This window comes from Mucilaginibacter aquatilis (assembly GCF_009755275.1).
Taxonomy (GTDB): Bacteria; Bacteroidota; Bacteroidia; order Sphingobacteriales; family Sphingobacteriaceae; genus Mucilaginibacter; species Mucilaginibacter aquatilis.
This window is the reverse complement of the sequence record NZ_WQLA01000002.1, coordinates 576,714-739,324: the sequence shown is the minus strand read 5'-3', so window position 1 is coordinate 739,324 and position 162,611 is coordinate 576,714. Positions and strand designations below refer to the sequence as shown.

Annotated in this window: 154 protein-coding genes and 3 tRNA genes (1 of these 157 only partly in view); 75 read left to right on the top strand and 82 right to left on the bottom strand. The window is 41.7% G+C overall.

Annotated elements, in window-relative coordinates; genetic code table 11:
* The coding region (locus GO816_RS07740) for a hypothetical protein (protein ID WP_157540780.1) at nucleotides 1-581 on the bottom strand (581 nt) is incomplete at its 3' end.
* Between the two features lie 74 nt (nucleotides 582-655).
* On the opposite strand from GO816_RS07740, the gene GO816_RS07735 reads away from it, so the two are divergent.
* The 3 genes from GO816_RS07735 (at nucleotide 656) to GO816_RS07725 (ending at nucleotide 2,534) form a co-directional block, all read left to right on the top strand.
* Nucleotides 656-1,078 (top strand): thioredoxin family protein, encoded by a 423-nt coding sequence (locus tag GO816_RS07735; protein ID WP_157540778.1) that lies wholly within the window; start codon nucleotides 656-658, stop codon nucleotides 1,076-1,078.
* 517 nt (nucleotides 1,079-1,595) lie between these two features.
* Nucleotides 1,596-1,907 carry a hypothetical protein gene (locus GO816_RS07730; RefSeq protein WP_157540776.1) on the top strand — a complete coding sequence of 104 codons (312 nt, stop codon included), beginning with the start codon at nucleotides 1,596-1,598 and terminating at the stop codon, nucleotides 1,905-1,907.
* A 3-nt stretch (nucleotides 1,908-1,910) separates the two neighbouring features.
* Nucleotides 1,911-2,534 (top strand): DNA-3-methyladenine glycosylase family protein, encoded by a 624-nt coding sequence (locus GO816_RS07725; protein WP_317163602.1) that lies wholly within the window; start codon nucleotides 1,911-1,913, stop codon nucleotides 2,532-2,534.
* A gap of 34 nt (nucleotides 2,535-2,568) precedes the next feature.
* On the opposite strand, the gene GO816_RS07720 is transcribed toward GO816_RS07725, so the two are convergent.
* The 7 genes from GO816_RS07720 to GO816_RS07690 form a co-directional block, all read right to left on the bottom strand.
* Nucleotides 2,569-3,381 (bottom strand): SDR family oxidoreductase, encoded by an 813-nt coding sequence (locus GO816_RS07720; RefSeq protein WP_157540774.1) that lies wholly within the window; start codon nucleotides 3,379-3,381, stop codon nucleotides 2,569-2,571.
* Nucleotides 3,382-3,487: 106 nt separating this feature from the next.
* Entirely contained in the window at nucleotides 3,488-4,483 is a 996-nt protein-coding gene (locus tag GO816_RS07715; protein ID WP_157540772.1) for an L-histidine N(alpha)-methyltransferase, read from the bottom strand.
* Between the two features lie 17 nt (nucleotides 4,484-4,500).
* Complete coding sequence (egtB, locus tag GO816_RS07710; protein WP_157540770.1) at nucleotides 4,501-5,646, bottom strand: ergothioneine biosynthesis protein EgtB; 1,146 nt, start codon at nucleotides 5,644-5,646, stop codon at nucleotides 4,501-4,503.
* A gap of 6 nt (nucleotides 5,647-5,652) precedes the next feature.
* Nucleotides 5,653-7,224, bottom strand: coding sequence for an ABC transporter permease/substrate-binding protein (locus GO816_RS07705; protein WP_157540768.1), 1,572 nt, complete (start codon nucleotides 7,222-7,224; stop codon nucleotides 5,653-5,655).
* Nucleotides 7,221-8,183: an ABC transporter ATP-binding protein gene (locus GO816_RS07700; protein WP_157540767.1), complete on the bottom strand. Its 963-nt coding sequence runs from the start codon at nucleotides 8,181-8,183 to the stop codon at nucleotides 7,221-7,223. The genes GO816_RS07705 and GO816_RS07700 overlap by 4 nt, the downstream gene beginning before the upstream one ends.
* 117 nt (nucleotides 8,184-8,300) lie before the next feature.
* Nucleotides 8,301-9,689, bottom strand: coding sequence for a mercuric reductase (locus GO816_RS07695; RefSeq protein WP_157540766.1), 1,389 nt, complete (start codon nucleotides 9,687-9,689; stop codon nucleotides 8,301-8,303).
* Complete coding sequence (locus GO816_RS07690) at nucleotides 9,686-9,967, bottom strand: DUF427 domain-containing protein (protein WP_157540765.1); 282 nt, start codon at nucleotides 9,965-9,967, stop codon at nucleotides 9,686-9,688. Before GO816_RS07690 ends, GO816_RS07695 begins: the two co-directional genes overlap by 4 nt.
* Nucleotides 9,968-10,223: 256 nt before the next feature.
* On the opposite strand from GO816_RS07690, the gene GO816_RS07685 reads away from it, so the two are divergent.
* From GO816_RS07685 to GO816_RS07670, 4 genes are all read left to right on the top strand, one after another.
* A tRNA-Glu gene (locus GO816_RS07685) sits at nucleotides 10,224-10,295 on the top strand.
* Nucleotides 10,296-10,355: 60 nt separating this feature from the next.
* A tRNA-Glu gene (locus GO816_RS07680) sits at nucleotides 10,356-10,427 on the top strand.
* A gap of 157 nt (nucleotides 10,428-10,584) precedes the next feature.
* On the top strand, nucleotides 10,585-11,172 hold the full coding sequence (locus tag GO816_RS07675) for a hypothetical protein (protein WP_157540764.1): 588 nt from the start codon (nucleotides 10,585-10,587) through the stop codon (nucleotides 11,170-11,172).
* Nucleotides 11,173-11,246: 74 nt separating this feature from the next.
* Entirely contained in the window at nucleotides 11,247-12,491 is a 1,245-nt protein-coding gene (locus GO816_RS07670; RefSeq protein WP_198171445.1) for a S41 family peptidase, read from the top strand.
* Between the two features lie 67 nt (nucleotides 12,492-12,558).
* On the opposite strand, the gene GO816_RS18805 is transcribed toward GO816_RS07670, so the two are convergent.
* The 3 genes from GO816_RS18805 to GO816_RS07655 form a co-directional block, all read right to left on the bottom strand.
* Nucleotides 12,559-13,776 (bottom strand): sugar transferase, encoded by a 1,218-nt coding sequence (locus GO816_RS18805; protein ID WP_157540762.1) that lies wholly within the window; start codon nucleotides 13,774-13,776, stop codon nucleotides 12,559-12,561.
* Complete coding sequence (locus GO816_RS07660) at nucleotides 13,773-14,183, bottom strand: response regulator transcription factor (RefSeq protein WP_232336513.1); 411 nt, start codon at nucleotides 14,181-14,183, stop codon at nucleotides 13,773-13,775. The genes GO816_RS18805 and GO816_RS07660 overlap by 4 nt, the downstream gene beginning before the upstream one ends.
* A 115-nt stretch (nucleotides 14,184-14,298) precedes the next feature.
* Nucleotides 14,299-15,102, bottom strand: a complete 804-nt coding sequence (locus tag GO816_RS07655; protein WP_157540758.1) for a glycosyltransferase family 2 protein — start codon at nucleotides 15,100-15,102, stop codon at nucleotides 14,299-14,301.
* A gap of 275 nt (nucleotides 15,103-15,377) precedes the next feature.
* Here GO816_RS07655 and surE point away from each other — a divergent pair, with 275 nt between their 5' ends.
* From surE to lpxB, 3 genes are all read left to right on the top strand, one after another.
* Nucleotides 15,378-16,145 carry a 5'/3'-nucleotidase SurE gene (gene surE / locus GO816_RS07650; protein ID WP_157540756.1) on the top strand — a complete coding sequence of 256 codons (768 nt, stop codon included), beginning with the start codon at nucleotides 15,378-15,380 and terminating at the stop codon, nucleotides 16,143-16,145.
* Between the two features lie 80 nt (nucleotides 16,146-16,225).
* Nucleotides 16,226-16,486, top strand: a complete 261-nt coding sequence (locus GO816_RS07645) for a hypothetical protein (RefSeq protein ID WP_157540755.1) — start codon at nucleotides 16,226-16,228, stop codon at nucleotides 16,484-16,486.
* A 4-nt stretch (nucleotides 16,487-16,490) separates the two neighbouring features.
* On the top strand, nucleotides 16,491-17,591 hold the full coding sequence (gene lpxB, locus GO816_RS07640; protein ID WP_157540753.1) for a lipid-A-disaccharide synthase: 1,101 nt from the start codon (nucleotides 16,491-16,493) through the stop codon (nucleotides 17,589-17,591).
* Nucleotides 17,592-17,679: 88 nt separating this feature from the next.
* Here lpxB and GO816_RS07635 read toward each other — a convergent pair whose 3' ends face one another.
* From GO816_RS07635 to GO816_RS07620, 4 genes are all read right to left on the bottom strand, one after another.
* Nucleotides 17,680-17,820 (bottom strand): hypothetical protein, encoded by a 141-nt coding sequence (locus tag GO816_RS07635; protein ID WP_157540752.1) that lies wholly within the window; start codon nucleotides 17,818-17,820, stop codon nucleotides 17,680-17,682.
* 34 nt (nucleotides 17,821-17,854) lie between these two features.
* A complete protein-coding gene (locus GO816_RS07630; protein ID WP_157540751.1) occupies nucleotides 17,855-18,022 on the bottom strand; it encodes a hypothetical protein in 168 nt (55 codons plus the stop codon).
* Between the two features lie 29 nt (nucleotides 18,023-18,051).
* Nucleotides 18,052-18,240, bottom strand: coding sequence for a hypothetical protein (locus tag GO816_RS07625; protein ID WP_157540750.1), 189 nt, complete (start codon nucleotides 18,238-18,240; stop codon nucleotides 18,052-18,054).
* Between the two features lie 195 nt (nucleotides 18,241-18,435).
* Nucleotides 18,436-19,617 carry an MFS transporter gene (locus GO816_RS07620; RefSeq protein ID WP_198171444.1) on the bottom strand — a complete coding sequence of 394 codons (1,182 nt, stop codon included), beginning with the start codon at nucleotides 19,615-19,617 and terminating at the stop codon, nucleotides 18,436-18,438.
* Nucleotides 19,618-20,183: 566 nt separating this feature from the next.
* Here GO816_RS07620 and GO816_RS07615 point away from each other — a divergent pair.
* Nucleotides 20,184-21,719, top strand: coding sequence for a SulP family inorganic anion transporter (locus tag GO816_RS07615; protein WP_157540749.1), 1,536 nt, complete (start codon nucleotides 20,184-20,186; stop codon nucleotides 21,717-21,719).
* A 77-nt stretch (nucleotides 21,720-21,796) separates the two neighbouring features.
* On the opposite strand, the gene hpt is transcribed toward GO816_RS07615, so the two are convergent.
* A complete protein-coding gene (gene hpt / locus GO816_RS07610; protein WP_157540748.1) occupies nucleotides 21,797-22,330 on the bottom strand; it encodes a hypoxanthine phosphoribosyltransferase in 534 nt (177 codons plus the stop codon).
* Nucleotides 22,331-22,474: 144 nt separating this feature from the next.
* Here hpt and GO816_RS07605 point away from each other — a divergent pair, with 144 nt between their 5' ends.
* The gene (locus GO816_RS07605; protein ID WP_317163607.1) at nucleotides 22,475-23,704 is read left to right on the top strand and encodes a M16 family metallopeptidase; all 1,230 of its coding nucleotides are present in this window, start codon (nucleotides 22,475-22,477) and stop codon (nucleotides 23,702-23,704) included.
* 6 nt (nucleotides 23,705-23,710) lie between these two features.
* Here GO816_RS07605 and GO816_RS07600 read toward each other — a convergent pair whose 3' ends face one another.
* Entirely contained in the window at nucleotides 23,711-24,703 is a 993-nt protein-coding gene (locus tag GO816_RS07600; protein WP_157540746.1) for a hypothetical protein, read from the bottom strand.
* A 173-nt stretch (nucleotides 24,704-24,876) separates the two neighbouring features.
* On the opposite strand from GO816_RS07600, the gene GO816_RS07595 reads away from it, so the two are divergent.
* Together GO816_RS07595 and GO816_RS07590 are read left to right on the top strand one after the other, a co-directional pair.
* A complete protein-coding gene (locus tag GO816_RS07595; protein WP_232336512.1) occupies nucleotides 24,877-25,812 on the top strand; it encodes a dipeptide epimerase in 936 nt (311 codons plus the stop codon).
* A 56-nt stretch (nucleotides 25,813-25,868) separates the two neighbouring features.
* On the top strand, nucleotides 25,869-26,015 hold the full coding sequence (locus tag GO816_RS07590) for a hypothetical protein (protein WP_157540744.1): 147 nt from the start codon (nucleotides 25,869-25,871) through the stop codon (nucleotides 26,013-26,015).
* A gap of 89 nt (nucleotides 26,016-26,104) precedes the next feature.
* Here the strand turns inward: GO816_RS07590 and GO816_RS07585 are convergent, their stop codons facing one another.
* Together GO816_RS07585 and GO816_RS07580 are read right to left on the bottom strand one after the other, a co-directional pair.
* Nucleotides 26,105-26,302, bottom strand: a complete 198-nt coding sequence (locus tag GO816_RS07585; protein ID WP_157540743.1) for a DUF6358 family protein — start codon at nucleotides 26,300-26,302, stop codon at nucleotides 26,105-26,107.
* A gap of 1 nt (nucleotide 26,303) precedes the next feature.
* On the bottom strand, nucleotides 26,304-26,618 hold the full coding sequence (locus GO816_RS07580; protein ID WP_157540742.1) for a rhodanese-like domain-containing protein: 315 nt from the start codon (nucleotides 26,616-26,618) through the stop codon (nucleotides 26,304-26,306).
* 126 nt (nucleotides 26,619-26,744) lie between these two features.
* Here GO816_RS07580 and GO816_RS07575 point away from each other — a divergent pair, with 126 nt between their 5' ends.
* A complete protein-coding gene (locus tag GO816_RS07575; protein WP_157540741.1) occupies nucleotides 26,745-27,863 on the top strand; it encodes a DUF4407 domain-containing protein in 1,119 nt (372 codons plus the stop codon).
* Between the two features lie 94 nt (nucleotides 27,864-27,957).
* Here the strand turns inward: GO816_RS07575 and GO816_RS07570 are convergent, their stop codons facing one another.
* The 8 genes from GO816_RS07570 to GO816_RS07535 all read right to left on the bottom strand — a co-directional run bounded on the left by GO816_RS07570 (nucleotide 27,958) and on the right by GO816_RS07535 (nucleotide 38,610).
* Nucleotides 27,958-28,407, bottom strand: coding sequence for a cold-shock protein (locus tag GO816_RS07570; RefSeq protein ID WP_157540740.1), 450 nt, complete (start codon nucleotides 28,405-28,407; stop codon nucleotides 27,958-27,960).
* Between the two features lie 452 nt (nucleotides 28,408-28,859).
* A complete protein-coding gene (locus tag GO816_RS07565) occupies nucleotides 28,860-30,005 on the bottom strand; it encodes a glycoside hydrolase family 88/105 protein (RefSeq protein ID WP_157540739.1) in 1,146 nt (381 codons plus the stop codon).
* Between the two features lie 2 nt (nucleotides 30,006-30,007).
* Nucleotides 30,008-32,980 carry a glycoside hydrolase family 2 protein gene (locus GO816_RS07560; protein ID WP_157540738.1) on the bottom strand — a complete coding sequence of 991 codons (2,973 nt, stop codon included), beginning with the start codon at nucleotides 32,978-32,980 and terminating at the stop codon, nucleotides 30,008-30,010.
* A 68-nt stretch (nucleotides 32,981-33,048) separates the two neighbouring features.
* Nucleotides 33,049-33,849 carry a rhamnogalacturonan acetylesterase gene (locus GO816_RS07555; RefSeq protein ID WP_157540737.1) on the bottom strand — a complete coding sequence of 267 codons (801 nt, stop codon included), beginning with the start codon at nucleotides 33,847-33,849 and terminating at the stop codon, nucleotides 33,049-33,051.
* Nucleotide 33,850: 1 nt separating this feature from the next.
* Nucleotides 33,851-34,621 (bottom strand): rhamnogalacturonan acetylesterase, encoded by a 771-nt coding sequence (locus GO816_RS07550; RefSeq protein ID WP_157540736.1) that lies wholly within the window; start codon nucleotides 34,619-34,621, stop codon nucleotides 33,851-33,853.
* A 48-nt stretch (nucleotides 34,622-34,669) separates the two neighbouring features.
* Entirely contained in the window at nucleotides 34,670-36,061 is a 1,392-nt protein-coding gene (locus tag GO816_RS07545) for a glycoside hydrolase family 28 protein (protein WP_157540735.1), read from the bottom strand.
* Between the two features lie 55 nt (nucleotides 36,062-36,116).
* Entirely contained in the window at nucleotides 36,117-37,433 is a 1,317-nt protein-coding gene (locus GO816_RS07540; RefSeq protein ID WP_157540734.1) for a rhamnogalacturonan acetylesterase, read from the bottom strand.
* 247 nt (nucleotides 37,434-37,680) lie between these two features.
* Nucleotides 37,681-38,610 (bottom strand): glycoside hydrolase family 43 protein, encoded by a 930-nt coding sequence (locus tag GO816_RS07535; RefSeq protein WP_157540733.1) that lies wholly within the window; start codon nucleotides 38,608-38,610, stop codon nucleotides 37,681-37,683.
* A 170-nt stretch (nucleotides 38,611-38,780) separates the two neighbouring features.
* Here GO816_RS07535 and GO816_RS07530 point away from each other — a divergent pair, with 170 nt between their 5' ends.
* Nucleotides 38,781-40,121 carry a glycoside hydrolase family 88/105 protein gene (locus tag GO816_RS07530; RefSeq protein WP_157540732.1) on the top strand — a complete coding sequence of 447 codons (1,341 nt, stop codon included), beginning with the start codon at nucleotides 38,781-38,783 and terminating at the stop codon, nucleotides 40,119-40,121.
* A gap of 47 nt (nucleotides 40,122-40,168) precedes the next feature.
* Here GO816_RS07530 and GO816_RS07525 read toward each other — a convergent pair whose 3' ends face one another.
* The gene (locus tag GO816_RS07525; protein ID WP_157540731.1) at nucleotides 40,169-42,364 is read right to left on the bottom strand and encodes a transglycosylase domain-containing protein; all 2,196 of its coding nucleotides are present in this window, start codon (nucleotides 42,362-42,364) and stop codon (nucleotides 40,169-40,171) included.
* A gap of 118 nt (nucleotides 42,365-42,482) precedes the next feature.
* Here GO816_RS07525 and GO816_RS07520 point away from each other — a divergent pair, with 118 nt between their 5' ends.
* From GO816_RS07520 to GO816_RS07510, 3 genes are all read left to right on the top strand, one after another.
* On the top strand, nucleotides 42,483-43,571 hold the full coding sequence (locus tag GO816_RS07520; protein WP_157540730.1) for an Mrp/NBP35 family ATP-binding protein: 1,089 nt from the start codon (nucleotides 42,483-42,485) through the stop codon (nucleotides 43,569-43,571).
* A gap of 34 nt (nucleotides 43,572-43,605) precedes the next feature.
* On the top strand, nucleotides 43,606-43,884 hold the full coding sequence (locus GO816_RS07515; RefSeq protein ID WP_157540729.1) for a NifU family protein: 279 nt from the start codon (nucleotides 43,606-43,608) through the stop codon (nucleotides 43,882-43,884).
* Between the two features lie 109 nt (nucleotides 43,885-43,993).
* A complete protein-coding gene (locus tag GO816_RS07510; protein WP_157540728.1) occupies nucleotides 43,994-44,638 on the top strand; it encodes a peptidase associated/transthyretin-like domain-containing protein in 645 nt (214 codons plus the stop codon).
* 99 nt (nucleotides 44,639-44,737) lie between these two features.
* Here GO816_RS07510 and def read toward each other — a convergent pair whose 3' ends face one another.
* The 3 genes from def to GO816_RS07495 all read right to left on the bottom strand — a co-directional run bounded on the left by def (nucleotide 44,738) and on the right by GO816_RS07495 (nucleotide 46,909).
* On the bottom strand, nucleotides 44,738-45,310 hold the full coding sequence (gene def / locus GO816_RS07505) for a peptide deformylase (protein ID WP_157540727.1): 573 nt from the start codon (nucleotides 45,308-45,310) through the stop codon (nucleotides 44,738-44,740).
* A gap of 200 nt (nucleotides 45,311-45,510) precedes the next feature.
* Nucleotides 45,511-46,092 carry a TetR/AcrR family transcriptional regulator gene (locus GO816_RS07500; RefSeq protein ID WP_157540726.1) on the bottom strand — a complete coding sequence of 194 codons (582 nt, stop codon included), beginning with the start codon at nucleotides 46,090-46,092 and terminating at the stop codon, nucleotides 45,511-45,513.
* Nucleotides 46,093-46,159: 67 nt separating this feature from the next.
* Complete coding sequence (locus GO816_RS07495; protein ID WP_157540725.1) at nucleotides 46,160-46,909, bottom strand: SDR family NAD(P)-dependent oxidoreductase; 750 nt, start codon at nucleotides 46,907-46,909, stop codon at nucleotides 46,160-46,162.
* A gap of 162 nt (nucleotides 46,910-47,071) precedes the next feature.
* Between GO816_RS07495 and GO816_RS07490 the strand changes: the two genes are divergently transcribed.
* Complete coding sequence (locus GO816_RS07490) at nucleotides 47,072-47,437, top strand: VOC family protein (RefSeq protein ID WP_157540724.1); 366 nt, start codon at nucleotides 47,072-47,074, stop codon at nucleotides 47,435-47,437.
* Nucleotides 47,438-47,510: 73 nt separating this feature from the next.
* On the opposite strand, the gene GO816_RS07485 is transcribed toward GO816_RS07490, so the two are convergent.
* Nucleotides 47,511-47,807 carry a Dabb family protein gene (locus GO816_RS07485; RefSeq protein ID WP_157540723.1) on the bottom strand — a complete coding sequence of 99 codons (297 nt, stop codon included), beginning with the start codon at nucleotides 47,805-47,807 and terminating at the stop codon, nucleotides 47,511-47,513.
* Between the two features lie 177 nt (nucleotides 47,808-47,984).
* Here GO816_RS07485 and GO816_RS07480 point away from each other — a divergent pair, with 177 nt between their 5' ends.
* Entirely contained in the window at nucleotides 47,985-48,860 is an 876-nt protein-coding gene (locus GO816_RS07480) for a PfkB family carbohydrate kinase (protein WP_157540722.1), read from the top strand.
* Here GO816_RS07480 and GO816_RS07475 read toward each other — a convergent pair.
* Nucleotides 48,857-51,298: an AsmA family protein gene (locus GO816_RS07475; RefSeq protein WP_157540721.1), complete on the bottom strand. Its 2,442-nt coding sequence runs from the start codon at nucleotides 51,296-51,298 to the stop codon at nucleotides 48,857-48,859. The genes GO816_RS07480 and GO816_RS07475 overlap by 4 nt on opposite strands.
* 232 nt (nucleotides 51,299-51,530) lie before the next feature.
* On the opposite strand from GO816_RS07475, the gene GO816_RS07470 reads away from it, so the two are divergent.
* Entirely contained in the window at nucleotides 51,531-52,901 is a 1,371-nt protein-coding gene (locus tag GO816_RS07470) for a TolB family protein (RefSeq protein ID WP_157540720.1), read from the top strand.
* Between the two features lie 39 nt (nucleotides 52,902-52,940).
* Here the strand turns inward: GO816_RS07470 and GO816_RS07465 are convergent, their stop codons facing one another.
* The gene (locus GO816_RS07465) at nucleotides 52,941-54,431 is read right to left on the bottom strand and encodes a porin family protein (protein WP_157540719.1); all 1,491 of its coding nucleotides are present in this window, start codon (nucleotides 54,429-54,431) and stop codon (nucleotides 52,941-52,943) included.
* A complete protein-coding gene (locus tag GO816_RS07460; protein WP_157540718.1) occupies nucleotides 54,428-55,015 on the bottom strand; it encodes an RNA polymerase sigma factor in 588 nt (195 codons plus the stop codon). The genes GO816_RS07465 and GO816_RS07460 overlap by 4 nt, the downstream gene beginning before the upstream one ends.
* A 157-nt stretch (nucleotides 55,016-55,172) precedes the next feature.
* Here GO816_RS07460 and GO816_RS07455 point away from each other — a divergent pair, with 157 nt between their 5' ends.
* The 4 genes from GO816_RS07455 (at nucleotide 55,173) to GO816_RS07440 (ending at nucleotide 59,200) form a co-directional block, all read left to right on the top strand.
* Nucleotides 55,173-55,406, top strand: a complete 234-nt coding sequence (locus tag GO816_RS07455) for a hypothetical protein (RefSeq protein ID WP_157540717.1) — start codon at nucleotides 55,173-55,175, stop codon at nucleotides 55,404-55,406.
* A gap of 84 nt (nucleotides 55,407-55,490) precedes the next feature.
* Entirely contained in the window at nucleotides 55,491-56,990 is a 1,500-nt protein-coding gene (locus GO816_RS07450) for a sensor histidine kinase (RefSeq protein WP_198171443.1), read from the top strand.
* The gene (locus tag GO816_RS07445; RefSeq protein ID WP_157540716.1) at nucleotides 56,987-58,516 is read left to right on the top strand and encodes a TlpA family protein disulfide reductase; all 1,530 of its coding nucleotides are present in this window, start codon (nucleotides 56,987-56,989) and stop codon (nucleotides 58,514-58,516) included. Before GO816_RS07450 ends, GO816_RS07445 begins: the two co-directional genes overlap by 4 nt.
* Entirely contained in the window at nucleotides 58,517-59,200 is a 684-nt protein-coding gene (locus GO816_RS07440; protein WP_157540715.1) for a LytR/AlgR family response regulator transcription factor, read from the top strand.
* Between the two features lie 131 nt (nucleotides 59,201-59,331).
* On the opposite strand, the gene rplS is transcribed toward GO816_RS07440, so the two are convergent.
* The 8 genes from rplS to GO816_RS07400 all read right to left on the bottom strand — a co-directional run bounded on the left by rplS (nucleotide 59,332) and on the right by GO816_RS07400 (nucleotide 65,874).
* Nucleotides 59,332-59,679, bottom strand: coding sequence for a 50S ribosomal protein L19 (gene rplS, locus GO816_RS07435; RefSeq protein ID WP_157540714.1), 348 nt, complete (start codon nucleotides 59,677-59,679; stop codon nucleotides 59,332-59,334).
* A gap of 202 nt (nucleotides 59,680-59,881) precedes the next feature.
* Nucleotides 59,882-60,559 carry a tRNA (guanosine(37)-N1)-methyltransferase TrmD gene (gene trmD / locus GO816_RS07430; RefSeq protein WP_157540713.1) on the bottom strand — a complete coding sequence of 226 codons (678 nt, stop codon included), beginning with the start codon at nucleotides 60,557-60,559 and terminating at the stop codon, nucleotides 59,882-59,884.
* A gap of 54 nt (nucleotides 60,560-60,613) precedes the next feature.
* The gene (gene rimM, locus GO816_RS07425) at nucleotides 60,614-61,141 is read right to left on the bottom strand and encodes a ribosome maturation factor RimM (RefSeq protein WP_157540712.1); all 528 of its coding nucleotides are present in this window, start codon (nucleotides 61,139-61,141) and stop codon (nucleotides 60,614-60,616) included.
* A gap of 88 nt (nucleotides 61,142-61,229) precedes the next feature.
* Nucleotides 61,230-61,769: a 30S ribosomal protein S16 gene (locus tag GO816_RS07420; protein WP_157540711.1), complete on the bottom strand. Its 540-nt coding sequence runs from the start codon at nucleotides 61,767-61,769 to the stop codon at nucleotides 61,230-61,232.
* 188 nt (nucleotides 61,770-61,957) lie between these two features.
* On the bottom strand, nucleotides 61,958-62,935 hold the full coding sequence (gene pfkA / locus GO816_RS07415; RefSeq protein WP_157540710.1) for a 6-phosphofructokinase: 978 nt from the start codon (nucleotides 62,933-62,935) through the stop codon (nucleotides 61,958-61,960).
* A complete protein-coding gene (locus GO816_RS07410) occupies nucleotides 62,922-64,637 on the bottom strand; it encodes a protein-disulfide reductase DsbD family protein (protein ID WP_157540709.1) in 1,716 nt (571 codons plus the stop codon). Before GO816_RS07410 ends, pfkA begins: the two co-directional genes overlap by 14 nt.
* Before the next feature lie 12 nt (nucleotides 64,638-64,649).
* Nucleotides 64,650-65,096, bottom strand: a complete 447-nt coding sequence (locus tag GO816_RS07405; RefSeq protein WP_157540708.1) for a protein-disulfide reductase DsbD N-terminal domain-containing protein — start codon at nucleotides 65,094-65,096, stop codon at nucleotides 64,650-64,652.
* Between the two features lie 7 nt (nucleotides 65,097-65,103).
* Complete coding sequence (locus tag GO816_RS07400) at nucleotides 65,104-65,874, bottom strand: biotin--[acetyl-CoA-carboxylase] ligase (protein WP_157540707.1); 771 nt, start codon at nucleotides 65,872-65,874, stop codon at nucleotides 65,104-65,106.
* Nucleotides 65,875-65,933: 59 nt separating this feature from the next.
* On the opposite strand from GO816_RS07400, the gene rsfS reads away from it, so the two are divergent.
* From rsfS to GO816_RS07385, 3 genes are all read left to right on the top strand, one after another.
* A complete protein-coding gene (rsfS, locus tag GO816_RS07395; RefSeq protein WP_157540706.1) occupies nucleotides 65,934-66,308 on the top strand; it encodes a ribosome silencing factor in 375 nt (124 codons plus the stop codon).
* A 66-nt stretch (nucleotides 66,309-66,374) separates the two neighbouring features.
* Complete coding sequence (gene ftsH, locus GO816_RS07390; protein WP_157540705.1) at nucleotides 66,375-68,468, top strand: ATP-dependent zinc metalloprotease FtsH; 2,094 nt, start codon at nucleotides 66,375-66,377, stop codon at nucleotides 68,466-68,468.
* 55 nt (nucleotides 68,469-68,523) lie between these two features.
* Complete coding sequence (locus tag GO816_RS07385) at nucleotides 68,524-69,168, top strand: LutC/YkgG family protein (RefSeq protein ID WP_157540843.1); 645 nt, start codon at nucleotides 68,524-68,526, stop codon at nucleotides 69,166-69,168.
* Nucleotides 69,169-69,282: 114 nt separating this feature from the next.
* Here the strand turns inward: GO816_RS07385 and GO816_RS07380 are convergent, their stop codons facing one another.
* The 3 genes from GO816_RS07380 to GO816_RS07370 form a co-directional block, all read right to left on the bottom strand.
* Nucleotides 69,283-70,128 (bottom strand): DUF2911 domain-containing protein, encoded by an 846-nt coding sequence (locus tag GO816_RS07380; RefSeq protein ID WP_157540704.1) that lies wholly within the window; start codon nucleotides 70,126-70,128, stop codon nucleotides 69,283-69,285.
* A gap of 326 nt (nucleotides 70,129-70,454) precedes the next feature.
* Nucleotides 70,455-70,952, bottom strand: a complete 498-nt coding sequence (locus GO816_RS07375; RefSeq protein ID WP_157540703.1) for an anti-sigma factor family protein — start codon at nucleotides 70,950-70,952, stop codon at nucleotides 70,455-70,457.
* A complete protein-coding gene (locus GO816_RS07370) occupies nucleotides 70,949-71,530 on the bottom strand; it encodes an RNA polymerase sigma factor (RefSeq protein WP_157540702.1) in 582 nt (193 codons plus the stop codon). Before GO816_RS07370 ends, GO816_RS07375 begins: the two co-directional genes overlap by 4 nt.
* Before the next feature lie 261 nt (nucleotides 71,531-71,791).
* Here GO816_RS07370 and GO816_RS07365 point away from each other — a divergent pair, with 261 nt between their 5' ends.
* Entirely contained in the window at nucleotides 71,792-72,181 is a 390-nt protein-coding gene (locus GO816_RS07365) for a DUF6249 domain-containing protein (RefSeq protein WP_157540701.1), read from the top strand.
* Between the two features lie 62 nt (nucleotides 72,182-72,243).
* Here the strand turns inward: GO816_RS07365 and GO816_RS07360 are convergent, their stop codons facing one another.
* Together GO816_RS07360 and GO816_RS07355 are read right to left on the bottom strand one after the other, a co-directional pair.
* Nucleotides 72,244-72,753, bottom strand: a complete 510-nt coding sequence (locus tag GO816_RS07360; protein ID WP_157540700.1) for a DinB family protein — start codon at nucleotides 72,751-72,753, stop codon at nucleotides 72,244-72,246.
* Nucleotides 72,750-73,976 (bottom strand): sensor histidine kinase, encoded by a 1,227-nt coding sequence (locus tag GO816_RS07355; protein WP_157540699.1) that lies wholly within the window; start codon nucleotides 73,974-73,976, stop codon nucleotides 72,750-72,752. The genes GO816_RS07360 and GO816_RS07355 overlap by 4 nt, the downstream gene beginning before the upstream one ends.
* Before the next feature lie 216 nt (nucleotides 73,977-74,192).
* Between GO816_RS07355 and gltX the strand changes: the two genes are divergently transcribed.
* Complete coding sequence (gltX, locus tag GO816_RS07350; protein ID WP_157540698.1) at nucleotides 74,193-75,713, top strand: glutamate--tRNA ligase; 1,521 nt, start codon at nucleotides 74,193-74,195, stop codon at nucleotides 75,711-75,713.
* Between the two features lie 101 nt (nucleotides 75,714-75,814).
* Here gltX and GO816_RS07345 read toward each other — a convergent pair whose 3' ends face one another.
* Nucleotides 75,815-77,521 (bottom strand): sodium:solute symporter, encoded by a 1,707-nt coding sequence (locus GO816_RS07345; RefSeq protein WP_157540697.1) that lies wholly within the window; start codon nucleotides 77,519-77,521, stop codon nucleotides 75,815-75,817.
* Between the two features lie 120 nt (nucleotides 77,522-77,641).
* On the bottom strand, nucleotides 77,642-77,827 hold the full coding sequence (locus GO816_RS07340) for a hypothetical protein (protein WP_157540696.1): 186 nt from the start codon (nucleotides 77,825-77,827) through the stop codon (nucleotides 77,642-77,644).
* Between the two features lie 197 nt (nucleotides 77,828-78,024).
* Between GO816_RS07340 and GO816_RS07335 the strand changes: the two genes are divergently transcribed.
* The 3 genes from GO816_RS07335 (at nucleotide 78,025) to kduI (ending at nucleotide 80,283) form a co-directional block, all read left to right on the top strand.
* Nucleotides 78,025-78,486, top strand: a complete 462-nt coding sequence (locus GO816_RS07335; protein ID WP_157540695.1) for a nuclear transport factor 2 family protein — start codon at nucleotides 78,025-78,027, stop codon at nucleotides 78,484-78,486.
* Between the two features lie 34 nt (nucleotides 78,487-78,520).
* Nucleotides 78,521-79,294, top strand: coding sequence for an SDR family NAD(P)-dependent oxidoreductase (locus GO816_RS07330; RefSeq protein ID WP_157540694.1), 774 nt, complete (start codon nucleotides 78,521-78,523; stop codon nucleotides 79,292-79,294).
* 158 nt (nucleotides 79,295-79,452) lie between these two features.
* Nucleotides 79,453-80,283: a 5-dehydro-4-deoxy-D-glucuronate isomerase gene (gene kduI / locus GO816_RS07325; protein WP_157540693.1), complete on the top strand. Its 831-nt coding sequence runs from the start codon at nucleotides 79,453-79,455 to the stop codon at nucleotides 80,281-80,283.
* A gap of 113 nt (nucleotides 80,284-80,396) precedes the next feature.
* Here kduI and GO816_RS07320 read toward each other — a convergent pair whose 3' ends face one another.
* Both GO816_RS07320 and GO816_RS07315 read right to left on the bottom strand, forming a co-directional pair.
* Complete coding sequence (locus GO816_RS07320; RefSeq protein WP_157540692.1) at nucleotides 80,397-82,766, bottom strand: response regulator; 2,370 nt, start codon at nucleotides 82,764-82,766, stop codon at nucleotides 80,397-80,399.
* Nucleotides 82,756-83,367 (bottom strand): DUF6436 domain-containing protein, encoded by a 612-nt coding sequence (locus GO816_RS07315; RefSeq protein ID WP_157540691.1) that lies wholly within the window; start codon nucleotides 83,365-83,367, stop codon nucleotides 82,756-82,758. The genes GO816_RS07320 and GO816_RS07315 overlap by 11 nt, the downstream gene beginning before the upstream one ends.
* Before the next feature lie 338 nt (nucleotides 83,368-83,705).
* Between GO816_RS07315 and GO816_RS07310 the strand changes: the two genes are divergently transcribed.
* The 4 genes from GO816_RS07310 (at nucleotide 83,706) to GO816_RS07295 (ending at nucleotide 88,377) form a co-directional block, all read left to right on the top strand.
* Entirely contained in the window at nucleotides 83,706-84,449 is a 744-nt protein-coding gene (locus GO816_RS07310; protein WP_157540690.1) for a tyrosine-protein phosphatase, read from the top strand.
* 108 nt (nucleotides 84,450-84,557) lie between these two features.
* A complete protein-coding gene (locus GO816_RS07305) occupies nucleotides 84,558-85,202 on the top strand; it encodes a (2Fe-2S)-binding protein (RefSeq protein ID WP_157540689.1) in 645 nt (214 codons plus the stop codon).
* Nucleotides 85,199-86,188 (top strand): FAD binding domain-containing protein, encoded by a 990-nt coding sequence (locus GO816_RS07300; protein WP_157540688.1) that lies wholly within the window; start codon nucleotides 85,199-85,201, stop codon nucleotides 86,186-86,188. Before GO816_RS07305 ends, GO816_RS07300 begins: the two co-directional genes overlap by 4 nt.
* Nucleotides 86,189-86,211: 23 nt before the next feature.
* Nucleotides 86,212-88,377, top strand: a complete 2,166-nt coding sequence (locus GO816_RS07295; RefSeq protein WP_157540687.1) for a xanthine dehydrogenase family protein molybdopterin-binding subunit — start codon at nucleotides 86,212-86,214, stop codon at nucleotides 88,375-88,377.
* Nucleotides 88,378-88,422: 45 nt separating this feature from the next.
* Here the strand turns inward: GO816_RS07295 and GO816_RS07290 are convergent, their stop codons facing one another.
* Nucleotides 88,423-89,418 carry a glycoside hydrolase family 43 protein gene (locus tag GO816_RS07290; RefSeq protein ID WP_232336511.1) on the bottom strand — a complete coding sequence of 332 codons (996 nt, stop codon included), beginning with the start codon at nucleotides 89,416-89,418 and terminating at the stop codon, nucleotides 88,423-88,425.
* Between the two features lie 294 nt (nucleotides 89,419-89,712).
* On the opposite strand from GO816_RS07290, the gene GO816_RS07285 reads away from it, so the two are divergent.
* From GO816_RS07285 to GO816_RS07265, 5 genes are all read left to right on the top strand, one after another.
* Nucleotides 89,713-92,601: a glycoside hydrolase family 2 protein gene (locus tag GO816_RS07285; protein ID WP_157540686.1), complete on the top strand. Its 2,889-nt coding sequence runs from the start codon at nucleotides 89,713-89,715 to the stop codon at nucleotides 92,599-92,601.
* Between the two features lie 232 nt (nucleotides 92,602-92,833).
* A complete protein-coding gene (gene rhaM / locus GO816_RS07280; RefSeq protein ID WP_232336510.1) occupies nucleotides 92,834-93,160 on the top strand; it encodes an L-rhamnose mutarotase in 327 nt (108 codons plus the stop codon).
* 56 nt (nucleotides 93,161-93,216) lie between these two features.
* Nucleotides 93,217-95,952, top strand: a complete 2,736-nt coding sequence (locus GO816_RS07275; RefSeq protein ID WP_232336509.1) for a glycosyl hydrolase — start codon at nucleotides 93,217-93,219, stop codon at nucleotides 95,950-95,952.
* Nucleotides 95,953-96,197: 245 nt separating this feature from the next.
* The gene (locus GO816_RS07270) at nucleotides 96,198-98,177 is read left to right on the top strand and encodes an alpha-L-arabinofuranosidase C-terminal domain-containing protein (RefSeq protein ID WP_157540684.1); all 1,980 of its coding nucleotides are present in this window, start codon (nucleotides 96,198-96,200) and stop codon (nucleotides 98,175-98,177) included.
* A 140-nt stretch (nucleotides 98,178-98,317) separates the two neighbouring features.
* Nucleotides 98,318-99,370 (top strand): sensor histidine kinase, encoded by a 1,053-nt coding sequence (locus GO816_RS07265; protein WP_157540683.1) that lies wholly within the window; start codon nucleotides 98,318-98,320, stop codon nucleotides 99,368-99,370.
* 35 nt (nucleotides 99,371-99,405) lie between these two features.
* Here the strand turns inward: GO816_RS07265 and GO816_RS07260 are convergent, their stop codons facing one another.
* From GO816_RS07260 to GO816_RS07250, 3 genes are all read right to left on the bottom strand, one after another.
* Nucleotides 99,406-99,606, bottom strand: a complete 201-nt coding sequence (locus tag GO816_RS07260; RefSeq protein WP_157540682.1) for a YtxH domain-containing protein — start codon at nucleotides 99,604-99,606, stop codon at nucleotides 99,406-99,408.
* A gap of 110 nt (nucleotides 99,607-99,716) precedes the next feature.
* A complete protein-coding gene (locus tag GO816_RS07255; RefSeq protein WP_198171442.1) occupies nucleotides 99,717-100,337 on the bottom strand; it encodes an RDD family protein in 621 nt (206 codons plus the stop codon).
* A gap of 41 nt (nucleotides 100,338-100,378) precedes the next feature.
* Nucleotides 100,379-101,005 (bottom strand): DUF4159 domain-containing protein, encoded by a 627-nt coding sequence (locus GO816_RS07250; RefSeq protein WP_157540680.1) that lies wholly within the window; start codon nucleotides 101,003-101,005, stop codon nucleotides 100,379-100,381.
* 233 nt (nucleotides 101,006-101,238) lie between these two features.
* Here GO816_RS07250 and GO816_RS07245 point away from each other — a divergent pair, with 233 nt between their 5' ends.
* From GO816_RS07245 to GO816_RS07215, 7 genes are all read left to right on the top strand, one after another.
* On the top strand, nucleotides 101,239-102,231 hold the full coding sequence (locus GO816_RS07245) for an AAA family ATPase (protein ID WP_157540679.1): 993 nt from the start codon (nucleotides 101,239-101,241) through the stop codon (nucleotides 102,229-102,231).
* Nucleotides 102,232-102,418: 187 nt separating this feature from the next.
* The gene (locus GO816_RS07240; protein WP_157540678.1) at nucleotides 102,419-103,291 is read left to right on the top strand and encodes a DUF58 domain-containing protein; all 873 of its coding nucleotides are present in this window, start codon (nucleotides 102,419-102,421) and stop codon (nucleotides 103,289-103,291) included.
* A 5-nt stretch (nucleotides 103,292-103,296) separates the two neighbouring features.
* Nucleotides 103,297-104,814: a BatA domain-containing protein gene (locus tag GO816_RS07235; RefSeq protein ID WP_157540677.1), complete on the top strand. Its 1,518-nt coding sequence runs from the start codon at nucleotides 103,297-103,299 to the stop codon at nucleotides 104,812-104,814.
* The gene (locus GO816_RS07230; RefSeq protein ID WP_157540676.1) at nucleotides 104,815-106,929 is read left to right on the top strand and encodes a DUF4175 family protein; all 2,115 of its coding nucleotides are present in this window, start codon (nucleotides 104,815-104,817) and stop codon (nucleotides 106,927-106,929) included.
* 5 nt (nucleotides 106,930-106,934) lie between these two features.
* Entirely contained in the window at nucleotides 106,935-108,722 is a 1,788-nt protein-coding gene (locus GO816_RS07225; protein WP_157540675.1) for a hypothetical protein, read from the top strand.
* Nucleotides 108,723-108,772: 50 nt separating this feature from the next.
* Nucleotides 108,773-110,410: a TldD/PmbA family protein gene (locus tag GO816_RS07220; RefSeq protein ID WP_157540674.1), complete on the top strand. Its 1,638-nt coding sequence runs from the start codon at nucleotides 108,773-108,775 to the stop codon at nucleotides 110,408-110,410.
* Between the two features lie 7 nt (nucleotides 110,411-110,417).
* Nucleotides 110,418-111,749, top strand: coding sequence for a TldD/PmbA family protein (locus GO816_RS07215; protein ID WP_157540673.1), 1,332 nt, complete (start codon nucleotides 110,418-110,420; stop codon nucleotides 111,747-111,749).
* A 54-nt stretch (nucleotides 111,750-111,803) separates the two neighbouring features.
* Here the strand turns inward: GO816_RS07215 and GO816_RS07210 are convergent, their stop codons facing one another.
* Together GO816_RS07210 and GO816_RS07205 are read right to left on the bottom strand one after the other, a co-directional pair.
* Nucleotides 111,804-112,802 carry an acetyl-CoA carboxylase carboxyltransferase subunit alpha gene (locus GO816_RS07210; RefSeq protein WP_157540672.1) on the bottom strand — a complete coding sequence of 333 codons (999 nt, stop codon included), beginning with the start codon at nucleotides 112,800-112,802 and terminating at the stop codon, nucleotides 111,804-111,806.
* 53 nt (nucleotides 112,803-112,855) lie between these two features.
* Complete coding sequence (locus GO816_RS07205; RefSeq protein ID WP_157540671.1) at nucleotides 112,856-113,353, bottom strand: hypothetical protein; 498 nt, start codon at nucleotides 113,351-113,353, stop codon at nucleotides 112,856-112,858.
* 191 nt (nucleotides 113,354-113,544) lie between these two features.
* On the opposite strand from GO816_RS07205, the gene GO816_RS07200 reads away from it, so the two are divergent.
* Nucleotides 113,545-113,715 (top strand): hypothetical protein, encoded by a 171-nt coding sequence (locus GO816_RS07200; RefSeq protein WP_157540670.1) that lies wholly within the window; start codon nucleotides 113,545-113,547, stop codon nucleotides 113,713-113,715.
* Between the two features lie 56 nt (nucleotides 113,716-113,771).
* Here GO816_RS07200 and GO816_RS07195 read toward each other — a convergent pair whose 3' ends face one another.
* A complete protein-coding gene (locus GO816_RS07195; protein ID WP_157540669.1) occupies nucleotides 113,772-114,083 on the bottom strand; it encodes a winged helix-turn-helix transcriptional regulator in 312 nt (103 codons plus the stop codon).
* Between the two features lie 118 nt (nucleotides 114,084-114,201).
* Here GO816_RS07195 and GO816_RS07190 point away from each other — a divergent pair, with 118 nt between their 5' ends.
* Nucleotides 114,202-115,125 (top strand): DsbA family protein, encoded by a 924-nt coding sequence (locus GO816_RS07190; protein ID WP_157540668.1) that lies wholly within the window; start codon nucleotides 114,202-114,204, stop codon nucleotides 115,123-115,125.
* Here the strand turns inward: GO816_RS07190 and GO816_RS07185 are convergent, their stop codons facing one another.
* Together GO816_RS07185 and GO816_RS07180 are read right to left on the bottom strand one after the other, a co-directional pair.
* Nucleotides 115,126-115,983 (bottom strand): sulfurtransferase, encoded by an 858-nt coding sequence (locus tag GO816_RS07185; RefSeq protein ID WP_157540667.1) that lies wholly within the window; start codon nucleotides 115,981-115,983, stop codon nucleotides 115,126-115,128.
* A gap of 41 nt (nucleotides 115,984-116,024) precedes the next feature.
* The gene (locus tag GO816_RS07180; RefSeq protein ID WP_157540666.1) at nucleotides 116,025-116,681 is read right to left on the bottom strand and encodes a metal-dependent transcriptional regulator; all 657 of its coding nucleotides are present in this window, start codon (nucleotides 116,679-116,681) and stop codon (nucleotides 116,025-116,027) included.
* 109 nt (nucleotides 116,682-116,790) lie between these two features.
* On the opposite strand from GO816_RS07180, the gene GO816_RS07175 reads away from it, so the two are divergent.
* Complete coding sequence (locus tag GO816_RS07175; protein WP_157540665.1) at nucleotides 116,791-119,259, top strand: TonB-dependent receptor; 2,469 nt, start codon at nucleotides 116,791-116,793, stop codon at nucleotides 119,257-119,259.
* Nucleotides 119,260-119,329: 70 nt separating this feature from the next.
* Here the strand turns inward: GO816_RS07175 and GO816_RS07170 are convergent, their stop codons facing one another.
* From GO816_RS07170 to GO816_RS07140, 7 genes are all read right to left on the bottom strand, one after another.
* Nucleotides 119,330-119,662, bottom strand: a complete 333-nt coding sequence (locus GO816_RS07170) for a DMT family transporter (RefSeq protein ID WP_157540664.1) — start codon at nucleotides 119,660-119,662, stop codon at nucleotides 119,330-119,332.
* Between the two features lie 30 nt (nucleotides 119,663-119,692).
* Nucleotides 119,693-120,964, bottom strand: coding sequence for an outer membrane beta-barrel protein (locus tag GO816_RS07165; protein WP_157540663.1), 1,272 nt, complete (start codon nucleotides 120,962-120,964; stop codon nucleotides 119,693-119,695).
* 83 nt (nucleotides 120,965-121,047) lie between these two features.
* Complete coding sequence (locus tag GO816_RS07160) at nucleotides 121,048-122,193, bottom strand: M28 family metallopeptidase (RefSeq protein WP_157540662.1); 1,146 nt, start codon at nucleotides 122,191-122,193, stop codon at nucleotides 121,048-121,050.
* Nucleotides 122,194-122,216: 23 nt separating this feature from the next.
* A complete protein-coding gene (locus GO816_RS07155; protein WP_157540661.1) occupies nucleotides 122,217-123,449 on the bottom strand; it encodes a DUF2264 domain-containing protein in 1,233 nt (410 codons plus the stop codon).
* Nucleotides 123,446-124,657: a glycoside hydrolase family 88 protein gene (locus GO816_RS07150; protein WP_198171441.1), complete on the bottom strand. Its 1,212-nt coding sequence runs from the start codon at nucleotides 124,655-124,657 to the stop codon at nucleotides 123,446-123,448. The genes GO816_RS07155 and GO816_RS07150 overlap by 4 nt, the downstream gene beginning before the upstream one ends.
* 4 nt (nucleotides 124,658-124,661) lie before the next feature.
* Nucleotides 124,662-125,987 (bottom strand): BNR repeat-containing protein, encoded by a 1,326-nt coding sequence (locus tag GO816_RS07145; protein ID WP_157540660.1) that lies wholly within the window; start codon nucleotides 125,985-125,987, stop codon nucleotides 124,662-124,664.
* A gap of 378 nt (nucleotides 125,988-126,365) precedes the next feature.
* Nucleotides 126,366-128,564 (bottom strand): alpha-L-rhamnosidase-related protein, encoded by a 2,199-nt coding sequence (locus GO816_RS07140; RefSeq protein WP_157540659.1) that lies wholly within the window; start codon nucleotides 128,562-128,564, stop codon nucleotides 126,366-126,368.
* 323 nt (nucleotides 128,565-128,887) lie between these two features.
* On the opposite strand from GO816_RS07140, the gene GO816_RS07135 reads away from it, so the two are divergent.
* Complete coding sequence (locus GO816_RS07135; RefSeq protein WP_157540658.1) at nucleotides 128,888-129,157, top strand: hypothetical protein; 270 nt, start codon at nucleotides 128,888-128,890, stop codon at nucleotides 129,155-129,157.
* A gap of 220 nt (nucleotides 129,158-129,377) precedes the next feature.
* Here the strand turns inward: GO816_RS07135 and GO816_RS07130 are convergent, their stop codons facing one another.
* The 4 genes from GO816_RS07130 to GO816_RS07115 form a co-directional block, all read right to left on the bottom strand.
* The gene (locus tag GO816_RS07130) at nucleotides 129,378-130,628 is read right to left on the bottom strand and encodes a YdcF family protein (protein WP_157540657.1); all 1,251 of its coding nucleotides are present in this window, start codon (nucleotides 130,626-130,628) and stop codon (nucleotides 129,378-129,380) included.
* A 146-nt stretch (nucleotides 130,629-130,774) separates the two neighbouring features.
* Nucleotides 130,775-131,737 carry a LiaI-LiaF-like domain-containing protein gene (locus tag GO816_RS07125; RefSeq protein WP_157540656.1) on the bottom strand — a complete coding sequence of 321 codons (963 nt, stop codon included), beginning with the start codon at nucleotides 131,735-131,737 and terminating at the stop codon, nucleotides 130,775-130,777.
* A 4-nt stretch (nucleotides 131,738-131,741) separates the two neighbouring features.
* A complete protein-coding gene (locus GO816_RS07120) occupies nucleotides 131,742-132,218 on the bottom strand; it encodes a PspC domain-containing protein (protein WP_157540655.1) in 477 nt (158 codons plus the stop codon).
* Nucleotides 132,219-132,242: 24 nt separating this feature from the next.
* Entirely contained in the window at nucleotides 132,243-132,947 is a 705-nt protein-coding gene (locus tag GO816_RS07115) for an SDR family oxidoreductase (protein WP_157540654.1), read from the bottom strand.
* Nucleotides 132,948-133,031: 84 nt separating this feature from the next.
* Between GO816_RS07115 and GO816_RS07110 the strand changes: the two genes are divergently transcribed.
* Nucleotides 133,032-133,763: an MlaE family ABC transporter permease gene (locus tag GO816_RS07110; protein ID WP_157540653.1), complete on the top strand. Its 732-nt coding sequence runs from the start codon at nucleotides 133,032-133,034 to the stop codon at nucleotides 133,761-133,763.
* On the top strand, nucleotides 133,760-134,512 hold the full coding sequence (locus GO816_RS07105) for an ABC transporter ATP-binding protein (protein ID WP_157540652.1): 753 nt from the start codon (nucleotides 133,760-133,762) through the stop codon (nucleotides 134,510-134,512). The genes GO816_RS07110 and GO816_RS07105 overlap by 4 nt, the downstream gene beginning before the upstream one ends.
* Nucleotides 134,513-134,555: 43 nt before the next feature.
* On the opposite strand, the gene GO816_RS07100 is transcribed toward GO816_RS07105, so the two are convergent.
* Both GO816_RS07100 and GO816_RS07095 read right to left on the bottom strand, forming a co-directional pair.
* Nucleotides 134,556-135,482, bottom strand: a complete 927-nt coding sequence (locus GO816_RS07100) for a hypothetical protein (protein ID WP_157540651.1) — start codon at nucleotides 135,480-135,482, stop codon at nucleotides 134,556-134,558.
* A gap of 10 nt (nucleotides 135,483-135,492) precedes the next feature.
* Nucleotides 135,493-136,086 carry a KilA-N domain-containing protein gene (locus GO816_RS07095; RefSeq protein WP_198171440.1) on the bottom strand — a complete coding sequence of 198 codons (594 nt, stop codon included), beginning with the start codon at nucleotides 136,084-136,086 and terminating at the stop codon, nucleotides 135,493-135,495.
* Between the two features lie 214 nt (nucleotides 136,087-136,300).
* Here GO816_RS07095 and GO816_RS07090 point away from each other — a divergent pair, with 214 nt between their 5' ends.
* Entirely contained in the window at nucleotides 136,301-137,182 is an 882-nt protein-coding gene (locus GO816_RS07090; RefSeq protein WP_157540649.1) for a class I SAM-dependent methyltransferase, read from the top strand.
* Between the two features lie 126 nt (nucleotides 137,183-137,308).
* On the top strand, nucleotides 137,309-138,352 hold the full coding sequence (locus tag GO816_RS07085) for a hypothetical protein (RefSeq protein ID WP_157540836.1): 1,044 nt from the start codon (nucleotides 137,309-137,311) through the stop codon (nucleotides 138,350-138,352).
* Between the two features lie 391 nt (nucleotides 138,353-138,743).
* Here the strand turns inward: GO816_RS07085 and GO816_RS07080 are convergent, their stop codons facing one another.
* A complete protein-coding gene (locus GO816_RS07080) occupies nucleotides 138,744-139,619 on the bottom strand; it encodes an OmpA/MotB family protein (RefSeq protein ID WP_157540648.1) in 876 nt (291 codons plus the stop codon).
* 360 nt (nucleotides 139,620-139,979) lie between these two features.
* On the opposite strand from GO816_RS07080, the gene GO816_RS07075 reads away from it, so the two are divergent.
* Complete coding sequence (locus GO816_RS07075; protein WP_157540647.1) at nucleotides 139,980-140,489, top strand: hypothetical protein; 510 nt, start codon at nucleotides 139,980-139,982, stop codon at nucleotides 140,487-140,489.
* Between the two features lie 47 nt (nucleotides 140,490-140,536).
* On the opposite strand, the gene GO816_RS07070 is transcribed toward GO816_RS07075, so the two are convergent.
* Together GO816_RS07070 and GO816_RS07065 are read right to left on the bottom strand one after the other, a co-directional pair.
* Nucleotides 140,537-140,962, bottom strand: a complete 426-nt coding sequence (locus GO816_RS07070; RefSeq protein WP_157540646.1) for a PH domain-containing protein — start codon at nucleotides 140,960-140,962, stop codon at nucleotides 140,537-140,539.
* Between the two features lie 2 nt (nucleotides 140,963-140,964).
* Nucleotides 140,965-141,444 carry a DUF6702 family protein gene (locus GO816_RS07065; protein WP_232336508.1) on the bottom strand — a complete coding sequence of 160 codons (480 nt, stop codon included), beginning with the start codon at nucleotides 141,442-141,444 and terminating at the stop codon, nucleotides 140,965-140,967.
* A gap of 67 nt (nucleotides 141,445-141,511) precedes the next feature.
* Here GO816_RS07065 and GO816_RS07060 point away from each other — a divergent pair, with 67 nt between their 5' ends.
* Together GO816_RS07060 and GO816_RS07055 are read left to right on the top strand one after the other, a co-directional pair.
* Nucleotides 141,512-142,102, top strand: coding sequence for a HupE/UreJ family protein (locus GO816_RS07060; RefSeq protein ID WP_157540645.1), 591 nt, complete (start codon nucleotides 141,512-141,514; stop codon nucleotides 142,100-142,102).
* Nucleotides 142,099-144,447 carry a M1 family metallopeptidase gene (locus tag GO816_RS07055; RefSeq protein ID WP_157540644.1) on the top strand — a complete coding sequence of 783 codons (2,349 nt, stop codon included), beginning with the start codon at nucleotides 142,099-142,101 and terminating at the stop codon, nucleotides 144,445-144,447. The genes GO816_RS07060 and GO816_RS07055 overlap by 4 nt, the downstream gene beginning before the upstream one ends.
* Before the next feature lie 70 nt (nucleotides 144,448-144,517).
* On the opposite strand, the gene nagB is transcribed toward GO816_RS07055, so the two are convergent.
* Both nagB and GO816_RS18700 read right to left on the bottom strand, forming a co-directional pair.
* The gene (gene nagB / locus GO816_RS07050) at nucleotides 144,518-146,437 is read right to left on the bottom strand and encodes a glucosamine-6-phosphate deaminase (RefSeq protein WP_157540643.1); all 1,920 of its coding nucleotides are present in this window, start codon (nucleotides 146,435-146,437) and stop codon (nucleotides 144,518-144,520) included.
* 223 nt (nucleotides 146,438-146,660) lie between these two features.
* On the bottom strand, nucleotides 146,661-146,828 hold the full coding sequence (locus GO816_RS18700; RefSeq protein ID WP_198171439.1) for a hypothetical protein: 168 nt from the start codon (nucleotides 146,826-146,828) through the stop codon (nucleotides 146,661-146,663).
* A gap of 270 nt (nucleotides 146,829-147,098) precedes the next feature.
* Between GO816_RS18700 and GO816_RS07040 the strand changes: the two genes are divergently transcribed.
* Nucleotides 147,099-147,416, top strand: a complete 318-nt coding sequence (locus GO816_RS07040; protein WP_157540642.1) for a hypothetical protein — start codon at nucleotides 147,099-147,101, stop codon at nucleotides 147,414-147,416.
* A 386-nt stretch (nucleotides 147,417-147,802) separates the two neighbouring features.
* Here the strand turns inward: GO816_RS07040 and GO816_RS07035 are convergent.
* Nucleotides 147,803-147,890: transfer RNA gene (locus GO816_RS07035), tRNA-Ser, on the bottom strand.
* A gap of 290 nt (nucleotides 147,891-148,180) precedes the next feature.
* Here GO816_RS07035 and GO816_RS07030 point away from each other — a divergent pair.
* The 3 genes from GO816_RS07030 (at nucleotide 148,181) to GO816_RS07020 (ending at nucleotide 150,536) form a co-directional block, all read left to right on the top strand.
* Entirely contained in the window at nucleotides 148,181-149,152 is a 972-nt protein-coding gene (locus tag GO816_RS07030; protein WP_157540641.1) for a polyprenyl synthetase family protein, read from the top strand.
* An 84-nt stretch (nucleotides 149,153-149,236) separates the two neighbouring features.
* Nucleotides 149,237-149,941 carry an ATP-binding cassette domain-containing protein gene (locus GO816_RS07025; RefSeq protein WP_157540640.1) on the top strand — a complete coding sequence of 235 codons (705 nt, stop codon included), beginning with the start codon at nucleotides 149,237-149,239 and terminating at the stop codon, nucleotides 149,939-149,941.
* A gap of 160 nt (nucleotides 149,942-150,101) precedes the next feature.
* The gene (locus tag GO816_RS07020) at nucleotides 150,102-150,536 is read left to right on the top strand and encodes a hypothetical protein (RefSeq protein ID WP_157540639.1); all 435 of its coding nucleotides are present in this window, start codon (nucleotides 150,102-150,104) and stop codon (nucleotides 150,534-150,536) included.
* Nucleotides 150,537-150,622: 86 nt separating this feature from the next.
* Here GO816_RS07020 and GO816_RS07015 read toward each other — a convergent pair whose 3' ends face one another.
* Nucleotides 150,623-151,093, bottom strand: a complete 471-nt coding sequence (locus tag GO816_RS07015) for a hypothetical protein (protein WP_157540638.1) — start codon at nucleotides 151,091-151,093, stop codon at nucleotides 150,623-150,625.
* Nucleotides 151,094-151,254: 161 nt separating this feature from the next.
* Between GO816_RS07015 and GO816_RS07010 the strand changes: the two genes are divergently transcribed.
* The 7 genes from GO816_RS07010 (at nucleotide 151,255) to GO816_RS06980 (ending at nucleotide 158,322) form a co-directional block, all read left to right on the top strand.
* Entirely contained in the window at nucleotides 151,255-151,788 is a 534-nt protein-coding gene (locus GO816_RS07010) for a hypothetical protein (RefSeq protein WP_157540637.1), read from the top strand.
* Nucleotides 151,789-151,895: 107 nt separating this feature from the next.
* Nucleotides 151,896-152,417, top strand: a complete 522-nt coding sequence (locus tag GO816_RS07005) for a hypothetical protein (RefSeq protein WP_157540636.1) — start codon at nucleotides 151,896-151,898, stop codon at nucleotides 152,415-152,417.
* Nucleotides 152,418-152,532: 115 nt separating this feature from the next.
* Entirely contained in the window at nucleotides 152,533-154,929 is a 2,397-nt protein-coding gene (gldG, locus tag GO816_RS07000) for a gliding motility-associated ABC transporter substrate-binding protein GldG (RefSeq protein ID WP_157540635.1), read from the top strand.
* Between the two features lie 34 nt (nucleotides 154,930-154,963).
* Nucleotides 154,964-156,088 carry a DNA polymerase III subunit beta gene (dnaN, locus tag GO816_RS06995; RefSeq protein ID WP_157540634.1) on the top strand — a complete coding sequence of 375 codons (1,125 nt, stop codon included), beginning with the start codon at nucleotides 154,964-154,966 and terminating at the stop codon, nucleotides 156,086-156,088.
* Between the two features lie 106 nt (nucleotides 156,089-156,194).
* On the top strand, nucleotides 156,195-156,884 hold the full coding sequence (locus tag GO816_RS06990; protein ID WP_157540633.1) for a DUF4397 domain-containing protein: 690 nt from the start codon (nucleotides 156,195-156,197) through the stop codon (nucleotides 156,882-156,884).
* Nucleotides 156,885-156,886: 2 nt separating this feature from the next.
* On the top strand, nucleotides 156,887-157,633 hold the full coding sequence (locus tag GO816_RS06985; RefSeq protein ID WP_157540632.1) for a DUF4397 domain-containing protein: 747 nt from the start codon (nucleotides 156,887-156,889) through the stop codon (nucleotides 157,631-157,633).
* A gap of 41 nt (nucleotides 157,634-157,674) precedes the next feature.
* Nucleotides 157,675-158,322 (top strand): DedA family protein, encoded by a 648-nt coding sequence (locus tag GO816_RS06980; RefSeq protein WP_317163600.1) that lies wholly within the window; start codon nucleotides 157,675-157,677, stop codon nucleotides 158,320-158,322.
* Here GO816_RS06980 and GO816_RS06975 read toward each other — a convergent pair.
* Complete coding sequence (locus GO816_RS06975; RefSeq protein WP_198171438.1) at nucleotides 158,293-159,318, bottom strand: zinc dependent phospholipase C family protein; 1,026 nt, start codon at nucleotides 159,316-159,318, stop codon at nucleotides 158,293-158,295. The genes GO816_RS06980 and GO816_RS06975 overlap by 30 nt on opposite strands.
* Before the next feature lie 163 nt (nucleotides 159,319-159,481).
* Here GO816_RS06975 and GO816_RS06970 point away from each other — a divergent pair, with 163 nt between their 5' ends.
* The 3 genes from GO816_RS06970 to GO816_RS06960 form a co-directional block, all read left to right on the top strand.
* Nucleotides 159,482-160,180: a DUF4397 domain-containing protein gene (locus GO816_RS06970; protein WP_157540630.1), complete on the top strand. Its 699-nt coding sequence runs from the start codon at nucleotides 159,482-159,484 to the stop codon at nucleotides 160,178-160,180.
* A gap of 109 nt (nucleotides 160,181-160,289) precedes the next feature.
* Nucleotides 160,290-160,544: a 30S ribosomal protein S20 gene (gene rpsT / locus GO816_RS06965; RefSeq protein WP_157540629.1), complete on the top strand. Its 255-nt coding sequence runs from the start codon at nucleotides 160,290-160,292 to the stop codon at nucleotides 160,542-160,544.
* A 166-nt stretch (nucleotides 160,545-160,710) separates the two neighbouring features.
* Nucleotides 160,711-162,611, top strand: the 5' portion of a protein-coding gene (locus GO816_RS06960; RefSeq protein ID WP_157540628.1) for a S9 family peptidase. The gene runs 436 nt beyond the window's last position; the window shows 1,901 of its 2,337 coding nt (coding positions 1-1,901); it begins with the start codon at nucleotides 160,711-160,713; the stop codon falls past the right edge of the window.

Below are 162,611 nucleotides of genomic sequence, written 5' to 3'. Positions count from 1 at the left end.
AGATGACTGATGAACAACGTCAGCAGCAGCAAGAGCAACGCAGACAGCAAATGGAACAACGCAGACAGCAACAAGACCAACAACGTCAGCAACAGCAGTCGGATCAACAGCGGCAACAACAAGAGCAGCAACGTCAGCAACAACAGGAACAACGTCGTCAGCAAATGGAACAGCAACGCCAGCAGCAGTCGGATCAACAGCGGCAACAACAAGAGCAGCAACGTCAGCAACAACAGGAACAACGTCGTCAGCAAATGGAACAGCAGCGTCAGCAGCAGCAAGATCAGCAACGCCAACAACAAGAGCAGCAACGTCAGCAACAACAGGAACAACGCCGCCAACAGATGGAACAGCAGCGTCAGCAGCAGCAAGATCAGCAGCGCCAACAACAAGAGCAGCAACGTCAGCAACAGCAGGAACAACGCCGCCAACAAATGGAACAGCAGCGTCAGCAGCAGCAAGATCAGCAGCGCCAGCAACAAGAGCAGCAACGTCAGCAACAACAGGAACAACGTCGTCAGCAAATGGAGCAGCAGCGTCAGCAACAAGACCAGCAACGCCAACAACAGCAAGGACGACAAAGACCAGGACGCCCGTATTAAATAACCTTAGCCGGGCGTTTAATTACGCCGGGCTTTTATCATTGTAACCCCCGATGAAGTTTTTAAAATGTATTTGGGTTGTGCTTATACTCGCAACCTCAACAGTTTACGCGCAAAACAATAACGAAATAGCGTTTACAGCTACGTCATGGAACGAAGCATTGAAACAAGCAAAAGCGCAAAATAAGCCCATTTTTGTTGACGCATATGCAACGTGGTGTGGCCCCTGTAAAATGTTAAAAGCCACCACATTTAAAAATAAGGATGCTGCTAAGTTTTACAACGCCAATTTTATAAATGTTGCACTTGATATGGAGCGGGGCAATAACCCAAAACTTGCGCAACAGTGGGGAATGCGGGCCTACCCCACCCTTATTATTTTTGATAGCGACGGTAAAATACTGCTCAATACTGTTGGATTTATTACGGCCAAAAATTTACTTCGTTTTGGCGAAGAAGGCCTTAGAAGACAGTAGTATAAAAAAAGTCGGACAACTCTCGCAGTAATCCGACTCTACATCTACCTATGAAAAACAGCCCTTTGAGAGGGCATATTTATATAGACAAATCTTGTACCAATGGTTTAATCACCTATACCACAAACTTATTTTATTTCTTTAAACGATTTATATGTGGAATTATAAGAAAATATTACCCTAAAGTGAGTATATAAAACCACAAACTTACTTACTCATTGCATATGACCATCAGTACGTGTACCTACTGAACTGGTATCTCTACGGGAGGAAGCCGTATCCCTGGCGTCGGATGGTCCTCCAAATTTGTTGTTCGGGTCTTCGTGGCATGCGGTCAACACTATGAGCCACATAGCGAATAATATATATTTAGCTTTTTTCATCATCAGTGGTTTTAAAAAATAACCGGGATACAAACGGTTTGTTCACACTTTTGCCAGAAAACGCCGTTGCAGAAGCTTAGCATGTATTTATCATTAATTATTAAACTATAAGTGAGGTAGGATGTTAGATATTTATGGAACAGGCCGTATTTCTTTTAGCTACAGACCCCAATGAACCTTGCCGTGATGTAATACACTCACGCGATACCGACTTGAAGGTGAAAGTATACTGTGTAACCGACGAAAGCTTTACGCCAGACACGGATGAAATTCAGCTCTATGCGTATGCTAACAACAAACTATACGCCTTTGAGACCATTAACATTGCTCCTGACGATGCGCTGGACGTGGTGAGCGCTATACAGTGGTACGCCAGCTACATAGAATTTCCGGAGATGGAAATTTTACCTGAAGACCCACGATTAGATCAGGATATTGCTATTTGATTTGTGAATGAAATATTTGCGTTTAGTAATAATACGCTGTTCGATTTTTGCAATAGATTAACGGAAACAGATAGTGACCTGGCATCCATTGTTAAAAAATTTGGCTATCCGCCTTTTTGGTCGCGCAGCAATACCTTCGAATCGTTGGTACATATTATACTAGAACAGCAAGTATCATTAGCATCGGCTCTTGCCGCTTTAAACAAGCTTAAAGATAATATACAACAAGTAACGCCTGCCAGGTTTCTGCTGTTAAATGACGAGCAGTTGCGTGCCTGCTACTTCAGCAGGCAAAAAACCACTTATGTACGAAACCTTGCCGAAAACCTGCTAAGCGGTAAGCTTAGCCTTGATGAGCTGGAGCACCTGCCTGATGACGAAGTCCGCCTACGCCTTACCGCATTGAAGGGAATAGGTAACTGGACAGCCGACATTTACCTGTTAATGGTTTTGCATCGTACAGATATCTTCCCAATTGGTGATTTGGCAGTGGTGAATGCCCTGAAGAAGTTAAAAAAACTACCTGCTCAAACACCTAAAGATGATTTAGTGAAAATAGCCGAACAATGGAGACCTTACAGGAGCATAGGAGCAATGCTATTATGGCATTTCTACTTATCACGCTAATAAGTGTCTGCTTCGGGTGTTCAGCTTTGCTATTCTATACCCCGCTAAACATCGAAAACCCGCCATCAATATAAACAACTGTGCCTGTAACAAAGGCTGACGCATCACTCAGTAGCCAAATGAGGCCGCCAATAAGTTCTTCGGGTTTACCAAAGCGCTTATAAGGCGTGTTTTGAAGAACAAGGTTGCCGCGTTCAGTGTAGCTGCCGTCACTATTGGTTAAAAGGGCGCGGTTTTGATCAGTTAAAAAGAAGCCTGGTGCTATTGCGTTCATTCGCAAAGTATCGCCATAACGGTTGGCAGCTTCGAGCGCAAACCACTTGGTGTAAATATCAATAGAAGCTTTAGCCATACTGTAGCCCAAAACTTTGGTTACAGCCTGTTGTGAAGCCATTGATGATATATTAACAACGCTACCCCTGCCACCTTTGGCCATAACTTCGCCAAAAACCTGGGTTGGTACAATGCTGCCCCAAAGGTTCAAGTCCATTACCCGGCGCATGCCGTCAAGGTTCATGGAAAATAAATCGGTTTCGGGTGTAAGCACAGCTCCCGGTATACTACCACCGGCTCCGTTAACCAAACCATCAATACGACCGTAAGTATCAACTACTTTATTGCGCGCAGCTAAAAGGTCCTGCTCATTCATTACATCGGCTACAAGGGCAATAGCTTGCCCTCCCCTGGCTTTTATAGCATCGGCACGATGCTGTGCAACGTCCTCTTTACGACCCAAAACGCCCACAATGCCGCCTGCATTGGCTATGCCATTGATGAAGGCCTCACCTAAAACACCTGTACCACCGGTTACTATAATTACCTTGTCTTTTAAAGAAAAGTTGCTCATGATGTAATAATATTCAAAAACCACTTAGCTAACTAAGTGGCCGGCAATATACAAAATCATATGCCTAAACTGCCTTTTATGGTACAGTGCTACGCTTTGGAAAAGCCTATTCAACCGTCCAAATGGCATCAACAAACCAATTTTTACTGTCGAAAAAATGCTGCACTGGCTTAAAGCCCGATACCGAAGCCATGTAATCGGTTTGACCTACAGTATACTTTTGTGAAATCTCCATGTAGATGTACTCATCTTTAGCGAAGGTTACTGTTTGGTTACACAAACTAACCTGCTGATCGGCCAAACTAATTAAATAGCTTTTACAAGCACCTGTCTCAGGGTCATAAGTAGGGTAATGCTCAAATTTGGAAAGGTCAAAGTTTGCACCCAGTTCGCTGTTTATGCGGGTAAGTAAATTTAAGTTAAAATTACGTGTGTGTCCTTCGGCATCGTTATAAGCTGCCAAAATAGTTTTAGGGTTCTTTTTCAAATCTACGCCCATCAGCACACTATCGCCTTTGGCCAAATGGTTACGCAACTCAATACAAAATTGCTGAGCATCACTTACTGGCATATTACCAATATTTGATCCTAAAAACAAAACCACCTTACGGCGTGGAGATAGTTCAGCTGCTTCCTTAAGCATGTGAAAATACTCACCTGTTAAACCAATTAATTGTAGGCCGGGTAAAGTTACGGGCAAGGTTTCTTTAAGGTAATTAATTACATGCCCCGAAATATCAATAGGCACATATCTGAAATCGGCACTCTCATTAAGTAAATGGCGCAGCAGGTGTGTAGATTTCATAGCATCTCCGGCACCCAACTCAATTAAATCAAACGGACTACCATCTGCTATCATGGCTTTAGCCAGTTCTTGCGTTTGTTGTGTAAAAATCTCAAGCTCACAATCAGTTGGATAGTATTCGTTACTCCCCATAATTTGCTGGAAAATTTCATCGCCGGTAGAATTATAAAAATACTTTGGTTGCAAAAACTTTGGTACAGCTTTTAAGCCGGCTATAACATCGTCGCAAAACTGCTGGTTAAACTCCTGCTCGGCAACGGAAGTATCGGTAAGTACATTATTCTCAAAATTTTTCATAGGTTAGATTATTGATATTACTTGGCCAAACGTATGCCGGTAAAGTGCCAGCGCAGGTTAGGGTGAAAAAAATTTCGGTAGGTTATGCGGCTATGTCCTGGGGGTGTAGCCTCTGATGCTCCGCGAAGCACTTTTTGGTTCACCATAAACTTCCCATTATACTCGCCAATTGCACCCGGAGCCTTGCTAAACCCCGGATAGGGCAAATATGCACTTTCGGTCCATTCCCAGCTTTTGCCCCAGTTGAATTGCGCAGCAGCAACTTCCCATTCAAATTCGCTTGGCAAGCGCATCCCCTTCCATGTAGCATAAGCGTAGGCTTCATAAAAGCTTACGTGTTGAACGCTGGTGTGCAGGTTTAATGGCTCTAAGCCTCTAAAGGTATATGTATGCCACTCCCCATCAATTTGATGCCAATACATGGGCGCGCTTACATCATTGGTTTTAACCCAATCCCAGGCCTCGGCATGCCAGTAACGAAAATCCTGGTAACCGCCACTATTTATAAATTCCAGGTACTCGCCGTTGGTAACTAAAGCGGTACTGATTTGATAGGCGTTAAGATACACCTTATGACGGTTTAACTCATTATCAAAGCAAAAGCCCTCGCCAGTATGCCCCACTTCATAAACGCCTTCTTTTATATTAATAAAGCCTTCCTGCTCTGTAATTTCAGGCGATGAATATTGCGGATTATATGCCGGGAATAATGGGTTATGCCCTAAGATGTACTTTATATCGTAATACAGTAATTCCTGGTGCTGTTCCTCATGGTTAAGTCCTAGTATAAATAGTTCTTCAACTTCCGGTGATGGCTCCTGGCACAAAAATTTGTAAATAGCCTCATCAACATACTCACGGTAGCGGTAAACATCAAGCACTGTGGGCCTGCTCAGGTTACCCCTGTCAGTACGTATAACCCGTGCGCCGACAGTTTCATAATAACTGTTAAACACATAGTTGTAATCAGGATTATAATCCTGATAGCCCATAACGTAAGGCTTGAGTATAAAGGTTTCGAAAAACCAGGTGGTGTGCCCTATGTGCCACTTAGGCGGACTAACGTCCGCTATGGGCTGTACCACGTAATCTTCGGTTTGAAGGTAACTGCAAATATCTTCTGTGCGGCGGCGCACGGCTTTATAACGCTCGGCTAAAGTCATGTAAAGTTAGTTCCTATCCAAAAAGTGTTTTAGGTCTGAAATTGTTTTGATGCCCAATTCATCGGCTTGTTGCCTGCGCATCATTAAAGCATAAGCATTGTTAAAACCAATTGGTTTTAGCCACTTTATGCCATATTTTTTATTGAACTCCTGCTGCACATAATTATATGTTTTTTCGTTGTTGGAAGTTATTTGCTGCAGCTTACCTACTGGCGGCTGAAGCAGTACAAGTAAGCCAGTACCTGTATACTCGGGGTAAAAATCAATTTGGTTATTGGTGAGTGCATCAAAACATATTTTAGTTCCACCCAAACCTGTTTTGGCCGATGTAGTGTAGTTGGTATTACCTTCAATTAGCATTCGGTACATTTCGGCTAGTATGTATTGCTCTCCAAAAACTTTTGAGCCTATACGAATTACGCCCGCTTTACCTTTACGGCTTGGCTTAAACATATTGTTAGCTATTAAGAAATCTTTAGCTACACGCTCAGGCGTTTGGTGAAGCTGATCGGTGCGATAGTTCAACTCGGTCATTACCGAATCATTGATATGGCCGGCAAGTAAGTTAAGTACGTCCTCAAGGCCGGGATATTTTTGCAGTGCATCCTTTCTTACAATAGGCGCAGCGTAGTAGGGCGGAAATATCTTTTTATCATCATCAAGCACCGTTAGATTAAAAGCCTTCAGCCGGCCATCAGTAGAGTACCCGCTTATAACATCAATCTGCTTTTCGAAAGCGGCTTTGTACATCACGGCATCGTTTATAACGGTGGTATGAATTTTTAAACCATATTTTTGCTGCAAGCCCAGGTTACCATCCTGCCTGCCCATAAATTCGGGCGTAAAGCCTGCCGTAAGTTTACTGCCTGATGCAGACGGTACAAGGCAATAAATTGCAAACGCAACTACTATTACCGGCAGGGCAAACAAGACATACCTTAACTTCTTAAAGCTGATGCGCTGCACAAGAGATAGCAGTATATCAAACAAAATGGCCAGCAATGCCGACGGAATAGCACCTGCCAAAATCATATTGCTGTTGTTGAGTGATATGCCACCAAATATGAATTCACCTAAACCACCTGCGGCAATATAAGAGGCCAGCGTTGCTACACCTACATTGATAACTGTTGCCGTACGTATGCCTGCTAATATAACCGGCATAGCCAGAGGTAGTTCAACCTTAAACAATACTTGCCTTGCACTCATACCCATAGCCAGGGCGGCTTCTTTAACGGATGGTTCTACACCCGTTATACCTGTATAAGTATTACGAATAATGGGTAACAACGCGTACAAAAACAACGCTACAATGGCTGGTGTGGCGCCTATACCCAGCAACGGAATCATAAAACCCAATAGCGCTATACTTGGAATAGTTTGCAACACACCCGCTATGCCTAAAACTGTACCAGATAGCTGCTTTCTGCGAGCAATCAATATGCCCAGCGGCAAGCCAATAATTACGGCTATTAACAATGAAACCAGTGTTAAGCCAACGTGCTCCAATGTTTGGCTCAATAGCTTATTGCTTTGCTGCTGCATAAACTGCCATAAACTTTGTTGTTGCTGGTTCATGCGGGCAGGGTATTTTGATATTGATGATATGCGGCCATCAACTGCTCAAATGTTACCAGTTTCACCTCATTTGTTTGCGGAGACTTAATCATAATGTGTTTAACATCTCCTTTAAGGTACTGCATGGCCCGCCAGATATTTTCGTTAGTATCAAGCTCCAAACTGGCAACAGGCACATTATTAGCAGATGGCAAGCTGTACCAAACGTCATGCAAGGTTATAGCCTTTAACTCAAGTTGCAGGCGTTGTGTCTTTAAAAAATTACGTATAAAGTCGTTTTCCGGTTTAAATAACAGTTGAGCAGGTGTGCCCATTTGCACAATCTGCCCTTTATCCATAATGGCAATGCGGTTACCCAATTCAAAAGCTTCGTGCACATCATGCGTTACCATTACGATGGTCTTACGCTGCAATTCATCAAGCTCCTTAAATTCTTCCTGTATTTTAGTGCGTGTAATATTATCAAGTGCACCAAACGGCTCATCCATTAGTAAAACCGGAGCATTGGTGATGAGTGCACGCGCCAGGCCAACCCTTTGCTGCTGACCTCCGCTTAGTTGTGCCGGATACTTGGATAATAAATCAGTAGATAGATGTAGCTTTTGAAGCAACTCATGTGTACGGTTTTGTGTTTTTTCTTTATCCCACTTTAAAAGGCCAGGAACTATGGCAATATTATCTGCTACGGTATAATGCGGAAACAGCCCGTTATTTTGCAAAACGTAACCTATGTTCTGGCGCAGCAATTCGGGCTGTTGAGCAGTGACATCTTCTCCACCAATCCAAATTTTACCGGCAGTTGGTTCAATTAGGCGATTGAGCATTTTGAGTGTAGTTGTTTTACCGCAACCGCTGGTACCCAGCAAAATCAGATTATCACCCTCAGCTACTTCAAATGAAATGTTATCAACAGCCATAGTCTGGCCGTATTGTTTGCTGAGGTTTTGAACCCTGATCATGCTTTAAAGGTAGTGAAACCACTTGTAAATACTCACTCTTGCAAGGAGCACTTAAGATGATTTTTTGATTAGATTTATATAAAGGCAATGCTTTACAACATTGCCTTTACGGAATAATTATTTATCGTCTAACGTCATGAATAAATTATTCAACGACTCGGAGTATGTTGGGTGCGCAAACACACAATAACGTATTCGATCATAAGTTATACCTCCCTGCATAGCCATTTGCAATACCGACATTATCTCACCCCCTTCTTCGGCAAGAATAGCCACGCCAAGTATTTCCTTTGTATCGGCGTTTACAATTGCTTTCATGAGTCCGCGTACCTCTCCTACCTCAACAGCGCGGGCAACGCTTTTCATTTTAAGTGCAGCAACCCTGTAATTGATACCCTGCTTTTTTGCTTCCTCTTCGGTTATTCCTACACGGCCTAATTGCGGATCGGTAAACATGCAATATGGTACCGGCCTGTCTTCGGTGGTTAAATCTTCATTCATTAAAAGGTTACGCCAAACAACAGTAAAATCGTTGTATGCAATGTGCGTAAAGGCCGGCCCGCCATTAACATCACCTAAAGCATAAATTCCAGGTATGTTAGTTTGCAGTTTATTGTCAACTTTAATAAAACCCTTATCATCAACCTCAATACCCGATGCTTGTAAATTCAACGCTTTGGTTTGTGGTTTACGGCCCGCAGCTACCAGCACATGGCTTACTTCCATTTGCTCGGTGCGTCCGCTTATATTTAAGGTTGCTTGTATGCGGCCATGAGCATCTTTTTCAAATTTCGTTGCCTCAGTGTTAGAGAATACAGCTATTCCTTCTTCCTCTAAAAAGTTATGAACCTCGTGTGATACGTCTTCATCTTCGTGGCTCATTATGCGCGGCCCGCGTTCAAGTAAAGTTATCTGGCTGCCGAAACGCCTGAACATTTGACCAAACTCTAAGCCTATGTAATTACCTCCAATTACCAAAATGTGTTGCGGTACCGTTTCTAATTCAAGTATGCTTGTTGACGTAAGGTAATCAATACTGTTAAGGCCTTCAATATCTGGAATTACGGTTTGCAAGCCTACATTAATGAAAATCATTTCGGCTGTTATTTCCGCACTTGCACCATCATTCAGGTTTACAACAACTACCTTATGGCCGCTAAAACTGGCTTCACCAAACAACAAATCAATATTCGGATCATCTTCCAGGCTCTTTTGATTGCCGCTGCGCGAATGCATTACAATATCGTCTTTGCGCTTTTTTATTTGAGCCATATCAATGCTATAGCCATCTACTTGCACACCCAAATTATTACAACGCCCGGCAAGGTAAGCCGCCCTGGCTGATGCCACCCATGTTTTAGTAGGTGTGCAACCATCATTTACGCAAGTACCGCCAACCAAACGCTTTTCAATTATAGCCACCTTTTTACCGGCCTTGGCCATTTTACGCGCCAGCGGACTACCAGCCTGCCCGGCACCAATTATTATAACGTCATACTGTTTCATGCGGTAACTTTTACTCCCTTCCAAAATGCTATATAGCCTTTTATTTGCGCAGCAGCGTCTTTAGGCTCAGGGTAATACCAGGCAGCATCAGGGTTTTGCTTTCCATCCACTTCGAGGTTATAGTAAGATGCTTTACCTTTCCATGGGCAAATGGTATGCGTATCACTCTCGTTTAGAAATACTTTGTTAACACTATCAACGGGGAAATAATGGTTATTTTCTATAACAATGGTTTGATCGCTTTCGGCAATTACCTGGTTGTTCCACAAGGCTTTCATACTTAAAAAATTGCTGGGGTTATGAATGCTGCAACAACACTCAGGTCAACAACAGAAATAAATTGAATTAAGCACATTTTGTTTTCAGGTACACTTTTAAAGAATAGGAATAAAAAAATGTAAAATTTTGGTGAATTATTTTTTACTTTTTCAGATAAACGTCTATCTTTGCAGTCCCAAAATAAGGGATTGTTCTTTAACTTGTAAGCGTAAAACACGATGTAAATCATCATTACGCATTACCAATTTAACAATTGGTCCATTCGTCTAGGGGTTAGGACGCCAGATTTTCATTCTGGAAACAGGGGTTCGATTCCCCTATGGACTACATTGGTGAGGCATAATATTTATTGTAAGTATTTTTTTCACCAGTATCAATTTAACAATTGGTCCATTCGTCTAGGGGTTAGGACGCCAGATTTTCATTCTGGAAACAGGGGTTCGATTCCCCTATGGACTACTTAAATTAAAAGCCGCTTACATTGTAAAGCGGCTTTTTTTGTGCCTCGGCTATAAATTTAAGCAACATATCATACAGGTTTAGCTACCATTATTATATCTTTAAGCTTTCGCCCCACCTTAAGGCAATCAAGTAAACCAAATACTTCGTTAAGCTTATGGCAAATCATAACTCAAATAACACTTCTCCAACGGGATTGATGCTATTAAAGGAGGCACAATCTTATTTACCGGCACTATACATTTTGATGGTGGGCATGGGAATGCTGTTTGAATACCATAAGTACAAGATATTCCACATCAACATATTCCAATATGCCGATATATTTGATTTTTTGATTGCCCCGTTTCGGGATCCAACAATTTTTGCTTTCATCCTCTTATCTATAATCATTGTATCAGCCCTATACACCTGGGATAATCACATGAGGCTTAATAAGCCGGCGCGATATTTGAAATTTTCGTTTGGGCTGGTAACTAGATCTTGGTTTAAACCGGTTCATCATATTGCTTTTGGTACGCTGTTTTTATTTTACCTGTACGTATCGTCAACTGCAATTGCCCAAAACAACAAGCGTAGAACACTCAACCAAAAGCAGCAAATTGCAATAAAGCTCAATGACAATGAATGGATCAAAGCGCAATTAATAGGCAAAACCAAGGAGATGGTTTTTATATACAGGAATGGCAAGGTTTCGATTTTACCTGCCGGGAGCATTAAAGAAATGATTGTAGCCGGAAATTAAAGTTATGTCAGCGGTAAATTGAATAAATATACTAAACAACGACACGTTTGCCTTAAATGCAGCGTCTTAGCTTTATGAACCGCGTACTTTTTGTCTTGATTAGCCTGCTTATAAGCCGGTATGCATTAGCTCAGGACTATGTTGCTGATGCAGATAAACTTGCTGCTATTGTACAGCAACTACCATCTTATAAAGACCAGATTAAAGGTGACCAAAAACATCTGTTTGACGCAATAAAACAAAAAGCAAAACAAGACATATTGAAGGCGAAGGATCCCTATTCAAGGTTCTATACCCTATCTCAACTTATACTGCCGCTTAGAGATAACCATCTTTATTTCAGCCAAAACCCGCCTGTTGACATTACTATTCCATCTTTAAAAGACACAGCATTCATGAACCGATATCGCGGTTCTGTATGGTTTAAGCAGGCCCTAAGCAGTAAACTCAACGTCGACTCATTAAGTAAAGCTTTATCGGTTGCTCCAGCAGATAGCGTAGAGGGAATTTATCATTATGGAGATGCATTATCTATGGCCTTATACCGCACTACAAAGCGAGATAGTTTGGTAGGCGTCATTACGGGTAGTAAGATTAAAACATGGCAACCCGGGCAAATAGCCATGGTACTTAAAGAATATAAACCCAATCGTTTCAAGGCTTACACACTACATATTCTGCAAAAAACATGGGGACTGCTATTAAATGAAAAGTTGATGCATGGCATGCTTACTGAATCGCACTGGAAAAAGTTTAAGAACCAGCCCGACTTTGTAAACATTCAATCAACAGAACCACTTTTCAAATTCAAAAATATTGACTCTGGTATTAATTACCTGCGCCTAGGCAGCTTCGCAACATCCAACAAAAGCCTTGCAACCAGTGCTGATTTTTACAATACCATAAAAGACAGCTTAACTGCTCCCACCTTAATTGTTGATTTAAGAAACAATGGCGGCGGAGGCTTTAAATCATCGGGCAAGTTTTTGAAGTTACTTGAAGGATATACCAAAAGAGGGCGCATATATGCATTGATTAACAACCGCACTTTTAGCAACGCGGAGCAATTTGCCATTAAGCTATCACAACTAAAAAATGTAACTCTTCTTGGCGAAACTACAAATGGCACGTTAGCCTACGGCAACAACACTGGTGTGACTGAAACGCTTCCCTCTGGAGAGTTTAAGCTTTATATAACCGACATGCGCGACGATGGAAATTACCTTCCTTATGAAGGTGTAGGTGTAAAGCCAGCTATAATGCTTAATGCAAAAAGCGATTGGATACTGCAAGCCATTAAGATTATCAACAAAAAATAAAAGGTCAGCCTGACAGTGGTTGACCTTTTTAAAGTATGATATTTTGTACTATTTTCTTATAATAAACCTAAACGCTTTCTTTTTGTAAAAGTGCTGGTATAGTTTTCATTATGAGTTTTACGTCATTAACCAGGCTGTGGTTTTGCGCATAAACGTTGTCAAGCATCAGGCGTTCTTCTTCGCTCATATCGCCTTTACCACGCTTTTCTACCTGCCACAAACCGGTAATACCTGCCGGAGCATGAAAACGCAATGCATATTTATCAGTAGTAAGCTTCTCAGCTTCGTATAATGGCAACGGGCGGTTGCCTACTATGCTCATGTCACCAATAAATACATTCCACAACTGTGGTAATTCGTCAATACTGGTGTTACGTATAAAGTTACCCACACGGGTAATACGAGGGTCATTCTTTATCTTGAAAAATGCCGAGCCGCCGGCAGTCTTTTTATTGTCAATGTATTCACGTTCGCACCAATGTACATTATCCGCATACATAGGGAACTGACATTTGCCGGAATTCATACAGTCGGCGCACAAGAATGAAGTATTTTCAATTACCTTTTCTTCTTTTATACCTTCTTGTTCCTTTTTGGCCGCGGCATCGGTATCGTATTGATTCAGGTGCTTCAAATCTTTCAAACGCTGATCGGCATTTACATACATTGACCTGAACTTGTAGAACTTAAATACCTGGTAACCGGTACCTACCCGCAAAGAGTAATAAAATGCCGGGCCTTTTGATTCAAGCCTTACCAACAAATACACCAGCAAAAAGAATGGCGATAAAAACAACAGCGCCATGCCCGAAAAAAAGATATCAAAAGCACGCTTACCTGGCGGAATGCTGTAATTTACATTAAGGGTTTTTGTTGTCTCCTGGCGTAGAGCCTTCCAATAATCAATAAGGAAATTTACGCGGGTTTCAATATTTTGGGTTGATACCGGGTTGGTAAACACATCGGCAACACCGGCATCAAGTGCAAGCTGCCTTAGGTTAGCATTAAAATGGTTAACAATTAAAAAGAAAGGAACATTACCCATGTTGTTCTTTTTAAGTGTTTCGAGCAGCGTAATGCCTGATGATGCTAGAATTTCATCCTGCGAAATTATTGCTGCAATGTTAAGTTTGTTTTCCTGCCAGGCCGAAAACATTTGCATCCCGTTTTTGAAATGCATCAGCTGCCTGTCTTTAAAATTACACTGGTTAATGGAGATGGTTAGCTCATCACTCAAATTAATCAGCGCAATTACCTGCCGTTGCTGAGTGTAGGGTTGGCTCATAAACTTTGCACATTCTTTCCAATTCTTCTCAATATTGCTCTTACGCGTGCTTCAAGTTCGGCCGGGTTAAACGGTTTTACAATAAAATCGTCGGCACCGGTATTTAAACATCTAACCCGCACTTCAGAGCTATCCTCGCCCGATACGATAATTACCGGAATTGACTTAAAAAAGTCGCTGCTGTGTAGTTGCGTTATAAGATCTAACCCGCTAAGATTAGGCGTATTTAAATCTGAAATAACCAGATCGGGAATATTACCGTTCTGTAAAAACGACAGCGCCTCAAGCGCCGAAGGGCATATCTCTATTTCGTAAGATTTACCTAAAAACTTACGAAGTATGAGCTGCATGTAATTGTCGTCTTCAACAATTAATATTTTGGTTTGTCCCGTGTCTGAAAATCCCATGCGAGTGGATTTGTTATTTGTGCTTAATAGGTTGTTAATAACAGGTATCATACTAACTTGTTTATATACCTTGTTACGAAAATTTTAATGTAAAGGTTCTGTAATTACAAAATTGTTATGAAAAAAATACTCGTTTAAAACGTTTTAGTATTGCCTTCCATAAACCACCATCAATTTGCAACCTGCGGTCAGTAGTCCAAACTATTGATTGCGGACTTGTAACGCGGTGTATGCTGCCAAAACCTTTATTTTTTAATTTTAATGCCAGGTAACCATCTTCATTGGTACCGGGCGGATGATTAAAACTGTCTACCTGCAGTCCTTCTTCACGCCTAAAACCCGAATCAAAACCATAAACGTTTACCGCCTCATTTTTAAAATACTGGTTGTAAATCCTGGTTAAGTCAGACAGGTGCTCATAAAAAAAGTAAGTAAAACGACCTGTGCTACCCACAGGTATAAATGAAAACAAGCCATATGTAATGGCAACTTTCCTGCTTTCATCTGCCAGCGGCTTAATCATCTCCTCTACCCAAAACCTGGGGTAAATGGTGTCTGCATCGGCATTTAGTATAAACTTACCCTTTGCTTCGGCCAACCCACGATTGCGGGCCGGTGTAATGCCCTGCGTTGTTTCTAAAATACAGTTAACGCCGCAGGCTTTTACCAGTTCTTCTGTTTTATCTTTAGAGTTGTTGTTGATTACATTAATTTCAACACTCCATTTCGTTTCATTATTGCAGAGTGATGCCAAAGTTTGCACAATGGTATCTTCCTCATTGTAAGCCGGTATCGATATGGTTACATCGGGCACTGCTGAGTTTTTACGCAACTTTTGGTAAGCCTCACGCACCTTCGCAGGGTCTTGCTTATTGTAGAAAAAATCGCGCACATAAGCAGGTATCGAAACAGGTCTCATAAAACGAAGCAAATTATAATTTTTCCTTTAACTTTTTATATTTTTTATAAGCTAAACCACTCATTTAATGGAAAATTAATACCCATAGAGCTTTTAAGAGTCTTTGAGTACAATCAGGCTTTTTAGCTTTAATAACGTTATACGCAAATTGAGTATATATGGTGCATTTAATTACAATTAATTTAACTTTCCTGTAATTTACTGTTTGTGTGACTTTTAAAACAACAGCACTGACATATGCCGGGCATTGCTTAATTATTATTTAATTTAGCGCAATGAGTAAGCAACAACCAACCATTTTAGTAGTAAATGATGATGGTATTACCGCACCAGGCATAAAAGCATTAATGGAAACCGTGCAGCAGTTGGGCCGTGTGGTAGTGGTAGCACCTGATAGCCCGCAATCGGGCATGGGGCACGCCATAACCATAGGTAAGCCGTTACGGTTAGACCGGGTGGAGCTTTATGATGGCGTTGAAATGTACAAATGCTCGGGCACACCGGTTGACTGTGTGAAGCTGGCCGTGAACCGTATATTCCGCGGCAAGAAGCCCGATTTATGTGTGTCAGGTATAAATCATGGGCTTAACAATTCAATTAACGTTCTTTACTCGGGCACAATGTCGGCCGCAGTAGAGGGGGCGATAGAAGGTATTCCATCAATTGGTTTTTCATTAGATGATTATACCCTGCAGGCAAACTTTAAACCATGCCTACAGTATGTAAGGCAAATTGCTGAACAGGTATTGCAACGTGGGCTACCTTCAGGTACATTACTTAATGTGAACTTTCCGGCAGGCGATAACCTCAAAGGCATAAAGGTTTGCAGGCAGGCACATGGTAAATGGGCCGAGGAATTTGATGAACGTATGGACCCCCATAAAAGACCTTATTACTGGCTCACCGGCGAATTTCAATTAAACGATCAGGGGCAAGACACCGATGTTTGGGCGCTTGATAATAATTATGCATCAGTGGTTCCGGTGCAATTTGACATGACTGCTCATCATGCCATATCGGTTTTAAACAGTTGGGGACTGTAAGCTTGAATACTGGCAGTGGATTGCGGCGGTTGAACTGGCGCGTTTTGTAAACACCGGTAACTTAAACGTACCTTTACTGAATGTTTAGCAAAAATTCATTGCCTTTAGGCATTTTAGCCGGCTGCATACTGCCGGGTATAGCTTGGCTTATTTTTGAAGGTATGTACAAAGGCACCGTAATTATGAACCGGCCTGCCATGCCCTACCTTATTGCCATAGGCTTAAATTTGTTACTCATCAGAATTTTGCATTCAAAAGGTGCCGAAGATACTGGCCGGGGCATCATGCTGGCCTCATTTATTTGCATGGTTCTGGTTGTTATTTTTAAAATAAGGCTTTAAGCAAATGAAGTACTATTTGGTAGCGGGCGAGGCATCGGGCGATTTACATGGCGCCAACCTAATGAAAGCTTTAAAAACGGAGGATGCACACGCAAACTTTCGTTTTTTTGGCGGCGACTTAATGCAGCGGCAAGGCGGAACTTTAGTTCAGCATTACAGCACAATGGCTTACATGGGCTTTGCCGAGGTGTTAATGAATATACGCACCATTATGCGTAACATGAAGAACTGTAAGCATGATATTGCTGCGTGGCAACCCGATGTGCTGATACTTATTGATTTTCCAGGATTTAACTTAAAGATAGCCGAGTTTGCCCAAACTATAGGTTTGAAAGTATGCTTTTATATTTCGCCAAAAGTTTGGGCATGGAATCAAAAACGGGTGCATAAAATAAAACGCGTAGTTAATCACCTGTTTTGTATACTTCCATTTGAAGTTGCCTTTTACCAGCAATTTGGCATGAAGGTGGATTATGTAGGCAACCCGTTATTGGACGCCATTGCAGCGTTTACGCCCGATCCGCATTTTATTGAGAACAACAATTTCGATAATAAAAAAATTATCGCTCTGTTACCCGGAAGCCGTAAACAAGAGATAAGCCGCCTGCTACCCGAGATGCTGAGCGTTGCCAAAAAGTTTACTGAATACCAATTTGTAATTGCTGGTGCGCCATCCTTTAGTGCCAATTACTATCAGCAATACATCGGCAAAAGTAATGTTCCGGTTATTTTTAATGGCACTTATGATTTGCTGCACCATGCGCACGCCGCCATTGTAGCATCAGGAACGGCGGTGTTAGAAACAGCTTTATTTAATGTGCCGCAAGTTGCGGTATATAAGGCCCACCAATTTATGGTTACGGTTGCACGCATGTTTTTAAAAATTAAATACATTACGCTGGTTAACCTAATAATGGATAAGCTTGTGATAAAAGAATTAATACAGGAAGACTGCAATACTGATACCATCAGTGCTGAACTTGAACGTTTAATGCGGGGTAGTTACCGTGAAGCTATGCTTAACGATTATGAAGAGCTAGACTCAAAAATGGGCCAACCTGGTGCTTCGGCAAAAACGGCTAAGCTTATTATAGGTTACTTATAAACAAACAAAGCTCCGGCATGCGCGGAGCTCTATTGTTTTCATAGGTAATGTAAAAAAGCTTTATATAGGTAGATATGTAAATGCTTTATTATGCAGCAGCGTTTAATTGCTTGCTAACAAACTGCGATTTGCGTTTATGCGCTTTTAAATCGGCAAGTAATAAATTTCTTAAATCTAAATCAAACTGTTTCATCAGCTTGCTTTCAGTGTTTTGTTTAGCGTTTTTCATGGTAGATGCAGGGTTGATGAGTGTGTAATATATATTAAGCAGCCGAAAGGCCTTTTTTAGTATTTATGCTCTGTTTGATAGTATCAATTAACTGATCTTTTGCATTTTTAACCGTTTTTAAGTCCTCCATTAACAGGGCTTTTAATTCATTGTCAAAACGGGCAACCAGTTTGCTTATCGGGGTTTTGCTGTTAGTTTTCATCGTTTCTAAGTTTTAAGGTCAAAAATTAATTACTCTGTTTTTTTCTCTTTGTCAATGTGATCAGTTTCGCTCAGGTTATCTTTGCGGCGTTTTGCCTCTTCAAACTGCCTTTGCACTTGCTCCTGATTGCGCGAATCTGACGGTTGTTCAGGATTTTGAGGATTTTCCCACTCTTGTCCTTGTTGTTCGTCCGGATTGGTTTGATCAGCGGTAATCATATCGTTGTATTTGCTTAACCTTACTCTAATAAGATGCCAAACTAACCAACACCTCTAAAAATATTTTACAATGAACTGATTATTAGGCACTAAATTTACAATTACAGCATAATTATCCCCTATTAATAATTACTGAGCCAACACAGAAAAAAACGCTGACTGTATGATTATTGCAAATTTTGTATAGTACAGCAGCTAGGCTGTAAGCTTTTTTGAACTTGAAAGGTGAACTAACAGTACAATTACGGACAGTATAATTCCAATAGCGCACACACCTTGCCAGTGGTAAACACCCCATATTTTTGCAGCGAAGAATGTACCTGCAGAACCACCTGCAAAATAAGAGACCATGTAAACGGTATTGATACGGTTACGAGCCGAAGGATTCAAACCGAATATAATTGCCTGATTAGATATGTGTGTAGCCTGAACACCCATATCCATAAGAATAACGCCTATTACCAGGCCGATGAAACTTTTGCCGAAAAACATAAAAATTACAAATGACACCAACAGCATTAATAGTGTATAGGTAATTAGCCGGTAAGGGTTGGCCTTATCACTAAGCCGGCCAATAAGTGAGGCTACAAGCGCACCAAAAGCACCTATTAAACCAAAAGCACCGGCAACTGCACTACCTTCGTTAAAAGGCGGCTCACGCAGTAAAAAAACAAGTGTTGTCCAAAATGCACTAAAACAAGCAAAGCATAATGCCCCTCTCAATGCAGCCAACCTCAGCTCAGGCTCTTGCTTAATCAAAGTAACCAGTGATTGCATTAAGCTTTTGTAGTTGCCAGAATGCTGTGGCTCAACTTCCGGAACTACAAAGGCAATAAGCAGCCACATAAGCATCATTAAAGCGGCTGCAATGTAGAACATGGCACGCCAGCCAAAATGCTCGCCTACAAAACCGCTTATTGTACGTGATAACAGTATGCCTATTAGAAGACCGCTCATAATAAAGCCTATTTTTTTACCGCGCTCTTCGGGATTAGCTAAATGTGCTGCAAGGGGCAACAAAATTTGTGGCACAATGGAGGTAACGCCAACTAAGAAACTTGCAACCGCTAAAACCCAAAATGATTGTGCACTGGCTACCGTTAATAAGGATATAAAGACAAAAGCGAGGTCAATTAGCATTAAACGCTTTCTTTTAAACATATCGGCCAGGGGTACAATAAGCAGCAAACCCGTTGCGTAGCCTAATTGCGTAAACATGGCTATTTGACCGGCCTGCCCGTTTGTAATACCAAAGGCCTGCGCTATGTCACCTAAAAGCGGTTGGTTGTAGTATATGTTGGCAACCACAAAACCCGTTGCCAGGGTCATGGTCCATAGTATGGTGTTTGATAGCTTATTATTGACAGTAGCGTTCATTCAAAAATTATAACGAAGCAAAGGTTGCAAACGTTTATCATAAACCACGCTTTCAAAATCAGGCAATTGTCAAACTGAACTTTTTGTAATTAACACGTTACAACATGCATATAAATTTAACATTTATTAACATATCGTATAATTTTATGGCAACTTCATACAACTACCGCCTGCCAAATGAATAATTTGTAATTATTTTGAAAAAATATTTGGCAATTCATTTAGAAGGTGTTACTTTTACACCGTATTCAAAAGATACACAAAAAAGTCTTCTCATAATTTAGGTTTATAATTGGTTAGTAAAAGCTCCTGCCCATCAGGAGCTTTGCTTTTTTACAAACATTTCAAAAGCGCTTACCACCTCTCTTTTTAAAAAGACAACTATTAAGCAATAACTTCATACTTTTACAACATCTGATGAAAAACGCTTTTTTGAGTAGCCCGGTTACACCACCTTGATTAGTAATTAGCCAATCACTTCTCCTTGCTATGTAAGGAACAATCATTATTTCAATTACTAATTTTTAAGGCTGCTACAAATGATGTAGCCGCACAACATAAATTTTATGGCTGCTTTATTTCGCTTATTTGATTTTTCACAAAAAGTAAATTATAAAAATGAGGTTTTGGCCGGTTTAACCGTTGCCATGACCATGATGCCCGAATCATTATCATTTGCAATTCTTGCAGGTTTCCCACCATTGGTAGGCTTGTACGCTGCTTTCATAATGGGTTTGGTAACTGCCGTATTGGGCGGAAGGCCCGGACTAATATCGGGCGGTGCAGGTGCTACTGTAATTGTGCTTATTGCACTTATGAAATCGCACGGTATTGAATTCGTATTTGCAGCGGTTGCGCTGGCTGGTGTATTTCAAATTATGGTTGGTATTTTTAAACTAGGCAAATTTGTACGCCTTGTACCCCAACCAGTTATGTACGGCTTTGTAAACGGACTGGCTGTAATAATTTTCACCGCTCAGTTTGAGCAGTTTAAAACCATAATAAACGGTCAATCAGCATGGTTAAGCGGAACTCCGCTTTTAATTATGAGTGGTTTGGTTACGCTCACCATTGCCATAATTATTATACTGCCACGTTTTACTAAAGCTGTACCGCCATCATTAGTTGCAATAATTGTAATTTACCTTGTCGTTTTAGTGTTGGGTATACCAACCAAAACCGTTAAAGATATTGCTGCCGTAAGCGGAGGCTTCCCCCCATTTCATATACCGACTATACCTTTTACTTTAGATACGCTTAAACTCATATTTCCTTACTCGCTTATTATGGCGGGCGTAGGCTTAACCGAAGGCTTGCTAACCTTAAACCTTGTAGATGAAATGACAGCAACCCGTGGCAACAGCAACCGCGAGTGCGTAGCACAAGGCACAGCTAACATATTCAACGGTTTCTTTTTTGGCATGGGTGGCTGCCCTATGATTGCGCAAACACTGGTTAACCTATCGGCGGGGTCACGTGCAAGGCTTTCGGGCATCATAGCCGCCTTAACAATTTTGTGCATTATACTTTTTGGAGCGCCGGTTATTGAGCGTGTACCTATGGCGGCATTAACAGGAGTGATGATCATGGTAGCTATTGGAACATTTGAATGGGCAAGCTTCAGAGTAATTAATAAAATGCCAAGGCAAGATGTATTTGTGGGAATTTTAGTAGCACTTATAACCGTTTGGCTGCATAATCTTGCACTGGCAGTACTTATAGGCGTAATAATTTCGGCACTGGTTTTTGCCTGGGAAAGTGCAAAACGTATAAGAGCCCGTAAGTATATAGACAAGCAGGGCACTAAACATTACGAAATTTACGGACCACTCTTTTTTGGTTCAATTACAGCCTTTAACGAAAAGTTTGATGTAAACGGCGACCCAGAAAATACCATCATCAGTTTTAAAGATAGTCGGGTTGCAGACATGTCGGCAATTGATGCGCTTAACAAGTTAACCGAGCGCTACCATCAGGCTGGTAAAAAACTTCAACTTCAACACTTAAGTGCCGACTGCCGCAAGTTGCTTAAAAACGCAGATGATGTTATTGAAGTAAACATTATTGATGACCCTGAATATATCGTAGCCACCGAAAGATAATTTGTTGCAGTCATTTGCATATGGATGGTGCACTTAATTTCAGTACCATCCATAAAAATGCTTTAGTGTAAATGTGGCTAACTTATTTGCCTGTATATGCTGGGCAGGTTACGGCCCAGCTCATTATAATCAAGCCCATAACCCACTACAAACTCATTCTCAATCTCAAAGCCAACGTAGCGTAGCTCCTCTATCGAAGTTTCGAGCTTTGCAGGTTTCAAGAGTAATGAGCACACCCGTACCGAAGCCGGGCTGTAAAGCTTTAGTTTCTCAATTAAATAAGCCAGCGTATTGCCTGTATCTACAATATCTTCAACAATGATCACATGCCTCCCGCTTATATCAACACTTATATCAATGTCTTCACGAATTTTATGTGTAGAGCTGGTACCTCCAAAGTAAGAAGCAAGTTTAGTAAATGTAACTTCGCACGGAATGTTTACCTGCTTAATAAGGTCAGAAATAAACATAAAGCTACCGCTTAAAACACCAATAAATATAGGTGAGCGGTCGGCATAGTCGGCATTCAATTGTTCGCTCATTAAGTTTATGCGTTTGGCAATGGCATCGGCTTCAATAAGCGGTTCAAATGTGAGGTCGGCAATTTTCATTATGCTCAATTTTGTTAACAGAAATAATGGTAAACGTAAATTAAACTATAAAAAGTATTACATTTTATACACAATAATACGCATTAGCCTGCTATTCACACTATCGGCTACTGATAATATTTAGCGTATCTTTGCCCCTCCATGATAGATTACCAGGTACATACACTTGGCAATGGTATAAGACTATTGTTCAAGCACGCACCATCCAATATAACCCACACCTGCTTTATTGTTAATGCCGGTGCCCGCGATGAAAGCCAGGGCAAAGACGGCCTTGCACACTTCATTGAACATTTGTTGTTTAAGCAAACTGAGCGTCGTAACACCAATCAAATATTAAACAGGCTTGAACTGGTTGGCGCTGATTTAAATGCCTATACCACCAAAGAGTACACCTGTATACATGCCTCATTGCTTAAGGAGCATCTTGAACGCACTATTGATTTATTTGAAGACATCGTTTTTCACTCTACTTTTCCTGAAGAGGAGCTTACTAAGGAGCGAAGTGTTATTTTAGATGAAATTGCTTCTTACCAGGATCAGCCTGAAGAAGCCATTCAGGATGATTTTGAAAGCTATCTTTTTAGCGGCCATCCACTTGGTAATAACATATTGGGTACTGATGATACTGTACAAAGTTTAAAGCGCGCAGACATCGATAACTTCACCGCTGCCAACTACAATACCTATGAAATGGTATTTGCCGTAACCGGCGACTATAGTTTTGACAAGCTTGTAAAACTTGCCGAAAAGTACTTTGGCAGCATTAAAGAAAATAAGGCTATTAAAAACCGCGTGGCTCCCGGCGCACCTCAAAGCCAGCTTATAAAAGTTCAAAAGCCTATTTCACAGCTGCACGGCATTATTGGCAACGTGGCATTCAGCTCATCACATCCGCATAAAAGTGGTTTATTGCTGGTAAACAACCTGCTTGGAGGCATGGGCATGAGCAGCAGGCTTAATCTTGAAATACGCGAAAAATACGGCATTGCTTACACTATTGAGTCAAACTATACACCGTTTACCGATACCGGTATATTTACCATATACTTTGGCACCGATGAGGAAAAAGCCGGCAAAGCCTTAAAGCTTATACACAAAGAGCTTAGAAAGCTGCGCGAAAATAAACTGGGCACCTTACAGCTCCATCAAGCCAGGCAAAAGTTTATAGGGCAAATTGCACTTGCTGAAGAAAACCGCCTGAGCCTTATCATATCAATGGCAAAAAGCCTTATTGACTTCAATTGCGTTGATACCCTGCAACAGGTATTTGATAAAATAAATGCCGTGACTGCTGAACAAATTTTAGAGATAAGCAACCAAATTTTTGATGAGCAAAGCCTGCTTACTTTGTTGTTTGAACCCAAAGATTAACATTGGCTATTGCCTTTCGGGCGGGCAAGCCTCTGCTCCTATTTTGTAGCCGTCTTTTGTAAACAAAAAGCTCATGGGGTTTTCCGGATCCTTAATAATTTCGAGCAGAATAAAGCCCCAGCGCTTCCAAAAGTTTTCTAATACCTGCCCGTATGTTTTATTTTGCCAATCATCAAAAACAGGCCGGCCGCTTGTACCTCTTAAGGCATTGGCTTCTATAAAAATCTCTTCACCAATTGGCATAATCTCGTACTCGGGTAAACGATTAAACAAAAACGCCGAGTAAAATATCTTTGCACATACCTCCTCAAATTGAATGGGATGCAACGTATCATGCTCAATTTTGCTAATTAGTTCCTGATGATAACGACGATTAGCTCCATTATCCTGCAGGCATATAACTAAGCCAAAATTTTGTATGCGTAATGAAAAGGTAAGTGTATTGATTTCATCGCGGTACGAAAACTCGTTCTCTGGGTTATCAACCTTAAACAAAAACAGGCTGTACGGGCTAAAACCATCAAACTCAATAGGCTGATTAAGGCTTTGCAGCATTAAGTGCAGGTGACTAAACTTATGCTTTAATCCTTCTGATAAATGAAATGATTCGCCCTGCGCGTGTTGCTGCCTTATGCCGGCCTGCAACTCGTTAAAAATAATACCGTAAAGTAATTTGCCTGCCCATTGAAATAGTTTTAATGGCTCTAACTCTTTAACAGCGTCATATCCGGCCAAAAAAGCTGTTTCAATTTCACTTTCAAGAGGTGCAATGTATTGCTCATTAACAGCTGACGAGCATGGCAACTTTAAATCTTTATAACCTGTGTAGCTTTCATCCAGCAGCTTTATAACCTTGTCTTCAAGATGGTACCGTGTCATTAGCCAGGTTGGAAAAACCTGTATCTTTTCTTCCTCAGATGTCAACGGTTGCCCGGTTAAAAAACAGTTACGATTACTAAAACTAAAGCGCTCAAACGGGTTATATAAATTTGCCGGCATGTTGCAAAGATACGTACCATACCCAAATCATCATTTATAACCGTTAAATGTAATATGTATAAATTGTAAAATGATTAGTTTAGATGAACATGATTATCACCTATAAGCCGTTTGAGCTGTTGCTGAAACACCGTTTTACAATAGCACATTATTCACGAACCTACACTCCAATTATGCTTGTTAACATAAGTTATGAAGGGTATACTGGATACGGCGAGGCGTCTATGGTTCCGTATTGGGGCGAAAGCATAGCATCGGCTACGGCATTTTTGAAAAGTATTGATAGTTCAAAATTAACTTTTCCATTCAATTATAATGAAATTACCGCTTATATTGACAGCCTTGCACCAGGCAACCCGGCTGTAAAGGCAGCTGTTGACATTGCGTTACATGACCTTGAAGGTAAGCTATTAAATAAACCTTGTTGGCAGCTAATGGGCAGCAACGTCCAAACAATGCCCATTACAAGTATAACTATTGGCATTGACAAACCTGAGGTACTACTGCAAAAAGTAGAGGAAGCTGCAGGCCTGAAAGTAATTAAGGTGAAGTTAAGCGGTGAGGCCGATAAAGTGCTTATTGAAACAGTACGCTCAGTTACTAATGTGCCCTTATATGTTGACGCCAACCAAGGCTGGACAAACCGTGAGGCAAGCCTTGATATGGTGCATTGGCTATTTGAACAGGGCGTAGAGCTTATTGAGCAGCCTTTTGCAAAAACAGATTTACACAGCAATGCCTGGCTTACCCAGCGAAGTCCCATACCTATAATTGGCGATGAAGCTGTACAACGCCTGCCTGATGTTGAACTAGCTGAGGGTATATACCATGGAGTTAACGTTAAACTGATGAAATCGGCCGGAATGCATGAGGCAAAGCTAATGATTGATAAAGCTCGTGAACTAGGTATGAAAATTTTAATTGGCTGTATGAGCGAAACCAGTTGCGCCACCCTTGCTGCAGCCGCTTTGGCACCGCAATGTGATTGGGCTGACTTGGATGGCCCGCTGCTAACCAGTAATAACCCATTTGAAAATCCGGTTATGATTAACGGCAAATGGGCATCGAGCAACGCACCTGGTTTAGGAGTGCAACTATCTGTTGCTTAATTAGTTTACTTTGTATAAATTGCAGCCATTATAAACCAATTATAAACTTTTATTTTATGCGCAGCGGACTAACCTTTAAAAGGATAGTTACAGCCTTAATTATAGTTTTGCTTATATCGGTACTAAAAAACTGGAAAGATGTAAAGCGGGGCTTTATTGATGGCGTTAACGATGGCAGAGCTCATACTGCCAAAACCAGGTAAACTATCACTTACAGCAATTGTAAGCTTCAAAAAAAGGGTGACAAAGCAACAGAATAACTTTTTGTTGCTTTGCCACCCTTTTTAATTATCTATTTCTTTGATGCCGGCTTCTGCATGGCACGCACTTCTTTCATAAGCGTAATTTTCAGCAGAAAGAATATAATGCCTACAAAAGCTCCGCCTACAATAAACTCCCAGCGCCCGTGGGTAACGCCCCAGTATATGGTGTACAGGCTTATTAAAATGCCAATAGTATACAGTACGTTTAACAGAAGCTTAAAGGCCATATTAATATACGCTTATATTAGGATCAATTTCCTGCTGCCAGGCAAGTATACCGCCTTTTAAATTGTACAGGTTTTCATAACCTTGTTGCTCCAATTGCATAACAGCCATAGCGCTACGCTTTCCGCTGCGGCACATAATTACAACAGGTTTATCTTTGCTTATCTTATCAGCCTCAATAACAACGCCGCTTAACGGAATATTATCGCCCTCAAGGTTCGACATCTGGTATTCAAAGTCTTCACGCACGTCGATCAGTTGAAAATCTTCGCCGTTTTCTTTCATCCTTTTCAGGTCTTCTACAGTAACTTCTTTCATGGGTGCCAAATTTGAGGTCAAAGGTATAGTTTTAAATCCTAAAAATTCAGTCGTAAAAGTGTAACATTCAGCAACCAGCGGCGTTTCACATATAATTACAGCACAATTTTTGTACATTAGTTATAGATGAGAAAGGTAACCCGTTTTTTTTGGTTCTGTTCGGGAGCGCATATTGAAACCCTTAAAAAGTATCCCATTGAGCATAACAGGTACTTTGGTATAGGGGCCACTATTTTCTTTACAGCTTTATTTGCTTCTTTATCGGGTGGCTACGCTATGTACTTTGTATTTAGCGGCAACACCTTTGCTACCATATTTGCGTTGCTTTTTGGTGTTATGTGGGGGCTGGCCATATTTAACATGGACCGCTACATTGTATCGAGCATAAACAAACAAGGCAGTACCAACCAGCAGCTTTTACAAGCCACCCCGCGTATTTTACTGGCCATTATGATTGGTATGGTTATCTCTCGTCCGCTGGAGCTTAAAATATTTGACAAGGAAATAAGAGGCAAACTGAAAGAGGCTTATATAAAAGGGCAAAATCGTAAAATTGATACGCTGCAGAAAACATACTCGCAAAAGTATGCTATGGAGCTAAACAAAAATGCAGACCTTAAAAAGGAAAAAGACTCTTTAGAGCGCGATATTAACCGTTCACGTGTGCAACTTAATCAGGAAGTTTTTGGCGACAAAACTAACCAAACATCAGGTATAACAGGTTACGGCACTTATGCAAAGCAAAAAGAAGCTGTTTTGCAGGAGAAAGAAGCCCGTTTGAAAACTGTTACAGAAGATTTGGGACGCATGGAACAATACCTGGGCCAACGTAAAGACTTTGAAGGCTTAAGCAACACCAGATTGTTTAACAACAAGCAATTGGACAGCCTTGCTGATATCGCAGGTTTTGCTGACCGCAACTGGGCACTTGGCCAATTATCATTCAGGCAAGATGGCACCCGCGACCTGGACACTTATATGGCGCAGTCATTTATTGGCTACCTATTTATATTGTTTGAATGCTTACCTGTATTTGTAAAATTGATGAGTCCTAAAGGCCCTTACGATGTTGCTGTTGCACGCCTTGCCGAAGCTAACATTCATTACGCCGAACGCGATAAAGACCGCGAAATACTGGTAACAGACGAGGTGTTTGATCACCAGGTTGGAGCGGATATTAATAAGAAGAAAAAGATAATTTCGGCACAATCTGACTATGACCTTGAGAGGCATAACTACGATTAAAACTGTATAACGTAAATAAAAAACGGCTAAGAATTACTTAGCCGTTTTTTTGTGCTTAAACTATAGCATGTTTAAGCCAATATTTTAATTGAAGTTATGCCTTTTTAACCTTTACAGCGTTTAAGCCTTTCGGGCCTTTTTCCACTTCAAACGTTACTTTATCACCTTCTTTAATTTGTTCAATTATACCGTTAATGTGAACAAAAACGCTTTCCTGTGATTGTGCATCGCGTATAAAGCCGTAACCTTTTCCATCATTGAAAAACGATACTTTTCCTGTTCTAACAATATCAACCGGAATATCTTCCTGCTTAGGCGTTCCAATTCTGATTTCGTCAGATGATATAGCTTTTCTCTTAGTCGGATCTGGTGGAGTTGACGTAATGTTGCCATTCTCATCTACGTAAGCCATCATATCTTCCAGGCCTCTTCCCTTTACCGCATTTGCTTTACGCTCTTCTGCCTTTTCACGCTTATCGCGTTGCTTTTTTAATCTCTTTTTTTCGTTTTCTTTTTTACTGAATGTTTCTGCCGATCTACCCATATTTTACTTAAATGATGAATAAGCTCCTGAATTTTTCAAAAGCCTGTTGCCCCCCGTCCTTTACCGGTGAGATTTCTTATTTTGTGTGAAGTATTTAAAAAAGTACTTGTTTCAATAACAAAAAAAGCTGCTTCAAAACTTGTTTTGCTAACCAAGGACAACCTATTTGCTAAAGTTATCCTATCAACATTACGCACCCGGTTGATGTAAGTGATGCTAAAGATTTATGCTATAAATGGCTACACAATTGTTAAAATTTGTGACAAGCAAGAAATAGCCAGGTGCCTTTATTAAGATATGAGTACAAGATACGAATTTATTTTGGAACGTTATACTCTTGGTAAAATTCTTAAATAAAACCTAACATTTATGACATTTTAGAAACCGTATTAGCACAAAGGGCCGGCATTTTGAAAATACCAGCCCTTTGTAGTAGTTTTTAAACTTATTAATTACTTGGCTAAACGGTAAACTTCGCTCCCGGCCAAAAGGAAACATCCTAAACCATAATCTTCAAAATCGGGGATGTGATCATAATTTACAGGTTGCCCATCTTTTGGTTCTTTGCCTGTACCCTGCACGTAACCTAACATACCATCAGGGTGTATACATTCTTTACTCATGGCATTCCATGCTTTTGTTATTACAGGAAGGTACTTCTTTTTACTGATGATACCATTTTTAACTCCCCAAGCCATGCCATAAGTAAACAAGGCTGTACCTGTAAGCTCTTTACCACCATAATTGGTTGGGTCCATCAAACTAACGTTCCAATAACCATCGGCACGTTGTAATGGCACTAAGGCTTCAAGCATATCTTTCAGCATGGTTACATACTCCTGGCGATGAGGGGCGCTTTTAGGCATTACTTCAAGTACACGCACCATGGCTGCTACAACCCATCCATTACCACGAGACCAGTAGCAATTTGCGCCATTAGGTTCTTTGTAAGGTGGCACAAAATCCTTATCTCTCCACCAAAGCTTCTCGGCCGGGTTATACAGTCCATTACCGCCGTGCTTAGTTTTTGAGTAGTTATAAATTTCATACATACGCTCGTAATAGCGGTTGTCTTTGTACATGGTGCCTAATTTGGCAAATACGGGCATTGCCATTTGCAAAGCATCTATCCAGTGCCAGTCATCAATTTTCTCCCCGGTCATCATCTTGTCGATGTTTTGTTTGGTGGGCTCAATGTACTCCGCCTTTTTATCCAGCTCATAAAGTTCCAGGTAAGTTTGGCTGCAGCACTGGTTATCGGCGTTACGTGTGTTCAATCCATCGCGTGGCTCCCACTTATGATGATTTGCCCAATCTAACGCGTACTTAAGATATTGCTGCTGCTTGTTAACTTTATACAGTGCCATTAGGCCTTCATAATAAACAGCGCGTGTCCATAAATTACTTGTGCGTACCCTGCCAACGTTGGTAACAGCACCCGGATCGGGCCATTTTTTCATAAAGTACTGGTTGGCCAAAGCCATATCAATCACCACTTTATTTTTTGATGGCAGCATTTGTGCTTCAGCACCCTTAAAAGGTGCCACCAGCATTAAACCTGCTATTATTGCCGTAAAGGAAAATTTATTCTTCAGCATATTTATAGTTTATGATATATTTCAATTTCGTTTATGGCTAATACAGCCGTGGCCTTTTTACTATCGGCGGCCAGGCCACCCGCATCTTTTTTGCCGGTTACCTCAACCAGGCCAAAGCCGTCTTTATCAGTGTTGGCGCCTATCAGTTCAACTGTTAATGTTTTGCCCGTTGTTGATTGTACGGGTATGGTTACATAACCAAGGCTTTGGCTGGTTTCACCTGTATAAACCACTTTTTCATCAACCTTTATGCGTATTGGATAGCGGCGGTTGCGCCAGTTTTCGAGCTTCATGGTAACCTCGTCAACCTGCTGAGGACTAGCAAAAGTATATTTTATCCATCCGTTTTCTACTTTGCCATCGCTTTTCCAGTTGCTTAGCTCATTGTCATCAAAACTGCACCTTGCACTATCAATGCCCGACCCAGCTTTTACAGCAACAATATCAATGGCTTTACGGCTTGTGACAAAAGATTGTTTAACCGGCGTAGGGCCACGTTTTAAGTTGCCCTTAAGTGCAGCTTGCTGACTGTAGTATGAAATTCCGTCTTTAAACTCAACAGGCTTTGTAGTTAAATTTAACGATGCTCCTTTAAGCCCGTCGGCATTACACTCAATGCTTATAACGCCCGGCTTTGTAAGCGAGCGTATAATTACACGGTTAATACCACACTCCACAGGTAATGACTTGGTTAAAGTATAGTTGTTTGGCCCCTGAGCAAGACCACCGCGCCATTCGGCTGGGCCGTTAACTTTAAAATTAACCATATTTAAAGCCGTAGGACAGCGCAAGCCATTTGCATCAACCACTTCAACATCAACGAGGGCAATGTCAGCTCCATCGGCCATAAACCCTGCCGGACCAACACGAGGAGTGAGCTTAAGCGCAGCCGGCTCGCCGGCTGTTTTGAGTGTTTGTTCGGCCAGTTTTTTACCTGCATTATCAAAGCTGACTGCCTTAAGTTCGCCCGGTTGCCAGCTTACATTCTTGAATGTAAAAACAAACTGATTAGACTGAACGCCATAACCCAACGATTTACCGTTAAGCTGCAATTGTACTTGGCTCCCGGTGGCAATAACATACACATCTTTTACTGTGCCTGATTTATAATTCCAGTGACCTATAAGGTGTATTCCGCTTTTGTTAGGATCAACCCATCCATCCCAAATTACTTTGTGGGTATAAAACCCGTCTTTTGGCAAACGCAACGCATCTACCTCTCCACTACGTCTGTAGTTTTCAGTTCCGCGAAAGTGTGTGTTCGAATCAGAAAAAACGATATTAACACCGCCTGAACTTACACGCTTGCCCGTACCCGGCCGCTCTCGCCAGTAATCATACCAGCGTACGGCATTTTCAACTGCGTGCGAATCCTGATTACGGTTATAATTAAATCCGCTTTCCTGTTTATATTTTGGCCCGTCGCCATTTTTATGATAAGGTGCACTATACTCGTCCCAGTACTTGCGTAATGCCTCATCGCGGGAGTATTCCATTGCCCAAAAAGGAATGCCTGCACTTTTATTAATATACAGCATTTCGCCGCCATACTCTGCTATCTTACTATCAAGCATCTCGCGCGAGCCTGCAGCACGACCGCCATGCGGGTCAAATTCATCACGCACCGCCTTCATGTCTTGCATATGCTGCGGTATAATTCCTTTGTTTCCGGCTTCGTAAAACAGTATACTGGGGTTGTTACGGTTATAAACCACAGCATCACGCATTACCTCAACGCGTTGCTGCCACCTACGGTCTTTAGGGTCGCCTTCGGCATCACCGGCGGGCATAGCCTGAATAAGGCCTACTCTATCGCACGATTCAACATCCTGCTTTGACGGCGTAACGTGCATCCAGCGCACCAGGTTACCGTTGCTTTCTACCATCAAGCCGTTACTGTAATCACTTATCCATGCCGGAACATCGCTCCCTAACGCTGGCCACTCATTGGTGGATCGCTGTGCATAACCGTGCATTTGTATTACCTGGTCGTTAAGCTTTATTACGCCATTGACAAATTCCGTTTTACGAAAGCCCGTAGTTGTTTTTACAACATCAATAGGTTTGTTATCAACTTTAATAATGGTGTACACATTATAAAGATATCCGTAACCCCAACTCCAGAAGTGTACATTATCAAGCGCTGCATCAGCTTTTAATGTTAAAGTTTCGCCTGCTTGTATTGTTGCCTTATCTCCGGCCTGAGTTTTTACGATGTTACCGTCGGCATCAGCAATTACCACTTCAAGCTGCACATTTTTTGGCGTTGTGTACTCATTTTTAACCTGCGTTTGAGTAGTTACAACAGCTTTACGTGCTGCCACATTAAAATGATGAGAATAGATGTATACGCCTGTGGTTTTAAACGACGAGTAAAGCGGAAGAGTTTGGTAAAGCTTATCTGTAATATATAAATTTACGTTCTTATTAATACCACCATAATTGGCGTAAAAGTTAGCATTGTTCCATTGAAATGCCGAACCGGTAGCCTTTTCTTTATAATCCCATCGGTTGTCAATACGCACGGCAAGTTCATTTACTCCGTTTAAATTTACTTTATCAGTAATATCAAACCCAAAAGCCATAATGCCGTTTTCACTTAGTCCAATGGGCTTGCCGTTAAGGTAAAACTCGCCTGCCTGCCTTATACCTTCAAACTCAATAAATATTTTCTTACCTGCACTACCGGCCGGAACTTTGAACTTTTTACGGTACCAGCTTACGCCTACTGTTAAGTCATGTATGTCTTTTCTAAAAGCATCATCTTCGTTGAAAGCGTGGGGCAGGGTTACGTCTTTCCACCCGTCGTCGTTAAAGCCCGGGACTTCGGCTCCGGTAGTGTCACGGGACAAGAGCTTCCAGCCCTGGTTAAAATTAAATTTTGAACGAGGGATGGGTAATGATTGCCCAAATGCCGATGCAATGCCGGCTAACCCGGTAATACAAAGTAAAAAACAACGTAAAGGTTTAATCATAACTGGTTATATATATGACGTTTTAAACAAGCTTTACCCTTGCTGCAATAGAAAATTTTAGCAGATAGTTACTTTTTAAGATAACGGCTTAAACCAAACCCTTTGGCTTGCTTTACACCCATAGCTACCAGTTTGGCATTTAAAATAGCACCGGCTTCAATAGTATGCGTGTGGTCCTTATCATTAAAATAGGTCGACTTTACTTTTGCTTCTCCTTCGGCATCGTAATTATCAGCTACTAATGTATTAAGATCAATAAACGTTGCTCCTGCCTGCTTAGCCGCTTCGGCAGCCCATTTACCGTAATCATCAGTACTGCGTACTACTTTACCGTCTTTCCAGCTGTTACGCGGAATAAGTGAACAAACTGCTACAGTAGCACCTTTGGCTTTGGCTTCGGCAATCATTTTACGCAAATACCAGCCATAGCTATGTATAACTTCTGTTTTTTTGGTAAGCGGGTTATATAGTTCCTCCTGCTCATCGCCGTTACTTTTAATAGTACCACGCGCGCGTGACGAATCTACCAGCGGACTGGAATCATTATGCCCGAACTGCATAATCACGTAGTCTCCCGGTTTAATTTTGTCGGCCACTTTGCTCCACCAACCCTGTGTTTGAAATGTACGGCTGCTGGTTCCGCCCAGGGCATCATTTTCTACTGTAATTTTTGTGGTATCGAAGTGGTTAGCCAAATAGCTGCCCCATCCCCATAAACCACCATCGCCTTTTCCTTTACCATTTTTTACAGTAGAATCGCCAACGAGGTATAACGTTGGTTTAAGCTTTATAATAAATGAATAAAATGCGCCTGCTGCTGCAATAACAACTAATGCAAAAAATACAGACCGGGTATATTTGTTAAACATATTACTTTTTTAAATACTTGTTTAATGTAATTGATTTATTGGCTTTGATGCCTTCTACCACAGATTGGGCGTTTACAGTAGCACCTGCCTTATTGGTATGGGTATGATCGCCGGGAAAAAATTTCTTAACAGAATCAGCTCCCCACTTATCATACTTATCGGCAGAAATGCTGTTCAGATTAATAAAGGCAACGTTCTCTTGCTGAGCAATCTCTTTAGCCCATTTTCCGTAACTGCTATCGGCACGCAATACTTTGCCATCTTTAAACTGGTTGCGTGGTATCATTGACAGCACAATAGGCGTAGCTCCTTTAGCCTTTGTTTCGTGAATAAACTTACGCAAGTACCAACCGTAGGTATGAACGGTTTCCTTAACGCCATCTTTCCAGGTAAGTTCAACAGTCTCATTGCCGGTACCGCGCAATACACCTCTGTAGCCGGCTTTATTGGTATCGGGTTTACTACCCTCGTTATGGCCAAATTGCATCAACACATAATCGCCCGGTTTTAACATGGAGTCAACTCTATGCCAACGGTTTTCTTTAATAAAGGTACGTGTGCTGCGCCCGGCCATGGCTTGGTTATCAACGCTTATTTTATTTTCATCAAAAAAGCTTCCTAAAATTGAACCCCAACCCCATTGCACTTTATCGTTGTTATGTACAGTTGAATCGCCGATTAAATAAATAACCGGCTTAGACGGTTGCCTGAAAGCCTGCGCTATAACAAGAACCGCTAATGCACAAATAGCAAGTTTTGATGTCTTCTTCATTTAAGTTTATTGGATTGATTTGAAACTACTTAGTTTAAATATCATTTATTAAGGTATAACTAATTGGGTACCATCATCGGCGGCAACAGTGCTGTTATTCCATTTCCAGTTTTGTGCATACTTTATGCTACCTGCGGTTTTTGCATTAATCTGCACATTATCGAACTGAAAATTCAGCAATTGTGATTCAGGTAAACCTGCCGCATTAACGGCTTTTTTTGCCGTGGCTTTTATGTTTGATACAAACACATTTTGAAACCGCGGAACACCTTTTGATGCAGGTTCTACAGGAGTAAGCATGGCTTTCCAGTGGGCCGGAAGCACTTTTTCGTCATAACCTTCAGGCAGTTTTGAGTAGCTGTAAGCAGGGTTCCAATTGAGCGTGATTTGAAAAGCAGTGCCTACGTTATTTAAGGTGATATTTTTGAAGTGAATGTCCTCCAAGACCCCTCCCCTGGTGGTGGCCGACTTTAAGTTTAAACCATTGCTGGTACCGTTTCCTGTTAAGTTGGTTGCCAGTACATGCCGTATACCACCCGATGTTTCGCTGCCAAGGGTAAGTAAACCGGCACCTGCACGTGCAACGCAATTGCGTATCACAACATATTCGGTTGGTTTATTTACACGCAGCCCGTCCCAGTCGCGGCCGGCCTTCAAACAAAAGTTGTCGTCATTACAATCTATATCGCAATTTTCAATGAGTACTCGGGTTGATGAATCAACGTCAATGCCATCGGTGCTGGGTCCGTGGCCTTCAACGTTGTTACGGATGATAACACCATCAACAGTTACCTGGTTGGAATAGAGTAACTGAACCGTCCAAAAACCGGCTTGTTGCAAAGTAATGCCCTTTACGGTTACATTGGCTGAATTACTTACCAGCAGTGTTCGCGGACGTTTGGCATCGTAATCAACTATCCAACGCAGGCCTTTAGGTTCGTATTCTTTGCGGAGGTTCCAGTACATATCCCAAAATGGTTTGCCCTGTGCGTTCACAAGTCCTTTACCGGTAATGGCGGCATTCTTTTGATTCAATACATTAAGCAATGCAGCAGGCCATTTCATTTCAATGCCTGCCACACGTGTATCTATCTCGGGGTAATCATTAATGTTCTGGCTTCCTAAAAGCTCGGCACCCTCGTCAATCATAAAATTAACGTTGCTTTTAATGAATAACGAACCTGTTAAATATTTACCTGCCTTTACACGTACAACACCCCCACCGCTTGCCGAACATTTATCAATTGCTTGCTGAATGCTTCTGGTGTTCAAGGTTTTTCCATCGGCAACTGCACCAAAATTTGTCACGGCATATTCCTTTGTTTTTGCAGGAAAACTTTTTGCTCCAACAGCTTTAACCCACGATGGATCATTAGCCCATGCCGCAAGCGAAGCAAATAGTATAACAACATTCACTAAAAATATTATGTGCTTCCTCATTTAAGCATGCTTGAGTGTGACTTTAAAAAACGAGCAGACCTTGACCAATTATTGTTTAATTACCATCGGGTTTAACAGATGAGTTTTTTGGACTTAACGGCCAGTTAAAGGTATCCGGAGCATCAGGCTTTTGGGGGTCAAAACCGGGCAGGTTTAACAGGTATTTCTTCAATTTCAAGTCACTTGCCTTGATGCCCTCAACCACGCACTTCGCCAATTCATATGCCCCGTAAGGGTTATAATGCGTATTATCTTCAAGTGGCTTTGTTTGCCCCGGGAAGGTATTTGCCGGATAATGAACAAATCCTTTTTTTGATGGCTCAACACCCCATGCATCATAAAGGGTGGTTGTCATAGCGTTTAAGTCAATCAGGGTTACTCCCTCCTCTTTGGCCACCTTGCGTGCTGCAGCAGGATAATCGCCCAGCGTATTTACGGTTTTACCATTGGCATCAAATGAGCGGCGCGCTGTTGAGGTTACAACAACCGGGATAGCCCCTTTTTGACGTGTACGGCTAATGAATGTTTTTAAACGTTCGGTGTATGATTTATATGCACCATCATTGGGCCCTTTTTCTTTTTGATCATTATGGCCAAACTCTATAAATAAATAATCGCCGGGTTTAATAAGGCTCATTATTTTGTCTAACCGTTTGCTACCCATGAAACTGCCCAGCGTTAAACCCGATTCGGCATGATTGGCAACAGCTACCCCTGGTTTAAAAAATCTTGGAATCATTTGTCCCCATGCAGCCCAGGGTTCGTCATCCTGGTCAACCACGGTAGAGTTACCTGCAAGAAAAACGGTTATTTGATCATTAACTTTTTCAATTTGCAATGCTTTAATAGCCGGTTTCTGATCAAATTCAAGGGTTAGCTTATCATCCCAGTCAAGTTTGCCATTTTCACGAGGCTTAAGGGCAACTCTGCTGGTATCGCCAATTTGCGGCTTACGTACATTAACAATAAAATTTACAGTTTTATTCTCCCCTGGCTTGGTAGCTATGTTTTCAAGCATTAACCTGCGAGATTCAGCCTTAACCGTTGTTAGGCTTGCATCATTTCCGCCCAATGATAAAGTTACCTTGTAGTTTCCCTCGGGCACGGCCACCGAGAAATAAAAGGGCTGATTGGAGGTAATGTAATCACCTTTCCCTTCCTTTCCTGAGATAGCTTGTGTTGTGGTTCCAAAATCAAAACCATACGTACCATCAAATTTGTAATCTGCGGCAACCTGAGTATAACCAGCGCCCTTTTGCTGCCGGTTAAAGCTAAACTTGTATGAAGATGTTTGAGCCCACGCATTACTATTATTAATAATGGTGAACATTAACAAAAACATAAGGCGCGTGTACAGCGGTTTAAGCTTCATTATTACAATACTTAGATTTATAAAAAATGGGTGGCCGGCATTAGCCGCCGATAATTGGTTGGGTCAAATTTATTTTACCTGCCAGGCAAACGTATCCTGTACCATCCTGAAAAGGACACATAGTTATAACTGTTGCGGTGTTTATAACAGCAATAATACATTAGCGCAGGGAAATCATCTAGCCAACGGTTCCAACAACTTACCATAAACAGCGCGGCCATGTTTTATAGCTTCAAATGAATTCCCGTTACTTTAAAGCTTTCAGTTTATCAAGTTCGGTTTGAGTCACCTTAAATATTGTTCCATGACGTATACCTGAAGGCAGCTTAATGCTATCAGATATATCCTTCCAGTTTTTAAGGTCGGTTGATGATACTGCGCCATATTTGTGATTACGGTACTTGTCAAAATAAACAATCCACTCATTACCCTTTTGCAATGCTGTTGGCCCTTCTGCCCAATAATTTCCTGTTATTTTATCACCATCCTGTTTGTAAGGACCGGTTATTTTATTGGCGTAAGCTATCTTAATGTTTTTTTGCTCGGGCTTAAGGCGCTCATCTTTAAAAAACATGACATATTTTTTGCCGTATGGAACTATTGTAGCATCAATTACATTAAAGCCCGGCTCGTAAAGCAGCTTTACATCACTAAAAGTTTTAAAATCTTTGGTAAGGGTATAATACATACGATGATTATAACCAGCTTCTACTGTTGTATCGGTAGCAAAGCGCCCTTTAATAGTGGTTGCCCAGTAAATCATATACTGTTTACTTTTGGCATCATAGGTAATTTCGGGTGCCCATGAGTTACGCGCACCATCTTCTTTGGCCATAACCGGAATGAATTGCTGATTAGACCAGTTAATAAGATCTTTTGAATTGGCGTAGCCAATACCTTTATCGGCCCAGCTAACCGTCCATACCATATGGAACAAACCGTCGGCACCGCGTATAATGCAAGGGTCGCGCATGAGACGGTCTTTGGCTACTGCTGGTTTCAAAAACGAACTGTCGTTTTTAAGTGCTGTCCACTGCAGGCCGTCATTACTGTAAGCAAGGTGCAGGCCATCGGCACTATTACCTTTAAAGTAGCAAAAAATATAAGCATCATTGCTTTGTGCCATAAGGTTAAACCCCGAAAGCAGCAGCAATAAGAAAAGGTACAAGCTTCTCATGTAAAGTTTTGTTTGGTTAGCTTTCAAAGGTAATGAGTTTAGGCAAAGCCCAAATAGTTTAACTGTCCTACACTGTCTGCCTTAATAAGGCACTTTAAGTATATTTGATTTTAATTTGCGAAGGCGCTAGAAGCCCTTTAAACCAACTATAAATCAATATAATTTTCGTAATGAAAGCATTTAAAGCCACATTACTGCTGTGCAGTGGTTTAGCAGCCTGCAACTTTGCATTTGCTCAAAAAGTAAATGATGTAGTAACGCCGTTGCATGCCATGAAGGTTAATTATCCTACGCCTTATGACATTACTACACCTGAACAGGTTAAACAAACTCTCGACCGTATATTTAATTACCTGGATAAAAATACACCACCACAATTTGTAAAGCGCGGCAACAATCAACCTGTAGCGCTTAATGCCATTGATACCAATACCACATTTAAACCCGGAGACTTCAGGCTTACGAGTTATGAGTGGGGCGTTACCTACGCAGGCATGCTTTTAGCCGGGCAAGCTACGGGCGACAGCCGTTACACAACCTATACCCAAACGCGCCTTAACTTTTTAGCCGATGCTATTGCTGCATTTAAAAAAACCGGAAAAACAGTAGCGCGCCGTAATCCGCTACATTCGGTGATAGAACCCGGTGCACTTGATGATTGCGGAGCCTTATGCGCTGCAACCGTTAAAACAATAGGCACGGCGGGAGCATCGGCCAACTTACGCCCTATGGCAGATAACTTTATAAACTTTGTGAGTAACAAGCAGCAGCGCTTTAATGATGGTACTCTGTCCCGCAACAGGCCGTTAAAAAACACGCTATGGCTTGATGATATGTTTATGAGCGTACCTGCCATTGCGCAGTTTGGCAAGTTAACGGGCGATAGTAAATATTACGATGACGCCGTAAAACAGGTATTACAATTTAGCAAGCGCATGTTTAATAACGAAAAAAACGTTTACATGCACGGTTGGGTACAAGAAACGGATGTGCATCCACAATTTCATTGGGGGCGCGCAAATGGTTGGGCTTTTATGGCCATGACCGAACTTTTGGATGTGCTACCGCAAAGCCACCCCGGTTATGGCGCTGTGTTACAACAATATCAATCACTGGCTAAAGGATTGGTATCGTACCAGTCGGGCACAGGATTTTGGCACCAGTTGCTTGACCGGAATGACAGTTACCTCGAAACTTCGGCCACAGCAATTTATGCTTACTGCCTGGCCAGGGGTATAAACAACGGATGGCTTAACGGCCGCGCTTACGGCCCGGCAGCGTTACTTGCCTGGAATGCTACAGCTACCAAGGTAAACACACAAGGACAGGTTGAGGGTGTTTGTGTTGGAACAGGCATGGCGTTCGACCCGGCGTTTTACTACTACAGGCCTGTAAACGTATACGCCGCACATGGGTACGGCCCTGCCTTACTTGCTGGTGCAGAAATCATCAACTTACTTAAAAAACACACATTTGAAGTTAACGACAGCGCTGTAATGATGAAAAACTAAAAAATAGCTTAAAATAAAAAGGGGCGCAGTTTTGCGCCCCTTTTTATTTACATCAACCCTCGTTCTCTGAGTTGCTTGCGTCGTTCTTTTTCTAAACGTTTACGTTCGCGGTCAGCTTCCTTTTCACGCTTTTTAACGGCATCAATTGAATCTTGTGAAGCTTCTTTCTTCCTGTCGGTACTATCTTTTTTTCCACCGCCAAATAAGCGTTGAAAAAAGCCCGGCTTCTTTTCATCATCTTTCGGCTCTTCTACAACACCAGGCATAATCATACCATCTCCATCCGGGTCATCAGGGTTGTGCTGCAGCAGGCTATCAGCAACAGCAGTATCGATAGGTGCCATTTTTTGTCTCAGGCCTTCGCGCAAACGTACATTGTAAAATCCGTAGGCGCTGCTATCAGGCTGGGTAAGCCCGCGGCGCGCCATCAGGTTTCCTATGAGCCTGAAATAACCATGCAGCCTGTACCTCAGCGAGCCATCGGGCTCAAAGGCATACAAACCATTTTTAGGATTAGGCACAATGCTGGCCAGGTAAATACTTTCGCCAATATTAAGCTCAGACGGATGCTTGGCAAAATAGTAACGTGCGGCCTCGCCAATACCATAAATGTTACGCCCCCATTCAATAATGTTGAGGTAAACCTCCAGCATCCGGTCTTTGGTCATTACATCGCCGTTTACAATAAGCCATACAATCAATATCTCTTCAAACTTACGGGTAAGAGTTTTTTGCCGGCTTAAAAAGGCATTTTTAACCAATTGCATAGAGATGGTACTTCCACCACGCTTAAAGCGCTTCTCTTTAAAATCTTCAGCTATTGATTTCCTTAATGATTCTTGCACAAAACCCTTGTTTGTATAAAACGACGGATCTTCGGCGGTCATCACTGCGTTGCGTAAATCTGCAGAGATTGAATGCAATGGCGTGTAGTTAGAGTTAGCAGGCGATATGTTACGCGGCGGCATAGGCTTTCCGCGCTCATAAGGCGTATAAACAAACTCCCGGTTAAGACGGCCAAGATCTACCTTGCCAAACTTTAATATCCTGAAGTCCTTTTTAGCCAACCCCGATTCAAATTGAACGTTATCGGGATCAGTGGTGTTAAGGTAAAGGTGGGCGTTATAACGAAGCTGCCCGGCAACCTCAATGCCCTCCAATGACTCAAATAATCCTTTAGGAAATGAATCGAAAAAGTTTTGAGCATCCTGCCAATCGGTATGAATTTTTACGGTGTATGCCTTAACCGGGCGTATTTGGTACTTGATATATGGATGTATATCTAATTTTTTTACATGTATTACCGATGAGCTGTCTAATGATACATACCTGTCACCAACAAACAAGTTGGCATCAATTGATCCATCGGGCACAACAACGTCGGTATCAGAAAGCGCAGGGTGATTAACCAGCATGTTCTTTACCGCCAGGTAAGTGTAAACCTGGGTTTGATCATCGCTGGCTTCAACCTTGTTTAAACGTGTTGTAAGCGTATCAAAATTAAATTTCAGCTTAAACTTTTTTTCCAGCAGCGGAAACTCCACCTTCTTGCCGTCAGCGTAAAGCTTAACGTCTATTTCTTTATCACCCGGATGCAGTTTGCCCGCAAAATGCCATATCGACTCGTTATCATTTACATCAATGGTAGACATTAAGTCTCCATCATCAATTTTCGCCGATTTTGCCAGAAGCTTTATGTGCGTACTATCATCTTCAAAACTCATTTTAAAATTCTGAAGATCGAGGTTTTCAGGAATTTTGTAGAGTACCTGATTAATCAGGTTATCAACCAACTCATTCAAGCCTGAAGATGATTTGGTTTTGGTTGAATCTCTCTTACGGTGAAATAAAAAATCGAAGTTGCGCTGCCCTTTTTTATCAATCAGGTTTAAATACCCGTCTTTAAGTTTTACATCGGCAAGTTTAATATCACCGGCTATTAAAGGCATCAGCTTTACGCTGATTTCAAAGTTATTGATACGCACGAGACTGTCGCGCTGCTCGGGCACAACAGTAATATTGTTGAATGCAACCGTACTTAAGCCGGTAAACTTGGCCGTGCCTATTTTTACATCTAAATTATAATCACGCTTTGCTTTAGCCTTAGCTTTGTAAATGGCTTTTTGAAGCAATGCCTCACGTTTTGAGTACGCTATAAAGCCGCCAACAATAAGTATGAGTAATAGTGCACCGGCTACAATTCCGGCTATACGAAGGTATTTTCTAAAGTCAGGGCGATGCATTAGGTAAATTTTTCCAAAACTAAATCTTATCAGCTATAAAACGATTTTCGAACCACAATTATTTCTCTAACAAAAGCAAAGCGCACCTGTTTTAGTATTTTTGTGCCATATTATAAACATGCAAATAACAAAAGAACAAGTATTACAAGCCCTTAGCCATGTAGAAGAGCCGGATTTAAAAAAAGACCTGGTAACGCTAAACATGATTCAGGACGTTCATATAGACGGTAATAAATTAGCCTTTTCGGTAGTATTAACTACCCCGGCGTGCCCGTTAAAAGGTTTAATTGAGAATGCCTGCCGCAATGCAATAAGCCATTTCATCAGCTCTGAAATTGAAGTTACCGTTAACATGACCTCGCAGGTTACTACGCAAAAAAACACCGGCGTACCGGGCGTTAAAAATATTATAGCAGTAGCATCAGGCAAGGGTGGCGTTGGTAAATCAACCGTGGCCGCTAACCTTGCTTTGGGTTTGGCTGCAACGGGTGCGCAGGTTGGCTTAATTGATGCTGACATTTACGGTCCATCGGTGCCTATTATGTTTGGCCTTGAAGGTGCACGCCCTAATGCCACACAAGAAAACGGCAAAACCCGCATTGAACCTATTGAAAAATACGGCATCAAGCTATTATCAATAGGTTTCTTTACAGATCCTAATCAACCTGTGCCATGGCGCGGACCAATGGTCTCGACAGCCGTTAAACAATTATTTAACGATGCCGACTGGGGCGAACTTGACTACCTGGTAGTTGATTTACCTCCCGGAACCGGCGACATACATATCACCGTAACACAAAGCTTTCCTATTACGGGAGCGGTAATTGTAACTACACCGCAAAATGTGGCATTGGCTGATGCTAAAAAGGGCGTTGGTATGCTCATGATGGAGTCAATTAACGTGCCTATACTGGGTGTTATTGAAAACATGTCATACTTTACCCCTGCCGAGCTGCCTGAAAACAAGTATTACATTTTTGGACAAGGCGGTGGCGCTAAGCTTGCTGAGTTAATAGGTGCTCCGTTTTTGGGCGAGCTACCGCTGGTTAAAAGCGTAAGCGAAAGCGGTGATGCCGGCAAACCGGTTGTACTTACTGAGGATGGTGTTACCAGCGCTGTTTTTAAAGATATTGCCGAGCGTGTAGCACAGCAAATATCAATCAATAACGCAAAGGCTACAGGCTACGCCGATGTAATAAATCGTTAAAAATTAATATCTTTACATTAATAAATTGATAAACATGAGTTTAGTTGAAGAGGTAGAAACAGCGCTTGATACCATACGCCCATATCTTGAAGCCGATGGCGGCAATGTTTCGGTGGAAGAGATTACTCCTGAGAAAGTGGTGAGGCTTAAGTTGCTTGGCTCATGCGGTTCATGCCCTATGAGTATTATGACCTTAAAGGCCGGTATTGAACAGGCCATTATGAAAGCCGTGCCCGAAATTACTGCTGTTGAAGCCATAAACCTAACCGATATTGATGACCCTAATGCCGTATTACCGGCAAATATGCGCTAATGTTAAAAGGTGTTAAATGCTGCAGAGCATACATCAGTTGATTATATTTTTGCGTTATTAAACTATTGTAAACCCGGCAACGTATAAATTGTTGGGTTTTTAAACGTGTATGAAAAAGTGTTTACTGGTAATGGTAATAAGCCTGCTTGGTGCAGTGGCTGCCTTTGCGCAAAGGGCTGATAAGCCGCTTGTGCAATTTACCGGTATAACCTATAACGCTGATAGTGCAAAGGTGATTGTACCGTATGTAACGGTTACCAATCTATCCAACAAAAACTCTGTTGTTATAGCTAATTACAAAGGATACTTTTCCTTTGTAACGCATGAGAATGATACGTTGCAGTTTACTGCTGTTGGTTATGCTCCATTAGAAATGGTTATACCTGTAAACAGGGAAAGTAAAAGCTATACGGTGAAGGTAATGATGAAGCCGGAGATAATAGCTTTACCGGCTTTCCACATGTTGCCATGGGCCACAACTGATGAGTTCAGGAAAGACTTTTTGACGATGAAACTGGCTGATGATGATTTAGAACTGGCCCGTAAAAATTTAAATAAAACTCCGCTTACCGGCGTATCATATAGTGCAATGCCGCGCGATGCTAACGAAATACAATCGGCCGTTGCACAAGATATGCATCAGCGTATACTTAATTCGCACTCGCTTATACCCAACCCATTACTCAACCCTATTGCCTGGGGTAGTTTAATTAAATCAATTACAGCGGGCGATAAGAGCCGAAACAGCAACTAATTATAAATTTACTTTGCAGACTGGTAAGCCGGTATTACATAAAAAAAGCGACGCTGATTCACAACCAACGTCGCTTTTCTTTTTTATACTTCAGCAAAGTTATCTACCTTTTTTTGCGGCAGGAAACTTCATTTTATAATCAACCTTTACGGCACCTTTAGAAATATCATTCAGGCGCTTTTCAATTAACCGTTTGCGCAGCGGGCTTAGCTTGTCGGTAAACAGCTTACCCTCAATATGGTCATACTCATGCTGAATTATGCGTGCCGCCATACCGTTAAACGCTTCCTCATGATGCTGCATATCTTCATCATAGTAGCTTAAACGCACTTCGGGTTTACGGTATACATCTTCGCGAATATCAGGTATACTAAGACAACCTTCATTAAATGGCCATTCTTCGCCGGTCTCTTCCACTATCTGCGGGTTAATAAATGCTTTTTTGAAGTCTTTCAATTCCGGCTCTTCATCATCAAACGGGGTGGCATCAACTACAAATAATCGTTTTGATAAACCAACCTGCGGAGCGGCCAATCCAACGCCGCGTGCGTTGTACATGGTTTCATACATATCGGCAACCAGTTGTTTAAGACCGGCTATTTCCTGAGGTTCAAAATCAGTGGCCTTTTTTCTTAAAACAGGATCGCCATAAGCTACAATGGGCAATTTCATAACTGCAAATTTACAGATTTTATGCTTTTTAAAAGCATGGGGTCATTCAATGTTAATCACTCTTGTGTAAATACCAGTTGATAACCGAATTTTATTGACCATGTTTTTATCTGCTTCAACAATTGTATGCAGGCATGGAGCCGTAATTGGATACAATTATCCATCAGACCACTTAGCATGCTTAAATAGAGTTAGCCACTTTAATCAAGTGCTGCTATGGTGAGATTAATAATGTTATCAAAAAAGTCTTTGTTGGTGGTTGATTTAGCAGTGACCCGCATGCCTTTTAACGCATTGAGTACAAACCTCGAAAGTGATATTGCATCATGTTTGCTACTTACCTCCCCGTTTTCCTGGCCGGTTTTTATCACCTGGTAAATTGCTTCTTCCATTTGCTGGTCGTTGCGGCAAATCACCTCGTTAACCTCCTTATCGGTTGATGCCACCTCAATTTCGGCATTAACCATAAAACAACCACGTTGCTGGCTTTCATCGGTTAAATCATTTGTGGCCAGTTCCAATAAATTCCTTATCGTTTCCCTGGCAGATTTGCCGCTAGTAATAATATTCTGAATTTTGGCAGCACCCGAAAGCTGGTAGCTTTCAAGCGTTTTAAGAAAAAGCGTATGCTTATCTGTATAAGTGTCATACAGGCTTGACCGGCTTATGCCCAATGTGTCTACCAAATCCTGCATGGATGTAGCATTGTATCCCTTTTGCCAAAATAGTTGCATGGCCTTACACAATACTTCGTTTTCATCAAAATCCTTACTTCGTGCCATAACAATAAATAGCTTTGCTTACAGTAAGACAAAGCTATTTAAATTTAGTTAGTTATTAAACCAACAATTAACGTACGCCGCCGCTTGCAAGCAGTATTTCGCCGGTTAACCAGCGCGAATCGTCAGAGGCTAGAAATACGGCAACGCCAGCAATATCATCTGGCTGGCCAAGGCGACCTAGTGGCGTTGTACCAACTATCTGCTTTTCAAAATCGCTACCAATAAACCCGGCTGTGTGCGTACCCTCTGTTTCAACCATACCAGGGTTTATGGAGTTAACTCTTATTTTACGGCTGCCTAATTCTTTAGCTAATACGCGTGTAATACCATCAACTGCTCCTTTGGTAGCAGTGTATATTGAACTTGCCGGCGGTGCAAGACTGGTGATAGCCGAGCCTATATTTATAATACTGCCCCCGTTTGCCGAAAAGTGTTTAACCGCCCCCTGTGTAGATAATAGCAAACCCAAAACATTGGTATTAAACTGATGATGGAAATCTTCAGCGGTAACCTCTTCAATAGCGCCAAATTTGTATACACCGGCGTTGTTCACCAACACGTCTACCGCGCCAAATGCTTCAACGGTGTCAGCAAAAAGTTTGGCTACCTCCTGCTCGTTTGCTACGTTGGCTTGTAAAGCTACTGCTTTGCCGCCCGCTGCCACAATATCAGCAACTACCTGCTCAGCACCAGCTTTTGCCGATGCATAATTTATCACAACGCTTGCACCTTGCGCTGCAAGGCTCTTAGCTATACCAGCACCAATACCTTTTGATGCACCTGTTACTACTGCTACTTTATATTCTAATCTTTTCATCTTTAAAACAACGCCCCCTTATTGGAACAATCGTTCCGCAAATGTAAATTTAAAATGGAACAAGCGTTCCAAAACAAACTTATATGAGTTAATGATGACACTTTGAATGTTGCTTTCGTACCAACTAGGGATTTGTGTATGTTTGAATAAAGCCACTCAAATATGAATCACAACATAAAATCATTAAGACCTTTTATTGGCGCCAAAAACTTCGGCGAATCGAGCAGCTTTTACCGCGACCTTGGCTTCACCGAAACTAAACTTGAGCCAAAGCTGTCTGTATTTCAGTTGAAAAGTACCGCATTCTATTTGCAGGATTATTACGCCAAAGACTGGGTAGATAATACCATGCTGTTTTTGGAAGTGGATGATGTTGAGCGTTATTATGAGGAGCTTAAAGCACTGAATTTACCTGAAAAATACAGCAGTGTTAGGCTAGAACCTATTAGGGTAATGGGTTGGGGAAGCGAGTGCTTCCTTCATGATCCGTCAGGCATATTGTGGCATATCGGTCAGTTTAACCAGTAGTCATATTCAATATAGTAAGCGGTATAAATGTTACAAAAAAAAAGACCGGCTTTGGTTAAAGCCGGTCTTTTTTTTATTGTGCATCGTAAATTACAACGCGGTCAAAGTATACCCTGAATTCTTCAAGGAAAGCTTTATGCAAAGGGTGCACCTGGTAAACGTCGTGTCCGGCCATATCTTCAAACAACAATATAAGGCTGAAAGTGTAAGTTGTATCAACAACAGCGCGCTCAATTGGCGCTGGCGTACCAATGTGTAAGGTTTTAACAGTCTCAACTCCTGCAAGTGTTTCCAAGCTTGCGCGGAAAGCTGTTTTTTGTTCGTCGGTTGTATCGGCTTTAAGCCAAAATATTACGTGGTGTGCTAACATGATTAAATTTTTCTCAAATATATTTATTGATTTATATTAAACAGTATTTAGCAACCTTCATATTGCCCTCATTTACCTTTTGTCTTTCCAAATAAGTGTTGTTTAAGCATTTTGACCCAATACAGACCTGCTTATTTAAATGAGGTGTATATATTTGCCCCTTTGGTAAAAAGCTGTATGTTAAAAATTTGCTGCGTAGGTCATATTACATTAGATAAGGTTGTTAACTTAAACGGCGTTAAACACCTTTCAGGAGGCACATCCTATTACTTTTCAAAAGCCTTGCAGCACATGGATGTTAGTTACAGTTTGGTAACATCGCTTGGAGAGTCTGAAATGGCGGTTGTAGACGAGCTCCGGTCTGGAGGTACAACAATCAAAGCTTTCAACAGTAAACATTCCGTATACTTTGAAAACACTTATAGTGCAAATCAAAATCACCGTAGCCAACGCGTATTACAAAAGGCCGACCCTTTTTTAATTGAGCAGTTAGATGATATCAATGCCGAGGTTATTCATCTCGGCCCACTCCTTGCCGACGATTTTGCATTAGATACCATTAAATTTTTAACAACTAAAAGCAAGCTGTCTTTAGATGCACAAGGCTATCTGCGCGAAGTGAGAGATTGTGAAGTACATGCTATAGACTGGCCCCAAAAGCAGGAAGCACTTAAATATATACACACGCTTAAAGCCAATGAGCATGAGCTTGAGGTGCTAACCGGAAAAACCGATATTAAGGCCGGAGCGCTTATGCTGGCCGACTGGGGCGTTAAAGAGGTGGTTATTACCTTAGGTAGCTTAGGCTCTGTTATTTATGCTGATGAGGTATTTTATGACATACCTGCTTATGTACCTGCAACTATAGCTGATGCCACTGGCTGTGGTGATACCTATATGGCAGGTTATCTTTACCGCCGTGCAAAAGGTGATGATATCGATAAGGCAGCAAACTTTGCTGCTGGCATGGCCGGGTTAAAAATTGCGCAGTCGGGTCCTTTCACCGGCACAAAGGATGACGTTTATAACTTCATTGCCTCTTTTAAAAGCTAGTCCTTTTTGCGGTCTTTGTTAAACCCTATTTTCACTTTACCTGTTTCATCTTCCTTTGCAGCAAGGTGAAGCACAATACCCCTGTATCTGCGTTTTTTCAGTTCTTCCTTATCAGTTATCTCTGCATCCTTTTTAGGATTACGCAATGGCACATCAAATGCAATGTTAGTACCTTTGGTAAGTCCGTAAACGCCCGCTATGTCGGCGTTGAGTACGCTGGAATTTAACTGCATAGGGTTGATAATTATTTTATCACCCTGAATATCAAACTTAGCATCAAGCTTGGGTATTTCGATGTTTTTAAGATTACGGAAAGGGAAAGCAAACTTGCCTACTTTAATTAACGGTTGGTAATTAAGCAATGCACTGTTGCGCAAGCTTACGTACGTTGTACCATGTATTGAACGCGGAACCAATGAGCCCTTGTCATTTATCCCTCCGCTTATGTTTGCTTTAGCAGAAAGGTAACCTTTTAAGTTTTCATAAGTAATATCCTTTATTCCAAAATTATCAAACGAATAAAAGAACTGACGAATGTCAACGCTGCTAATGGTAGTGTTAATGTTGAAATTATTAAGATTGGCTCCCTGCATTAACTTGCCGTTTAAGCGCAAAGTTCCGTTTGCATGTTTTAAACCAACATCTTTAATTATAATGCCGTCGCCGGTGGTAAGCAGGTTGGCACGTACGTCAGTTGCCAAAAACTTTTTGTAGTAAACTTTGGCAACTTCCATGTGCATTTCCACATTTCCTTTATCTAATACGTTGCCTAACTGGTCAATAATGTTGCCGCTATTGCCACTTCCTCGGCGCACTGTTTTGGTTTGTACTTGTTTACGGGCACCTAAAAAGCCAATAAATTCCGCCAGTCTTAACTCCGGACTTTTGATGTTCCAGGTAAGAAGCATTTTTTCAGGAGCATCGTAGTAGAAATTCAGGAAATTGTTCACACGCCCGTTCATCATTACTACACTGTGCCCGCTTTGCACCCGTATGTTATTTAGTATTAAATCATTCTTCACAAAATTTAGTGAAAGGGAGGTGTTTTTAAAAGCCAGGTTGCGGGGCAAATAAACAGCATCGGCATTCCGGAAATTGATAACACCTGCTATAACCGGTTTATTCAGCCTGTAGTTAACAATGTCGGCCTTATAGTGCAAATCCATGTTAGCCATACCTTTGCTGAATTTGGCAATATCATCAAGCATATAATTGAAGTTTGCCAAAGGAAAATTTGATTTGAAGTTCCCGGTTGCAATAGGTTTTTCAAGATTGATAATACTGCCCGTATCAATTAAAAACGGCAGGTGATTGTAACGCCCGGTGAATTTAAACAGCCTGATAGCTGAGTTTGCATCATTAAAGCCCTTACCTTTTTCAACTTCGTTGGTAAAAACCGCGTTAAAGTTACAGCTGTCTATCTGTCCGCCCGGTATAATCAATGTGTTGTTTCTAATGGTTCCGGCTACGTGCAGATACGGGTCGCCACCACCCAGGCTACCAGCAATCGTGGTCTTTAAGTCAATTGGCTTCGTCAGGTTAAATTTATCAAGTGTCTTCTTAATATTATCAGCAAGTAGCAATGATGCACTGCGCCACATTATTTGATTTACTATAAGATGTATAGCAAAAGCTGTTTCCTTTTTGCCGGTATCAAACATGGCATTAAGCTGAAATACATCGTAACCAATTTTCAACCCCTTTGATGATATAAATATCTTATCTGTTTCGTTGTTAAACCCGGCCATCATCTGGCCCGATATAAGCTTATCCTTAATAAAACTTCCCTTTTTTGTGTTGAATGCAAGGCTGCGCGCCATTACATCCAATTGCAAAGCTGCACGCCAACCACTATCAGGGTAAGCCATTTTTCCGGAAAGTTTATTTATGTCAAATGAAAAGAGCTTATTGTTAGCCTGGTTATTTACAGCAAAGCTTACGTTACTGAGGGAAAACTTTCCAAACTCTGCAGAACTACCGCCATCATCATCAGGCTTATTTGTCTTGGGAGCGCTTTTCTTCTTTTTGAACACCGATGTATTACTATAGCCCGTACTGTCTTTATATAACTCAATGGCAGCGTTGTTTATGCCAATATTACTGATACGTATGGCTCCACGTAGCAGTGCCGCAGTATTTATAGATACATCAAAATCTTTTGCTGAAAGCAGGGTGTGCTTATGTTCGGCCCAGCGCTTGTCTTTTATAGTTACGTTTTTGAGCGATACTGAAATTCCCGGAAATCCTTTAAAAAAAGTAGTCTCCATGTCGCCGATAGCCAGGTTACCATCAAGGTTTTTGTTCAGCGTTGACGTAATTAACGACAGCACCTTAGCCTTATTAGAATTGATGTAAATAAACAACCCTACTGAGAGAAGCACAAAAAGCAAAACAACACCGGCAATTACTTTAAGTATGATTTTTAACCATTTAGGCATTGGGAAACGGAATTTAAGTTAAAAGCCTGAAACCTTGCATTTTGTTTGCTTGCAGAACTTGCATGTTTAAAAGAACGCGCTACCTCGTAATTATCAGGGTAACAATTCTATAACAAAGCGGCCTGCACTGTCCTGAAAGCGGGCAAGGCTATTTGATTTAATTGTAGCTTAGTAATACCAATTGTAATTGCATATACGGGCGGCTTTAGCCCGGTTCACTCGATTTTAAATCATGATAACAAAAATATTAACCGGCATTACGCTGCTTGCAGCAGGTATATTTTTCACCGCAAACGCCCAAATAGGCAAACGGTTCCCGTCTGAACGTAAAGTGGTTAAAGACCCGGTTACAGGTACCATGCTTACTTTTTTAACAAGCACCCCGGCGGGCGACAGTAAAATTTACCAAACGCATCCGCAATGGACATCAGACGGACAATGGCTGGTTTTTCGCTCAAACAGAGCAAAAGGTGAAGCTTTAGCTGTAAATGAAAAAACCGGCGATATGGTACAAATTACCGAAGGTGGCTATACCGGCATGCTTAACCTGGCGCGTAAAAGCATGAAGCTATATTTATTACGCCGGGTTGATACTCAAACTGAAGTTCAGGACCGCAGTGTACCAGCAGCTATGCAATTGGTAGAGATGGATTTAAGCAAGATTTTAACAGACAGCAAAGCGGGTAAAATGCAAAAACTCTCTGCCTATCAACGTATATGCGGCACTATACCTGCAGAAATGGGTGCAGGTGGCGACATGGCTTTAGATGCTGACGAAGATAAAGTCTACTTCCACGTAGGCCGAACAGAAGCAGCTAAGCATATGCAGCCCGGCACCAAGGTTGAAAGCGCCTTTGGTCCGCGTAATATGGGTGCCGGCCCCAATGGGCTGGCAAGCATGAATATTAAAACAGGCGATGTGAAATACATTGTCACCGTACCATTTCAAATTGGACACATACAGGTAAACCCATGGGTTGCGGGCGAAATTATTTTTTGCTGGGAAACCGGAGGCAAATCTCCGCAGCGTACGTGGACTGTAATGGCAGATGGTACTGGTTTAAGGCCACTCTATCCGGAGGCAACCCATGAATGGGTTACTCATGAAGCTGTAATTACGCCCGATGAGGTAGCCATTGCCATTATGGGCCATCGCAAAATACCAGGGACTAACGCCCAGGGTGAGCCGGGCACCGCAGTTGGGGGAGCTAACCCAGGGCAGGAAAGTGCCTGGGGCCCATCAGGAACACGCGAAAAGCCAACAGGTTTAGGCATAGTAAACATTCACACACGCGAAATGACCATAGCCGGCCAAACTCCAAGTGGCAGCGGTTTATGGCATGTAGGCGGCTCAAAGGACGGACGATGGGCCGTTGGTGACGATTTTTCACGTAGTGTATACCTTATTGACAGACATACTCGCGAAATGATCATGTTATCAACCGGTCACAAAACTACAGCTGCCGATCACCCTCATCCAACCTTTAGCCCCGATGGCACAAGGATAGAAATACAATCAGCCATGCTTTCAGAAGACGGCAGATCAATGAATATCTGTATAATTCCGGTACCAGACAACTGGTTAAAACGAACTTATAAATAGATGCTAATTTCAAATGGTAAAAAACGGTAAAGCCGCTGTTTATTGCATTCTTTTATATTGCTTAAGCCAATAAGTTACGCCTAATTGAACGGACTTATTACTTTGTGTATAACTTCCTATGGCATTATTTACTCTGTAAGGCTTTAAGCCTATGTATCGCGCCTCTATACTAAATTGTTTAAAGTTAATGGCTATGCCTCCTACTATGCCAAGGCTTACCCTTTTCGTAAGCACAGGGCTGCTTACCAATGTATCAATCGTTTTGGTATACCCCAAAGTATCCCTCACACCGGCTACAGCTCCAAAAGAATATGCTTGATTACCAAGCTTACCCGCAAAGCTGGCAACTGCACCACCCTTAATACTAATGAGCTTATTTACTTTATAGGTAAGTATAAGCGGAATATCAGTGACTAAAATTTTGTGCTTTTCATTCACAGTAAACGCCGAAGATGAATCGGGCTTGAAAAAGCTTGGATGTGAATAGCTGCCGCTAACCTGGCGCGCTAAATTAATACGGATACCTGAGCCTATAAGCAAACGTTGTGACAGGGCCATATTGGCTGTTAAACCGCCATAAATGCTAGTGTTCTTTGCAATATTTAATCCGGCCTCCGCTCCGATATTAAAGCTCGGGGTATTAAGCTCCTTAGCTAACGAACCTTTCCATTTCCTTTGCTTGCCGGCTTTTGCAAATAATGCAGTTTGATTATTTTCCTCTTTCTCGGGCAACCAACCTGCTAATACGGGAGGTTGCAATACCTTCATTTGATGACCATTTTTTTTGCTTACAAACACTTTAAGAGGCACCTCTTCTTCTATAGGGATGGAAGATTGATAAACAGCATCGATATAATTGAATAATTGTTGAGGGTATTGAGCGATATCTTTCCGGCTATGTTTAAGCTTTTGCCAAGGATTATAATCAATGTTGTTGGCTATGCTGCTAGGCTCTTTGGCTTTATCACCGTTTGACTTTTGGGTTATATTTTTTTGATAAGCCTTTTCTTGACTATCATAATTATTCCCTAACGGCGATACAGGCTCATCACTCTTACCTGTTAATACTCTTGCGCGCAACTCGGCACCTGACTTGTCTTCTCCAACTGACACCAAGTTTTGTATATCTAAACTATCCTTATTAGTAGCTGGTGTTGATGTGTTAAGCGTATCACCTGAAAGCTTTTTCAAAGCTACTAAGCTATCACTTGCTAATGGTTTATGCCTTTCAATGCGTTCCTTTTTTTCAATTGTTTTATCCTTCAGTTTTTGCTTAACGGGCGGCTTAACAGCAAACCAGGTGGCTGCTCCTACCATTGCCGCAGCGGGCAACACATAACCAATAACCGATATTACTTTTGCAATTAACGGCTTTGTAACCGCCGGGGCAGCAGTTGCGGGTGTCTGAACAGGAAGGTGTACATCGAGAATTTTTTGCATACCCAACCAAGCTGCATCTGCATCGGTTTTTACAGGCAGTTCTTTTAATTTTTTTCGCCAAAGCTTATTATACCATGCTGAATTTTTCATGTTGCTTTGTTTGATTTTTCAGTTGGTTTGTTAACTTGATTGTTTGACGGCTGCAGTAATTCTCTTAACTGCTTTTTAGCTGCAGAAAGATGCCAGCGCGATGTACTTTCGGAAATATTCAGTTGCTCACTGATATCGTGATGTGAGTATCCATCAATTACAGCAAGGTTGAATACCAGTTGAGTGGCTGCGGGCAGGGTACGTATTGCCAACAGCACATCATCAACATATAGCTTTTCTAAAACCGATGGTTCTACAAAAACTTCGTCAATAACATCAAAAGTATTAGCTACATTATTAAAACGCGCTTCTTTCCGGGCCAGGTCAATACAGGCATGCACCATAATGCTATGTATCCAGGCACCTAATTCGCCTTTATGTTCATTATAATATTTTATGTTTTGATAAACCTTTAAGAAGCCTGTATTTAAGGCTTCATATGCCAGTTCATCCGCAGACAGATATCGATAACAAAGCTTGAGCATGTCTGCATAAAAAAACTTGTACAAAGCTTCTTGCTCCGGGCGCCTGTTGGCTTTGCAGCCCTCAATTATACCGGGCATTTGCTTGGTAGATATGCTCATTAAATATACAGATGACAATAGGCGCGCAGCAACTACTATTATACCCTACGTAAGCTAAGTGCAAAACGCTGGGTAAAATGTGAAATTTATTTCAAGGCCAGCTTACCCAGCATTTTTCATTCTCGCTACGTAATGAAGAGTATATAAACCTTTCATCATGCACAGCATCAATCAAAAATATACAGAAGGTCTTTTATACTTCTATAAGCTATCATATAAAACAAAAAATAAAACCTTAATTAATACTTTTAAGCGGCTATTTAAACGCAAACCAAAAACGAATGACTTTTACAGCCGTTACCCCGAAAAATTCACTAACCCCGACCATTATCAATGGCAGGGAGGCCGCCTGCTTACGCGTAACGAACTGGAAAAATTAACAGGCAAATAGCTCCGACACACATTTTCATCACATTTTACGGCCGGTTGGTCACATTTATTTTTAAGCGGCAACGATGCTGGTTAAGATTGCAGCATGAAATTCAAACACCTCGAAATTGCCTTAGCCACATTGCTGCTGCTCACTCACACCTTCGGGCTGCTTAACACCGCCGATAGCTACATGCACGGCTATTTTACTGCTGATTCTTTTGATGCAGATGTTTTTAGAAAGCATGGATACGTATTTAAATTTACCAACAACTTTTTATGGCCATCAATTATTGAATACCTGGCTTACTACCTGTCATTTGTATGGGTGGCCTGTATGTTGCCCAATTACTACCTGAGTAAGCAAAAATGGGGAAAAGCCATACTTACCATTGCAATTGCATTTGTGGCGGCTATGGCATTATTTTGTGTGAATTACGTATTACGCTTTCCTTACCATAACGATTTGCTTTACCGGGCAATTGTTAAAAAACTACCTCAGGCTACCATTTGGTTCGAAGCACTGCTGGCTTACCAGGCAGCTAAACAATTAATTAATTGGTTGCTTGCGCATAAACAACACACTTATTCGGTTACACGCATGCGCATAAGCCGCGAAACAGCTTACTTTTTAATGTTGTGGGCAACACTGCTGGTTGGGTGCTTTATATTAAAGTCTCATGTGAGCGTAACATTCTTTATTGGTCTTGTTGTTCCTTGCGCCTTTATTTGCCACATAGTTATAATGTATTGGCTTATACCACAATACTGGGATAAAAGAGCCGAACGAATGGGATTTTGGTTTATCTTATTGCTGGTTACGCTTGGAATAAATTTGCCACTCACCGGTGCATTTGCCTACAAAGCCACCTACTCGGGCGTAACACGCATAATTTCATTCCTGGTGTTTTGGCTTGGGCAGCTACTTCTTATAACTCCGCTTAGCTTTTATATTTATCAATACCGTAAAAGTTTGCAGGCTGAGCTAAGCGGTTTAAGAACAGATTTAGGTGCTTCAACAGCAAATCTACAGTTTTTGCGCTCACAGATAAATCCGCACTTCCTATTTAACGCGCTTAATACCCTTTACGGTTTGGCCCTTACCGAAAAAGCTGAAAAAACAGGTGAAGGCATACAGAAACTGGGTGATATGATGCGCTTTATGCTGCATGAAAACACTTTAGAACGCATTGCATTAACGCAAGAAATTGATTACCTGCAAAACTATATTGATTTGCAAAATATGCGCACAGCATCTTCGCCGCTTATTAATATCACCGCTAATATGCCTGCAGAAGCCGAAGGGTATTTCATAGCGCCCATGCTGCTCATCCCGTTTGTTGAAAACGCTTACAAACATGGCATCAGCCTGAATGAAGAATCGTGGATAAACATAAACTTGCAAATAACCGACGGCACGTTACAATTTGATGTGCAGAACAGCATACATCAACGTGCTACCAACGATCCTGAAAGTACTCGCTCAGGCATAGGTCTTGAAAACGTACGGCAGCGCCTGCAGCTGCTTTATCCGCAAAAGCATGAACTGGTTATACGCCAAAAGCCAAACGAATTTTTCATTTATTTAACCCTTAACCTCAAATGAAAAACCTTATCACAATTTCTTTAACTATTGGCGTCATCATTACTCTTTTGCTTACTCCAAGTGAAACCCTGGCGCAATTTAAGCTGAGCGGTAAAGTTGAGCACCTGCAGCAAGCCGACACTATTCAGTTGAATATTCCATATTTATACGGATATTACTATGAAAATATTAAGCAGATACGGTTAGACAAGCAAGGAAATTTCACGGCTGATATTCCCCTTAGTACCACCAAGTTTGCTACGCTGATGTATCATAGTAGGTTGTGGACTATCATGATGAAGCCTGGAAAACAACTAGAGGTGACCATCAATTCAACTGATACCACTTTAAGCACGTTCAAAGGATCGATAGCTGCCGAGAATAAGCTATTGTATCAGGTTGATGCGGGACAGAAACCTGCTTTTATTGCCGCCGGTACACGTGGAAACAACAGCTATGCTAAAGGTACGGTAGCCGAAATAACCGAAAAGGTAATTAAACCGCAATTAAAATTAGGTGAAACACGGGTTACTCAGGTACGGGCATCCGCACTTAACACCGCCGACAAACGCCTCATAGCGCAGGAAATACGTACCGAAACCCTCAACTGGCTCAACTTTTTTGCGCGCGGCATTATGAACGTCAACAAAGCCGATTTGATGGGATTATACAAATTACTATACGGCAGCATTAAACCCGAACCCGATGTACTGCCCGCCGGGCCACAATTTTACCAGTTTGCTGATGATTATATTGGCTACATGGAATCGCAGGCGGTAATATATATGCAAGGGCTTGATAAGGCCAAAGCCAATACAACGCCTGTACCCTACTTTAATGTTTCTTTCGATGATGCCATTGCACTCGCAAAATCTAAAGGTAAGTTGTATGTAAACTGGTTAGCAGTAAAAAACACCTATAATAAACCTGTAGCTGAAGCAATGCTCGCACAATTTATAAACGCTAAATGTTCTGAAAAAGACCTTACCGAGGCTCGGCCGTTAATGGATGAAATGATTAATCTGTATCCGCAAAGTAAATACCGCCCTCAACTGGCCGCACGTATTGCTAATATGCAAAGTGCTTTGGTTACCAACAAAAGCAACGAGGGCATACACATTATTGAAGGCTTCGAGAAAATAAACTCGATATACGAAATAGTTAACCGATACAAAGGCAAGGTAGTATACCTTGATATATGGGGTACCTGGTGTGGCCCCTGCCGTGATGAGTTACGTTTTGTGCCCGAACTAAAAAAGCAATTTGAGGGCAAAAATGTAGTTTTTATCTATTTGGATATGGACGATGATATTAAAGATGCACACTGGCGTGACTTTATTATGGTAAACAACATGACGGGCATACACCTGCGTAAAAGCAATGCCGATATTCAGAAGTTTTGGGATGAGCTGCAGCCTGACAAAAATAAGCAGGGTTCTTACCCAACTTATTTTATATTTGATAAGAGCGGAAAAGCCATTATAAATGATATTAAACGACCGAGCAATAAAACGCTGTTATACCAACAAATAGCACAATACCTGTAAATGATAAACGCCATAGCTATTGATGATGAACCCTTTGCCCTGGAAGTAATACGCGCTCATGCAGCCAAGGTACCGTTTATTACAGTCAAAGAAAGTTTTACCAATGCCTTTGAGGCTATTGCTTACCTGGCACAAAACCCTGTTGATTTGCTTTTTTTAGACATCAAGATGCCCGATATATCGGGCATTGAACTAATGGAGAGTTTGCAGGTTAGGCCGCTGGTTATTTTTACTACTGCCTATGCCGAGCATGCCGTGCAAAGCTATGAGCTTAATGCAGTTGATTACCTGCTTAAACCGTTTGCGCTCACACGTTTTTTAAAGGCCTGCCATAAGGCTAATGATTTACTTCAAGCACGAAAACCTGGAAAGATACCCGGAAGCAGCATTTTTGTAAAGTCAGGGTATGAAACGGTACGTGTAAGTTTTGATGATATACTTTTTTTAGAAGCTGCCGGGAACTATGCAACGTTTATTTTAAACGACGATAAACGCATAACAAGCCGCTTAACTATCACTGAGGCAACTGAGCTTTTACCTCCAGGCACGTTTGCAAGAGTACACCGGTCTTACATTGTTAATACAAACAGGATTGACAGAATGGAACGGCATCAGTTACATATTGGAACGCACAAGGTGCCGGTTGGAAATTACCCCTTACCAACGTTGAACAAACTCAATTAAACACACCCTTTTATGCTAACTGCTGCAAAAGGGTATTTGAATTAATTTAACAGAGAAAGGCCGTTTCGGATAAACTCCAAAACGGCCTTTAATATTTTAGTATCAGCTACGCTACTAATCTAAAACGGTAATTAAACGCGTTTTGATTTGATACGTGCAGCTTTACCGGTAAGAGCGCGCAAGTAAAATAATTTAGCGCGACGAACTTTACCAAAGCTGTTAACTTCAATTTTATCGATGTTTGGCGAGTTAATTGGGAAAATACGCTCAACACCAATACCGTTTGATACTTTACGTACGGTAAAGGTTTCGGTGCTGCCTGCGCTGTTACGTTGAATAACTACACCTTGGTATAGCTGCACACGCTCTTTGTTACCCTCTCTGATTTTATAGTGTACAGTTACAGTGTCGCCTGATTTGAATGCAGGAACTTGCTTTTTTTCAACTGACTGCTCTTCAACAAATTTAATTAAATCCATGATTTTAAGCTCTTAATGCGATTTTCAACCCGTAAAAATCGGATTGCAATAATAGGTATATTTTTTTGATTTTAAAAGACGATTTTAAAAATAATTTATTTGATGTATATAATTCTAAAGCACTGATGTGCAAATAGTAAAACCACTTAACATACATCAAATAAACGCGCTGGCAAACCTCCGCATTTACGCCTCAAAAAGGCTATTCTCCCAGTAAATCGGGGCGGCGCTGGCGTGTGCGTTCCAATGATTGCTCAAAGCGCCATTTTTCAATTTCAGGAGTGTTACCGCTCAACAAAATATCGGGCACCCGATGCCCATTCCAATCGGCAGGCCGGGTATATACCGGCGCGTCTAATAGTTCACCTTGAAAAGAATCTGATAAGGCAGAAGTTTCGTCAGATAGCACACCTGGTATCAGCCTCACTATAGCATCAACCAAAACCGCAGCCGGCAATTCTCCGCCTGATAGTACGTAATCGCCTATAGACAGCTCACGAGTCACAAATAAATCTCGCACGCGCTGATCAATACCCTTATAATGCCCGCAAAGTATAATGATGTTGCCTTTAATGGAAAGCTCATTAGCAATGCCCTGGTTAAGGGTAACGCCATCAGGTGTCATAAAAATCACTTCATCATAATTGCGCTCACTTTTCAGCTTATCAATGCAGGCAGCAAAAGGTTCTATCATCATTACCATACCGCTGCCACCACCGTAAGGATAGTCATCAACATTTTTATGCTTAAGCGATGAATAATTGCGCAGGTTATGCACATGTATTTCGGCAATACCTTTTTTTTGCGCACGCTGTAATATTGAGTGAGCAAAGGGGCTTTCAAGCAAGCCGGGCAATACGGTAAGAATGTCAAAACGCATGATAATGTAATTTATAATAAAGAATGCACGAAAGACTAACTAAGAGAACCCTGCTTACCCGTTTAAATAAACATCTAACAAGCCCTCGGGCAAGTCAAGGTAAACTTCCCCTCCCTCCATATCAATACCTTTAATAAACTCCGTGTTAAGCGGGAATAATACTTCGCGGTTTTGATAATGCACGGTAGCAATAACCTGTTGAGGATATTCGGTAACATCCGTTATTTCGCCAAGCTCGCCTTGAGTTTCGTCAATGGCTATAAAGCCTTCCAAATCCATCAATGTAAAATCATTTGGATCCTTTTCGGGCATAAGCTCATTTGGCAGGTACAAATCTTTTTTAACCAGTGGAGTTGCCTTATCAATATGGTCAACATCTTCCAAAAAAAGGTAAGCGGTGTTAGCCTGCGGATACTTGATCTGGCTTACAAAGTACGGCACCAGTTTACCGGCCACATCAAAAAAAATGGCTTTAAAATCAATATCCTGCACTCCGTCAAAATCAACATATACCTGCAGTTCGCCCTTAAGTCCGCGGGTTTTGGTTACGGTACCTATTCTGAAATAGTCTTCTGTTTTCATAAGCCTTTAAACACTTAACCTTTTAAAACAGCAATAGCGAAACAACAGGGTTGTTTCGCTATTGCGTAAAAATTGATGAACTTTAAAATTACTCAGCAGCAGTTTCTTCAGTTGATTCTTCTGCAGCACCTTCTTCAGTTGCCGGAGCTTCTTCTACTTCTTCAGCTACAGGAGCATTTTTAGCAGCAATAGCTGCAGCTCTGTCTTCATTCTTTTTAGCCTCAGCAGCTAAGGCAGTTTTACGTGCATCAGCTTTAGCTGTACTTAAGCTATCTTTTTTACCAGTGATTTGACCTGATTTGTTTTCAGTCCATTCAGCAAATTTAGCATCAGCCTGCTCTTGAGTTAATGCACCTTTTTTAACACCACCTTGTAAGTGTTTTTTGTACATTACACCTTTATAAGAAAGGATAGCACGACAAGTATCGGTTGGTTGTGCACCATTGCTTACCCATTCAAAAGTTTTATCGAAGTTGATGTCGATAGTAGCCGGATTGGTATTAGGGTTGTATGAACCTATACGCTCAATAAAACGACCGTCACGTGGAGCACGTGCATCTGCCACTACGATGTAGTAAAAAGGTTTTCCTTTTTTACCGTGTCTTTGCAATCTGATTTTAGTTGCCATTCTTTTTTTCTTTGATTATGTATTCAACATTCCCCCGGAGCTATTTCTGCGGGGACGCAAAGATATAAATTAAATATTTAAAGCACAAGGGTGCAATAACATAGATGTTAGTATACAATCTTCCCCTTGGAAATAAAAAAGACCGTAAGCTCAGCCAACGGTCTTTTCTATTTTAATGTAAAGGAGATTTACAGTGATAATATATCTACGATTCTCAACAAGTTACTGTCAATATCGGCATTATGCTTAATTGCATTTTCAAATGGTGTATAGGCTATTTGTCCGTTAATAACACCAATCATTTCGTGGCTATGACCAGCCATTAACGCCTCAACCGCTGCAACACCTACACGGCTGGCCAAAACCCTGTCCATACAGGTTGGATGACCGCCACGCTGCATGTGACCCAGTACCGATACGCGGGTATCATAGTTAGGGTATTTCTCTTTAATTAAACGGCCAATTTCAAAAGCGCCACCGGCTTCATCGCCTTCGGCAACGATTAATATTTTTGAAGATTTATCACGACGGCCTTGCTCTAAACGCTGATAAAGCGCCTCAATATTAGTTTTGGTTTCTGGAATAAGGATAGCCTCTGCACCTGATGCAATACCGGTACGCAGGGCAATTAAACCTGAGTCACGACCCATTACTTCAACGATGAATAAGCGATCATGTGATTCAGCCGTATCACGAATTTTATCCACAGCCTCTACAACGGTATTTAAAGCAGTATCGTAACCAATGGTAAAATCGGTTCCTTGTAAGTCGTTATCAATGGTGCCCGGCAAACCAACAATAGGAATACCAAACTCGTTACTGAACACTTTGGCACCGGTAAAGGTACCATCACCACCAATACCTACCAGGGCATCTACCCCGTAACGTTTAAGTTGCTTGTAAGCTTTCTGACGACCTTCAGGCGTACGGAACTCCTCACTACGTGCAGTTTTTAAAATGGTACCGCCACGTTGAACAATGTTGGCAACTGACTTCCTGTCCATAGGAAACAAATCGCCGGTAATCATGCCTTCATAACCACGGCGTATGCCGGTTACTTCAAGGTTATAATATAACGCCGTTCGTACCACGGCGCGTATAGCCGAATTCATACCGGGCGAATCTCCGCCCGAAGTGTAAACACCAATATTTTTAATCTCTGCCATTGTTTTTCTCATAGGCGGCTTTGCCGCTGTCTAAAAATTCAATATAATTATTAACGTTATAATTAGCGCCTTGTGGTGGCACAAGTACATCGCCTTTTGCATTAACGATTACGTAATACGGCTGCGAATTTACATTAAATTTCGAAGCTTCATAATCGCTCCACTTATTTCCTATTGTTTTGATAGTCTTTCCGCTAAAATCAGATACATGCTGCTCATTTTTAGGCAGTTCAGCCTTTTCGTCTACATAAAGCTCAAGCAATATGTAATCTTCGGCTAAACGCTTGTGTACCTGCGGATCGCTCCAAACCTCATTCTCCATTTTACGGCAGTTAGCACAAAACCATCCGGTAAAATCGATTAAAACGGGCTTATTCAGCTCTTTTGAAACCTGTAAAGCCTGCTCCATGTCATACCACTCGTTTAAACCGGCATGCTTACCACGGGTAAACAAGTTTTCATGTTTTTTTTGTTTAATAGATACTGCCGGGGACTGAGCAATCTGATTACCACTTGTTCCGTCGTTACTCAACATAAAATCCTGAGTAGCCGGAGGCGGCAAAAATCCGCTAATTACCTTTAACGGTGCGCCCCACAAACCAGGTACCATGTATAAAGTAAATGCTAATACGCCTATGGCAATAAACGTACGCGGAACAGATAAGTAAGGCAAATCACTATCATGCGAAAACTTTATTTTGCCAATAAGATACAGAAACATTAATAAGCCCAATGCAATCCATAACGACAGGAATACTTCACGGTCAAACCAGTTCCAGTGGTAAGCCAAATCAACCCCTGATAAAAACTTAAGCGCAAAGGCCAGCTCCAGGAAGCCTAACACAACCTTTACGCTGTTTAACCATCCGCCCGATTTTGGCAGTGATTTTAACAGAGAAGGAAACAACGCAAATATGGTAAACGGAATTGCCAGTGCCGATGAAAAACCAAGCATACCCATTATAGGCGCAAGCCTCTCTCCTTTTGAGGTAGCTTCTACCAGTAAGTAACCAATAATAGGCCCGGTACATGAAAAGGATACTACGGCAAGTGTAGCGGCCATAAAAAATATACCTGCAATTCCACCTTTATCTGAGTTGGCATCAAGCTTATTTGCCAATGAGCTTGGCAGCTGTAATTCAAATGCTCCCAAAAACGATATGCCAAACACCACCAGTAGTAAAAAGAAAAACAGGTTGAATACACCACTGGTAGCTAATTCATTTAAAGCATCAGACCCAAATATTAGCGTAATAATTAGGCCAAGTGCAACATAAATTACAATAATTGATATGCCGTAAATAAGTGAGTGCATAATGCCCTTACTGCGCGACCCGGCTTTTTTGGTAAAAAAGCTAACCGTTAATGGCAGCAGTGGATATATACAAGGCATAATAAGCGCTGCAAAACCTCCTAAAAAGCCCTCAATAAATATTTGCCAAAGTGTTTTAGGCTTTTCGGCAGGTTTAACTGCTGTGATTGCGCTTGCAGCTTCTTTTGTTGAGGGTTTAACTGTAGTTGTTTCGGTTTTTACCTCAGGCTTAGCAGGCTCAACATCGGTAAATTCAATACCTTCTGTGGAAACGGTATCAGCATTTTGAAAAACAGCAGCTTTGACCTGACCGGCAGGCGTAAAAAAGCTTAGCCCTGCAATGAGGGCTAAAATAACAACAAAAAACAGGCGACTATATTTAATACTCATTATTACAGCGCCTTATTTTACAGTTACATTAAACGCTACTTCATCAGGAGGTAAGCATTTGCGGTCGTTACAGCTCATAAATTCAACCTTACCTTTAACGGTAGCTGCCCCTGCTTTAAGCTTAACTTTTTGCTGAAAAACAACTGAGTTTTCAAAAAAGCCAATATTCATTTTAAACTGGTCATCATATTTACTGATCACCTTAGGCTCAATAGTTTTACCTACAAGAGTATAATCCTTACCTGGCGTAAAAGTGAAGGTGGTGGCAATAGGCCCACCTTCTTTAATATGCTGCGAATAAATGTGCCATCCTGGTTCAATGGTAGCTTTAACAAGTACTATAGCTTCGGTAGCACTTATTTTCTTTGCGGCATAGCTCCATTTAACCGGTTCATCAATTTGGGCAAAAGCTGCAACTGTTAAAAACAGGGCAACCATCATTAATAATACCTTTTTCATCAGGGGTTTATTTATTTAAAAATTCAATCTCTTTTAAATTATACTCAGCTGTAACGCCGTTACAATCAACCTGCAGTAAACCTGTTTTACTTACGCCGGTAATTGTGCCGCCAAATATAGCATCTTGAGCCTTAAAGCTTCCGGGTTTGTTTAACCAATACAAGGTATTAAGGTAAGCTTCCTCTATCTGACTTTCATTACCTGCCTTTAGTTTAATATACCACTGGCCAATATGGCTGCAAATGTCAAACATTAACGCTTTTAAATCATAATCTTTATGTAATATCTGCTTTAGCGATACCGCATTAGGCACCCAATCGGGGAAATCCTGCTGGTTAATATTAAGTCCTATACCGGCTACCGAGCTTTTTATTTTGCCGCCTTGCACCTGGCTCTCAATTAAAATTCCGCCTAACTTTAAATCGTTTATGTAGATATCATTAGGCCACTTAATTTTTAGGGCCTCACCAATCAATGGAAACAAAGCATCATAAACACCCAAACTTACTATGCGTATAAGGTTGAATTGATTTTCAAGCGGTAAAAATGAGGGTAGTAACAACAGGCTGAACGCTAAACTTTGATTAGCTGAACTGTACCAACGGTTTTGCTGCTGACCGCGACCGGCAGTCTGGCTCTCTGCCAATATGACTGTACCTTCTTCTACTGGCTCAGTATTTGACAATAGTTTTTTTAAGAATGTATTTGTTGAGTCAACTTCTTTTAAGGTAACCAAATTTTGTGCAACAATTACCTCCGAAAATTTGTTATTTTGCAAAGTATATAAGTCTAAATAATATTTCTTACATTCAAATCGTTCAAAATTAAAGGTTTTTAATGGTAAAAAACAAAGCGTTAAGTGAATCTGCCTACCTATCTGAATTAGCCATACACGGCATACAGGAAAAGAAAGGTAACGACATAGTGAGATTGGATTTGCGAAACATCAAAAGCTCCGTATCTGATTATTTTGTAATCTGCCATGCCGATTCATCTACACAGGTAAAAGCCATTGCCAACAGTATAGAAGACGAAATTTATAAAGCAACGCAACAGGAGCCGTGGCGCAAAGAAGGACTGGAGCATGCCGAATGGATTTTACTGGACTACATTGATCTGGTAGTGCATGTTTTTAAGACAGACAAGAGAGAATTTTATGGCGTGGAAGACTTGTGGGGAGACGCCGAGATAAAGTATTATAAAAGCGCCTAACCATCTGCTTTTTTAAATTCATCTATCTATTTCAATGATGGTTATGTTTGAGCTCTATTAAATAAAATGAAAGACACTAAATCAGATAATAAGCCCCGTTTCAGAAGGGTTCCGAATAGAAAAATTACTCCAAAGCCACCACGTTTTAATTTCATGTGGATTTACGCCATTGTTATTTTGGCTTTATTGGTGGTTCCTTACATATTAGGTGGCAGCCCGGGCACTAAAATTGACTTTAATCCTGCCTTTGTAAACATGCTACGCAACGGTGACGTTGAAAAAGTTGTTGCTTACAAAGATGGCGAACGTACTATTGCCGAGGTATACATAAAAAAAGATAGCCTTAACAAACCTGAATATGCTAAGCTAAAAAATCAGCGCTCGTTGAGCATGAATGCCAACAACCCGCAGTTTTACTTTACTGATGCTTCATTTGATAGCATGAAGCAATCAATTTTAGCTGCCGAAAAAGATTTGCCTGATAATGCCAAGGTGCCAATTCAATTTGAACCTGCGCATGATAGCTGGCTGTCAAACTGGCTGGTACAAGGTATTATTATGCTGCTGTTAATGGCAGGGTTATGGATATTTATTATGCGCCGCATGAGTGGTGGTGCAGGTGGTGGCCCGGGTGGTCAGATATTTAACATTGGTAAATCAAAAGCTACCTTGTTTGATAAAGAGGCACAAATAAACGTTACGTTTAATGATGTTGCCGGTTTACAAGAAGCTAAAGAGGAAGTAATGGAAATTGTTGACTTCCTTAAAAACCCAAAAAAATACACCAATCTTGGTGGTAAAATACCAAAAGGTGCTCTTTTAGTAGGCTCACCGGGTACAGGTAAAACCCTAATGGCAAAAGCTGTTGCGGGCGAAGCCCAGGTGCCGTTCTTCTCACTTTCAGGCTCTGATTTTGTTGAGATGTTTGTGGGTGTGGGCGCATCACGTGTACGCGATTTGTTTAAGCAGGCAAAAGATAAAGCACCATGTATCATCTTTATTGATGAGATTGATGCTATTGGCCGCGCCCGCGGTAAAAACAATATTGTTGGCGGTAATGATGAGCGCGAAAACACATTGAACCAATTACTAGTTGAAATGGACGGTTTTGGTACCGATTCGGGTATCATCATACTTGCCGCAACCAACCGCCCAGATGTATTAGACTCTGCACTATTACGCCCGGGACGTTTTGACCGCCAGATATCAATTGATAAACCTGACTTGATTGGCCGTGAGCAAATATTTAAAGTACACTTAGGTCCTTTAAAACTTGCCGAAGGCGTTGATGCCAAAAAACTATCAGCACAAACACCAGGCTTTGCAGGTGCCGAAATTGCCAACGTTTGTAACGAAGCTGCACTTATAGCTGCCCGTCGTGACAAGCCATCGGTTGATATGCAGGATTTTCAGGATGCTATTGACCGTGTAATTGGTGGTTTAGAGAAAAAGAATAAAATTATATCACCCGAAGAGAAACGCATTGTTGCTTACCATGAAGCAGGACATGCTATTGCTGGCTGGTTCCTGGAGCATGCCGATCCACTGGTTAAGGTTTCTATTGTTCCGCGTGGCGTTGCCGCTTTAGGTTACGCCCAGTATTTACCGAGGGAGCAGTTCCTGCATACTACTGAGCAGTTAATGGACGAGATGGTGGTATCAATGGGTGGCCGCGTGGCAGAAGACATTGTTTTTGGCCGTATATCAACCGGTGCACTGAGCGATTTGGAACGTATCACTAAACTTGCTTATGCCATGGTTAAAATATATGGTATGAACTCTAAAGTGGGTAACCTGTCGTTTTACGATCCGCAGGGCGAGTACCAATTTAACAAACCATACTCTGATACTACTGCTGAATTAATTGACGCTGAGGTACGCCAGATGGTTGACGACGTTTACCAACGTACCAAAAACCTGCTAACTGAAAAACGCGACGGGTTGGAATTACTTGCTGCCAAACTGTTAGAGAAAGAGGTATTATTTCAGCAGGACTTAGTGGAATTGCTGGGTGAACGCCCATTTGACAACCGTACTACTTACGATAAGTTTGTAAACGGAGAGGCAGCCTTAAACCCTGAGACTGACAATAATGCCATTCCGGAAAGCGTAACCAACCCGGAGACTGCCCGTATTGACGGTACCTCTGAAAACAATTAATATAATTTCTTTTTATATTTAGCCGCTATGCAAATAGCGGCTTTTTATTTTTATGATGAAGGATAACACTACCTCGAAAGAAAAAATGTTAAAAAAGGTGCGCAAGGCACTTTTGGAACGCCGCGACAATCCATATCCAAACCTTGAAGATCAGCCGTTATATGCGGCACCTACTGAGGATGATTTGCTTGAAGTAATGTTTGCCGAGGAGTTTTTAGCCGTGGCAGGGCAATTTGTTTTTTGTGAGGATGAAATTCAGTTTATTGAATCGCTGCTTAACTTGGCCGAAGAAAGGAACTGGCATAAAATATACTGTTGGGAACCGCGCCTGCAAGAAGTGTTAGAGCAGTATGGTTATCCATACTACGAAACAGATAAAGACTTTGACCAAGCCGAGGTAGGCTTTACGCTTTGTGAAGCACTTGTTGCCCGTAATGGCAGCATATTGTTGAGTAATGCAAGCATGGCCGGCCGCAGATTAAGCATTTACCCGCCTGTACATATTGTATTAGCTTACACATCGCAATTAGTACTTGATTTAAAAGACGGATTTAGGCTTATAAGCGATAAGTATGGCAGGCACCTGCCCAGTATGATTACAACAGTTACCGGTCCTAGCCGTACTGCTGATATTGAGAAAACGTTGGTGCTTGGTGCTCATGGCCCTAAAGAGCTTTTCGTTTTCCTTTTAGATGGATAACTTTTGGCTACATTATATATTAAAAAGAGAAAGCCGCAAATCAATGCGGCTTTCTCTTTTTAATGCTTATTTGTAAAGCTTGCTTGTACAAATATAAGTCATATATAAACGCACTTACTTAGCTTGTGCAATAATGCTTTCGTTAAGGCGTATGTACTCATCGTTCTTAGCTTCCTTAGCTAAAGCTACACCCTGCTTTGCCGTAGCAATAGCACCAGCCTTGTCGCCTTTTTTAAGTTGAACACGTGCTTTCCAATATCTTATATAGTATGCTTTAGGCGCGGATTTCTCAGCCTCGTTCATCCACTCTAAAGCTTTGTTTAAATCTTTACCGTTTTCGAAATAGTATTGAGCCGCGCTGAAATAAGGTTTTTTATCACCTTTCATGGCTTCATCTATATTAGCCATTATTCGGGTATCAATATCGGTTTTCAAGTGAACCGTTACCGCCGTGTTTTCCCAAGCCAAAACCAATTCAGCGGTGGTAGCTGCCACGTTGGCAAACTGGGCTGTAAAAGTTTCAGTAAAAGCTGCAGATTTTGCAGGCTTTACTGAAACTCGCAATACATCTTCTGCCTGTTTGTATTCATACGCGCCCCATTGCTTGGCAGCTTTGTTTAATATAATGGTCCACTCCTTAGCATCAGGAATAGTAAACAATGCGTATTCACCCGGCAAAACTTTTTGGCCTTCAAGCATTACCTCATCGGTAAAGGTAATTGTTGTTGCAGAGTTAGCACCTGTACGCCAAACAGCACCATATGGCTCCAATGCGCCAAATATTTTGCGGCCTTTTGTATTAGGGCGTGAATAATTTAATGTGATTTTTCCAAGACCGAACTCTTGGGTTAATGTTTGTGCGGTACTTGCCTGGGGCAATTTTAAGCCGTTTTGAGCCTGCACAGTTGTTGCGCCACCTAAGGCCAAGGCTATGCAAACAAGGGTGTAAAGTTTTTTCATATTCTAAATCTTATCAAGTCAAATATACAAAGTGTTGTATAACGCAGTAACTCAATGTTCAGAATACGGTTAAAAATAAAAAGCCCCCCAGTCTTGCACCGGGGGACTTTCAACCTAAACCTTATCACAATTAAATTGGTAAGTTTACCAATTCGTGTACAATATTACAATTCCTGTACCAAACTACAACAAAGTGTAACATTTTTTTTAAAAATCTTTTCTGCTGATTTTTAGGCACTTTCACTCAGCCTTTATAATTTTAAATGTTACAACATTTATGAGTGCCAATTTACTGTACTTTTTTCACTACAAAAGTGTCAATGATTTTATACCGCTTCAATAATTTTACGTTTACGCAGGTAGCTATCAAAAAAGTAAAGTGCCAGTACCAAATCAAAAAACAGGAAACCGTTTAGCACATTGCCACTAAATAAGTTTTTTAATTCTGATGCACGGATAGTAGGTACACTTATTTGATTTGCGGCACCAGCCGACCAGTTTGCATTTGCTAAAGCTATTACCACTAGTGTGGTTATAGTTAATACAAAAAACGCAGCTATACCCTTAATAACCATAGTATTAATAGAAGACTTAAGTGGCTTTCGAGCTTCCTCTGCCCGTACCTGTTCCATCACATTATAGGTGAAAGCCATAGATGGCGCATCTAATTCTATATCCTGCAATTCGAGGTTAAATGCCTTAATTTCTTCAAACTTTAACCGGTAGGCTTCATCAGTGGCAATCAAATGTTCAATAACCTCACGTTCCTGCGGTGTACAGGTTCCGTCCACATAATTCCACAATTGTTCTTCAAAATTCCTCATAACAACTCGTTCACCTCATGTTTTAATGAGCCTTCTAGCTTTTCTTTTAAACGCTGGCGGGCCCTGAATAGTTTAACCTTAACGTTGTTAGGCTCAATACCTAAAGTTAGCGCAATTTCTTCTAATGATTGTTCGCCTTTATAAAACAATGTAATAATAGTGGCATCATCTGGTAGCAATTGCTCAATAGCCTTATTTAAATAGTATGACCTTGATTTGTTCTCGGCAAGGTTATTTTCAAACCCTGCGTTCTGGTTTTCAACCTGTATAAAATTATTCTCATCGTCTATTGATGATGTATCTAACCTTCGCTTACGCAAAAATGTCATGGCAGTGGTATAAACAATACTGTACAGCCATGTGGTAAATTTGCTTTGGCCTTCAAAGTTTTGCAATGATCGGTAAGCCTTTACAAAGCTGTCTTGCGCAACCTCCTCGGCGTCCTCGCGGGTTTTAGTAAAACGCATAGCCAGCGTGAATACAAACCGCTGGTGGCGCTTAACCAAATCAGCGTAGGCTGATTGGTTGCCACTTAATGTTTGCTCTATTAACTCGATATCTGAAAGCTTGCTTTGCATTTACAACACCTATGACCACATGTTATCTAAAGAGGTTACACCTGAAGCGATAAAAATATTAATAATACAGTTAGGGTGTGCCATAGCATTAATAGTATACTAAGCGGCAATGCAAACTCAGCCTGTGATAATCCATAAAATATATTTAGAAAATTTTTGAAATTGGTGTAACCTCCTTAAAAATCGTGTGGTCATAGTATACAAATCGCCGCAGTTGGCGAGGAAACATAAACGTTAACAAACAATTTAAATTTAAATACCATGGACGGCACCTTAGCATTAATGATCCCTATTTTAGTTCCACTTGGCATGTTTGCCATGATTTTTGGAATTGTTTACCTACACAAACGCGAAAAAATGGCCATGATTGAACGCGGTATGGACCCACGCAGATACAAGCCACAATCAGCACCTTACCAAAACTTGAAGTGGGGTTTGCTATTAATAGGAACAGGTTTAGGATTATTTTTAGCCTTTTTATTAGACAGAACGGTTTTCCAAACATCAAAATCAGATAGCCCTGCAATTTACTTTGCCCTTATAGCAATTTTTGGAGGCATAGGTTTATTCCTGTCATTTGTAATTGAAAAGCGTGATACCATTGACAAGGGCAAACCATCAATTTACGTAGAAGACAACGAAAGCCTGTAACCGCACTTCTTTAAAGCAAGTAAGCATCTTCTTAATACGAGGAGGCTTTTTGCTGTTTACAGTTATCGCTGTTTGATAATATTAATGTGATGCATTTCATGTCCTGCCATTATATAGAGTAACGCTCTAATTGAAACCGGCTGTCCGTTAGCTACGCCCGTAAACGCCAGCTGATCATCTTTAACCGATTCAAATAGATATATATTAGCCTCGCGCACGGCTTTAAATTCTGCAGCAATACTTTGCAGCGTACGGTTGCTTACATCGCTTTGTTCAACATAGGCATTTTCATCAAACCCTGGTAGTGCTGTGCTATCCCCTCTCATGAAGCATAGCAGCCTGAACGCAAATATTCGCTCTGCATCAACCATGTGGTTTAAAAGCTGCTTAATTGTCCATTTGCCCGGTGCGTAGGCGTAATTTCCCTTTTGCTCGTCAACAGAAGTAAACAGCTTATAGGTACTGTATTTTAAACGGATAAGTGTTTGAATAATGTCTCCGCCAGCAATTGCCGCGTTAACGTACCCGGCATAAAATGGAGCATATTCGCTGGGCTGAGGTTGCGTTATCATTCTTCTCTGCTTCTGAGTATAATTCTAAAGGTAGTGCCTTTTCCCACTTCCGAGTCTTTCACAAAAATTTGCCCGTTGTGGTAGTTTTCAACCATGCGCTTGGTTAATGAAAGGCCAAGCCCCCAGCCACGTTTACGTGTAGTATACCCCGGCCTGAAAACCGTAACAAACTTGGAGCGTGGAATACCTCTACCCGTATCAGTAACATCAATATAAACCTGGTTACGGGCCTTGCTTGCCAAAATATCAACCTTAATACTGCCTTTACCTTCAATGGCATTAACTGCATTTTTAAGTAGGTTTTCAATTACCCAGTCAAACAGCGGAATATTTATGCCTGCTTTAAGATAGCGATCGCCGGTGACTTCAAACGTTATTTTATCAGTAACCCTGATGCGGAAATAATCAACAAAATCATTAATTACTTCAAACACAGAGTGTGCCTCCAAAACTGGTTTTGAACCAATTTTTGAAAACCTGTCGGCCACTATCTCTAAACGTTTAACATCATTGCTCATTTCAGCAATCAGCGGGTCTTCCTCTGCATTAAACTTATCTTTTAAAAGTTCAATCCACGCCAGTAATGATGATATAGGCGTACCTAACTGATGCGCCGTTTCTTTGGCCAAGCCTACCCATACCTGGTTTTGCTCAGATTTACGCGATGAGCTGAACGCCGAATAAGCAACGCCTAAAAATATGGCAATAATGGTTAACTGCACATAGGGAAACACACGCAATTGGCTAAGCAGCACCGACTCTTTATAATAAACCAGCCAAAATGTTTCTCCCAAACCGGGTATATCCATTTTTACCTTAATGGGCTCGTGCTGGGCCTTCATTATGGCAAGTTCGTTTTCAAAATACTTTATGTCATAAACGGGCTGTTTTTTATTGCCGTTCTCCTGCTCGGGTGGCATTTCAATAAATGTTTTGGTGGTATCAAGGCCACGGGCAAACTTAAAATCGCCTTTATCATCGGTTACTATTGCCGGTACGGTAAGACTATCGCGTACAACAAATACGAAATTCAAATGATCTTCGTCAACAGTTTTGAAAACCTGCTTCATGGCCTGCGCCCAAACCTGTGCACGCGTACGTTCGCTGGTGGCAATATTTTTTGCCAGATATTGTGTATACAACAAAGAACTGCCTGCAATTAACACGGCAAAAAACAATAACAGGTATTTCCAGCGCTTTTTTCGTTGGTACGGGTTGCTCATGAGTTGCCCAAATATAGTTCTTTAGTTGCTTAGTAGATAAGTCCGTTAATAATGCCCCGAATGATGATTTTGTTTCATGATGTACTAAACGCTTCCATTTAGCACGAAACAGGCCCGCTGTATTAAAGGCATCTGCAATAATAAATTTGTAATACATCAGTAATTAACCACTTACTCATTAACGCATTCACTTGCTCACTCCTTATATTTGCCCTTATGTTACAACAAAAAGTAAGGGTACGGTTTGCGCCAAGCCCTACAGGTGGTTTACACCTCGGCGGGGTACGTACCGTATTGTTTAATTATTTGTTTGCCAAAAAAAACAACGGCACCTTTGTTTTACGTATTGAAGATACCGACCAAACACGGTATGTACCGGGAGCCGAAGAATACATAGTTGACTGCCTTAAATGGTGTGGCCTTATACCCGACGAAAGCCCACTGCATGGTGGCGAATACGCCCCTTACCGCCAAAGTGAACGTAAACCGCTTTACCGTGAATATGCCGAAAAACTGGTTATGCATGGTTATGCCTACTATGCTTTTGATACGCCCGAAGAACTGGAGCAAAAGCGTAGTACCATTCCAAACTTTCAATATGGTATGGCTTACCGCAATGAAATGCGTAATTCTCTTTCGCTATCACAACATGAGGTTGATGCGCTGCTTGATGCAGGTACGCCGCATGTAATACGTATAAAAATGCCGGAAGACGAAACCATATCATTTAATGATATGATACGCGGGCACGTAAGCTTTGACACCAATACTATTGATGACAAGGTTTTGCTTAAGGCTGATGGTATGCCAACTTATCACCTTGCAGTGGTGGTTGATGATTACCTGATGAAAATGTCGCATGCTTTTAGAGGGGAAGAATGGTTGCCGTCGGCGCCTGTGCATCTTTTGTTATGGGAATATTTGGGCTGGAAAGAGCATATGCCACAATGGGCACACCTGCCATTAATTTTGAAACCCGACGGACACGGTAAGTTAAGCAAACGCGATGGTGCACGTTTAGGGTTCCCGGTTTATGCTATGAACTGGACTGATGCTAAAACCGGCGATTTAACTGAAGGTTTCCGCGAAATAGGCTTCTTGCCTGAGGCATTCCTTAACCTGTTAGCCATGCTTGGATGGAACGACGGTACAGACCAGGAAATATTCACGCTTGATGAGCTGATTGAAAAGTTTTCGATGGACCGCATTAGCAAAGCGGGTGCAAAGTTTGATTTTGAAAAAGCCAAATGGTACAACGCCGAATGGATAAAGAAATTAGCACCCGAACGTTTAACCGCCGAAATAAAACCTGTGTTAACGGCCAAAGGCATTGAAGTTGCTAATGACGCTTACCTTACCGCTGTTATTGAATTAATAAAAGACCGCATTGTATTACTTAATGATGCATATGAGCATGCCTGGTACTTTTTTAAGCAACCTAAAGAATACGACCTGGCCTCAGTAAAACCGAAATGGAATGAAGCGAAATCAGATTTGTTTGATGCGTTCATTAACCACCTAAATCAAAGCAGCACTTTTGATGCCGCCACTCTTGAGGCCGACTTTAAAGCGTTGTTAACCGAAAAGGGCTTGAAACCCGGCGATGCAATGTTGCCATTACGTATAATGCTTGTTGGCGGCAAATTTGGCCCACATGTTTTTGATATTGCTGCCCTGCTTGGAAAAGAGGAAGCAATTAAACGTATTGAAAACGGATTGAAAGCTTTTAACGCTTAATACAAACTGCAAACTATCAAGCTTACTTAATAAAAAAGCTCCACGATTAGTTGGAGCTTTTTTTATTTACAAGTTTTAGGAAAGTGTAGCAGGTATGGCTCTTACAAAGCTAGGCTATCAGCTGAAGATTTTGGCAGCAAAGTATCTGCCAGCCACGCAAGCAAAACGACGCTTAAACAGCCTATTGCATTTAGCCAAAGGTAAGCCATTGTTTCGGTGTAGCCGCAGTATATTACAATAACCTCTGCAAAGAGAGCGGCTATAAATACAGCATTTCCACGTATGCTTTTTAAATAAAAGGCGACTACAAATACACCCAATATTACACCGTAAATGTAGGATCCCAGTTTGTTTACCGCTTCGAGCAAGTTGCCTAACTGCCCTGCGTACAACGCCATCAAAAGACAAACAATACCCCAAAAAACAGTAGCTAAACGCGATGCTGTTACATACTGCCCATCGGTGGCGTTTTTATTAATTACGCGCTTATAAATGTCAATTACGGTAGTTGACGCCAACGAGTTAAGCGCACTGGCTGTTGAACCCATGGAAGCCAGAAATACAATGGCTATCAACAGGCCAATTAAGCCACGTGGCAGGTAATGAGTTACAAAATTAAGAAAGACGTAATTAGTGTCGTTTACATCGGCAAGCTTATTATTTTGCTTCATTAGTGCAATGCCACGGTTACGCAAGGTATCCGTTTGAGCTTGCGCCGCATGCAGCCTGCCTTCGGCAAAATAAATAGCATCATTGTTATTTGTATTAAGCGCTTCCGTTAGCTCGGTGGCAGCCTCTTTACGTTGTTTAAAAGCATCGGCGTACTGCTTTTCAAGCGCATGGTATTGAGTGGCATAACGGCTTTTCTTCACCTGGTCTACCTCGTTTTTGTTAAAAAACATGGGCGGCTGGTTAAACTGGTAAAAGGTAAATACTAAAACACCAATAAGCAGTATAAGGAACTGCATGGGAATTTTTATTAACCCGTTCATGAGTAAACCCAAACGGCTTTGCCCTACCGAGCTACCTGTTAAATAGCGCCCAACCTGGCTTTGATCAGTACCAAAATACGATAGCTGTAAGAAGAAGCCACCAATTAAACCACTCCAAACGCTGTATTGATTTTTTGCATCAAACTTCCAGTCTATTGCATTTACGCGCCCTAACTTACCTGCTATTTGCAGCGAGTTCTTAAAATGAACCCCATCCGGAAGCATCATCACCACCAGCACTCCAGCCAGAAACATACCGGCAAATATGATACTCATTTGCAGCATTTGTGTATACGACACAGCCTTAGTACCACCCCAAACCGTATATACAATTACCAGTGTACCAATAAATAGCGTAGTGTACACTACATTAATTTGTAAAATAGCCGAAAGTATTATGGATGGTGCATAAATGGTTATACCTGTTGATAATCCTCTTTGTATAAGGAACAAACATGCCGTTAAGGCCCGCGTTTTTAAGTCAAAGCGCTGCTCGAGGTATTCATAAGCGGTATAAACCTTTAGCTTATGAAATATGGGTACAAAGGTTATGCAAAGCACTACCATGGCTAATGGTAAGCCAAAGTAAAACTGCACAAAGCGCATCCCGTCTGAATAGGCAAGCCCGGGTGCCGAAAGGAAGGTAATAGCGCTGGCCTGGGTAGCCATAACCGAAAGCCCGATATGATACCAGGGCAATGAACGCCCTCCTACCAGGTACTGATTGAGGTTTTTACTGCCACTGCTTTTGTATATGCCGTAAACAATAATTACAAGCAGCGTAACCGCTAAAACAATCCAGTCAATTACACTCATCTAAAATAAATAGTGATGAGCCAAAATACAAAAATTAAAAAAACCAGCCATACGATAATGATACCGTAAAACTGGTTCCAGTTTTTTATAAATGAAGGTAATTCTTTCTCCTGGTCGGAATTATACATCGTGGCGGCCTCTTACCAAAAACTTGATAAATAAGGCAGCAGTTAATAATCCCAATATACCACCAATAGGGATGTAAATAGCACCTCTATCAACAATAAAACCAACAAATAAGCCGGCTAAAAGAGCTACAATATAATAGTACTGATCGTTTGATTTATCTTCTTCGTGGTGTGACATAGCAATGTTTAATTTCTTAAACGCAAAAGTAGCTGATTTGCTTACGTATGCAAAATTTCTTTTATTTAAACGGCGGGTAAAGGCTAAATAAAAATCACTTTATGGTTTTATCTATAAAAGAACGCATTACATTTGCAAAGCATCGTATTATACAAGTTAACAACACGTTTTACTTTCAATTATACCGTTATTAATCTATGAAAAACACAAAGCTGGCACTACTTGCCTTTGTACTAATGGTAAGCACAGCAACAACGCTGAAAGCTCAAAAGAAAAATAAGGTAAACGCAAAAAAGCAGGTTGAGGAAACGGTAGAAAGCCTGCGTAAGCTTATGCTTGATCCGGATAGTGCCCGCCTGTCGGCCGCGGCGTCTGACAAGTTAACGTTTGGACACTCAGGCGGAAAAATTCAAAACAAACAGGAATTTTTACATTCATTTTTAACCGGCGAAACTGATTTTACCAGCCTGGATTTTACCGATCAAACAGTGACTGTTTCGGGCAATACAGCTATTGTACGCCATACCTTGGCGGGTGCAACAGCCGATAAAGGTAAAGCCCCCGGCAATGTAAAACTTTGGATAATACTGGTATTTCAAAAAGTTAAAGGGCAATGGATTTTACTGGCGCGCCAGGCGGTAAAACCCCCGGTAACATAATTTTCAACTAACAACATATCATCATACATAAATAATGAGCGATTTATTAAATTTATTTGATCTTACAGGTAAAACTGCGCTGGTAACCGGCGGTAACAAAGGTATTGGCAAGGGTATGGCTATTGGTTTAGCCGAAGCCGGTGCTGATATTATTGTGGTATCGGGCTCAATTGCTTTAGAGGGCAGTGATGTTGAAAAAGAGGTAACTGCACTGGGCCGCAAGTTTAAAGCTTACCAGGCTAACCTTGGCAACCGCGAGGGCCTGTACGATTTTGTAAATAAGCTTTTGGCCGAGAACCCGCGCATAGATATCTTGATAAATAACGCAGGCACTATTATGCGTAAGCCTGCTGCCGAGCATCCTGATGAGTATTGGGACAATGTGTTATCATTGAACCTTGACGCACCATTTATACTTGCTCGTGAAATTGGAAAACACATGATTGAGCAAGGTAGTGGCCGTATTATTTTCACCTGTTCGTTGCTTAGCTTCCAGGGTGGTATAAATGTACCTGGCTATGCAGCAAGCAAAGGTGCCTTAGCCAGCCTTGTTAAAGCATTAGCCAACGAGTGGACCTCAAAAGGAGTAACCGTTAACGGTATTGCCCCAGGCTATATTGCTACTGATAACACCGAAGCTTTGCGTAACGACCCAGACCGCAGCAAAAGCATACTTGACCGTATACCGGCGGGCCGCTGGGGCGAACCACAAGACTTTAAAGGACCGGCAGTATTCCTGGCATCAAAAGCTGGCGACTATGTAACAGGCCACCTGCTTACCGTTGACGGCGGCTGGATGGGAAGATAAGCCTCAGAGTCAAGAGCCAACACCTTTTAATTTCAACTTTACACTCTTGTCATTTTGAAATTAGGAGAAATCTTTCAAAGCGATAAGCTAAGCAATAGTAATAGATTTCTCATTCCTCAAAATGACAGGTTTTATAATAAACATACAAACTAATTGTAATGGAAATAAGATTTGAACATAGTAAGAAAGAAGTAAGCCGCATGACTACCGAGGAACTACGCGAGTCGTTCCTGGTAAAGAATTTGATGCAGGCTGATAAATTAACCACCGTTTACTCACATTACGACCGTACCATTGTTGGCGGCGTAAAGCCGGTGAATACCGAAGTAACTTTAGATAATCATCCTGAATTGCGTGCCGAGTACTTTTTGGAGCGCAGAGAAATCGGCATAATTAACGTTGGTGGCAGCGGTGTTGTTGTTGCAGACGGCGTTACCTATAATGTTGAAAAAATGAGCTGCGTTTACCTTGGTAAAGGCACTAAGGATGTAAGCTTTAAAAGTGTTGATGCTGAGAACCCGGCGGTATACTACCTGTTATCAAACCCGGCGCACGCCAACTATCCAAACCGCTTAATGACTAAAGAAGAAGCGGCCCCGGTTCAGTTAGGCGATATAACTACCTCAAACAAGCGTACTATTTACAAATACATTCACCTTGATGGCATACGCAGCTGCCAGCTAGTAATGGGTTTAACTGTGCTTGAAACGGGCAGCGTTTGGAACTCAATTCCGCCGCATACGCACACCCGCCGTACCGAAGTTTACTTTTACTTTGATCTACCAGAGAACCAACGCTTGTTCCACTTCATGGGCGAACCACAAGCCACTAAAAGTTTGGTAATGCAAAATCATGATGCTGTAATATCTCCGCCATGGAGCGTACACTTTGGTTGCGGAACCAGCAACTATGCCTTTATTTGGGGCATGGCCGGAGAAAACCAGGTTTATACGGATATGGACCCATTAGCAGTAGTTGATGTGAAATAAAGCCACAACCTGCAATAATAAACGAATGCCGTTTCAACTTAATGAGAAATCTATAGTAGATTATTCTTCAAGTTGAAACGGCATTTTACTTTTAATAATGACTAATAAAGCCTTTATACAGCATCTTCAATAGTATCCCCGGCACTCATGCTCTCAGTTGTGTGTTGTAAAAAAGCATACCATTGTTGCAGTTTATCCATTAGTTCGTCAGTTTTTACCGGTTTACTTATATAATCATTCATTCCTGCCAGTAAACATTCTTCGCGGTCGCCTTGCATAGTATTAGCTGTAAGCGCAATAATTACAGGCTGAGCACCAAATGCCTTACGTATTACTGTAGTAGCCTCCAGTCCGTCCATTTCGGGCATTTGCATGTCCATCAGTATTAAATCAAATTTAGCTGAACGACATGCAGCAACTGCTTCCAGTCCGTTTTCAACAATTTGAGGCTGATAGCCCAGTTTGCTTAAAATGTGCTTAATAACGTTTTGATTTATCTTGTTGTCCTCAGCAACTAATATGTTCAACGGGTTACGTTGTGCAAAGTCGATACTAAGGCGGCTTTTAGTAACCTTCTCCTCGGTATTTTGCTGACTTTTAACAGATAGGCTATTGAATACGTAACGGTTTAAATCATCCTGCCTTATAGGTTTATTAAGTACGTAGGTAAACAGTTTGCCATGTTCACGAGCATGCTCATGCCCTATTGAACTAAGCAGGATAATAGGTATAGCCGGATACTGCTTTTTGATACTTTCTGCCAACTGCACACCATGTATATCAGGCATTTGAGCATCGGTAATAATCAAATCGGGATTAAGCTGATTGGCCATTAATTCAATGGCTTCCATGCCCGATTTGGCAATTACCGGTTTCAGCTTCCAATTTTCAAGCTGATCTTTTAAAATTTTACGGTTGATGGCATGATCATCCACCACCAAAACTTTTTTGCCGGCCTGATCTAACATCAGTGGAGTTATAATAGTTTGTAGAACTTTTACACCCGGTTTAGTTTTGATGCTGAATGTAAACGTAGATCCTTTACGGTCTTTACTGCAAACGCTTATATCGCCTCCCATAAGCTTCACCAACTTATCGCATATAACCAAACCCAAACCTGTGCCACCGTACTTACGCGTAGTTGATGAATCAACCTGGGTGAACGCCTTAAATAAGCGGTCAATTTTTTCGGGAGGAATGCCAATTCCTGTATCTTTTACCTCAAACCTAAGTTCAATTTCGCCGTAAGCATCTTCGGGTTCGCTTTGCTCTACCTTAATTATAACTTCGCCATAGCTGGTAAATTTAAGTGCATTGCCTACCAGGTTAGTAAGCACCTGCTGCAACCTTACTTTATCGCCCACAATTTGGGCCGGCACGCGCTTATCAACCAGGTAAGCCAGTTCAATACCTTTTTGTGATGCCGTTTTGCCAAATATATCAAGCACGTCCTCAATACAATAATGTAAGTTGAAATCCTCGCGCTCCAGCTCCATGTTACCGGCCTCAATTTTTGAAAAATCGAGTATGTTATTAATTAACACCAACAGGTTTTCACCACAATTGTTAATAGTATCGGTATACATGCGTTGCTGATCGGTAAGGGCTGTTTCGGCCAATAAACCAGACATGCCTATTACACCGTTCATAGGCGTGCGTATTTCATGGCTCATCATTGCCAGGAAAATACTTTTTGCCTGGTTAGCTTTTTCTGCCTCTTCCTTGGCATCAATAGCCTCTTCCTGTGCAGCTATGGCTTCTTCCTGCGCAGCTACCGCCTCTTCGCGTGCCTCTTCGGCCTCGCGGTGTGCAACCTCGAGTTCTTCATTTTTTTGCAGTAGCTGGGCATTATATAAAGCAAGCGCTTCAGCATTACGCTGACGCTCCATATTTAACATAGCCTCTTTATGCAGTTCGCCCAGTTCAATAGCCTGTTTAACTTGTATTCTCCCGTATTTATCTAACTGGTAAGCCCAAAGTCCGCTTATGAAAAATATAACGCAGGTAAGCGATAAATGAATAATAATAGTCTGCAAATCCAAATCATCGACCTGCGTAACGTAGGCACCATTAACCCCTATATGCTGTAAATACCCAACCGTAGCGTGATGTATGCCTACTACAATGAGCATAGGAATTTGTAAGCGCCAGTTTTGATAAGTTATTAGTACAGCGCTACCTATAAATGCAAAAAAGTGCATTTCAAACATACCATGCATCTGGTATATAAATTGCGCCATAAAAATGCCCAAAACAGCACTCAATACGTATTGGTATAGGTTTGACTTTGGTAAAAGATACTTAACGCTGTAATAAGCCGACAGGCATAGCGTGGTTATCCACAGTGCCATGCTCAGCGTATCATAATATAATGAAAGCCCAACTCCTGCCGCCGCATAAGCAATCAGAAAATAGTCCATAAGCTTGTCAGAACGCTTCTTGACTTCCGCGCTCAGTTTTTCCTGATATTCGTTATTGGACATTTCTTTCTGCTTTTAAATTTTCTGCCAGGCTGCATCCGTATGCTTTAGTTGCCATAGGCAACGTTGCCACCGGCATATGCTGCAACACATCGGTTAGTGCCATACGGGCATATTCGGTTTTTTTATCGGTACAGTACCGGCTGCTATTGTAGTTACCACGGTACATTAATTGGTTTTTGGCATTTAAGATTACAGCCTGAGGCGTTGAGTAAACGCCACAGGCTGCAGCAAGTGCGGCATCTTTAAATACCGGCACATTAAGATCATACTTTTGCTGCACCTCTTGTTGTGTAATTTTTTTTTTAGTAACAAGCACAACGGCAAAATCAACCTCGTTACCGTATTGTGCTATTAATGATTTTACATGCTTAAGGTTGAACCTCGAACATGGACAATCAGGATTAAAAAAATGAAGCAGTACCGGCCTGGCGTTGGCTCGTTTTATACCGTTTGGAAGTTTGATTAGCGTACCGCTGTTTACCGCCTTGTAATTTACAGGCACAGGGGTGGGCAAAGTGTAACGGTATTCGTTATACCAAAACAAGCCACCTATTGCTATTACAAGCAATAACAACCATATGCCAACTAATAGCTTCCTCATTTCAATACTAGCACAAGGCCAACTTGCGAAGGCGTTTTAACTTCCAATCTGTTACTATGTTATTTGCCTATAATACAAGGCATTCTTCAAATATATTACAATTAAATGTTCCCTTTTAATACTTTAACACAACCTTTAAGAGATTAATCATTGGTTACATTTTCAGTAATCAAAAGGCAATTTTAACCTTTATTGCTTGCGGTTATAATTCAGGTTGTGTGTTAAAACATCAATACGTACTAAGTGTTTTAAATTTGAAGCTGCGGGATGTGATTTAACCGCCAAAAACATTAAGGCCTTTAAATTCCCTATCTTTGTACAGCTCAGCAATAAGCAATATGTTCGGATTATTTAAAAAGAAAGCCCCTCAGGCCGCTAAAGCAGACTTTGATTACGACTTTGTTTCGGTAGACATGCACTCGCACGTTTTACCCGGCATTGATGATGGTGCGCAAACTGTAGAGGATTCAGTTGTACTCATTAAGGAAATGATGGCTTTAGGCATTAAAAAAATAATTGCCACACCACACATCATGGCCGATTATTTTAGAAACAATGCACAAACCATTAATGATGCACTTATAAAACTGAATAATCATCTTCGAAATGAAAATATTGATATTACAGTTGAGGCCGCTGCCGAACACTACTTTGATGAATACTTTTTAAAGCTTATTGAAACAGATTCATTAATGCTTATAAAAGACAAGTACGTTTTATTTGAACTGGCTTTTACGGCTAAACCGCCTAATTTAATTAACACCGTACAAAAAATAACTGATAAAGGCTTAACACCTATACTTGCCCACCCAGAGCGCTACCCTTACTTAACCATTGAAGAAGTTGAAATGATGCGTAACTGGGGATGCCGCATTCAGCTTAATACCATTAGCCTTACCGGCTATTACGGCAAAGAAGTTAAAGCTGCAGCCGATGCACTGGTTGATGCCGGACTTATTGATTTTATATCAAGCGATATGCATCATCCGCGCCATGCCCAGGCCTTAAAGGTTGCCCTGCAAACATCGGGTTTAAAGAAACTGAAGGACAGCGGAAACTTGCAAAACATTTCGCTGCTGTAGAGTTCAATCCAACACCTTTCATGCTTTTTGGAATTGGTATAAATAAGCATTAAATACACACCTTTTTTAAAAAAACAGGTAGCTTGGTATATACAATCCAATTTACCTATGAAAGACCTCGACAAAGGCTTTCAGGCTGATGAAAATCATGAGCCGAAAGAAAATGCAAGGCGTGATTTTCTAAAGAAATCCTCGCTGCTTACTGCTGTAGCTTTAACGCCGGGTGTGGCCGTAAAGGCTGCAGAAAATCACCTCGATGAAAAAGTTGCTGCAGCATTTGAGAAAATGCCTGTCAATATCACCGTTAACGGAAAGGCTCACAAGCTTTCCATCGAACCACGAGTAACACTACTTGATTTACTTCGCGAGCAACTTCATCTTACCGGCACCAAAAAAGGTTGTGACTATGGTCAGTGTGGTGCATGCACCGTACATGTTGACGGGCAGCGTGTAAACTCGTGCCTTACCCTTGCCATGACGGTTGATGGTAAAAAGGTAACCACCATTGAGGGTTTGGCTAAGGGCGATGAGTTGCACCCCATGCAGGAAGCTTTTATTAAGCACGATGGCTTTCAGTGCGGTTACTGCACGCCGGGACAAATTATGTCGGCGGTGGCTTGTATACGCGAAGGTCATGCCGATTCTGAAACTGAGATACGCGAGTACATGAGCGGTAACATATGCCGTTGCGGCGCTTACCCCAATATAGTTAACGCCATACAGGAAGTGAAGAACGGAGGGCAGCAGGTATGAAACAGTTTCAGTACATACGCCCGGCCACACAGCAGAGCGTGTTAGACGCTATTACCAAACCAGGAACCAAAATTTTGGCCGGTGGCAGTAACCTTATTGATTTAATGAAACGTGGCGTAACCTCGCCCGATAAATTGGTTGACATTCAAAAACTGCCTTTAAGAGGCATTAGCCAAAACAAAGGCAATGTTATGACGGTGTCCGTCGGAGCCTTAGAGCTTAACAGCGCCGTAGCCGAAAACAAAATCATTAAAGAAAGTTTTCCGCTGCTATCCATGGCCTTGAATGCCGGTGCATCGCCGCAATTACGCAATATGGCAACCGTTGGTGGCAATATGATGCAACGCACCCGTTGCACTTATTTTTATGATACCGCCATGCCTTGCAACAAGCGCGAACCCAATTCGGGTTGTGGTGCTATGGAGGGCATTAACCGCATGCATGCCATTTTTGGCACCAGCGAAAAATGCATTGCCGTGCATCCAAGTGACATGTGCGTTGCCTTAGCAGCGCTAGATGCATCTGTTGAGGTAAAAAGTAAGAAAGGAACCCGCTATATTCCGTTTACAGAGTTTCATCGCCTGCCGGGCGAAACCCCGCAACTTGACAACACATTAGCTACGGGTGAATTAATTACCCGGGTTATTATACCTCATAACAATTTTGCAAAAAACAGTTACTACCTTAAAGTGCGCGACCGCTCATCGTACGCTTTCGCACTTATTTCGGTAGCCGTGGGTTTAGATATACGGGGAGGCAATATCAATGAAGCTCGCCTGGCTATGGGAGGTGTTGCACATAAACCATGGAGATTAAAAGCTGCCGAACAGTTTTTGAAGGGCAAGCCTGCTACGGTTGCTAATTTTGAAGAGGCTGCCAGCCTGGCTATGCAAGGCGCTAAAAGTTTTGGCCATAACGACTTTAAATTGAAAATGGCACCGGCAAGTATTATTGAAGCCTTAAGTAACGCTGCCAAATTAAGTTAGTAAGCCAATTACCTACAATCACCATGAAACAACAAGCTCAACATACTCCCCCATTTACCGAGGGTATTAACCGGGTAGATGGCATAATGAAAGTTACCGGTGCTGCAAAATATTCTGCCGAATATGAGTTGCCGGGCATGACCTATGCGGTATTTGCCATTAGCAACATTACTAAAGGAACAATTACTTCTATTGACACCAAAGCCGCCGAACGCGCCCCGGGCGTACTTGCGGTGCTTACCCATTTAAATGCACCCAAAGTACCAGGCTATGAAGCAGGAAAAGATCCGAGTAAGCCACCCACTACCGGCGGCCCGCTTAAGTTTTTTGTTGACAACTCGGTAAAATACAATGGCCAGCCTATAGCCATGGTAGTGGCCGACAGCTTTGAAAGGGCAACCTATGCAGCGTCTCTTATTAAGGCACAATACAATAAGCAACAGCACGAAACCGACACAGAGAAGAATAAATTTAAAGCAGCTGCGCCAAAAGGTGGACGCAACGGAGGCGACTATAAGCGCGGCACTCCTGATGACTGGAAAGCAGCAGCGGTTAAGGTGGAGCAGGAATATGTTGTGCCCATAAACGTGCATAACCCTATGGAACTGAGTGTAACACTTGCCCATTGGACAGCCGATGATAAGGTAACCGTATACGCAAAAACACAGGGAGTAAAATCGACCCAGAATGCAATAGCGCAAGCTTTTAAGCTACCAGTTGAAAACGTACAGGTAACTACCAAGTTTGTAGGTGGCGCGTTTGGTAATGCCCTGCGTACCTGGCCTCATGAAATTGCTACGGTGCAAGCGGCAAAATTGGTTAAACGGCCGGTAAAAACGGTTTTAACCCGCGAGTTACAATTTAATACGGTAGGCTACCGCCCATACACCTGGCAAAAGGTAAGCATGGGTGCATCAGCCGATGGTAAGCTTACCGGCATAATACATGAGGCAACCGCTCAAACATCAAGCTTTGAAGAGTTTACCGAGGGCACTGTAAACATGACACGTTTTATGTACGCCTGTCCAAGCGTTGGTACAGTCTACAAAATTACCCCGCTTGATGTAAATACCCCCACCTGGATGCGTGGACCGGGTGAGGCAACGGGTGCCTTTGCACTTGAATCGGCCATGGATGAACTGGCCGATAAACTTGGCATTGACCCTATTGAGTTACGTATACGCAACCATGCCGATACCGACCCTGAAAACGGCAAACCTTTCAGCAGCAAAAACCTGAAAGAAGCTTATGAAATGGGAGCCGATAAAATTGGATGGAGCAAACGCAAACTAAAACCGGGTACATTAACTGAAGATGGCTGGCTAATAGGATATGGCATGGGTACTGGTGTATTTGGCGCCGGCCGAGGACGGGCAACCGTTAAAGCAGCCTTGCTTGATAATGGCACACTGCTTATTCAAACCTCAGTTACCGATATTGGCGTGGGAACAGGCACTGCCATGACTCAAATTGCTTCAGAAATATTTACAGGCATACCCGTTAAAAAAATTAAATTTGAGCTGGGCGATTCATCGCTACCGCCGTCACCAACGCAAGGTGGCTCAACTATAACCTCAACTGTGGGCGGAGCTGTACATGATGCCTGCACGCAACTGAAGGAAAAGTTTCAGCAGCTAATTGGCAACGGAGGTACTGATAAGCCAGACTATGTAAAGGTGTTAAAAGAAAAGAACCTGCCACAACTGGAGGTTACCGTAACATCATCGGGCAGTACCGAAATGCGTAACTTTTCAAGCTACTCCTACTCGGTACACTTTGTTAAGGTGAAGGTACATCCTAAAACGGGCGTTGTGCGTGTAGATAATGTTGTGTCGGTGGCCGATTCAGGCCACATTGTGAGTCCGAAAACCGCACGCAGCCAAATTATTGGCGGGGCTATTGGAGGTATAGGCATGGCATTAATGGAAGAGGGTATTATGGATCACAGGTATGGCCGCTATGTTAATAATAACTACGCCGATTATCATGTGCCAATAAGTGCCGATATTCCGCAAATTGATGCTCTTTTTGTAAACAAGCCCGATTACCGTGTTAACCCAATGGGAGCAAAAGGCATGGGCGAAATTGCCCTAATAGGCATGAGTGCCGCAGTTGCAAATGCGGTTTACAATGCTACCGGCAAACGCATAAGGGAGTTACCAATAACGCCCGATAAGTTGTTGTCATAAATCATAACAATAAAGGGCGAATAATTCGCCCTTTATTGTTAGCTATCAGTTTACGCCCTCAGTTGTCATAACTACTCTCTTGATTGTTCCGTCGGCATTGTAATACAGGTTATCAATACAAACCGATCGGTGAAAACTACCATGATCGGGTGTTAACGCGCCGTTATGGTAAATAAAATAGTCTTTGCCCTTGAAGGTAATAATAGCCTGATGATTGGTATTTGAATTACCGGCTATCTCATTAATAATGCCTTTATACTGCCATGGACCCTTAATACTTTTACTCATGGCGTATGCAATTTTTTCGGGAAACTCGGTTGCGTATGAGAGGTAATACCAGCCTTTACGCTTATGCAGCCACGGAGCCTCGGTAAACTTGGGCAAACCTTCTACCTTAAGAATAGGTCCGTTTAGCTCCGTCATGTTTGCTTTTAGTTTGGCGTAGTGGCAGGTTGTGTTACCCCACATTAGGTAGGCTTGGCCGTCATCATCAATAAAAACAGTTGGGTCAATGTCGTCCCAACTAATTTTAGCTTCGGTGGTCATGTCGTTTGTAACAATGGCTGATCCTCTAGCATCCTTAAACGGCCCTAAAGGATTATCGGCTACAGCTACACCAATAGCCTTTCCATGTATACTGCCATGCGTGATAGCCACATACCAATAAAATTTACCGTTGCGCTCAATTACCTGCCCAGCCCAGGCATCACCTTTGGCCCAGGCAAAGTCAGATGCCTTAAGCGGCACGGCGTGCTCGGTCCAGGTCTTCATATCGCTGGTTGAAAACACGGCCCAATCATGCATTACATATCGTGCCTGGTCTTTGGGTGCTACATCATGACCGGTATAAAGGTATACCTTATCCTTATAAACCAATGCAGCCGGATCGGCGGTATATTTATGGGTAATAACCGGGTTACCTACCGACTTAAATGTAGTATCGCTGCTGCGATAAACGTTGTTAGCTTTCTGAGCCACAGCGCCCGAACCTATGCTCATGAGCATGACTGCTTTTACAGCAAATAAATTTATACGTTTCATTAATAATTGGTGTGAAATTGCGTGGCAATATTGAGGCAGACAAATTACGCTTTATGCTAAAATGATACAGAATAATTACACAAATTACATGATGGTTCAGGATAGATGTAAATGCATGAGTAAGTACATTGTGCCACAAAACCAATAAAATCTTAGTTAACTAACCGTAATTAGCTTTTAGCCGTAGCAATTGTTCAATGTGCAATTACTGTAATGTAATGCCAAATTGTGAAATACAACTACTGCCAATAAAGTATAATCATCCGGTTGTTAATGTGTAACCTGTTACTATTTATGACATTAAACAATTACCCTGCATTATTTTCACGTTTTAAAACAGCATTGGTAATACTGCTGGCTACAGCAAGTTTGCAGGTATCTGACGCTTATGCGCAAGGCAGACAAGTAAAATACCTTTCGGGTAAAGATAACCGCACCAATACCATGTGGGACTTTTATTGTACCGGTGGGCGCAAAAGCGGCTACTGGACCAAAATTGCGGTGCCTTCATGCTGGGAACAACAAGGGTTTGGCAGCTACAACTATGGCCGCGATTATAAAACGTATGGCAAAAACTTCAGATTTGCTGATGAGCAAGGCATCTATAAACTGAACTTCCAGGTGCCACAGGCCTGGAAAAATATGGACGTTTATATTGTGTTTGAAGGCTCAATGACCGATACCGAGGTAAAAATAAACGGCAAAGCAGCGGGCGAAAAACACCAGGGGGCATTTTATGAATTTAAGTATGATGTTACCAATAAACTTAAATATGGCACCAATAACCTGCTCGAAGCGCGGGTAAGTAAAATGAGCGCAGATGCATCCGTAAATAATGCCGAGCGTTTGGCCGACTACTGGGTTTTTGGCGGCATATTTCGCCCGGTTTATTTAGCCGCTTATCCTAAGCAGCACATTAACCGCATTGCTGTTGATGCTAAAGCTAACGGCGATTTTAAAATGCAGGTTTACCCGGAACACATTAAACAAAACCTGCAATGGGTGGCGCAAATAAGTGATGCTAAAGGGAAGGTTGTGAAGTCGGTTTCAGGAACTGTTAAACCGGCCGATTCTGTAGTCTCTATAGCTACCACTGTTTCGAACCCGCTGTTGTGGAATTCAGAAACACCTAACCTTTACAAGGTTAATATAGCATTGAAATCGGCAGGCAAAATCATTCACCAGCACTCTGAAAAATTTGGCTTCCGCACCATTGAGATACGTAAAGGTGATGGCATTTACCTTAATGGTGTAAACATTAAAATGAAGGGCATAAACCGCCATAGCTGGTGGCCCGAAACCGGACGTACGCTTAATGATGATATTCAGCTGCAAGACGTTAAGATTATGAAGGAAATGAACATGAACGCCGTGCGCATGTCTCATTATCCGCCCGATAAAAAGTTTCTTGAAATATGCGATTCGTTAGGCCTGTATGTGCTTGATGAACTAGCCGGCTGGCAAAAAGCATACAGCACAGCTGCTGGTAAAAAGCTGGTTAAAGAAATGGTGATACGCGACCTTAACCACCCTTCTATCATCTTTTGGGACAACGGTAACGAGGGCGGTACCAACAAGGAACTCGATCAGTACTTTACTCAATACGATTTTTCTAAACGTCCGGTTATTCATCCGCATCATCGTCCGGGTAATGCATTTAACGGTATTGACTGTAACCACTATGAGGACTATTACAGCACTAAGAACATACTGGCCGATAGTAATATTTACATGCCAACCGAATTTTTGCATGCGCAGGATGATGGTGGTGCAGCAACAGGTTTAGCCGATTTTTGGGATTTGCACTGGAAGTCAAAACGCTCGGGCGGGGGCTTTATATGGGCATTGGTTGATGAAGGCATAGTACGCACTGATCAAAATGGAATTATTGACGTAAACGGTGTTAACGCACCCGATGGTGTAGTTGGCCCTCATCGCGAAAGGGAAGGAAGCTTTTACGCCATGCGCGAGATATTTTCTCCCGTGCATATAACGCTTAAAGATCTTCCTGCGAATTTTTCGGGCAGTATACCTGTTGAAAACCGTTTCCATTTTACCAACTTAAGCCAGTGTACATTTAACTGGGAGCTGATTGATTACCGTAAACCCAATGACCAGAACGGCGGCTACACCGTGAAAAAGAAAGGCGTTGCGCTAAGCCCATCAGTAGCGCCACTGGCGTCAGGAAATGTGCAAATTAACCTTCCGGCCGATTGGAAAAGCTACGATGCACTTACCTTATCAGCTTATGATCCGCATAAAGACCTTGTTTACCGCTGGGTGTGGAAAAATAACAATGAGCGCTTACTGAATAACGTTATAAGCTTTGCCGGCAAAGACCAGGTAAAAGTTACCGAAACCGATTCTACACTTTTGTTAAAGGCCGGCTCAATGGGCATAACCTTTAATAAAAAGAACGGACAAATTGTAACCATGACCAATAACAGTGGCGATCCCTTCCTATTTAGCGGAGGCCCCATGCTGGTAAGTGGCTCCTCTGCGTTTAAAGATATTAAGCACCGCCAGGAGAATGATGGCGAACTGGTTGAAGTAAGCTACACAGGCGACCTAAAATATGCCCGCTGGAAAATATTTAACAGCGGTTGGGTTAGCCTTGATTATGAATACGAGCTAAAAGGAAACTACCCTTACGCAGGTATAACATTCAACTATCCTGAAAATTATGTTTTAGGTGCAAAATGGCTGGGCCGCGGCCCATACCGCGTATGGAAAAACCGTTTGCAAGGGGTGGTTGACGATGTATGGAGCAATACCTATAACAATACGCAAACAGGTAGTGCGCCATGGATATTCCCCGAGTTTAAAGGCTACTTTACCAACATTACCTGGATGGAACTTAACACCGTACAAGGCAAGTTTATGATTGCCGCCAAGGAGCCCGATTTGTATGTTCGTTTGTTCGACTTTTATGGCCTATCGGGCGTTAAACCGTTTCCGGCTTTGCCATCAGGTAACTTATCTTTCCTTGATGCTATACCGCCGTTAGGTACAAAATTGGCTTTAAATATTGATGGGAATACATCAAAACTAGGTCCTAACAGTGAGCCTAACCATATCAACGGCACAACTAGGCGCACCTTATACTTCTATTTTGGCCAGCTTGAGCAGGAAGGTAAAGGCAAGCAAAACTTTACGCGCCCGGTTAAGGATGAATTGTTTTAATTTTTTGTTTCACAACCAAGCCGAAGCTTGCGTTAGGGATAGTAGCAAAAAGCCCGGAGAGCACCGTAGCGAAACGAGGACTTGCAGCGGATAGCCCGACCCGGAGGGAAACGCCCAAATGAAGTTAAAAGTTAATATTGTTGTCATTTGAACGACAGTTAGAGTGCTTTTTAAACCAATAAATTATCACTTGAAAAGCATTTATTATCACTCGCAATGACGTGTGTTAATTATGGAAGAAGAAACCATGCATAAAGTAGCCTTTAAAATGAAGTTGAAGCCAGGCTTCAAAGATGAATATAAAAAACGCCATGATGAAATATGGCCTGAGTTATCGGCCTTGCTTAAGGCTAATGGCATAAGTGATTACACCATTTTTTTGGACGAAGAAACCAATACGTTGTTTGGCGTCCAAATACAATCAGGACAATCATCACAGGATTTGGGCAGCACCGAAATTGTACAGAAATGGTGGGCTTACATGGCCGATATTATGGATACAAACCCCGATAATTCGCCGGTAAGTACGCCGCTTACTAAAGTCTTTCACTTAGACTAACGCTCATTTTACAATATATGTTAGCAAAGAAATTTTTGTTTATAAGTGCGTTTTGCATGGCAGCAACTGCCGCAGCAGGACAGACCAAACAACCGTTGATTTGGCCTAAAGTAACAGCCCAAACCCGCCCCTGGACTCGCTGGTGGTGGATGGGTAATGCGGTAGACCAAAAAAATATAGGCATGCTGCTTAAAAAATATCAGCAGGCCGGTTTTGGTGGTGTTGAAGTAACTCCTATATACGGTGCTATTGGTTATGAAGGCCGGTATATTGACTTCCTGTCGCCCAAGTGGATGGATATGCTCAACTATACTGCCGGCACAGCTGCAACGCTAGGTATGGGCGTTGATATGAACACAGGCACGGGCTGGCCTTTTGGCGGCCCACAAATTAAAACGGCCGATGCTGCCACCAAACTCATTATACAAACGTATAAGCTAAACCCCGGCGAAATTGTAAAAGAAGCTATACGTGTTAACGATGTAAAGCAGCAGGGCATAGCCGTTTTACAGGCTTTGGTAGCTTATGACGAAAAAGGTAACGCCACCGATTTAATGAGTAAGGTAGATGCAGCGGGCAACTTAAATATGCAGCCTGTTACTTCAAAAACAGAAGTTTTTGCTGCATTTGCGGGCAAAACTCTGCAAAAAGTAAAACGCGCAGCTCCGGGCGGCGAGGGTTTTACTTTAAATCATTTATCAAAGTCGGCAACTGATGTTTACTTAGCCCGCTTTACCAATGCCTACAAAGGCCGCCAACCTAAAGTGCGTGCTTACTTTAATGATAGCTATGAGGTTTACGGTGCAAGCTGGTCGCCCGAGTTATTTGATGTTTTTAAAAAAGATCATGGCTATGACTTGCGCATGCATATCCGCGAGCTAAACAGCAAAGAGGAAAACGAAACGGTTGGCCGCGTAAAAAGTGATTACCGCGAAACCATGAGTAACATGCTGTTGCATAACTTTACTCAAAACTGGACCAACTGGGCACATGGCCTCAAAAGCATTACCAAAAACCAGTCACACGGATCGCCGGGTAACTTGCTTGATTTGTACGGTACCGTTGATATACCAGAGTGCGAAACCTTCGGCTCGAGCAAATTTCCTATACCGGGTTTACGCCGCGATAGTGCGGATGTACGAAATGTTGACCCAAACCCCATCATGTTGAAATTTGCTTCATCGGCAGGGCATGTTAACGGCAAACCGCTTATATCAAGCGAAACCTTTACCTGGCTTACTGAACATTTTAAAACATCATATTCACAGTGCAAACCTGAGGTTGAACAGATTTTTCTGTCGGGTGTAAATCATGTGTTTTATCATGGCACAACTTATTCGCCTGATGACATTAAGTTTCCAGGATGGCTGTTTTACGCCTCAATGAACATGGTGCCTGATAACAGCTTGTGGAGCCATGCCCCCGGGCTTAACGGCTACATAACCCGCGTTCAATCGGTACTACAAGCTGGCAAGGCCGACAATGAAATCTTGATGTACTGGCCCATATATGATGCCTGGAACCACCCCAAAGGACTAGACATGCCCATGGCAATACATGATATTAACGAGTGGCTTATTCCAACCGCGTTTTATAAAAACGCCGTTAAACTGCAAAAGCAAGGATACAGCATTGATTTTGCTTCAGACCTAGCCTTAATGAAAAGCGCGGGCAGCCAGGTGGGCGTTAAAACAAGCGCCAATGCGTTGTACAAAACGCTGGTAGTGCCCGAGTGTACCATGATGCCTAATGAAACCCTGCAAAGCATATTAAAGCTGGCACAGCAAGGTGCAACCGTTATATTCCAGAAGTTACCTGAAGATGTACCCGGCCTGGCCAAAGTAGATGAACGCCGCGCTCAGCAAAAGCAAATTTTGGCTGCCCTGAAATTCATCAGTGCCGGCAGTGGTGTAAAACAGGCAAATGTTGGCGCTGGTAAGGTGTTACTGGCAGATAACTTAGGTAATGCACTTGCTTACGCTAATATTCCGGCCGAAAAACTGGTAGAAAGTGGCTTGCAGTTTATACGCCGCAATGTTGGCGGTAATAAATACTATTATCTGGTTAACCATACCGCTAAAGCAATTGATACCCGCATTCCGCTGAATGGTACTTTTTCGAGTGTTATGATGATGGATCCACAAAGCAGTGCTTATGGCTTGGCATCTTCGGCTGCAGCGAATGGCAAAACAAATGTAAGGGTGCAACTACAATCGGGCGAGGCCATGATTTTATTTGCCAGTACTCAACCTAAAACAGGCATATCTAAGTGGTCCTATTTAGAAAAAGCGACTGGTGAAATAGAACTAAAAAACCCATGGACACTGCAATTTACCCAAGGTGGCCCGATTGTGCCAGCTGCTAAAAAGCTGGACAAGGTCAAATCATGGACCGATTTAGGTGACACTGATGCAGTCAACTTTTCGGGCACGGGAGTATATACCAGTACGTTCAATGTTGCAGCTAAAATCACAGGCCAGTACGTGCTAGATTTAGGCCAGGTTGATGAAAGCGCCCGCGTTTGGATAAACGATAAAGAGGTGGGCATTTTATGGAGCATTCCGTTTAAAGTCCGGGTTGGCAGCTACCTTAAAACTGGTGTAAATACAATTAAAATTGAGGTTGATAACCTGATGGCCAACCGCATCCGCTACATGGATCAAAACAAGATGGAGTGGCGTAAATACCACGAAATTAACTTTGTAAATATCAACTACAAGTCATTTGACGCCAGTAACTGGACACCTATGCCGTCAGGACTGATAGGGCCGGTCAAAATTGTAAAATATTAATATTCATATCACAAGCAACTGCACTTACGGCTGCTTGTGATATACTTCCAGCACTTTAACACCTCTCCTCTTGTACCTGCGTACAAACGTTCAATTGCCTGCTTGGTAAGTTTCAAAATTTACTTAAATTAACCGCAGATTATAAATCTGCTATCTAAACTCCATAAGCAATTTTTTGTGAAAAAAATTAGCCCTCAGGGCTGAGTTTGTGACGCACACCTTTTTAATTGTAAACTTGACAATTTATGAGAATTAAATTTCTTGCCGCTTGCTGCGCTTCTGTGCTCTCTTTAAATGCCGTTGCTCAAAAAAGTCAGCCCGTAGTTATTAACGCCGATAAGTTAACGGCCAAAATACAGCCAACTATGTGGGGCGTATTTTTCGAAGATATAAACCTTGGTGCTGACGGAGGCCTATATGCCGAACTTATTAAAAACCGCTCGTTTGAATTTACCACGCCGTTAATGGGCTGGGCGGTAAAAGGCAAAAAAATAAACGAAGGCGATGTACTTGTGCTTAACAGGCAGGAAGCTGCAGAAAACAACCCGCGCTATTTAAGGGTAAATTTAAAAGATGCTGATGCACCAACAGATGCAACCCTTACTAATGAAGGATTTAGAGGAATAGGCATAAAAAAAGGTTTGCGTTATAACTTTTCGGTAATGTATCGCCAGGCATCCAAAGGCCTTAAAATGCACTTGCAGCTACTTGATGAAAACGGCAAAGCAGTAGGAAGCGGCATGCTTAACCCGGAACAAAGCGGAACTACATGGCATAAACAAACTACCGGTTTTACCGCCAACACTGATGTTAAAAAAGGAAAATTTCAAATTTGGTTTGAAGGAAGCGGAAGTATTGATCTTGATATGATATCGCTTTTCCCGGCTGATACCTGGAAGCAACGCCCCGGTGGTTTGCGTGCCGATATGGTACAGATGCTGGCCGATATGAAACCAGGTTTTGTACGCTTTCCGGGTGGATGTATTGTGGAAGGTCGTGACCTGGCAAACCGTTACCAGTGGAAAAAAACAATTGGCCCCATTGAAGAGCGGGAGCTGATTATGAACCGCTGGAACACCGAATTTAAACACAAACCGGCACCCGATTATTTTCAATCTTTTGGTCTGGGCTTTTTTGAGTATTTTCAAATGTGCGAAGATATTGGCGCCGAACCACTTCCTATATTAAATTGTGGCATGGCTTGCCAGTTTAATACTGCCGAGCTTGTACCATTAGATCAGTTGGGCCCTTACGTACAGGATGCATTGGATTTGGTTGAGTTTGCAAATGGCCCGATAACTTCTACATGGGGTAAAAAACGTGCTGACATGGGTCACCCGGCACCATTTAACCTCAAAATGATGGGTATTGGTAACGAAAACTGGGGGCCTCAATATTTAGAACGCCTGGCCATTTTTACCAAGGCTATGAAAGAAAAGTATCCGGCCATAAAGCTAATTAACAGTTCGGGTACTGATCCAGATGGGGCACGTTTTGACCTGCTTAACAATGCTCACCGTAAAAATAAAGCTGATTTTGTTGACGAGCATTACTATCGCTCGCCGGAATGGTTTTTTAGCAATGCTGCCCGTTATGACAGCTATGATAAGAACGGATCAAAGGTTTTTGCCGGAGAGTATGCTGCTCACACCAAAAATGAACCAAACGGACCAAACATCAACAACTGGCGCGCAGCCCTTGCCGAGGCAGCATTTTTAACCGGCCTTGAGCGCAATGCAAGTGTTGTTAACATGGCTTCATATGCACCGCTATTTGCTCATACTGATGGATGGCAGTGGTCGCCCGATATGATTTGGGTGGACAATACCAGCATATACGGTACGCCCGATTACTATGTTCAAAAATTGTACTCGCTTAATAAAGGCACCAATGTGGTCGACATTAAGCAGGCAAACAAAGTAATTGCCGGTCAGGATAGTTTATATGCGTCAGCTGTAATAGACCAGAATAAAAATGAGCTTATCATCAAGATGGTTAATGCTTCAAACAAAGCAAAAGCTCAAAACTTGCAAATTAAAAGTGGCAAAAAGCTGGGGGCTACCGCTATTGTTACATCAATGAGCAATGATTTAAAAGCAGTTAACTCTTTTGACGCCGCTACAAAAGTAAGCCCGGTTGATGAACGTGTAAACGTGAAAGGTAAAACAGTAACGCTTGAGCTTAAACCTTACTCATTCAACATTCTACATATTCCGTTCAAGTAAAAAGCTTGCATAAATAATGCAGTAGTAACTGCACAGCAGGTTGTGAAATATTTTAACTATCCTTTTAAAATATTTCACAACATTTTTGTGTATATCATCGTAAACAGCACAACCTAATTATTTTAAAATTTATTGTGCGTATGACCGATATGCGACTTTACACCTCGCTGTCTAAATTCAGATATTTGGACAGGAACTATTCTTTTAAATACCTTTTTATAGCTTTTGTAGGCGTTCACATTCCTTTAATTGGTATTATCACATTCATTACCCTGTCTGACTTTACTTCACTAACGCCGGGCATGGTAATTTTATCAACCCTTGGATTTACGCTGGTAGCTTGTGCGGTAACCTTACTTATGCAAAATGCCCTGGCACGACCCATTGTTGAAACCAAAAATGCGCTTATTGATTATTTGAGTAACAAAAAGCTGCCGCAATTACCAACAGATTTTAAAGACGAGGCAGGCCTGCTAATGAGTAATACCTGCACCGCTTTGCAGGAGCTAGATAACCTGATTAAAGAGAAGCGCGATTTTATTTATCTGCTTTCGCACGATTTAAAAACTCCACTGCACAATGTGTTAACTATTACACATTTGATGAAGGAAGACACTGATAATGACTCAAAAGAGGAGTATATTAATTTAATTAGGCAATCTACCCAGTATCAGCTCCAGCTTATCACCTCTGTTTTAAACTTAGCCACCAGCGAGTTTACTGAGGGTAATGAGCCGCATGTACTATTTTTAGAACCTATGCTTAGCAAAGTGCTTAACGACCACTCAACCAGTTTGCAAAACAAAAAACTGCAGATTCTTACCGATGTAGCACCTACCATACAAATTAAAGTTAATGATGAACTGTTTAGCATGGCGTTAAGCAACTTAATAACAAACGCTATTAAGTTCAGCCGGCGCAATAGCGAGGTAATGATACGCGCGGCAGTTATGGATGATCACATCATGATCAGAGTAATTGATTATGGAATTGGGTTTACTGCTGCAAATGCACCTTCTTTTGAACCGTTCACAAAATCAAGCAGGAGTGGCACTATGGGCGAAAGTTCAAACGGCCTGGGGCTTTATTTTACCCGCAAGATAATTAAATATCATGGCGGCAGTCTTATTGCCGAAAGTGAGGGAGATGGCAAAGGAGCTAAGTTTATTATTAAACTTCCGTTGCCTGCTTAGTAAATAAAAAGGGGGCTTATTAGCCCCCTCAATTATTATTGGTAATTCTCTCTCACTTTGCTGGTTGCTCTCGAAACCGCTTCATCTGTATATTGTTTAGCTTTTTCCATCCATTCCGGAGCTTTTTCGTTCCAGTCATCAATGATAGATTTGCCGTCTTCTTTACGTTTTTCGGTTACGTATTTAATGCCGTAGGCTGCTGCTGCGCCTACAATGGCCCATTTTAATAAACCCATTTTATTTTCGACTTTAAGTTGTTTACTACTAATTATTTCGATAATTAAGTAGCAAGTTTAGTGCCAATAAAGCAAAGGGTTACAGATACTTTTGTAACGAATTAATTGGCCTATAATACGTCGCGACGTATAACGTATGTACGGGCTAATATATCATGTAACGACTGGCGGTATTGCGTAAAAAAAATTGATACCGTACCCAAACCATACAAACCTATTGATAACAGCTTAGCTAAACCTCTTATAACAGCTTTAAGTACGCTAATTTTTTGCCCGTTGGCATCAACAACCACCAGGCGGCAAAGGTATTGCCCTAACGTGCTGCTTAATGGTAAACTACATAGTACAATGTTGTATACTATCAAGCCCACAGCGTAAATTTCCTGCAACCATAGCATCAGGTCAACATTCTTCACGTCCCATTCGGTTATTTTGTAAGGCAGCTTGTCGGCAAAAATGTTTAAACCAATTCCTATTACAAATGATATGGCAAAATGATCAATAAAGAAGGCAAGGAACCTGATTCCAAAACCGGCTAAATTGGTTTCGGTTGGAAAGAAATAACCTTCAAAACGGAAGTATTCAGAAAAACCATCTAAATCGGCAGCGCGTTCCCACTCAGAGCCGGGCGTACGCACCAAATCATCGGGTTCTAAGCGGCCGTCTGTTAATTCATCAAACGTAAAAGGGCCTTTCTCTCCCTTTTCATCCTTTACAAAAAACTCATCCATAAATACTGAACGCCTTAAGCGGGGCAAAGTTACGTGTTCAATTACGAACTCATGGCATAAACCACAATATTTACGCCGAACTTGGTATTGTCTTCGGCCAAAAAACGCTTGTTCCTGAAGTCGTAATCCCATTCGCAGCCGTAATCTTTATTGCTATACAGCACACCAATGCGCCCGTTTATAGTAATAGCTTTCAAATAGTCGTGCACTAAATCATCGCCCCAGCCATTAAGTTCAAACGAAGTATTGGGTGGGCCCTTTTCAAACGTAAAGAATGATCGATACAGCTCATGATTGTTAGGGATTTTTTTTAAAGCCTGTGGCCCGAACAATGAAGCCATTTGTGCCTCAAATGATTTGGCAAACAAGCCGTCAATGTCATGATTACAGTCATCTACAAATACAAATCCACCGTTTTGCACATACTTTTTAAAGTTTGCACGCTCTTGAGCATCAAACTGCACCAATTTATGCCCGCTCAAGTAGCAAAAAGGATAATTAAAAATATCAGGACTGCTTAAGGCTACTATTTTTTCCTTAGTATCAATGGGTATAGTTGTATACTCCAACAATGAGTTGAGTATATTAGATGGCATACGCTGATCGGTATCCCAATCGCCCGAATGGTAGCTTAAACGGGTAAAAGTAAACTTAGCGCCTAATAACATTTATGTTAAAAACCTAAAAGTAGTACAAAATTTTGTCGGTTTATCGTTTTTAATTACAGCGTTTGTAATTTTTTGAATACTTGATTTAGATTTTTGCAAAATAATTCTACAATTAACCTCAAATCGCAATATATTGTGATGCCTGATGCACAAACCAAATGCTATTTGGCAATTACACGGCATAATTATGCCTGCTTTAGCAAGCATACTACTTACCTTAATACTTTTAAGCTTTGGAACTAACAGAAACTCACGTTAAATCACTGCTGGCAAAACTCCCACAGTTAAAAACTGAAATACAAAAAGTAATTGTAGGCCAAGAGCATATTTTGGACGAGCTTTTGGTAGCTTTTTTAGCAGGGGGCCATGCTTTGTTAGAGGGCGTGCCGGGCTTGGCCAAAACACTGTTAGTTAAAACCATGTCGCAGGCGCTGCACCTATCATTTCGCCGTATACAATTTACGCCCGATTTGATGCCTACTGATATCATCGGTACCGAAATTTTAGAAGAAGACCATGCCACCGGTAAGCGCTTTTTTAAATTTAACAAAGGGCCGCTGTTTGCCAACATTATACTAGCCGATGAAATAAACCGTACGCCTCCTAAAACGCAATCGGCCTTACTGGAGGCCATGCAGGAATTTGAAGTAACCTACGGCGGCCAAACCTATCCGTTAGATAAGCCTTTCTTTATTCTGGCTACACAAAACCCTATCGAGCAGGCAGGAACATATCCGCTGCCCGAAGCACAATTAGATCGTTTTTTACTTTTAATACAAATAGGCTACCCTACCGAGCAGGAAGAGTTTGCCATATTAAACCGCACTACAGGCACTACCAAAGCAACCGTTAACCCGGTTATAACAGCCGAAGAGATACAACAGGCGCAGGCCCTGGTAAGGCAGGTTAGCGTTAGCGACGATTTGGTACGCTATGTCAGCTTGCTCATTCGCGCCACCCGACCTGACACCAGTACTTATAGCTATGTAAAAGAGTGGGTACGTTGGGGAGCCGGCCCCCGCGCGGGGCAGGCGTTAATATTAACCGCCAAAGCAAGGGCGCTGTTAAAAGGCCGGTACGCTGTTATTATGGAAGACATTCATGCAATGGCCGCGCCGGTATTACGTCATCGGGTACTGATGAATTTTAAGGCTGAAGCTGAAGGCATTACATCAGACAAAGCAACCGAAGAACTGATTAGGCTGATAGAAAGACCGAAGGTGTAAAATCAAGAGATAAGAACCAGGAGCCAAAAGTTATAAAAAGGCTTATCCACCATGTCATATCAACTAGGAGAAAAATCCTGTTAATTAAGCAATGTTATCAGCCTTAACAAGGTTTTCCGCTTTATCAAATGACAATTCAAAAAGTAAAAATTCCAAAATCGAACCGCAGGATTCCGAAATCAAAACAATGATTGATCCCAAAGTACTAACCACCATCAAAAACCTGCCGCTGTTAGCTAAAACAGTGATTGACGGGTTTATGAACGGTTTTAATAAAAGTACTGTCAAAGGCCCCGGATTAGAATTTAGTCAGTACCGCAGCTACCAACCGGGCGATGATTTGCGCTGGCTTGACTGGCGCATGTTTGCCCGCAGCGACAGGTATTACATCCGCGAGTCGGAAATTGAAACAAGCATATCGGTAAGGTTTTTAGTTGATGCCAGTGCCTCCATGAAACATCATGATGGCATCTTAACCAAAATTGACTATGCACGTTACCTGGCCGCATCATTAGCTTATTTAGCCAACTTACAGGGCGACGCTGCAGGGTTATACATATTTAAGGAAGGTGGCTTATTTTCATTAGTTGCCAAACCAGACCCGCAACATTTGCAGCGGCTGTATCATCAATTAGAAAACATTGAGCCGGCAGGTACTTTTACACAGCCCATTCATTACAAAGAGCTGTTTGCGGGTGCCAGGCGTAAAGAATTACTGGTTTTCATAACCGACATGTATCAACCCGAAGGTGAGATTTTTAAATTATTGGACTCACTGGCAGCATTGAAGCATGAAATTATCGTTTTTCAATTGATGGGGCAAAACGAACTTGACTTTGATTTCAAAGGCTACTCAACACTCGAAGATTTGGAGACAGGTGAGGTGATACAAATTGGGCCTCAAGCCAAGCAACAATATAAACAGGCATTACAAACCCATTTGGAAAACATACGCATGCAGCTACTTGGCAAGCGTATTGTCTACCGCATGATTAGCACTGCTCAACCTTTGGATGAGGCGTTACAGACTTTTTTATTGCAAAGAAATAAAGGCATTTAAACACAATGTTCCAGTTTTTAAATCCCGTATGGTTTATTGGCATTGCAGCGGTTATTATACCGGTGTTAATACACCTGTGGAATATCCGTACTGGTAAACTACTTAAAGTAGGCAGCATTGCGCTTATTGAAGCTGCCTCACGCAAAAGCAGCCGGAGTTTTAAATTGCTGGATATCCTGTTGTTTATATTACGTTGTTTGCTATTGTTGTTATTGGCTTTATTAATGGCCTTGCCCGTTTGGCAAAAGCAGGTGCCTGCAGCTAAAGCAAAAGGCTGGGTGGTTATTCCACGCGAAAGGCTTAGCGAAACCTATCAAAAGTTTAAACCGCAAGTAGACTCGCTAACTCAAGCGGGCTATGAATTTCATTACTTTAATCATGGCTTTGGCAAGTCTGACCTAAAACAAATTTTTCTAAATCCTAAAGATTCCATTAAAACTCAAAACCCATGTGCAGGCAATTACTGGGGTTTAATTAAAGAGCTTAATTTAAAAGCAGATGCCTCCCTCCCTATCTGCTTATTTACACCAAACCAATTTAAACACTTTAAAGGCAGCAGGCCTAATGTGGCACTAAACCTCAAATGGCAAACCTATACCCCTGCCGATTCGGTAACTACATGGATACACGATGCATGGTTTACGCCAAATGGCAATATAAGGGTAGTGCAGGGAAAAAGCACGCCGTCGGGCATTACCTTTTCTTTTAAAAACGTAAAAGCTAGTAATGGCTCAAACGAGGTTTACATTATTCAAACAACGGGCAGCAATGCAAGTATCAAACTCAACAACAGCAAGCTACCTGCAATTAATATTGATGCAAAAAACACACAGGTAATAATTTATACCGACAACTATAAGCTTGACGCCAATTACGTGAAAGCCGCACTACAGGCCGTAAGCCAGTTTAACCAACGTAATATCAGTATCAAAACAGTGTATAATATAAGTGCTATCCCTAAGAATGCTGACTGGTTGTTTTGGTTATCAGACAAACCGGTTGGTAATGCATCGGCACAAAATATTTTTACTTACCAAAGCGGTAAAGTAACCAGTATTAACAGTTGGATGAGCAATGCCGGCAGGTTTGCCACTTCACTTGCCGATGATGATAGAACGCAGCTGTTTAAAACGATAACAGTGGCCAATACCAAAGGCCAACCTGTTTGGCAGGATGGCTTTGGCAACCCGGTTTTAACCAAGGAGCAGCAAGGTTCAAATAAGCTTTACCGCTTTTACAATCGCTTTAACCCGGCATACAACAATTTGGTTTGGAGCAGCAACTTCCCGGCATGGATGCTACAATTAATGATTGATGAAAAACCAGTAAATCCTGCTTATGACAAGCGCACTTTAAGTGCTTCACAATACATGCCCCACGTTAGTACCAACAAACCGGCAAGTACAACAGCTAAGATTACTGAAACAACAAGCCTGAGCCGTTATTTTTGGCTTGCGCTCATTATTGTATTTGCAACCGAACGCTGGTTGGCTAATCGTAAACCTAAACCTTCAGTTGCATAAATGGAGCAAGCAGCAATACATAAATTACATCAAATGCGGCAACGCTATATTGGCTACCAATTGGTAGCCGGGGTGTTTGTTGCTATTGCATGTGCCTTGCTTGCAGGCAGTGTGAGTTACTATTTGCTGCCCGGCAAAACTACATTAGCGGCCATATTAGTTTTCTTTACGGTACTTACAGTAGTAACATTCATACACCGCCCCTGGAAAACAAGTTTAGAAATCATTTGCAGTTACCTGAACTTGTATTTCCCACAACTAGAGGAGAGCAGCCAACTCATTATTAAACCTGCGGACAAACTTAACTTACTGGAGCAATTGCAGGTAATTAAATTGGAAAGCGCCATAGTAAAATTACCTGGAGAGCCGGCTATTTTTACGCAACAACTTAAAAAAGCAGCATGGTTATTTGCAGCCGCGTTGATCATCAGTATTGCTATTTTAAAGCTAGGTCAGTTTAGCAAAATCATGCCCGGGACTGAAGGAGTTAACACGAACCAATCAGCACAAGATCTCCCGCCCGAAAAGATATTACCTCAAATAGATGGTGTATTGCTTAAGATTGCTCCTCCTGCTTATACGGGCAAGCCAGCACGTACGCAAGACAAATTTACCATCAACGCTGAGGAAGGTGCTTTGGTTAGCTGGAACATAAGCACCAATATTGAAGTAAAAAATGTGTTTTTACTGTTCAATGAACGAGAGAAGATAGCACTAAACAGCGCAAATAAAACAGATTGGCAAGCACGTAGAATAATTAGCAAGCCCGGCTTTTACCAGGTAAGTATTGATGGAAAATTATCAGACCTTTACCAAATTCAGGTTATTAAAGATGCCATTCCGGTTATCCACATCAAGTCGCCTAAACAGTATACTCACATTGATGCAGGCGAAGCACAACGTGTAGCCATCAACACCACCGTTACTGATGATTACGGCATTAACAATGTACAAATTTTTGCAACCATAGCCAAAGGCAGCGGCGAGTCGGTTAAATTTAAAGATACTATTTTCAGTTTCAGCACTCCGTTTTCGGCACACAGGCGTCGGTACGACTTGCAACGCACCATTGATCTGCCTAAACTAAATATGGAACCAGGCGATGAACTGTACTTTTACATTCAGGCTGTGGACACGCACCAGCAGAAAAGCCGCACCGATGTACTCATCGTTTCCATCCAGGACACGGCCCAATTGTTAAGCATGGACGGCATTGTGGCGGCGGCCAATATTAAACCCGAATACTTCCGCAGTCAGCGACAAATCATTTTGGATACTGAAAAGCTATTGAAAGAAAAAGATAGCATTAGCACCGCCGCCTTTAAAAACCGCTGTAACGAGTTAGGCACCGATCAAAAGCTGCTGCGCTTACGCTACGGCAAGTTTTTAGGCGAAGAAGACGAAAGCGGGACTGAAGGAGAAGATAACGAAGAAATTGGCAAAGCCGAAAATTTTGGCAACGCCAAAATGGTAATGGATGCTTTTACTGATAAGCACGATAATGCCGAAGATGCAACGTTTTTAGAGCCCGCAGCCAAGTCACAACTTAAAGCCACCCTAAATGAAATGTGGAAGGCCGAACTGCGATTGCGCCTATACAAGCCACAGGATGCATTGCCTTTTGAGTATAAAGCCTTGCGCCTGCTTAAAGATCTGCAACAAAAATCGCGCTCTTACGTGGCTAAAACTAATTACAACCCACCACCCATTAAGACAGAAAAACGACTAAGCGGCGACTTAAGTAAAATAGCGGAGCCGGTTAACCAGCAAATAGTAAAACCTGCTACGGACAGGTTTGAGATGCTGAAGATAGCTGCAAGGATATTAGAACAATCTAAACATAAGGCGTTAAGTGTAGCCGATAAACGCATTTTGGAACTGGCCGCCCAACAACTGGCGCAGCAAGCATCAACGCAGCCGGGAGTTTATTTGAAAGCGGTTGGTGCTGTACGCCGCATATTGGCAAATAATAAACAAATATCTGTAAGCGACCGCTCCCTGGTAGAAATGGCTATTCAAAGGAGCTTGCCTGAAAGCAAAATAAAACCTTCGGCAACAGGCACAACTGCTGATATGGGTTTGGGCCAACGTTATTTTAACAACTTAAACCGGTAAATAAAATGAGCTGGACTTTAACGGTTATTATTATATGCCTCTTATTATTACTGTTGTTTACCTGGCAGGAGTTTAGCCGTGCCGATAAACGCCGTTTAATTTGGCGTATTATAGCCCTTTGGCTAGCCGTTGGCGCATTGGCTTGTATTATTTTACCTCTGAGTTACACCACACAAACTAATATTAGCGACGGCACTAAAGCTGTACTTCTTACCAAAGGTTTCGATATTAATAGTATTCCAGCTAAAGTTGCTGTATTTACTATTGATAAGGCTATTCAGCAAAAATACCCTAAGGCTAAGCTTATTGGCAGTACCGAAGAACTAACTTATTCTAAACCTTTAATCACCCATTTACAAATACTGGGACATGGTTTAAATAAATATGAACTGGAGCCACTTAGCAAATTGCATGTAAGCTTCAATGCGCCCGAACCAGCTACCGGCTACACGTCAGTTAACTGGCCCGCTAAAATTAAAGCGGGTAATATATTTCCATTACAAGGAAGCTATCTTAACAAAAGTAAAAAGCCTGTTAAATTATTGCTTAAAGGATTGAATACATCGCTCGATTCGACAAGTATAGCACCCGGCACATCTTCGTTTCAACTTAACACCACACCAAAACTAAAAGGTCCTGTGGTCTACCATCTTCTGGCTTTATCAGGCTACGATACTTTAAGTAATGATGCCGTACCAATACAAATATTACCTACCCAACCCGTAAAAGTGTTGCTGCTAAATGCTGCGCCAAACTTCGAAAACCGCTTTCTTAAAAACTGGCTGGGCGAGAACGGTTATGCTGTAGCTTCCAGGGCAACCATCAGTAAAGATAAAAGCAGCACAGAATTCGTTAATATGGACAAGCTGAACCTGCAACGTATCGATGCCGGCATTTTAAACCGTTTTGATTTAGTTGTGGGCGACCTATCTACCCTAAAAACGCTGTCACCTGCCGAATCTTCCGCATTGCGTAATGAGGTGACTCAAAAAGGACTTGGTGTTATTGTGAAAGCCGACAGCTCCGACAATGTACCTACATGGCTGCAACATGACTTCCCCGTGAATACGTTAGGTTTAAAAGAGCAGCCTTCAGTTGCCTTAACACTACAAGGCAAAGCCACTAAAACCGCTAAACTTAATATTGAAGCATCATACGTCAGCTATCGCAACAACACGCAAACCCTTGTAGCCGATGCACAAAATCATGGTTTAGCTGCCACTAATATTGCCGGTAGCGGCAATATTATTTTTACTACGCTTAACCATACCTATGCCTGGTTACTTACAGGCAACAAAAACGACTACGCCGCGCTTTGGTCATTACTTATTAGTAAGGCTGCAAAGCAATCATCACCTGCTTACAGTTGGAAAGTAATAACGCCCGTACCGAACATTGAGCAACCTGTTAATTTTATCTGTAGCGGTGCAACATCAGAAGCAGCAGTTTCGGTAAACTCTGAAAAATTATCACCTTTCCAAAGCTCAATTTTACCATATCAGTGGAAAATACATTATAATACATTGACAAAAGGTTGGCAACAAACAAATTTCGGCAGTAAAGGCGAAGATTGGATGTACATTTACGATGCTAAGCACTGGAATGGTATAAAAAACTTAATAAAAATAAACGAAACAAAAGAATATGCCACTAAATCAATCCAAAAATTATCTGTAACGAAACAAATACAGCAAAAAACACAGTCAGAAGTTCCAAAAGTCTGGTTTTATATAATTTTATTATTAGCTTGTACATTCTTATGGATAGAACGCAAGTTTTCCATTCAACTCTGAAAAAACTATTAAACTCAAACTATAACTAACTGCAAAAGGAGGATTAAACCTTGAAACGTAGAAATTTTATTTACCTCTCGGGCGTAGGTGCCGGTGCTATGATGCTGCCTAACCTGCCCGCCTTCGGTACGCCTATTGACCCGGCCGAAGCACTGAACCAGGTAGACGCACGCATTAAGAAAGAGCTTGCCGATGTTGCCCTTAACATGGCAAAATCAAAAGGCGCTTCTTATGCCGATATTCGTATTGGCCGTTACCTTAATCAGGCTGTTGTTACCCGCGAAACCCGTGTGCTTAACGTAGCCAATGCCGAATCATACGGCGTAGGCATACGTGTACTGGTAAACGGATGCTGGGGCTTTGCGGCTACCAACAATGTAACCAAAGATGGTATAGCCAAAACTACAGAACGTGCTGTAGCCGTAGCCAAGGCTAACGCTAAAATTGGCGGCAAACCTGTTCAACTGGCTCCTCAAAAGGGCTTTGGCGAGGTTAGCTGGAAAACCCCGATTGAAAAGAACGCATTCGAGGTTCCTATTAAGGAAAAGGTAGACCTGTTGATGTCAGTCAATGGCGCGGCACTAGCCGGTGGTGCAAACTTTGTTAACTCTACCATTTTAGCCATTAATGAGCAGAAGTTTTTTGCTTCTACCGATGGTTCATACATTGATCAGGATATTCATCGCCTGTACCCTAACTTCAGCGTAACTAAAATTGATGCCGCCAAAGGAGCATTTGAAACCCGCGCAGCTTTAAGCTCACCGGTGGGTATGGGTTACGAGTATTTAAACCCGGTTGAATCTGAAAAGGTAAAGGGTATTGTTACCCGTTACAAAAACAGGTACGACATGCTGGAGGACGTTAAGAACGCCACCAAGAATGCAACAGAAAAAGTCTCGTCAAAATCAGTTGAACCGGGTAAATACGACCTTGTGTTAGATCCGTCGCACTTGTGGTTAACCATTCACGAATCGGTTGCTCACCCTACCGAGCTCGACCGCGTGTTAGGCTACGAAGCAAACTATGCAGGAACCAGTTTTTTAACCGTTGATAAACTTAAATCGGGCAACTTCCGCTTTGGCAGCAAAAACGTAAACGTAGTGGCCGACCGCAGTCAAAAAGGCTCACTAGGCGCCGTGGGTTATGATGATGAAGGCGTACAGCCTAAACAATTCGATATTGTAAAAGACGGCATCTTAACCAATTTCCAAACCATACGTGATCAGGCGCATGTTATCGGCCTTAAAGAATCACAAGGCTGCTGCTACGCTCAAACCTGGAGCGATGTGCAGTTTCAGCGTATGCCTAACGTATCATTAGCACCGGGCAAAGCTAAGTTGAGTGTTGATGATATGATTAAAGGTGTTGAAAAAGGAATTTACATTGTAGGTAACGGCTCTTTCTCTATCGATCAGCAACGTTATAACTTCCAGTTTGGCGGTCAGCTGTTTTATGAAATCAAGAACGGAAAAATTGTAGGCATGCTTAACGATGTAGCTTACCAGGCAACTAACCAGGAGTTTTGGAATTCATGTGCAGCAGTATGCGATGAAAGCGATTACCGTTTAGGTGGCGCCTTCAATGATGGAAAAGGCCAGCCGGGCCAGTCTAACGCCGTATCACACGGCTCATCAACCACCAAGTTTACCGGTGTGAATGTAATTAATGTTAAACGTAAAATTGGATAATTAAGATATGCCCATACTTAGCAAAGAAGAAGCACAGGCTTTATTAAAGAAAGTGCTTAGTTATTCAAAAGCCGAAGCTTGTGAAGTAAGCCTTGGCGGCAGCGAAGGCGGCAATATACGCTATGCTTTAAACGCCGTATCAACCGCCGGAGATATAGGTACCCTGGGTTTAGCCGTAAGCTCTACCTTTGGCAAAAAAACCGGAACGGCTACCATAAACGAATTTGATGATGCATCGTTAGAAAAAGTAGTGCGCCGTTCAGAAGAACTGGCACAACTGGCACCACCCAACCCGGAGTATATGCCGCCGCTGGGCCCGCAAACATTTAAAGATGCCGCCACCTATAATGATCAGACAGCCGCTATGACACCCGAAGGCCGGGCCGAGCTGGTTGCCAAAAGTTTGGAGGTAACCAAAGCTGCAAATTTACAAGCCGCCGGTTTCCTTGAAAACTCTACAGATTTTCGCGCCGTGATGAATTCAGCAGGCTTGTTTGCCTACAACAAATCAACCGATGTTACATTTTCGGTAACCACCCGCAATGCTGAGGGAACCGGTTCGGGTTATGCAGCACGCGGCTTTACTGACGTGAGTAAGCTGGATACTTTTGCCGCAACAAAAATTGCTGCTCAAAAAGCAACTGGTTCAGTTGGTGCACGCGCCATTGAGCCGGGTAAATACACCGTTATTTTAGAGCCTACCGCGGCTGCCTACATGATGGAAAACATGTTTAGGTTTGATGCACGCAGCGCCGATGAAGGCCGTAGCTTTTTAAGCAAAAAAGGCGGCGGCACACGTTTAGGTGAAAAATTACTGGACGAAAAAGTTACTATTTATTCAGATCCTTTCAATACTGAATTACCATCAGGTACCTGGACCGGCGATGGCCTGCCTTTAGAAAAAACTTACTGGTTTGATAAAGGCGTGGTTAAAAACCTGAGCTACTCACGCTATTGGGCCGAAAAGAAAGGCGTAAAACCTCAACCCGGTCCAAGCAATATTATTATGGAGGGTGGAACACAATCGCTCGAAGAAATGATTAAAAGCACGGAGCGCGGCATTTTGGTATCGCGCCTGTGGTACATTCGTATGGTTGACCCTCAGGTGCTGGCCTTAACGGGTCTCACCCGCGATGGTACGTTTTATATTGAAAACGGTAAGATAAAATTCCCAATCAAAAATATGCGCTTTAATGAAAGCCCGGTAATTATGCTCAACAATGTGGAAGCCCTCGGCAAACCCGAGCGCGCCATCAGTGTAGAAAGTTACCGAAGCTATCTTATTCCGCCAATGAAGATCAGGGATTTCACTTTCTCGTCGTTATCAGACGCAGTATAAAACAAAAACGCCTCTCAAATTGAGAGGCGTTTTTGTTTGAGGATATTAAAGGAATTAAACTTCTTCGTCAGTCACAATCGGTGTCGTAGCTACAGGTTCGTCTTCAATAACAACACCCATTGAACAGAACTTGTCTACACGTTCGCTAACCAGTTCGTCAATGTTACGGTCCTTAAGTGTTTTTAAATCTTTTACCAATTGCTTTTTCAATACTGATGCCATGGCAATCGGGTCCTGATGAGCGCCGCCAAGAGGTTCTTTAATAATTCCGTCGATAAGCTTATTTTTAAACATCTCGCTTGAGGTCAGTTTCAGCGCTTCGGCAGCACGCTCTTTGTAATCCCAGGTACGCCATAGGATAGATGAGCACGACTCGGGAGAAATTACCGAGTACCAGGTATGCTCCAGCATGTAAACTTTATCGCCAATACCAATACCAATAGCACCACCTGATGCACCTTCGCCAATAACCACACAAATAACCGGTACTTTCAACACCGACATTTCTAAAATGTTACGGGCAATGGCTTCACCTTGTCCGCGCTCTTCAGCTTCAAGGCCAGGATATGCTCCGGGGGTATCAATAAGGGTAATAACCGGTTTATTAAACTTTTCGGCCATTTTCATCAACCTTAAAGCTTTACGGTAACCTTCGGGGTTGGCCATACCAAAATTGCGGTATTGGCGGTCTTTAGTGTTTTTACCTTTTTGGTGACCAATAATCATGGCAGTTTGCCCGCCAATGGTGCCCCATCCGCCTATAATGGCTTTATCATCTCCCACATTGCGGTCGCCGTGCAGCTCAATAAAATCATCACACATCAGCTCAATATACTGTAAAGTATACGGGCGATCCGGGTGACGTGATATCTGCACTTTCTGCCATCCGCTTAGGTTGGTATATATCGTTTTTTTAGCTTCTTCAAACTTGTCCTGCAACTCGTTCAACGTAGCCGACATATCAACCTTGGTCTTCTCTTCAACCTGTCTTATTTTTTCTATCTGCGTTTGCAAATCAGAAAGCGGCTTTTCAAAATCAAACGTAATTTTCATAATCCTTTGTAACGGGGGGCTAAGTTAAGCAAATTGAATGCAAATATTGCTAATTAAGGTTTTTTGAGCTTCCAGTACTGTTTGGTTTGCTGCGGGTTGAGCGTATTATAAGTATTATAACATGCCATTAACACCGAGGTACGGTACTCGCCCTCATATAAACCGTAGCGGTTCCCGTAAAAGGCAATGCTTCCTTCATCAACCTTTTGCGTGGTAAACAAATCATCAAGCTTTTTCTCATTACGAATAACGGATTGACCAATCTCTGTCTTCTTCAATTGCAGGTACTTACTTATCTCGGTGATTTTTTTTACCTGTTCCGGCGTTAGCTTCAGTTCCTTTTTATACTTAAGTACGTCATCGGGCATAGGGTAACGGTTTAGTGTAGCCGGCAAAGCCATATTTTCTAACGTCGGACCTTTCTGATAGTCAACGTACTGCTTCAACGTAAGGGTTTTAATAACCGAGGGCGTTACTGAACTATCTGTTTGGGCTTTGGCTGTTACAACCCCAATTAACAAACCGCACGCAATAAGTAACTTTTTAAACATGGGCGTAAATGTAAATGCTTCAAAAATGTACAATTTTAAAAGAATACAACTAATGGTTAATACATTTTATTGTGTCAGGTGTTTCAAAGAGCCTTTATCAGTCACCTCCCTCCCATCTGTAACAGATGTATGACGCATTAATCCTTTGCGTATAGATATACTCCAATCATCATAATTACAATAAACACATTATGAAAAAGATAATTTTAAGCATAGCATTATTAGCATCGGTTGTAGTATCATTAAGCAGCTGTATGGTTGAACAGCAACGTCGTGGCCGCGGCCGCAATTACGATCGCTACCATCGCCATTACGACAGGCACCATGGCCCTTATGACAATAATGGTTACCGTCGCCACTAGTAAAACTAAACCCGGGTTTTGACTGATCCCGGGTTTTTATTTAAAACTATACATTTTCAAATCAACCCTTCAAGCTCTTCAAATATCGGAATCATGAGCTTACCCTTTTTTGTGAGCGAATACTCTATATGCAACGGTTTAGTCTGCAAAGTGTGTTTACTAAGTAAACCCGCGTCGGCCAGTTCTTTTAACGCGGCAGATAATGATTGCTTATTACTTCCCTCCAATTGCCGTAACAAATTATTGAACCGCAATGGTGCTATTGTGGCCAACTTAAAAAGCTGCGGCTTCCACTTGCCCGATAACGTTTTTAATAAGGCTTGTGCAGGGCAATTATCATCGGTATTATCGGCGTTTAAGGTGGTCATGTTTTTCTGACTAATTGATAGTGTTTACGATATTGATCAATTTTGCGCAATGTACAAACGGTTGGGTCACGAAGCAAAGCAAACGCTTTCCAACTGCCAACTATTCACTTAACAACAGATGACTACATCAGCAGATAGCAATCCATTACTTTGCGACATCGAAACCGGTATTTGCGAAATACCAGCGCAGGAAAACAACGCTCAAACCACAACTATAGAAAATGGTAACAAGCCACTGAAGCTGCTGTATTTTACCGATCCTATTTGCTCATCGTGTTGGGGCATTGAACCGCAATTGCGAAAGTTAAAGTTAGAATACGGCCATGTTGTTGAGGTAGAATACCACATGGGCGGCCTCCTTCCCGATTGGAGCTATAACAGCGGAGGTATAAGCAAACCTTCAGATGTAGCTCATCATTGGGATGAGGTAAGCCTGCACTACGATATGCCTATTGACGGCGATGTTTGGCTGGAAGATCCGTTAGATTCATCTTATCCGCCCTCTATTGCCTTTAAGGCAGCTCAATTGCAGGACAATACAAAGGCAGTAGCTATGCTGCGCATTATGCGTGAGATGGTATTTCTTCAAAAAAAGAACATTACCAAATGGGAGATTATTGAACAAGCAGGGAACCTTGCGGGTTTGGAATTGAATAAATTGAGGGATGACTTTAACAACGCTGCAAAACTTTCCTTTCAGCAAGACCTTGACCTGGCCCAAAGCCTGGGCGTAAAAGGCTTTCCAACAATATTTTTCAACGATGCGTTAGGTAATAGTGAACGGGTATATGGCTCAAAACCATACGATGTTTACCAAACAGCCATTAAAAAACTTGCTTCGCAGTCGGCTAAGTTTACTTATGCAAAAGACTGGCAGAGCCTTTTTAGTATTTATCCAACCATGACTACCAGAGAATTTGCTGAGTTGAGTGAAATAAGCAAAACCTATGCTGGTGTTATTTTAAGCGACTTGCTACAACAAGGTCTGCTTAGCCGCTACCAATGCAAAAACGGCGACTTATGGATGATGAACGGTAAATAATTACTTATTCTCCGGAGCTATAATGCCGTTTTCGGTTGCAATGGGTAAATCCCGGCGCGACCATTCGCTCCATGAGCCTACATAGAGTTTGGCTCCTGTTAAACCGGCCTGCTCTAAGGCAAGCAAGGTGTGGCAGGCCGTTACACCCGATCCGCAATGCACAATTACCTGTTCGGGCTTAACATCACCGAATACTTTTCCATAGTTAGCTTTTAGTTGCTCCGGCGATAAATAGCGGTTCCCCTCGCCCATGTTAGTGTTATAAGGCACGTTAACGGCTCCCGGAATATGACCGGCTATTAAATCAAGCGGCTCAGTTTGTCCTAAATAGCGTGGTGTTTCACGTACGTCAATCACCATACGGCTACTATCTTTGGCAGCAGCTTTAACTTCTTCAATTTCTGCCGTACCGCTAAAACCGTGCTTAACCTGGTATTGTGTTGCCTCGGACGGTGCAGATATATCGGTGGTAATATTTAACCCCGCATCCTGCGCTACCTGCAAACCACCGTTAAGCACCTGCACTTTTTCATGCCCTACCGAGCGCAGCATCCACCAAAAGCGGGCAGCGGGATTGGCAGCTACTTTATCATCATAAACAATTACATGAGTATCGGGCGTAATGCCTAGTTTACCTAGCAAGTTGGCAAAGCGATCTACATCGGGCAAAGGATGACGGCCGCCCACAGCCGCATTGTCGGTATGCGAGGCTAAATCTTCCAGGTCAACATAAAGTGCCCCCTCAATATGGCCCTGTTCATAGCGTTCGCGGCTGTTGCCAAATCCACGGGCATCTATAAGGGTAAATGAGTACGGATCTAACTGTTTTAACGCTGTTGCTTCAATCAAAGGCTTCATAAGCTGGGCTGATGTTTAAAATCAAATATATAAGCAACGGGTTAACTAATCAAAATATTCTCGCCAAACTTTGATGATACCGTAGTTGCCTCACCATTATCAATACTGATGATCAGTGAATGGTCGAACGCAATTTGTTCAATAATTTTAATTTGTGTGCCGATATTGATTTCCAACTTATGCAGATATTTCAAAAACTCGCTGCTGGTATCGCGCACTGCTGCAACGCGATAGCTGCCGCCCACTTTACCATCGGCCAGTGAAGCAGAGAAAGATTTGGCCATTTTGCCGTTGGCTTTGGGTATAGGGTCGCCATGAGGATCATACTCGGGGAAACCCAGAAATTTTTCCAACCTATCGGCCAGGTCATGGTATTTGATATGTTCCAGTTCTTCGGCTATATCATGTATTTCATCCCAACGGTACTCTAATTTTTCGAGTAAGAAAACTTCCCACAAGCGGTGCTTACGTACAATTTGTATGGCATCTTTTTGTCCCTGCGTAGTGAGCTTCACCCCTTTCTTCTTGTCATACTCAATAAGCTGTTTATCGGTTAGCTTACGTATCATATCAACTACCGATGCCGGGTTATTGCCCAATGCTTCGGCAATGGCACTGGTTGATATTTTTTTATTATCAGGCATTTGCGATAGCCTGAAAATAGCCTTCAGATAATTCTCTTCGGAAAAAGTATTCATTTAAACATATGACTTAGCCAAATCAAACTTAAGAAAATAATTTTTACGAATTATAAAATTAGGCAAACCTAATTTTATAATTTTGCTTTATCTACTTATATAATTAGAAATGGCAAAATACTTTTACTTATTCATCACGCTGTCAATACTGTGCACTGTAGCATTTGCACAAACCGGAAGTATTAAAGGGCAGGTAACATCTTTAAATAACGGACCTATTAGTTTTGCTTCAGTTACCATACTTCATAAAAATACCGGTACCCGTACAGCAAACTATGGCCATTACGAGTTAAGCAACCTTGCTCCCGGGCAGTACACTATTATATTTTCTTCGTTAGGATACCAAAAGCAGCAGCTTAACGCAGAGGTAAAAGGAAATGCTACAACCGTGCTGAACGTAAGCTTGGTAAAAAGCGAATCGAAACTGAGCGATGTAATTGTAACTGGCGTAAGCCGCGCCACCGAGGTGCGGAAAAACCCTGTACCGGTAGCCGTAATGGCTAAAAAGGATATGGACAGGCATGTGAATAATAACATTATTGATGCTATAATTAAAGGGGTACCAGGCGTAAGTGCCGTTACTACGGGGCCTAATGTGTCAAAACCATTTATTCGTGGTTTGGGCTATAACCGGGTGCTTACCCTATATGATGGCATACGCCAGGAAGGCCAGCAATGGGGCGATGAGCATGGTATTGAAATAGACCAGTATGGCATTGCCCGCGCTGAAGTGGTTAAAGGCCCGGCCAGTTTATCTTACGGTTCGGATGCCTTGGCGGGTGTAATTAATATGATACCCTACCTACCCAATTATGAAAACAATACCCTTAAAGGCGATTATACGGTTGATTATCATACCAACAACGGCCTCATAGGTTCATCATTAGGGTTGGCCTACAAGCATAACGACTGGCGTTTTACCGCCCGCGCAACCGGTAAACTGGCACACAATTATAAAAACAGTGTAGATGGACGTGTTTACGGAACGGCATATAATGAGCTTAACCTATCGGCCATGGCACGGGTTGATAAAAAATGGGGCTACACGCAATTTGCTGTCACCTTGTTTAACAATAAACAAGAGATACCCGATGGCAGCCGCGACTCGCTAACCCGCCGTTTTACAAGGCAGGTATTGGATGATGGTGATGATATTGAAAATCGTCCCATTGTTCCGGAAAATGAATTGAAGACCTACAAACTGAACCCGCTTTACCAGCATATACAACATTACCGCCTGTACAACAGCAGCCAGTTTAATGTAGGCGAGGGCAATATAAACTTGTTAATTGGCGGTCAACAAAGTGTAAGACGGGAGTATAATCATCCAACACAACCTAGTCAGGCTGGTTTGTATGTGGTATTGAACACGCTTAACTACGATGTTAAATACAACCTGCCGCAAATTGGGGGTATAGAAACTTCGGTTGGTGTAAACGGTATGTACCAAACCAATCGCAGTAAGGATGCCACCGATTTCCCAATACCCGATTATGATTTGTTTGATATTGGCGTGTTCATCTTCGCCAAAAAAAGCTTTGGTCCTGTTGATATAAGCGGAGGTTTACGTTTGGATAACCGCCACATTAACTGGGATAACTTTTTTGTAGCCGATAACCCGCAAAACGGATTTCAGAAACATGTTACCGGGGCTGATACCGTGGGCACTTACCTGCAGTTTCCGGCGTTTAGTAAACGATATAATGGTTGGTCGGGTAGTTTGGGTTTAACGTACAACATGAGCGAACGGCTGTTGCTTAAAGCAAATGTTGCCCGTGGTTATCGTGCACCAAATATTACTGAGATTGGCTCAAACGGTCTTGACCCTGGTGCGCATATTGTTTACTTAGGTAACCGCACCTTCAAGCCCGAGTTTAACATTCAGCAGGATATTGGTATAATTGCCTACCTTAAAGATGCCGACATCAGTGCCGAACTTTTTAACAATTATATTTACAATTATATATACCAGGCACGTTTAAACGATGCCAACGGGCAGCCTGTAGTTATTGTGCCCGGCAATAGCACCTACCAGTACCAACAGTCAGAAGCTCGACTGTATGGTGCCGAGGTAACCATAAACCTACACCCGGAAAAGTTAAAATGGTTTTGTTGGAATAACAGCCTGGCCTATGTAACCGGCCTCAACAAAAATCCCGAATTATTGGCCCGTGCAGGTAATGACGCCAAATATCTGCCATTTATTCCGCCTTTACATTTACGCTCTGAGATGCGCGTAAACTTATCACCAGAATCTAAAACGTTCAGTAAACCTTATATAAAACTTGAAGCCGATGCATATGCCACTCAAAACCGCTTTTACGCTTTAGATAACACAGAAACCGCCACACCGGGCTACACGCTTTGGAACGCAGGCTTAGGGTCGGGCATTAAAAATAAGGCCGGCAAAACTGTACTGGATGTTTTTTTGCAGGTTGATAATATTTTTGATAAGGCCTATCAATCTAATCTGAATCGCTTAAAGTATTTTGAGTACTATCAAGCTTCACCAAACGGCCGTTCGGGCATTTATAACATTGGCAGAAATGTGAGTTTAAAAGTGATTGTGCCGTTGTAGACACAAGGAATAAAGCAGCATATGTGCTACCTAAACAGGCAGCTCAAACGCGGCATGGCAACATTCAAGCTTAATGCGCTGCCGATTTAGAAAAAAGATTAATAACCAACACCCCGACCACAATTAACGCCATGCCTAAAATTGCAGGCAAATCGAGCTTTTGCTTATAAATTACCATACCTGCTATAGAAACTAACACGATACCGATACCCGACCATATAGCATAAGCAATACCCATATTAAGCACTTTAAGCGTTAAACTTAAAAAGTAAAACGCTGAGGCATAACCCAACACTACCAAAACCGACGGCCAAAAGCGGCTAAACTGATCAGATGCCTTAAGGGCACTGGTAGCAATCACTTCCGAAATGATGGCGATGAAGAGGAAGATGTATTTTATCATTGAAATTTAACGCAGTGGTAAAAGTAACGTTTAAAATATGTATGCCGCACCTAAGAAAAATGTGTCACCTGAAACCGAAGAACTTTTGTAATCGCTGATGTCGGTTGAGGGCAAATATTTAAGCGTAAAATCTATCTTATTAGCAACAACGGCACCCGCCTTTAACGGAAAGTTTACCCAAAGCTTTTTAAAAGGTATCTCATTTAAATCAAAAAGCTTATTATTTGTCTTCGGATCAATTAAGACATGGCTAGCGTTAGAGGTGGAAATATTGATTGCAAAACCAGCTCCTGCATATAATTTAACTGCATTAGTATTGTAAAAATTATATAGCACTCCGGGTGCTATAGACAAATTTGAACGTCTGACTCTCCAGTGGTCTATTGCGCCTTTATATATGGGTGAGAAATCACTGTACTTAGATTCAACTGTCAACTCATGCTTACTTTTCCAGGCACTTAATTCGGCTTGAAAAGCTAACTTTCTTGTCTTTTCGTTAGGGAAAAAGTTTACCCCGGCATATAATAACGGGCCGTATGATTTACCGGCTGGTGCGGCACTCAAATCAAGCGGACCGCTTACTTTCATCTTAGAATAGTTTACACCTACCCCAGCAAAAAAACTAAAACCAGAGACTTTGAGTTTTTCTACAGGCTGAATACTCGGTGCTCCATTGCCAGCATTCACGGCATTAATGAATGTTTTTAGCGAGTTTTTATCGAAAGATACGTCTTCAATTTTATCTATTAAACCCGCGTTATTTTCAAGGTATTTACCCACCAATAAGGTAAGTTGTTGCTTGTATTTTAAATCTTTAAGTACTTTGCTTTTATCATTGTTGTAATACTCATGATAAATTAGCTCCATAATAGGCGCGCTATTGTCCTCAATAAAAAAACGGTGTCTTATTTCATCACGGTGATAGTAGAGATTAATTGCAGTACCAGCAGTTAACTTTTCTAAGAAAATAGCTTTGTGTACAACAGAGGTATCTAAATTTAAAGGCAAATTCGGATAAAAAATTTCGTCGGCACTGATATTTCCTTCAAAGCTTATATACTCACAAACACCTTTAATTTTAAATCCCCTTAAGTTTGATGGCTCATAAGTAGTATAACTTTTATCGGTTAGCTGCTGTTTATATTTAATACTTACAGGTGATTTAACCCATTCCTGAAAGTCAATGTATCCTTTAAGCGTATCCTTAGCTGTTGTTATAACATAACCACTTTTATAGTTGGATTGGGCATAAGTTATCCCGCTGAATAACAAGCTAACCAAGAGTAAGCTGAACGCTTTCATTTAAATAAGGTTTAAGTGTTTGAAAAGCGAATATACTATAATAAGCAACAATCAGTCAATTTGCTCATTCTCATAAATCATAACTATTGCTGCAATGCCGTTACAAACCCGTTCATCAACTTAAATAAACTATTGTATTTATTTAACGGCAGGGTTTTACTTACATCAAATACGTCATGATAGGCTTTGATGCCGCCCATTGTGTAAAAGAAGAAAGCCGGTACGCCTTTCTCTGTAAACCAGTAATGATCACTGTTGGCTGCCTTTCCGCGTGGAACGACTTTAACAAGATAGTTGCCTTGCGCATTAATTTGTTTGAGCAACTCAAATTGTTTAGGATATATGGTTGCGTTAACCACAGTTATACCGTCTTCGCCGGTACCGGCCAAATCGGTGTTGACTAAAAATTTAACATTATTCAGCGGGATTAGCGGATTCTCGGTAAAAAATTTGGAACCTAATATGCCGGCTTCTTCGCCCGCGAAGCAAATAAATGCCATAGTATATGGCTGCGGATGTGCAGCGTAATACTTAGCTAAGCTAAGCAACAAGCTAACGCCGCTGGCGTTATCATTGGCTCCAGGAAAATAGGTTTCTTTACCCATTCCACCCAAGTGGTCATAATGAGCTGTAATTATTATAACAGAGTCAGGTTTAACGGTACCTTTTACCAACCCGCAAACATTGTTAGCTTCAAAGGCTTCTACAAACTTGTTCTCAATGTTTACGCTAACATTTATTGGTACCTCTTTAAGAGCTTTTTTATCAATTTCAATGGAAGTGTAATCGGCCACCTGCTGTGAAACAGACCAGGTAAGTTTATCTTTTAATGTCAGCACGATTCGCTTTTGCCCCTCAATAAACGTTACGCTGTCTTTCTGGAATAAGTCACCCTTACCAGCAACACCTTTACTCTCCGGCCCTACAATAAAATCCCGACCAGGTATTAAGGTGTTCCCATTAATAACCAGCTCCATCTTACCCGGGAAAGTATTTACGTTGAAACTAAACGGCTGCATAAAGCCTTTGCCGCTCATAGGCTTTATACCGTAGCTTTTGAACTCATGAGCTATGAATGCCGCTGCCTTACCCATACCATCATTAGTGTAGCCACGACCCCAAAACTGTTTTGATGTGAGGGTATCAACCATGCGACGCGCAAAAGTGGAATCTTGCGCGAAGGTTGCACTTGTTAGCAGTAATAAAATGAGGCTTAGCTTATATTTCATCGTCTTTGTATAAAGCAACCTCATCACTTTAAGTCAAAAGCATGGTCAGCTGGCATATTTTTGCCACTCCAAACGTTAACGGCTGTCCAGGGGGCTGCGGGTGAGCTCCAAAATTCATCAGTTTCAGGCAAGCCAAGTGGAAGAAAAACATTTGTACATAGGTATAAACTTCCTGTGTTAATATAACCCTCAGCTAATCCGGGTTGCTTGCCATGTAAGCCTATATTCAGCCATCCTTTATTATTAAAAGTTCCTGTTGCACCAATGGTTTTATTAATTACAGCGGTTAAGGCTTCGCGTATTTGGCCAAGCTTTAATGATTCTGGTAATTGCTTTTTGAGCGACACGTTGGCTAAATGATGAAAAACACCACAACGGTAAGCAATTGAGCGCCCTATTACCGGATATGAACCATCGGCGCCAATAAGGCGTTCAAGAACTTGTGAATAACGTTTACCTATTTGCATCACCTTGTTCCGTTCCGCAGTGTATTTATTCGACTTCATTCCCGCTACATCAAGTATATCGCTCAGGTAAGGCTGGATTACAATGCTGTTATAGTAATCAAGATGAAACTCCATCCCATCAGAAAACAGCCCATCACCCACATACCAGTGCTGAGTAAATTCACGTATGCCATACTCAATACGAACTGGATCATGACCTAATCCATACTTCATAAAGAAGGCCTCTATGGCGCCCGTAAACAATATCCAATTGCTGTAAACAGGAACCGTTTTTCGGGTTAGCTGCAATGCAGTAATCACATTATTTTGAACGTTACTTTCCAAATGTTCCCACAACCACGGGCAACGGATTAACGCAATAGCCACAAACGATGCATCAACCAGCGGCTGCCCGCCACTCCATTCGAGGTAGTCCCTGGCATTAGGATTTACTGCGTTGGTAATTCCCTTAATGGCCCAAGTTCGGTATTGATCACGAAGCTTTACCTCTGCAGCATTACCGCCTTCCAGTTGTAACCACGGTGCGATGCCGCTTAGCGTACGACCAAATGCCTCCAGGTAGGCTACTTTAGCACGATTCTCTTTGTTGTCAACCTTTTCAGACAACTCAACAGGCATATTAACCTTTAGCTCATCGGCAGCAATATTCGTCATAACCGGCCGGGCAATCTTGTCCAGGTAGTTGAGCCATTGCATCCTCCTGTTTGACGTTTTACCCCGTTGTGCAAAAACACTGATACCGGTAAGCGTTAAAACAATAAGTGTTAGTAAAATGCTTTTAGACTTCATTTTGTAAACTGCTTATAACGCATTAACGCCTCAACAAAATAATAATCGGCGTAGGTTAGTGGTACATCAACCTCAGTACCTTGCGGCTTGTGGCCTACACTGTGCTGTAATATAAAGCCGCCGTTGGTTCCTTGAGTGGCTTTGTAAGGCGCTGTAGACAAATTTTTGAGGATGGTTTGAGCCGCGCTGAAATAGGTTTTGCCCTCGGGTGGGCTCACATAGCGACAAAGCTCCAGCAATGCCGAAGCCATAACTGCCCCTGCAGATGCATCGCGTAATGCATTTGGAATGTCGGGTGCGTTGAAATCCCAGTAAGGTATTTTGTCTTTAGGTAAATTAGGATGATTTAAGATAAAAGAAGCGATACGATTTGCCTGTTCTAAATAGCGTTTATCTTTAGTCTGGCGGTACATTACTGTATAGCCGTATAAGCCCCAGGCCTGACCACGAGCCCAGGCCGACTCATCGGCGTATCCTTGCGCAGTTTTCTTTTTCTGCACCTCTCCGTTCAGCGGGTTATAATCAATTACATGATATGAACTGTAATTGCTGCGAAAATGATTTTTCAACGTAGTATTAGCATGTGTAACCGCCACCTTGTAAAATGATGAATCGCCGGTGGTGCGTGTAGCCCAAAACAGCAATTCAAGGTTCATCATGTTATCAATAATAACCAGGTACTCCGGTTTCTTTGAATCCCATGATTTTATTGCTTTTACTTTGGGATCAAACCTTGTTATGAGCGACTTTGCGCTGTTGATGAGGATCTCTTTATATTCAGCTTTAGGTGCAATTTGCAGTGCATTGCCAAAGCTGCAATACATCATAAAGCCTAAATCGTGTGTTGTTTTGTTGTATTGCTCTTTTTTTAACCAGCCTAACATCATTTCGGCATCATTAAGCAGGTCTTTATCTTTGGTTTCCTTATATAAATATAGCAAGGTGCCGGGCGTAAAGCCACTACACCACCATCCTGAGTTACTGGTTTCCAGACTATCGGTTTTAGCATAATAAGTTTTGGGGAAACGTTCAGGCTTAATGCGCTTCATTTGCAGTTTATACTGCGTGGCCGCATCCTTAAATTGCGAGTTCAGCATTCTCGAAAGGTCTTTATCAGCCTTGAATATATTTAATTTTTGTGCATTAGCTGACGTAAGTGCCATCAAGCTTATGAGGCATCCCGTTAATGCCGATTTTGTGAATAGCATTTTATTATTTGGTTATTGGTTTCCATTGCAGTACCTGCACAGGTGAAGGTGGATTATTAGCCTTGCCTTCGCCATCAATTTGGGTGGTTTGTTGTATGAATAAACTGAGTATGCCCTTGTTTTTCCACAGTTCAGTATCATAAGTAGGTTCCCATGAGCCTACCTGCTGTTCGGTTAGGTTTGACACCTGCCATTTATTTGCTGCTAAATTGTTGTTAACAGCAATCGACACCTTATTACCCCGCTCCTCGTCTCTGAAAACTAACCCGGCAGCCATACTTTTGCCATTTTTCCAGGCAATTATTTGTGGGCGTGATACAGGTATACGCTTGGTACCGGTTCCACTCAGACTGAACGGTGTAGTACGAAACTTTAAATTGCGGGTATGCCAACCATGTTTGTCTTTAAAAATTAATTGGTACTGTGGCACAGTTTCGCCTTCCGCGCGCCAATATGTGGCTATGTAAGGGGTTCCGTTCGCATCAGCAAACATGGATGTTTGGTTAATGAGCTCGCTCTTTTCAGGAATTTTGCAGGCATACTCGGCATTGGAGGCCGTTATGGGTAAAGTATACACTTGCCTGTTTGATTTAAGCCATGTTTTACCGCCATCGTTTGAGCATGCATAAGCCATGTCGTGATTGCTTGCCACGTCGGGAGTTTCGCGCCATACCCATGATAGGTGTATATTTCCTTTTACATCTGTAGCTACCTGCCAGTAGGCACTTCGTTTACCTTCACCATCAATCAGGTTCTCCTGCAAACGAACCCATTTTGCTGCTTTACAATCATAGCAGTTGATAACCAAACTTCCATTCCCCGACCCTCCATCACGATAGAAAAACAAAAGATTGCCGTTATCCATTCGATAGAATTCAGGATAGCTTACTCGGCCTTCCTTAAGGCCAACCATACTTTGTTTGCTGCCCAATTGCAACAAGCCGGGTGCTGTACTTTTGGCATAATTTAATTGATTGTTGTGCTGCCCCCAGGCAACGTGCAGGTAACCCGCACCATCAACCATAATGCTTATGCTCTTGTGTGCATCGGCAGCATCGCCCTGGTATTGTGTTTTTTGTACCTGCCAGTTATTTTTACTAATAGTATGCTTTGCAATAACTACATACCTGGCGCTGTCATAATAAGCGGCATACTGCGTATTGTTAAAAGTAACTAAGGCGTTTTTACGGAAAATAACCGTATTAACAGAATTATTGGCCCAACCGTTTGATGCAATTGTTGATATCTCGGCCCGCTGTTGGGCAAAAGAACAAGCAGCAGTTAAAAAGGTGACAAACCCTATAAAAGAGGCACGTAAAAAGTTAAGCATTTACAATTTGGTTGTAATGCTAAATACGTCATTTTATAGCAGAATACCGAACCTTAAGCATTTTACTTTTAGATGTAGTGAGCTTAGTAAGTATATCTTTGAACTAGCTAACATATGGCAAAAAGGTGGACTAACATGAAATGCAACACTCGCCATGCCAGCTTCTTACATACTGGCTTTTTTGCTTATTATTTGTTTTTATACTGCTGTAAAAGCATTAGCTAGCATGCATTTGTTGAATGTAGCTTAACAGGCATAAGCGCCACCTCAACCGAAGGTGAGATGATCATCAAGGTTAAAGTGAATTATGAGAATTATAAACTTAAAAAAAAAACGGAGCAAGTAATCTTGCTCCGTTTAAAAATATAGTTGAACAACTTATACAGCCTTATAATTAACAGTAAAAGTTTTACCTTTTTGTATGGTTATTTCGTAGTATCCGCCGGCAGTAGCTCTTACTGCTGCGTCACTGCATTCAGGCTTGGTTTTGCTTTTAATGCGGAGTGTACCAGTACCGGTATCGGCGGTTACCTTAATTTGCGTGGTACTTATTTTTAACTTAATGTCGCCTTTAGGAGTTGGAATTGTTCCTTCCATCCATTGTAAACCGCCCAGTTTAGGTTCAATCAAGTATTGTGAGTAAGCCGGTGCCGTTGGCTTTACTCCTAAATAGTATTTTCCCAGCAGGTAAATAGGGCTTGCTCCCCACGCATGGCACAAGCTTTTACCAAACGGACGACCGTACATGGCGTAGTGCTCTGCTCCTTTTTTATCAGGATTGTATTCTTCCCAAAATGAGGTTGCGCCCAGGTTGAGCATGCCGCCCCAGTAGTCTTTCATCTGCTTTAGCACATAATCCTGTTCGCCCATGGCGCAAAGTGCTTCCAACTCATAAAAGCGCATGTAGGGCGTTACAATTTTTTGCACCTTATCATTCATCAGCACGTATTTTTTAACGTCTTGCTTCTGCGCTTCGGTAAAATAATTAAAGAAGATACCAAACATGTTGGCATAGCGGGTAACGTTGGCGGTTTGTTTACCGTTTACGCGGCTGTGTACCAAGGCATGTTTTTGTGCATTCCAATAATAGGTAAACAGTTTCGCTTTCAAATCTTTAGCCAGTGCACCGTATTTGGCCGACCCCTTAGTATCTTTCATAATGTTGGCACATAGCGCCATGCTCTCTAAACTGCGGCATAGCAACATTTGCTCAAAACTTACTTCTCCTTGCTTGCTCAGTCCATCGGCCCAGTCAATGAATACCCAGTCGCCGGTTAGGCCTTGCATAAGGCCGTTTTTGTTGCGGCGCGAAAGGCAATAATCCATCATACTTTGCATGCGCGAGTATGATTGCTCAATAAATGCTTGATCGCCGGTGTGCTGATAGTAATCGTAAATACTGATAAACCAATAGAACGTATAATCCATAATGGTATTAATGTGACTGGTTACCGGGTCTTTGCCACGCAGCGCACTAATGGTACGGGTTACCGATGGCGAATCAAAGTACAGGTAATAGTTCATCAGGTAACTCTGTGCAGCATCGCCCGACCATATCCAGCGGTCGCGTTTAATACCATCTATAAAAAACTCGCGGGTGTTGAGCTCCATAGTATAAGCCGAAACATCCCAAATCTTATTGATCTGCTCGTCAGAACACTTGAAACTACCACGTTGTTCAACCGGCAGGTATTCGTACAGCATGGACACATCCCCAATGTTCACGTTTTCATCAAACACCACATTTACATAACGGAACGCTCGCGAACCATCAAAGGTTAGGTCGCCGCTTTTATCTTGGTTTACTTCAAACTTGTCTACCAGTTCACCACCGTCCAAGCTCATGGCTTCTTCCTTGCTTTCGCCAAAGTAAAGGGTTACGTTGCCCTTGCCCTTTACATCATGCAGCTTTACAAAGCCAAAGGTTTCTTTACCAAAATCAACAAAAATAGAGCGTGCTTTTTTATCTTTTGATACCGCTTGTTGTGGTTTAACCGGCAAACGGAAAGCCGAAGGCGACGTGTTAGCCTCATTAAAGTTCCATGAACCAGCCTGTAAATACTGCGTAGCCGATATGTCGGATGTTTTGCCCGATGCATCAATCCACTCTTTATCTTCAAAAGTTACCTGCCAGGTATTATCAGTTACCACGTGAGTACTTTTTACAAACACTGCCGGTACTGCGCCCTGGTTGTAAACTTTTAGACTGATGCGGTGCTTACCGGCAGGCAAGGTTATTTTCTTAGGATAACCGGCAACGGCCTTCCCATCAATTTTAAGATTGTATTGCCCTTCAACAGCAATCTCAGCTTCCTCTGCCGATGCAATGTTGTAATCTTTATGAAAATCTATCAATACGTAATGGCTATCTAATTTCCAAAATGGCGGAAAAAAGGAACCACGCTCGGTACGGCGGTTTTGCATTTTGTTGCTTAACCAAATTTCGTAATCGCCTGGGTACCAAATCCAGGTGGCTTTGGTTTGGGCCTGCACTTCGGCAACAAATAAGGCAATAAAGCAAAAAATAGCTATGGCACAACGGCCTAAACGGGTTAAAATCAGCGCGTTTTTATTCATGTTGATATTTAAGTTAATGGCAGGTAGCCTGGAGTTAACTTTCGGTAAGCAAGATTACAAAATATTATCAGCAAACCGTTGGCTTAATGCCGCCAATTGCATTTGGCCAGCCAAAATAGTATTGGTTTACACTCGAAATAAACTTCGGTAGCTTAAAAATTTCGTTACCGGCAACGGGCGTGGAAGTAAGCCACGAAGAACTACTTTATAAATATAAGGTATAGTTGATTATAGCAGACCAACGCACCGGCTGTTGAAACATTTGCGCTTTTTATTCCTTAATGTAGCTATACCCAATAGGGCTATTTAAATACTTAATACCTATGAAAGCATTAGTATTTTTTGATACAGTTCCGCATGATACAGCACTGGCCATTGAACTTGACCGTGAAATGGAAGAATTAGGCTGGAGTCCGCTCGAAACCTTTTCATATGCCTTTGAAAAAGAGTTTGAAGCAGATTACTACGAGATAGAGACTCAGCTTATAGCTAACGTTGATGCTGTCACATTTGAAGCGGAATGGCAGGATGTAAAATACATGTACATGATTGGCGTTGAGGAGCCAAAATTTGGCTTATCAAAAGGGCAATAACTTTGATTACAAACAAGAAACGGCCTGCTGAATAGCAGGCCGTTTCTTATGGTGTCCCGGTGTGTATATGGCAAACTTAGGTAAGCATTAAAATACCGCTGTTATTTTGAGTGGCTTTGACTAAAACTCTCCCATCAAGCAATCAAAACTACCAACTCAACATGTACACACTATAAAGAATTTGTGATGCTTGAATTAATATTTGCTAAGCAATGGTAGGTTATGGATCCATTGGTTCATCAGCATCTGTTTGCAATGCTGTTACCAACGGATAAAATTCCAATGCAGTATCAGAAAGCCGCTTACCCAACTTGTAAGGCACATAGCCAAGCTCTTTAAGGCAACGCTGTTCCATATTGGCAATAAAGTCGTTTTGATATTTATCGGTTATAATTAAGCCTGGTTTTCCAAACGGCATGCCATATCTGAATATCAGCCGGGCATCGTTACGCAAGTTTGTAGTTGTATGCCGTGCGTGCGGTTCAATAATAACTGCATAGGCAGGCACATGCAGCACATTAATCATGTATTTACGCATTTCAACCGCCTCGTTATACTTGGTTTTAAACGGATGCACCGCTCCGCCAGAAACCACTACAAAAGGAGCCTTATTTGCAAAGTATTGCCTTGCAGCTGTTTTACAGCGAAGCATACCTTCTCCGCTTAAAGGCGTTGTTAAATTATCAGGCCCTGCACCCGGCACTAAAATGTGTGAGTAAGAATAAGCTGTCCATTTGGTTTGCTTTATTCTCTCAGCAGCAAGCTTATTAGCTGTGCTTACCATGGGTTCATAATCGGCCGCCTGACGGCGCTCGTTTACTTCAAGATAGGTAAGCGCAGCGTACAACGATGGTTTAAAGAACAAATCATTTTTGTTGACTGCTTCAACAACCTCACTAGTGCAATCATACATTAGTGTATAATATGAGCGCTTTTTGATGTCGTAGCTTATAGAATCAATTTGAGGATAGTTAGGCTTCTTTGCTTCCGCATAAACGCTTATGATATAATTTATACAGGCGGCATCCTGCTCCCAGGCCTTTACCAGTAAGCCAACAGGAGCTAAATCATTATATCTGATATACATGCCCGATGGTATAATATGTTTTTTAACAAGCACATCAAGCGCATTACCCACCTTATACAAAACTTTGAGTCTGTTACTAACCACACTTATCTCCTGGCTTGTAAATTTTATAAAGCCGGGCAGGCACAATGCATCTTTACATTCTGAGAGCGATAATTGTATAGCACGATGCTTGGCGGCAGCAAGCTTTGCTAGTTCAACGTCTGTTTGTAATAAGCTGGCAACTGCCTTATCCTCTTCAAGCAACGTGAGCATATAGCAATTTTTTGACTTTACCCAATCACCTCCCGACAATGGCTTGTAACCTGGCTGCGCACCCATAAACTGACTGAAACTCGCATTACCAATCAGTAACCATACAAACAGCATCAAACATCGCTTCATATATATACTTTTACTTTACTGCAAAATAACACCATTAATTTAACACGGCTACCAGTTAAAGCATGCTAAATATCAAAACAAAGAAAGCGTACCTTGAGGGTGCGCTTTCTTTTTCAACTGCATTATTAAGCAGAAGATGTTTACAGTTAATATCTTTCAACCCTGAACTCGGATACACCGCCCTTTAGTTTCAAGTAAATTTTATTAGTTGCGTTTTCAAAACCCGGCGTAACGTAATGTGTGTTACTTACCTTTGTAAAGTCATCAAAATGCTTTGAGGTAAGTCCTCCGTGCATTTCAATATCACAGCCTGCGTTTTTTGGAACCATAATTTTTGTTTCAGAAGCACCGGCATGTACACTCACATTGGTAACCGGCATATTAGCCGCCAGCTTAATATCGGTAGAAGTTGCACCTCCGTTAACATTTACATTTCGTACTTTAAACTTGGTTAGGTCAAAATCAATTTCGGCAGCGCCACCTTTAAGCTCTATATCCCAAACGGGAACCGGATTTAAGCCAATTGATACCTTATTCATGCCGCCGTCGCCGAAATTAAATTTTTGATTGTGCTTGCTCATGCTAAAATCAACAACCGTAATTGAATCCTCTTTGGTTGTACTTAAGCCATAGTCGCCAAAATGTTCACGTGCTTCTGCATGAAACAAATCCTTAGTTGTATCCTTAAGTTCATAAGTTGTACCGCCGCCTGCTATTTCTAACCTGGCTACTTTAGTACCGGCAACGAATGCTTCTGAATAGGTATTGCTGTTACGGGTTGATTTTACATCGCCGTCGCGGTCTGAATCATCATCGTTGTTATTATCGTCAAAATTAAACTGCCAGCCCGGTAATGATTGATTGCGCGGTCTTGTGCCCGAGTAAACAACTAGGCCTACACCAATTACCAAAACCAAAACTTTAACAATTACAGCCCACGCAGCCTTGGTATTGGACAGAAGTAAATTTACACCGCCAATTACCAAAAATATTGGCCACAGCTTCCAAATGTTCCACCAGCTGAAATGGATGATATTGAAACTGTTAAGTAAGAACACGACACCGATAATAACCAATACCAGTCCCGAAAATAATCTATCGCTTTTCATTGTATTATTCAATTGGAGGTTTAGGATCTAAATTTTTCTTGTTGCCTGATGTAAACACAAGCATTATACCTATTACTATAAGCGGCACCGGCCAAAGGTGTTCAAAATCCCAATAAGGAATCAAATCAAGCTCATCAACAGTAAGTATAATACCCAACAGTATAAGCATAACACCTGCAATCACAGGGGCATTACTTTTTTTTGCCGGCTTGCTTTCAAATGTAAACGGCGGCACCTGCTCACCCTGCGGAGGCGTGGTGTAATCAACTTCTGGATTGTAAAATGCGAAAGGTTTTTTGGGTAATACAATCATTAAAATAATGTAAATAATTATACTGCCACCTTTAAGAAATAAGGCCAGTAAAAACACAGCTCTTACTATTGATACATCTATATCTAAGTATTGCGCCAGTCCCTGGCAAACACCGCCAATCATTTTGTTCTGCTCGTCGCGGTAAAGTTTTTTATGTTGAGTGTACATTTTTTTAAGCTTTAATGGTTCATTTTAAATCTGCCCCGAAACCGGCTTTATTACAATCTCATCAGTGTTAGCGCCAACACTCATGTTGTAAGCAGTAAGTACAGCGGCGGCTACATCTTCTGGCATCACAAACCGGGATGGGTGCACTTCCGTTCCGGCCCAGGAGCCTGTTAATGTTGAGCCGGGCAATACAGCGGTTACTTTTACTTTGTAAGCCTGCATTTCGAGCTTCATTACAGTATTAAGACTATACAACGCAGCTTTTGTTACACTATAAGTTCCGGCATTTATTGCAGGGCTTTTTGATGCTGCAGAACATATATTAAAGATGTGACCTTTTCCCTCCTGCTGCATTTGCTTACCAAAAAAACGGTACAGCTCATAAGCCGGCATTACATTGGTGTTAAATAGGGTATCAAAGGCGTTATCATCATCATTCAACACGGTTGATGGTATAAATGCGCCAACATTGTTTACCAATATATTTATAAAGCCAAGCTTATCTTGAGCAGCTTGGGCAAATGCACGCACATCGGTACGCTTGCTACAATCGGCAACCTGAGTATGTACTTGTATTTCAGAGTTCATTTTAAGTAGTTCTATCTGCAGGTTTTGCAAATCTTTAACATTGCGCGAACAAATTGCCATACTTATTCCTTGTTTAGCAAATGCGAGCGCTATAGCGCGACCTATGCCCTGCGTGGCACCGGTTATGAGGGCGTTTTCCATGTTTTAAATGTAAATCAAATTAGCTTACTCTGTAAACGGTGAGCATAAAAATGTATTTTTAACGCACATATATACCAACATTACATGTTCACTACTTTAGGTAAATATATTTTACTGATACGCTTAAGCTTTAAAAAGCCCGAAAAATTCTCAGTTTACTGGGGAGAAATCATGCGCGAAATGGTATCTATAGGCATTGGTTCTATGGGCATCATCAGCATTATATCGGTGTTTATTGGCGCCGTGGCTACCATACAGGTAGCTTTTCAGCTTGCCAGTCCGCTTGTACCGCGTAGCATTGCAGGCAGTATCTCGCGCGACTCAACCATTCTTGAATTTAGTCCCACCATATCGGCACTGGTACTTGCCGGGCGGGTAGGTTCAAGCATTGCCTCACAAATTGGCACTATGCGCGTAACTGAACAAATAGATGCACTTGAAATTATGGGCGTAAACGCACCGGGTTACCTAATAGCACCTAAAATTTTTGCAGGTATAATAATGGTGCCCATGCTGGTAATATACTCTATGGTTTTGGGCATTTTAGGCGGATACTTAGCCTGTGCCATTACCGGCGATATTGCTACCACCGACTATGTAATGGGTTTACGCGACGGCTTTCAACCTATTATTATACAGGTGGCATTGGTAAAAGCATTCTTTTATGGTTTTATCATCACTTCAATATGTGCCTACCAGGGTTTTTACACCAGCGGTGGCGCTTTAGAGGTAGGCCAATCAGCTACAACCGGCGTAGTTTACAGCTGTATATTCATTTTATTTGCCGATTTAATTATTACAAGCGCAATGTTATGATCGAGATTCAGGATATATATAAAACATTTGGCGATAACGAGGTTCTTAAAGGCATTACTGCAACCTTTGAGGCCGGTAAAAATAATCTCATTATTGGTGGCTCAGGTTCGGGTAAAACCACTTTGCTTAAATGCATTGTAGGGTTGCATGAACCCACTAAAGGCAAAGTAATTTTTAACGGTGAAGACTTTACCGCAATGAACTTTGAAGAACGTGTGCCTATAAGGAAACAAATAGGCATGCTTTTTCAAAATTCGGCACTGTTTGACTCTATGACTGTAGAGGAAAACATCATTTTTCCGCTAAATTTATTTACAGACATGAGCAAGTCGGAAAAGCTCGACCGTGCCAATTTTTGTTTAGAAAGGGTAAACCTTAAAGATAAAAACAAACTATTCCCTTCAGAGCTATCGGGCGGAATGAAAAAGCGGGTGGGTATTGCGCGTGCTATTGCCATGGAGCCTAAATACCTGTTTGTGGATGAGCCCAACTCGGGCCTCGACCCAAAAACCTCAATAGTAATTGACGAACTGATTAACGAGCTTACCCAGGAGTACAAAATAACTACCGTAATTGTTACCCACGATATGAACTCCGTAATGGGTATTGGTGATCATATTATCTTTTTACATCAAGGCAAAAAAGCTTGGGAGGGCACCAATAAAGATATTGCCCACACTGATAACCAGGAACTGAATGATTTTGTGTTTGCCAGTAAGTTTACACAGGCCGCTAAGGAGAAGTTATAGGTTGGTGAGTAGTTGAGTGGTTCAATTAATATATTAGCACTAATTAATCATCAAAAAGGTCTCGCTGATCAGAAACATCAACTGAGTCCGTATTTTCATAAACTTTAACTATTTCATATCCTTTTACAAGAAATCCGTTATACTTAGGACTCCAAACCGATATTTTTTTTAAATCAACTACAAGTCTTGTGCCTTGCCTAAAAACTTTACCTCCTTTTACTGCCTGCTCAAAATTTATATCGTTTATAATGGCCTTTATAACCCTACCATTATATATAAATTCCCATTTCCAAGGCCCTTTCTTATCCTTGAAAAGATTTGCTTTCTTCACAAAAACTTTAACTGTAGCAATTGACTCTTTTTCTTCTTTCCTTTGGTAAGGATTTGTCTTTGCGAGGTCTGCTATATCTTCACGATTTAATTTAATTAGTGGTGACTTTTCTTCTATATACAGGTTTACACCTTTTATTTTTTGGTCTTGCTCTATTTGAGCAAAACCTTTTGAAATATTATTAGTAATCACTGTATCACCTTTATATATATGGAGGTGAAAATTTTCGACATTAAAAATATTTTCATTACCAAAATTCAAGTCAGTTGTACCGTTTCCTTTAGGGATTTCCTGTTTAGGTTTTTCTCCTTTAAAAGTTTTATGGATAGTTAATATTGATACTAAAGCAGCTAAAGATTTGTGAAGTATGTCAAGATTGTCCTTATTTAGCAGTGGGCTCAGCAGATGTGTACTTGCAAGAGTAAAGTCTATCAAATAAGGTACTTCGAAGCTCCCCTCTTTGAAAGTTCCAATTTTAATTTCAAAATCATTGGTCGGAAAATACTTACGTTGAATTGCTAATAAAGCAGTTAATATATGATTTTGAGAATTAAACAAAGTACTATAATTTATATAGTTCTCTCCCTCATATTTAAAGTTAAAATATTTTATGAGCTCCTCTGCTTCTAAATGTGCCATATTTTAAAAGCTAATTATTAAATAAGTCATTTTTGAAACTCTTATTTAAATTAAATGCGTCACCTTTATTTTGATCAAGCTTACGCAGAATATCAAAAACTTCTTTCACCGCAGGATTTTTCGCAGATTCATTAGAATCAATCTGCTTTAACTTATTTTGAAGAGTTATTTTTTCTATTTCAAGCTGGCGTTTTTCCATCGTATAATTAAATAACAACTCATTTACTTTTAAAATTATCCAACCTTTAAAATCTATGTTTAACCATTGTGCAAAGTCGGTAGCTAATAAATGATGCATCCAAAATACGGTGTTTCCTCCATCGATTTTCTCAACTGTTAATATAGGTACTAAATCGGCACTTTTATGCCTAATAACTCCAGGAGCAACCCCTTTTATAGCAGTTCGGCTAACAGACTCGCCATTCCGTTTTCCTCTGATAAGATTATTTTCAAGCCACTTTATCCAATTTTTAGTTGAGTTTTCTTCCAAAAATTTATTGACATCACTTTCAAATACTGTTGCCATCTCTGTAGCATTAACCATTAGCTGATCGGCATGAAAAAAACGCACAACCACATTATTGTATATAAATTCTTTATTCATATTAAAACATATAAGCAATACTAAGTTACAACTACCTAATGATAAATATATTAATGTTGAAAGATTAGAAATAATACTTACAAGAACCATTAAAATAAGGGTCAATCCAATATCAAAGGTTACTAATGCATTTGGAATATAAATTCAGCAAACCTATTATACCAGCATTTCATTAACTTTGCCCTGTTGCAAACTAATAACAGACAACAGAAAAATGATCCAACTTCTTACTCCAACGCACTGGAAAGATTATGAACTGATTGATTGCGGCGACTTTGAAAAGTTGGAGCGCTTTGGCAACGTTGTTTTAATACGACCTGAGCCACAAGCGGTTTGGAACAAAACCCTTTCAGATGCCGAATGGCAAAAACGTCATGATATTCGTTTTAAAGGCCGTTCTGCTACGGCTGGTGAGTGGATTAAGAAAAACCCTAAAACACCAGACCGTTGGCATATTGAATACAAAAACAACGATGCTGCCATTAAACTACGCATGGCCATGACCTCGTTTAAACACGTAGGCGTATTTCCCGAGCAGGCAGTAAACTGGGATTATATTGCACAAAACATCAAGCGCTTTAAAACGCCTAAACCAAAGGTGCTTAACTTGTTTGCTTATACCGGTGGTGCATCGCTCATTGCACAATCTGCCGGGGCCGACACCACACACGTTGACTCCATTAAACAGGTAGTTAGCTGGGCAAATGAAAACCAGGAAATATCAAACCTAAAAGATATACGCTGGGTAGTTGAAGACGCGCTTAAATTTGTGAAGCGCGAAATTAAACGCGGCAAAAAATATAACGGCATTATTCTCGATCCTCCTGCCTATGGCCATGGCCCTAACGGCGAAAAGTGGAAGCTGGAAGATCACATTACTGAGATGATGAACGATGTGATGCAATTGTTAGATCCGCAGGAGCACTTCCTTATTCTCAATACATATTCGCTTGGTTTTTCATCAGTTATAGTAGAGAACTTGATTAGAAGCGCAAATCCAAAAGTTGAAAACCTGGAAATTGGCGAGTTGTATTTACAGGCTACGGCCGGCCCTAAACTACCGCTTGGGGTGTTTGGTAAGTTTTATAAAATTTAATTTTATTTTAAGGGGAAGTAACCGGGGCAATATTTATATTTACAACGTACCAATAAGTAAATAATTTTATTGGTACTAAAATATTACATACTGCAAGTTATTAAAGCCTGCATGGCTACCTTTATGATGAAATTTAAAACACTGCTCTTTTCTTCGTCTGTCCTGCTATCATCATTTGTATTATTTACAAATTGCACCGGAAACAGCAAGCCAAGTGCTACGACTACCAAAACAACCACTACCACCACTACAGAAGACACCACTGTAACCAAAGCTGGAATTACACCTATTGATACTGCCAAGTACGATAGCCTGTTAGTACGTTTAGCCAATGGTGATACTACCGGCCGCTGGCCTGTAAAAAAACAACCTTACCCGGTTGCAGGCGCCGTACTTCCCTTTAAACGTGTGGTAGCGTTTTACGGAAACTTGTTCAGTAAAAAAATGGGAATTTTGGGTGAATTACCGCCAAAAGAGATGCTTGCCAAGCTAAAAACCGAAGTTAAAGCATGGGAAAAAGCAGACCCAAAAACTCCTGTTCAACCGGCACTGCATTATATTGCAGTAGTAGCCCAGGGTGCTGCCGGCTCAGATGGCAAATACCGCTACCGTATGCCTTTTAAACAAATTGATACCGTGCTATCTATTGCTAAAAGAGGAAATGCCATTGTGTTCCTGGATGTTCAGGTTTCATTAAGTACTATTCAAACCGAACTTCCGTTGCTGGAAAAATACTTGGCTATGCCTAATGTTCACTTTGGCATGGACCCTGAATTTTCAATGAAAGATGGCAGCAAGCCAGGCAAAAAAATCGGGACATTTGATGCTGCCGACATCAACTTTGCCAGCCAGTATTTAGCCGGGTTAGTTAAAAAATACAATCTACCTCCTAAAATGCTTGTTGTACACCGCTTTACCCGTAAAATGGTAACCAACTATAAAAACATCAAACTGCGCCCTGAGGTGCAGGTTGTTATTGACATGGACGGATGGGGCGAACCAGATCTTAAATTAGGTACCTACCGAAACCATATTTTTCCTGAACCTGTACAGTTCACCGGTTTCAAACTCTTCTACAAAAACGATTTGAAGAAGGCACCGCACCATATGCTCACGCCTGAAGAAGTTTTGAAATACAAACCGCAACCTATTTATATACAATACCAGTAGTTCAATTTTAGTAAAAACATTGCTGGATGTGGCATAGCCCGGTTAGGAAACTAACCGGGCTTTTGTTTTCAATAGCCCCTAAACAAATAGGATATAAAGCCTATCACTAGCTCCACCTTTACAAGTCACACACAATCAATCCCAGTTACACCGTAGATGTAAAAGCATAAAAAGCCCATTTACTTACTAATAGTAGGTCTTTCATAATGAACTTTAAGCAGTTATATCTTAAGTGCAATGACTGGTATCTGCGATGCTTTATCAATCACATTCCGAACTAGTCGCGCTAACTCAAAAGGATTAATATTCAAGGCAATTAAATCGTATTTAATGACACAAAAAAGCCCTTCTGTACACAACAAAAGGGCTTTTTATTATAAGCTTTATGCAATTATTGCTTAGGCGCAGTAGCTGGTTTCTCCGGCGCTTTATCAATCAAATCCATAAACTGGTCAAGTTTAGGTGTAATAATGATTTGGGTACGACGGTTTTTAACTTTACCTGCTTCGGTGTTGTTATCGGCAACCGGGTTGTACTCACCACGGCCGGCGGCTGTTAAGCGTTTAGGATCAACATTAAACCTTGTTTGCAAAGCCTGAACAACCGACGATGCACGCAAAGCGCTCAAATCCCAGTTGTTACGAATGTTGGTTTGCTTAATAGGCACGTTATCCGTATTACCTTCAATTAACACCTCATAGTCTTTATAGTCGGTAATGATTTTTGAAATTTTGGTAAGTGTTGCGTTGGCTTTGTCAGATATTTCATAGCTACCTGATTTGTAAAGCATGTTATCAGAAAGTGATATGTAAACCACACCTTTTAACACTTGTACGTCAACGTCTTTCATTTCCTCGCGGCTTAATGAGCGGGTAAGGTTATTAGTTAACACCATGTTAAGCGAGTCGCTTTTGTTTTTGCTGTTAACTAGTTGCTGAATGTATTTGTTAGATGAATTAATTTCATCAACCAATTTAGAAATATTGACGTTACCCTGTCCTGATGAGGTTAAACACTTATCTAAAGCAGCCTGTAATGATGCCAGGTTCTGGCGTCCGGCAGCTATCTGCTCTTCAAGGCTTTTATTTCTTACATTGGCGTTTGAAAGCTCTTGCTGGCTGTTAAGAAAACGCACGTTCAAATCACGGTGTTTGTTTTGCAGTGTGTCATAGTTTGACTGCAGTTGAGTATATTGCTTTTTACTCACACACCCTGCCGACGTTAATAGTATGGCTATTAATGCCGCCGGTAATAATTGTAGTTTCATGATATTTTTCTTTTAAATTGAACTAAGGTGAATGTCGCCTGCAAAATACTGCTTTAAAATGATTTATAAATTTTAAGCCTTACAATTTGCATTGGCAAATTCACAATTCCACTCAATCGTTAACTAACATTTTGTGACTGTTATTGTTTGCCGGCTCTATTAAGGCACTGTAAGTGGGTACAAAATACCATCCGGCATATCATGGCTTTAACTTTATAATATTATAAATCAAGGCAGTAACACATTCTCAGCAAAAACACTAAAAATGCTGTGTAACATTTTACTTACTCATGCGTCTATGCCTTTAACCACAGCTTACACATAAGATAGGCTGTATTTTTATTCACAATTTATTTACACATGAAAAAAGTTCTATTAGGATTGGCTTTAGCAGCTGGAATATCTGCTAACTCATTCGCACAATCAGGGTCATCTGAAAACAAAGGCGGTTTTAGCATTGGCATTGAAGCAGGCTTACCAGTAGGTGACGCCGCTGATTTTTATAGTGCTGTGCTAGGTGCTTCATTGAAGTATGAACATCCTGTAGCTGAAAGCACTTTCATTACCGGTTCTGCAGGTTACAACGCTTTCTTAACCAAGTCACGCTACAAAGATCTTGGATTTGAATCTACATCAGGTGCAATCCCGGTTAAAGGTGGCATTAAGCAAATGTTTGGCAGCGGCTTCTTTGGCGAAGCTCAGTTAGGTGCGGCATTCAGCACTTCAAGTGGCGGCGGTACTGCCTTTATTTACGCTCCGGGTTTAGGTTATAACTTCAGCCCATCTGTTGATGCAGGCGTACGTTACGAAGCCTGGTCAAACAATGGCACAACAAGCCAGGTAGGTTTGCGTATTGGCTTTAAATTTTAATTGAAAGTAATTGATTATATTACAGTAGAGCCCGGCACCGCCGGGCTCTACTTATTTTGGCGCACCTCTATAGTTGCATTCACATTCAGCAGCGCTGCAATAAAGCCTTCCGTATCTTGCGGAGACATATAAATTTCATCATACTTATTGTACTCAATAACGCAGCCGTTAGACGCTAAAGCGGGCTTTAAACCAGCATACAACGTTTTATTAATCGTTATTATACGAATATTGCTTATGCTTATTTTGCCATGTACTGGCCCCGACCGATAGCTAAGCTCGTCCCCACTAATCTTATAATAGGTGGCAAACCACGACCACACAATAAATGCCACAACCATAGCAAGTAAAATAAGTAACCACTGCTCTGGCCCACCTTGTTGCAAAATTAAAGCGCTGCTGAAAAGCAGCAAAGCTATGGCTCCCCAAAGCGCCAACGCAACAGATATGCTCCTTGCCGATTTAAATTTCAAAGCTACCTGAAGTTGAATGCAACATTAGCCTTTGGGTTATCAAGTTTAGTACTCTTGCGCTCGCCGTTAACAGTAACGTGCAGCATATTAATTTGCTCAGGATGCTCGCTGTAAAGCAAATCATCAAATACCTCAATTTTTTGAACCCTGCTTACACCTTTTACTTCAAAGTAGCTCCATGCGCCATCCTCCTGTATTTCATAACCCATGTAATCAGGCTCAAGCAATTTACCATCTGCCTTTATTATTAAATGCTTACGAACGTACTGGCTAATGAGCTGGTTCATTAGTTGCTTGTTTGGCGGCCTCACTATATCAAGTTTCACCTTGTTTTGCTTTTCAAGCACATGTTCAAGATCATCATAAAACATGCGGCAGCTTATTTCAACTGATTGGGTTTTAGCATTATGATTCACCTCGGTTACGCTTACGTAAAACGGATGAAACATTAAGAGTAAGCTTTTAACAAATAATAGTAACATTGCTGATTCAAACATCTCTGTTTACACAAATTAAGGTAATATTATCGGCATTATTTATTTTTAGCCGATGCAAGACTTCGCTATGTATTTTGAACTTGGCTGGCAGCACATTTGCGACTGGCAGGGTTACGATCATATTTTGTTTGTTACCGTATTATGCGGCACTTACCTGCTGGCAGATTGGCGCAAGGTACTCATACTGGTCACGGCGTTTACTTTAGGACACTCCATAACGCTGGCTTTAAGTGCACTTGACATTGTTAAAGTTAACACCTCGCTTATTGAGTTTCTTATTCCGGTTACTATTGTAACAACAGCAGTCATTAACATTGTAAAAAAGAAACGGTCGCCGGCTACGCTTCGTATAAGTTATACACTGGCTTTGTTTTTTGGACTTATACACGGCCTGGGCTTTTCCAACTACCTTAAGAGTTTGCTTGGTAAAAGCACCAACATAACATCGCAACTACTGGCGTTTAACCTGGGCCTTGAGTTTGGGCAGGTTTTAATTGTGCTTTGCATCTTAACAGTATCATTCATTTTACTTAACATCCTTAAAATTCAACGGCGTGAGTGGACATTGTTCCTCTCATCTGCTATATTTGGAATAGCGTTTATAATGTGCATTGAACGCCTTGCTCTAATTCATTTCAAATGAAAAAACTTTACTCTACTCTGGCCGCAACAATCCTGTTTTTGTCTGCTTTGCAAGCACAACAAATACAGTACAACCCCGGCAGTAACCACGGCAATAAATTTGAACAGTTGGGCAGCACATTGCTGGCCGATCCTAACATGTACCGTTCGGCATCGGGTGCACCCGGACCAAAATACTGGCAGCAAAAAGCCGACTATGACATTGTTGCCAAACTTGACGATGACAAGCAACGCCTTGACGGCACCGAGACCATTACTTACTATAATAACTCGCCCGACCCGCTTACTTACTTATGGCTGCAGTTAGATGAAAACGAGCATAAGAAAGACGCCGAAAATGCAAAGTTTGACGGCAGCACCATGCAGGACAAAATGAGCCTGCGCCAACTGCAAGCTATTATGGGCCATAACCTTGATTTGGGGAACCATATTGTGAGCTGTAAAGATGCATCGGGCAATAATTTAAAATACACTATTAACCAAACTATGATGCGCATTGAGCTGCCCAAAACGCTGGCTCCGGGTGCTAAGTTTGTGTTTAAAATAGTTTGGTGGTATAACATATCCGATCGTTTAACCATTGGCGGCCGCGGTGGTTACGAATATTTTCCTGAAGACAAGAATTATCTTTATACCATGGCGCAGTGGTATCCGCGCATGGCCGTTTACAGCGATTTTCAAGGCTGGCAAAACAAACAATTTACCGGTCGCGGAGAGTTTGCCTTAACCTTTGGCGATTTTAAAGTAGCCATCAACGTTCCTGCCGACCACGTTGTTGATGCTACAGGCCAATGTTCAAACTATAGCCAGGTGCTTACTGCAGCACAATATCAACGTTGGCAAAAAGCGCAAAGCTCTTACAAAGAACCTGTTGAGGTAGTTACCCTTGCCGAAGCTAAAAAGGCTCTACAAGGCCATGCTACCACCCGCAAAATATGGAACTGGCATGCCGAAAACGTACGTGACTTTGCCTGGGTATCATCACGAAGGGTAGTTTGGGATGCCATGGCCGCACAAATTGACGGTGGTCGTAAGGTAATGGCAATGTCGGTTTACGGACCAGAGGCTTATCCGTTATACCGTCGTTACAGTACTAAAGTAGTGGCGCATACAGTGAAAACCTACAGCAAATATACTATTCCGTATCCTTACCCCTGCGCTACTTCGGTTGAGGCTAGCAACGGTATGGAGTACCCAATGATATGCTTTAATTACGGTCGTGCTGAAAAAGACGGCACCTATAGCGAGGCCACAAAAAATGGCATGATTGGCGTAATTATTCACGAAGTTGGTCATAACTTCTTCCCAATGATTGTAAACTCCGATGAACGGCAGTGGACATGGATGGATGAAGGATTGAACACCTTTTGCCAGTTTTTAACCGAACAGGAATGGGACCCCAACTTTCCAAGTAACCGCGGACCGGCTTACAAGATTGTTGATTACATGAAGCTGCCTAAAAATGAGCTGGAACCTATTATGACCAACTCAGAAAACATACAACGCTTCGGGCCAAACGCATACGCCAAACCAGCTACCGCTCTTAATATTTTGCGCGAAACGGTTATGGGTCGTGAGCTGTTTGATTACTCGTTTAAAACCTATGCACAACGCTGGGCTTTTAAACACCCTACTCCTACTGACTTTTTCCGCACTATGGAAGATGCATCTGCCGTTGATTTGGACTGGTTTTGGAGAGGTTGGTTTTATGGAACAGACCCGGTAGATATTTCAGTAGACAGTGTTAAGTACTATCGTCTGAACACCAAGAACCCACAAACTGAAGGCACTTATGACCGTGCGCAGTTTGATAAAAATTTAACCAACATTAGTACCACCCGTAACAAGGAAGCAGGCACCCGTTTTGCGGTAGAGGCCGACACCGCTTTGCAGGATTTTTACAGCAAATGGGACAGGTTTGCAGCTACGCCGGCAACTGATAAAAGCTACAAAGCCATGTACGATGCTTTAAGCCCTGAAGAGCGTAAATTATACGATACAAAAAATTACTTTTATGAAGTAAGTTTCAGCAACAAAGGAGGCCTGCCTATGCCGCTTTTTATTGAATGGACCTACACTGACGGAAGCAAAGAGCTTGAAAAAATATCGGCCTATATATGGCGCCACAACGAGTTTAACGTAACCAAAGTGTTTGCCAAAACCAAAGAGGTAAAAGGCATTAAGCTTGACCCCTACCGCGAAACGGCCGACATTAATGAAGGCAACAACAGCTGGCCGCGTGAGTATACGCCTACCCGTTTTGAGTTGTTTAAACAGCAAAACACCATAAGGGGGGCAAGCACTGGCGGTAACCCTATGCAGGAAGCCCGAAAAACTAATCCATAAATAAAAAGAGCCGGCTGTAATAGCCGGCTCTTTTTATTTATGGATTACTCAAGTTTGATTGAAGCTCAACTTAAAAATGATATCTCACAAACGCTTCCATTGCCTCATACTCAGCAAGGCCTAGTTTGTTATATTTATCTGCCGTATCACGGTTGCGGTCTTCGGCACGTACCCAAAACTCGCGGGCATCATCTCCCGGAAACACAGGGCGGTCTTTTTGTGACTGATGCTTGAAAATAGCATTACGCTTGCGCGAAACTTCCTGAGGAGAAAGTGGAACAGCCATTTCTATTTCATGCGTTTCAAACTCATGCCAGGCTCCACGATATAACCAAAGCCAGCAATCGTTAACCCAATCTTCGGTTTGTTTTAAACGTTGCAAGGCTTGCAATATAATATTGAAGCAAACAATGTGTGTTCCATGCGGATCAGCAAAATCGCCGGCTGCAAATACCTGATGCGGTTTAACCTGCTGTAAAAGCTCCATGGTAAGTTCAACGTCTTTATCAGTTACAGCGTTTTTTTGCGTTTTCCCGGTTTCATAAAACGGCAAAGCCATAAAATGAATTTGGTTATCGGGCAAACCCGCATACCGTGCGCCCGATATTGCTTCTGTTTTGCGTATAAAGCCTTTCACATCTCTTATTTCGCGGGTATCAACCTGGTTAGGTTGTTTCTGCTCCAAAAAAGATCTCATTTGCTCGTATATACCTGTAAGATGAGCAGCATCATCGCCTATACTTTTGTTAAAATCGATGGCAAACTCCATGTATCTTAAAACATCATCATCCCAAACGGCGGTGTTACCTGATGTTTGGTAAGCTACATGCACTTCATGCCCTTGATCAACCAAACGTATAAAAGTTCCACCCATTGAAATTACGTCATCATCTGGGTGAGGCGAAAAAACAATAGAACGCTTGCGTGCAGGCTCTGCCCGCTCGGGGCGCTGCGAATCGTCGGCGTTGGGTTTACCGCCTGGCCAGCCGGTAATGGTATGTTGTATCTTATTAAAAATATCAATGTTAATGTTGTACACCGGCCCTTGCTCAACGGCCAGCTGCGCCATACCATGATTGTTGTAGTCTTCTTCGGTAAGCTTTAAAACAGGCTTGTTTAATTCATTGGCCAGCCATATTACTGCCTTCTTTTTCAGTTGCTCGCTCCAAACACAGTCTTTAACCAGCCATGGCGTATCAAAACGGGTAAGTTCGGATGCGGCATCCTCGTCAAGTACAAATTCAACATGGTCAGAAAGTTGCAGATATGTAGCCGGCACTTCACCTGATATTTCACCCTCAACAGCCTTTTTAATAATGGGAGCCTTTTTACGGCTCCAGGCCATTAATATAATTTCTCGGGCTTTAAATATGGTACCAATACCCATGGTAATTGCTTTGGTAGGAACGTTTTCTTTTCCGCCAAAATCGCGCGAGGCATCGCTACGGGTTAAGTTATCGAGCGTAACTAAACGAGTACCTGAGTTTGGTGCCGAACCGGGCTCATTAAAACCGATGTGTCCGGTACGGCCAATTCCTAAAACTTGTAAATCAAGGCCGCCAAACTCTTCAATTTTCTTTTCGTAGTTTAAGCAAAATGCAGCCACCTCTTCAACAGCAAGCGTACCGTCGGGTATATGAATGTTGGCTTTATCAATGTCAATATGACTGAATAAGTTCTCATACATAAACGTCACGTAACTCTGCTCGGCATGCGGTTGCATGGGGTAATACTCGTCGAGGTTAAAGGTAACTACGTTATAAAAACTTAGTCCCTCTTCACGGTGCATGCGTACCAACTCGCGGTAAACGCCAACAGGTGTAGCACCGGTTGCCAAACCCAGCACCGCTTTTTCAGATGCTTGTTGCTTTGCCTTTATTAAAGTTGCAATTTTTTGGGCCACATACAACGAAGCCTCCTTTTGACCTGGATAAACATTAACCAGCAGTTTCTCGTAACGTGTTTCTTCTAATAAGTTTAATCTTGCCATTGGTTGAATTGATGTTAGCTAAAACTCAAGCCAAGGTAGATATGCTTTTCAACATAATGAAGAAGAATATTGAATTTGTAAAAACGCTTATAAACTTAGTCGGATTCGTTTTAATAACTAGTAGGCAATGCCAAACTGAAACCCTATTGTAAACAATGCGGGTTTATCATTACTAAAGCGCAAAGGCATTGGCACAGCGGCAAACACGCTACTGCTTTTACCTTTAAAAAACACTTTGTTTAAAACAGGTGAACCCCATACCGGCCCAAGTTTCAACAGCAGCAAGGCCGGTAATAGTAAACCCAATCGCTACAGCAACTAATAATCCCGATTGCTCTGAGAAGCCTGTTAGATATGCAATTTCGGTTAAAGAATATTGCTTATTCTCCATTAATTGAATGGCTTTGTGATTACGCAAATCTTACCGAGATATAGAAGTTTCATGTTTAATAAATAAATTGCCAAGGTCAATATATGTATCTTGAGGGAGAGAGAGTGTGTGTGTAAGACTAACCAATTTTAATGATACTAGATATAACTTCGGTCAATAATTAAGTGAATAAAACATTGGAAATGCTTTAAAATGCTGATAAACTGATCAAATAAAATAATGCAACTAACGTATTGTAAATTGCGAATATCGAACAGTCTAATTTAAATAATGAAAATGAAGCAATATGCAAATTCCCGTTGCTGTATTCTCTTTTTGCTTTTAGCTATAAGCTGTTTCGCTTGCCGGCAGCCTACACCAATAACCAAGCAGCCGGTTGATAAGGTAATGCTTTTGAAGTTAATTAAAAAGGTGGTGGTAACGGAATACCAAACGCCAGGTGAGGGTATTGCCGTGCTTAGGTCATTCGCCAGTCATCACAACATACAATTGATTGACAGCAACAAAGCATTCAAGGATACTACCGTATTACAAGTACGATTTAACCCGGACAAAGACTTTCCTGTTATTATTTCAACTTGCCGTTAAATCTTCAAAAGCAATTAACCAACCGTGATCTAGATCAGGCTTATGGCCCAGGCATCGAGTCTCCCAGGCCTAAAGAACCGACCAGCTTTAGTGCAATGTACTTTGCTAAGGATTGCGGCGACATTGCCATTGCGACAAGAAGCCAGTTCCCCCCATTTGTTGCCCAACCCATGATTTACCAGATCACCGTGATGTTATAATAATTGGAAAGTTTCGATACACTTCTTTAAGTCACAATCACCAGATCGAACAGTCCGGTGCTAAAGTCAGCAAATTAAGAAAGGAAAAGCACGCTGTAACCAACCAACGTTAAGTTGTTGCATGCATCAAAATATAAAATCCCGATTTGCGCAAATTGAAGAATTTGGAGCTTGATTGAAAATCAGCGGAGAGGGAGGGATTCGAACCCTCGATACGCTTTTGACGTATACACACTTTCCAGGCGTGCTCTTTCGACCACTCAGACACCTCTCCGAAAAAATGTTTGCAAATGTAAACTAATAGGTGTGTATACACAACAAAAAAGCGAAACCCCGCAGTAGCGGGGCTTCGCAAGCAAAACTTCAACTAATATAAAAACCCTATGCATTTATCCTGCAACCACCAGGGAAATACACTTTTAAGACCTGTGTACCAGTTAAAGGTTTAAAGCACTCGTAAATTTACTGATGGCAAACAGCCACTTAAATTATTTTAGTATGTTTGCGATTGCTTGCCTTAATGGGTAAAAAGTACACTTAAATAAACTGTTTGCTAAGTTTTTAATGCTGAGCCTTAACGAAATAAAGAAGCCCATTGCTGCTGAAATTGATGTTTTTGAAGAGAAGTTTAAGGCTTCGATGCAAAGCTCGGTTCCGTTGCTCGATAGGATAACGCATTACATTGTAAAGCGCAAAGGCAAGCAAATAAGACCCATGTTTGTATTTTTTGCCGCCAGTATGTGTGGTGGTATAAATGAGGCTACCTATCGTGGTGCAGCGCTGGTGGAGCTGGTTCATACCGCCTCACTTGTGCATGATGATGTGGTAGATAATGCTTACCAGCGCCGTGGCTTTTTTTCTATTAACGCTTTATGGAAAAATAAGATAGCTGTTTTAGTTGGTGATTTTTTGCTAACTAAAGGCATGCTGCTGTCGTTAGATCATAATGATTTTGACCTGTTAAAAATACTTTCAAATGCAGTAAAGCAAATGAGCGAAGGTGAACTGCTGCAGGTTGAAAAAGCACGCAAAACCAATACCGACGAAAGTATTTACTATGAGGTTATAAGACAAAAAACAGCATCGCTTATAGCATCTTGCTGTGCATGCGGTGCGGCTTCGGCCGGTGCTGATGCTGATACCATTGAAAAAATGCGACTATTTGGCGAAAAAATAGGCATTGCCTTTCAAATTAAGGACGACATGTTTGACTTTGGCACCGATGACGTTGGCAAACCGTTAGGCATCGATATTAAAGAGAAAAAGGTAACCCTGCCTCTTATTTATGCATTAAACAACGTATCCTCAGCTGAAAGAAAAAAAATTATAAGCCTGGTAAAAAACCATAAAGACAACCCGGAAAAGATAAGCCAGGTTATAACTTTTGTAAAACAAAACGGTGGACTTGAATACGCCGAAACTCAAATGCAAAAGTACCAAAACGAAGCATTTGAAATTCTTAATACCTTCCCTCCCGGCGAAGCGCGGACAGGCCTTGAACAGTTGGTGAGGTATACTACTGAGCGCAATAAATAAACGCCACACCCCTACTTAAAAACTTAGTGCTATAATAGGTGTTACCTATTGTACCTGTATTATTATATCATAAATTTACCAGCCATGAGCATTAAGGTTGACGGTTTGACCAAAGTTTACGGTTCGCAAACAGCAGTAAATGGCATAAGCTTTACTGCCGGCCCGGGTGTGCTTGGTTTTTTAGGTCCAAATGGTGCAGGCAAATCAACCACCATGAAAATGCTTACCGGCTTTGTTCCGCAATCGTCGGGCTATGCAAGTGTGTGTGGTTTTGATACGGTAACAAACAGTATTGAAGTAAAACGGCGTATTGGTTATTTGCCCGAAAGTAACCCGCTGTATATGGACATGTATGTTAAAGAGGCGCTAAGCTTTATGGCAGGCATACACCAATTGCCAAACGCCGACAGCCGTATAAAAGAGGTAATTGATCAAACCGGCCTTACGCCCGAACAACATAAAAAAATACATCAGCTATCTAAAGGTTACAAACAAAGAGTGGGTATAGCACAGGCAATTTTGCACAACCCTGAGGTGCTTATTCTTGATGAACCCACTTCAGGACTCGATCCTAACCAGCTCATAGGTATCAGGCAGCTCATTCGTGATTTGGGCGCTACAAAAACAGTTATTCTTTCTACCCACATTATGCAGGAAGTTGAGGCTACTTGCAGCCAGGTAATTATCATTAACAAAGGCAACATTGCAGCAAACAACACACTGCAAGGACTAAAAGAGCAGCATTCAGGCAAATCTTTGGAAGAAATTTTTATTTCGCTCACCAATTAAGTTGTACACAAACTGTAGTAAGTTTGTGCCATACTTAATCCTTTTTATGAAAAAATTATTTATTAGTGCCAGGTTGCTTTAGCAACTTCCACCGGTGCATGGGCACAAACCAAATCATCAAACACTACTTCAGGACCTAAACTGAGCGTTGGTTTCGATTTTGGCTTACCAACAGGTAATTAGGTCAAACGGTTACTCTATTGGTTTTGGCGGGAGCGGCAAGGCAGAATTTCCGCTATCAAAGTCTTTTAACTTAACCCTAACCACCGGTTATATTAATTATTATACAAAAGATGGTTTTAAAGACGCCTTGGAGCGTATAAACTACAAAACCTACTTTGGATACATTCCTGTAAAATCTGGTGGTAAGTTGTTTTTAAGTGAAAGCTTCTATGCTGATGCCGAGATTGGTGTTCTGTTCGGCACTAATAACAATAGCGGTAACTCGTTTATTTACGCACCCGGACTGAGCGTTTCATTTCCTGTAAGTGACAATCACGACATTGACTTTGGTGCCCGCTATGAAGGTTGGTCGCAAAGCGGAGGAAATATAGGACAGGTTGCTTTTAGAATTGCTTACAAATTTGGATTGTAGCTTTTAATTAAGCTACATAGAAAACAAAAACCCCTGCCTTTTAAATAAAGCAGGGGTTTGTTTTTATAGGTAGATATGTTTAATTTTTATTGGAAAGCGTAACGGAAGCCTAAGCCAAAGCGTGCAGCGGCTGTACCAACGTTATTACTTAATCCGATTGCTGGTCTCCAGTCAAATACAAGGCTTATAGGAGCCGATTTAATTTTGTAATCTAAACCAGCAGCTGGTCTTAAATACCAGGTTGAACCACCGTCATAAAGGGCTACCTGCGGACCTAAGCCGATATACCATTTCAACTCAGGAGCCTCTCTGAATGGCTGATGATAGTTGTAAGAACCACCAATCCATGTGGCATCTCCACCAAACAATAAATCTCCTTGTATAGCATCATTGGTGCTAAAGAAATGTTTAATGCTTGGACCAACCAAAGTTGAACCATCACCAAAATCAATTCCCAAACCTAAGGCAGTGGTGTAACCTGAACCTCCTCGTTGTGCATACGTGTTTGTAGTGGCAAATAAAGCTGCAATAGCGGCCAAAAGGATAAATTTCTTCATAAAAATAGATATGTGTAAGAATTTAAAATTTGTAACTACTGAACAACATTTATGCCATAAGGGCAATAAGTTTACAATAAACTTATCAATATGCACTTTGTACCAAAAAGCAAAACAATATTGTATGGTTTTGGTTACACCTACGATTTATCAAAAAAACTATGAAAAAAATATTACTTACATTAACTCTGGCATTACTAGTTACTGCCTCTTTTGCACAACGCAAACGTTCATCAGCTGCTAAGCTTGGTATTGGTTTAGATTTTGGTGTTCCTATTGGTGACTTTGCCGACATTCACAGCATTGGCTTTGGTGGTGCAGGTAAAGCTGAATTACCTTTATCATCAAATTTCTTCTTTACAGTAACCGCTGGCTACATTAGCTATTATTATGACAAACCAGTGCGTGACGCAATTAAAGCTGTAGGTGGCGATACTTATTTGGGATTTGTTCCTTTAAAAGCTGGTGGTAAATACTACTTCTCTCCAAACTTTTATGGCGAGGGTGAAATTGGTGCACGTATAGGTACTAACAAAGGTACGGGTACTGCATTTGTATACGCTCCCGGACTTGGTTTCTCGTTCCCGGTAAGCAACGGCCATGATATTGATTTTGGTGCCCGCTTTGAAGGATGGACTGTTGACGCAAATGCTCAGCAATTTGTATTTAGAATTGCTTACAAGTTTGGCTTGTAGTTTTGACTTTACACTCTATAAAAAGCCTTGGTTGTTATGTGCAATCAAGGCTTTTTTGTTTAAAAACTTATCATTTACTTTACCGCTTACGCAACAATATGCCCGCTATGGTAAAGTTAAACCTGTTTTTTATACTAGTCTTTCTATCAGCAATAGCCAATGCCCAGTCTGACCGAAAACCGGCCATTAGCTTAGGCCCCGAGCTAAACGTACCTCAACGCAGCGGTTATACTATTGGCTACGGCGCATCGGCAAATTTTGAACTTCCGGTAGCGGCCAGCGTTAATGTATTGGTTGCTGCAGGTTACCATCGTTATAATTATAAAAACTTTGGGTTTAATAATTACGTGAAGCCTGGCCCAGATTATTTCACGCCACTAAAAGCAGGTTTAAAATACTACCCTGATGCAAAACTGTATCTTGCGGGAGAACTGGGTACCGTTTTTAACAACAAAAATAACAGTGGCAGCACAAGCAACTTGTTTGCTTACTCATTAGGAACAGGTTTTTTACTCCCTGTTAATGACGACAAAACCAATCATGTTGATATTGGCCTGCGGTTTGAAAACTGGTCACAAAACCGGCTCAGGCAGTTTGCCATAAGGGTTGCTTACCGCTTCGATCTTTAATATCACCACCAAGCTCTCTTTTTTAAAAATCTTATTTAAGCCGCAATTATACAGATGCCATATTACCGGCTTAAATTTTTTTAAACAACATCAACCTTTCACGCCTTTTACATTTATGCTCAGCATCTTAAAAAAAGAAATCAATTCTTATCTCAGCTCCCTGGTTGCTTATGTAACTATAGGCGTATTTTTACTGGTGCTCGGATTGTTCCTATGGGTGTTTCCGGAGTCGAGCATACTTGAGTATGGCTACGCAGGCCTGGAGAGTTTGTTTAGTACAGCGCCCTACCTGTTTATGTTCTTAATACCAGCCATAACTATGCGTTCGCTGGCCGAAGAACGCCGTGAAGGTACCTTAGAATTATTGGCCACCCGTCCGCTTACCGATTGGCAAATAGTAGCAGGTAAATATATAGCCTGCCTGTTGCTGGTTTTATTTGCACTGCTGCCAACATTACTATATGCATTTTCAATTTGGATACTGGGCAACCCTCAAGGTAATTTAGACATGGGTGCCATTATAGGCTCATACATAGGTTTATTTTTATTGGGAGCTGTTTTTGTAGCTGTTGGGTTGTTTGCATCATCGGTTAGTAAAAACCAAATTATTGCATTTACCATTGCAGTATTTATCAGCTACCTTTTATACAGCGGGTTCGATTCGGTAAGCCAGTTGCTATCACTACAAAATTGGGATATACAAAATTTAGGTATCACCCGCCATTATGATTCGGTAAGCCGTGGCGTGCTCGACACGCGCGATTTGACTTACTTTTTAGTTTTAACAGGATTTTTTTTAGCGCTTACGCTTTTGGTAGTAATCAAACAGCGTCAAAAAAAACTGCAACACACCGCGCTACCAGCCATGGCAGGTTCACTGGTTGTAATTATCATACTTTCATCGTTAACTTTTACCCGTATTGACTTTACCAAAGAAAAGCGCTTTACTCTTTCTGACGTAAGCCGAGGCGTGATGGACACCCTGCCCCAGCCGGTTAAAGTAACTGTTTACCTTCAGGGCAAAGACCTGCCCGGCGGAATGAAAAGGCTACAACAGGCAACTCGCGACATGCTGAGTGACCTAAAAGCCTACAGCAACCGCCGTTTACAATTCGAATTTATAAACCCGTTAGACGGCTTAAACGAGCAGGAACAGGAACAAACCATCCAGGACCTTCAAAGTAAAGGTGTTGAAGCTACCAATCTCAGCGTAAAAACCGATAACGGAGTATCACAAAAAATAATATTTCCTGCAGCACTGGTAAATGCCGGTGATAAAAGTATTGGTGTAAAACTGCTGCAAACGCGTATTGGCCTCTCGCCCGATGAAGTGCTTAACAATTCTATTCAAAACCTTGAGTATGCCTTTACCTCTGCTATAAAAAAAGTAGTTTCAGGTGGCAGGCCGCGCATTGGATTTACAGAGGGGCATAATGAGCTTAATAACGTTCAGCTGAATGATGCCCTTCAAACCCTTGCAGACGGCTTTGAGGTAGGCCGTGTTAACTTACAAACCATGCCGTTTGCCACATTGCAAACCATGAAATTGCTGGTGGTGCCAAAACCAGATAAGCCGCTTAACGAGGTTGAAAAATTTAAAATAGACCAATACCTCATGCGGGGCGGCAGTATTATTTGGGCCATAGACCAGGTAAGTGCCGAGCTTGACAGCCTGCGCGGGCACGGCGGCGAGCAGCTTGCATTTCCAAAGCAATTAAATATTGATGATCAGTTGTTCAGGTATGGCGTACGTATTAACTATGACCTTGTTGCTGATTTAAACTGTTCGCAAATACCTGTTACCACGGGCAATGCAGGTGGTCAGGCTCAAATACAAATGTTACCATGGCTTTTTTACCCGGTTTTTATGCCACTTGGCAGTCATCCCGTAGTTAAAAACTTAGAAGGCATACGAAGCGAATTTGCAAGTACCATTGACCTGCTGCCGGTTAAAGGTATACAGCAAACGGTGTTACTTGCTTCATCTCCTTATAACAAAAAAATCACAGCACCTCATGCGCTCTCTTTACAAGCACTTGAGCAGGAGCCAAACCCCAATGAGTTTAAAAGCCAGCCCAAAATTACAGGTGCTTTACTGCAAGGAAGCTTTAATTCTGCTTTTGTTAACAGACCAGTTCCTGCCGGTATTACTGAAGCTATTGAAATTGTACCGCATAGTAAAGCAGCAAAAATGGTGGTATTAAGCGATGGCGATATCATCAAAAACCAGGTTGAAAGTGATGGCTCGCCATTTACTTTAGGGTTTGACCGGTATACACAGCAAACCTACGGCAACAAAAATTTATTATTAAACCTGGTTGATTACCTTACTGATGATACCGGACTCATAGCCCTGCGCAACAAGGAAATAAAATTGCGCTTGTTAGACAGAGCCAGGCTGCGTACCGAGAAAACATATTGGCAAACCATTAACACAGTTATACCTGTTGCGGTGTTGCTAGTTTTCGCAATTTTTCAACAATCTTTACGCAAACGCAAGTATGCCCGTTAAAATTTTATACTTTTGGATGGACTAATACTTGTTTATGAGATTCATTGTTTCGACGTTAACTTTACTGAAGCAATTGCAGGCTGTAAGCGGCGCTTTAAGCAGCAGTACAGTATTGCCAATACTGGAAAACTTTTTATTTGAAATTAAAGAGGGTAACCTTACCATATCGGCTACAGATTTGCAAACGAGCATGACCACGTCATTATCGGTAGAAGCAAAAGAGAATGGTCGTATTGCTATCCCATCACGTATTTTACTTGATACGCTGAAATCATTACCTGAGCAACCTATTGCTTTCTCGGTAGATGATAAAACGTTTGCTATTGAGATAAGTGCCGGTGATGGAAAATATAAGCTGAGTGGTGAAAACGGCGAGGATTTCCCAAAAATTCCTGTTGTTGAAAACGCATCGTCGGTTAATTTACCAGCATCTGTTTTAGCTGAGGCAATTAACAAAACTATTTTTGCTGTAAGTAATGATGAGTTGCGCCCTGCAATGACAGGGGTATTTTGCCAACTTTCAACTTCATATTTAACTTTTGTATCTACTGATGCGCACAAGTTAGTTCGTTACCGCCGCAAAGATGCACAAGCAGCCAGCAACACATCGTTCATCCTGCCAAAAAAAGCGTTGAACCTGCTAAAGTCGGCCTTGCCATCAGATGATGTAAATGTATCTGTTGAATATAATAATACCAGTGCATTCTTCAAGTTTGGAAACATTAACCTGGTGTGCCGTTTAATTGACGAGCGCTACCCTGATTATGAAGCTGTAATTCCACAGAGCAATCCTAATAAAATGACTATTGACCGTCAGTCTTTCCTGGGGTCTTTACAACGTGTAGCCATTTATGCTAATAAAACAACCCACCAGGTACGTTTAAAAGTTAGCGGAAGCGAATTGAATATATCATCAGAAGATATTGATTTTGCTAACGAGGCACATGAGCGCTTAAGCTGTCAATATGAGGGCGACGATCTGGAAATTGGCTTCAACGCCCGTTTCTTAATTGAAATGCTTAAAAACTTAAGCAGCGAAGAAGTTGCTTTACATATGTCAACCCCTAACAGGGCAGGTTTACTATTGCCTCAAGGTGGTGATGAAAACGAGGATGTACTGATGCTGGTTATGCCAGTGATGCTTAACAGCTATGCATAAGTTTTAAAGTTAATTATAAATCCAAATTAAAGTCCGGTTAACAAGCCGGACTTTTTTAGTTAGCCGTGTATAACAAACCGTAAAAAAAGCAGTTATAAATTCGGATATGTATAAAAAAGCCTATTTAGCCGTTTTAATTGCAACAGCTTTGCTGGCTTTTTGCTCGTGCGTAAAAAATGATCCACCGGTTGCCAATCCGGGCACGGTAAACTTAAATGTAATTAATGCTATTACTGATACTTCTATCGTAATTAATTATTATATAAATGGCGCAAGACAAAACAGTGTTACGGGTATATATCCATTAGCTAACAGCGGTTACAGTGCAGTAAACCGCGGAGAAACAGTGATTGCTTTCAGGCGTTTGTTTGATAATCAAAACTATAACTATGCCGATACACTTTTTACCTTTCCGGTAAAGCTTGATTCGGCTGCCTCGAATGTGAGCTACTCGTTATTTTTAAGCGGCCTTAACCGCAACTCGGCTTTTTTAATAAAAGATACGCTTGCATCCGACGCTAAAAATGCCTTGTTAAGATTTGTACCTGCAACACAAGAGCTGCCGCAGGTAAGAGTTTATTTAAACGATACTTTAAGGTTTACCAGTAGCAGCTTCAAGGCTGTAAGTGCTTTCATACCTGTAGGTAACGGAAAAAAAACAATAAGGATATCGCCTTTGAACACCAACGAGGTTTTATATACATCAAATATTACGCTTAACGCTGGTACTATTTATACACTATTTAGCCAGGGGAGGCGCAACAGTTTCAGAGCAGGTTTAATAGTAAATCAATAAACATGTTAAAAAAGAACACTATATTTTATAGTTTATTTACACTTAACTTTTTATTACTTGCGTTGCCCATGCTAAGCTCATGCGGCAAAGAAGACGACTCTACCCGAGCTGCTTCTGATATAAGACTACAAATACTTAACCTTAGTCCGGATGCATATCCGGTACAACTGTTTATTAATGGTGGCGGATTAAACCGTTATAGCTACAATACAACGCCCGCTTATTTTTACCTAACATCTGACCAGGCCAGATTTCCGCTTCAACTACGCTCCACCCGTACCGATGATAACGGCGTAACACTAAGCTCAGATTCTGTGAATTTACCAAATACTCGTTACAGTTTATTTTTCACCGGTTTGCGTTCAGAAAAAACACTGAGAACAATATTAACCGTTGATGATACTGCCTCTTTACCACCTATAGGCAAGGGAGGCCGGGTACGCTTTGTGAACACCGCTGCCCGTAATACAGGCGCACATGATATTTATGCCAACGGAGTAGCAATTATTCGTAATGTTGGTTTTGCCGAAGTATCAAACTATTTCACACTGCCCCCCGGCAATTACAATTTCAGAATTTATCCGGCAAATACCTCGGCCACCAGCCTTGCCGAACTCAATAACATTACCGTTCAGGATGGCCGGCTGTACACCATCTACTCACGAGGCATAGTAGGCCGCGCCCCTACAGATAGCGCTGCATTCAACATAGCAGTACTGGCCAATAACCCGCCGGAAAATAACCGGTAGTGTGTAAATATTTGTTACTTTTACGCCAAACTGTAACAACGGTGGAAATTATAAAAGAACTTATTGACTTTATTTTGCACATTGATAAGCATCTTGTGCAAATAACCAGCCAGTACCAAGCCTGGACTTATCTCATCCTTTTCGTTATCATTTTTGCCGAAACAGGATTTGTAGTAACCCCCTTTTTACCCGGCGATTCGTTGCTATTTGCGGCAGGAGCTTTAATAGCTACAGGAAGCTCAGGTCTTGATATTTATCTGCTGGCTATTTTACTCGTTATAGCTGCATTTTTAGGTAACACGGTAAATTACCAGCTAGGCCATTATTTAGGCGCACGCGTTTTTAAACCCGAAAACAAAGTACTCAAACTTGATTACTATCTTAAAACTAAAGCTTTTTTTGATAAGCATGGCGGAAAAGCGGTAATATTCAGCAGGTTTATGCCCATCATCAGAACTATTGCACCGTTTGTAGCGGGCGTTGGGCGTATGCCGTTTGGCCGTTACAGCTTGTATAACATTGTTGGAGGTGTAGCCTGGATTGTAACCTTTTTATTTTTAGGTTATTTACTGGGTAACGTTCCGTTTTTTAAGAAAAACTTTTCGCTCATTGCACTTGGTATTGTGGTTGTGTCATTACTTCCGCCTATATGGGCCGCATTACGGAGCAGGTTCTCGCGCAGCGCGTGATGATGGTTTCACCTCGGGCAGCGGTTTATTAACCGTGCCGTAAGCGGGTAACACTGCAATCTTTCCAATTTTATACAAAGCTGCTTCATAAGCGGTTTTTTGTTTTATTGAGTCGGGTAGCATATCAATTAGCTTACCTAAATCAGGCTGGCCGGCATCAACCCAGGCCGAGTACCAGTAGCTCCCTGTGTTGAGTATGGCTATACGCAGCCGCCGTTGTACCATCCCTTTCAATGCAGTATGATAAGCACGGCAGTAAGCTGCCGAAAAGTCTTTGATTTTACGCTTACCACGTAATATAATCTCATATTTTTTATCGGCCGGAAACACCCTATCAATCTGACGCTGCACACGCAACACCGAATCGGTGCATTTGAAGGAGCTCCTGCATAATATAAATGCCTGCCATAACGGATTTTCAATATAGCGCGCCTTCCCTACGTTGTAATTATAAGTATTGCCAAACTGCTCGGGTAAACGGCTTTCCCATAATGCATGTAACCCACTTTGGTGGGTTAGTTGCCCATCGTGGTTCATTGTTGTATGCAAGGGTACACAGGCGTCAGCTACGTAATGCCCAAGGTATGCCGAGTAATGCCTGATTAATGATGTATCATGATTTTTAAATGCATCAACAAGCTTATAGTAGTTGTACTGAATTGTCCAGGGCAGGGTACCATATTTATATAAAGTATCGGCGGAATATTTTTTGATGGCATCTTTCCACTTTTGTGGTACAGTATGAAACGGATCTTTACCATAATGATCGGCATCAAAAAAGTGCCTCGGTATTTCGGCCGAATCAACATAGCGTCGTTTATCGGCACTGATTGCATGTTCAGTAATGAATTCAATATTTGCCCGGTAAAACGCATTCATTGAGACAGGAAGGGTATAAACAGCTACCCTGTTTATTCTGAAATGGGCATAAAAACCCCATGAACTCATCAGGAAAAGTAATGCAGTAGATAGCGTTAAGCGCACTAAAATCTTCACCTTACTCTTTTCATTTTAGAACCTGCGAGTTTGTTAAATAAATTTGTTAAGCTAATTAACGAACAAAACCCGTGGCAAACAAATACTATAACGCCATGTTTTACGTACTTATACAAATAACACGGTTGCTATACAACCCAATTTGTTCATCTTAAAATCATCTATGAAAAATTTCACTTCTGCATTTAAACTTACGGCTCGTTATGCCTTTATGGGTTTGTTAAGTTTAAGCCTTTTCTCTTCCTGTAAAAAAGACGACCCTTACAATTTTGAAGAAACCCTGCATTCACGTGTAAACTTAATTAATGCAAGCCCCGATGCTCCTGCAGCACGCTTATATGTTGATGATGTATTGCGCACCCCAAACGGTGTAAACTTTGGCGAGGCATCAGGCTACTATGATACATTTTCGGGTACGCAGGATGTTATCATTAAATCTGCTTCGGGCGAGGCAACGCTTGCTACCACCAATGCAGGTTTTGATGTAGAAACTAGTTACACTTACATGCTTATTGGTCAAAACAGTGCTTTGAGTATATTGGCAGTTAATGATGATTTGGCTGCACCTGCATCAGGCAAAGCTAAAATAAGATATGTAAACGCATCACCAAACTCATCGGGCGTTACGCTTAACAACGGAAGCACGGTATTGGTAGGAGCGCAAAATTACAGAGGTGTTGCACCAACTGTTGAGGTAAATGCCGGCAACTATACATTACGCGCTTATAACACTGGTGCATTTCCATCTGCTGCAGCAACAGTAAACCTTGAAAGTGGCAAGATTTATACCGTTTATGCAAAAGGCCTGGTTGGCGGAACCGGCAATTCAGCATTTAGCGTTGGTGTATTTACCAACAAATAGTCCTGTGCAAAGTATATAACATGCTGAAAATTATTTTATAAGAGATTTGCAACTTGTAAATATTTGTACTACATTTGCAGTCCGAAATTAAAAAAGATAATTAGCTAAAATGGCAAATCATAAATCAGCAATTAAAAGAATCAGGGCTAACGCTGCGAAGCGTCTGCGTAACAGATATCAGGCTAAAACTACGAGAAATGCTATCAAAAAGTTAAGGGCTTCTACCAGCAAAGAGGAAGCTACTCCTTTATTGAGCAAAGTAATTTCGATGCTTGACCGTTTAGCTAAGAAAAACGTAATTCACAAAAACAAAGCATCTAACAATAAGTCAAAACTGACTAAATTTGTTAACGGCTTAAAATAATATTTCAGTTTTATGCTGATATGGCCGCTTCATGCAAATGGAGCGGCTTTTTTTGTTTGCAGTTTACAAACGTAAAAAACAGATTATACAACCATGTTCATTTAGCAGCACATTTAAAAGCTGTATATTGGTTGTTTGAAACTGTATTACTTATTAACTCAAGCAAATGAGAAAACTTTTACTACCTGTTTTGCTGCTAAGCTGTGCTGCTGCCAACGCTCAAAACAGCAAAGCACTTACGGTTACTGATTATGAACGGGCCGAAAAGTTTATGGGTTACAACACGGCTCCGCTTATTGACGGAGCAAACGTACGCCCTAACTGGTTCACTGGAGATAGCTTTTGGTATCGCAACCTTACCCCTAAAGGCTCAGAGTATATAATTGTTGATGCGGCAAAAGGCACACGCAACCTCGCATTTGATCATGACAAATTTGCCAGCGAACTCTCAAAGGCCACTCAAAGCACATTTAAGGCCGAAGCGCTGCCTGCAAGCATTAGCTTTACTGACGACGGTAGCTTTGCAACCGTTTATGCAGGTAATAAATACTGGAACTACAATCTTCAAACTGGCGCTTTAAGCGAGAATACCAACCCTGCTCAAGGCAACCGCAGCGCAACTATGAACAGGCGCAATGCTATGGCAGGTGGCGTTATTTCGCCGGATGGCAAACGCATGGCTTATATCAACAATTATAATCTTTGGGTACGAGATTTAGCCACAGGTAAACAAACCCAGCTAACAACCGATGGAGAGAAAGACTTTGGTTACGCAACAGATAATGCAGGCTGGTCGCATAGTGACGCTGCCATTCTGAAATGGTCGCCCGATTCGAAAAAGATAGCCACCTTTAAGCAAGACCAGCGTAAAGTTGGTGACATGTACCTCGTAACAACAAATGTAGGTACGCCTACCCTTAAAGCATGGAAGTATCCTCTTCCCGGCGATAAGGATATAGCCATGATTCATCGTTGCATTGTAGAGGTGGAAAACCCAAAAGTAATAATGCTTAAGGTAGAAGCCGACCCTCACAGCGCTACCTTAAGTGATGATATTTCAAGCAGCGGCTCGTTAGATGATGTAAACTGGAGTGCCGACGCAACTCAACTGGCCTTTGTATCAACATCGCGCGACCATAAACAGGAAAAGGTGCGTATTGCCAACGCAACAACAGGCGCAGTACATGAGGTTTTTGAAGAGGTTGTACCAACCCAATATGAATCAGGCTGGGGAAGCATCAACTGGCGCTACCTACCCCAATCAAACGAAATAATTTGGTTTTCAGAGCGCGATAACTGGGGACACCTTTATTTATATAACGCAGCTAACGGCAAACTTAAAAATCAAATAACCAAAGGCAACTGGGTTGTTACGCGGCTACTTAAGGTAGATGAAAAAAACAGGCTCATTTATTTTGTAGCTAACGGGCACGATAAGGTAAACCCTTACTTTAGCCATGTTTTTAAAATTGGTTTTGATGGCAAAAAGCTTAGTGATTTAACGCCTGAAACCGGCTTTCACCAAGTTACGTTTTCACCATCAGGCAACTATTTGGTAGATACTTACTCACAACCTAATGTTGCCCCTGTTACAGTACTACGTAATAAAAACGGCAAAGTAATTACTACTGTACAAAAAACAGATGTATCAAGGCTTAAAGCCTCAGGATGGAAAGCGCCAACTCCCATTACAGTGAAGGCACATGATGGCAAGACGGATTTATACGGTTTAATGTTTACACCCACCAACCTTGACCCAAGCAAAAAGTATCCTATTATAAACTACATATACCCTGGTCCGCAGGGTGGCAGTATAGGCGGCAACTGGGGCTTTTCGGCTGCACGTGGCGATCACCAGGCTTTGGCCGAACTTGGATTTGTAGTTGTACTTATAGAAGGCACAAGCAATCCGCTTCGCTCAAAAAGCTTCCATGATATGGCTTATGGTAAAATGTCTGAAAACACGCTACCCGATCAGGTTACCGGAATGCAGCAACTAGCTCAAAAGTATCCGTACATTGATATTAACAGGGCTGGTATGTGGGGACACTCGGGTGGTGGTTTTGC

Coding starts and splice junctions, on each gene's coding strand:
- GO816_RS07735 (WP_157540778.1), top strand. CDS start 656: ATGAAGTTTTTAAAATGTATTTGGGTTGTGCTTATACTCGCAACCTCA.
- GO816_RS07730 (WP_157540776.1), top strand. CDS start 1,596: ATGGAACAGGCCGTATTTCTTTTAGCTACAGACCCCAATGAACCTTGC.
- GO816_RS07720 (WP_157540774.1), bottom strand. CDS start 3,381: ATGAGCAACTTTTCTTTAAAAGACAAGGTAATTATAGTAACCGGTGGT.
- GO816_RS07715 (WP_157540772.1), bottom strand. CDS start 4,483: ATGAAAAATTTTGAGAATAATGTACTTACCGATACTTCCGTTGCCGAG.
- egtB (WP_157540770.1), bottom strand. CDS start 5,646: ATGACTTTAGCCGAGCGTTATAAAGCCGTGCGCCGCCGCACAGAAGAT.
- GO816_RS07705 (WP_157540768.1), bottom strand. CDS start 7,224: ATGAACCAGCAACAACAAAGTTTATGGCAGTTTATGCAGCAGCAAAGC.
- GO816_RS07700 (WP_157540767.1), bottom strand. CDS start 8,183: ATGATCAGGGTTCAAAACCTCAGCAAACAATACGGCCAGACTATGGCT.
- GO816_RS07695 (WP_157540766.1), bottom strand. CDS start 9,689: ATGAAACAGTATGACGTTATAATAATTGGTGCCGGGCAGGCTGGTAGT.
- GO816_RS07690 (WP_157540765.1), bottom strand. CDS start 9,967: ATGAAAGCCTTGTGGAACAACCAGGTAATTGCCGAAAGCGATCAAACC.
- GO816_RS07675 (WP_157540764.1), top strand. CDS start 10,585: ATGGCAAATCATAACTCAAATAACACTTCTCCAACGGGATTGATGCTA.
- GO816_RS07670 (WP_198171445.1), top strand. CDS start 11,247: ATGAACCGCGTACTTTTTGTCTTGATTAGCCTGCTTATAAGCCGGTAT.
- GO816_RS18805 (WP_157540762.1), bottom strand. CDS start 13,776: ATGAGCCAACCCTACACTCAGCAACGGCAGGTAATTGCGCTGATTAAT.
- GO816_RS07660 (WP_232336513.1), bottom strand. CDS start 14,183: ATGGGATTTTCAGACACGGGACAAACCAAAATATTAATTGTTGAAGAC.
- GO816_RS07655 (WP_157540758.1), bottom strand. CDS start 15,102: ATGAGACCTGTTTCGATACCTGCTTATGTGCGCGATTTTTTCTACAAT.
- surE (WP_157540756.1), top strand. CDS start 15,378: ATGAGTAAGCAACAACCAACCATTTTAGTAGTAAATGATGATGGTATT.
- GO816_RS07645 (WP_157540755.1), top strand. CDS start 16,226: ATGTTTAGCAAAAATTCATTGCCTTTAGGCATTTTAGCCGGCTGCATA.
- lpxB (WP_157540753.1), top strand. CDS start 16,491: ATGAAGTACTATTTGGTAGCGGGCGAGGCATCGGGCGATTTACATGGC.
- GO816_RS07635 (WP_157540752.1), bottom strand. CDS start 17,820: ATGAAAAACGCTAAACAAAACACTGAAAGCAAGCTGATGAAACAGTTT.
- GO816_RS07630 (WP_157540751.1), bottom strand. CDS start 18,022: ATGAAAACTAACAGCAAAACCCCGATAAGCAAACTGGTTGCCCGTTTT.
- GO816_RS07625 (WP_157540750.1), bottom strand. CDS start 18,240: ATGATTACCGCTGATCAAACCAATCCGGACGAACAACAAGGACAAGAG.
- GO816_RS07620 (WP_198171444.1), bottom strand. CDS start 19,617: ATGAACGCTACTGTCAATAATAAGCTATCAAACACCATACTATGGACC.
- GO816_RS07615 (WP_157540749.1), top strand. CDS start 20,184: ATGGCTGCTTTATTTCGCTTATTTGATTTTTCACAAAAAGTAAATTAT.
- hpt (WP_157540748.1), bottom strand. CDS start 22,330: ATGAAAATTGCCGACCTCACATTTGAACCGCTTATTGAAGCCGATGCC.
- GO816_RS07600 (WP_157540746.1), bottom strand. CDS start 24,703: ATGCCGGCAAATTTATATAACCCGTTTGAGCGCTTTAGTTTTAGTAAT.
- GO816_RS07595 (WP_232336512.1), top strand. CDS start 24,877: ATGCTTGTTAACATAAGTTATGAAGGGTATACTGGATACGGCGAGGCG.
- GO816_RS07590 (WP_157540744.1), top strand. CDS start 25,869: ATGCGCAGCGGACTAACCTTTAAAAGGATAGTTACAGCCTTAATTATA.
- GO816_RS07585 (WP_157540743.1), bottom strand. CDS start 26,302: ATGGCCTTTAAGCTTCTGTTAAACGTACTGTATACTATTGGCATTTTA.
- GO816_RS07580 (WP_157540742.1), bottom strand. CDS start 26,618: ATGAAAGAAGTTACTGTAGAAGACCTGAAAAGGATGAAAGAAAACGGC.
- GO816_RS07575 (WP_157540741.1), top strand. CDS start 26,745: ATGAGAAAGGTAACCCGTTTTTTTTGGTTCTGTTCGGGAGCGCATATT.
- GO816_RS07570 (WP_157540740.1), bottom strand. CDS start 28,407: ATGGGTAGATCGGCAGAAACATTCAGTAAAAAAGAAAACGAAAAAAAG.
- GO816_RS07565 (WP_157540739.1), bottom strand. CDS start 30,005: ATGCTGAAGAATAAATTTTCCTTTACGGCAATAATAGCAGGTTTAATG.
- GO816_RS07560 (WP_157540738.1), bottom strand. CDS start 32,980: ATGATTAAACCTTTACGTTGTTTTTTACTTTGTATTACCGGGTTAGCC.
- GO816_RS07555 (WP_157540737.1), bottom strand. CDS start 33,849: ATGTTTAACAAATATACCCGGTCTGTATTTTTTGCATTAGTTGTTATT.
- GO816_RS07550 (WP_157540736.1), bottom strand. CDS start 34,621: ATGAAGAAGACATCAAAACTTGCTATTTGTGCATTAGCGGTTCTTGTT.
- GO816_RS07545 (WP_157540735.1), bottom strand. CDS start 36,061: ATGAGGAAGCACATAATATTTTTAGTGAATGTTGTTATACTATTTGCT.
- GO816_RS07540 (WP_157540734.1), bottom strand. CDS start 37,433: ATGAAGCTTAAACCGCTGTACACGCGCCTTATGTTTTTGTTAATGTTC.
- GO816_RS07535 (WP_157540733.1), bottom strand. CDS start 38,610: ATGAGAAGCTTGTACCTTTTCTTATTGCTGCTGCTTTCGGGGTTTAAC.
- GO816_RS07530 (WP_157540732.1), top strand. CDS start 38,781: ATGAAAGCATTTAAAGCCACATTACTGCTGTGCAGTGGTTTAGCAGCC.
- GO816_RS07525 (WP_157540731.1), bottom strand. CDS start 42,364: ATGCATCGCCCTGACTTTAGAAAATACCTTCGTATAGCCGGAATTGTA.
- GO816_RS07520 (WP_157540730.1), top strand. CDS start 42,483: ATGCAAATAACAAAAGAACAAGTATTACAAGCCCTTAGCCATGTAGAA.
- GO816_RS07515 (WP_157540729.1), top strand. CDS start 43,606: ATGAGTTTAGTTGAAGAGGTAGAAACAGCGCTTGATACCATACGCCCA.
- GO816_RS07510 (WP_157540728.1), top strand. CDS start 43,994: ATGAAAAAGTGTTTACTGGTAATGGTAATAAGCCTGCTTGGTGCAGTG.
- def (WP_157540727.1), bottom strand. CDS start 45,310: ATGAAATTGCCCATTGTAGCTTATGGCGATCCTGTTTTAAGAAAAAAG.
- GO816_RS07500 (WP_157540726.1), bottom strand. CDS start 46,092: ATGGCACGAAGTAAGGATTTTGATGAAAACGAAGTATTGTGTAAGGCC.
- GO816_RS07495 (WP_157540725.1), bottom strand. CDS start 46,909: ATGAAAAGATTAGAATATAAAGTAGCAGTAGTAACAGGTGCATCAAAA.
- GO816_RS07490 (WP_157540724.1), top strand. CDS start 47,072: ATGAATCACAACATAAAATCATTAAGACCTTTTATTGGCGCCAAAAAC.
- GO816_RS07485 (WP_157540723.1), bottom strand. CDS start 47,807: ATGTTAGCACACCACGTAATATTTTGGCTTAAAGCCGATACAACCGAC.
- GO816_RS07480 (WP_157540722.1), top strand. CDS start 47,985: ATGTTAAAAATTTGCTGCGTAGGTCATATTACATTAGATAAGGTTGTT.
- GO816_RS07475 (WP_157540721.1), bottom strand. CDS start 51,298: ATGCCTAAATGGTTAAAAATCATACTTAAAGTAATTGCCGGTGTTGTT.
- GO816_RS07470 (WP_157540720.1), top strand. CDS start 51,531: ATGATAACAAAAATATTAACCGGCATTACGCTGCTTGCAGCAGGTATA.
- GO816_RS07465 (WP_157540719.1), bottom strand. CDS start 54,431: ATGAAAAATTCAGCATGGTATAATAAGCTTTGGCGAAAAAAATTAAAA.
- GO816_RS07460 (WP_157540718.1), bottom strand. CDS start 55,015: ATGAGCATATCTACCAAGCAAATGCCCGGTATAATTGAGGGCTGCAAA.
- GO816_RS07455 (WP_157540717.1), top strand. CDS start 55,173: ATGCACAGCATCAATCAAAAATATACAGAAGGTCTTTTATACTTCTAT.
- GO816_RS07450 (WP_198171443.1), top strand. CDS start 55,491: ATGAAATTCAAACACCTCGAAATTGCCTTAGCCACATTGCTGCTGCTC.
- GO816_RS07445 (WP_157540716.1), top strand. CDS start 56,987: ATGAAAAACCTTATCACAATTTCTTTAACTATTGGCGTCATCATTACT.
- GO816_RS07440 (WP_157540715.1), top strand. CDS start 58,517: ATGATAAACGCCATAGCTATTGATGATGAACCCTTTGCCCTGGAAGTA.
- rplS (WP_157540714.1), bottom strand. CDS start 59,679: ATGGATTTAATTAAATTTGTTGAAGAGCAGTCAGTTGAAAAAAAGCAA.
- trmD (WP_157540713.1), bottom strand. CDS start 60,559: ATGCGTTTTGACATTCTTACCGTATTGCCCGGCTTGCTTGAAAGCCCC.
- rimM (WP_157540712.1), bottom strand. CDS start 61,141: ATGAAAACAGAAGACTATTTCAGAATAGGTACCGTAACCAAAACCCGC.
- GO816_RS07420 (WP_157540711.1), bottom strand. CDS start 61,769: ATGGCAACTAAAATCAGATTGCAAAGACACGGTAAAAAAGGAAAACCT.
- pfkA (WP_157540710.1), bottom strand. CDS start 62,935: ATGGCAGAGATTAAAAATATTGGTGTTTACACTTCGGGCGGAGATTCG.
- GO816_RS07410 (WP_157540709.1), bottom strand. CDS start 64,637: ATGAGTATTAAATATAGTCGCCTGTTTTTTGTTGTTATTTTAGCCCTC.
- GO816_RS07405 (WP_157540708.1), bottom strand. CDS start 65,096: ATGAAAAAGGTATTATTAATGATGGTTGCCCTGTTTTTAACAGTTGCA.
- rsfS (WP_157540706.1), top strand. CDS start 65,934: ATGGTAAAAAACAAAGCGTTAAGTGAATCTGCCTACCTATCTGAATTA.
- ftsH (WP_157540705.1), top strand. CDS start 66,375: ATGAAAGACACTAAATCAGATAATAAGCCCCGTTTCAGAAGGGTTCCG.
- GO816_RS07385 (WP_157540843.1), top strand. CDS start 68,524: ATGAAGGATAACACTACCTCGAAAGAAAAAATGTTAAAAAAGGTGCGC.
- GO816_RS07380 (WP_157540704.1), bottom strand. CDS start 70,128: ATGAAAAAACTTTACACCCTTGTTTGCATAGCCTTGGCCTTAGGTGGC.
- GO816_RS07375 (WP_157540703.1), bottom strand. CDS start 70,952: ATGAGGAATTTTGAAGAACAATTGTGGAATTATGTGGACGGAACCTGT.
- GO816_RS07370 (WP_157540702.1), bottom strand. CDS start 71,530: ATGCAAAGCAAGCTTTCAGATATCGAGTTAATAGAGCAAACATTAAGT.
- GO816_RS07365 (WP_157540701.1), top strand. CDS start 71,792: ATGGACGGCACCTTAGCATTAATGATCCCTATTTTAGTTCCACTTGGC.
- GO816_RS07360 (WP_157540700.1), bottom strand. CDS start 72,753: ATGATAACGCAACCTCAGCCCAGCGAATATGCTCCATTTTATGCCGGG.
- GO816_RS07355 (WP_157540699.1), bottom strand. CDS start 73,976: ATGAGCAACCCGTACCAACGAAAAAAGCGCTGGAAATACCTGTTATTG.
- gltX (WP_157540698.1), top strand. CDS start 74,193: ATGTTACAACAAAAAGTAAGGGTACGGTTTGCGCCAAGCCCTACAGGT.
- GO816_RS07345 (WP_157540697.1), bottom strand. CDS start 77,521: ATGAGTGTAATTGACTGGATTGTTTTAGCGGTTACGCTGCTTGTAATT.
- GO816_RS07340 (WP_157540696.1), bottom strand. CDS start 77,827: ATGTCACACCACGAAGAAGATAAATCAAACGATCAGTACTATTATATT.
- GO816_RS07335 (WP_157540695.1), top strand. CDS start 78,025: ATGAAAAACACAAAGCTGGCACTACTTGCCTTTGTACTAATGGTAAGC.
- GO816_RS07330 (WP_157540694.1), top strand. CDS start 78,521: ATGAGCGATTTATTAAATTTATTTGATCTTACAGGTAAAACTGCGCTG.
- kduI (WP_157540693.1), top strand. CDS start 79,453: ATGGAAATAAGATTTGAACATAGTAAGAAAGAAGTAAGCCGCATGACT.
- GO816_RS07320 (WP_157540692.1), bottom strand. CDS start 82,766: ATGTCCAATAACGAATATCAGGAAAAACTGAGCGCGGAAGTCAAGAAG.
- GO816_RS07315 (WP_157540691.1), bottom strand. CDS start 83,367: ATGAGGAAGCTATTAGTTGGCATATGGTTGTTATTGCTTGTAATAGCA.
- GO816_RS07310 (WP_157540690.1), top strand. CDS start 83,706: ATGTTCGGATTATTTAAAAAGAAAGCCCCTCAGGCCGCTAAAGCAGAC.
- GO816_RS07305 (WP_157540689.1), top strand. CDS start 84,558: ATGAAAGACCTCGACAAAGGCTTTCAGGCTGATGAAAATCATGAGCCG.
- GO816_RS07300 (WP_157540688.1), top strand. CDS start 85,199: ATGAAACAGTTTCAGTACATACGCCCGGCCACACAGCAGAGCGTGTTA.
- GO816_RS07295 (WP_157540687.1), top strand. CDS start 86,212: ATGAAACAACAAGCTCAACATACTCCCCCATTTACCGAGGGTATTAAC.
- GO816_RS07290 (WP_232336511.1), bottom strand. CDS start 89,418: ATGAAACGTATAAATTTATTTGCTGTAAAAGCAGTCATGCTCATGAGC.
- GO816_RS07285 (WP_157540686.1), top strand. CDS start 89,713: ATGACATTAAACAATTACCCTGCATTATTTTCACGTTTTAAAACAGCA.
- rhaM (WP_232336510.1), top strand. CDS start 92,834: ATGGAAGAAGAAACCATGCATAAAGTAGCCTTTAAAATGAAGTTGAAG.
- GO816_RS07275 (WP_232336509.1), top strand. CDS start 93,217: ATGGCAGCAACTGCCGCAGCAGGACAGACCAAACAACCGTTGATTTGG.
- GO816_RS07270 (WP_157540684.1), top strand. CDS start 96,198: ATGAGAATTAAATTTCTTGCCGCTTGCTGCGCTTCTGTGCTCTCTTTA.
- GO816_RS07265 (WP_157540683.1), top strand. CDS start 98,318: ATGACCGATATGCGACTTTACACCTCGCTGTCTAAATTCAGATATTTG.
- GO816_RS07260 (WP_157540682.1), bottom strand. CDS start 99,606: ATGGGTTTATTAAAATGGGCCATTGTAGGCGCAGCAGCAGCCTACGGC.
- GO816_RS07255 (WP_198171442.1), bottom strand. CDS start 100,337: ATGGATGAGTTTTTTGTAAAGGATGAAAAGGGAGAGAAAGGCCCTTTT.
- GO816_RS07250 (WP_157540680.1), bottom strand. CDS start 101,005: ATGTTATTAGGCGCTAAGTTTACTTTTACCCGTTTAAGCTACCATTCG.
- GO816_RS07240 (WP_157540678.1), top strand. CDS start 102,419: ATGATTGATCCCAAAGTACTAACCACCATCAAAAACCTGCCGCTGTTA.
- GO816_RS07235 (WP_157540677.1), top strand. CDS start 103,297: ATGTTCCAGTTTTTAAATCCCGTATGGTTTATTGGCATTGCAGCGGTT.
- GO816_RS07230 (WP_157540676.1), top strand. CDS start 104,815: ATGGAGCAAGCAGCAATACATAAATTACATCAAATGCGGCAACGCTAT.
- GO816_RS07225 (WP_157540675.1), top strand. CDS start 106,935: ATGAGCTGGACTTTAACGGTTATTATTATATGCCTCTTATTATTACTG.
- GO816_RS07215 (WP_157540673.1), top strand. CDS start 110,418: ATGCCCATACTTAGCAAAGAAGAAGCACAGGCTTTATTAAAGAAAGTG.
- GO816_RS07210 (WP_157540672.1), bottom strand. CDS start 112,802: ATGAAAATTACGTTTGATTTTGAAAAGCCGCTTTCTGATTTGCAAACG.
- GO816_RS07205 (WP_157540671.1), bottom strand. CDS start 113,353: ATGTTTAAAAAGTTACTTATTGCGTGCGGTTTGTTAATTGGGGTTGTA.
- GO816_RS07200 (WP_157540670.1), top strand. CDS start 113,545: ATGAAAAAGATAATTTTAAGCATAGCATTATTAGCATCGGTTGTAGTA.
- GO816_RS07195 (WP_157540669.1), bottom strand. CDS start 114,083: ATGACCACCTTAAACGCCGATAATACCGATGATAATTGCCCTGCACAA.
- GO816_RS07190 (WP_157540668.1), top strand. CDS start 114,202: ATGACTACATCAGCAGATAGCAATCCATTACTTTGCGACATCGAAACC.
- GO816_RS07185 (WP_157540667.1), bottom strand. CDS start 115,983: ATGAAGCCTTTGATTGAAGCAACAGCGTTAAAACAGTTAGATCCGTAC.
- GO816_RS07180 (WP_157540666.1), bottom strand. CDS start 116,681: ATGAATACTTTTTCCGAAGAGAATTATCTGAAGGCTATTTTCAGGCTA.
- GO816_RS07175 (WP_157540665.1), top strand. CDS start 116,791: ATGGCAAAATACTTTTACTTATTCATCACGCTGTCAATACTGTGCACT.
- GO816_RS07170 (WP_157540664.1), bottom strand. CDS start 119,662: ATGATAAAATACATCTTCCTCTTCATCGCCATCATTTCGGAAGTGATT.
- GO816_RS07165 (WP_157540663.1), bottom strand. CDS start 120,964: ATGAAAGCGTTCAGCTTACTCTTGGTTAGCTTGTTATTCAGCGGGATA.
- GO816_RS07160 (WP_157540662.1), bottom strand. CDS start 122,193: ATGAAATATAAGCTAAGCCTCATTTTATTACTGCTAACAAGTGCAACC.
- GO816_RS07155 (WP_157540661.1), bottom strand. CDS start 123,449: ATGAAGTCTAAAAGCATTTTACTAACACTTATTGTTTTAACGCTTACC.
- GO816_RS07150 (WP_198171441.1), bottom strand. CDS start 124,657: ATGCTATTCACAAAATCGGCATTAACGGGATGCCTCATAAGCTTGATG.
- GO816_RS07145 (WP_157540660.1), bottom strand. CDS start 125,987: ATGCTTAACTTTTTACGTGCCTCTTTTATAGGGTTTGTCACCTTTTTA.
- GO816_RS07140 (WP_157540659.1), bottom strand. CDS start 128,564: ATGAATAAAAACGCGCTGATTTTAACCCGTTTAGGCCGTTGTGCCATA.
- GO816_RS07135 (WP_157540658.1), top strand. CDS start 128,888: ATGAAAGCATTAGTATTTTTTGATACAGTTCCGCATGATACAGCACTG.
- GO816_RS07130 (WP_157540657.1), bottom strand. CDS start 130,628: ATGAAGCGATGTTTGATGCTGTTTGTATGGTTACTGATTGGTAATGCG.
- GO816_RS07125 (WP_157540656.1), bottom strand. CDS start 131,737: ATGAAAAGCGATAGATTATTTTCGGGACTGGTATTGGTTATTATCGGT.
- GO816_RS07120 (WP_157540655.1), bottom strand. CDS start 132,218: ATGTACACTCAACATAAAAAACTTTACCGCGACGAGCAGAACAAAATG.
- GO816_RS07115 (WP_157540654.1), bottom strand. CDS start 132,947: ATGGAAAACGCCCTCATAACCGGTGCCACGCAGGGCATAGGTCGCGCT.
- GO816_RS07110 (WP_157540653.1), top strand. CDS start 133,032: ATGTTCACTACTTTAGGTAAATATATTTTACTGATACGCTTAAGCTTT.
- GO816_RS07105 (WP_157540652.1), top strand. CDS start 133,760: ATGATCGAGATTCAGGATATATATAAAACATTTGGCGATAACGAGGTT.
- GO816_RS07100 (WP_157540651.1), bottom strand. CDS start 135,482: ATGGCACATTTAGAAGCAGAGGAGCTCATAAAATATTTTAACTTTAAA.
- GO816_RS07095 (WP_198171440.1), bottom strand. CDS start 136,086: ATGAATAAAGAATTTATATACAATAATGTGGTTGTGCGTTTTTTTCAT.
- GO816_RS07090 (WP_157540649.1), top strand. CDS start 136,301: ATGATCCAACTTCTTACTCCAACGCACTGGAAAGATTATGAACTGATT.
- GO816_RS07085 (WP_157540836.1), top strand. CDS start 137,309: ATGAAATTTAAAACACTGCTCTTTTCTTCGTCTGTCCTGCTATCATCA.
- GO816_RS07080 (WP_157540648.1), bottom strand. CDS start 139,619: ATGAAACTACAATTATTACCGGCGGCATTAATAGCCATACTATTAACG.
- GO816_RS07075 (WP_157540647.1), top strand. CDS start 139,980: ATGAAAAAAGTTCTATTAGGATTGGCTTTAGCAGCTGGAATATCTGCT.
- GO816_RS07065 (WP_232336508.1), bottom strand. CDS start 141,444: ATGTTACTATTATTTGTTAAAAGCTTACTCTTAATGTTTCATCCGTTT.
- GO816_RS07060 (WP_157540645.1), top strand. CDS start 141,512: ATGCAAGACTTCGCTATGTATTTTGAACTTGGCTGGCAGCACATTTGC.
- GO816_RS07055 (WP_157540644.1), top strand. CDS start 142,099: ATGAAAAAACTTTACTCTACTCTGGCCGCAACAATCCTGTTTTTGTCT.
- nagB (WP_157540643.1), bottom strand. CDS start 146,437: ATGGCAAGATTAAACTTATTAGAAGAAACACGTTACGAGAAACTGCTG.
- GO816_RS18700 (WP_198171439.1), bottom strand. CDS start 146,828: ATGGAGAATAAGCAATATTCTTTAACCGAAATTGCATATCTAACAGGC.
- GO816_RS07040 (WP_157540642.1), top strand. CDS start 147,099: ATGAAAATGAAGCAATATGCAAATTCCCGTTGCTGTATTCTCTTTTTG.
- GO816_RS07030 (WP_157540641.1), top strand. CDS start 148,181: ATGCTGAGCCTTAACGAAATAAAGAAGCCCATTGCTGCTGAAATTGAT.
- GO816_RS07025 (WP_157540640.1), top strand. CDS start 149,237: ATGAGCATTAAGGTTGACGGTTTGACCAAAGTTTACGGTTCGCAAACA.
- GO816_RS07015 (WP_157540638.1), bottom strand. CDS start 151,093: ATGAAGAAATTTATCCTTTTGGCCGCTATTGCAGCTTTATTTGCCACT.
- GO816_RS07010 (WP_157540637.1), top strand. CDS start 151,255: ATGAAAAAAATATTACTTACATTAACTCTGGCATTACTAGTTACTGCC.
- GO816_RS07005 (WP_157540636.1), top strand. CDS start 151,896: ATGGTAAAGTTAAACCTGTTTTTTATACTAGTCTTTCTATCAGCAATA.
- gldG (WP_157540635.1), top strand. CDS start 152,533: ATGCTCAGCATCTTAAAAAAAGAAATCAATTCTTATCTCAGCTCCCTG.
- dnaN (WP_157540634.1), top strand. CDS start 154,964: ATGAGATTCATTGTTTCGACGTTAACTTTACTGAAGCAATTGCAGGCT.
- GO816_RS06990 (WP_157540633.1), top strand. CDS start 156,195: ATGTATAAAAAAGCCTATTTAGCCGTTTTAATTGCAACAGCTTTGCTG.
- GO816_RS06985 (WP_157540632.1), top strand. CDS start 156,887: ATGTTAAAAAAGAACACTATATTTTATAGTTTATTTACACTTAACTTT.
- GO816_RS06970 (WP_157540630.1), top strand. CDS start 159,482: ATGAAAAATTTCACTTCTGCATTTAAACTTACGGCTCGTTATGCCTTT.
- rpsT (WP_157540629.1), top strand. CDS start 160,290: ATGGCAAATCATAAATCAGCAATTAAAAGAATCAGGGCTAACGCTGCG.